The organism is Erythrobacter sp. JB2-19 (assembly GCF_057365005.1).
The window spans coordinates 1,984,850-2,213,207 of sequence record NZ_CP200290.1; the positions used below are offsets into that span (position 1 = coordinate 1,984,850).

Sequence of the window (228,358 nt, forward strand, 5' to 3'; positions counted from 1 at the left end):
CGGGATGAGTCGTTGCATATGCGCGATTACACGTTAATAACTTATTTACCAGGTTCGCACTCGATCTCGCGTCGAGGAAAACATAATCAGGGCGTCTCAGACTTGGTAACTTAGTTACTTTCTAGAGGGGAAGATTAATGAAGAAACTACTTATGGCTGGCGCACTCGGCGCTGCTTTTGCTGCATCACCGGCTGCCGCTCAATCAGCGACCGCTTCTGATGATTTCGGCGTTGTTGCACTCGTTCAATTCGAATGCAGCGTTGACGATCCTGAAACCGTATTTTTCGGCTTTCTCGACATTGAAGAAGATTCAGGTTCGGACGCTCTGTCACTGACCGAAAATCGCTATGTTGAGCGTCAGCGCATTTGGACAAGCTGCAACTATCCTGCTTCGATCACTCTCGAAGGTGACGCGATGCAGAACTTCCTGCAGACGAATGACGGCCCAGACGCCGACGATTTCACTGATGAACTGCAGTACCGTCTTCGCCTGCGTGCGGATGACAACACTGACTTCGCAACTGTTGAGCACCGCACTGCGGACGGCTCAGCAACTACCGTTGCGCAAACCGGTGCATTCCACAACCGTGCAGTACTGCGCACAGTGATCAACGTGAACGATCAAGAATCGCCACGTCCATTGGCTGGCTTCTACGCTGCTGTTGCGACCGTTACACTCGGCGCAATCTAAGCGACACTTCGCTTAATATGAGATTGGGGGAGAGGAATTCGTTCCTTTCCCCCATTTCAACTCCGGGTGAGAAGCCAAAACGGTTCAACCCAAAAGACACAGCTCGGGCAAGCAGCTCTCAGTTAAGAGTTAATTCACTGGCACGAAGCGATATTTGGACCTTATCGAAGGCCAACAACAAAAAATACGGGTCGGTTTCGAGGTTATCAAGACACTGTGCAGGGGCGCACTGTTGACTTGAAGGGGGATTTTTCCATGTTTCGGCCGATTTGGGCAGCCTTAAGTGCGCTAGCTCTAATACTAACGCCTAGCGCCGCAATGGCAGCTCGCGTTTCTCCAATGATTGCAGACCTCGAGCCCGACGGCCGTGGTGCAGTCACACGCATTGAAATGGTAAGCGATGCCAACAATGACATCGCCTATGAAGTGCTGATGATGCGCGGTGACATCTCGACCGAAGGTGAGCTTGAGCTAACTCCAGCCGAAGAAGACTTTCTGGTATTCCCCACGCAAATCTTGCTGAAGAGCAAGGCACGTCAGGTTTTCCGCGTTCAATATGTTGGCAATCCTGATCTCAAGAATTCTGAAATCTACTACATGTCAATCCGGCAACTGCCGGTTGAAGTCGATGCCAATTCGCGATCGCAGGTTCAGGTCGTCATCAATTACAACGTCTTGATGAACGTCTTCCCAGAGGGCGCACGCTCCGAGCCGGTGATCCGCCAGGTCAGCGCGGTTACCCGCGAAGTTCCGCTGCTTCAAAGCGAGATCAACGAGCTGGAAGCCCAGCGCGCCGCAGAACAGCAAGCTGCACTGGAAGCTGAGCAAGACGCTCGCGACGCAGCCCAGACCGCTGCTGAGAATGATGGCGCCACACCAGTCACTCCGCCTGCAACAATCGAAATCCCTACTGCCCAAGCCACCGAGACCGCTGAGGATCCTAACGCTCCTCCGCCAACCCGCTCAGAAAAGGGACTGGAAGTTCTGGTAGGTAATGATGGCAACCGCTACTTCCTAGCTGGTCTTTCCACATGGCGGATGACCGGCACGCGCACCGATGGCGAGCCCTTCGAAGCGGAATACACCCCTGAGCAAATCGCAAGATTTATCGGCGCAGGTGTGGTCGCTCCGGGCAAAGATCGCTTGTTTTTCGTCCCGATGGACGTCGAACTCGATCCGACCTCGGTTACGATCGAGATCGACACACCAGTAGAACAGTGAGGCGATGATGCGCCGCACTAAGATTGCCCTCCAATCTCCTTCCTTGAGCCTGGTTGCACTTGCCTGGTGTTTGCACGCTCCGCTTGCCAGCGTTGCTCATGCGCAGGACAGTTCACCAACGGACCCGGCCGGTGATGAAATTGGCCAAGACTCTCAGTCGCAACCGGGCGAACCGGCTGCTCCAGCGAACGATGAACCTGCTGTTCAAACACGTTCAGGCATCACATTCATCAATCGCAAAACCGAAGTGGAAACGGTTGAGGAGCGCCCGTCCCTAGAGTTTAACGTTCCACTTGTTTCAGGCACCCAAGTGCTTGGCGATGTGGCGGTAAAAGTCGAGCGTGATGGCAGCGTCTTGATTGGCACAGACATGCTGCGTGAGCAGCTCGCCTTGCTGCTCAATGAAGAAGGTTTGCGCCGCTTCGACACCTATAGTGCGAACCGCGAGAATATCCGCCCAGAACCGCTGAGCGAGGCGGGAATTGAGCTGGCATTCAATCAGAATCTGCTGGAGGTGACGATCGTTCAGATCGATGGCACCTTGCGGCAAACACGCGATTTGATCGCCCAGAATACGAGCAGCAGTCGCGAGCAGCTAACATTGCTCGAACCTGAGAATTTCTCTGCCTATCTCAACATCAACACGAACCTTGAATATGACACCGAAGAAGAAGAATTCAGGCCTGAGTTCTTCTTCGATGGCGCAACCCGCATTGGCGACATTGTGGTTGAATATGATGGCGCATATTCGGACCAGCTTGGTGATGGCATGCGATTTTCGCGCCGCGGCGTGCGCGCGGTCTATGACCAGCGTGAGAAATTTCGCCGCTTCGCCGCAGGTGATCTTCGTTTGGAATCGCTCAGCCTGCTGCGTACGCCGTTCCTAGGCGGCGTCAGTGTTGAGAAGAGCCGTCGGGTCTTCGATCCATTCCTGCCCGCTGCCCGTTTGGGTTCGGGCGAGATTTTCCTAGACAATCGCTCAACCGTTGATGTCGTCATCAATGGCGAACAATTTCAACGGCTGGAATTGGATGCCGGCACTTATGATCTCGCCAGCCTCCCAGTTCAGCTTGGCTCCAACGATGTCGAGCTGAGAATTCGCGATTCCGGTGGGCGCGAGCAACTGGTCAACCTCGACTACTTCTTCCAACCACTTGATTTGGAAGCAGGCGAGGAGGAATACTCTTTTGCAGCGGGCTTCATCGCTCGCGACCTCGCGTTTGAGCCTAACTACACCGATGATCCTGCCGTGACCGCGCTCTATCGCCGCGGTGTGTCCGACAATCTGGTGCTGGGCGGAGCGGCGCAGATTTCTGAAGACGTGCAGCTGTTCGGTCTGGAAAGCAGCATCGTACCGCAGTTCATTCCTGGTTTCTTCGATCTGCAAGCGGCCACCAGTTTCAGTGAAGCCAGCGGAACTGGGTTTGCTGCACGGGCGAGCTACCGCTTTACTGGCGGCAACAGCTTCACCAATCGCAGCGGCTTTACGCTCAATGTGGATTATACAGGTGAAGGCTTCACCACCATATCCAATCTCATTCCGGTGGCCTTTGATTTGGTGACGGTCAGTGCGAACTATAACCGTACCCTTACCGAACGGGGCCGGATGGTGGCCGGCGCGCTTTATTCGCACCGCTCTGGGCCTCAGGATGATTTGACCAACATCTTCGTGGATTACATCCATCGCGTCAGCGATCGATTGCAAGTTACGATCGGCGCGGAATATGGAACCGGCGATGCCTTTGGCAATGAATGGGGCACGCGCGTTGCCGTATCCTATGTGTTTGGCCCAAGCACCCGCGCGCTGGCCGATTATCGCAGCCGGTCCGAAACATTCCGCGCGAACCTGTCAAAAGGCAGCGAGAACCGCGTTGGATCGTTTGGCTATGATGTTGGTGTCACAACCGACCCCAATCAGTCACGCATTGATGCTTCGTTTGATTACACCTCAAACCGCTTCGACACGCGTTTCTCAGCGTTCACCGCGGGTGACAATTTTGGCAGTATCGATCAAGAACAGCGTTACCGCTTGCAGGTTGGCACCTCGCTCGCATTTGCTGGCAAAGAATTCGCGATCGGTCGCCCAGTGCGCGATGCGTTTGTAATCGCCCACCCACACGAAACCTTGTCTGACGGTGAAGTGATCACCGGACGCACGCTGGCAGACAACGAATACGAGGCGAACAGCGGGATATTCGGCGGCGCGCTCCAAGGCCGCCTATCGTCCTACACCGAACAAACTGTGCAATATGACGTAGAAGGCGGAGCTGTCGGGTATGACATCGGCGAAGGCTCAGTCCGGCTGGATCCGCCATACCGGGCCGGCTACTCGCTTGAAGTCGGGAATGACTACTTCGTTAGTATCGTCGGCAATCTCTACCGCGGTGAAGAGCCTGTCTCGCTCGTCTCTGGCACGATTGTCGCACTCGACGATGACGAATTTGAAGAGAAGCAGTTCTTCACCAATTCTACAGGCCGCTTTGGCATGATCGGGTTTGCACCGGGCAAAAGCTACCGCGTCACATATGATAACGGCGCATCAAGCTTTGAGTTTACCGTGCCGGAGGATTCAGACGGTTTGTTCCGCCTAGGTGACGTAAGACTCCCGGCGATCGAGGAATAAGGAAGCAGATTATGACCATTCTTCGCACCATTTTTGTTGCTGGCGCACTATGCGCGAGCGCATCGGTTTCCGCCCAAGATGGTGGCTGCCGCCCAGAATTCGTTGATACGACAGAGAACGTAAATGTCTCCGGCATTCAAATCGGCGCTGGTGAGAGAGCACGCGAGAATTTTGAAGTCCGGGTGCGAAATGCGGCAGGTAATGGACCCTGTGAAGCGTTCTTGCGCATCGCTCGCCGAGACAGTGTGGCCTTTGACGATCCGGTCGACTTCAATTTCAGCTCCGGCGGACAGCGTCTTGAAGTGCTCGCAGATGATGCAACCGCGGGTCCGATCAACAACGATCTGTTCCTGCGCGGCGTCCCGGGCACCCGAAACGGGCGTGGGGTGCGCGTTCAGCTTAGCTTTCCAACGGAATGGGGGCTTGATGCTGGCGTCTATTCTCGCGAGTTTGTAGTCACCCTGCGCGATGGAGCCGGGGATCTGGTTGATACCTTGGAACTGTCGGTGCGGGTCAATATTCCATCGGCTGTCGCATTGCGCATAGTCGGCGCCAGCGGACGCGGCAGCGTGCGGCGCATCAACCTTGGCACGCTTGATCCCGATGCCTTTACTCGGTCTGATCCCTTTGGCCTGCGGATTTGGAGCACTTCGCCCTACCGCGTTGAATTCACCTCTGAAAACCAAGGCGTGCTACGCCATTCCCAAGGGCGTGACGAGATCCCTTACGTACTGCGCATGCGCGGTGAGAAGGTCGATCTGATGGGCGCAAATGGCCGCGAGTTCGTGGAACACACAGATTCACTCGGTGATATGCATCCACTGCGGGTCATGGTTGAGCCATTCTTTGCCGAAGCTGGCAAATATGCGGACCGCGTCAGAGTTTCGGTTAGCGCAATCTAATCACTGCTCTGATAGTACGCGCATCCGGCGCGAGCATCACGTGACCAACGCACAGCCGGAACAGCAAACGGCCAACACCCATTCTGGATGCTGGCCGCCTGAATTTCGTATTGATTGGGTAAGTTAGACAGCCGTCAATGCAAAGCTGATCGAGATCGGCTGTGCAATATCACCCGTCTGGATCGTCACCGGCACTGGGCCGAAGCGCGCGCCTGCACGCATAGCGACTAAAGAGAACCCGCCCGGGTTCAGGTCGCTGGTGTCGCGCCCATAACGGACACGGACACGCTCACCCACAGCCAGCTCGCGGTGCGTGGCGATCACGGAAAAACCGCGATTGGTGTTGCACGCTTCGAACAAAGTGCCCGTTACCACTTCATTGTCATCCTGAGCGCTGAAGACGCCAGGTTCAATCTTGCATGAAACAGGGACTTGCGCGCTGACGCGAAAGCCGCCTTGGGCACGTTCGCCAGCCATTGCTGGTGTGGCTGCAAACATCATTGCCGCAATCGGCATGGCATAGATAATCTTCTGACGCATAGTTGGTCTCCTATGCGACCCCCAATATGCGATGTTGGTAAAATGTTAGCTGCGACTCAGGGTTAACGCGGGGCTTCGATTAAGGAGCCAATAGGCCTCTGTTAACGACATCAGATGCTGAAATTCCCCCGGAATTTAGGTTAATTGCACAGGTCTAATAGGCGGTAATACGGCGTTAGGCGGAATTTGAGGTCTGCGACTAATCAATGCGGTTCGCGGCCAGCACTAGGCCGATTGCATAAGGCAAGGAACGGTGCGAAGGCCAAGCCGTTCTGTGGGATAACCGCGTAGAAATTCACGCGCAATTTGATCGGATAGACATTGAGCAGTGACGACAATCTCGGCGGCAGCAGCCAACCCACTGAAAGCCGGGAAGACAGAGCGCGCCAGCGCGCGGTTCCCTCTAGCAGGCTCGCTCGATTCGGCACCTTTGGCCGCTTGGTCAGCAGTGTCGCGGGCGGAATGGCGGCGGAGGGCGCACGGCGTCTGGTAAGCGGCGACAGCTTATCGGCGCGCGACCTGCTGCTGACGCCGGGCAATGTCCAGCGCATGACCGACCGCCTTTCCCACCTGCGCGGTGCGGCGATGAAGATGGGCCAGATGATAAGTATGGATTCGGGTGACTTCCTGCCGCCTGAACTGGCAAAGATCCTCGCAACCTTGCGCGATCAGGCAAATTTCATGCCCGCAAAGCAGCTCGACAGCGTGCTGAAACAGGAATGGGGGCCGGACTGGCGCAAACAGTTTCGCTGGTTCAACCCGCGCCCTATCGCCGCCGCCTCAATCGGCCAGGTGCACAAGGCGCTGACCCGTGATGGTCAGGAGCTCGCAATCAAGGTGCAATATCCCGGTATCGCCGACAGCATCGATAGCGATGTCGATAATGTGATGACATTGCTGCGCGTATCCGGCTTTGCCCCGCCAGAGCTGGAGATCGACGCTCTGCTGACAGAGGCCAAGAAGCAGCTGCACGAGGAGGCAGATTACCACCGCGAAGGCGCGCAGATGGAGATGTACCGAGAACGGCTGTCCGGCGCCGAGGGTTTTGTTGTCCCGCGCTTGCACAAGGAACTGACGCGCGACCGCATTCTCGCCATGAGCTTTGAAGAGGGCAGCTCCATCGAAGAGCTGGAGAACGAAACGGATGAACGCCGCGATGAAGTGACGAGCCGCCTGATGCGCCTTGTCGCGCGTGAGCTGTTTGAATTCGGCGTAATGCAAACGGATCCGAACTTCGCAAATTTCCGCTATCGCAAGGAAACCGGCGAAATCGTGCTGCTCGACTTTGGCGCGTGCCGCAATGTCGATCCCGATGTCGGCAATGCCTATCGCCGCTTGCTCACTGCCGGGCTTGCTGCTGATAAAACCGCAATATTGGATGAAGCGCTCGCGGCGGGTTTTATGTCCCCCATAGTGATCGAGAAACACCGTGATCGCGTAGAAAAGATGGTCGACATAATTGTCGATGAAATGACGCAAGATGCCCCGTTTGATTTTGGTGACCGTGCGTTCGTGCCGCTGCTGCGCGAAGAAGGCTACGCCATCGCAGAAGACCGCGAGACATGGATATTGCCGCCGATCGAAACCCTATTCGTTCAGCGCAAGGTTAGCGGCACAGCGCTGCTCGGCGCACGCCTGAAGGCGAAGGTGAATATCCGGCAGATCGTGGAAGAAGTGCTGGCGAACACGGATCCGCTGCCGGCGAAGGCGGCCTAAATCTGAAAATTCCTTCGTTCTGAATGCGCTGAATGCGAGGATGCAAAGAATACCACGTGCTTCGACAGGCTCAGCACGAACGACGTTCTTTTAGGACCTGGGTTGGCTGGCAATCCACCGATCGATATGCGCCTCCAGCACATCAAGTGGTACCGAGCCGTTTTCCAGCACCGCGTCATGGAACGCACGTAAATCAAAGTCAGAACTTAGCGATTCCTCTGCCTCGGCACGCAGCTCTCTGATCTTCAGCTCGCCGACTTTGTAAGCCAGCGCCTGGCCCGGCCAGGTGATGTAGCGATTGACCTCGGCATCGATATTGGCAGGCGACAGCGCGGTGTTATCCAGCATGTAATCCACCGCTTGCTGCTTGCTCCACCCCTTTGAATGAATACCAGTGTCGACCACCAGGCGGGTCGCGCGCCACATCTCATAAGACAGCCGCCCCATTTCCTTGGCAGGCGTATCATAAAGGCCCATCTCTATCCCTAGCCGCTCTGAATAGAGGCCCCAGCCCTCCACAAAGGCGGTGAAATAGGTGCCGTTCGCTCGCAGGGGGTGAATATCCAATTCCTGTTGTAAAGAGATTTGATGGTGATGCCCCGGCACCGCCTCATGCACGCCCAGCGCGGGCAGCTCCCACAAAGGCCGCTGGTCCAGCTCTGTGGTGTTGAGGCGGTAGATACCCGCCTGCCCCGTCTTCAACGATCCCGGTTCGTAATAGGCCGTCGTGTTGCCCGGCGCTTGGGCTGCCGGGATCGGCGAGACCGTATAGGGATTGCGCGGCAGGCGGCCGAACAGCTTCGGCATAAAGCCATCAATGTGCTTTGCCAGCGCCTGAGTGTAGGCGAGATACTCGTCCGCATCGGTCATGTAATATTGCGGATCGGTGCGCAGATGCTCAACGAACGCCTCACGCGTGTCAAAGCCCGCTTGCTTCGCGACCTCGACCATTTCAGCGCGGATCCGCGCCACCTCAGACAGGCCGAGATTGTGCACCTCGTCCGCAGTCATATCGGTCGTAGTGAAGCTTTTGACGCGGTAATCGTAATATTCTTTGCCGCCCGGTGTGGCGAGCACGCCAGGAGTGCCAGTGCGACAATTAGGCGCGTATTCCTTAGTATAGAATGTCAGGAAATCACGATAGGACGGGAAGACTGCCTCTTCCAATGCGACACTCGCCTGGTCCTTTAGGTTCTCCCAGTCTGCGTCTGAAATCGCGGCTGGTTTGTCGCCGGCAAATGGCTTCCAGAAGGGCGATTGTTCCCGGTCATCCACGATTTGGCGAGCGATGCGATCTTCCAATCCCTGCATCGGCTCACAGGCATGGGTCAGCCCGCGCGCAATGGCCTCGCGGCTGCGGGCGATCCCGTCAGCGTTGACCTGAGCATAGCCTTCCAACCGGCCAATATAGCTTTCATAATCAGCCAGCGTGAAAAGCGGAGAGCGGTTGGGCAGCGAGGCAAAGCCAGAGAACCAGCCGCCGCGATTGGTGAATATCTGATAGCGATTGTGATCAAACTGAGCGCCGGTCAGCTGGTCCTGAATGCTGCGCCGCAGAACCGCGTAATCGATCTGCAAGTCCTGCGGCAATTCATCCGCATTGATCTGATACAGCCGGGCGAGAAAACCCTCCGCCTCGATATTCGCACGGGCATATTCCGCAAGAGAGAGATCGCCCAGCTTTCCATCGCCGCGCCGATCGCCAACACTCGTCGCAAGTTGAGGATCGCTGTCCAGCACCGCCTGCCACACTTCCTCACGCAGCGCTTCATAATCCTCTTTCGGCCCCGCGTAAGCAGGCGCGGTCAGCGAGGTTGCAGCAAGCGCGAAAGCGGCGATCATGGAACGCATGAAAATCTCTCCTGTTTGCGCATTCCATATTGCTTGGACGAGCCATGGTCCAGTAAGACTTAGCCATGCAAAAACCCGCACTTCTGTTCGTCTGTCTCGGCAATATCTGCCGCTCTCCCCTGGCCGAAGGCGCGATGCGCGCTGCGGCGGAAAGAGCAGGACTAAACCTGGAAATCGATAGCTGCGGCACCGGAGCCTATCACGTGGGTTCGCCGCCAGACCCTCGCTCAATTGAGACCGCAGCGGCCAAGGGCATCGACATTTCCGGGCTACGCGGGCGGCAATTGGCGGCAGAGGACTTCACCCGCTTCACCCATATCTTTGCGATGGATCACCAGAATTTGCGCAATATCGAGGCCGTGAGGCCCGCTGGCACGAGCGCGCAGGTTTCACTGCTAATGGATGCGGTGCCGGGCCGCGAAGGCGCAGCAATTGCCGATCCATACTACGACGGCGAAGAGCATTTCGAGTTCACATGGGAGGATGTAAACGCCGCCGCCCATGCGATCGCGGAGCGCATTTCCGCCTAGCCTCCGCGCAGCAGCTGCACGCCCCAATCGCGCTCCATCAGATAAAGCAATTGCCGCGCTGCTTCCCCGCGTTTGCTGGATTGCCAGCCGCCATCTTTGTCTGATCCTTCGATCAACAGCCGCGCATCTGCATGGGCGCCAGTGCAGCAGGCGCTGAACCTGCTCCAGATTGGCGATGCGAAAAGCGGCATCGCCCGATTGCCGTGTGCCCAGCAGCTCGCCGCCGCCGCGCAGCTCTAGGTCTTCCTCGGCAATGCGAAATCCGTCCTGCGTCTCGCGCATCAGAGCCAGCCGCTTGCGCCCGGTCTCCGACATCTCATTTCCGCGCAGCAGCAGACACACGGATTTGTCCGCGCCGCGCCCCACGCGTCCGCGCAGCTGGTGCAATTGCGCCAGACCAAAGCGTTCTGCCTGCTCGATCACCATTAGGGTGGAGCTGGGTACATCAACGCCGACTTCGATCACGGTGGTGGCGACCAGCAGTTTTGCTCGGCCACTGGCAAAGGCCTCCATATTGGCGTCTTTTTCCTCTGGCTTGAGCTGCCCGTGGACCATCACGACGTCATCGCCAAAGCGCTCTTTCAGGGCCGCATAACGTGCCTCCGCCGCAGCGATATCGGCCACTTCGCTATCGCGCACCATTGGGCAAACCCAATAGGCCTGCTGTCCGGACCCGACGTGGCGTGCGACCCCGGCAACGACGTCCTCCATCCGGTCCTGAGCCACCACGCGCGTATCAATCGCCTGCCCGCCCGGCGGCAGTTCATCGAGGCGGCTCACATCCATCTCGCCATATTGCGCGAGGGTGAGCGTGCGCGGGATCGGCGTCGCGGTCATCGCAAGCGTATGCAGCGCGCGCTTGCCCTTGGCGGCCAATTGCAGACGCTGGGCCACGCCAAAGCGGTGCTGCTCATCAATCACGACCAGGCCGAGATCTTTATACCCCACCGTGTCCTGAAAGATCGCATGGGTGCCGACCAGAATATCAATCGAGCCATCGAGCAATCCCATCAGGATGCCCTCGCGCTCCTTGCCCTTGGCCCTTCCAGTCAGCAGCGCGACCTCGGCCCCGGTCGGCCGGGCTATCGTGCGCAAAGTCTCATAATGCTGGCGTGCGAGAATTTCGGTCGGAGCAAGCAAAGCCGCCTGTTTGCCCGCTTCATTCGCAATCAGCATGGCTTCCAAAGCGACCACTGTCTTACCCGCACCGACATCGCCCTGCAGCAGGCGCAGCATTGGCGCCTCTTGCGCCAAATCGCCTTCAATCTCACCGATAGAACGCATCTGCGCACCGGTAAGTGCGAAGGGCAAATCGAGCTTCGCGCGCAGCGAGCCATCACCCGCCAGCGGTTGCCCTTTGCGCCGCCTGCCATCCGCCCGGACCAGCAGCAATGCGAGCGAATTTGCCAGCAGCTCATCATAGGCAAGCCGGTCGCGCGCGCGCGCATTCTCATCCCTATGCGCCAGCACCAAGGCATCGCGCCACGCGGGCCAGCCCTCGCGCTCGAACTGGCTCGGCTCGATCCATTCGGCCAGCTCTGGCAGGCGTTCGAGCGCCTGCGCCGCCAGCCCAGCCATGCGCGGCTGCGTCAGCCCTTCAGACAAAGGATAAACCGGCTCATTAATGCGCGCGAGATGCGCCGAGGCGTCTTTCTCAACATGGTCAGGATGAACGATCTGGAGCATATCGCCATAGCGATCCACCCTGCCCGCGATCCAGCGCTTCTCTCCGACCGGCAGCAGCTTTTTCGCGGTGTAAGCAGCGCGTCCAAAATAGGTGAGCGCACAGATATTGCCCGCCGCATCCGCTGCTAGCACGCGGTACGGACCGCGTCCGGGATTGCGGGGCGCGCGGTGCTCCGTCGGGGTCAGCGGAATGATCACCTGCTCGCCCTCACCTACCGCGTCGAGGTCCTCAACCGTGCGGCGCGTCACAAACCGTTCCGGCAGGTGATAGGCCAGATCGCGCACCCGCGTGAGGCCCAGCTTCTCCAGCGGCTTCATCAGCTTGGGCCCAACGCCTTCCAGCGCGGTCGCTTCGACAAACAGGGGATTGAGAACCTCAGGGCGCATGCCTCAGCGCTACCATCACTGTTTCGTCATTGCGAGGAGCCAAAGGCGACGCGGCAATCCATCGCCCATTTTTTCAACAATTGGAGGGGCTGGAAGCTGGATTGCTTCGTTTCACTCGCAATGACGAGTTGAAGATGCCGCGCACTGCAACTACTGCGCCCCGCATGACCGAAAAACCAGACTTCCACGAACGCCTGGCTCGCGCAAAATTTCGCAGCTGGCACCGCGGTACGCGCGAGGCCGACTATATGATCGGCGGTTTCTTTGATCGTTACCACGAAAGCTGGGGTGAGACGGAGATGGCATGGTTTGAAGATCTGCTGGCAGAAGACGATGTCGATGTGATGGCCTGGGCGCTGAAGTCTCAGCCAACACCGCCGCGTTTCCAAGGGCCGCTGATCGAGCTGATGCAGCGCCTCGACTATGTCGATATGAGCCGTTGAGTGCGGTTCGGAACATTCCTAGCTGCCAAGATTTGACCCGACACCATGCCTGATCTCTCGCGCATATTAGCGGCGGATGCACCGCTCACTCTATCCTCGCTGGTGCGGGGCAGCCTGCCCTTGGTGCTGGCCGATCTGGCGCGCGCGGCGCGGCAGCGCGCGGTGTTCATCGCGCCGGATGATGCGGCGATGCGCTCTGCCAGCGATGCGGCGAAGTTCTTCGCGCCCGAAGTGGAGGTGATCGAGTTTCCGGCGTGGGATTGCCTGCCCTATGACCGCGCCAGCCCGGCTCTATCGGTCAGTGCAAAGCGGCTGGCCGCGCTCCACGCGCTGCAAAATCCGGGCTCTGGCTCGCAATTGTTGATCACGACGGTCAACGCCGTGCTTCAACGCGTGCTGACCCCATTTCGTATTCGCGAGAGCGTGCGCGAGTTTAAACAAGGCACGACGATTGGGCATGAGAGCCTCGCGGCGCTGCTGACGCGCCAAGGCTATTCGCGCACAGACACTGTGATCGACCACGGCGAATTTGCCGTGCGCGGATCGATTGTCGACATCTTCCCGTCCTCGCTGGATCAAGGTCTGCGGCTCGATTTTTTCGGCGATGAGCTGGAGAGCCTACGTCTGTTCGATCCCAGCACCCAGCGTTCGACCGGCACGCTGGGCTCTCACCTGCTGCTGCCCGCCTCAGAGGCGTTGATCGATGAAGACAGCATCGCGCGTTTCCGCAGCCGCTATCGCGAGATGTTCGGCGCGGCCGCCACGCAAGACCCGCTGTATGAAGCGGTCAGCGATGGCCGACGCCTTGCCGGGATGGAGCATTGGCTCCCGCTCTTTGAGGAGCGGCTGACTACTCTATTCGATCACTTTGCGGAAAACGATTTGGTGGTGATCGACAATGGCGCGATTGGCGCGGCGTCAGAGCGGCTTTCCGACATTGCAGACTACTGCAAACAGCGCACCCGCACGGCTGGCGAAGCCGCGGGCAGTTACCGTCCGCTGGAGGCCGAAGCGCTCTACCTATCCAGCGAAGAATTCGACGCAGCCGTCGCCAGCGCCCCGGCGCATCGCAGCCAGATATTTGCCGCACCGGACAGCGATACAAACATCGACTTCGGTTTCAGCTCCGCGCGCGATTTCGCACCAGAGCGTGCCCGCGGCGACAATGTCTATGAAGAGGGCGCAAAGCACTTTGCTGCGCTGGCCAAGTCCGGCAAGCGCGCATTGTTTGCGGCCTATTCCACCGGTAGCCGTTCCCGCATCACCTCGATCCTATCCGAAGCGGGCGTCAAAACGCAGGTCGCCGACAGCTGGCAAGAGGCGCTGGGCGCATCGGTTAAAGGCGGCGTTGTGGCGATGGTCCTGCCGCTCGACACCGGTTTCTCCAACGAGCAAATGGAGGTCCTCACCGAGCAAGACGTGCTGGGTGATCGGCTGGTCCGGCGCAAGAAGAAGCGCAAGGATTCCGATGCCTTCCTCGCCGAGTTACAGGCGCTGGGCCGCGGCGATCTGGTCGTCCATGTCGAGCATGGGATCGGCAAATATCTCGGTCTCGACCCCGTTCCCGTCGGCAAAAGCCAGCACGATTGCGTCGCGCTGGAATATCGCGGTGGTGACAAGCTGTTCATCCCGGTTGAAAACATTGATGTGTTGTCGCGCTATGGATCGTCCGAAGATGCCGTCATGCTCGACAAGCTCGGCGGGGAAGCATGGCAGCGGCGCCGCTCAAACCTAAAAGAGCGCATTCGCGAGATCGCTGGCGAGCTGATGAAAGTCGCCGCCGAACGCGCGCTCAAGAAAGCGCCTTCGCTGGCCGCAGACGAGGCCAGCTACAACCAGTTCGTTGACCGCTTCCCTTGGGAAGAAACCGACGATCAGGACGCGGCCATCGCCGATGTACTGCGCGATCTGGAAAGCGGGCGTCCGATGGACCGCTTGGTTTGCGGCGACGTTGGCTTCGGCAAGACCGAGGTTGCCCTGCGCGCGGCATTTGTTGCGGCCATGAACGGGCAACAAGTCGCCGTTGTCGCACCCACCACTCTGCTTGCCCGCCAGCATTATCAGAATTTCACAGAGCGCTTTGCAGGCTTTCCGTTAAAGGTCGGGCGGCTTTCACGCCTGGTCTCTGCAAAGGAGATGGGCGAGACGCGAGAGGGCCTGGAAAGCGGCGATATGGATATCGTCATCGGCACCCATGCAATCCTGTCCAAATCGACCAGTTTCAAGAACTTGGGTCTGGTGATTGTAGATGAAGAACAGCGCTTTGGCGTCACCCACAAGGAGAAGCTGAAGGCCCTGCGCGCCGATGTGCATGTCCTCACGCTCACCGCCACGCCAATCCCGCGCACGCTGCAAATGGCGATGGCGGGTCTACGCGAGCTCTCCACCATCCAGACCCCGCCAGTCGACCGCTTGGCGGTGCGCACCTATGTGATGGAGTGGGACGATATGGTGATGCGCGAGGCCTTGCTGCGCGAGCATCATCGCGGCGGGCAAAGCTTCATCGTCGTACCCCGCATCTCCGATATGGCCGATGTGGAGGAATGGCTGGCCGAACACGTGCCGGAGGTAAAATCCGTCTCCGCGCACGGCCAGATGAGCGCGGGCGAAATCGAAGAACGCATGAGCGCCTTTTACGAAGGCAAATATGAGGTGCTGCTGTCCACCACCATCGTCGAATCCGGGCTCGACCTGCCCAGCGCGAACACCATCATCATCCACCGCGCTGACCGCTTTGGCCTTGCCCAACTGTACCAATTGCGCGGACGCGTGGGCCGGTCGAAACTGCGCGCCTACGCGTACCTAACCTATGCGAAAGACGTGCAGCTCTCTGAAATTGCAGAGAAACGCCTTAAGGTCTTGAGCGATCTCGACCTCGCTTGGCGCGGGCTTCCAGCTCGCCAGTCACGATCTCGATATTCGCGGCGCAGGCAATCTGCTGGGCGATGAGCAATCCGGCCACATCCGCGAGGTCGGCTTTGAACTGTACCAATCCATGCTGGAGGATGCGATCCTTGCGGCGAAGGCTGGCGAAGCGGGCCTGACAAACGAACGCAGCGCGCTCTCACCGCAGATTACGGTCGATGCGCCGATCATGATCCCAGAGGATTACGTCCCCGATCTGGCCGTGCGCATGGCGCTCTATCGGCGCCTCAACCAAGCGGCCGACAAGGCTGAGATCGAAAGCATGGCAGCAGAAATGATCGACCGCTTTGGCGATCTGCCCGATCCGACCAAGAACCTGGTCCGCCTGATCGAGATCAAGCATCAGGCAATTGAGGCTAATATCGCGAAGATTGATGTCGGCGCGCGCGGCACTCTGGTAACTTTCCACCAGGACAATTTCCCCGATCCAGCGGGACTGCTTGCCTATGTCGACCGGCTGCAAGGCACCGCCAAATTGCGGCCAGACATGAAGCTGGTGATCAACCGCGCCTGGGGCGATCCGCGCAGCCGCCTGAATGGCCTGTTCCAATTGACTAAGGGTCTGTCTGGAGTTGTGAAAAAGGCAAAGAAGGCCGCGGCCTAGCGCTCAGCCGCCTTCGCCAGGCCCAGCATCTTGTCACTGCGCATTGGCTGCGCGCGCAGGAAGCCCTGCCAGTAATTGCAGCCCTCGCTGATCACGGTCGCGCGCTGGATCTCACTTTCGATCCCCTCAGCGACCACGGCAAGGCCAAGCGCCCTGCCCAGCCCGACAATCGCGCGGAACACAGCCAGATCCTTGGCATCGCCGGGGATGCCCTCAACCATCACCTTGTCGAGCTTCAGCGCATCCAGCGGCAGCTCTTTCAAATAGCGAAAGTTGCAAAAGCCGGCGCCAAAATCATCAAGCGCGGTCTTAAAACCGAGGGTGCGCAAAGCGCTGAGCGCCTCTGCTGCTTGCTGCAAATTGCGCAGCAGAACATCCTCTGTAATCTCCAGCACAAGCCGCGAAGGCGCAATCGCACTGCGCCCGATCAGCTCCGCAAAGTCAGCGGCAAAGCGCGGATCGCCCAATTCTTCTGGCGTGATATTGAGCGAGAGATGCAGGTTCGTTGGCCACTCGCTCGCATCCTCCAGCGCCCGCGCCACTACATGGCGAGATAGCGGCGCAACCAAAGCCGCACGCTCTGCAATCGCGAACAAATCGCGCGCGCCAATTTCGCCCAAAGTTGGATGCCGCCACCGCGCCAGCGCCTCCGCCCCCACAATCGCCCCATCAGAGCAAGCAAATTGCGGCTGAAACAGAACCTCAATCTCGCGCCGATCGAGCGCGCGCAGCAAGTCCGCCTCCAGCATACCAGGCTTTACCCCGGGCAGGGCACCGCGCCCAGAAATTGAGGGCGCACCGCGCAAAGAAGGCCGCTTTGAATCCATTTTCGCCGCCTACCTTAAACTGAGCGTCGCGCCCATGCCAATTGCAATCCGCCCAGATTTGGAACATCAGGACAAGTGACTAGCGCGCCGCTGTGGATAGCCTCGGTTACGAGCGCGAAATTAAGGATGGAAAGCTTGCCAAAAAGACACGAGTTTGAGCGCGTTGCATTGCTTGCCTCAGAGACAGAGCGCGCTCAGGCGGCCTATTCCGCTTTGAAAGATGAGCACGATTGGGTGCCGTTGGAAAGCGCGGATGTGGCAATCGTATTGGGCGGCGATGGCTTTATGCTGCAAACTTTACACGCCATGCTGGATGCGGGCCGAGTGATCCCGGCCTATGGCATGAACCTGGGCACGGTCGGGTTCATGATGAACAAGTACCGCGACGGCGGCAATGTGATGCGCCGGGTGGAGCGCGCGCGGCCGTTCAAGATCGCGCCGCTGCGTATGGACGCGGTGACGCAGGATGGCAGCGAGCACACCTTCCTTGCCATCAATGAGGTCTCGCTGCTGCGTGAAATGCGCCAAACCGCCAAGATTGAGGTTTCGGTGAACGGCCGGGTGCGGATTAAAGAGCTGGTGTGCGACGGTGTGCTGCTGTCAACGCCTGCGGGTTCGACCGCTTACAACCTCTCGGCCAACGGCCCGATCTTGCCACTGGGCAGCGAGCTGCTCGCTCTCACCCCGATCAGCCCGTTTCGCCCGCGCCGCTGGAATGGAGCGATCCTGCCCGACCATCTGCCAGTGAAGTTCCGCATTCTGGAACCACAAAAGCGCCCCGTCTCCGCCGTAGCCGACCAGCGCGAACTGCGCGATATTGCCGACGTGACGCTAAAGATTGAGCGCGAGACCGAGCTGACCTTGCTGTTTGATCCGGGCCACTCACTGGATGAGCGGATCGTCGCGGAGCAGTTTGCGTTGTAGGTTCTGCACACCCATCCGGGTGTGCGATTTCCTCAGGCCTTACGGCCCTGCGGGCGGCCGCTTGGCCTTGCGGCGGCTTCGCCGCCGTCCTCCGCCACCAAGCCAAAGACATTGAGCATATCCACCTCGAATGTGCCCGAGGTAAAATCACAAAAACACCATCAATCTCTCTTGCATTGCCGAGCACGCGCCCATATAGGGCCTCTTCGCCTATCGGGCTGCTCCCCGATAGCTCAGCGGTAGAGTAGGTGACTGTTAATCACTTGGTCGTTGGTTCGAATCCAACTCGGGGAGCCATTTTCTTACATCGTTGGAATGCTTGAGATACGGCTCGCGTATCACATTGCGCGTGTTTTACAGCCCAACCAGCAACCGAGCGCCCACAACCATCACTAGCGCGGCGGTTAGCCACCGGATCACGCGCTGCGGCAGGAACTTCACCGCCATCAAGCTGCCGATTTGTCCGCCAATGGCGACGGCTAGCAGCAGCGGCAGAGCGGCGCCCACAGCGCCTCCGAATGCGGCGGGGCCTTGTTTCAGCAGCTGGCCTACCAGGCCGAACAGCGAATTGACCAGAATGAAAAAGCTGGCGGTTGCGGCGATTGCGCGCGGGTCTTTCCAACGGGTCAGGTGCAGCAGCGGGGCGAGAAATATCCCCCTCCGATACCGACCAACCCGGCAAGATAGCCGAGCGGCGCGGCAACAAACGGCATAGTCTTTGCGAAGCGCGTGGGAACATCCAGCTCCCCTACCCCTGCCGCATTCTCTCGCACAGGGATAAGCATCGTAAGCCCGGTCAGCACCAGGCTGATGCCGAGCAGCAGCATGAAGGTTTCGCGGTCAATCGGGGTGAGCCCGCCCAACAAAGCTGCTGGTGCGGCCAGAGCAGTCATCACAATCGCGCCGCGCCATGGCGTAATTTGGGCTCGCGCAAAACGCACGCTGCCGCCGGCCACCACGATGATATTGCACGCCAGTGCAACCATTGGCAGCAACCGGTAATCCAGTCCCGAAATCGCCAGCAGTGCAGCGTAGGTCGAACCGCCGCCAAACCCGACCGCTGCATACAGCAGCGCGGTGACAAAGAACGCCGCGGCGAGCAGCACCGGAACCGTGCCCAGCATCATGCCAGTGCGCCCGGGTGAGCCGCGTTAAAACTTGGCCGAACAGCCGCTGACGTCATGACGTCACGCGCGCTGCCCTCAGCCATGCCTTTATACCGCGCTCTTGCCGCTCGTTGCGCCGTGGCAATGCTTGTACTTGTTACCAGACCCGCATGGGCACGGCGCATTGCGGCTGACATTGAGGTTCGCATAGGGGTTGTCTGCATTCGAACCGCCTGGGCCAGATGCCGCGCGCGGCGAACCAGCCAAAGAGCCAAACATCTCAGGCCGCTCTGCCGAACCATCGCCATCGTTGGAGTTATCGAGTCCAGTCAACGGATCGATATGGCCGGTGAGGAAATCGGGCAGGTCAGGCAAAGCCTCCGCCTCTGGCGGGGCCATGCGCAATTCCGCCTGGAACAGAATTTTGGTCACTTCCTCACGCAGGGTATCGAGCATGGTTTCAAACAGGCCAAACGCCTCTTGCTTATACTCGTTGATCGGCTGTTTCTGCGCGATCCCGCGCATCCAGATCACCTGGCGCAGCGCGTCGAGCGTGGCGAGGTGTTCTTTCCAGTGAAAGTCGAGCTGACGCAGCAGCACGTCCTTCTCAACCACGCGCCACAGCTCCGGATCGCTTTCTGCCATCTTGGCCGCCATCATTTCGTCGGTCTGTTCGCGCACACGCTCTTCGATCAGCTCCGGCTCAACCTGCTCTTCCTCCATCCAGTCATCAAGTGGAGGCGCAATTCCGAACACGTCTTGCAGCTTGGTTTTGAGCGTTTCGATATCCCATTGCTCTGGGTAAGAGCCGGGAGGGCACGCATCGCTAACCAGCGAATTGACCGAATCGTGACGCATATCAACAACGACATCGTCGACGGCCTCTGAGTCCATGATTTCAGAGCGTTGCTCGTAAATAACCTTACGTTGGTCGTTCATCACGTCATCATATTGGACGACCTGTTTGCGCACATCGTAATTGCGCGCCTCGACCTTTTTCTGAGCCGTTTCAATGGCCTTGGACAGCCACTTTGAACCGATCGCCTCGCCATCTTCGAGGTTTGAATTCATCATCTTGGAGAACAGAGTGTCTGGGCCAAAAATGCGCAACAGATCGTCTTCGAGACACAGGTAGAAACGCGACAGGCCCGGGTCACCCTGACGGCCAGAGCGGCCACGCAGCTGGTTATCAATCCGGCGGCTTTCGTGCCGCTCTGTGCCGAGCACAAATAGACCGCCCGCCTCCAGCACCTTGGCCCGTTCCTCGGCCACTTCGGCTTTGATCCGGTCCGCTTCAAGCGCGTATTTGGGATCGTCTTGGGCGATCTCCTTCAGCTCGTCTTCGAGCCGGTATTCCAAATTTCCGCCTAGCTGAATATCGGTGCCGCGGCCTGCCATATTGGTTGCGATTGTCACCGCGCCCAGCCGGCCCGCCTGCGCCACAATATGCGCCTCGCGCTCGTGCTGGCGCGCGTTCAAAACCTCGTGCTTCACGCCTTCTTCATCGAGGAATTTACTCAGCAATTCAGACTTTTCGATGGAGACCGTACCGACCAACACCGGCTGACCGATCTCGGCCTTCTCAGCGATCGCTTTGGCAATCGCCTGAAACTTGTCCATCGTGTTCTTGTAGAATTCGTCTTCTTCATCGATCCGCTGGACCGGAACATTGGTCGGAATCTCGACCGTGTTCATTTTGTAGATGTCCCAGAATTCCGCGGCCTCTGTGGCCGCTGTACCGGTCATCCCGGACAGCTTAGGATACATGCGGAAATAATTCTGGAATGTGATCGAGGCCATGGTCTGGTTCTCTGGCTCGATCTTCACGCCTTCCTTGGCCTCAGCCGCCTGGTGCAGACCGTTTGACCAGCGCCGCCCATCCATCATCCGACCGGTGAACTCATCAATGATCACGACCTTGTCGTCTTTGACAATGTAATCGGTGTCGCGCTTAAACATGTGCACGGCCTTGAGCGCCTGATCCAAGTGGTGAACCACTTGCGTGTTCTCAACGTCGTAGAGGTTCTCCGTCTCAAGCAGACCCTTTTCGATCAGCATTTGCTCAACCTTGTCGAGGCCATCCTCGGTCAGCTGGATCTGCTTGGTCTTCTCGTCCTTTTCATACCAGTCTTCTGGGATTTCCTTCACCACCGCATCGAGCGCAACGTAAAGGTCAGACTTATCCTCGGTTGGGCCGGAAATGATCAGCGGGGTCCGGGCCTCGTCGATCAGGATGGAATCGACCTCATCGACAATGCCGAAGTTAAACGGACGCTGGACCATCTGTCCGCGCTCATGCTTCATATTGTCACGCAAATAGTCAAAGCCGAACTCGTTGTTCGTACCGTAGGTGACGTCAGCATTATAGGCATCGCGGCGGGCGTATTCGTCGATATTGGGCACGACCACGCCAACGCTCAGGCCCAGCCAATTGTAGAGTTGCCCCATCCACTCCGCATCACGCGCCGCGAGGTAATCATTGACGGTCACCACGTGCACGCCCTTGCCCTCAATCGCGTTGAGATAGGTCGCGAGCGTCGCCATCAGGGTCTTACCCTCACCCGTACGCATTTCCGCAATCTCGCCGCGGTGCAACACAATGCCGCCAATCATTTGCACATCAAAGTGCCGCATGCCGAACACGCGCACGGATGCCTCGCGCACGGTCGCAAAGGCTTCTGGCAGGATTTCGTCCAGTGTCTTGCCACCGTCCAACTGCTCGCGGAATTTGTCGGTCTGTGCCTTTAATTCTTCGTCAGAAAGCGTCTGAATTTGTTCTTCCAAGGCGTTGATCTGATCAACGACCTTGCGAACGGATTTAACGTAACGATCGTTTGAAGAGCCAAACAGAGATTTGGCAATTGTGTTAAACATGGGATGTGGACCTGTTGAAATAATGCGGTGTGGGCGCAGCGGGATCGCTGAGCGCTGAAACCTGGAAGATATGGGTCGTCTGCTTTGCGCAGGTATTCGCGCCGCCAGCAGCATGCGTTACGCGGGAACCAAAATCGCCTATTCGTAGGCTCGATCAACACCCATCAGGACGGGCAGACGCAGCGCCTTGGGCACACGAACGGGCTTGCCTTTCTTGGCATCCTTGCACTTCGCGTTTTGCTTCTCAGGCTTACCAACAGGCGCAGTCGCCTCACACGGCTCGTTTGCATCAGCATCGGCAGCGACGCCGATATCCTGGTTAAGCACCTCTGCAAAAGTCGCATGCGCAGGCGCGCCGATGGCGGCAAACCCGGTAAGCAGAGCGAGAAAGGCGATTAACTGACGGCGCATAGCGATGCCGATATAAGCTCTGCGAGCCGGTTCGTCTAGCCCGCACATCTGCTGAGCCTCATCAATCACCAGCGTCAGTTGCCTGATGGCGGTGGTAGTTCACTTTTCATTGCAACCGTAAATTCCACGATGCGCGCCTGCGCTCTCCATTGGCATCGCGCCACGGGCCTTGTCTTTTTAGCCCTGAGCAGGGCATTTCACCTGGAAAGTTTTCAGGCAGCGCTCCGGTTTCTTCAACGACCTCGCACTCGGGCACGGTGCCATCGGCCTCTATCCGTGCACGCATGGTGCTGAAGCAGCCGGTCGCATTGCCATCTGCATCAACGGCGATTGCATATCGGACCAAAACCTCCGCTTCCGGAAGATACAGCCCAGTTGGCAGGACCGCATTGCTGAATTTCTCCTATTGCCTCCCAATTGGTCTTGGATTTTCTGGCCCGGACGAGGGGGTCGGGTCGAGGATTATTCTGGGCGGAGGTATAGGCTGAAGCTCGCGTTTGCCTTCAGCCTATACCTCCTCGGCGGCTTCCTAAGCGATTCAACCGCTTCAGCTACTTGGGTCATCCTGCGCCGCTAACGAAGTTGCTGAAAGCGCCCCAATAAAGGCCGTCCCCAACAGATATGTGCGGTTTGACCTGCCCATTATTCAAGGTCCTCCAAAACTACATTGATCGTCGCGGTTACCCGCTTCGCAACGGGCACTCCGTTCTCATCACGGTAGGGCGCGCCCGGCCGCGCTTTTGGCCCAGGGCAGAGTCTGCCGCGCTCCCGATCGCGTTCGATCTGCGCCTGCATTCGCTCTGAAATATCGCCTTCAATACTCAGGATATCGCAATCGGTTGTCACGCCTTTCGCGCTGTGAAAATATTGAAACACAACACGCATTTGCGGCATGTCGGGCTCTTTCTTGCGCCAACTATGCCGTCCCTCGAAAACGCCAGCGACGTCTTCGCCGTCTTCATTGCTTGCAGGAAAAAATTCGGCGCGTTCAAACACTAATGGGCAAATTGCTTCGTCTAGAGCAGCAAAACCAGAGCTCTCGGCAACCTCACAGCCAGTGGCGTTTCCAGTTGCATCTACCGAAACGTTGTAACGAACAGTTCCTTCCTCATCAGCATTCCAACTGCTGATTGGATAATCTGCTTGAACGATCCAGCCTCGCGATCGGTTTTGCAGCTTCGGGCGGCGCGATTTCCCAGATGAACGGTGATCCGACTCAATCGGAACAATCTTGATAGGCGGCGGCGCAGCACTTCCTCGAACTGCGTCCGCTGCCGCTTCGGCCACTGCTTCTGCAGCTCCCTCGGTCGCCTCGGCAGCCGATTGTGCCAATGCTGGTTGAGCCATCGTCAGCGCACCTGCACTCGCGACCAATAGATTGAATTCTTTCATTATTTCCCGCCTGACCGTAAGAATGATCTTCATGCCTAGTAAAGCCATGCTGAACAACAAACAACACATCCCGCAATTGCGATGGCCGAGTTTGCGCATTACGGCAGCGGCCATGGAACTTCAGACTTCGCCCTTAGCCCTGCCTTTTCCTGACATGCCGCCAATCGCTGGCGTCACCGTGCGCACGGCGCGCGCGCGCTATAAGGATTGGGACCGCGCTGACTTGACCTATGTCGAGCTGGCCGAGGGTACGAGCGTCGCTGGCGTGTTCACGCAAAGCGCCTGCGCCTCATCCGAGGTTGAACTGGGCCGCGAAAACCTCGCCAATGGCTTTGCCCGAGCCCTGATCGTCAATGCGGGCAATGCCAATGCCTTCACCGGCTATCGCGGGCGTGAAGCGGTCGAGGCGATCATGGCGCAAACCGCAGAGCATTTGGGATGCTTACCCGGCGATGTGTTTGTCTCCTCCACCGGGGTGATTGGCGTTCCCCTACCGAAGGACAAAGCGCGCGAGGGCCTGGCCGCCGCCTTCACCGCCAATGAAGCGGGGTGGGAAGACGCCGCCAATGCAATTGGCACGACCGACACCTTTGCCAAGGGCGCGCGCACTTCCGCGATCATTGGCGACACCCGCGTGGAGCTGGTTGGGATCATCAAAGGCTCCGGCATGATCGCGCCCGATATGGCGACCATGCTCGGCTACATCTTCACCGATGCGGACATCGCCCCAGCGTTCCTGCAAGAGCTGCTGAGCGCAGCGAACACGCGAACCTATTCCTGCATCACCGTGGATGGCGATACGTCGACCAGTGACACGGTACTGGCCTTTGCGACCGGCAAAGCGGGCAATGCCCGGATCGAGAGCTTTGACAGCCCTGGCGCAGATGCCCTTGCCGCCGCCCTCACCGATCTGTGCCGACAGCTCGCGCAATTGGTGGTGCGTGACGGCGAAGGGGCGAGCAAATTTATCACTGTGCGCGTGAGCGGCGCCGCTGATAACGCCAGCGCGCGCCGCGTTGGTCTGGCCATTGCAAACTCACCGCTGGTCAAAACCGCCATCGCCGGGGAAGACGCCAATTGGGGCCGCGTCGTGATGGCCGTCGGCAAGGCAGGCGAACCGGCAAACCGTGACACGCTCTCCATCGCATTCGGCGGCGTATGGGCAGCGAAGAATGGCCTGCCTGTCGAGAATTACGACGAGGCTCCAGTGGCCGAGCACCTCCAGGGCGATGCCGTGGATCTCGCCGTCGATCTGGGCATTGGCGATGGCCACGCGAGCGTGTGGACCTGTGATCTCACCCACGGATATATCTCGATCAATGCGGATTACCGTTCGTGAGCGAAGATGGCCTCAGTGCGCTTGATGGAGAAATTCGCGACCTGATGCGCTTTGCCGCGCGTGGATCCATGCTGCCCCGCTTTCAGAACCTTGCCGAGGGCGAGATTGAGATGAAGGGCAAGGATGATCCCGTCACTGTGGTCGACAGCGAAGTGGAAAACTTCCTCACCGAGGCCCTCACCAAGCTAGCGCCCGGCGTACCGGTGGTGGGGGAAGAGGCGGCGCACGCCGATGAGAGCGTGCTCGATCACTTGTCGAAGCAATGCTGGATCATCGACCCGCTCGACGGGACCGCCAATTTCGCCGAGGGCAAAGAACCGTTTGGCATTATCATCGCTCTGGCGGATACCGGACACGCGGTGGCAGGGTGGCTGTATGATCCCATCCGCGACCGGCTGTGCCACGCGCGTGCTGGCGAAGGCGCCTTTGTGAACGGTATCAAGGTCACCGCGAAAACGACCGGGCAAGAGCCCCCCGTAGCGGCGATTTCAAAGCTGTTTTTGAACGAGGATCAGATCGCTGAGATCGATGCGAAAATCGCCCCGCATTACACTCTGACAGACATTCCGCGCTGCGCGGCGGAGCAATATCCGCGCCTCGCATTGGGCGAAAATGACATCTCCAGTTTTGAGCGCACGCTCGCCTGGGATCATGCCGCTGGCGTGTTATGGCTCAATGAAGCGGGCGGCAAAGCAGCGAGGCTGGATGGCAGCGCATACCGCGTCGATCAGCATGGAATGCCTGGATTGCTCGGCGCATCCAGCCCAGCCATTTGGGATGCATACACCGAGCGGCTCACAGTCTGAAGCTTTACACAGCGCGTCCCGGTGCTATTGGCGACTTCCCTCACTTTGAGGGCAAAGCAATCAGGAGGCTATCATGGCTCGCAAAACCAACGACCTGAACGACCTGCCCTGCTTTCGAGCGCACGTCTAAGCGCCGCAAGGGCTTCCCTTCAGAAACACATGTGAAACGTGGACACAGGTTTGTCCACGGTAACAAGGAGTTGGTCGAGAAACTCGGCCGCAACGATCCTTGTCCATGCAAATCTGGGCTAAGATTTCAAGAAATGCTGCCTAACCTCAGGCCGCTTTCGATGGGGCCGAACGCCATGACTACTGGCGGTAAGCGGAGGGGCGCTCGATGGGCGCCCCTCACTCAATCAAATCAGAGTGCGCCTTCGATCAGCGCTTTAAGCTGGCTCTTGGGACCAGCGCCCTTTTGCTCAGCGACGAGCTTTCCGCCCTTGTACATCGCCAGATAAGGGATGCCTTGGACGCCGAGTTCAGCGGCAACGTCGGTGTTGTCGACGATATCGACCTTGGCAATTTTGACTTGGCCAGCAAACTCTTCGCTCAGCTCTTCCAGAGCAGGCGCGATCATTTTACATGGCCCGCACCAATCCGCCCAGAAATCCACCAGAACGGGGGTTTCGCTGTCGAGCACGTCGGCTTTAAAACTGTCGTCGGTCACATTGATGGTGGCCATGGAAATTCTCCTGCTATCATTGTTAAGTCCTACTTAGGCGCAGGCCCGCGCACTCTCAAGCGCTGGGCGAATAGCTTTACTGCGCCGTCCCCAATGCATTTTTGTGTGACTTTATTTGCTCCGTGGATAGCTCCAGGATTTGTGGGGTTTGGGTGTAGAGCACCGCCGCCCTCACCTCTCGCCCGGGATAGATCGCCTCCAGCGCGGCTGCATAAGCGGCCATCTGCTTGATCGTCGCGGTCGGCACATCCTGCGCGCTGCGCGGCGGGCGGCGCGTGGTTTTGTAATCCACCACGGTGATCGCCTCGTCGCTCACCAGCAAGCGGTCCGCCGTGCCCGCCACCACGATCCCGCCGACGGTTGCGGCCAGGGGCACCTCCGCCAGCGCATCGGGCGCAAAGATATGGGCGAACTTCGGATTCTCCAGCACGCGCAGCGCCGCCGCCGCCATTTCGGCGCGCGCTTCCTCGGGCAAATCGCTCGCTTGCCGGTCAAGCCAGGCCTCGGCGGCGAATTGGCGCTCGTCCGGTTCCACGTCTGGCAGGCGCTCCAGCAGGCTGTGGATCAAGACCCCGCGGCGCGCAGCGGTCTTCGCGAGATCGGGCGGCAATGGCGGATCGGCGGCCTGATCTTCCCCAGCGGAACTCGGCGCAAGCGGACGCGGAGGGCGCGGCTCTGGCCCGACGGGCGTGCGCGCCCAGCTCGGTAATTCAGTGAGAGCCTGCGTGTCATCACCGGCGCGCGCCTCTGGGAAATGCAGCGCGCGATAGCCCCATTCTCGCCGCGCGCCCCAGATCGGATCGGCCAGCTCGCCCCTGTTTTCATCGCCGCTTTCCTCACCGCCAAATATCGGCGCAAGACGAGCGTACCAGCTGTCCTCATGCGGGCCCTTTTTTTGCCGCGGCCCAAGCGAGCCGGTGATAAACAGCCCCTCTTCCGCGCGGGTCATGGCGACATACATCAAACGCCAGTGCTCCTGCATTTCGGCAATTTTAGAGGCCTCTTCTGCCTCGCTGACGCGGCCGGCCTTTTCCTCTTTGGATAGGGAGGGCAACGGAACCACGCGGCGGTCAGCCTCCGGTGTTGCCTCGCCCAGCGGCGCTTCATCCAATGCCAGTGATCCGCCCTGCCCCGGATTGCCTGTCGCATCGGCCAGAATCACAATCGGCGCTTGCAAGCCTTTGGAACCGTGCACGGTCATCACCCGCACTTGCTCACCCGCTTCGCCCGGATCGCGTTTCAGCTCCCCCTCTCCAGCGTCAAACCATTGCAGAAACCCGGTCAGGCTGGGCGCAAACGCCGCCTCATAGGCAAAGGCGGAATTGACCAGCTCATCGATCGGATCATTGGCCTCACGCCCCAGCCGCGCGACCAGCTTTGCCCGCGCCTGCCACGGTCCAATCAGTAGCCATGCGAGCAAGGCCTGCGGTGTTTCGTAATCCGCCAGCCTCAGCAGATCGCGCAATCTCTCCGCCGTCTCCGCCACAAACGGATCTTCGTGGCGGCGCAGATGATCCCACAGTGGCACGCCCTTTGCGCGCGGCACAAAGCTGAGTAGATCGTCCTGGCTCCACCCGATCAGCGGGCTCGCCAGCAGGTTTGCCAGCATCAAATCGTCGAGCGGTTGGGCGGCAAAGCGCAGGGCTGCGAGCAAATCCTTCACCGCCAGCGGCGCGCCCAAACGCAGGCGGTCGACCCCCGCCACCGGCACGCCTTTGGCATGCAAGCGCGCAACAATCAGCGCGGCGAGATCCTTGCGCTTGCGCACCAGCACCATAACATCGCCCGCACCCGCCGCACGCGGATTGCCGCCCTTCATCAGAATAAACGGCTCTTCGCGCGTATGCCATTTGCGCACTTGATCGGCGATCTTATCGGCCAGCCTGCGGTCATGCTGAGCCAGCCAATCCTGCTGCTCGCCATCGCCGCGCTCGCTGTCGTCCTCTCCGCCTGTGACCGGGTTCCACAGCGTCACCAATCCGGCCCGCTCTTCGCCAATATGCGGCTTTGGCTCGTCCTTCAGGCCGAATGCGCCCGCCCCCACTGCACCTATCGCGCGGTTCACAAATTCGAGCACGGCGTTGGAGGTGCGGAAACTCTGGCCCAGATCGAGGTCCTGCCAATTGGGCACATGCCGGGCATCGCGCATCTCGGCGGCGTTTTCGCGCGCGGCCTCAATCGCGGCGCGCACTTTGTCCTTGGCCAGCGCGAAATTCTCTGGACTGGTGCCTTGGAAACCAAAGATCGCCTGTTTGTAATCGCCGACGGTAAAGACCGTGCGCAGCTTCTCGCCCGCTGCCCCTTCGCCGGAGAAAAAGTCATCAATCAGCGCGAAGACAATGCTCCACTGCGCGGCGTTGGTGTCCTGCGCCTCGTCGATCAGGATATGGTCAAACCGGCGGTCGAGCTTGTAGCGGATCCAGTCGGACGCTTCCTTTCGGCTTAGCAGGCTCGCGGCAAGCTGAATCAGGTCATCAAAATCGAGCAGCGCCTCGCGCTCTTTCGCCTCTTCCCAGCGCAGCGCGAATGTGCGCCCCAACTCCAGTGATGGGGTGAGCAGATCAGCCAGATTGAGCAGCGCGCGGCGTTCCGCGACTAGGGCCAGAGCCTCTGCGATCTCTTCTTGGCGGGCCGAGAAATGAAGGTCCTCATCACTTGGCTTTTTCATAATGCGCGGGGAGCCATCCGCCTTCAACAAAGTCTTGCGGAAACCGTCGACCTCAAGCGCCCGCTGAGGCGCATCCAAAGTCAGCCAGCGCTCGATAAAGGCGCTGCTTTCGCGCCCGACCTTCGCATTCCAACCTTGCAGAACGGGCAGCATCGCGCGCAATTGATGGTCGGGGAAGACATCAGGCGAAAGGCCCTGCACCGCCCAATCCTCATCCGCATCTGCAGGCACCCCGAGCAGGCTTTTCACGCGCGGCATCATCGGCGGCTGCCACGCGCCCGTTCCATGCCACATCTCGCGCGCGCTGGCGCAGCGCATCAACCACCCGCGCAGGGCATCGGGATCTTTGCGAGTGGCAAACAGGCTGACCGCGTCCAGCACGCCTGTATCCCGCGTCCGCTCGGCGTCGCTGAGCATGTCGGACAGCACTTCGCGCGCGAGCAGATCACGCTCCCGGTCCTCCATTGGCCGCGCACCGGGCAGCAGCTCTGCCTCGCCCGGAAAATTCGCCAGCAGCCACTGAGCAAAGGCGTGGATCGTATCGATCCGCAATCCGCCGCCGGGACAATCGAGCACGCTGGCAAACAAAGTGCGTGCACGCTCCTGCGTGCTCGGGCCAATGTCTGCGCCCAGATGCCCCAGCTCGGTCGCGAGCGCCGCAGGCTCCAGACGCACCCAGCGCGCCAGCACCGCATTGATGCGGTTCGCCATTTCCGCCGCACCGGCCTTGGTAAAAGTGAGGCACAGGATTTGGCCCGGATCGACATCGGGCCGCAACAGAAGCCGCAGCACCCGCGCAGAGAGCACCTGCGTCTTGCCCGTGCCCGCCGAGGCCGACAGCCAAACATTATCGCGCGGATTGACCGCGTCACGCTGATTGCCCGCCAATGGGAAGACCGCGCCGTTCATTGCGCATGCTCGCTATCTGCCAACGCGATAATCCACTCGTCCAGACGCATCAGCTGATCATAATCGGTGTAGCCGGGGTAGTCGGGATTTTCCTTGGCCACGAACGGCGCATTGCCTTTGATAAAGCGGCGAATGGCCTCGGCGAGCTTGGCCTCATGCGTTGGCAGAAACTCCTCCGGTGGCAGGCCAGAGCGCTTGCCCGGCAGCTTTATCGGCGCCTCTTTATAACCGAATTTTTTGTCCGCCTTGCTGCGCCCCATCGACCAATATTCGAAGGTCGTCGCATCGCCGCTGAGCCCCTCGAAATCGCCATCGCGTGCGATCAGACCAAGCAATCCAAGCTGCAAGGCGTAACCCGCTTCGACCTGCGCGGCGCTGGGCGGAGCGCCCGTTTTATAGTCCACAATCGTAAGACTGCCGTCTGGCATCCGGTCAATCCGGTCGGCCCGGCCATAGACGCGCACGCCATCGACCAGCATTGACCCCTTGCATTCCCACGCGATGACCTGGCGTTTCTCGTCAGCCGCCTCGTCCGCATCGATCCATTCTGCAAACCGCGTGAGCGCCGCGAGCAGTCGCGGCCGCCATAAACCCATGAACAGCGGGTGGCATTGCTCAGCGCGGAAATGCGCATCTGCAATTTCGGTGATATCGGCCGAGGGATCGTGGCTGCGCGCCTCGTGCCACAATTCCAGGATCTTATGTGTCAAAGTACCGCGCAGCGCCGGATCGCTGAACGGGTCCGCCTCCAGCACATCGAGCGCTTTCAGACCCAAAATTTGCTGCGCATAAAACTGGTATGGATCGCCCAACAATCGGTCGAGCGCGGTCACCGCAATATTGACCGCGCGCTGCTCGCTGGAGGGCATAGGCGCAGGCCGCGCATAGGGCTTTGCGCGCGGCGCCATCCGATCCAGCGCGGGCAACATGGCGGGGATGGCATTCTCGCGGTGACTGCCCGCAAGCTCTCCCAGCAAGGCCTCAACCCGCAGCAAAAACCGTGAAGGGATTGTCGGCCCTTCTTTGTCGCGTTCTGCCCGGCTGAGCACCACTTCGGGTGCGCCCATTGCGCCGGCAAGATCATGCGCGGAGAGGCCAATGCGAAACTCAGACGCGGGCACGCCGAGCGCGCGCAACACGCCGGGCGCAAGCAATGGATCGGGACTCGGGCTTTGCGGCCAACTGCCTTCATTCAACCCTGCACAAATCACCAGATCAGCGCGGGCCATGCGCGATTCCAGCAGACCGTAAATCGCCACGCGTGGGTGCCCGCCATAGGGCGGTCGCACGGCAATCTCGTCCATCGCCTCGCGCAGGGCGCTGGCCAAATCTTTTGCCGCGATTTGCGTATCGGTGGCGCGGGCATGCAGGCGCATATCCTCTACCATGGCGGACAATGCGCGGCCGTCCTCGCGCGCCCATACGTCCTCACCTGCCAGCGCCTCGGCCAGCACGGTGAGCGTATCGAGCGCGTCAGCGAACGGCAGCTCCGCCGCTTCACCGGGCAACTGCGCCAGCAATGCCTCAACCTCGGCCCACCATTCGGCGACCTCTGCCTCGCCTGCGATGGCGCGCAAAGGCTCAAATCCCGGCGCTGGCGCAGGACCGCGCAGCGCGCGTTCAAACTTGCGCAAATTGCTAAGCCAGGCGCCGCGATCATCCCCGCCGCGCACCAATGGATGACCCAATGCGCTGACCAATGCGGTTGGCGTGATTGCTCCGCTGGCAAGCTCGCTCAGCAGGCCAAGCAAACGCCCCGCCGGAGTCAGTGACAAGGGCCGGCCAGCGGTGTCATCCGCCGTGATGTTCCAGCGCGACAAATGCTGCACCACGCGGCGCGCGAGACTGCGGTCCGCGCTGATCACCGCGATCCGTTTCTCTGGCTCATCCAAAGCTTGCCGCACGAGCATGGCGATGGCCTGCGCCTCCTCCTCAGCGGTGGCGCTGGTCAGCAGGCGGACGCCCGATAGCCGCCGCTTGTCCGCTGCCAAATCGGCCCAGGAAGAGCTTGCCTCTGGCGGCAGGAATAAGGAGCTGATCGCGTGGCTGCGCACCGGGTCTGCCGCCGCAATCCCGCGCCTGTGCCATGGGAGGACCTCTGCGCGGGCAATGCCCATCCGGCCCAGGAGCAGTTTGAGATGATATTGGGGATGGGTCAACGCATCGCCGCGCGCAAACACTTCGCCATCCGGCTCATCGCTTTGCCCGGCACGGCCCAATTCATCCCATGCCTCTGTGGGCATTTGCAGATCGAGATCAGGCAGGATAACCGCCCCGTTTTCTATGTCCGCAATGCTGCGCAGCATACGTGCCAGAGCGGGCGCGGCGCTGGTGACACCGACGGCAACAATGGGCGATTTCGGCGGGTTTGCGCGCCATTCCTGCGCTGCCCGATCAAACAAGAGATTGCGCCGGGTTGCCGCGTCAACCTCTCCGCGTTCATCCAATGCAAAGCGCCAGCGCGCCTGCACCTTCGCAAACAAGCGGATCGAGATCCTGCCAATGCTCCGCCAGACTTGGCTCAAGATTGAGGATCGTCTCATCGAGCAAATCGTTTGGCCGTTTTTCCTCAACCAGCAGGCGGTCCATTGTGCGCGCCAAATCGCGCGCCATCCGCAATATCGCCGCACCCGGTGGCATGCGCTTGCCACTCGCCTCCAGCTCCGCACGCAGCAGATGCGCCAGCTCAAACCAGCGGCGTGTCGGCTCCACCGCAGGCGGAATCTCACTCGCGCCCAGCGGATCGAGCAAACTGCCAAGCTTCTCATCCAAGTCGAGATCGCCCACCGCGACCATACGCGGCATCAACAATCCGGCAGCGCCAGTCTCGCCAGCGTGGCGGATAAACGCTTCGCTGATCGTGCGCGCGGCCCGGGTGCTGGGCACCAATAAAGTGAGCCGCGCCAGCCCAAGCGCTCCGTCCGAGTAACGCGGGACAAGGCCCGCTACCAGCGCATCGGCAAAGCCGCGGTGCGCAGCGATGGAGAAAATATTGAGTTCGCGGCGCTCAGCCACGCTTTAGCGCGTCTTCGGTCGGCGCGATCGCTTGCGGCGTTCCCACTTCGAACCATTGGCCAGTAAACGTCGCGCCAAACAGGCGGCCTTCCTCAATCGCGCGGGTCCACAGGGTGTTGGTCGAGAACTTACCCTCTGGCGCATCGCGCAGCAGTCGGTGCGAGATCAGCTGGATACCGGTGTAGATGAAGGGCGCAATCCGGCCCGGCGCGCGCCGTTTCAGCCGCCCGATCTGGTCCATGTGAAAATCACCCGGCCCGGTAAAATTCTTCGCATTGGCATGCGGCACCAGAAGCAGCAGCGCATCCATCACATCGGGGTCCCAGCGCTGCGACAGATCATGGAAAGCATCGCGCGGCCCATCGAGCCAAATATTGTCGGCGTTGAGGCAAAAAAACGGATCGGGCAGATGCGGCTGCGCTCTAATCAGGCCCCCACCCGTCTCCAGCAACTCGCTGCGCTCGTCCGAAATCACCACCTGCGGAGCGGTGCGCTCGGCAACATGCGCCTCCAGCGCGTCAGCCAGGTAATGCACATTGACAATAGCGCGCGCGATCCCCGCATCAGCCAGCCGATCAAGCGCATGATCGATAAGGGCCTTGCCCGCGACCCTCACCAAAGGTTTGGGCTGGCTGGCGGTCAGCGGGCGCATCCGCTTGCCCATGCCAGCGGCCATCACCATCGCGGTGTCACTGGCAAGCGGTTTGTCGCTCATGCGATCTCTCCGCCCATCGCATCGCGCAAATGCTGCGGGATATTGGCGTCAAACCACTTGGCCACAGGCGCCAGCGCCGGATGCGCAAGGTCGCGCTCCATCGCCTCCCACACGCGCGGGATCAGCGTGGGATAGCGCGGCTTTCCATCACGCTTGAACAGTCGGGTGAAGATCCCAACGATTTTGGCATTTCTCTGCGCCCCAAGCCGCGCATAATCAGCGGCAAAATGCTCGTCCGCTCCGGCGCGTTCCTGATAACGGGTCAGCATCGCTGCCTCCAGCTCCGGCGAAACATCGCGCCTTGCATCTTGCAACAGCGAGACGAGATCATAGGCCGGATGCCCAACCAGCGCATCCTGAAAGTCAATCAACCCCTGCGGCGCGCTCGGCACACCGTTCAACAGCATGATGTTCTCCGCATGGTAATCGCGCAACACTGTAACGCCGGGGGGCTGGCGCGAAAGCAAGGGCGCAAGAACCTCTTCCCATGCCTCGGCATAGCCCGCCTCATCGACCGATAGGCCCTGCGCCGGGCAATACCATTCGGTCAGCAGCGCGGCCTCTCGCTGGTACGTTGCCATGTCATAAGGCGCGAACGGGCCGGGCGGGCATTTGTGCAGCTCCACCAAGGCATCGATCGCGCCGACATAGGCCTCACTCTCACTCGCCGGATTGTGATCCAGCCAATCGCGCATCCGATCATCGCCGAAATCTTCCAGCAGAACCCAGCCAGCCGCTGCATCGTCTTGATAGATTTTTGGTGCCCGCATACCTTTCGAAGTCAACCATGATGCAACCTCCAAGAAGGGCCACGGATCTTCCTCTGGTGGCGGTGCATACATAAGCAAAGCGTTTTGAGGAGGTGCAGCGTCGGGGCCAAGACTAACTCGGAAATACCGGCGAAACGAGGCGTCGCCAGGGATCGGATCAATCGCGGCGTCGCCCCACCCAGCTTGGGCGAGGAATGCGTGCAGGCCATCGGGAAGCTCATTCATGGCAGACGCTCTAGCCAATCTGCGCCCGCTTCAATAGCCGCGATGCGTCCCCCATCCGCAGAATTTCCGCTGTTTTCTAAAGTGATCGATAAACACGCCGCTTCATGTCCAAATCCGCCCGCATGATCAGGCCATTCGGCGATCAGAGCCGCGCCTTCACGGTAATCATCAAGGCCAATCTCATGGCGCTCGTCCGGATGCTCCAACCGGTAGAAATCGGCATGCACCACTGGCACACGCAGCGGCGGCGCATCGTATGTCTCAATGATCGTAAAAGTCGGCGATGGCACCTCATGCTCATGGCCAAGTGCGGCAATAATCGAGCGGGCCAGCGTCGTCTTCCCCGCGCCCAAGCCGCCAGTCAGCGAAACCACATCCCCCGGCAACAGGCGCTTCGCAATGCGCGCGCCAAAGGCGTCCATCGCCGCCAGATCGCTCAAGGTCTCGCGCATCATCGCCGCGCCGTCACGGTAGGTGGATGATCGCAGCGGTACCTGCGCCCTCTTCGCTTTGCAGATCGAAAGTGCCGCCATGCGCCTCAATCAATTGCCGGGCGAGCGGAATGCCAAGTCCCTGACGTTTTTCATCATCGGCGCCCGCTGTACCCAGCGCGCGGGCCAGCTCTTCTGAGCTCATGCCCCGGCCATTGTCGGAAATCGCAATCTCTGCGCCCTGCCCCTTGGCCGCGATGTTGATCAGGATTTTTCCGTCCTCTGGCGTGCCAGCAATGGCATTATCGAGCAGATTGCCAAGCGCGCGGCCCAATTGCCTTGGATCGGCCTGAACCACGCAGCCTTTCTTGCCGCGCAGATCGAGGCCCAATCCAGCGGCGACGATCGCAGTCTCGCGCTCTCGCACCAGTGCGGTCAAAAACGGCAAGAGATCAACGTCCTCTTTGCTGATCGGCATCAGGCCTGCTTCGCTTTGCGAGAGGTCGAGCACGTTCTCAACCTGATCAGTCAGGCGGCTAACGGAGTCGATAATCGCGTCGACATATTCGCCCATCTGCTCGCTAACTTCGCCTGCTGCGCCGCTTTTGATCAGCTCAGCAAAGCCACCAATCGAGGTCAGCGGAGTGCGGAATTCGTAGGACATATTGGCGAGGAAACGCGCCTTCACCGTATCGGCCTCTTCCAAGGCAACATTGCGTTCGCGTAGCGCGCGTTCTGCGTTTTCTGACGCGGTGATATCCAGCACCGTCAGCAAGCCATTGCCGTCAGGCAGTGGCACACCGGCAAATTCCAATGTGCGCCCGTCTTTCAGAGCAATTCGTCCGCCCTTTTCCTGGCGATCCAGCGTCGCCGCGCGCACCACCGCGCTGATCGATTGCGCCTGTCCGCGCTTCGCCAGATTCTCTCCGATGGCCTCGATTAGAGCCTCTGCGCTGGGGTGCGTATCCAGAAACTCGCTGGTGAGGCCCCATGTCCCGGCAAAGCTGCGGTTCCACAATTGCAAAGAGCCATCGGGCGCAAAGATCGCCAGCGCTTCAAACAGGCTGTCGAGTGTCGCCGCCCGTGTACGCAGCAGGGTGTCACGCGTCGCCGATAGCGAGAGCTGCTCGGTGCGGTCCTCCGCAATCATCACCAACCCGCCGTCCGGCATAGGCTGAGCCACGATCCGCAAATGCGTGCCGCCCGGCAGAGGCCAGGCCTCTTCCTGCGTTTCAGCCGCTTCAAACCATGTGGCGTGCTCGCGCCGCCATTCCGGGAAGTCGCGCACCTCCGGGGTCAACTTGCGCTCACGCGCATCGGTCAGGAAACGGTCGAAGGAAATCGAGCCGTCAAGCGAACCTTCAGTAAGCTCAAACAGGCGCCGCAGTGGCAGATTGGCAAAGGTTAGGCGCTCGCTCGCATCGAACAGAGCGACCCCGGCGGATAGCTGATCGAGCATGGAGCGCTGAGCATCACGGTAGGCGCTGAACTCGCGCCGCTCCTGCTCCTGCTCTTCAATGTCGATGGCATAACCCGCGACGCCTTCTGTGCCGAGCGGTAGATCGCTGACCCGCATGGTGCGACGCTGGCCATGAATGGTGGCGGGCACGGTCCGCTCAATCTTGCCCTGCTCGCTCAGCGCTTTGCTGGCGATCTCTGATGGCGCTTCACCATCAACCGGCTCGATCAATTCCAGCTGCTGTTTGACGACATCATTGGCATCGCTTGCCGCGACCGCATCAACATAGGCCTGGTTCACGAGCTGCAGCTTCATATCATCACCGCGGAACCACATCGGCATGGGCGCAGCCTCGATCAGACCGATCAGCGCGGCAAAATCGCTCTCCGCCCGCGCCGCCGCGCCGCGCAGCCGGTGCAATTCCTGCTGGCTTTCGGAAAAGTCGAACACCCAGACCAAGGCCGCGCCGCACTGGTGACACCTGCGGATCGGCCAAGGCCCCTTGCAGCGATAGGCTGCGACCGGAGCCTGGCGGCTTTAGCGTGATGTGAAACGGGGCCGCGCTCTTCTGCGTCCGGCGAACTTTCTCCGACAGGTCGGCCAGTTGCTCAGCCGACAGTCCCGCGCCCTCGCCGCCGTCCAGCTCACTCAGGAACTTGGGCATGGTCTCCAGCCCAAACCACCGCGCAAGCCTTTCTGGTGCTTCAATCCGGCCATCGACCCGCACCAGCAAAGGAACCGCCGGAGCAACATCGAGCATGCGCTGCATCCGCCGCAGCGAGGTCTGCAAAGTGCCGGTCCGCCGGCTCTGGCCAGAGGCGCGCAGCATCAGCACCGCAGCGCCCACCGTCCATGCGGCGAGCACGAGGCCAATCAGAGCCAAAGCGGTGGGAGAAAATTCCATTGCGTCCTAGAGAAACTGCCGATGCAACCCAGCTATGCGGAGGGCCGCAATCTTGCAAGCAGCGGCATGCAAAAAGCCCCCGCAGAATTGCACTTCTGCGAGGGCTTGAACTGCGCTCGGGCTGACCCGAGAGAGTTTGCGTGTCTTAGTAGCGGTAGTGATCCGGCTTGAACGGGCCGTCTTTCGGCACGCCGATGTAATCCGCTTGCTTCTGGCTTAGCTGCGAGAGCTGCACGCCAAGCTTTTCAAGATGAAGCGCGGCAACCTTCTCGTCCAAGTGCTTCGGCAGGACATAGACCTCGTTCTTGTACTCATCCGCTTTCGTGTAGAGTTCGATCTGAGCGAGCGTTTGGTTGGTGAAGCTCGCGCTCATCACAAAGCTTGGGTGACCGGTGGCACAGCCGAGATTTACGAGGCGACCTTTCGCCAGGATCAGGAGAGATTTGCCATCCGGCATGGTCACCATATCGGTGCCTTCTTTGATTTCTTTCCAATCGTAATTGTCGAGCGCGGAAATCTGGATCTCGCTGTCGAAGTGGCCGATGTTGCACACGATCGCCATGTTCTTCATCAGCTTCATGTGCTCACCGGTGATCACGTCTTCATTGCCGGTTGCCGTCACGAAGATATCGGCGCGCTTTGCACCCTCTTCCATGGACACAACTTCATAGCCGTCCATTGCCGCCTGCAAGGCGCAGATCGGATCGATTTCGGTCACCATCACGCGGGCGCCGCCATCACGCAAAGACGCGGCCGAACCCTTACCAACATCGCCGTAGCCAGCGACGCAGGCAACCTTACCGGCCAGCATCACGTCGGTTGCGCGGCGGATCGCATCGACCAGCGATTCCTTACAGCCATAAAGGTTGTCGAACTTCGACTTGGTCACGCTGTCATTCACGTTAATCGCCGGGAATGGCAGCTTGCCCTGTTTACCGATCTGATACAGCCGCATAACGCCAGTTGTGGTCTCTTCAGAAACACCTTTGATGGTCTGCACGCTCTTTGTCAGATAGCCAGGTTTGGCCGCGACGAATGCTTTCAATGCGCGCTGGAATTCGATTTCTTCTGCGTTCGCCGGAGCAGGCATTTCCTCGCCCGCTTCAATCCGTGCGCCCCATAGCGCAAACATCGTCGCATCACCGCCATCATCGAGGATGAGGTTGGCGGTCAGGTCTGGATCGCTGTCGGTCGACCAATCGAAGATGCGGCCAACATAATCCCAATAATCCGCCAGCGTCTCGCCTTTAATCGCAAACACTGGAATGCCTTGATCAGCAATGGCTGCCGCGGCGTGATCTTGCGTCGAGAAGATGTTGCAGGTCGCCCAGCGTACCTCCGCACCCAGAGCGATCAGCGTCTCAATCAAAACAGCGGTTTGGATCGTCATGTGCAGCGATCCAGTGATCCGCGCGCCCTTCAACGGCTGCGCCGCACCATATTCCTCGCGCAGAGCCATCAGGCCCGGCATTTCGGTTTCAGCGATGTGGATCTCGTCGCGGCCAAACTGCGCCAGCGCGATGTCTTTGATGATGTAGTCTTGAGTAGCGGCTACGGTGGCCATGAGAGACTCCTAGGGGAATGTAAAATTGTTCGGTGCGCCCTAGCGTCCACCCGCTAGACAAGCAAATATAAAGTAATCTTTATATGTAATTTCAGCGAACCCAAGGCTCGGATAAGAGCACGCCGACCTAGGCGGCGACGACAGCGGAGAGAAGTGAGCGGCTGTGCGGGGGCGTGCACAGCCGCCTCCCTTTGCACCAGATTTAAATCCGGCGCGGGGGATGGGATCCATCCTGTTCTCAAATGAGCTGAGTGCGACCCCGTTTCAACCTACCATGGCCGATCCGCCTTTGCAGAAGGCTGAACCACAACGGTAAAGCCGTCTTAAGCATCATATTGCGCTTGAAGCTGGCCGCACGGGCATTAAATTACGGGTCACAGTTCACTCTTCAATAAAGGACAGCGCGATGACGATTTCAGTAGGGGACAAGCTCCCAGACGTAGCTTTGGTAAAGGCAACCGCAGAGGGCCCAGAGCAAGTTCAAGCCGCAGACTATTTCGCGGGCAAAAAGGTCGCGCTGTTTTCCGTGCCCGGCGCATTCACGCCGACCTGCTCGGCCAAGCACCTGCCTGGCTTCGTCGACAAGGCGGAAGAGTTGAAGGCCAAAGGCGTCGATGAAATCGTCGGCACAGCGGTCAATGATGCCTTTGTTATGGGCGCATGGAACGATGCGGCAGGCAGCGGCGACATCACCATGCTGGCCGATGGCAATGCCGATTTTGCCAACGCCGTCGGCCTGACCATGGACGGCAGCGGATTTGGCATGGGTAAGCGCGGACAGCGATTCTCAATGGTGGTGAATGACGGCGTGGTGGAACAACTGAACGTTGAAGACGGCGGCGAATTCAAGGTCTCCAGCGCGGAATATATGCTCGGTCAGCTATAATCAGCTTTCCGATCCAGACGTAGAAAGGGCGCCCTGCTAAAGGCGCCCTTTTTGTTAGCATTAGCTCTTCTAATGAGATCAATCTAACTATGTGCTGTAGCAGCCGAACGATAAGACCAGCCTGCAAACTAGAGTATTCTATATGACCACGAGAAGGTACTTCATGCGCGGCGGGATAACCTCCGCAGGCGCACTAGGTTTAAGCGGAAGTTTGGTGAACGAGGCCAATGCTAGTTCTGGCAGTTTTGTCAGTTCAATACCCACAATCATTAATCGTATCGCACTTTCTGCATTCAGAGCTCCACCCAATTCAGCGGTTTATCTGGTCGAAAACGGTCGGGCTGGCTGGTTTGTGTACGATGATAATGACTTGTCAGTTCAGTGCACCAATGACCCCTCGCAAGGCCTTTATGTTCCAATATCAGGCGACAAAAGTGGTTCCAGTGGCGCATGGGTTCGACTGCTTGAGGGGCGCCTAAGTATCAGATGGTTTGGTGCAACCGGAGATGGAGTGACTGACGACACTAACGCTATTCAGTCTGCAATTAATGCGGCTCAATCGTTCGAACTTGCTCTATTCCTGCCAAATGGGAAATACCGTACCACATCAGGTCTCAAGATCAGCGCGGCGATCACGCTTATGAGCGAGGGTGCTGAGTTATACTTTGATTCAAGCAAGCCCGATACCGCTCTAACAATCGCAGCCCCGAGTGGCTCGTTACTCTCGCGTCCGCGTATCCTTGGCCACTTGGTCATAGAGAAGGCCTCGATTGATTGGTCTATCCCGGTGCATGGGATAATGATACAAAACGCGTATATGGGCGAGTTTCATATCTCGGTCTTGAATTTTCAACGGGGTATCTGGTTACGAGGAGATGGAGCGGGTTGCGTTTATAACAAAATTCATATTAGCCAGCTGACAAACAATCAGCACTCGACTTATCTCGACGTGGGTTCACCGGGTAGCTGGTGCAACCAGAATACATTCTGGGGTGGCCGGTATTCAAATGGTGTGAATTCCAGCGGATCGCACATTGAAATCAAAGATAACAACTATCCGATCAATGGAAATTGCTGGATGCGTCCATCGCTGGAGGCAATCGGTGATGACTTTGTCCTGTTCAATCTACAGGGTCAACATAACAGCGTTTTACAACCACGTTGCGAACACGCAGGGTCACCACGCTTCTATGGCGAGCTTGGGGGAAATAAAAACGAAATCATCGCGCACGCATCACCATATTTAACAAAAACAAGAGTAAACATATCCGGTTCACTGTGTCGGCTGGAAACGAGCGTCGGTTCAGTATGGCAATATCAGGCAGGCTACCGGCTGGAGCGACGCGGCGATGGTCCCGTGCTCTCGTTGCGAAACACTAACGGCACCAATGGGCTGGAGATCCTTCACCCCAACAATCAACGCGCGGTTCACATTACAGCAGAGGGTCCTTGGCAGGTATCTGGTGGCAAAAAGGTCCTATGGCGTAGCGGAGCACCACCATCCAATGGGGCATGGTCTCGCGGTGATATGGCATTCAACGGCGAGGCCAAAAAAGACGGACCGCTTGGGTGGATTTGCACCAAGGGCGGCGAACCAGGAAAGTGGGAACCATTTGGTTTGATCGGTGCTTCCCCAGCAGTACACGTTGCAGCTCCCGAGGGCGGTAGCAACATTGATGCAGAGTGCCGCGCACAACTCACAGAACTTATTATATCTATGAAGCAGTCTGGGATTATGGCCTAAAATTGTGAAATAAAATATGGGCATTGCTAAAGCCTAGCCATAACCCATCAGAGCCATCACTTCCTTGCGGCTGCGGTGATCATCAAGGAAACAGCCGAGCAGCCGAGATGTGATCATGCCCACGCCGGGAGTGCGCACGCCGCGCCCGGTCATGCAGCCATGCTGCGCCTCGATCACCACGGCAACACCCTGCGGCTCCAGATTGTCCCAGATGCAGGCTGCAACCTCCGCCGTCAGGCGCTCTTGAATCTGCAGTCGGCGCGCATAGCCATGCAGCACGCGCGCGAGTTTGGAGATGCCAACGACCTTCTTATTGGGAAGGTATGCAATCGCCGCCTTGCCGGTGATCGGCGCCATGTGATGCTCGCAGTGGGACTGAAACGGAATGTCCTTCAGCATGACGATCTCGTCATAGCCGCCGACCTCTTCGAACACCCGGCTCATATGGATCGCGGGGTCTTCCTTATAGCCCTGACAATATTCCAGCCATGCACGCCCCACCCGCTTTGGCGTGTCGATCAGCCCCTCACGCGCGGGATCATCGCCCGACCATTCGATCAGCGTGCGGATCGCATCCTGTACATGATCAGGCACATCAGGCTTCGCCATGGGCATGTCGGGATCCATGTCGTGATCGTGCAAGTCGCTCATTCGTATCGCTTTCTGTTGCTTCGGCTGATCCCGTACAGACCTTTTGCGCAAAATATGACGCGTTGCAAATGTGAAGATTGCAAGAGTGCGAGGCATTAGGGCTGGGATTGCAGGATCGCAGAATCAGTGCCGAACCTTTGGCATTCATCGATTTGCGAGAGCGGAAACAAAAAAGGGACCGACCTGATGGTCAGTCCCTTTTCATGGCGCACCCGGAAGGATTCGAACCTCCGGCCCCCTGATTCGTAGTCAGGTACTCTATCCAGCTGAGCTACGGGTGCGCTGGAGGAGCGGCACATACGGGCGGTGGCTGCGCTTGGCAATCCCTTTAGCGTGAGAGTGTCATGCTTTTTTGAAAAGCTGCCTGGCCAGCATCACATCTAGGGGTGGTTTATCAAGCTCAGCGATTTGGACTGGCGTGAACCAACCGACCTCGCCACCCTCCAATGCAGCGGGAAGACCGTGCCATTTGGCTATAGTGTAAAGAAGAATGACAATCGGGCTTTCGTGCGGAGATCCATCGTCTTGAGCAAAGCCAGCAGGCGCGCAATCCTCTGGCTCGATCGCAATGCCGAGCTCTTCGTGAAGCTCACGAATCAACGCATCCCTAGGGGTTTCTGCCGATCTCGACCTTGCCGCCAGGAAATTCCCACAGGCCTCCATGCGCCTTTTGTAAAGGCCGTCGATGCATCAACCACAGACCATCTGCACCCCTTAAAGCGCCCGCAGCAACAGGTATCAAGTTCATCATCATGTCGGAATTTTTTCCATTTCTGTGGTCGCCATCAACCTTTTCTTAACGCGCTGCGACCATTTGTCTGATCATCAAGAACGTAATCGACGGATGTGAAACATGCTTTTCTTTAAAACTCTGAGAAAAATTCGGAGCGACGAAAATGGTGCCACAGCCGTTGAATATGGTCTGATCGTCAGTTTGGTTGTGATCGCAATTTTGGGTGCTCTTCGCGGTGTCGCGGATGAAAACACCGGGCTTTGGGGCCGCGTTCAAACTGCCGTTACAGAGGTTGTGAGCGGTTAACTTTTTAGAAAGCCTGCGAATTAGGTTTTTTTCAATAGCTAACCACTAGCCATGACATGGTCCACTCCGAATCAGGGTGGGCATGGGTATCGAAGACTGAACCAGGAGACTACAAATGAAATTCTTTAACAAACTTTTCGCTGATGAGCAGGGCGCAACCGCAATTGAGTACGGTCTGATCGCAGCTCTTATCGCTGTTGCCGCAATCGGCGCTATGCAAGGCCTCGGCACACAGCTGAACACCACGTTCTCTACCGTGTCTAACTCGATGGCCAACGAGAGCAGCTAAGTCGAAAGACTTATCGAAAAAAGGAGCGGCGAGGGTTTCCCCCGCCGCTTTTTTTGCCCCAAATATATCCAATTGCGAATGATCTAAGACGAAATATCTGCGAACATCCGCAGCAGGCAATATATTCTAGCACTCCAACGCCCTAGCGTGCACGAACGACCAGCTTCACTTTCTGTCCTGGCCGCACCCCTTCACCGGAACCCAATGCGTTAAGCACACGGAACCGAACCTCCTGAGCATCGGAATATGCCATCCGCCGGCTCAACGATTGCACCGAATCACCTCGACCAACCGTCACCACATCAATGCGCCGCGGGATCACCGCGCTGGCTTCACTTGAACTGATTCGCCGCATGGAATTGAACATCGCTGTAAACGCATTGCCCCGCCCAGTAGGCGTGATGGCCGTGAAGTGATAGGCCCGGTCAGTCGCAAACTCATAGGCGAATACGACCACATCGACCTGAGAATTGCCGTTGTTGACCCGCGCCGTCCCATAGGCGGCTCTAATTCCGTTAACGGTGGTGCGCTGGATACTGGATGGGGAAAGCTGCTGATCCTCACCGCCCAAGGCGGTAAATTGCTGGCGAATGTAGCTACTCAGATCACCGGCATAGGGTGCAAGCGTCAGTTGAGCTTGTCCGCCCTGGCCATTAACACTGACCGCTCGCGAGCCGTTGACCATGTAAAATCCCTGAGGCGCAGTGAACGATAGCCGCAATTCCGGATGAATAAACTGGCGTCCTTCGATCACCCCTTGCTCGGGATCATCGCCATAAATCACACCATCAATCCGGCTCAAAAAAGTATCGCGATTGGTCGTTCCACCGACGTTCGGACCTGCTTTTGAAAGGGCTGTTTGAACCCGGCTAGCTGGGTCCGGGTGAGTCGATGCCCAGGCGGGCACTTTCGCATCGCCGCGCCCCTGAAGCCGCGCATCAAGTGAGTTTTGCGCCGCTAGACTGGCCAAAACCGTGCCCATAGCCCGCGTGTCATAACCCGCTCGGCTAAGATATTCGATGCCCAGCTCATCCGCCTGCAATTCCTGGCTGCGAGAAAAGCTCAAGGTAAGCATTTGCGAACCCTGCAAAAAGCCGCGGCTGACGGTGTTTCCAATCTGGCTATCACCCAGAAGCACGCCGGAGAGTACCGCGCCAAGAACACCGCCGATCTGATTGCGCTGAGCGTTTCGCTGGCGTCGTTGGGAATGACGCGCAGCCACATGGCCGACCTCATGACCTAAGACGGCCGCCAATTCAGCCTCATTGTTCATCAGGCTGACCAGCTGACGGGTTGTGTAGATATAGCCGCCTGGCACAGCAAAGGCATTGTTTACTGAGCTGTTGAGAGTGCTGACTGTGAAGCTTTCGCGAGCGTTACCGAGGCCCGATTGCACAGCGATATTCTTGCCCACCTGTTCAACATAGGCGGCCTGAGATCCGGTCATCGCCCCACCAAATTCGGCAAGCAATTGCGGATGGAATTCAGCGCCTTGCCGCGCTTCGGTCTGAGTAATTGGAGCTGACGCAGAGGGGATTGGTGCCCCGCCTAGGCATCCTGAAAGTGCCAATGCCAAGGGCGCGGCCATGGTCACAGTCAAAGCTCGGCTCGAACGTATCCTGCGCAGGTTCACGCTTCTCATGTTGGATACAATTGTCTGCGGCATAGTGGTTCTCCCGGTCCTCAAAAGCAGCATCCCACCAGAAGCTGCACCCTTTCATCCGCGTTCGCAGACTTGGCACGAGAATATCGGGAAAACGACGCTTTGGGCAAGCCCTATGACCCCTCCTCATCGCGTGATACGTGCAAAAGGGCGCGCATTATGCCGCCCGAGACGGCGCTAACCACCCATTTGCAGAAAGCGTTCCTCGCGCGTTCGGATCAAAGTTTCACTCGGCAGTTCGACCATAGCATCAAGTTCTTTACTGATCGCCTTGCCAAGGTTTGCCGCCGTGGCTGCAGGATCACGGTGCGCGCCGCCAACCGGCTCCTTTACGATCCGATCGATCACGCCAAGGCGCTTGAGATGCTGCGCCGTCACCTTCATCGCTTGAGCCGCTTCGGGCGCTTTATCCGCCGTTCTCCACAGGATCGATGCGCACCCTTCCGGCGAGATTACAGAATAGACCGCATGTTCGAGCATCAAGACCCGCTCAGCGCTGGCCAATGCGACTGCGCCGCCGGAACCGCCCTCACCTACGATCACAGCAACCATCGGGACGGGCAACGCCAAACACGCTTCTGTCGAGCGCGCTATGGCTTCTGCTTGGCCGCGTTCTTCCGCCTCAACGCCGGGAAACGCACCCGACGTGTCGACCAAAGTCACCACGGGTAGATCAAATCGTCCCGCCATCTCCATCAGACGGATTGCCTTGCGATATCCTTCTGGCTTACCCATGCCGAAATTGTGCTTGATCCGGGTTTCGGTGTTGTGTCCCTTTTCATGCCCGATCAGCATGACCCGGCGGCCGTTAAGCCGAGCAAAACCGCCGATTATCGCATCATCATCGCCGTAATAGCGATCGCCGCCCAACGGCACGAAATCATCAAAAGCATGTTCGATATAGTCGCGCAAATGCGGGCGGTTGGGGTGCCGTGCAACCTGTGTCTTTTGCCACGGTGTCAGCGATGCATAAGTCGTTGCAAGCAGGTCCGCGCTCTTGGCTTCAAGGCGCGTAATCTCGCTCGCAATATCAACTTCATCGCCTTCTGACGCGCTGCGCAATTCGGCAATGCGTTCGTCAAGCTTGGCAACGGGTTTCTCAAATTCGAGGTAAGCAGTCATAAAATTGCGCTAGTCCGATGTGCTGCGGGTGGCAAGCGGGTGGCGCGAATTGACCAGAGCTACGAGCCTGGCTGCATCCACATGCGTGTATATCTGAGTGGTCGCTATATCGGCATGACCTAACAGTGTTTGCAGCACGCGCAGGTCTGCCCCGCCTTCCAGCAGATGCGTCGCAAAAGCGTGGCGCAGGACATGCGGACTGATGCCTTTAGGATCAAGCCCAGCGCGCGCCGCCAGCTCTTTCAGCAATTGGAACAGCCTCACCCGGCTAAGGTGTTTGCCGCTACGCGAGGGAAACAGGTATCTCGGCTCTTGCGGGCGCATCTCCAGCCACATCGACAAAGCCTCCTGCGCGCGCTGACTAATCGGAACCATCCGCGCCTGCCCGCCTTTACCCATGACAGTGAGCAACGGCGCATCTCGCGGGACCGCGCTGAGCGGGAGCGAGACTAGCTCGGTCGCGCGCAGCCCAGATCCATATAGCAGTTCTAGCAACGCCAATTGCCTCACCTTGTCAGGCTTGCCGCTCTCGGCCTCCATTTCGGCGCGGCCAAACAATGCCGCGATATCGTCATGCGAGAGCACTTTGGGCAAAGGCCGCCGAGTGCGCGGCTGAGGCAGAGCGCCTGATGGATCATCTTCACGCCATCCCTCATCCAACGCAAATCCAAAGAATTGCCGAACGGCTGAGGTTTTGCGCGCGACAGTGGATGGCGCAAGACTGGCCCAAGCGCTGGCGAGCTGCGCGACATTGTCACGGCTGACCCTGGCCAGATCGCCAATCTCTTCCTCTGCGCCGCTCAAATCGCGCGCATAAGCAGACAAAGTGTTGGGCGCCGCGCCGCGCTCGGCCGCCAGCATATCAAGGAAGGCTTTTGTAGCGGCTGACATCGTATCAGCGCCTCGGCCTCAGCCGCGCGCCACCGCCTCCGCAGCGATCATACGCGCCTCTGCGTCAAGCCCTGCTGCGTTCAGCGCAGAGACAATATGATAGAGATGGCGCGGCGTCATTTGTTCCCAGCTTGAACCTTGCATCCCTAGCCCCGCGAGCAAGGAAACGAGAGCCTGATTCTCCACCTCACCAGCGCTAGCAATTAGGCGAGCCCATTTGCTCTGTCGGTTTAGGTCGAGGCTCAGCTCATCTTCATAGTCCGACTGATCAGCACTGCTGATCCGGCCAAGACCAGCAAGGCCGGCGATGAGAAACTGCGATTTGCGCTGTTGAGCGCTTGTATCATTGCCAACAAATTCGCCCAAATCATCGGACGAAGCTGGCACGCCGCGTTCTGCCTGTGACAGCACGATCAACGCCCAGCCGAGGCTTCCGCCGGGCACCACTTCGGCCCAGGCGAGCGCATCACGGTCCAACCCTGCGGCCAGCATAGATGCAATCAACCCGCCCGATTGATCAGCCAAGCTGCTGCTCGCGGGCATACGGGCGGCCGCATAAGCAGTCATGACGTAGCCGCTATAATCCGTAATCGCGCCGCCATCGGATGGCTCACCCCAGATCGTTTGCATCGCCGCCAAGCGCGCAGACGGATCGCCGCCCACATAGGCCTCACGCAGGCGTGTTGCGGTATCTGCGGCCTGGCCAGTGATGTTGTCGTCGGCGTAAATCTGACTGTAGAGACCAACCATAGCCGAGGCGGACAGAATGCCTTCACTGCTGGCGCGAGCGGCATATTTCGCCCGCTCCCCCAACGGAACCATTGGCCCGGTTGCCGCTGCGCGCTGATAATACGCGCCCGATTGCTCGATCAGAGCCTCTGGCACGGCCTCCCCAACTGCATTGGCCAAGGCAAAACGCCATGGGTTGAGGTCTTCCACCCCTTCCCAATCCACATCGACCGCCCTTCGGCCGCTCCCCGCTGCGCCAGCATATCGGCGTGCCAGCAGGATATCGATTTCCGGCGCGATGGAATTGTCGAGAGCACGGTCAAGCTGCGATCCCGCAAGAGCGCTTTCACCCGCATAAGCGTTGCAGATCGCCTGCCACATGACCCAGCGCGGATCTTCCCGCTCTGACCCCTGCAAGCGCACGGCTGGACACGCACCAACGAAGTCCGATGTGGCGACATAAGATTGCAAGGCCGCCGTCGTGAGCGGAGTGTTCCAATTTCCGGTGTCGACATCCTGCACCAAAGCGCGGGCCGCCGCGAACTCGCCCAAGCGATTGAGCAAGCCAGCACGCAAGGCAGCAAATTCGACCGGATTCATGCCGTCCGGCGCCTGGAGCCGACTCACCGCAGCGCGGCGCAGCAAAATATGGCCCCAGCGCGAGACCAATTGTCCTTTGGTCCCATCAATCGCTGCGCGCACCAGTCCGGCTGGCTGATTGGCCAGCGACGCGGTGGGCAAACCGCCTTCTTCTTCGTTCAGCACACCAACCCGCGTTAGAGTGCGACGAGCAGCAGGCGGAATATCATAACGCGGCTTCAACCCAAGCAGATCGTCTAGCTCGTCGGTCGACATGCCCTCCAGTTCCGCAACAGTCGGCAAATCACCTAGCGCGTCGCTCGAAATGCTTGGCACAGGCGGCAAGTCGCCGCCTCCGGGCAGTGGCGGCGGCGCGACCGGGCCAGAAGGCACTGGGCCGCTAGGTACGCCTGGACTTACACCAGCGGGCGGCGGTGGTGGAGGCGGAGGAGGTGGTGGTGGTGGAGCCGGATCGTCGAACCCTGGCGGAAGCAGCGATTCAGGCGCATCCTGCGCCCCTGCGTAGCCGGCGGCCAACGCTCCCGTCAGAACAGCCGCGCCCATTGCCGCAGCGACAACACGCGTGCGCTTGCCAACGGCATGCGCTGGAACACCACGCGTAATCTTCAAACCATGCATCACTGCGCCTCCGGCACATCAATTTCTTGCACAATCGGATGCAGCGGTTCCTCACCGCCATCAACCCAGGCAAGCACTATCACCGCAATTATCACCGCTATCAAATACCATTTCCAGCGCCCGCCGCCACCGGGGCGACCTACCGGTTTCTCCATAGGTCTAATCGTGCCATGTGTGCGAGCCATATTGCACGCGCCCTACCCCATCTATAGGCCATGCGGCAATGACTGAGCAGCCCATTACAAACCACGATGATTTTGCAGCCGCGATTGCGCGCATAAAACGCGAGAGCACGCGCCCGATTGTGCTGGTCGGATTGATGGGTGTTGGCAAATCCACAGTCGGACGAAGGCTTGCCAGCATGCTGTCGCGCGATTTCGTCGACGCCGATGATGCGATCGAAGAGGCAGCGCAGCGGAAAATCTCGGAAATTTTTGACGAGTTTGGCGAGGCTTACTTTCGCGATGGAGAGCGGCGGGTGATTGCGAGACTGATGGAGGAACACTCTGGCGTAATCGCAACCGGCGGCGGGGCCTTCGTCGATGATGACACCCGCGCGCTGATCTTGGACAAAGCAATCGCGGTCTGGATCGATTGCGATATCGACACTCTGGTGGCACGCACATCGCGGCGCAACACGCGGCCCTTGCTGCGCACGGGAGACCCAAAGGAAATTCTGACGCGCCTTTATAATGAGCGCGAACCCTTCTACTCGCAGGCCCAAATCCAGGTCCAAAGCATGGACGGCCCGCATAGCGACGTGGCCCACCGCATTATCGAGGCAATAGACCAATGCATGTAATTCCAGTCGAGCTGGGCGGGCGCAGTTATGACGTAACGATTGAGGCTGGTTTGCTGCACGATTTTGCCGTCAAAGCTCGTGACTTCTACGAAAACTACCATCCCCGAAACGGCCTCATCCCTCGGAAAGTGCCATTCGTTGCTGATAGCGTGACACACCGATTGTTCAGCGAAGTAATTGAGCAGAGCCTAAATAGCGAACACTACGATGCAGATTGGTTCATCGTCGAACCAGGCGAAGGCGCAAAGTCTTGGGGCGTCCTAGAAAAACTGACCGATTGGCTGCTCGAGCTTGGCATAGAGCGCGGAGACAATGTGTTTGCGCTCGGCGGCGGAGTTATCGGTGACCTCACTGGCTTTGCCTGCTCGGTGCTGAAGCGCGGATGCGGCTTTGTGCAAATTCCCACCACCCTGCTTGCTCAGGTCGACAGCTCGGTCGGCGGCAAAACCGCCATCAACACAGGCGCAGGAAAGAACCTGATCGGGGCTTTTCATCAGCCCAATGCAGTTCTGATCGACCCCGAAACACTCGCCACCTTGCCGCCGCGCGAGATGGGCGCAGGCTATGCCGAGGTGCTGAAATACGGCCTCCTCGGTGATGCAGAATTCTTTGACTGGCTGGAGGCGAATGGGGCCAAGGTGATCGCCCGCGAGCCAGAGGCCCTTACCCATGCCATCGCCACTAGTATCCGAGCCAAGGCGCGCATCGTCGCCGAGGACGAACGTGAGCTGTCCGGCAGGCGCGCGCTGCTCAATCTTGGCCACACTTTTGGCCATGCGCTGGAGGCGGAAACCGGCTTTTCACAAAAACTACTCCACGGCGAAGGCGTCGCGCTAGGCATGGTTTTGGCCGCCCGATATTCCGCGCGGAGAGGCCATTTCACCATGCAGGATGCAGACCGCGCTAAACGGGCGTTGGTGAATGCCGGACTTCGGTCAGAAATCAGCGAACTCGGTCTGTCATGTGGCGGAGCAAAACTCGTCGACCACATGCGGCATGACAAGAAAATGGCTGGAGGCACTCTGCCATTCCTATTGCTCAATGCGATTGGCGACGCGTTTGTCGCGCGCGATGTCGACCTGACCGATGTCGCTGTGTTCCTGGATGAGCAGCTTGCATGACACAATTTATCGATCTCTCGATCCCGATCACCAATGATGTGATTTCCGACCCTGAGGTCATGCGACCTAAGATCCAGTACACGACGCATGAGAGCACCTGGGAACAGATCGCGATGTTCTTCCCTGGCCTCGAAAAATCGGATCTGCCCGATGGCGAAGGCTGGGCGGTCGAGATGCTGGAACTGTCGACGCATAACGGCACGCATATGGATGCGCCATGGCATTACCACTCAACCACGAATGAGGGTGCCATCCCTGCTCCAAGCATCGACGACGCACCGCTAGATCGGTTTTTGCGTCCGGGCGTGAAGCTTGATTTTTCATACCTGCCACATGGGCACGTTGTGAGCGCCGCCGAATTGGAAGAGGCGTTCGCCAAGATTGAATACGAGCTTCAGCCGCTCGATATTGTGCTGATCCAATCAGGCGCAGTGTATGGCACTGACAACTTTACCGATCAGGGCGTCGGACTGGGCGCGGAGGCCACTTTGTGGCTCACCCAGCGCGGCGTTGAAGTGGTCGGCACGGATGCCTGGAGCTGGGATGCGCCGTTCAGTCACACAGCCAGGCGCTGGGCCGAGAGCCGGGATCCCTCGATCATTTGGGAAGGCCATAAGGCTGGCCGCATCCGGCCATATTACCAGATTGAAAAGCTCACGAACTTAAAGTCGCTGCCATCGCACGGCTTCACCTTTAGCTGCTTCCCAGTGAAGATTGAACGAGCGAGCGCGGGGTGGATCCGCGCAGTCGCAATTATCGATGATTAAGCGAGACTGGCTCTGGTCAGCCCCGCGTAGGCAGTTTTGAGACTTTATCTGGTAGGCCTTCAAGCGCAGCTTTGATCCGCTCTTGCTCGATCAGCATGGCATCATGCTCCGTAAACAGCCGCTCAATATCCGCGCGCCGTTTCAGCAGTGTGTGCGCAATCCCTGGAGCCAAGCTCTCGCCATCGCCAATTTGCCCAAGCAAAGCGGCCAAGTCACTACATGTCGCCTCATCCGGCGAACGAAAGTAGTGACCTTTGCTATCAAAAAATCCTGTGCCTTGCTTTGCCATTTCGACCCCTCGAATGGCCCCGCCGATTCGGGACGAGATAAAAGCTTGCCACTAATATTCCAATTGGCCAGCAAATTCGAAAGATTGTCGTGTTCCGACAAGTGCTGCGTCCGAAATTGGTACAGTTAAACCAGACTTGTTTTATAAAAATGGAATAATCTTGCGTAGGAAAGCAAAAGAGGCAGTAAGTTTCCTAAAATGCAACACCCCGATTGTGTAAAGCGATCACGCTTTATTCAAGCTCAAGAATCACTGCATCCACTGCCAAGCTTTCGCCTTCAGCCGCATTGACCTTCGCAATTGTGCCTTCTTTTTCAGCGCGCAGGATGTTTTCCATCTTCATCGCTTCAACTGTGGCCAGTGGTTGTCCGGGTTGTACTTCGTCGCCCTCGCCTACATGCAGTTTCACGAGCAGCCCAGGCATTGGGCAGATCAGCATTTTCGACAGATCAGGCGGGATCTTTTCGATCATGTGTTCAGCCAACGGGGCAATTTTCGCCGGTAGAACCAACGCATCATGCGATGCTCCGCGTGTCGTGATCCGCCAGCGTACGCCGCTGCGCTCGATCTGGATGCCGATTTCATTCTCGCCGGTAACCTCGGCAGAGCGCATGCCCACTTCCCAGTCCCACGTGCCGCGAACTGCGATACCATCAACGGTTGCACCGCCTTCTTCCAGCAGCACATCAAACGAGCGATCGCCAATTTTCACCGACCAGTCTGAGGGCGGATTGGGTAGTGGCGCCATTTGTCCAGAAATCTGCTGAGCACGGACACGTTCGGTGAACTCAGCCCCGGCAAACAGCGCGGCAAGCTGGCGCATGAGCGCATCATCAGCCGGCGCACCGGTAAATCCATCGGGATATTCCTCCGCAATGAAGCCGGTGGTTAACTCGCCCGAGCGGAACCGACCATGCTGCATAATCGCGCTTAGAAAATCGACATTGTGCCCCAACCCCTTGAGCCGGAAATTGTCGAGTGCTTTGATCTGCTTATCTGCCGCCTCATCGCGCGTCTCGCCCCATGTGATCAGCTTGGCGATCATTGGGTCATAAAACATCGAAACCTCGCCGCCTTCATAGACACCGTCATCGACCCGCACGCCGTCAACGCCGCGGCGGCCATTGGCACTGCCATCATCAGTCCACCCGGCAAGTGGGGGTTGATATTCGACCAACCGCCCCGTGCTGGGCAGGAACCCGCGATAGGGGTCTTCGGCATAGACCCGGTTCTCAATCGACCAGCCTTCAATGCCGATGTCATCCTGCGTCATCGCCAACTCCTCGCCAGCGGCAACGCGGATCATCTGTTCAACCAGGTCAACGCCCGTAATCGCTTCTGTGACCGGATGCTCGACCTGCAAGCGGGTGTTCATTTCGAGGAAATAGAAGCTCTCACCGGTCGGGTCCGCTCCGCTCACGATCAGTTCAACTGTACCTGCTGAGTGGTAATCTACCGCGCGCGACAGCGCGACGCATTGCTCGCCCATCGCTTTACGCATTTTCGGCGTAACGAATGGCGACGGCGCTTCTTCCACAACCTTTTGATGACGGCGTTGAATGCTGCACTCACGCTCGTTCAGATAGAGGATATTGCCGTGCTTATCGCCCAATATCTGGATTTCGATATGCCGCGGGTTCTCAATGAATTTCTCGATGAAGACGCGGTCATCACCGAAGGAGTTGAGCCCTTCACGCTTGGTGGCTTCAAACCCCTCTCGCACGTCCTTTTCAGACCATGCGAGGCGCATGCCCTTGCCGCCGCCGCCAGCGCTGGCCTTCATCATCACCGGATAAGTGATCTCATTGGCGATACGCACGGCATGCTCAGTGTCTTCGATCTCGCCGACAAAGCCAGGGACCACATTAACACCCGCTTCCATCGCCAGCTTCTTCGATTCGATCTTATCGCCCATCGCTGCGATCGCCCCAGCTGGCGGGCCGATAAAGGCGATGTTCTCTGCAGCGAGCGCCTCAACAAAGCTCGCTCGCTCAGACAAAAAGCCATAGCCGGGATGCACCGCCTCTGCTCCCGTCTCCTTGCACGCAGCGATGATCTTTTCCGGGATCAAATAGCTTTCCGCCGCCGGAGCAGGCCCAATATGGACCGCCTCATCCGCCATTTTTACAAATGGCGCGCGCGCATCCGCATCGGAATAGACGGCAACCGTCGCAATACCCATCCGGCGCGCAGTCTTGATAACTCGGCAAGCGATTTCACCGCGATTGGCAATCAGGATCTTGGAAAACAAATTAGGCCCCCGGGCGTGAACAATAATGACAGGCGCTATGCCGTCTTGTGCCGCGCCAAGCAAGACGGCGGCGGTGTTGTCTTATGCAGGTTCCTCTGCAAGCGAGCGCAATTCCTGTGTTCGCGCTTCGGTAAGGCTGGTCTTACAAGTCGACACTAGCAGCGGCTCCAGCGAGCCACCGCGCACCGCATATCCCTCCACCCGGCAATGCGCATCGCGATATTTCAGCCAAGCGCGCTGAGATGCGAGCAAGCTATTGAAATACCCGGGGCGCTCATCCCATTCGGACTTCCAGCTTTCATCGCGCGATTTCATCACGGTTGAGGTAATCGCCCATTGCTCGTTGAGCTGTTTATCGGCGGCAAGAAAGTCATTGAGCGCGCAGATATTCATCTCTTGCTGAATGCCTTGGTCGGCCTTTTCTTGGTCGCAAGCTGGGACGTAATCAGCCTGGAGCAGCATTAAGAGAGCTTCGATCATGTTCAGGCCGTAAACTCGTACACCACGCGTTCGAGGCGTCTCAATGGCGCAGCTATCGCTTCGAAAGTCACGCAGGCAAGGCTGACCGCCTTTCCAAGTGGCTTTCGAAGTGAGAGCAAAATCATTGAGGCGTCCCGGCGGGATTTGGCCCAAATGGCCCATTCCTGCGTCAGAAAGTCTTGAAAGATTGCCATATTCCTGCGTCTTTCTTCCTTGCACTGGGCCATTTTGCCTCCAACCTCGAACGTGTGGTGTACAAGTTTACGGCCTAATCCTTTCGCGCGGCGAATGCGCTGAGGCTTGCTGCATAATGCTGGGCGCCCCGGCGGTCACCCTCATTTGTCGTCAAGGTCTGAGCCGCCACCGCAAGTCGAGCGATATTGGCGTTGCTCAGCGCCCCAAGCGGCTCAACATAAATGCCAATGGTGAACAGGATCACGCCGGTTTTCGGCAGTCTACGCAGTGTCTGCCGCTCTGATCGGACAAACAAGGTTTCACCCGCATTGTTCGGCGTAACATGGGCAAAAGCAATTGACGCGGGATTGTCCGCGAGCCAGCGTTTTTCACCCGTCGGCGCGATAAACCAATTGCATCGGCCATAAATTTGGCCTGGCTGGAGCTTCGACATAAAGTGATCGACGCCGCTGGCCAATTGCTCTTCATAGCCAGCAATCGGCGCATGCAGCACGCGTAAAGGCAGCCCCATTTTGTCGGCTGGACGCCAATCGCTCGGCCACGCCACCGCCGTTCCGATCAAGCGATAATACTCCTCACCATCAAACCGGGTGAGCAGGCACATATCCTCATGATGTGCCATTGCGGCCTCGATCAGGCCGCCTTTGATGCCCAGTATTTCGGCCAGTTCTTCTCCCGGCTCCAAGGCCTTTGCGGTGAGCTGAGCGCCTTCTGGAAATTCCGCAAAGCCTTGACGCCGCGCAGCTATATCAGGGTTTGGTTGAAGCCAGTTTTCTTCGGATAGTTTGCTAAGGCCCATCTTGAGTTGCCCGCCGCCGCGTGCCTTGGGCAGAAGCTCATCGACGGAGAAGCCGAGGGTCAAAAGGCGAAACGATCGCTCTTGAGTTGCTGCTTAAGAAACTCAGTCCGCGTTTCAATCAATTCAATTTCGCATTCAATATAAAACATGTGCCGACCGGAACCTTGGCCAGCAAAGGCAACTATGGTGTCCCAATCACACTGTCGATCCTTGAGCTCTGCCCACGCGGCCTGCATTTTATCAAAGGAGTCGGTGAAATCCGACAGACCATACGCCGTGGTCAGCATTCGCTCAGGGTCATTAGGATCATCGCGCGCACCCATATCCAGACCTTCTTGTCTGGTAGCTTCGCGGACCAGCTTCACCGTCTCTTCAAGTTCAGCTGTCGCCGCTTCCAAGTCTTCTAGCAAACACGCGGTCAACGCATGGTCGTTGCCCTTTCTGTCACACTTTTCAAACGGCCATTCTTCTTGTTCGCTGCCCTGCAAAGACACGGCTGCCTCAGTCTCTTCAATGACCAAACTAGACGGGCTGTCAGCGGGGGCGGAACAACCGGCGACCAGTATTGCAAGAACGAGAGTAAAGCGTTTCACTCGGCAGGCTTCGCTACCTTACAGGCGCGCGCAGGCTCCTCTTGCTGGAGCGCAGTCAGTCCCAGCTTCGCAAACAGCGCCCCATCGCTGTCATCACCCGCATTGGGTGCGGTCAGCAGCTTGTCTCCGGTAAAGATCGAATTCGCGCCCGCGAGGAAGCACAGAGCCTGCGTCGCCTCGCTCATGCTTTCGCGCCCAGCGGACAGCCGCACCATGCTCATCGGCATCGTAATCCGAGCGACCGCAACGGTGCGGACGAACTCAATATAGTCGATCTTCGCAAGCGGCGTGTCCGCCAGCATATCGCCCAGAACTGTGCCCTTTACCGGGACCAGCGCATTTACTGGCACGCTCTCAGGATGGGCCTCCAAAGTCGCCAGCGTGTGGACGAAGCCCACGCGATCTTCGCGCGTTTCGCCCATGCCGACGATCCCACCAGAGCAAACATTGATCCCGGCATTGCGGACATGATCCAGCGTCTCAATCCGCTCATCAAAGCCGCGCGTGCTGATCACTCGCTCGTAATATTCCGGACTGCTGTCGATGTTGTGATTGTAATAATCGAGGCCCGCCTCGGCCAGCATATCGGCCTGTTTCGGGGTCAGCATGCCCAGCGTCATGCAGGTTTCAAGACCCATCTCACGCACGCCTTTCACGATCTCGACAATCGCGGGCATGTCGCGGTCTTTGGGATTGCGCCAGGCGGCGCCCATGCAGAAACGCTGGCTGCCGTGATCCTTGGCCTGAGCCGCCGATTGCAGCACAGCCTGCACATCCATCAGCTTGGTCGCCTCTACCCCGCTGTTCGCATGCACCGACTGGCTGCAATAGCCGCAATCTTCCGGACAGCCGCCAGTCTTGATCGACAGCAAAGTGCACAGTTGCACCTGTTCTGGCGGATGGTTTTTACGGTGAACGCTTGCCGCTTGGAACAACAGCTCAGTAAATGGCAGGTCGAACAGGTTCGCGATCTCTTCGCGGGTCCAGTCGGTGCGTATCAGGGTCACTTATCTTACCTCACGGGTATAGGTTTGGAGCTGCGCAGTGCGCGCTTCGGTTATTGCAATCATGCAGCCATTTTTGATCTGCGGCCATTCGGCAGAGCTGCCCTGTTGTGGGCCAGCCATCGCTGCGCAGTGGGCTTCGCGAAAGCGCGTCCATTGTTCTTGCGCTGCGGTCAATAGGCTTAAATCGGTGATTGCAATATCAATCTTGCCGCGCCGCCTGTCGTTCGAAACTGCCTGAGCAGCGGCATCACCGAAAGCGTTTTCGAGGTTTTCTTCCGCTTCGCCCAAATCGAAAAAAGAGCATGCATTGAGAGCCTCCTGAACGCCCGCCTGCGCAGCCTCTCGGTCGCAATCATTCGCCCCGATAAGGCCAGTGGTGCTGGCCCAAAGTGCAATCCAAATCATCGATGCAATTCCATATACTTTGTTTTGTGCAAGAGAATGCAACTCTCACCCGCGCATCTTGCTGCTAACTCTGGTTATCGCGAGTGTGTGTGTATTGGAAGGTATTCCCCTTCCCAATCGTATACATAAAAATTTCCGTCTTCTAGGTTTTTTTGAAGATAGAAAACACCTCGCGCATCGCGCACTGGCCCTTGAGCACGCCCGCACAAATAGATCACATTGTCGGTCTTGTGGTAAGTTTTGTAGGTGGAGCCTTTGTCGGTTTCGATGCTCCCAAAGTGCCATGTTTCTTCTGCGATTACATCTTTGTCAAATTCGTCTGGTCGCGTGATTGTGAAATTGCTCTCGACCCGCAACATTCCCTCAACTTTGATCCGCTTTTTCCGTTCTCGCTCAAAATAGCGCGCCGCTTTCTCTGAGCCCTCTTGCGTACAGGCCGAAACGGGTTGCGTGGGCATCGCGAGGGATGCAGCGATCAACATGCAGAGGCTTATCGCTGGTCTATTCACTCAGCCGCTTCTCTAGATTGCTTATTCTTGAGAGCTTCTGGCGTGGCCAAATATTCGCCTTCCCACAACCGCATCTCGTGGCGTTTGTCGGTTCGCTTGCGCGATATCCAAAATACGCCCGTAGCATCATGTGGTGGGGTAAATTGCAAGCCGCATTGAGCCCACACATCCATGTAATGCAGCCACACTTTCCGTGTATTTCCGCGCTTAGTAGTTATCGTCCCGCGGATGAGAAACGGCTCCCCATAGGCCGCGGGTTCAATCGGTTCATAAATGCGGAACGTGCCCTTGACGCGCATCAAGCCCGGTTCGGCAATGACTTCCTTGCGGATTTCAGAAGGGCTTGAGGACATTGTGCAGGCCCACAGCGGCTGGGCTGTGAGCAGAGCGCCCAAGGCTAGAAAGGCCGTAGCAGCATTCACTCTGCCGCCTCCTCCAACCCCTCACCCAATGGCGGCATATTGTGGCCAAGCAGCGTCAGAATATCTGCTGCGCATTCGACCACATTTGAGCCGGGGCCGTAAATACCCTGCACGCCCGCTTCACGCAGGAAGTCGTAATCCTGCGGCGGGATCACCCCGCCAGCGGTCACTTTGATATCGGCCCGACCGGCCTCTTTCAGCAGGTTGATGAGTTCCGGGATCAACGTCTTGTGCCCTGCAGCAAGTGAACTCGCCCCGATCACATCAACGTCATGCTCCAGCGCCATATCGCGCGCCTCTGGCGGGGTTTGAAACAGCGGGCCGCTGATCACTTCGAACCCCATGTCATTAAAGGCGGATGCGATCACATTGGCCCCGCGATCGTGCCCGTCCTGCCCCATCTTCGCAACCATGATGCGCGGTTTACGGCCAAGGCGTCGTTCAACCGCCGACACTCCGTCCGTCACCTGCGCCCAGCGTTGGTCAAACTCATAGGCGCTGGCATAAACGCCGCTGACCGGCTTTGGTGTCGCATCGTGGCGACCAAACACTTGCTCCATAGCGGATGAAATCTCACCAAGTGTCGCATCGTGCCGAGCGGCTTCGACAGCAAGCCCCAGCACGTTGCCACCCGATGCGCAGCCTTCGGTAAGAGCTTTTAGCGCAGCCTGACAAGCGGTTTCATCCCGGCCAGCGCGCACCTGTTTCAGGCGTTCGATTTGCCCGGCTCGCACTTTCTGGTTGTCGATGTCGAGCGTTTCGATCTGCTGCTCTTCAGCCTGTCTGTATTTATTCACCCCGACAATGACGGTTTCACCCTTGTCGATGCCGGTCTGTTTCTCCGCCGCTGCGCGTTCAATCGCGGCCTTCGGTGCGCCGGTATCAACATAGGCGGTCATACCGCCCGCTTCGTCCACTTCGGCGATCAACTTTTCCGCTTCGTCAACCAGGGTCGCGGTCAGCGCCTCGATGTAATGCGAGCCGCCCAGCGGATCGACGACATTGGTGATCCCGCTTTCTTCTTGCAGGACGAGTTGAGTGTTGCGTGCGATGCGGGCGGAGAAATCGGTCGGCAACGCAATCGCTTCATCCAGCGCATTGGTGTGCAGGCTTTGCGTCCCACCCAGCGTAGCGGCCATCGCCTCAACAGTGGTGCGGATCACATTGTTGTACGGGTCTTGCTCTTGCAGGGATACGCCAGATGTCTGGCAATGCGTGCGCAGCATTTTGGAGCGTTCAGACTTCGCGCCCAGATCGTCCATGGTGCGATACCACAGGGTCCGCGCCGCGCGCAATTTCGCGATCTCCATAAAGAAGTTCATGCCAATACCGAAGAAGAACGACAGCCGCCCGGCAAACGCATCGACATCAAGGCCAGTCGCCATCGCGCGTTTCACATATTCCTTGCCGTCGGCGATTGTGAAGGCGAGCTCTTGCACCGCCGTCGCGCCCGCCTCATGCATGTGATAGCCGGAAATCGAAATGCTGTTGAATTTCGGCATATTGGCGCTGGTGTAGCCAATGATGTCCGACACGATCCGCATGCTCGGCTCGGGCGGATAGATGTAGGTATTGCGGACCATGAACTCTTTCAGGATGTCGTTCTGAATGGTCCCTGAGAGCTTATCCTGGCTCACGCCCTGACGCTCTCCTGCGACGATATAGAACGCCATCACCGGGATCACCGCGCCGTTCATCGTCATGGAGACCGACATGGTGTCGAGCGGGATCTGGTCGAACAGCACCTGCATGTCCGCAACCGTATCAATCGCGACGCCGGCCTTACCAACATCGCCAACGACGCGAGCATGGTCGCTGTCATAACCGCGGTGGGTCGCAAGATCGAAAGCCACCGACAGGCCCTTTTGGCCCGCCGCCAGATTGCGCCGGTAAAACGCATTCGATTCCTCGGCGGTGGAGAAGCCAGCATATTGCCGAATGGTCCAAGGACGCCCGGCATACATACTGGCCTTTACCCCGCGCGTGAACGGCGCGAAGCCCGGCAGGCCGGGATCGAAATCGGCATGATCTTCGCCGGTGTAAAGCGGCTTAATCGCAAAGCCCTCTGGCGTTTCCCACGTAAGATCGCGGCCCTTGGACTCTTTGTCCGCAAGCGCTTTCCAATCTTCGGTTGTTGGTTTGTTGGTCATACTCAATTCCGTCATGCTGAACTCGTTTCAGCATAACAATGTGCCTACAGTGAGGGTTATCCTGAAACAAGTTCAGGATGACGTGGAGAGGGTTACGCCCCTTAAATTCGGCCTTGCGCTTTTCGAGGAAAGCCATGCCGCCCTCTTTCGCGTCTTCACTGGCTCCGGCAATGCGCTGAGCCTCGGCCTCTTGGACAAACACCTGTTGGACTGTGCCATCAAGCGCCAGATTGAGGTTCTCTTTGATCATGCGGATCGCTTGAGTCGGCCCATTGGCGAGCTTTTCTGCCAAGGTGCGCGCTTCGCTCATCAGTTGATCCGGCTCCACAGCCTTATAGACTAGACCCCATTCTTCCGCCTGCTCACCGCCGATTTTTTCACCCAGCATCATCATGCGCGTCGCGCGAGCGCGGCCAATCGCGCGGGACAGGAGCCAGGTCGAACCGCCGTCAGGCACCAGGCCGATATTGACGAAAGCCTGAAGGAAGTAAGCGGACTTGCTGGCGATGGTAAAATCCGCTGCCAAAGCAAGCGAACAGCCGACGCCAGCCGCCGGACCGTTGACCGCACAGATCACTGGCACAGGCGCGCGCAGCACTTGGCTGATCGCGGGATTATAGTGGTTTTGCAGCGCCTTGTGGCTGCCGCCCTTAAGGTCCGCCTCGCTGCGATCGCCGCGTGCGGAAAGGTCTGCGCCAGAGCAAAAGCCCTTACCTTCACCCGTGATTAGCACCGCACGAGCATCGCCCAGATCGTAGAACACATCGCAAATCTCATCGGCCATTTGCGGCGGCATCGCGTTGAGCCGATCTGGCCGATTGAGCGTGACCGTCAGCAATGGGCCATCACGAGTCACGAGGATTGTTTCGTAGGTCATATCGCTGCTCTCTCCGATTTTCCGTCATGCTGAACTTGTTTCAGCATAACGCGTTGTTCTGTGTGCTCGTTATCCTGAAACGAGTTCAGGATGACGAAGGAATTTCAATGCGCGCCCTTGGGCGTTTCCATAATCTCGGTCAGCATACCCTGCATATCCTTGGGATGCACAAAGAAGATCGGCGTGCCGTGCGCTCCCGGGATGGTTGGGCCAAGGATGCGCTTGCCCTGCCCTTCAAACCATACGCGAGCCTCGTCAATGTCCTCCACCTCAAAACAGACGTGATGCTGTCCGCCCAACGGGTTTTTCGCCAGAAATGCACTGATCGCGGTCTCGCCGGGTTTCAGCTCTTCGATCAGCTCGATCTGGGTGCCATTCATGCCAGAGTGGGTGGGCGTATCGACAAACACGACCTTGAGGCCGCGATCTTCCAGAATGATCTCATCGGAGATCGACGTTGCGCCCATCACATCTCGGTAATGCGCGACTGAGTCTGCGATAGAAGGCGTTGCAACGCCGACATGGTTTAGACGGCCTAGTTTCATTACATTATCCGTATTTCAAATGTGACAAATGTCATGGAAGTAAAGATGACTGCTACAATAAGCGACAGCCAAGCGAACAGCTTGTAGTCAGCCCACCTGCCTCGCTCCCATTCTTCTTTTGATTTGAAGACAGGCTGAGAAACAGCAGCGAGACCCGCAAAAATAGTCGAAAGATCAGTCATCGCCTGTTTGCAAAGCCAACGTGGTTAAGTCGTCCGAGTTTCATTTCCTACACTTGCAACAAAGACCAAAATCCCATGCTCACTGCCAGAAATCCATTTACTATCGAAAACAAGCATGTGGACCAAAACAGACTAGGTGTCTTGCGCCGGGAAACTTCGGGAACCCGATTAATGACACCAAGTTTGGCAAACCGAAAACCAAGAGCAATTAGCGCTAGACCAAATAGCAACGAGGCCCAAGCTTGGAGGTCGGTCAAAGTATCTTGCGGTTCAACGAAGATCGATATGGCGCTCAGCGAGAACATCCCAGTGACTATGATTGCCAAGGTGTAGTGGTAGAAACTATTAAGCGAAGCCTTCCTCATAGCGGAATGTTGTCATGCTTCTTCCACGGGTTCTCGAGCTGCTTTGTACGCAGTTTTCTGAACCCCAGAGCAACCCGGCGCCGGGTTGAGTGCGGGTAGATCACTTCGTCAATATAGCCGCGCGATGCCGCTACGAATGGGTTCGCAAAGCGGTCTTCATATTCCTTGGTTTTCTCAGCGATCTTTTCCGCATCGCCGCGGTCCTGACGGAAGATAATTTCCACCGCGCCCTTCGCGCCCATCACTGCAATCTCTGCCGTAGGCCAGGCGTAATTAAGGTCTCCGCGCAAATGCTTTGACGCCATGACGTCATACGCTCCGCCATAGGCTTTGCGCGTGATAATAGTGATCTTGGGAACGGTCGCCTCGCCGTAAGCGAACAGCAGCTTCGCGCCGTGTTTGATGATGCCATTATGCTCCTGATCGGTGCCCGGCAGGAAGCCCGGCACGTCGACCAAAGTGAGGATCGGAATCTCGAACGCATCGCAAAACCGCACAAAGCGCGCGGCCTTCTTCGACGCATTGATGTCGAGCACGCCGGCGAGCACCATTGGCTGGTTCGCGACCACACCAACGGTGCGCCCTTCCACCCGGCCAAACCCGCAAATGATGTTCGCCGCATGGGCGGGCTGAATCTCGAAAAAATCGCCCTCGTCCAGCGTCTTCGCGATCACCTCATGCATGTCATAGGGCTGGTTCGCATTGTCAGGGATCAGCGTATCAAGCGATGGTTCTTCGCGGTCCCATGGATCCCTGGTGACATATTCCGGCGCCTCTTCGCGGTTGGACAGCGGCAGGTAGTCAAAGAACTTACGGGTCGCGAGCAGGGTCTCAATGTCGTTTTCAAACGCATTGTCGGCAACGCTGGTCTTGGTCGTGTGCGTCACCGCACCGCCCAATTCCTCCTGCGTCACCTCCTCATTCGTCACCGTTTTGACCACATCAGGCCCGGTCACGAACATATAGGAGCTATCCTTCACCATAAAGATGAAGTCGGTCATCGCTGGCGAGTACACCGCGCCGCCTGCGCATGGCCCCATGATCAGCGAGAGCTGAGGCACAACGCCGCTTGCAAGAACGTTCTTTTGGAAGACATCCGCATATCCGCCGAGCGAGGCGACGCCTTCCTGAATACGTGCACCGCCGGAATCGTTGAGGCCGATGACAGGCGCGCCCACCTTCATCGCATTATCCATCACCTTGCAGATTTTCTCCGCATGGCGTTTCGACAGGCTACCGCCGAAAACGGTAAAATCCTGACTGTAAACATAAACCAGGCGGCCATTGATCGTGCCGCTGCCCGTCACCACACCGTCGCCCGGGATCTTTTGATCCGCCATGCCAAAATCGACGCAGTCATGCTCTACATAGGTGTCGAGTTCTTCAAAACTGCCTTCATCCAGCAGAACGTCCAGCCGTTCGCGTGCGGTCAATTTGCCCTTGGCATGCTGCGCGGCAATCCGCTTTTCCCCGCCACCCATCTTGGCGGCATCACGGCGACGTTCCATCTCAGCGATATTGGCAGACATTTCTTGCCCCTGAAGTTGCTTAAAATTACGCTGCGATCGTTGCCGGAGCGACGCGGCAGCGTCAACGTATCAAAACCGCAGCATCACTTTGCGAGCAAGTGCGGGGGAGATCGAGTCCACAATTCTGAGTGCTTTTGTCATGCCAACATTTGCCTCGTCCCGCCCGTTCTCCAGCGCGGCGATAATCTGAGCGGCGCATTCTTCTGGCGATAGCTTGCTCATATCATTGTCTGCATTCATTTGCGTATCAACAACCGGAGGCAGCGCTTCAATCACGGAAATATTGGTTCGAGACAGCTGCTTTCGCAGGGCAAGCGTGTAGGAGCGTAGCCCGGCCTTGGTCGCGCAATAAACCGGGGTGCGTGCGGCAGGCGCAATGGCAAGGCCGGAGGTGACGTTGACGATCGCTGCTTCCGTTCGCGTTTTCAGGCGCGGGGTAAGCGCAACCGTCAGGCGAATTGGCGCGTTGAGATTGGCGTAAATCGCATCATCTGCGGCATCGGCATTCGGCGTCCCACCGCGAAAATCATGGTCAACCAATTGCCCGGCATTGTTGATCAAGACATCGAGATCGCGCTCACCCCATTCCGCCAGCAGCGCATCCACACCGCCAGCATTGGAAAGGTCAGCTGAGAGCACCTCAAAGCCCTCTGCCTGCATCGCTGCTATTCGCTCAGAATTGCGGCCGGTGAGCACGGCATGCGCTCCTTTGCCTTTGAGCTGACGCGCCATTGCGCGCCCAATCCCAGCGGTCCCGCCGGTGAGCAATATGGTTTTGTTGTTCAGATCCATGAAACGCAGACTAGCGCGCCAATATCGGCAGCACCAGTTCCCGGCCTTACTTCAACAGCACCAGTTCCTCAGCCATGGTCGGGTGGATAGCGACCGTTGCGTCGAAATCTGCCTTGGTCAAACCGGCTTTGATGGCCACTGCCGCTGCCTGCATGATTTCAGGCGATTCGGGTCCAATCATATGGATTCCAACAATCTGATCTGTCGCCGCATTGACAACCATCTTATAAAGGCCGCGCTCATTGCGACCAGCCACAACGTTTTTCATCGGGCGGAAGTCAGACTGGAACACCTTGATGTTGCCAAGTGTGTTGCGAGCCTCGCCTTCCGTCATGCCAACCGCGGCAATCGGCGGATGGCTGAAAACTGCGCTCGGTATGCAAGAATGATCGACCGTACGCGGATTGTCGCCGAACACAGTGTCAGCAAATGCGTGCCCCTCACGAATGGCAACCGGGGTCAGCTGCACGCGGTCGGTTACATCACCCACCGCATAGATATAATCGACGTTGGTCTGACTGAAATCGTCGACCTTGATCGCCCCGCCCTTACCCGTTTCAACGCCGACCGTCTCTAGACCTAGCCCGTCAATATTCGGCCTGCGACCGGTCGCGAACATCACCATATCGACGTCGACATCATCGTCACCGTTCAACTGAACATGAAGCGAGCCGTCATCGTTTTTGGTGATCGCCTCAAAGGTCGTGTTGAAGTGGAATTGAATGCCCTTCATCAGGCTGATCTGAAGCAAACGGTCACGCAGGCTTTCATCATAGCCACGCAGCAATTGGTCCGATCGATTGACGATGCACACCTTGCTGCCAAACTCGTTAAAGATGCCAGCGAACTCGTTCGCGATGTAGCCGCCGCCAGCGATCATCACGCGTTTCGGCAGCGCGTCGAGATGGAACGCCTCATTGGAGGTGATCGCATGTTCAGCGCCTGGAAATTCCAATCGTTGCGGCGTCGCACCAGTGGCAATCAAGATGTATTTCGCGGTGACGACCTTGCCGCTCGCCAAAGTGATCTCGTGATCGCCTGAGATTTCAGCGCGCTCCCGGAACACTTCAACTCCATGATTGCCGAGCGTTTCGCCGTACAGACCCTCAAGCCGGTCAATATCGGTCTGCACATTGTCGCGCAGCTTCACCCAGTCGAAGCTCTTGCCCTCAATGGTCCAGCCAAATTGCTGCGCATCCTCAAGATCTTCGGCGAAATGCGCACCATAAACGAGCATCTTCTTCGGCACACACCCGCGAATAACGCAGGTGCCGCCGACGCGGTATTCTTCGGCAACGGCAACGCGCGCGCCATGCGCGGCGGCTATGCGGCTGGCGCGGACGCCTCCGGAACCTGCTCCGATGGTGAAGAGGTCGAAATCATACTCAGCCATTGCGGCGATACTCCTTTATGCTGCGCGCGATATGACGACCCGCAAGGGTGTTGCCAAGCGTGCAATTCATTTGAGGAACTATTCGCGCACGAACGCCGCTTGGTTACCCTTACGAGGTGCGAGCGCCAGTTCGCCCACCACCGGGACGACCGCCTCCGCCTGAGCGACCACGGCCACCACCACCCGGACGACCTCCGCCGCCACCGGGACGGCCTCCGCCACCGCCGCCGCCGCTGCGATTGGGACGGCCTTTGCGCGCGCCATGCTTTTGCTTGGGCTTGCCTTGTGGGCGGCCATCTCCGCCGCCTGCTGCGCCATCGCCCTGCGGCCTGCCGCCGCCGGAGCGCTGGCCACCAAAGGGTTTCGGACGCACCTTTTTCTTCGCCACCCGGTTTTGGCCGCGCGGCGCAGGCTTGGTCGGGCCAACGCCTTCTACGACAGCACGGAAATTTTCCGGCAGGTCGAGCCGCTCAAATTCGGCGTCCGTCGTGCGAGTGATGTCTTTGAGGTAGGCGCGCTCATCCTCGGCGCAAAATGCGATCGCCACACCATCCTTACCAGCGCGCGCGGTGCGCCCGATGCGGTGGACATATTGCTCTGGCACATTCGGCAATTCGTAGTTGATAACGTGGCTGACGCCCGGAATATCGATTCCGCGCGCGGCAACATCGGTCGCCACGAGCACAGGAGTTTTGGCGCGTTTGAATTCGCTAAGCGCCCGCTCCCGCTGAGGCTGAGACTTATTGCCGTGGATCGCGTTGGCGCCAATCCCGCACTGCGCCAGCTTCTTCACGACGCGGTCTGCGCCGTGCTTTGTCCGGGTGAAGATCAGCACACGCTCAATTTTGCCGGGCACTTCGTGACGACCAGACAGAACCATTTCGAGCAGCGATTGCTTCTCATTCTGCTGCACCATGAAGAGGTATTGATCAATCCGCTCTGCCGTGGAGGATTCCGGGGTCACGGAAACCTGCACCGGGTTGTGGCAATAGCCCTTCACAAGCTCCTTGATCTGCTTCGGCATGGTGGCCGAGAAAAACAACGTCTGGCGCTCTTTCGGCACCAATTGGCTGATCCGGCGTAGGGCGTGGATAAAGCCGAGGTCGAGCATCTGATCCGCTTCATCAAGAACCAGGATTTCGACGCCGGACAGATTGAACGCTTTTTGATCGATCAAATCGAGCAAGCGGCCAGGTGTCGCGACCAGAATATCGGTGCCGCGGTGCAGCTTGTTCCGGTCTTTATTGACGCTGGTGCCGCCAACAATTGAGTGGACTTTCATGCCCGCCATTGCGCCATAATCCTTGGCGCTTTGGGCGATTTGCCCGGCCAACTCGCGGGTCGGTGCGAGCACCAACATGCGGCAGGATTTGAATGGGATTTGGTTATCACTCTCGCGGAGCCGGTCGATGCTGGGCAGCATGAATGCCGCCGTTTTGCCGGTGCCGGTTTGCGCAATGCCCAGCAGGTCGCGGCCTTCCAGCACGGGTGGGATCGCCTGCGCCTGGATCGGGGTGGGCGTCGTATAGCCCTTCAGGTCCAATGCCTGAAGAATGGGTTGTGACAGGTCGAGGTCCCCAAATTGAACCGACTGTTCAGATGGATTTGTCATTGATAATTCGCAATATATTTGCGGCGCGCAGAGAACTAGCTCGCGCGGCGCGGGGGTAAGGGAACCCACAAAAGTATTACTTTTGTGGGACCGGTGATAACCACCCGCGTGAAAAGGGAAGTCTGTGAAATAAACCGAGGCGCGGCCGGGGCGGATTGTTTAGATCAATCGCCGCTTCACGCTGGCTCGCGCGCTTCGCTGGTGCAGCATTTGGGGGAGAAGAGAGGGAAAGTCAATCAATTGGTCGCGAGGGGTCGCCCAGTTTGATGACGATTGTCTCTTCACTTTCGTCATCATTCGCAAAGATATCGACCTTCATCGAATTGCCTAGCTTCGCCTCCAATGACCTTAGAAGCTCGCCAATTTCTCTTATTGCCTCCATCTGCCCGGTCTTCAGCTTTCCAAAATCCGCAAGGAAAAACACAGTCGTAAAGCTAGGTGAGAACTTCTCAAAAACTTCGAAACGATTCAGAGCAATGCGTATGATCTTCCCGGTTACTACCTCCAGTTCTTTGAAAGAGATGGGGTCAGTGCCGTCCTCTTGCTCAACTTCAAAAGCAGGCAAAACAATATATCCGCGAAGCTCAAGCATTAGCTACTAGGATTAGAAGCATGCAGTCGGCTTAGCAACTGTGTAGGCACGCCGCGAAGGCCGTCGAATTGCACCGCGATTGCTGTACTCTCACCCCATCCCCGCCGCTTCCATCAGCGCCTTCGTGCTCGCGTCGAAGTCACCTTCGCCCGCATCAATGTCTTTCGCCATTTTCTTGCCCAGCTCCACGCCGAATTGATCGAACGGGTTAATGCCCATCAGCACTGCGTTGGCGAAGGTGCGATGCTCGTGAAACGCGATCAGTGCGCCAAGCGCAGCGGCATCCAGATCATCGACCAGGATCATCGCGCTGGGCCGGTCACCGGGGAATGCGCGCGCGGGATCTTTGCCGCCGGCGGACATATTGCCGCCCGTCATCAGAGCGGCGCCTTGCGCAAAGCAATTGATCAGCAGGCTTTTGTGATGCGCCGGGTCCAGCTCGTCTCCGGGCGCAATGCTGGCGATGAAATCGACCGGGATCAAATGTGTGCCTTGGTGCAGCAATTGGAAGACCGCGTGCTGCGCATCCGTGCCCACTCCGCCCCAAGTCACGGTCGCGGTTGGGCGGTCCACAGGTTCGCCCTTTGCCGTCACGCTCTTGCCGTTCGATTCCATTTCAAGCTGCTGCAAATAGTCGGGCAGCAGATCGAGACGCTCGTCATAGGCGAACACCGCGCGGGTCTGGCATCCTCTGGCGCGGGTGTAATATTGGTCAGCAAATGCAGCGAGCAGCGGCAGGTTCGCCCTGCCCTGCGCCTCGCGAAAATGCGTGTCGATCGCCCGCGCCCCAGCCAGCATCGCCTGAAAATCATCCATGCCGACCGCCAGAGCGACCGGAAAACCAATGCTCGACCACAGTGAATAACGCCCGCCGACGCTCTCCGGAAATGGCAGGATGCGCGTTTCATCAACGCCCCATTCCACAGCACCTTCTGGATTGGCGGTGAGCGCGATCACGCGGCCACTGGGATCATCCACGCCGTTGTCGCTGAGCCATTTCAGCGCGCTCGCCGCATTCGTCATGGTTTCGATGGTGGTGAAGGTCTTTGACGCGATCGCAATCAGAGTGGTCGCTGGATCGCAGGCGGCAAAGGCTTGCTCCAAGGCGAGACCATCAATGTTCGAGACAACGTGAACGTCCACCAGGGTGAGGTCGCGGGCCAAGGCATCGACCGCCAGATCTGGCCCCAGTGGCGGAGCCGCCAATCCCGATATGGATCAGATGGTTGATCTCTCCCAGAGCGCCTTGGTGGATCGCCTCGACCAGCATGCCCATCCGCGCTGTCAGAGCCTGCGCTTCCTCTACATCCGTCTCGGTACCGCTACCGCGCATTGCGCCATGGGTCGCCGCGCGCCCCTCGGTTGGGTTGACGATCCCGCCGCCAAACAATGCCTCGCGCTGAGCATCAAAATTCATCGCCTCGGCCAAAGCCTCAAGCTGATCGAGGATCGCGTCATCAAGATGCGTTTTTGACCAGTCAAACCGAATGCCCAGATCGCCCAACTCACCAAACGACGCCTCTAATCGCTGGCTCAGCTTCTCCAATCGATTGGGATCAGCGGCAAACAATTCGCTCAGTTTAGGTTGCGGCAGGGCGCAAATAGCATCCCAAGTGGTGGAAATCGGATCAGTCATGGGCAAATATCCTTGGCGTGATGGGCCACTCGCGACTAGGGACGCACGCGATGAATGTTAAGACCCAAACTGATGCTGCGCCCGGTTCTGGTGACGTATGCGCGGCCGCCAGCGATGGTGCTAGCGATGTTGCAGCCCCAAAAGCGCTCACAGAGGAGCAGCCGGAGAGCCTCGGAAGCTTTGCGTTTTTCCTGTTCAAGCTGGTTTTTGTCGTCCTGATCTTTCGCAGCCTGGTGTTCTCGCCGTTCTCGATTCCATCCGAGAGCATGCTGCCGCATCTGTGGAACGGCGACTATTTGCTCGCGGCCAAATGGCCATACGGCTACTCCGACAACTCTATGCCGTTTGGCGCACCGATTGTCCCCGGACGGGTGCTCGCAAGCCCTCCGAAGCCAGGCGATGTCACGATTTTCAAACATCCGATTGATGGCACTGATTACATTAAGCGCGTGATTGCCCTGCCCGGTGACAGTGTGGCGATGGTGGACGGTCAAATCGTGCTCAACGGCGAGACCGTGCCCAAAGTACAGATTGAAGACTTTGTCATTCCCGTATCAGGAAACACCAGCTGCGCCTGGGGCGCAGAAGTGCGGACGGACACGGATGGCCAGGATGTCTGCGTCTATTCCCGCTTTCGCGAAACCCTGCCCAATGGCGTCAGCTACGAAGTGCTCGATTTTGGCCTAACGGGGGCCGACAATATGGATGCGGTAATAGTGCCGGAAGGCCGGATGTTCGTGATGGGGGACAACCGCGACAATTCACAGGATAGCCGCTTTCCCGCCAGCGCTGGCGGCGGTGTTGGGCTGGTCCCGCAAGACAATCTGGTCGGGCGTGCGACGATCCTGATGTGGTCCACCGATGGCGGATCGGATTGGATCAAACCTTGGACATGGTTCAGCGCGGCGCGCTGGAGCCGATTGGGCAAGACATTATGAGCGCCCCACCCCTTGATCGTCTTGGGCCAGAAACGACCGAGTGGCTGAGCAAGCTTGGCCTGGACGTAGACAAAGAGGCGGCATGGCTGGAGGCGCTCACCCATGGCAGCGTGCAAGGCAATCTGCCAAATGGCGCGCCGGTGCCCAAGGATTACCAGCGGCTCGAATTTCTCGGCGACCGCGTGCTTGGCCTCTCGGTGGCCGATTGGCTTTACCGCGATGGTGATGCGCCAGAAGGCAAACTGTCGCAGCGATTGAACGCCCTCGTCAGCGGCGCAACCTGCGCCCGCATTGCCCGCGCAATTGGCCTGCCCGATCATTTGCGTCTCGGCAAACAGGCGCGCGATGATGGCGGAGCAGACAGCGACAATATCCTGGGCGATGTGATGGAGGCGATGATCGGCGCGTGCTTTATCGAGCACGGGTTCGAGACCGCACGTGATTTCATCTATCGCGCATGGGCAGAGGAACTCACCGGAAAGGCTGGCGAGGCAAAGCACCCCAAATCGGCTCTACAAGAATGGGCCGCAGGCAACCGCCACCGCACGCCGGAATATGAAGTGATCGACCGCAGCGGGCCAGACCATGCCGCGCGCTTCACCGTCAAAGTTAGCGTGCACAAGGTGGGCGAGGCCGAGGCGATCGCTGCGAGCAAATCAGAGGCCGAAAAGCAGGCCGCAAAGGCATTTATGGAGCGCTTCGGATGAGCATTCGTACAAAAAACGCGGCGAGGAAGCAGTCCAATGACTAAGCAGAAATGCGGCGCCGTCGCCGTCATTGGCGCTCCCAACGCGGGCAAATCCACGCTGGTCAATCAATTGGTCGGCCAAAAGGTCGCGATCACATCATCCAAGGCGCAGACCACCCGCGCCCGCATGCTCGGTATCGCCTTGCATCAGGACGGCGATGAGAGCACCCAAATGATCCTGGTCGATACGCCCGGCATTTTTGAGCCGCGCCGTAGGCTGGACCGCGCGATGGTCAGCGCCGCATGGGAAGGGGCAGAGGCCGCGGATGCAGTGCTGCTGATCGTCGATCCAATCAAGCAGCGCCGGCATGAGCTTATGCCACTTCTAGAGGCGCTGGCAAAACGTCCCGAGCGCAAGATCCTGGTCCTCAATAAGGTTGACCGCGCGAAGAAAGAACCGCTGCTGGCGCTTGCACAGGAGCTGGGCGAAATCGTTGATTTTGCAGAGATTTATTTCATCTCGGCTTTGAATGGCGAAGGCGTGGATGAGCTCAAATCAAAGCTCGCCGATATGATGCCAGAGGGGCCGTGGCACTACCCCGAAGACCAAGTCTCAGACGCATCAGAGCGCTTGCTTGCGGCAGAAATCACGCGCGAACAGCTCTATCTGCAACTGCACGAAGAGCTGCCCTATGACGCTGCGGTTCGGCCAGAAAGCTATGAAGTGCGCAAGGACGGTTCGGTGGAAGTGCGCCAGCAGATCGTTATCGCGCGCGACAGCCAAAAGCCTATCGTGCTCGGTAAAGGCGGCCAACGGATCAAAGCCATTGGCGAGGCAGCGCGCAAAGAGCTTGCAGAGATCCTCGGCGTGAAGGTGCATTTGTTCCTGCACGTGAAGGTCTCAGAGGGCTGGTCCGAGGACAAAGAAGTGTTTGAAGAAATGGGGCTCGACTGGGTCAAATGAGCACGCGCCCCCTCAGGAAGTTTGTGAAGCGCTACACAACCTTGTCGAGCGCGCTGCAAACCTTGAGGCAAGAAAAACTGGTCCTGCTCAGCCCGTCGAAATGGGACGATGCGAATGATGCCTATTTCATGGACCTCTATCGATCACAAATAGCATCGCAATCTGTGCTCGCGCTGTGCTGCACCATGGCGAAAGAAACCTATCATCACTGGCGGGTTTTCACCCAAGGCATGGATGGGATCGCAATTGAGTTTCACCGCGAGTCCTTGGAGCAAGCGGTTGAAAAAACAGCAGGGTTTCGGGCGGGCGCAGTGAATTATATGAGCGTACAAGCACTCAAAGACCATGCGTCATCCGGCATCAAAACACTGCCCTTTGCCAAACGCGAAGGCTACGCCGACGAGCGCGAGTGGCGGATAATCGCCGAATGCGAGGATGTGCGGGAATACACCGATCTGCCAATCGAGCTATCCTGGATCAGCAGCATCACCTTCAGCCCATGGATGCCGCCCAGCCTCAGCGACAATTTGCGCAGCATCATCAAGGAAATCGTGCCCGAGGCAAAGATTTCGCTGCGCGCCAGCAGCCTAACCAACAGCAAGGCATGGAAAGACGCAGGGCGGGATCTAACCACTCGATAAAGCGCTGAGGTCTAGCGCTTTTTCGCGATTTTGATCTTCTGTTGCTTGGCGAAGCTCTTGGTTGAATCTTCGCTGCGGTTCAGGGCCTTTGCAATCTGCTTTAAGCCCTGCCCTTTGGATGCAAGCAGTTTTAGCCGGCCCGCCTCTTCAGCGTTCCAGGGTTGCTTGTGCCGTTCAAATCGTTCTTTGCCCATGGCCGCTGAATAGCCGCATGCCCTCGCAATATCGAGGGCTCTAGCGCGCAATTACCTTGTGGCGATTACTTGGCGGCAAGCTGTTCGAGCTTGGCGCGAAGGCCTGGTTCGTCGAATGGCTTGACGATGTAGTCATCCGCGCCCGCATTGATACCTTCGTGAATGTCGGCAACATCGCCTTTGGACGTGCAAAACACGATCGTCGGCGCATGCGGGGTTGGGATCGCGCGAAGTTTGGTGACAAACTCAAGGCCATCCATTTCCGGCATTTCCCAATCGGTCAGAACCAATTGCGGCATTGCTTTCTTGCAGCGGGCGAGCGCTTCCTCGCCATTTTCAGCCTCAATCGGCGAATAGCCGAGGCTTTTGGCGATTTTGCTGGAAACCTTGCGGATCACGCGGCTGTCATCAACGATCAGACACGTCTTGGTTGCAACCTGCTGCGGTGCGGCACCTTCGCGCTGGGCCTTGGCGGCCCGAACAATCGCAGCGGTATCGCTGGCGTCCTGCGCCGTAGGAGCCTCTGGTGCTGCAGCAGCGGTGCTCGCTTCTGTAGGCACATCGGCCTCAATCTGGGGTTCGACTACGTCATCTTCAGACACAGGAGTGCCCTTGGCTTGCGCGAGCTTTTCAGCCAGCGTTTTGCCTTCCATTGAGCGTTTAAGCCGTGCCTCGCCCGAAGGTGACTTCGGGCCGGTGGTGCGTTTGATTAGATTTTGAATGGCTCAAGCTCCCCGTCTTGCGCTGAGACGGCGCCTTGAAATTGCGCCTCCATCGAAGCGACAGCTGGCGCAGCGAGTGGAACACTGGCGGGTTCATCAGCGGAATCGCCCTCGCCCGGCGTCATGCAAACGTGCAGATACGGCATCCAGACGTCGCCAAATTCAGCCTTTTGATACCACACGTCCAGCACATCGTAGCTTGCCCAGATCCCATCAGGTTCGCGCAGGCGCAAACCCTCACCAATACGCGGCACAGCAGCGAAGCGCATGCGTTCCTGAGATTGATGCGTCTCGTTTTGAACTTCGATTTCGATCACGTGGTTCGGCCTCTAACTGTTGGCCTGTGCGCGTTCGCGCCTCGGCCGTTGAGACTCTGATAAGGGACAATACTTGACGATTTGCAAACGACGGATCGTAAACCAAAGTTTGTCCGTCACATCAGTGGGAATACGTGTTTAAACAGCGATTTACCCTAATCGCCGTTTACCAAAGGCGCGCAGCTGACTGGTAAACCGGCGGGAAACCAGCCCGTTTATTCCCAGAATCGACGATGGAGTGAGGCGCCGCGAGGGCGCGCGCCTCTCTACTTCGCAGCGGCTTTTACCGGCTTCTTCGCAGGAGCCTTCTTCTTCGCTGCTGCCTTCTTCTTTGGCGCGGCTTTCTTGCGCTTCTTCTTAGCCGGCCCTTTGGCCGCCCGCGCATCGATCAACTCAATCGCTTGAGCGGCCTCAATATCCTCTGGCTTCACGTCCTTTGGAATAGTCGCATTGACGTTTCCATCGGTAACGTAGGGGCCATAACGCCCCGGCATCACCTTGATCTCGCCGCCGCTGGTCGGATGCTCACCTAGGGTCTTGATTGGCTCCGCCTTTTGCCGCCCGCCGCCCTTGCGATTGGCAGCCTCAGCCAGCAACGTCACCGCCGCGTTCATGCCGGTTTCAAACACATCGACCGTGCTTGTGAGCTTGGCGTATTTGCCATCGTGACGCAGGTAAGGACCATAGCGACCAATCGCCGCTTCAATTTCCTTGCCAGTTTCCGGATGCGCACCGATGATCCGCGGCAAATCGAGCAGTTTAATCGCCCATTCCAGATCGAAATCATCGAGATCTTTGGGAATGGAGGCACGCTTCTTCTTATCTTCGTGCTCCATCTCGACATAGGGGCCAAAACGCCCTGTTTTGCGGTGAATGTCTTCACCCGTTTCCGGATGCTGCCCCATAACGCCATCCGCGCTGCCATCATCGCCATCACTGCCTGGCTGAGCAAAGCGGCGGGTAAACTTGCATTCGGGATAATTGACGCAGGCGATAAACGCACCAAACCGTCCGCCGCGCAGGTTAAGCTTGCCGTTTTCCCGTCCCTCTGTTGCGCAAAGCGGGCAGCGACGGGGATCTTCACCATCATCGGTTGGCGGGAAGAGATAGTCTGACAGATATTCGTCGAGCGCCTCAGTCACCTCAGAGGGCAGCTTCTCCATCACCTCTTCGGTTTTGGGTTTGAAGTCCTTCCAGAACTTGGCGAGCAGCTCCTTATAATCTTCACCGCCATCAGAGACGGTGTCGAGCTCGTCTTCCATGCCAGCGGTAAAGTCATAAGCGACATAGGTGGGGAAGAAACGTTCTAGGAACGCTGTTAGCAGGCGGCCTGAATCCTCTGCATGAAAACGATTTTTCTCCATTCGGACATAGTCACGGTCACGGATCGTCTGGATCGTAGAAGCGTAAGTGGAAGGCCGGCCAATGCCGAGCTCTTCCAAGCGCTTGACCAATGACGCCTCGGAGAAGCGCGGCGGAGGCTGGGTGAAGTGCTGGTTGGCTTCGACACCTTTCTTGGCCGGAACCTCGCCCTTCGACATTGCCGGCAGCAATCCCTCTTCGTCATCATCAGACTTATCGTCGAAGCCCTCTTGATAGACTGCGAAGAAGCCCGGAAATTTAACAACCTGGCCGGTCGCGCGCAGCTCGTGCTGTCCGGTCGCATCGCGCAAGGTGATCGTCGTGCGCTCCAATTGCGCAGCCGACATCTGGCTCGCCATGGCGCGCTTGAAGATCAGCGAATAAAGCTTCGCTTCGTCACCAGACCCCGCCTTATCCTTAGAGAAATTGGTTGGTCGGATTGCCTCGTGTGCTTCCTGAGCATTCTTCGCTTTAGTACTGTAAAAACGGGGTTTTTCCGGACGATAATCATCACTAAATCGCTCTGTGATTGCATCACGCGCAGCCATGATGGCCGACATATCCATCTGCACACCGTCGGTCCGCATATAAGTGATTGCACCCGCCTCATAGAGCGATTGCGCACACCGCATCGTGTGGCTGGCTGAGAAGCCAAGCTTTCGCGAGGCCTCTTGCTGCAGAGTCGATGTTGTGAAAGGCGGTGATGGGTTGCGTTTCAGCGGCTTAGTTTCGATCTCTTCAACCGTGAAGCGCCCGCCCTCAACCGCCGCCTTGGCAGCCATGGCTGAGCCTTCATTGCCAAGGTCGTGCTTGCCCAGCTTCTTGCCATCGAACTGGACCAGGCGCGCATCGAATGCGGTGCCATCATGCTCCATCTTGGCCAGGACCGACCAATATTCGACCGGATTGAACGCCTCAATCTCACGCTCCCGGTCGACAACCAGACGCAAGGCAACCGATTGCACCCGTCCAGCAGACTTCGCGCCGGGCAGCTTGCGCCACAGCACCGGCGACAGAGTGAAGCCAAACAGATAATCCAGCGCCCGGCGCGCGAGATAGGCATCGATCAGATCGGTATCGAGCTCTCGCGGAGACTTCATTGCGGTCGTGACGGCAGATTTGGTAATCGCGTTAAAGGTAACCCGGTCAACCTTGGTCGGCAGCGCCTTACGCTTCTTAAGCAGTTCCTGAACGTGCCAACTGATCGCCTCCCCTTCCCGGTCAGGGTCAGTCGCGAGGACAAGGCGGTTCGCGCCTTTCGCTGCATCTGCGATTTCTTTGAACCGCTTCTGCTTGTCGCGATACAGCTCCCAATCCATTGCGAAGTCTTCGTCGGGACGCACGCTGCCATCTTTGGGCGGCAAATCGCGGACGTGGCCATAGCTCGCCAAGACCTTGAAGTCTTTGCCGAGGTACTTTTCGATAGTCTTCGCCTTGGCCGGCGATTCAACGATAACAAGCTGCATGGTGGTTCTGTCTAGTTCCTAGTCGGTGCCTTCACGTGTGCACGTACGCGCGAGGGTGGAGCCGCGCAATTAATTCCGTCAAGTGGGCAATTATTCGAAAACTTCGTTAAGCGAAGCCGAGTCGTCACGCAGCAGCGAATAGCTGGCGATGCCTATCGCGGTTATAGTGAGCGACCCAAGGCCGGAGAGCATTGTCGTCACAACGAGATAGATCGCTGGGGTTTCCACATAGTCTTCCGAGAATTCGTCGACGAAGATAGACAAGAGATCATAGTAGAACAGCGTAAAGAATGGGATGGCTAGCAACGTCATGGGCGCAAAGATCGCAACCAATAGGGGCCAGAACTTGCCCGATGTGGCCTCCCAAGATTTGCTGAGCGCTTCAGTGCCAGGCTCACCATCGGCCAAGACAACACCGTAAGCTGGCAGCCACCGAACCAGCAGAATGACTCCTGGGACAATGAGCAGGATAAAACCAAACGAAATCGCCAATCCGCTTATCAGTGAAACCAAGAAATACCCGCCGATGGTCCCCCTCAGGCCGCTGGGCGCCAATCCCCCCTTTGTGAGCAAGCCAATTGTCAGAAGATAGGCCAAGACAAAATCGACGATCAATGCCGGCACCAACAGGCCGTCGCCGAGCACTTGCAGATCAATGAGAGTCCAGACCGTCACCGTGACCGCAAAATAGGCAAGCGCTTCAGGCCACGCCGCCGCAAGCAGACGAATAGCTTCACTCCAAACCTGCTTTGCACCTTCAAATGCGCCGTCTGAGAGCTCCATAATTCCCTAGCCCGCCAAGCTTACGCGGCCGCCGGAATGCCGCTCAAGATCGCCGGTGATTTCCAATTCCAACAACGCCATCTGCACCAGAGCCATCGGCGCGCCTGATTGCCGCACCAGCTCATCCACGGCGACAGGCGCGGTCGATAACAGGGCGGTTATCGCACCAGTGTCCTCCAGGCTGACATCCGCGCCGTCCAGCTCTGAGAAATCGTATTCCTCGCGCCCTTCGGCCACCATGTTGAAGCGCGAGCGCGGCGTGCCCTCGAAGCTTTCGAGCAGCTCGGTCACCTCCTCAGGCGACTGAACCAAGACCGCTCCATCGCGGATCAATTGGTTGCAGCCCAGACTTCGCGTGTCGAGCGGCGAGCCGGGGATCGCCATGACCTCACGTCCGGCCTCTCCAGCCAACCTTGCCGTGATGAGCGAGCCGGACTTCGGCGCGGCTTCGACAACCAAAGTACCCGCCGCAAGCCCGGCGATAATGCGGTTGCGGCTGGGGAAATGGCTGCCACGCGGCTGGGTGGCGGGCGGCTGCTCAGCGATCAGCAGGCCTTCGCGCGCAATCTGTTCCTGCAAATCGGCATGCTGCGGAGGATAGGCGATGTCGATCCCGCTGGCGATCACACCGATGGTCGCGCCAGCACCCGCAGACAGCGCGCCCTCGTGGCTCGCACCGTCGATCCCGCGCGCAAGCCCTGACACCACTGAATAACCCCGCTCTGCCAGATCGCGCCCAAACTGCCGAGCAAGCTTCACCGCTGCGGCGGACGAATTGCGCGCCCCGACCATCGCCACGCAGGGTTTCGACGCCAACCGCACGTTTCCGCGATAGGTGATGACTGGCGGTGCGCTTTCTATCTCGGCCAGCAGAGGCGGAAAGTCGGGCTGATCGTGGAACAGATAGCTGGCCCCTGCTCGCTGGATTCCTTCAATCTCTCGCTCAATTTTGTCGCGCGATGCCGGACGATAGCTGCGCTTTCCGCGGCCGCCCAGCTCTGGCAGAGCTTCGATCGCCGCGACCGCATTGCCGAACCGCGCCAGCAGCTGACGATAGCTGACCGGGCCGATATTGGGCGATCTGAGAAGACGAATACGGGCAAATGCCTCAAGCTGGGTCAGCCCTTTGTCGTCGCCCGCAGACGCGTTCATTTTGAACTGCCGATCTTGGGCTCCTCACCCTTTGCTAGACGCCCAATATTCTCGCGGTGGAGATAAATGATGAGGCCAGCAATTGCCGCCAGCACGGGAAAGAACTGAGGATAGCCAAACAGTGGAGCAGCCGCAGCAGCAGCGACCACCGCGCTCATCCCTGCCAGCGACGAAATTCGGAAAATTGCCAGCATCGCGATCCATATCCCGGCATATGCGAGGCCGATCGGCCAAGCGAGGCCGAACGCAACGCCTGCATTGGTGGCAACGCCCTTGCCACCCTTGAACTTCAGCCAGACGGGATAGCAATGACCGATCACCGCGCCGCCAGCCGCAAAGGCCATCGCGACCTGTCCGCTTTCACCCGGCCATAGCATTCCGGCGAGGAACACCGGGGCAAACCCTTTGAGCAGGTCGAGCAGCAATGTGCCCGCCGCCAGCCCTTTGTTACCCGTGCGCAAAACATTGGTCGCGCCGATATTGCCGCTGCCAATATCGCGCACATCGCCCATGCCAGCCGCTTTGGTGAGCAACAGGCCGAACGGGACCGAGCCAAAGGCATATCCCAACAACGCGGCTAGCAATGGTTCCATGGTCGTAGTGCCCCTTTCACGAGCATAAGTCGCCCGCCGCTTCCCTTTTCGCAAGGCCTAAGTAAAAGGCGGCAATTCGAAAAGCTATAGCAACAAGGTCCAATCCGATCACCAATCCTGATGCCCCAATCCTGCTGCTCGACACCGGCGTTGGTGGGCTGACAATTTATGATGCGGTGCACCGCGCATTGCCCGATGCACAGATCATTCTGGCGGCCGACTATGCTGGCCTGCCCTATGGCAAGAAGACCGAGGCAGAGGTTGCCGCGCGTGTCGCCGGGCTGCTTGGTCGGATGAGCGAGCGCTACCAGCCGCGCCTCGCCTGTATCGCATGCAACACCGCCAGCACGATTGCGCTCGATATGGTTCGCGATGTGCTGGAAATTCCGGTTGTGGGAACCGTCCCAGCGATCAAACCCGCTGCTCTAACCAGCAAGACCGGGGTGATCGGAATGCTGGGCACGCAAGGGACTGTGCGACAGCCCTATGTCGACCGGCTGGAGGCAGAATTCGTGCAAAGCGGCAAGCTGCTGCGCTTTGCCGCCCCTGATCTGGTGGATGAGGCAGAAAGCAAGCTGCGCGGGGGACCGGTGAACCGCTCGGTGCTGAAAGCTGCACTCGAGGGGCTACGCGAAAACGACCACGAAATGAAGCTCGACCGGATTGTGCTCGGCTGCACCCACTTCCCCCTTCTCGAAGATGAGTTGATCGATGTCGCAGTCAACGATCTGGGAATGCCGCCGGATATTCGCTTTTTGGACGGAGCAGAAGGGATCGCGCGCCGCATCGTTCACCTACTCGATGGGCAAACATTCGAGTGCAGCGGCCCGAACCGCGCGGTGACGACCGGCAGCATCGAAACGCTAGAAGCTCTGCGCCCAGCTTTAAAGTCCTACAAAATCGATCAGATTGACCAGTTTTAATCGCGAATAGTTCGCAAAGATCGTGCTAGAAAAGTGCATTGAAAATCCCTAGATCACCGCGACCAATTGAGGCTAGCGATGGTCTCCACTGACAGATGGGCACAACGCGTGAATTACGGAAACGTCTTCGATAAAGCGATAGACCGCCTTCATGAGGAAGGTCGCTACCGCGTGTTCATCGACATCATGCGGAACAAGGGCGCCTATCCCAACGCCCGCTGTTTCCACGGGCATAATGGACCGAAGCCGATCACGGTTTGGTGCTCAAATGATTATCTGGCGATGGGGCAGCACGAAAAAGTCATCACCGCGATGGAAGACGCGCTGCACGATGTTGGCGCAGGATCTGGCGGCACGCGCAACATTGGCGGCAACACCCACTTCCATGTCGAGCTGGAGCGAGAGCTTGCTGACCTTCATGGCAAGGAAGGCGCGCTGACCTTTACCAGCGGCTATGTCTCCAACGATGCGACATTATCCACGCTGGGCAAATTGCTGCCTGGCTGCGTGATTTTCTCAGACGCCCTGAACCATGCCAGCATGATCGCCGGCATCCGCAATTCCGGCTGTGAGAAGCGCGTATTTCGGCACAACGACATGGCGCATCTGGAAGAACTCCTCGCCGCTGAAGACACTGAAACGCCCAAGGTAATCGCGTTTGAAAGCGTCTATTCCATGGACGGTGATATCGCACCGATCCACGAGATCTGCGACCTCGCCGAAAAATACAACGCCCTCACCTACATCGACGAAGTGCATGCGGTGGGCATGTATGGGGAGCGTGGGGGCGGCATCTCGGAACGTGACAAGGCCGCGCACCGGATCGACATTATCGAAGGCACCTTAGGCAAGGCATTCGGTGTGATGGGCGGCTATATCGCGGCCGATACCCGCATTATCGATTGCATCCGCAGCTATGCCCCCGGTTTCATTTTCACCACGTCGCTGTCTCCAGTGCTGGTCGCGGGCGTGCTTGCCTCGGTGAAGCATCTCAAGAGTTCCAGCGAAGAACGTGATGCGCAGCAAGCCAATGCTGAGTTGCTGAAGCAAAAGATGCGCGATGCCGGCCTGCCAGTGATGGACAGTGTCACCCATATCGTTCCGCTTATGATTGGCGATCCTGTGCGCGCCAAAAAGATCAGCGACGTTCTGCTCGCTGAATATGGCGTATATGTACAGCCGATCAATTTCCCCACCGTCCCGCGCGGGACAGAGCGACTGCGCTTTACCCCCGGCCCAATGCACACGGTGGAAATGATGGACGAACTGACCGAAGCCCTGGTCGAAATCTGGGACCGGTTGGAGCTGGAGCTCAAAAAAGCGGCTTGATCGCCCTGCACGCTTCGCCCACACTCGCCCGCGCTTTGGGAGAGGCATGATGGCGACGGTTTTTGATACACCACTAGACAAGAACGCATTGGATACTGGCGCGCTGGATATCCGTCCGATGACGCCTGCAATCGGTGCGGAGATCCTTAACATTGATCTCGGCGCGCCTGACATTAGCGAACGGATCGACGACATTCGCGCCGCCCTGCTCAAGCACGGCGTTATCTTCTTCCGCGATCAGGACTTGAGCCAAGAACAACACATCGCCTTTGCTCGGCATTTTGGCGATTTGGAAGTCCACCCTGCCACCCCCAAAGATCAACCCAATCGCGAAGTTCTGCGCATAGCCCATGGTCCTAAGAGCCGGGGCCAAGAGAACTATTGGCACTCCGATGTTACCTGGCGGGAAAAGCCCTCGCTCGGCTCTATCCTGCTGGCGCGCGAAGTGCCCGAATGCGGCGGTGACACCTGCTTTGCCAATATGCATATGGCGTATGAGCGGCTGTCCGATCAGATGAAGCGCATGTGCGAAGGTCTGACCGCGGTGCACGATATCGCCCGCGTGTTTGCAGGGCGCCTCGACAAGGCTCCGGAGGACCTGCACGAAAAATTCCCGCCGCAGCGCCATCCCGTAATCCGCACTCATCCCGAAACGGGTGAGCGAGTGATCTATGTCAACACCGCCTTCACCTCGCATATTGAGGGATTGAGCGGCGAGGAAAGCCGCTGGCTACTCGCGCATCTCTATAAGACCGCGATGGATGTAGAGGTGCAATGCCGACTGCGCTGGCGCAAAGACACTATCGCCTTTTGGGACAATCGGGTGACACAGCACCTCGCGGTCTCCGATTATTTCCCGGCAAGGCGCGTGATGGAACGCGTAACGATTGCGGGCGACAAACCTTACTTCTCTGAGTGAAAGATCCAAACAATATGAATTATGATGATGTGGTGCTCGGCCGCCGCTCTATCCGTGGCTATCTTGATAAGCCGGTACCGCAGGAACTGATCGAAGAAGTTTTAGCGATGGCAATGCGTTCGCCCTCTTCGATGAACACCCAGCCGTATCATTTCCACGTGATCACTGGTGAGCCGCTTGACCGGATCCGCAAAGGCAACACGGAGCGTATTCTTGCCGGAGAGCCGGACAGCCGCGAGTTTCGCAAAGGCCACGCATTCGAAGGCATTCACCGTGACCGGCAGGTTGGCTGCGCGATCCAATTGTTTGAAGCGATGGGAATCGAGCGCGACGATAAGGAAAAACGGCAAGACTGGGTACTGCGTGGCTTCCGCCAATTCGATGCGCCTGTTTGCGTGATCGTTACGTATGACAAAGAACTGTCCGATGCGGACGACACCGTCTTTGATTGCGGAGCTGTGACAACGGCGCTCGTCAATGCGGCATGGAGCAGGGGCCTCGGCTGTGTGATCAACAGCCAGGGAATCATGCAATCACCCGTCGTGCGCGAGCATGCCAGCATTCCAGATGATCAGGTCATCATGAAGGCCGTGGCATTGGGCTGGCCCGATCCCGATTTTCCCGCCAACCCGGTGAAGATTACACGCCGCAAGGTTTCAGACGCGGCGAGGTTTGTGGGGTTTGAGGCTTAATCCTCTTCCGGAGATGCCGCAGCCGACGATGTAAAACGCACCCCGGGGCGCGGCGTTTCGTCAACGGTCAAATCGAAGATATCTGGCCGCGAGTAATGGCCCACCACATCAAAGTCGTAACGCGCCTTTACCAGCTCTGCCGTGTCAATCTCACGCATGATGAGGCCCTCACCGGCCTCATGCGGCCCGGCGAGAACATCACCAAGTGGGCCGGCAATCAAACTGCCTCCAGCGATTAAATCACGCGTATCATCCCAACCATCAATCTTAGCGCCCAGAGATCCGGGGCTGGGTTGATACTGGCACGAACTCACCACAAAGCACCGGCCTTCATGGGCGATATGGCGCATGGAACTGCGCCAGACATCGCGGTGATCCACCGTTGGCGCGCACCATATATCGACGCCCTTTGCGTACATGGCTGCCCGGAACAGTGGCATGTGGTTTTCCCAGCATATCGCCGCGCCGATCATACCAAATCGTGTCTCAATCACAGGCAAGGTCGATCCATCGCCCAATCCCCAAATCAGGCGCTCACTGCCCGTAGGCATCAGTTTGCGATGCTTGGCAACCAAACCGTCTTCGGGAGTGATAAATATGGCAGTACAGTAGAGCGTGTTGCCCCCGCGTTCGATTACGCCGAGCACCAACGTCGTCCCGGTTCTCTGCGAGAGAGATTCCAGCTCGGCGACCTCAGAGCCATCTAGGTCAATTGCATTTTCGTAATAATGGGCAAAGTCTTCTCGGCCTTCGGGCAAGCGGTAGCCAAGCCGAGTGCCAAAATCACTCCCTTTGGGATAACCGCCAAGGAGCGCCTCGGGCATTACAAGCAGATCAAGCCCGGCTCCCTTCATCTCAGCTTCGTAAGACAGGACTTTTTCGAGGCTTGCTGCCTTACCAGAGGGATCAGAGCCGATCTGAAGCGCGGCGATAGTTGCAGTTGTCATGACCCAGTCGGTAACGTGAAGCCAAGCGAAAACGCAAGTGTTTTGGCCTAACGCAAGCTAACCACATTATCGCTTTCAGGCCGCTGTCTGTCGCCGCGGAACAGGCTCAGCATTGGTTCGTCAGCAACGGTGAATTCTTCCGCATTGCCAAAGCCGTTAAAGCCGGTTTTCATCGCGGCGCCGTATGCCCCGATCATACCGATCTCGATATAATCGCCGGCCTGAATGTCGCCGGGCAGCGGGAACGGCCCCTGAATATAATCCGCATCATCACAGGTCGGACCGTAAAAGGCGAAACCGACCTCTGGGTCGCGCAGATTATCGGCCAGCGCCTTTACCGGAAAACGCCAGTCAACATGCGCCGCATCATATAGCGCGCCATATGCGCCATCATTGATGAACAGCTCTTCCCCCCGGCGCTTGTCGACTTGCACCACAAGCGAAGAATATTCCGCCGCCAGCGCCCTGCCCGGCTCGCACCAAAGCTCCGCATTGTAAGCAATCGGCAGCGCTTCGAAATGCTGGGCGATCAGAGCGAAGTAATCCTCCAAAGGAGGCGGTTCCATACCCGGATAGATACTGGGAAAGCCTCCACCAACATCGATCATGTCGATCACCACGCTGGCATCGGCAATCGCGGCGCGGGTGCGGTCAAGCGCCTGGACAAAGGCAAACGGCGTCATCGCCTGACTGCCGACGTGGAAACACGCACCCAGCCAATCGCAATGCTGACGCGCTTCCTGAAGTAAAGCCGGGGCCTCCAACAGATCACAGCCAAACTTGCTCGCCAGGCTCAGCTCAGAAAACTCGCTGGAAACGCGCAAACGCACGCAGAGCCGCAAATCATCGGCGGCAGCACCCGTCTCCGGATTGCGGCAGGCCTCAACGATTTTCTGCAGCTCTTCGGCGGTGTCGAGGCTGAATGTGCGCACCTTGTGCGTGTGGTAGGCCTCTGCAATCGCGCGCCGGGTCTTAATCGGATGCATGAAGCACAGCTCCGCCTCGGGCAGCTCTGCACGAACCAGACGCACTTCAGCAATCGATGCGACGTCGTAATGCGTAACATTCGCCTCCCACAGCACTCGCAAGAGCGACGGCGCGGGATTGGCTTTCACAGCATAGAGCGTCTTGCCCGGAAACTTCTCTGTGAAGAAGCGCGCTGCGCGAAGGGCCGCATGCGGGCGATTAAGAATGATCGGTTCGTCAGGCGCAACCGCGCTGACTACCGCCGCCGCATCGGAAAATATCTCATCAGGATAGCTGTGCAACTCAAGGGACCCCCAGAAGGATGCGAGCCAAACCACCGACCTGGCCCAGGTTCTGAACAAGGCTGCCTTACGGTCTTGCGATCAAGAGTCCCCGCCCTCCTAAGAGGGATCGGCAGCGGAAGCGCGCATATAAGCCTAAATCGCGCTTCCGCAACTGAAAATGTGCACCTGAAGGGGGGATTTTGTCCACCCCATTAGCAGCAATTTAAAACGCAATCTGCGGTGCCTGATCGACGGTACCCTTCTCGCTATCATCGAGGCGGTGGAAATCCGCCTCTTTAAAACCGAGCATTCCAGCGAACAGAACAGCTGGGAAGCTCTCACGCGCAGCGTTGAACTGAGCCGCGGCGGCATTCAATGCACGGCGAGCGGCGGCCAGCTTATCTTCCGTCTCGGCAAGCTCGCGCTGAAGCTCTTGAAAGTTGGTGTTCGCTTTAAGGTCTGGATAGGCCTCTCCTAGCGCCAGCAGGCGATCAAGCGAGAGTTTGAGCTGTTGCTCGCTGCCAGAACTCGGCTCGCCAGATGCCGCGGCGTTGCGCGCGCTGATCACGCTGTCGAGCGTCTCTTTCTCGTGGCTGGCATAGCCCTGAACGGTGCTGACAAGGTTCGGGATCAGATCGTGGCGTTGACGCAATTGGGCATCAATATCGGCCACGCCCTGGCGGACATTCTGACGCAACGCGACCAGCCGATTGTAGATTCCAATAAGAAGCAGAACCCCGCCAACTGCGAGGACCACAATTGCCGATGTCCAAAACCATCCAAAAATCTCGACCATCTCATACCTCTTTCTTAACTGTATATTCCTATATTAGCGTCAAATAGTTAAGGGATAGCGACGGAGCCACGGGGCCTCGCGCAAATATAGGTTAAGGGAGCCGAGCGTAGCGATGCGTGCCGATGTTAACAAGCTGATGGGTGGGGAGCTGGGGAGCTGGCTCGACGCGCAGCAAGGCATGCGCACCGACGCTAAAGAGAAAGCGTCAAACCGCGGCGTTAAATCCGCCTTTGTCCTGCTGCCTTTGCTGGCATTGATGTGGTTTGGCCCCAGTTGGGACGGCAGCATCAAGTTCTTCATCACACTGTTTTTGGGAATTGGTGCTGGGTCTTGGATCTATGCTCCAATTCAAAGAGCAAAAAAGAGATCAAGATCGGCATCAATTCCGCCATCGCCGCCGAATTGGATGTGCATTACGACCATGATGTTGAACCGGGCGATGAATTCGAAGCCGCCAAGCAATATGGCCTGGTCCCTCACTACAACCGCGATGGTTTTGAAGACCATTGGTACGGCGAGATCGAAGGTCACGATTTCCGCCTTTACGAGGCGCACTTGGAACAGCGCAGAGGCTCCGGTAAGAACCGGCATTGGGTAACCGTGTTTCGCGGAGCAATCATCCAAATGGAATTTGGCCGCAAGTTCCATTCAACCACGCTTCTGCAGCGCGCCGGCAAGCACAAGAAATGGTTTGGCCTGGGCGGCCGTGCTGACCATGCGAGCTTTGACGGACACCGGTTGGATTATGTCGATCAGGTCCACCCTGCCTTCGAAGATGTGTTTGAACTGTGGAGCGATGATCAGGTTGAGGCACGCACGCTGGTCGATCCGACCTACGTTGAACACTTGATCGGGATTGAACGGGCATTTTCCGGCGACGCCGTTCGCGCGATCTTCCGCAAGGGTGAAATGATCATCGCGGTTGAAAGTGGAAACCTGTTCGAAAGCGGTAGCATCGATGCATCTGGCGACCGCGAGCGTGCAGAAGAGACAGCGAAGCAATTTGCCTCACTCGCGCGGCTGGCCATGGCCATTAACAAAACTGAACGTGGCCATGACAGAGCTGGTCCCAGCTCTAGCGGCGCCGTCGTCGATGATCCGCGAAATCTGGGCACTGGCGGCCCCGCGCTTGGTGGCGGGTTCGGTCGCAAAGGCCTGTAAGCCGTCAGCTCAGGCGGTCCTTGAAATCCTCATATTCAAACCGCTTCACGCACTCCAAATTATCCGTCTCGCTGTCCCACAGCCAAATGCTGGGCAGTTGCACGCCGTTGAAGGTGTTCGTCTTGACCATGGAGTAATGCGCCTGGTCGAGGAATGCGAAGCGCGCACCAGGATCGGCCTTTACCGGCAGACGATAATCACCAATCACATCGCCTGCTAGGCAGGACGGCCCGCCCAGGCGAATGGGTACGCTTTCATCCTGAAGTTCGCCCAGCATCGCCGGTCGGTATGGCGCCTCCAGAACATCGGGCATATGGCACGTGGCTGAAACATCGGTGATCCCGATCGGCACCTCATTAAAGCCTGTGTCGAGCAATGTTCCAACCAATATCCCGGCATCAAGGGCGATCGCTTCGCCCGGCTCTAGGTATATCTCAGCGCCCGTGTCCTCGCGGGCATCTTTTAACAATTGGATCAGCTCATCACGCTCATAATCGGCGCGGGTAATATGGTGCCCACCGCCCATGTTGATCCATTTCAATTGCCCAAAATAGGGCTCAATCGCATCAAACACCCGGTCCCAGGTCTGGCGCAGAGGTTCAAAGGTCTGCTCGCACAGATTGTGAAAGTGGATACCATCGACGCCCTGCATGTGCTCATCGGTCAGCTGGTCGATTGGAAAGCCTAGCCGTGAACCGGGCGCGCTGGGATCATATTTCGCCACCTCGCCGGTTTGCACCATCGGATTAATCCGCAGGCCCACATCAACATCGCCGCCCGTGTGCCGCGCATGTTCCAAGATCACAGCCGCGCGGGCCATTTGGGTTGGCGAATTGAAGATTACATGATCAGAGAGGCGGCAGATTTCTTCCAACTCATCTGGCTTGTAAGCCGGCGAATAGGTCGAAATTTCACCATCGTAATACTCGCTCGCCAGCCGCGCTTCCCAAAGGCCGCTACAGGTCGCGCCGTCGAGATATTCGCCGATCAACGGCGCGACCGCATGCATCGAGAACGCCTTCAGCGCCGCCAGCACTTTGATGTCTGCCTCATCGCGAATTTCCGCCAACACCTGGCAATTCGCGCGCAACTTCACCGCATCCACGACGAACGCCGGGCTTTCAACGCGGCTTAAGTCAAAATGGGCGAAAGCGCCCGGATCACCAGCTTGAGTTTGCATCTTTCGGTTCGTCCTTAGTGGTTTCGCGCAGAGACGCAGAGAATGCAGAGTCGCCAAGAATCATCGCGGTTTGTAATCATTTACGAGCCGACGGATGCCGTCCTTCATTGTAGCTTGCGAGAAATTGAGAAGCAGCCCAACGGGCTGCTTGTATAGCCTCAGGTATGTAAGCAATTGCTTTGCGTGAGCCTTGCTCAACTGTTCGGTCGCTTTGATTTCTAGGATCAGTCGGTCTTCAACCAATATATCAATCCGGAAAGCCGCATCGAACCGATGACCATCGAATTCGACAGTTATCGGAACCTGACGTGCAACATTCAACCCTCGCGTCTCTAGCCGCCCAGCCAATACAGTTTCATATACATTCTCGAATAAGCCCGGTCCGAGCTCGCGATGAATGGCGATGCATTTATCTATGACGATTGCAGTGATCGCATCGATGTCCACTGGCACGCCCTCTCTGCGCCTTAGCTTTCTCTGCGCCTTTGCGCGAAACTATCCTTAAAACCCTACCGGCCCATCGAGCTCTTTCACATTCCATGACAGGCCATGCACATTCAGCATTTCCATAAAGGGATCGGGGTCCATTTGCTCCATGTTGAACACGCCCTCCCCTGACCATGTGCCGCCAAGCATCATCGCGCTGCCAATCATCGCGGGCACGCCTGTGGTGTAGCTCACGCCCTGATTGCCGGTCTCTTCGTAGGCTGCCTCGTGGCTACAGATATTATTGATATAGAATGTCTTTTCGCCTCGGCCATCCAAGGCCTCGCCGGTCGCGATCACACCGATATTGGTGTTTCCTGTGGTGCTTTCACCCAGCGTTTCCGGCTTGGGCAGAACGGCAGCGAGGAATTGCAACGGGATGATTTCCTTGCCCTGATATTTAATCGGCTCAATCCCGGTCATGCCGACATTTTGCAGCACGGTCAGGTGCTTGATATATTCATCGCCAAACGTCATCCAGAACCGTGCGCGCTCCAGCTCGGGAATGAATTTGGAGAGGCTTTCCAGCTCCTCGTGATACATTAAATAGGCGTTGCGCGGCCCAACCGCTTCAAAGTCGAACTCGGTCTTCACCTGCATCGCCGGGGTCTCGACCCAGCCGCCATTTTCCCCCGGTTTCTTCTCCCAATGCCGCGCGGGAGCGGTCACTTCGCGAATGTTGATCTCTGGGTTGAAATTGGTCGCAAACGCCTGACCATGATCGCCGCCATTGCAATCCAGGATATCGAGCTGGCGGATCGTCTTCAGCTTATGCTTGCGCAGCCACATCGTGAAAACGCTAGTCACGCCGGGGTCAAAGCCTGATCCGAGCAGCGCCATGATGCCCGCCTCTTTGAACCGGTCATGATAGGCCCATTGCCAATGGTATTCGAACTTCGCCTCGTCCTTCGGCTCGTAATTGGCGGTGTCGAGATAGTGCACGCCCGTTTCCAGGCAGGCATCCATGATTGGCAAATCCTGATAAGGCAGCGCAAGATTGACAACCAGGCTCGGTTTAATCTGATGGATCAGATTGACCAATGCGGGCACTTCTTCAGCGTCAATTTCATAAGTGTTGATGTCCGCACCCTCGCGGGTTTTCACGCTGGCGGCGATGGCATCGCATTTCGATTTTGTGCGACTGGCCAAATGAATGTCTGTGAAGATATCGCCAAGTTGCGCCATCTTGTGAACACAAACGGAGCTGACCCCGCCTGCCCCGATTACCAAAACTGTCGACATAATTCCGACCTTTCAAATTCGAATCTTGCGCTCACTAGGGCAATGCGAGAGCAGCGTAAATCGATCCCGCCCTTTCCTACTATGCCGCATCGGGCCATAGCGACAGGATGTGTAATTCCAGCCTTTACCTGTCCTCTTTCTCCACGAGAAATGCGGGCGCTCTTTCTTCCCCCAGGACTGTGTTCCAAGTGTTCCAGCGCATAGGGTTTGCTATATGACCGACGCTCTACGGATGCCGACCCGCGATGGGGTTTTGGACGCCGCTCGCAAGATCACCGCTATCCTGCCGCCGACACCGCTATTGCCGGTCGAGATCAATGGCACGCGGTGCTGGGTGAAGGCAGAGAATCTGCAGCCGGTAGGCGCCTTCAAAATCCGCGGCGGATGGCACAGACTTTCGGCAATGACGAGCGAAGAGCGCGCTGGCGGCGTTGTGGCTGTGTCCAGCGGCAATCACGCGCAAGGCGTCGCATGGGCTGCGCGCAGACTTGGTATCAAAGCCACCATCGTCATGCCGCGCGATGCGCCTCAGATAAAGCTCGAAAACACGAGCGCACTTGGCGCTGATATCGTGCTGTATGAGCGTCCCGGTGAAGACCGTGATGAGGTCGCGGCCAAGCTGATTTCAGAGCGCGGCGGCACCTTGGTCCACGCCTTTGGCGACCCCTGGGTGATAGAGGGGCAAGGCAGCGCAGGCATTGAAATCACCGAGCAATTGGGCGGTGAGCCAAGCGCTGTTCTCGCCTGCTGCGGCGGCGGAGGGCTTGCGGCAGGCCTCGGTCTCGCCTGCCCAAAGGCGAAGATCTATGCTGTTGAGCCGGTCGGATGGGACATGGTCGGGCAAGCAATCTCGTCTGGTGAGCTAGTTACGGCCGCCGAGGACGCCCCCAAGACGATCTGTGACGCGCTGCAACCCACCGCGACCAAGCGGATGAATCTCGATCTCTTATCTGGGCGAGCGGAGGCAGGTGTCACCGTCACCGATGACGAAGTGCGCAGCGCCCAGCGCTGGGCCTTTGCGAACCTACGCCTCGTCTTGGAACCCGGTGGAGCAGCCGCTCTTGCTGCCGCTTTGGCAGGCAAAGTGCCGCTTGATGAGCGCACGGTCATCATGCTGACCGGCGGCAACGCAGACCCAGTGGAATTCGCGAAGACTATTGCCGGATAGACCTCCCTCAACCGCCCAGCTCATTGCGCCATATTTGACAATCCGAATTGGCTCTCGCAGGTAGAGGTCAAGAGGGAGACTATCATGCAAGCGCAAATGCTCGCACCAGCCGCGGTCCTGGTGGTTTGGACATTGATCGTCCTGATCTGGATCATACCGCCGCGCTTTGGCTCACTTGCCAAGGTCGACAAGTCCAAACTATCCGGCAAGCCGGGTGGGCGCGGACAAGATCTCGAAGGGGTCATACCAGACAAAGCCAACTGGCCTGCTCACAATCACACTCACCTGCACGAGCAACCGACGTTGTTTTACGCAACGGTGATCATCCTTGCGATCATGGGCGCTGGCGCAATCGATATCCTGCTGGCCTGGGGCTATGTGGGAATCCGTATCCTGCATTCACTGTGGCAAATTCTGGTGAATAAACTGCCAGTTCGTTTTGGCCTGTTTTTCGTCAGCACGCTAATCTTGATAGCGCTCGCCATTAGAGCCGTCATGGCCACACTATTCTACAATCCCGGAGCTCTTCCCACATGATTGATACGATGATCCTTCAACCCGCTGTCGCGCTGATGATCTGGACAATGATCATGTGGGCATGGATGTACGCGACCCGCATTCCCGCGATGAACAAAGCGCCTGATGTGCCCGCGATCTCTCAACTCAAAGGGGGAAAGGGCACCGATCTTGATTCGGTTTTGCCAGAAAGCGTCCAATGGAAAGCGCATAATTACAACCACCTGCATGAGCAGCCGACCCTGTTTTACGCAGTGACCGTAGTTCTCGCCATTATCGGCGCGGGCGACGGTCCGAACGCCCTACTCGCGTGGATCTACGTCGGGTTGCGCGTCGCGCACTCGCTGGTCCAAGTGACCGCTAACAAAGTGATGGTGCGTTTCGTGCTGTTCGCTCTGTCGAGCGTTGTGCTGATAGCCCTTATCGGAAAAGCGACACTGATCCTGTTGGTCTAAGCCGCCCGCATATCCACACAAAAGGGGCTCCGATCGGAGCCCCTTTTTCGGTTGTCACTAGCCCCCGGCGGAGCGTGTGCTGTTTACTCAGCTGCTTCGCTGACGGCTTCCTCTGCATCCTCGCGTGCAGCCAAGAACCGCTCTCCATCCAATGCGGCCATGCAGCCCATTCCCGCTGCCGTCACAGCCTGGCGGTAGACGTGGTCGGTCACATCGCCTGCGGCAAACACACCGGGAATGGCGGTTTTCGGCGTGCCCGGTTCAACGTCGAGATAACCACTCTCATCCATCGCAAGTTTGCCCTTGAACAATTCGGTCGCAGGTGCGTGACCAATCGCCACAAATGCGCCATCGACTTCGAGCGTCGAGGTCTCGCCGGTCTGCGTGTCTTCCAGCACAAGGTGGTGCAGCGCGCCATCCTCGCCCGCTTCGAAACTCTTCACAGTCTTGTTCCATAGCGTGGATATCTTGGGCGACTTCATCAGACGGTCTTGTAGGATCTTCTCTGCACGCAATTCGTCACGGCGGTGGATCAGCGTCACGTCGTCAGAATGGTTGGTTAGGTAAAGCGCCTCTTCAACGGCGGTGTTGCCGCCGCCAATGACAGCGACCTTCTTGCCGCGATAGAAGAAACCGTCGCAAGTCGCGCAGGCAGACACACCCTTGCCGCCCAGCTCTTGCTCGCCCGGCGCGCCCAGCCATTTGGCTTGAGCGCCGGTGCAAATCACCAGCGTCTCGCCGATATATTCATCGCCGCTATCGCCAATGGCCTTGAACGGTGCGCCGCCTTCCAGATCGACGGAGACAATGGTGTCCCACATCATCCGCGTTCCGACATGCTCGGCCTGCGCCTTCATCTCTTCCATCAGCCATGGGCCCTGCACCACCTCGCGGTAGCCCGGATAGTTCTCCACATCGGTCGTGATGGTCAGCTGACCACCAGGTTGAAGCCCCTGTACCACAATCGGCTCCAGCATGGCGCGCGCGCCATAAATGGCTGCGCTGTATCCGGCAGGGCCTGAGCCAATGATCAGCATTTTTGTGTGATGGGTAGCCATAATCGTATCTTTCAAATTTCAAATTCGTTGGCTTCGGATATGGGGATCGTTGGCTCGCTTGTCACGCCACCAAGCGTTCAATCAGGCGAGCTTTCCTTGCCTCATCCACACCTAAAGTTTGCGCAAGATAGGTATCGAGGGAGCCGTGATCGCGGGTCACTTCGGCAAAGTAGGTGTCGATATATTCGGGCAGCACGCCCATCAGGTTGCGCCGCGCTTCAATCGGAATATCGCCATAATGCGCGAGCATTCGCGGCAGCGACTGGCGTTCAAGAATGTGAACGGTGGGTGCATCGTTGGTGCGCAGAAACTCAGCCACCACGTCATCGCGGTGCACGCCCAGTACATGCAGCAGCAAGCTGGCGGCGATCCCAGTACGGTCCTTCCCGGCAAAGCAATGGACCAGATTGCCACCCTCGCGGTTCGCCAAGGCCTCAAAATAGCGCGTGAACATATCGATCATCGCGGGATTGACTGGCATCCGGGTGTAAACGGCGATCATCCGGTCACGCGCTTTGTCCGATGTCATTTTGGCCGCGCCGGCCGCTTCGTGTGGAGGCGAATTGCTCGTCTCACCATCATAGGCGATCACATCCGCTGAGAAATCATCATGGCGCCGACAAGGAAACCCGCCGCGTTCGCTGCTGCCGCGCAGATCAACAATGGTGCGAATATCGAGGCGTTGGATCAGCTCCAAGTCGGCATTGCTTGCCTCCATATGCTGGCCAGAACGAAACAGCAGGCCCGTACGAACCTGCCCTCCGCCAGCGACGGCATAGCCGCCATAATCGCGAAAATTGTGAATGCCGTCAGTCTGCTCAAACGGGATTGGATCATGCTCTCGAATCATGCCGCGGACAGTGGCAGGCGCGCTCTCCATCGGCAACGTCCTCGTTTTGCCAAGGCCGCGAGATCCAGCGCCTTTGCGCATTCCATTAGGTAATATCGCTGGGGGCCTCGCCAATCTGGTTTTGAGGATGGGAACGTAAGTCCGGTCAATGATGGATAAAAGACGAAACGGAACACACTATGGCTTATGTGCTAATCGCCGATGACGATGAAATCGTGGCCGGCCTAGCTTCAGAAGCGCTCATTGACGCTGGCCACCCGTGCGGATGGGTCACCAATGGAACGGAGGCTTGGGACCTTTTGCAAAAGCGCAGGCCGGACGTACTTCTGCTCGATCAGAACATGCCAGGCATGTCGGGCTGTGCCCTACTGCGGAAAATTCGCAGCTCTGCCTCCCTGTATGATCTGCCGGTGATTATGTTCACCGCGCTGACCGGTATCCGCGACGAAGAGCAGGCGATTTATGCTGGCGCGCAGGATTACATTCGCAAACCATTTCAACCCAGCAAGATCGCGAGGCGGATTGAGCGTCTGATCCAATTGCGCGCTGGACGCGGGCATACTGATCTACGGACATATCTTGAACAAAGCTCTGGTTGGGCACCAGAGCCAAATATGGCGGTGCGGCGAGCGATCTAGGCTATTTATGCATAGCTAGGAACTTGCCGCTTTTATTCGACGATATACCGGACGCGCAGAGTGAATGTGCTGTTGCCCAGCATCGCGCCGCTGGGGCTCAAGCGGAAATCAGTAACCGCGCTATCGCAACCATCTGTGTCCGCACTTGGCGTGTACCCATAATTGCTTCCGTCAGTGTCGGAAAATTCCAGATCGTCTGTTCCCGATCCGATGCTGGCAAAACTGTATGTCAGGCCCGTGCTTGCGCCAGGTTCAGAAAAGATAACTGGGCCGCTTCCCACTGAGATCAAACATATTTTTGCATCGGCTGGACCATCATCGGTCACAACAACGCTGTCCGCATCCGTCGCGCCTGGACCTGTGTTGGAAACCGTGATCAAATACTCGACCAATGCGCCAGGAATAGCCTTGGGGTTGGTCGTGCCGTTCACTGGATCAGAAATGACCGAGCTGATTTTCGTCACCGAGAGATTGGGCAATGGCGGTGTACAGAATGTAAAATCATGGATCGCAATGCTCTGGTTGCCCGGATTGGCGGGCGCGCCGGAGCCCGAGCCGTATTCAATCACAATTGTGTCAATTGGGTTGAGGAAGGTGAATGTGCCATCACCGTTGCTCGTGGTGTCACCCGCGCCCCCATTACCAATCAGGGAAGGGCCGCTGATCGTATTCGAGTTACCATTTGTAAGCACCGCGTTCACCACCACACCGTTTAGCCGACCAAAGACAGTAACGCGGTCCTGAAAGACAGCGGCCTGGTCGATATCAAAGACGGTAAACTGTGCACCAGTTACAACTCGCGGTAACGTGACGGTGGTTACGACCTCTTGGCTCTGATTGGCGTTGTTCATATTGAAGGCGAGCGCATCTTGAGCCGGGCTGAGGCCGCCGGAGACTGCGGTGGTCAAGATCGGGGTCTGGCCGCCGAATGATGCACGCGAGGTGAGGTTGCCGGTGGAGACGATATCAAATTCAATCGTTCCCCATGTGCTAAGCGGATAGGTATTGTTGAGGCTGCCAGCGGCCCATGCAACCGCATCCCAATCAAATACTGATTGGCCGGCCGGGCAGGCCAAAACGGGCGGCGTGCTGGGCGGATTGGCCGCAACAACAAAGCTCTCTGACGCAAAGTCATCTTCGCTCGTCACCCCATTGTTCACGGTCGAATCTGGGTCTGGCAGGCTGCTAGAGATGATCTCTGCGGTGTTGATAATGGTGCTACCCGCGACGGCAGAGATGAAGCCCTGAATATTGATCGTCGCGCTGGCCCCCGGGGCCAATGTTCCAACGGTCCACTCTCCGGTTCCGGAATCAAAACTGCCGTCTCCGCTAGACCCATCAAAGGTAAAGCCAGCGGGGAGATTGTCATCCACCACAATTCCTGTGGCCGAAGCTCCGGAGGACGCCGCGCTGGTGACGACCAATTGCCACGTCACGAAACCACCATTGCTAGGGGGTGAGCCGAGCAAGGTCTTGGTGATCGACAAGTCTGCCGTAAGACCATCGTAATCAAAGTCTGAGATCGTCGAGAACTGGTTACCGGGATCACCAGTGCCGCTGTTGCTGAAATAGACGATCTGAATTCGGCGTACTTGCTGCGTGTTAAAGTCGAACGTCAGGTCACCATCCGTAGCGGCCTGGGCAGAAGGCGCAATTCCAGTCCAACCATTGACGGTCGCATTGTTTGTACGCGCGATTGCAGAGCCGACTGTCCAAAAAGCGGTGTTCGTCGCCGCATTACTGAATGCGCCCGTTAAGTCATCATCGTAGTAGACCTCCATCGCATCGCCGAAATTGCCATTATCGATATCGTTAATGGAGAAATTGAGATTGGTTACAGCACGATTGAGCGTAATCGTAACAACAATGCGATCATCTGGATCAAAAGCCTGGTTATTAAAGCTCATCAATAATGGAGATGTCGACGCGCCGACATTGCCTGCAAAAAAGCTTACAAAATCAGCGCCAAAGGCCGGTGCAAATGTGCCATCACCGTCATCCGTGACGGAAAAATCGACCTGCGCGGTAGTCCCATCAGACCCTGTAACGACCGTGCCGCTGGGCCAAGCGCCAAAACTAGCAACACCCGCATCGGCCCAATCAATATCCGCGTCTTGCGCCAAAGCCGCGCCAGGCATGAGCGCGAAGAATGCCACCATCAAGGCAAGCAATGTCAGCTTCGCGCGAGTGATCAAGCTCGCAGTGACGCTCATCGACCCAGCCCCAAGAAACTGAATGTGTCGGCATCAAACTTCGCTTTGATCGACGCAAACACACCCTTGTCGGTGTTGCGCGCGGCCGAGAAATCTTCATCTCGGAAACCTTCGACATTGTAACCAACGGTCAACAAGATGCCATCTGCCGGAACAAAGCCAATGTGCGGGCCATATGAGAAACTGGTGACATCATCTTCCAGGTTTGCGCGAACGGTGCCGGTCGCACCGATCTCAAATCGCTCGCCGATACCGATGCGCGCATCAAGCCCGGCTAGTACACTTGTCCCAGAAAATTCTGTGCCTTCGAAACGATCGAGATTGTAGCGGCCGCCCACAAACAGCGAGAATTCATCGCGGCGGGTCTGGTGCAGATTGCCATTGTCATCGCGGTCCCAATCGCTTGGCGACCAATTGGTCGAGACGCTTGCAACCAGGCGACGCGAGCGCGCATCGCCAGTGACAGTCAATGCTGTGCGGCCAGCACCGCCCGCTTCACCAGCGATCGCTCCGCGAACGGTATCGCTGCGATATTCAAGCTTACCCAAGGTCGCGAATTCGGAGGAGTCCGGACGGTGTGCAAAAGCGAGGCTTGCATCAAAGATTTCAGTGGTTGCACCGTTTTCAGCGGTCGCTTCGGTCCATGTCGCACCAGAGCCGACAATGCTGCCCTGGCCAAGCTGACGGATTGCTCCGACTGTCAGGCCTTTGCGCTCAGCAAACTCGCCATCACGATATTCGCCGCGAGCCGTCGCGCTCCAGCGATCCTTGCGCCATGCAGCGCCAAGAGTGACGGCAGTAAAGTCTTCGAACTGAGAATTGCCCGTCAGCCGACCGCCGCTGGCAACAGGTTGCTCAGGGTTGATCACATTGATCGCAGCCGGTTCACCGTTGAGCGTACGGCTGCCGTCAATCGTTGCGTCCAGCGTCAAGGCCGGGCTCACTTGCAATGACTGAGACAGGCCAAAGGCTGCAAAGCTGCGATTGCCAAACTCACCAATATTTTGCTGCCCCAGCGTCGTGACAACTTGCGCGCCCCGCCATGGGGTCACTTCGATGCCGCCGCGTACGGTACGCGCATTGATGTTCTCGCCATTGGCGATCTCATACTGACCGACCAGGCGAATATCATTTGTGATGGCGTAACGAACGCCAAACCGGTGACGGGTCGGCAGATCAATGCTCTCCGTCGCGTCCAGAGCGATGGCGCTGGTTGCGCTAAGCTCCAGCTTGTTATCCAGCAAGCGCTGACTAATCCCGCCTTCCAGAACGGTTGATTTGTTGCGCGTGCCATCGGCCAGGCGATCGTTGAAATGCGCCAGACCCACAGTAAGGTCGGTGCTTTGCGTGGTATAGCCCAATTGCAACTGGGCCGCTCGGCGCCTGCTGTCGTCGGTCAGGTTATCATCTTGCCACACGCTGGCGACAAGATTGAGATCATCGCTGATCAACAGGCGGCCATCGGCGCCAAATTTGCGGCGACCCTGCTCTGCGCCATTTTGCTGGCCGACACCGTAATCGGCATCGAGCGAACGAGCATATACCAGCAAGTCTACCTTGCCGGTTTGATGCTGCGCCTCAACCAACCAGCCATTGGAGGTCGTCCCCTCGGTACGGCTCAAGCCAAGCTCAGCGCGCAGTTCGGTGTTCTCGTCCAACTGAGCACGCAGATCGATTGCGCCCAGATTGGTGCGGGCACCCTCGCCCTTGTCAGTGATCGCGCTGGCGCCGACGCGGATGTTACCACTCTTGCTCGTCCAGTCGACCCGTATGCCAGCATTCAGTTCACCTTCACCAAAACCATCAATTTCATAATTAATTACAATGAATTGAGGGTTTAAGTTAAAGTCACGGCTAAGCACTGGTTCAGAGAAGGTGATCGTTCCCGACAACAGGTCAATATCATAATCGATGAAGCGAGATAATTCTCTTGAAGAAACAACAAGTTCAGAGCGAAACCTATCGCGCACTTCAAGTGTAACGCGCTCGCTATTCGCAAGAATGCTGCGGCTAGAGAGACGATACGGACCGCTGATGCCCTGCCCTTGAATTTCGTCGCGGCGAAGCCGGGTTGAAATTTCAGCGGCAAAGGCCTGAGCTTTCACCTGGCCCAGGCGAGCCTCGCCTTTCAGGCCAGTTGCTGTGCGGTTGTAGCGTGCAAGCTGGGTCTGATCAAAGCCCGTTTCGAAATCGCCGTACAGCGCATAGAAGGTTGAGCTTTCAATGCGGACATAGAGGTTCTCGCGGCTGGCCGCATCAAACCGGCGGCTCGAGCCATCGGCGAAAACCGTATAGTAAGCCTGCGGATCAATCGCGCCTAGCACGCGTTGATCGTCGCGCTGCTTTGCACTGTCATAGGCCAGCGTCAGCAAGTACCGGCCTAGCACCCGGCCCTTGGCATAGAGTGCGACACGCGCATCATCGCCCAGATCGCTGGCAAAGTTACCTGCCCGCTCCATGTTATCAGCCACGCTCTTCGCGCCAACGGTGCCCTCAGCAAGACCAATAATGGTCCATTCGATATCACCTGGCTCAATCCATGCTTCCAGCTCCTGAGTGCGAACAATGTCGCCATCATCGAAACGGAAATCCAAACGGAGCGAGCCAGAAACCATGGTCGGTGCCAGCTCGATATGCGCAATACCATCGCTGCCCTTAACGACCCAGCGCGCTGAGCTTGGCGCGAGACCGGTAAGCTGGTTCAATTGCTGGCGATCAATCTGCTCGGCGCTCTCATACGGCGCGTTCAACACAAATTCGCCTGAGACGCCTTCGCGCAGTGGGCGATTATTGCGGTCCAGCACGCGCACAGCGATAACAGGACGGGTCCGACCATCGGCAATCAGGTTCGATTGCTCTGGTACGAATTGAACTTTTGCAGGTGAGGTCGTGAAGAACACCTCGCGCGTTATCGTCTCATTGATCTCGCCAAAGGAATTGATCACATCCGCTTCCAACACTGTGCGCTCGCCGTCCAATGGGACGCCGCGCCAGGTGCTGACGGCAAACTTGCCGCGCTGAGGTTTTTTGGTGCCGTCAAAGGTGAGCGGGCTCACAGGTTCGCCATCTACGCGGAGGACGATCTTCTGGCCCTTACGGTGGCGAATAGCCACACGGATGGCCGGCGCACGCGGGTTGTGACCGACTTCCGGCGTCAACCAGCCGTCTGGCCCATCGCCCAAGGCGATCCAATCGGTCACTGGCGAAGGAGCCGGTGTGCTTTCTTCTAGGACAGCGCCAAGCGTTGGGCGTTCTGCCCGCAGAGCACCGCCGCCACCGAGAGTGTCTTCGCCGCCAATAAGCTGAGCAGTGCTCGCTGTATTCGCGTCAGAAGCCGCCTGCTCGTCAATTTCGCGTGCGATTGCGCCCTCTGGCGTCGTTTCAGCCAAAGGTGCAACTGGTTCGAGCGCTCCCTCAGGCACGATGGCATGGAAATCTGCGACCATCAGGCTGCCGCCTTGACCGATGATGAAGCGTGAATTGGCGCTGCCAGCGCTACGGGTTGAGCGATGGCAATCAACGAAGCGCGCACCCTCAGGCAGCGTCATCCGTGAGGCTTGGACCACATGAGTGCCCGGAACAACACCCTCAAAGTGATAGCGGCCATCGGCATCCGTGATGGCGAAACTGCCGTCTTCAAGCATTACACGAACACCGGGAATGCCGCGGCGCGGATTGCGCAGCGAACACGGGCCAGCGGTGATGCGGCCGATGATTGTCATGCGGTCAGCAATGCCATCGCGCTCAATGTCAATAACAGTGCTTGCCCGTGCAATTCGGCCAAGTGAATCAATAGTTTGTGCATTGTTCGCGGCGCGTCCTGGAGACGCATCTGCGCGAACAACCATCGCATATGTTACGCGGCGTGAGCTGCCTGCGGCAATATCCCCCAAGGCGATGGACAGAGCGCTGCCATCAGGTGCGAATGTCACTGCATCGGGATCCTCAGCGCCATCAATCCGGACGCTATCCGGGCGCAGGCGCAGCGACGACGATGGAACATCGCTCAGCGTCACATCCCGCTTAATCCGCGCAGGATCAGGGTTGGTCGCTGTAAGCGTGTAGAACACAACATCGCCCGGCTGCACGCGCTGACGTGAAGCGGTTTTCGTAAGGCCTATATCAAGGCTTGGACGGTCGAGCGGAATGTCAATTTGAACTGGAGTTTGATCGATCAGTTCAAATGCACCGCCAAATGAGCCATCCTGGATCACAAATGTGCGGCCATCAGGCCGGGTCAACTGCGCGAGCGCATCACGCGAGACCGCAGAAGGCGCTGTGAAAGGCTCCGGCGGCTCTATAACTAGGCGATAGCGACCCAGCGCAGTCAGCGGGAACCAGTATTCGCCGGGTCCAACCGGGAACACATTGCCAGCGCCATCAGTGATTGGCTGTCCAGAAATTACCGTTGAAGGCCAAGTGGTTACACCATCCTCGGCAAACACCGTTGCCGGCAGACCGGTCGCATCATCAACCAAAGTGACTACTGCGCCATCGACTGGCTCACCGGTTTCGCTGTCGAACACTACACCAAATGGATCAGCCAGAACCTCGACATCGGTTTGAACGATAATATCGTCTTGCCCGATGAATGATGCGGCAATCTGGATCATCTCGCCATCAGCAATACTGAGACGGCAATCGCCTTGAACGGCAGCGGGCGGGGCCCGGCGCGTTGGGATCTGACCAACGAAAATGCCCGTATTTGGGCCAGTTTCGAAGATTGTTTCGGTCTCTCTGTCGCCAGAGCTGGTGGTAATCACGACATTTAAGCTGTCAATCGCGTTAGAATCGACGTTTGCAGCCGTCGCTTGGACCTCAAACAGCAGATCTTGGCCCGGACGCAGCACACTTGTGGGCTCTGCGCCGGTGATCTGCACCAGTGTTTGATTTTCACCACCAATGCCTTGCACCCCTTGACCAGCGACATTGCAAAGTGGCGCTTGGAAAGAGAGGTCGACCACGCCGCTCGGCGCAGACCTTAGAGCACGAATTTCTGGTGGTGCCTGTGTTACCTCAATGGTCACTTCGTTTGAGCTGATGCTCGCCGGCGTGCCATTAAATTGCCAAGTCGCCTCGGCGATATTGGTAATCGTATTGGTAGTGGTTGTGGCTGATTGCGCGCGTGCCCCCTCTCCAAGCACGACAAATGGCAGCAGCACTAACATGAGTGCTGCTGCCAGTCGGCTTAGAGAGAGGGTTACACGCAAAGTCTAAGTCCGCTCTATCAGTCGATTTCGACGCGGAAGTAGAGCGAGCGCGTTTGGCCAGCTGCGATATCGCTCAGCGTGCCAGAAACTTCGTCTTCGCCGCTTGGGCCTGAGGCCGCGCTAAACGAAGCATCACCAAGCGGAACGCCGTTGGCGCCGCCGGTACATGCCGCATCGCCGTCAACGAAGATGCCGAACGCTGGGACAAAGGTCACATCGCCTGGCAGCAAGTCGTTCACGTTGACGCTGGTGGCAGTCGCCGCGCCCGAACCGTTGGCCACGGTGATGCAATATTCAATAATTGCACCTGGGATGGCTTTCGGATTGGTCGTGTTGTTGACTGGATCGCTAATGATCGAGCTGGTCTTGGCGACAGTAACAGCAGCAGCAGCCACTTCATATGTGCCAAGATCCGAGAAGTCGCCTTGGTTGGCGCCATCGGTTGTACCAGCACCGTCGGCCAGAACCGTATCGATGCCTGCTGTGTTTGCACCAGCAGTGGAAGTCAGTTCTGTGGCGCCAAGCGAGCCAACATCGCCGCTGTTGAAGGCATTTGCCGTAAGAACAACGTCAAATGTATCGCCGTCATCTGCAGCTAGTCCGATATCGGCAACCACAAGGACTTCGACGACCTCATCTTCAGCAACCTCGTCGAGGAAGGTGATAGGGCCAGCAGCAAGTTCAGCGGCACTCAATGCGCCGTTGCCGTCCGTATCGAGATAAATCTCGAAGTTGGCGATATTCGCGGCGGTACCTGCGTTCAGAGCAGTGCTCAGATCGAGGTCGACCACGTCGTTCGACAAGTTAGTCACATCAAATGCGAGCACAGCATTCTGCTCACCAGGCGACACGCCGGTGTTGCTGGTGCCCGTGAAATCAACAAGCACGTTGACCCTACGGTCGACCGTGAACGTGTCGGATGCGGTTGCTTCAGTTTGATCAACGCCGCCGACCTGATAGGCGACGGAGACGTTATTGGTGATCGTGTCACCAGCTGTCGTGCCTGCAGCAAAAGCTGGCGCGCTGCTCATCGCAACGAGCGCAACCGAACTGACGGCACCCAGCAATTGGGTGATTGGTCTCATTTTAGAGTTCCTCTGCGTGTGCCCCGCGTCAAAATTTCCGCCCGCAAGGCTTGGCGGTTATCGCTCGCTGTTCAGCGAATGATTGCTGGATATTCGAGGCGGCCTGTTTCGCCCGGTGCAACCGAGGCAAGCGTCCATCGAACATGTGTGACATCACCGTGCTGCGCAGCGCGGCTTGCGCCGTCCTCGCCAGTCACGGTCAAAGAGCTAAGCACTCCCCAAGTGTTGCCGCCGTCAACTGATACGGTCAGCGCGCTATCGGCATCAGATGCCAGCGCAACGGCGCCTGGGAGTGGGTTGGTGACAACAAAGTCAGTCACCGTCTCAGAGCCAGAATTGTTGTAATCGGTGCCGAAGATCAAACGATCGCCCGGTACGATAACATTAGGCTCGACCAATTCAGTCTGCTCGTTTCCAGCAGCGTCGGTGCTGGTTTTCACGGCCATAACGTCGCCTGACAAGACAATTGGGTTGCCTTGAGCGAATGCCGGAGCAGCTGGGACGGCAAGAACCATCAGAGCTGCGCAAATTTGTCCAAGAAATTTCATTATATCAGACCCTTGTCTATTTTCTTATTGATCGATGGTGACATCGAAAGTGATTGCCTGGGTGGTACCGCCAGCGACCGTGCCGAGATCGACACTGATGCCGGTTGCGCTGGCCTCGCCTGCGTCATCTCCGCTGGCGTCGGTCAAAGCGCCGCCTGCCAATGTGAGAGAGCCTGCCACGTAAGTTGTGTCCGCCGGGAAAGCGTCGGTGACGACCAGATCGTCGACAGAGCCGCTACCGGTGACTTCAGCGGAAATGGTGAAGGTCACGACTGAACCTGGAACCACGCTGGTGCCACCAAATGGGTCCGCGATGGTCGCTGACTTGACGAGATCGACCGTTGTGATCCCGACCAGCAGTGAACCCGTTGCAGTTGCATCGGCGCCGGTGCTGCCGACGATGGCATCGCCGCCGCTCACACCTTGTCCAGAGAAGCTGGTGCCGGGTGCGCCCGTTCCGGTGACCGCCTCCGCCGTCAGCTCAACATCGCTCTCTTGTGTGTCGGTTGCGCCAGCAGGGACGGTGACCAGCACGAAAACCGTCAGCGTGTCATCCGCATTGAGCACAGCGGTTGTTTCTGGACCTGTTAGGATTTGATCGACGCCGGGATCGTATGTGCCATTGCCGTTCGTATCGACCGCAATGCCATCGACCGTCGTATCGAAGTCGTTGCCAGCAACCACTGGATCAGCGGTGAGTTCAAACGCCTCTGGGCCATTGCCCTGATTGGTGAGCTCAAACGTGAGCACCGCATCGCCAGGCGTTGCGCCCACCGGACCGGAGTCCAGCGAGGTGACCGTCACGTCGAGCAATTCGTCGACCAACACCGTGACGGTGTTGGAATCGACCGTTTGCGGACCAGATCCGTCCTCATAAGTCGCAGTCGCGGTGTTCTCAATCAGCGTGCCCGCATCGACCCCAGCTGCATGCGCCGGAGCCACCGCAACAAGCGAGAATGCACCTAGGGCGAGAGCCAAGGTGAACGTGTTAGCCAAAGTAGGCTTAAATGGGTTCTGTGTATTCATACGTAGGACGAATACCCAGTAATGGTTAACGAACTGTTTGGAGTCGGCGAAAAACCCCGGTTTCCCGCCATTTGAAACAAGTTTTAACACTTTAGCGAAGCAGTTAATCTGGCGTTCAGCGCTTTGAGTCCGATCTTCATTCGGAATTTACCAAAACTCACCTGATATCCGGTGTTTGAGGCACATTTTCAGCGAGACTAACCGCGCCAATGGCCTTGCGCGCTCAAATCGCTTACAATCGAGGCAAATGGGGACCGCAGAAACTGAATCGCTAACGGGGCGAGCACGGAATATGCAAATCAAGCATAAACTCCTGGTTTTGCTTGCTTTAGCTGTCACTTTGATAGGTTTTGGTGCGGCCTATCTCATTTGGTTCCACATTCGGATCATTGAGGCTCCCGCTCCGGCCCGTATGGAGCCTGCGGCACAATATCCGACCGAAGAATCCGTCTTGGTCACAGAACTTGGCGTCCCTCTGGAAACGATCCGCCGCTCGCTGGAACGTGAGGTATCTCGCACGCTCTACACGATCGATGAGCAGATTGACGAGTGCATTCCGCGCGAAACGATCCGGGTGCTCGGCCGAGAGATCGGGAGAACTCCAAAGATCAGCTGTCAGTTGGTTGGACAAATTCAGCGCGGTCCGATGCAGCTGTCCGGACGCGGCAACACCTTGAGCGTTAGTTTTCCGGTCACAGCAGAAATACAGGCACGCGATGTCGGGGGGATCATCAAACGTGAGACTGCAACGGCTGCGGCCAATATTCGCCTGACTGCGCAGGTTGCGATCGCGCACAACTGGCGTCTAAAACCTGATGTTCGCGTTTCTTATCAATGGTCTAAAGAGCCTGGAATTGATGTTTTGGGGCAACGCATCCGCTTTACCAGGCGCGCCAATGCCGAACTCGCCCCTATTCTCGCCAAAGCAGAGAAAACGCTCGAGCGTGAGCTTTCAGCGCTCAATCTGCGTCCCCAGGTGGCTCAGCTCTGGAATCAAGGTTTCACAACACTGTCGCTAAACGCCGATAACCCACCGGTTTGGATGCAGCTCAACCCCACCGCGATCGGAGCTGGCAATCTGCGTGTATCGGCTCGCCGTGTAACCACTCAAGCAATGCTGCGTGCCAAGCTTGGAATTTTTGTCGGCGATAAGCCATCCGTGCCTGCGCCGAAAAATTTGGGCACCAACGCTGGTATCACTCGTGATACCGGCTTTGAGGTCACCTTGCCTGTGCTGGCCAATTACGATCAGCTTGAGCCAGTGATCCTGCGCGCGCTCAAACGAGTGGCTGAACGCGGCATAGCAAAAGAGGAACTCGGCAGGCTCGATCTCGAATTCGAGCAGGTCACACTTTATGCAGCTAAAGGCGGCAGACTGGCAGTTGGGATAGAGGCTCAGGTGGAACCCGTCGGCAATTTGACCGACCGGATTTGGGGACGATCAAAAGGGACCATTTGGTTAACCGGATTGCCGGTTAGTGAACCAGACAGCGAGGTCGTGAGGATTGAAGATCTGCAAGTGTTTGGAGACATGGATACAGCCGTTGGAGACTTGCTGGTCCGGATCATGGCCAGTAAGGACGTGAAAGAGGAGATAGAACGATCACTGATTGATGATTTTAGCAATGATTACAATTCTGTGATTAGCAAAGCTAAATTAGGTGTAAGATCGATTAGAGCTGGTGATTTCAACCTATCCTTCGATATCTCAAACCTATCCCATGGCCAGATTACGCCTACCGCAGAGGGGCTGTTTATGCCTGTCACCGCATCCGGATCGGTGGCTACCGCTCTAACTCCTGAGTAAGTCTTACTATCTAATATTATCAAATACTAAACTCGATTACCTCTTAAACCCTCAAAGAATCGACGCAACAGACGTTAGCTTGCGCTCGGATCGCTCAAAACCCCAACCGCATGAGCCCCGAGAAAGTTTTTGCAAGCCAAACTCCGAGAAGGCGCGTATGGGCAGACCCAACAGATTGCGGGCGCCATGCGCCCATTACCCACAATCCCCTCTTAACCGGCCAATCAGCGCCGCTGCGCGCGCCTTCGCGCGCATTTGCATTTGAGATCAATTCATGAGTTTTCCAAGTCTCCCAACCTGCCTCCAGGCAGCGCTATCCGAGCGCAACTATGATGCTCCAACCCCAGTGCAAGAGGCAGTTCTAAAGCCAGACGCAAAAGGCCGCGATCTCGTCGTCTCAGCGCAAACCGGCTCTGGCAAAACTGTCGCATTCGGCCTCGCGATGGCGGGCGAATTGCTTGACGAAAGCGGCGCATTGCGCAGCGTGCCCTCACCTCTGGCGCTCGTTATTGCCCCAACCCGTGAACTTGCGCTGCAGGTAAGCCGTGAGCTTGGCTGGCTCTACAGCAAGGCTGGCGCGCGCATCGCAACCTGCGTTGGCGGGATGAATCCATCGCAGGAACGCCGCTCCTTACGCGCAGGCGCAACCATTGTGGTTGGCACCCCTGGCCGCCTTCGAGATCATTTGGAGCGCGGCGCGCTTGACCTCTCAGCGCTGGCCACCATCGTCCTCGATGAGGCCGATGAAATGCTCGACATGGGCTTTCGTGAAGAGCTGGAAAGTATCCTCGACGCAACTCCAACTTCGCGTCGTACTCTATTGTTTTCAGCTACAATGCCACGCCCAATCGAAACTTTGGCTAGGCGTTACCAAATCAATTCCTTGCGGATTGCAACCATTAGCCAACAACGCGGGCACGGCGATATTGAATATCAGGCGATCACCGTCTCTCCGACTGAAATTGAAAACGCAGTGGTCAATCTGCTCCGCTATCACGAAGCGGAAACGGCGATCCTTTTCTGTGCGACACGTGACAAGGTTCGGCATTTGCATGCCACCCTGCAAGAGCGTGGATTTGCCGCTGTTGCCCTATCAGGCGAACATTCGCAGCAGGAACGCAATCAGGCGCTTCAGGCACTGCGTGATAAGCGCGCCCGGGTCTGCGTCGCCACGGACGTAGCCGCACGCGGTATCGATCTTCCGACGCTCAGCCTGGTCGTTCACGTCGAAATACCGCGCGACGCACAGGCGCTACAGCATCGTTCTGGCCGCACAGGACGCGCCGGCAAGAAGGGAACGGCAGTCCTGATCGTGCCGTTCTCTCGCCGCCGCAGGGTCGATTCCATGCTGAAATCCGCCAAAATTGAGGCTGATTGGACCGACGCCCCTCGCCCAGAGGCAATCAGAGCGAAGGATCATGAACGTTTACTCAAGAAACTACTGCAACCCATTGAAATCGATGAGGTGAATAAAGATCTTGCGAGTAAGCTTCTGGCCGAACGCACCCCAGAAGAGATTGCAGCCATGCTGGTGCAGGCGCACCGTTCAAAGTTGCCCGAGCCGGAGGACTTAATCGAGAACACCCCAGAGGCTCGCCGCGCCGCCCAGAAAGACACACATCGCCCGGGTTTCGAGGACACTGTCTGGTTCCGCATGAATATTGGCCGCAGGCAGAACGCTGGCCCCCGCTGGGTGATGCCGCTGATTTGCCGCCGCGGGCATGTCACACGCAACGAAATCGGAGCGATCCGTATCGGCCAAAGCGAGACGTTCTTCCAAATCCCTCGCGCTATTGCCGACAAATTCGCCTCAGCTGTGGCGCGTAGCGCTGACTCAGTGAGCGATAACGGCGACGATCAAGACAACATTCTGATCGAGGCATCTGAACATGGGCCGCGAGACACCGCTCGGCGCAATCGCAAGTCGCACTCTGGCCCACGCGACAGCGATCGCGGACCTCGGATCAAAGCGAAGCCTTCCCATGGCGGCAAAGAAAAGAACAAAGGAAAACCCAAGAAATTCCGCAAAGGCGGCGAAGACCGAAAGGCCGAGGGCTTTGACAAAAAGCCGCAGAGTCGTGGGGGTGGGGCCTCAGACAAGGCTCGTAAGCCAGGTAAACCAAAACATGCCGCAAATGCGCCTGGCAAGCCGTCAAAGAGACAGAAGCGTCATAATAACGGTTGATTGAGCCCTTAGTAGGACCTCCAGCAATCGGCATTGCGCTTGCGCGTTCGCTTAGAGGCGAAAGACGCTTTGCTTGGGCTGAGCATCTTATGTCGAATGGGAATCACGATTTACCAATCATCGAACAAATAACATTTGGTAGCGGAGGAGGGACTTGAACCCCCGACACGCGGATTATGATTCCGCTGCTCTAACCAGCTGAGCTACTCCGCCAGAACCAAAGCCTGGCTGGTCTCAAGGGCGTTTTCACCCGGACCGCAGGCGGCGCGTTTAGGCGGGGGCAGAGCCCGGGTCAACACCTGTTTGACACTGTTTGCGCTCGAACCGGCATCTAGCTAGCGGCGCGGCGCCCTGCGAAAGGCCGCGCGCTTTATGAAAGTCCACGGCCCGCCTTCATACAAGTGCAATTCGAGCGCAGGAAAGGCGAAGCTGCGCGGCTCAATCTCCAACGCCAGGGCCGCTTGCAATGCCCGCGCCTCCTCTTTCGTGACCTTGTTTTGGATCGTGATATGCGGGCGCGGCTCGTACAAATCCTGATCCGTGAGGCTACCATGGAAATGATCAGCGATTTCTGCACGAAGGCTAAGCAATTGCGGGCTCTCAAGGGCGATTGCTGTCCCCTTCCCCAGATCCATCACCCCGGTAACGCGGCCTTCGAGTGGCGAATATTGCGACGCTATGCGCGGCAAGTAACTTTTTAGCTCCTCCAGCAAGGAAGGGGCAAAGGAGTGGAACATGGTGACATGCGCATGCAAGTGGTTGCGATGGGCGGGATAATGCTCTCGCCGCAATCCTTCGGCCCAGGAAGCGATCTCAGGCGGCAAAGCGGCGGTGACGATAAACGGACGGGCCATGGTCTAAGTCGGCTTCTGATGCGGCTCATTGGGCACACTCAAATGCACCCCGCTGCTACATCTCGCCGCGTTCACGGCGGATCGCATACCATTTCTCAACATTGGCGTTGTGCTCGGCTAGAGTCTCGGCAAACCAATGGCCGCCGGTTCCGTCCGCCACCATGAATAGCGCGCTCGTCTGGTCCGGGTTGAGCACGGCAGCGATGCTTTCCCGGCCCGGATTGGTGATCGGCCCCACCGGCAATCCGACGCGCGTGTAGGTGTTGTAGCCATTAACGGCCGCAATCTCAGACTGCCGAATGCGCCGTCCCAGTGGTTTACCTTTGGTGATCGGATAGATGATCGTTGGATCTGCTTGCAGTAACATCCCCGTCTCGACCCTGTTGGAATAGAGGCCAGCGATCTTGCGGCGTTCGGACGCTTTACCGGTTTCTTTCTCAACGATGGCGGCAAGGGTCAGCGCCTCTCGCATGGTATCGACCGCGATATTGGGGCCGCGCTCCGCCCAGGCTTCCGCTAGGTAAAGGTCCATCGCCGCCTGCATCCGCTCGACAACTTTTTGGCGGCTTTCCCCACGCTCAAAATCATAAGTATCCGGCAGGATCGAACCCTCTACCGGAACTTCAATCTCACCGGTGAGCAGCTCTTCAGCCAACAGACGCTCGTGAACGAGGATCGAGGGCATCCCTTCTGGAATAGTGACGAAGCGCCGGATCACATCTCCGCTTTGAAAGGCGGAAAGTATCTGGCCCTGTGTCATGCCGGGGTTGAGCATAAACTCACCCGCCTGGATTGGATCGCTGGAGCCAAACAACCGCGCGCGCATCACAAAACCGTCAGAGGACGTGATATGCCCTTCGTCCTCAAGCTTTCGCGCAACCGAGCTGAGCGAAGCGCCGGGCGGAATGATGAAGCTGCTGTCGACCTTTACCGTGGCCGAGCCAAGATAAAGGCTGCCCGCATAGGCGCCCGCCGCCAGCAACAGCGCGCAAACGAGGCCAGCGATCAGGCCGAGCCGCTTCATCTGCCTCAGTCGACCTTCTGCATGACGAGCGAGGCATTGGTGCCGCCAAAGCCGAAGCTGTTGTTGAGCACGGCACGGACTTCGCGCTTACGCGCGGTGAGTGGGACCAGATCGATCCCCTCTGTGCCATCATCCGGGTTCTGAAGGTTGAGCGTTGGTGGGACGATGCCGTCGCGCATTGCGAGAACGCAGAAGACAGCCTCAACCGCGCCTGCACCGCCCAGCAAGTGTCCAATCGCCGACTTGGTAGAGCTCATCGAAGCCCCGCCCAGATCATCGCCGAGCACGCGTTTCACCGCAGCAAGCTCAATCGTGTCCGCCATGGTCGATGTGCCGTGCGCGTTGACATAGTCGATGTCGCCAGCAGAAAGTCCAGCCTTCTTCAACGCCATGCGCATCGCCAACTCTGCGCCCTTACCCTCTGGGTGAGGCGCCGTGACGTGATAGGCGTCGCCAGAGAGGCCATAACCGGTCACCTCGGCATAGATCTTTGCGCCGCGTGCCTTGGCGTGTTCGTATTCTTCAAGAACAACAACGCCGGCACCCTCACCCATCACAAAGCCCTCACGATCTTTGTCGTAAGGTCGGCTGGCCTCGGTCGGGCGATCATTATAGCTGGTGTTCAGTGCACGCGCCTGAGCAAAGCCTGCAATGCCCAGCGGGTTCACGGTGCTTTCCGCGCCGCCTGCAAGCATGACATCCGCATCATCGAGCATGATCATGCGGGCGGCATCGCCAATTGAGTGCGCGCCAGTGGAGCAGGCCGTCACAACGGCGTGGTTGGGGCCCATAAAGCCGTATTTGATCTGAACCTGACCGGTAACCAGATTGATCAAGCGGCCATGAACAAAGTGCGGGCTGACCCGGCCTGGGCCACGCTCGTGCAGGTTAACACTCTCTTTTTCGATCCCCGGAAGACCGCCGATCCCGGCGCCTATCGAGCAACCTGTGCGCAATTTCAGCGCATCGTCCATGTCTTCCAGACCAGCGTCTTCTAGCGCCTGACCGGCGGCATCAATGCCGTAGACGATGAACGGATCAACCTGACGTTGAATTTTGCCATCAACGCGTTCGTCAGGATCGAACCCGTATTCGTGATCCTTGCCTTTGACCTCGCAGGCGATCTGACATTTCTGGTCAGAAGCATCAAAGCGGGTAATCGGCCCGGCGCCGCTCTTCCCAGCAATCAAATTCGCCCAAACGGTCTCGACATCTGCCCCCAGAGGCGTGACGAGGCCCAAACCGGTAACGACAACACGGCGCATTGCAGTCCTTTCGAGGCTCTTGGCCTTTCAAATACGCTACAGGCCCACGCCCACTTCGGGGCGCGGGCCTGTGATTTTGGCAAAGCTATGGAATGATCGGCGCGCGGATGCGAACCGTCAGCCTCAGCTGATTAGCCCTTATTGCCTTCGATATATTTGGTCGCATCACCAACGGTGGTGATCTTTTCGGCCGCATCGTCAGGGATTTCGACGCCGAATTCTTCTTCGAAAGCCATTACCAATTCAACAATGTCGAGGCTGTCTGCGCCCAGATCGTCGATAAAGCTCGCATCTTGCGAAACCTTGTCGGCTTCTACGCCGAGGTGTTCGACAACAATTTTCTGCACGCGGTCGGCAGTATCGCTCATAATGTTCCCTCTTAATTTTGGGGTGTAAAACTCGCATTCGCCCTAATGAACGGCGCGCATGAGTGCAAGGGGGAAGATTGCCCGTCCCAAGCGGTGATGGATGCATCAATCGAACAGCGCTCGGGTGTCGAGCAATTCAATATCGCGGCGCGCAGCCATGGACCGCGCAATCATATATTTGTGCCAACTTCCGAAAGTTACAAGGGCACGCAACCCTTTGCCGGTGATGGAATCAAGCGCCAAATTGATTAAGTCATTGTGAGCGCGGTTAATTTGCGTCCAACCACCCGGTCCCAGATCGGCATCGAAATAACGCTGATAAGGCGTTTGGGCGCGCTCTACGATGGCATCATATTCCGCCGTGTGGATGAATTGTGGGTCATCGCCGCGCCCGGCCAGTTCCACCAAATACTGCCTGCGAGCGGCCAAATGCTCAGCCCATTGATCAGCTCGCGATGGATCATTTTCGATTGTTCTAAGCGCAGCGCTCCGATTATCGGCGATCTCCTGAGTCCAGCCCGCTCCAGCGAGAATGTCAAAGTTCATCTCCCGGCTCAGCGGAAAGACGACATCGGTATATTCAGGGAAAACTTTGGTCCGCGGTTCCGTCACTCCGCCTGTTTCGGCGAAACCAGCCTTCGCAGCCTCCAGCCGATCAGGCGGAATTTCCGTGATAATCACATCGGGTTTTGCCCGGAGTACCGCCTCGCGCAAAACATCGAGCGAATATTTGGTGCTGTTGCGGTGCCTTGAATGGATCGCACCCAACACATGCAGGCGCGTTTTGCCGGATGGTCTGGCTGGATTGGGAGCACAAGCACTCAATGGCAGCGAAGTCGATATCGCAGCGGCCAGAGAGCCAAAGACAGCGGAACGGCGCGTGAATGTCATAGCTCGTTATTCGTAGCTCATTGCGGCGCAGTTACAACGCGCAAAGGCTGACACGGGCAGCAACTAGCCTGCGCCCCCCTATCCGCCGTCGGCCAGCGCCGTCTCTTCGGTAACCTCGCCTGCCCCATCCACATCGGCATAACGCCGGTTTAGGATTTCGACACGCGCCGCGAGCTGATCCTCTGCGCGCATCCAGCCGTCAACGCGGTCTACAGATTCCAGCGCCATCAGTTTTTGCGGTTCAACCGCCAATGCGCGCTGCAACGTCTCAAGCGATAACGCGAACTCACCATTGCGCTCATGGCATATTGCAACGTTGAAAAGCACTGACACATGCTGTGGATTGCTTGCTTCCAACGACTTGAACGCATCGCAGGCCGCATCTTGATCACTTTTTGTCAGTTTGACCGCCTGCTTAAACGCCTTGCGATCCGCCTTTTCCAAGCCTTTGCGTCGTTCAAGAATTCGGTACTCCCGCTCAAGAAAGCGCGGCGCAAGAGCCGTTCTCACTCGCCATGCGAAGCCGGAGACGAGCGATTCCGACATTTCCGATATTGACGGAGGCGAACCCGTGTCTGCGCACACTTCTTTGCTGCGACTAATTTCATCACGAGCAGCATAGAGTATCGCGCCATCTCGCCCGATGATCTCAATATCAGGGTAGAACGACACTTCCGTGCGACTGCAATCGTAATAGGTCGTTTTATAGCGGATGCATTTTTTATCCTCGTCCTTTTTAGCGCATTTGCGCTCACCCTTCGGCTCTAACTCGATGACGGAGGACTCGATTCCAGCGCTGCCCTGAATGACGGCATCGACAGACGTGGCACCAATCGCGACCACTTCAAACCAGGTCTCATTTTGAGCGCGCGCTTTTTGCAACGCATCTTTGAGCTCAAACGCGAGCTGTGCCCCCTTGCTACCGCTCAGCGTATCGACCGAAATCGTTTCGATTTCGAGCCCAGCATCCGTGGACGCTGGCAGGTGCGCTCCAACTGTTAGCGTCTCAGCGTGCACAGACGTCGCGGCCAATGCGAGCCCAGCGCACAGTGCGCCAGCTCCTGTTGCATTTGTGAACTTCATGCCAATTCCCCCATTCTCGAAGGCACTGTATCGCGCATAAAGGATTAGGGGAAGATGAACCAGTTTTGCTGTCGACAGCTACAATTCCATCACTGAAGCAATGACTTGCCTATTCAGCTGCCTTTTGTGGGTTAGCCGCATCGCCTTGCTTCTTTGGCGGCTCAATCACCCTTAAAGACAGCTCGCGCAATTGCGGCAGTTCTGCCTTACTTGGCGCACCCATCATCAGGTCTTCGCCCTTCTGGTTCATCGGGAATGCAATCACTTCACGGATCGCCTCTTCACCAGCCAGAAGCATCACGATCCGGTCAATACCCGGTGCAGATCCGCCATGCGGCGGCGCGCCCAGCTTGAATGCTTCAATCATACCGCCAAATTCGCGGTCGACGTCTTCCTTGGAATAACCAGCGATCTCAAACGCCTTGTACATGATGTCCGGGCGGTGGTTCCGGATCGCGCCGGACGACAGCTCATAACCGTTGCAAACAATGTCATATTGCCACGCTTTGATCTTGAGCGGATCCTGATTTTCCAGCGCCTCCATCTCGCCTTGCGGCATGGAGAATGGGTTGTGCGAGAAGTCCACTTTCTTCGCGTCTTCGTCATACTCGAACATCGGGAAATCGACGATCCAGCAGAACTTGAAACAGCCCTCTTCGATCAGGCCGAGCTGTTCGCCCACCTGAGTGCGGGCGGCTCCTGCCAACTTCGCCGCGTCCTTTTCCTTACCCGCGGCAAAGAACAGCCCATCATCAGGGCCAAGACCCAGCTCGTCATAAAGTTGAGCCATGAGGTCGGGGCCGTGGTTCTTGGCAATCGGGCCGCCGAATTCGCCGCCCTTGCGGGTGACATAGCCAAGGCCAGCAAAGCCTTCACCGCGCGCCCAATTGTTCATATCATCGAAGAACTTGCGGCTCTTCTCATTCGTATTCGGCGCAGGCACCACACGGACAACGCCGCCGCCGCCCACAATCTTTTCAAACAGGCCAAAGCCTGACTTCTCAAAATGGCTGGTAACATCTGAAATGATGAGCGGGTTGCGAAGATCAGGCTTATCGCTGCCATATTTCAGCATCGCCTCAGCGTATGGAATACGTGGGAAGTCGCCCGAGGCGGTCACGCTTTTGCCATTGGCGAACTCAGCAAAGACGCCTGCAAGAACGGGTTCCAGCGTTTGGAACACATCTTCCTGCGTCACAAAGCTCATTTCAAAGTCGAGCTGATAGAACTCCAGGCTGCGATCAGCGCGCAGGTCTTCATCGCGGAAACATGGCGCAATCTGGAAATAGCGATCAAACCCGCTGACCATCAGCATCTGCTTAAACATCTGCGGGGCCTGCGGCAGGGCATAGAAATTGCCCGGATGCATGCGGCTCGGCACCAGGAAGTCGCGCGCGCCCTCTGGTGAGGAAGCCGTCAGGATCGGTGTCTGAAACTCCGTGAACCCTTGGTCGATCATTCGCTTGCGGATCGAGGTGATCACCTGGCTGCGCAGGATGATGTTGCGGTGCATGGTTTCACGCCGCAAATCGAGGAAGCGATACTTCAGGCGGATGTCCTCGGGATATTCCTGCTCGCCAGCGACCGGCATTGGCAATTCTTCAGCCGCACTTTGCACTTCGACCGCGCGGGCAAATACCTCAATCGCTCCGGTTGGCAGGCTGCCGTTCACAGTCTCGGCTGAACGCGCCTTCACCTCGCCATCAATTGTCACAACGCTTTCCGCGCGCAGCGAATCGAGAACTGGCAGCGCGGGAGAATCCTCGTCCGCCACGATTTGCGTGATGCCATAGTGATCGCGCAGATCGACGAACAGCACTCCGCCATGGTCACGTTTGCGGTGAATCCAGCCAGAAAGGCGAACGGTTTCGCCGACATTGGCTTCACTTAACTGTGCGCAAGTATGGGAACGATAAGCGTGCATGCTAAACTCTTGTCCTGTTCGAGAGTATGGCGCTAAAGGCGCGCCAGCAATGATTGCATGGCGTGGCCTAGTTTAGAGCGCATATCAATATGCGCGCGCTAACAGGGCAAGCGCGGGGCTTTGTCAAGTTTCACGCACGCTAAGCAATCATCAATGGGCTAACGCCCGGAGGCGGTACTCCGCCTGACACACTGAAAAGACAGATATGAAAATACATGATCTGATTACAACAACCGACGCTTTGACTGACCTTTGCGAGCGTTTGGCGAAATCCGAATTCGTCACCATCGACACCGAATTCATGCGCGAGAACACCTATTGGCCGGAACTGTGCCTGGTGCAGATCGCCAATGAGGAAGAAGCCGCGGCGATTGATCCGCTGGCCGATGGAATTGATCTTAAGCCGCTGCTCGATCTGATGTGCGAAAACGACGAAGTGCTCAAAGTCTTCCACGCGGGCGGGCAAGATGTCGAGATTATCGTCAATCTCACCGGCAAGACCCCCTTCCCCATTTTCGACACCCAGATTGCGATGATGGCCATCAGCCAGTCAGAACAGATCGGCTATGCCAATCTGGTCGACAGCTGGCTGGGCCTGCAAATCGATAAGGGCGCGCGCTTCACCGATTGGAGCCGCCGTCCGTTGACCGACAGGCAGATCGAATACGCCATCGGCGATGTAACGCATCTTTCCGAGATTTTCCCGAAGATGCTCAAGAAATTGATCAAAACCGGTCGCGGCGGCTGGCTCGATGCGGAAATGGAAAAGCTCGCCGATGCGAGCAATTACATCGTCAATCCTGACAATGCCTGGCGCCGCATTCGCCAACCGGGCCGCAATCCAGCGGTGCTGGGACGGATGAAGGGCCTCGCCGCATGGCGCGAAGGCGAAGCGCAGCACAAGAATATCCCGCGTGGCCGGATCATGCGCGATGAGACCTTGGCAGACATCGCCAGCCATCCGCCGAAAAAGCAGGCGGATCTGGCGAAAGTGCGCGGGCTATCCTCCGCATGGCGCGACAATGATATTGGAAAGCGCCTGATGCGGGTCATTGAAGAGGCGGAGCCGCTGCCCAAGAGCGAGCTTCCCGAGAAGATGAAGCGCGGGGCGCCTCTGGGCAAAGAAGGCGCCTTGGTCGCTGACCTTCTAAAACTGCTGCTCAAAATTCGCGCGCGCGAAATTGATGTGGCCGCCCGCCTGCTAACGAGAGCAGACGAGATGGAAGCCCTCGCCGCCGGGGTCCGCGACCTCAAAGTGCTGCAAGGGTGGCGCTATGACGTATTTGGTAAAGACGCGCTGGAACTGGTCGAAGGCAAGCTCGGCTTTGCAGTAAAGAATGGCAAACTCGCCATGACCCATATCGACGATATGCAGGCGAGCATGGAGGAGGCCGCCGCCGCCAGCGATGATGCGGCAGAGGCGGAAGCCGAGGTCGGTGCTGAGACGGCAGCGGCCGAGTAAAGCTCAGCCATGTCCACCTATCTCCCCACGATCAAACAGCTGCAATATCTCGTGTCTTTGCACGAGCATAAGCACTTTGGCCGCGCAGCAGACGCGAGCTACGTCTCGCAATCGACACTGTCTGCGGGTATTCGCGAACTGGAATCGCTACTGGGTGTGACACTGGTTGAGCGCAGCCGCCGCGTGGTGCGCTTTACTGCGCTGGGCGATCAGGTAGTGGAGAAGGCGCACCGATTGCTGCGCGAGGCAGAGGAGCTTTCCGACCTCGTCCAAGCCGCCGGAAAGCCACTGTCCGGCACGCTGCGCATGAGCGTTATCCCGACAATCGCGCCGTTTCTGCTGCCGCATTTGTTGCCACGACTAAAACGCGAGCGGCCCGATCTGAAACTGCTGCTGCGCGAAGAGACCAGCCAGGATGCGGTGGAATCGCTGCAACATGGCCGGGTTGATTGCGTGCTGCTTGCTCTGCCCTTTGGCACGGGCGAGGTCGAAGTGGAGCATATCAGTGACGACAGGCTGTTCGTCGCTTTCCCCCAGGATGATCCGCGCGATCCGCCAGACAGCATTCCGCCCAGCATGATTGATGAGGGCCGACTGCTATTGCTCGAAGATGGGCATTGCCTGCGCGATCATGCGCTGGCCGCCTGCGCGCGCCCGGAGATGCGCGCAAATGCAGCGATTATTGGCACCTCGCTGCACACTCTGGTTCAGATGGTCGACAATGATTTGGGCCTGACGATGCTGCCTAAAATGGCGCTGGATGCCGGAATATTGAACGACACCAATGTGGTCGCGCGCCCACTTAAATCCGCGCAGGCCAGCCGCGAGATCGCTCTGATTTGGCGCAAAAACAGCCCGCGCGCCGATGACTTTAAGCTGCTAGCTGAGGAATTGCGGGCGGGTTGATCGTGAAGAACATCCAGATAATTGATGGCGCACCGAACGCAACTTTTAGCATTTTCCAAGCGACGGACGATGAATTTGCCGAAATATTTCCGGGAGAACGCGACATGGAGATCGCCGACGACCTAGTCGCGCGTGTTGGCGAAGAGAGAGCCATTGAGCTATTGACCCCCTTTGGCAGCGTCCAATTCTCAAACGCGACGTAAAAGGTATTCATGGAACGCTCTTCTACGATGCAGAAGCTCGGAGGGAATTCTTTCCTAAGTCACGGCGCGAGTTGGATTGGGATGAGCGTTACATAAATCAAGCTCAGCGAGAACTGTTCCGTTTGCATCGCTAACCTCGAATTACCGCGTCGACACATCAATCCATATGCTTGAGGCCAACCCGCAGATAGTCCCAACCGGTGATGCAGGTTAGCACCGCAGCAGCCCACAAGGTTGTAAGGCCTATCAAGTGCAGCCAGGTCTGTTCAACCGAAGCGCAGGCATCTCCGGGCACCTGGCATGGCTGGCCATGCACTGCTCCGCCGCCAATCAGCGCCGCGAGCGCGACAAGCTGGAACGCGGTTTTCCATTTGGCCAGCTTGCTGACTGGCATGGAGACTTGAATACCGCCAAGAAATTCGCGCAGGCCAGAGACAGCAATCTCGCGCATCAGAATGATCAACCCAGCAATCACGTGAAAATCGCCCACGTAAGGCCCCCGCAAATACCCTTGTGCGGTCAGCACCAGGATAACGGTCGCGACCATAATCTTGTCAGCGATGGGATCGAGGAAAATGCCGAGCTTTGACACTGTCCCTTGCGCCCGGGCCAGATAACCGTCGAAGAAATCGGTGATCGCAATCAAACCGTAAAGCACGAAGCCGATTGCATATCCCAACTGCCATTCCGGCCACCACAGAAAGAACGCGAGCAAAGGCAGAGCCAGAATCCGCGACAAAGTGAGAATGTTGGGCAATGTCATCATTGTAAATGCCTCCTTAGCCGCCTTTGCCAATGCGCAAAAGATGAAACAGGCACCTTGTTAACCGCCGCGTATCGTCTATCTCGTGGGCCACGGGAGCGAACATCTTCATGACCACGACGACGCATCTTTTGCGCCGCAGGCGCTTCCTGCCCCTATTCTGCACGCAGTTGCTGAACGCGTTTAACGACAATTTGTATAAGACCGCGATGGTCCTGTTCGTCGTTTACCAGGTGTATAATGACGAAAGCACCGAGGCGATCTTCAGCGCGGTTGCCTCTGGCCTGTTCATTCTGCCGTTTTTCATCCTGTCTGCGCTGGCTGGGCAACTGGCCGATATGCGCGACAAGGCAGCGATCATCCGCACGGTGAAAATGTGCGAGATTGGGCTGATGTTGATCGGCGCGACCGGCCTGTTTCTGGCCTGGCGCGGGATCGCCGTCGACAGTTTTGCCATACCGCTTTTAATGTTCGCCCTGTTCTTGACCGGAGTTCAGTCGACGTTTCTGGGCCCAATCAAATATGCGATTCTGCCGCAGCATTTGAAGAAAGACGAAGTGCTGGCCGGAACCGGACTGGTCGAGGCAGGCACTTACATCGCCATTTTGCTAGGCACGATTTTGGCCGGGTGGATCCCGGTCGAATGGGCCGCTGGCGGGATCATCGTCACCTCGCTGATTGGCTATCTATCCAGCCGTCAAATTCCTTCAGCCCCTCCCTTGGGTAAGGTGGAAAAACTCGACTGGCACATCATTCGCGCGTCCGTCGCGCTCATTAAAAACACGATGCATGATCGCCAGATATTTTACGCGATCCTTTCAATCAGCTTCTTCTGGACGATTGGTGCTGTGCTGTTCATCCAATTCCCGCCACTCGCCAAAAACACCCTTATGGCCAGTAAGGAAGTCGCTAGCCTGTTCCTCGTCATCTTCTCAATCGGCGTCGCGATAGGGTCTGTTTCAGTCAACAAGCTGCTGAAAGGCAAAGTGTCGGCGCGCTATTCGCCTGTCTCCGTCATAGCGATGGGCGCTTTCGTAGTCGCATTCTATCTGGTGTGCCGCATGTGGCAGGCGGATCAGCCGAAAGAGCTACTGAATGTCACCGAATTCGTCGCTTGGCCGCTCGCAGCCGTCATCTTGCTGTGCTTGCTTGGCATTGCGGTGGCAGGCGGCATGTTCGTGGTGCCGCTTTATGCGTTCCTCACCACCCGCTGCGCCCCAGACGAAGCGGCGCGTACAATCGCCGCCAATAACATAGTCAATTCAGGTGCAATGGTGGTCGGATCTCTACTCGCTATTGGCCTCAGCGCGCTTGGCGTGCCGGTGGTGGAGCAGGTGTTGCTGAGCGCTGGGATGTGCCTCGTATCCGCCTGGCTCGGCAAACGCTTACACAATGCTGAGTTGGAGCATGCTGAAGCCGCTGCTTAGAGCGGGCGGAGGAGCTTTCGCTGACTTAAGCGATGAAGGCGATAATCGCCGCGAAAGTAGAGACATAGACCGTCGCGAAACCGCGTACATCGTCACGGGTCAATTGCCACAGGCTTTCCGCCGGTGCGGCCAATTCGTTGCTGCGCACATGCGGCGGCAGTGAAGCACGAAACGAATGCTGCGCCGCTTCGTCCGTCAGCACCAATGCACGGCGACCGCCCCGCCTTTTCGGTGCCAAACCAAGCTCTGGCTGAGTGCGTTCAATGGCGACTGTTTTGAGACTCGCATATGTCATAGGCGCATTGTTAAGACTTTCTTAACCGTTTTGGCAGGGGCGATTTGTAAACTGTCGCGCTGCGGGACATTAAGTGTTTTTGTTCATTTGGGCCTGTGGAAAATTCCGCCGGATTGCGCGCGTGCAGCGCCCCGCTAAGCGCGGTCAGAGCACAAACAATTGCGCCGCGAAGACGGGATACGGAATGATGGAAAAGACTGCTCAAACGGCGGCAGAGCTGTTGGTCGATTGCCTGATCGAACAAGGCACAGACCGGATATTCACCGTCCCGGGTGAGAGCTTTCTCGCCGTGCTGGATGCGCTGCATGCGAGTGAAGGTGTGGATGTTATCACGTGCCGGCAAGAAGGCGGCGCGGCCTTCATGGCATGCGCCGATGGGGCGATGACAGGCCGCCCTGGCATTGGCTTTGTCACCCGCGGCCCCGGCGCAACCAATGCCAGCATCGGAGTGCATGTCGCGCATCAGGATCTCGCAGCCGATGATTTTGTTCGTTGGCGATGTCGCCCGCGGGATGAAAGACCGCGAAGGCTTTCAGGAAGTGGACTTCTCCGCCTTCTTTGGGCCGATCTGCAAATGGGCCGCACGGATTGATGATGCCGCGCGCATTCCGGAATATATCGCTCGCGCCTATTCAGTTGCGATTTCAGGCAGGCCTGGCCCGGTAGTCCTCGCTCTGCCGGAAGACATGCTGTGCGACCTGATCAATGATAAGGCGGGCGAACCACCCTTGCAGCCTCGCCCGGAGGTCACTCGACCAGCACAAGCTGTGTGCCCAGACGCCATGCAAGCGATGCTGGCAATGATCGGCGATGCGGCTAGCCCAATTGCGATTATCGGCGGGGCCGGTTGGAATGCCAAAGCGCGCGAGCATTTCCAGCAATTTGCTGAGAGCGTTGGCCTGCCAGTCGCGACCGCTTTTCGTCGGCAGGATGCAATCTCTCCTGGCTCACCGGTCTATGCCGGAAATCTTGGCTATGGCCCGAATCCAAAACTGGTCGAGCGGGTCAAAACCGCCGATCTGGTGCTTGCAGTTGGCGCCCGCCTTGGTGAGGCGACAACGGATGGCTACACTTTCCCAACCTTGGAACATCCCGATCAAACATTGATCCATGTTCATCCGGACCCTGACGAGTTGGGCAGAGTGTATCGAGCAGACCTCGCACTATGCTGCGCGGTGGATGAATTTGCCGAGGCCGCCGCGCTTTGGGAAGATCACAGTGTCATCCCATTCGATGCAGGCGCGCAGGCCAATGCGGAATGGCGCGAATGGTCAAGCTACGAACCCGGCGAACCTTCAGATCATGCGCTCGATATGGCCGCCTGCGTCGCCTTTATGCGGGAGGCCTATCCCGCCAATACGATCATCGCCAATGGTGCGGGCAATTTTGCCGGATGGTGGCACCGCTATTGGCGCTATGATGGCTATCCCACGCAGCTCGCGCCCACAGCTGGCGCGATGGGATATGGCGTCCCAGCCGGGATTGCCGCAGCCCTGCGTCATACGAACCGGCAAGTGGTCGCAGTTGCGGGCGACGGCGATTTCCTGATGAATGGCCAAGAGCTGGCCACCGCGGCTCAGCACGGTGCGAACCTCACCGTTCTGGTGGTCGACAACAGCGCCTATGGCACCATTCGCATGCATCAGGAACGCGACTATCCCGGCCGCGTCTCAGCCACTAAACTCGCCAATCCAGACTTCGCAGCCTTCGGCGCGGCCTTTGGCGCGTGGAGCGCCCATGCAAGCACAACGGAAGAGTTCAAATCTGCTCTGACAGAAGCGCGCGGAAAGAACGGCCTAAGGCTTATCCATATGTCGATTGATATCGAGCAACTTGCCGCAAGTGGAGCGAGCGTTAGCGGACTGCGTGCAAAAGCCTCGGCAAAGGGCTGACGCTAACCCTCAGCCATCTCGCAAATGACCTGCCAATCTTCTGGCGTGATCTGCGCGACAGACAGTCTCGACAGCTTCACCAGCTGGCATTCGGCAAGCTTCGGCTCCGCCTTGATCTGCTTCAGTGAAACTGGATTTTTAAACTTGCGTTTCGGCTTCACTTTCACCGCCGCCCATTTCCCGGTCTCATCGGTAGGATCAAGAATATCGGCCACGCTGACCGTGCAAATGCCGACAATCTCCAGCCCCTCTCGCGAGTGGTAGAAGAAGCACTCATCGCCAACCTCCATCGCCTTGAGATTGTTCTTCGCCAAGTGATTACGCACCCCGTCCCAAACACCCTCTTCCTCAGCGATCAAATCATCCCAGCCATATTTGAACGGTTCCGATTTTATGAGCCAGTAATTGGGCACAGGTTCGCTCCCCAGTTTAGTGCGGTCAGACGGGCATTGTTCTGCCGATAGAAACGCGCCACGCCAAGCGCCAAATTGGCAGCGCAGGCGTCTTAACCTGATATTTAATATGTGGTCCCATTACGGGCGAGACTGAAATCGCTGGGGGCACAGCCGATTATGGCTGAAGAGAAAACTGAGCAACGGATCGGTAAGGCTGAGCGCGACATAGTTGCGCTAGGAATTGCAACCGCTGCGATCATTATTTTTGTTGGTATCGGCGGCTCTGTAATGGGCGACGTTGTCGAGGCAACGTTTGGCGAGGGCAAAGGTCCTGACCGCTTGCTAGTCAACGCCATGCTGCTGAACATTGCGTTGATAATTTTCGGCTGGCGCCGCTACCGCGAACTCAGCTCTGAAATTCAACAGCGCCGCGCCGCCGAAGAACAAGCGCGCAGACTGTCCGAAATTGATCCCCTCACCGGCTGCCTCAATCGCCGCTCCATGGCGAAAGCGACCGAAGAACTGCGCAATGGATCAAACCGTCATGGCCAGGCACTCGCCTATGTCATGATTGATCTCGATAACTTTAAGCAAGTCAATGACATGAACGGCCATGCGATCGGCGACAAATTGCTGATCGAACTCGCCGCACGGCTTAAAGAAAAACTTCCCAAAGACGCTCTGCTGGCGCGTCTGGGCGGCGATGAATTTGCATTCGTCATGCCCTATGATGGCAAGCACCCTGAACGCATTGATGATCAGGTCATCCGCCTGTTTGAAACCGCAACGGCCATGTATCAGGTGGACGATATGGCGGTTGAGCTGACCATGTCGATTGGCATTGCCACAGATCATGACGAGCAAGGATTCAACCCGCTTGTCAGCGACGCACAAACACTGATGCATCACGCCGATATCGCGATGTATCACGCCAAGAATCAAGGCAAGAACCGCTATTATTGGTTTGAGCCAACGATGGAAAATGAGCTGCGCTTCCGCAATGAACTGGAAACGGGCATTCGCCGAGGGCTTTCAGTTGGTGAGTTTGTGCCATTTTATGAGCAGCAGATTGACCTGGAAAGCGGCGATCTGGTCGGCTTTGAAATGCTTGCACGCTGGCAGTCGCCTCAGCTGGGTCTCGTCAGCCCCGACATCTTTATTCCAATCGCTGAAGACATCGGCGTGATCGGTGATCTGTCTGAGAAACTGATGGTTGAGGCCTTTGCCGATGCCCGCGATTGGGACCCGGATCTGACATTGTCGGTGAACATCTCGCCGATCCAAATGCGCGATCCATGGTTTGCGCAAAAGCTGCTGAAACTGCTGGTCGAGCACAATTTCCCCGCGCACCGGCTTGAGATTGAAATCACTGAGAGCTGCCTGCACGACAATGTCGGCATGGTCCGCTCCATGATCGCCAGCCTGCGCAACCAGGGCGTCAAGGTCAGCCTCGACGACTTTGGCACAGGCTATTCAAGCCTTGAGCAGCTGCGTTCTCTGCCGTTCGACCGGCTCAAAATTGATCGTAGCTTCATCAGCGAGCTGCGTAATCCGGATGCAAGTTCCAAGATCGTCGATGCGATTGTCTCGCTCGGCAATGGTCTGGACATGCCGATCACCGCCGAGGGCATCGAAGATGAAAACATCCTCGACCTGCTCAAAACTATGGGCCGCTTGAAAGGCCAAGGCTACCTCTATGGCCGCCCAGAAACCGCCGACCAGGTGCGTATGCGCCTGAAAGCTGCTGGTCGCCTGGTTGAGCAGCCAGACGTCGTTCCTGCAGCGCAGGACAGCGCCGTTGAAAGCAGAGTGGACCCTGAGAACCTGAGGCGTATTGCCGAATAAGGCAGCTGCCCTAAGGCACCAGCAGGACCAACGCTCAGACAAATCACTGACGCAAAACTGGACGTAGAGGCTGCGCGTGCATAAATGCGCTCCAGATCATGCGCACTCCCTTCATCAAGATGCACGGCCTCGGCAATGACTTCGTGGTGCTCGACGCCCGCGAAACCGAATTGCCAAGCGTGACGAACGCTTTCGCAAAGGCGATCGCGGATCGGCGCACCGGCATTGGCTGCGATCAGCTTGTCCTGCTGGAACCCAGCGTGTCGCATGATTTCAAAATGCGCTTCTTCAACAGCGATGGGGGCGAAGTGGGCGCGTGCGGCAATGCCAGCCGCGCGGTTGCAATCCTGCATGGCCAGCCAGCCAATGTAGAGACCGCAGGCGGCACCTTGTCACTGCATCCCAGTGAAGGCGGCGCCAGCGTCGATATGGGCATGCCCCGCTTCGATTGGGACGCGATCCCGCTCGACTATCCGATGGACACGTTGTCGATGCCGCTTGGTTGGCCGATGGACGATGGGGCACTCGAAAACCCAACCGCCGTCAATGTCGGTAATCCGCATGCGGTGTTCTTCGTCGAGGACGCCGATGCGGTCGACCTTGCGACTTACGGGCCTATCATCGAGCATGATGCAGTCTTCCCCGAACGCGTGAATGTGAATGTCGCGAGCCTAATCGCGCCGGATCATCTGCGCTTGCATGTGTGGGAACGCGGCGCGGGCATCACCCGCGCATGCGGCACCGGGGCCTGCGCCACGGCGGTGGCAGCCGCGCGGCGCGGGATCACTGGACGTGACGTCATGGTGTCATTGCCGGGCGGTGATTTGCGGATCGAATGGCGTGCGGATGATACGATCCTGATGACGGGTCCCGCGACCGAAGCCTTTAGCGGCACATTTGAGTGGGACGATTTCGCATGAGCGCCCCGCTTGTCGATCAACCTGACGTGATTTCACTCGGCTGCCGCCTCAACATTGCTGAGAGCGAGAAGCTGCGCGCGATGTTGCCAGAGGACGAGAACATCGTCGTCATCAACAGCTGCGCCGTGACCAATGAAGCGGTGCGCCAGACGCGCCAAGCCATCCGCAAGGCTCGCCGCGCCAGGCCCGATGCGCGGCTGATCGTGACCGGATGCGCTGCCGATATCGAGCGTGAGCGGCTTGCTGATATGCCAGAAATCGACGGGCTTATCTCCAACCAGTCAAAGCTTGATCCGCGCGCATGGAACCTGCCCAGCGATCACGCGCCGCTTGCACCGACAAAAACCCGCGCCTTTATCGCGGTCCAAAATGGCTGCGATCACGCCTGCACCTTCTGCATTATCCCACAAGGGCGCGGCACCAGCCGTTCCATGACCATTGCAGAGGTGCTGCGCGAGGTGGAGCAACATCTGGAGCTAGGCGCACGCGAAGTTGTGCTGACTGGGGTGGATGTCACGAGTTGGGGGCACGATCTGCCAGACGCCCCGCCGCTTGGTGCTCTGGTGGGCGCGATCCTGGACCGCTTCCCACAGCTCGCACGCCTGCGCATGTCATCACTCGATGGCATTGAGATTGACGAGTCTCTGTTTGAGCTCTTCGCCAGCGAGCCGCGCCTGATGCCGCATCTGCACCTCTCCTTGCAGCATGGCCATGATCTGATCCTGAAACGCATGAAGCGGCGGCACCTGCGCGGCGACGCGGTCGATCTGGTGCAGCGTCTAAAGGCACGCCGGCCGGATATCACCATTGGCGCAGACCTGATCGCGGGCTTCCCGACCGAAACCCCTGAGCACCATCAGGCGAACCTCTCGATCATTCGCGAGCTGGACATCGTCCATGGCCATATCTTCCCTTTCTCCCCGCGAGAGGGGACGCCAGCAGCCCGTATGCCTCAACAGCCCCGCGCCCTTATCAAGGAGCGCGCCGCTGAACTGCGCGCGCTCGCGGCGGAAACGCGCACCAGATGGCTCAATAGCCTTGTGGGCGAACCGCTTCAGGTCCTCGCCGAGGGCGACAACAGCGGCTACAGCGAGAGCTACGCCCGCGTCGCCCTGCCCAGCGGCACAGAGCGCGGCACAATTTTGACCATCACACCGACTGCCCATGAGAAAGGCCTGCTGCAATGAGCGATCCCGAGAATGCGGGCTCTAGCTGGAGTGATCGGCTGTTCGGGGGGTTTCGTAAGACCTCAGAGCGTCTGTCCACCAATCTCACGGGCGTGGTCGGCACGGCGAAGCTTGATGATGCCACCTTGGACGAGGTGGAAGACGCGCTGATCATCTCTGACCTTGGCCCGTCGGCCGCCGGGCGGATCCGCGCAAAACTGTCTGAAAAGCGTTTTGGCCTGGAAATCACTGAGCAGGAATTGAAAGAGGCCGTCGCTGAGGAAATCGCCGAAATCCTCCGCCCGGTGGCGAAGCCACTCGACATAGTTGCCTTCCCCCGCCCGCAAGTAATCCTGGTGATCGGCGTCAACGGGTCCGGCAAGACAACAACCATCGCCAAGCTAGCACACCTCTTTCAAGAGGATGATTACGGCGTGATGCTGGCTGCGGGCGATACCTTCCGCGCCGCCGCAATCGGCCAATTGGCGACCTGGGCAGAACGTGTTGGCGTACCCATCGTTCGCGGACCAGAGGGCGGCGATCCGGCCTCCATCGTATTCGACGCGGTGAAAGAGGCGACAGACACGGGCATTGACGCACTGATCGTCGACACCGCCGGACGACTCCAAAACAAGCGCGAGCTGATGGACGAGCTGGAGAAAATCCGCCGCGTTCTGGGCCGCCTCAATCCAGAGGCGCCGCATGATGTCGTGCTCGTTCTGGATGCAACCAATGGCCAAAACGCCTTGTCTCAGATCGATGTGTTCAAAGAGGTCGCAGGCGTGACTGGCCTGATCATGACCAAGCTGGATGGCACCGCGCGCGGCGGGGTGCTGGTGGCGGCGGCGGAGCAATATGGCCTACCAATCCACGCGATTGGTGTTGGCGAGACGATGGATGATTTGCGCCCGTTCGACCCCGATCTGGTCGCCAAAGTTATCGCAGGAGTGGCATAATGTCAGACACTGAAACCGCCGCCCCTCCCGCAAAGAAGGCAGGCTCCGGCTGGCTTAACGTAGCGGTTGATTACGGCCCGCTCCTAGTCTTCCTAAGCGTCTACAAATACTTCTCTCCCGAAGAGCCTGAGCCTGCGGGCGAGCTGTTTGCGATCATTCGCGGCACGGCGGCCTTTATGCTGGCGGCAATCGTCGCGCTTGCGGTGTCGAAATGGCGGCTGGGCAAGGTGTCACCGATGTTGTGGTTTTCGACTGCACTCATTGTAGGTTTTGGCGCGCTTACAATCTTGTTTGGCGATCCGACCTTTGTGCAATTGAAGCCTACACTGATTTACGGTGTGTTTGGCGTCGCACTACTCGCGGGTTGGAAGATGGGTAAGGCGCTGCTCAAAATCCTGCTGGAGGCCGCATTTGAGGGCCTGACAGACGAAGGCTGGCTGAAGCTTTCGCGCAACTGGGGCGTGTTCTTCCTCGCGCTGGCAGCGCTCAACGAGGGCCTGCGCGCCTATATGACCTTTGAAGGTTGGTTGTGGGCAAAGCTGTGGGTGTTCCTACCGCTCACGTTCCTGTTCACCTTCGCCAATATCCCGATGCTGCTGAAGCATGGGCTGGACCTAGGTGAGGAAGAAGAAGCCGAGGCGAAGGACGAAACGCCTTAGGCGGCGCAGTCTTCCCAACCAAGCGGCGCACGGTCACAATTGGCATAGAGCGCACGGCGAGCGCGCTCTTGCAAGACATCGCGCACGACCTGCTTTTGATTGTCGGTAGAACGGCTGGTGGTGATGACATTGAGATAGCCACCATGGCCATGTTTGGCCTCGCTACGTCCTGATGCGAAAATGCGATGTGCAGTCATTTGCCTTCTCTTTCGTTAGTGACTGCGGCCTACGCCCCTTTCCCAGATTCGTTCAACCTACGGGCATGTAACATCTTGTTACGACCAACAGGTGTGATCACCTGTGCGCCATCCATGCCACCTAAATTTCGACCTGACTGCCTAGCTCCACCACACGGTTGGTTGGCAATCGGAAGAACTCCATTGCGGTCGCCGCATTTCTCAGCATCCACGCAAAGATCTTCTCGCGCCAGATCGGCATACCCGGCTTGTCGCTTGGCAGCAGGGTTTGCCGCGAGAGGAAGAAGCTGGTGTGCATCATATCGAACTCGCCGCCGCATTGTTCCATCTGCTTCAGGCCCAGCGGGACGTTCGTTTCTTCCATAAAGCCATAGCGTAGCACCGCGCGGTAAAACCCGTCGCCCATATCCGTGTATTCGCAGCGGTTGCTCGGATCGACATAGGGCACGTCCTGAATATCGACCGTCAGGATCACCACGCGTTCGTGCAGCACCTTGTTGTGCTTGATGTTGTGCAGCAGCGCAGAGGGCACGCCAGCTGTGCTGGAGGCCATGAAGATCGCCGTGCCGGGCACGCGAGTGGCGGAATTCTTAGCAGATTTGGCGAAGATCTCCATCGGCAGAGCAACTTCGCTCATCCGGTCGCGCATCAGCTTGCGCCCACGCGCCCATGTCGTGAGCAGCAGGAAGGCGATAAAGCCCACCATCAGCGGGAACCAGCCGCCGTCCGGCACTTTCGTAAGGTTCGCCGCGAAGTAAGCGCCATCCACGATCAGGAACAGGATCACGACAGGCGCAGCGTACCACCACTTCCATTTCCACACGCCAATCAGCAGCACCGCCATCAGCAGCGTGTCAATCGTGACCGCGCCGGTCACCGCAATGCCATAGGCGCTGGCGAGATTTGAGGAGTTCTGGAACGTCAGCACCAGAATGATCACCGCCACCATCAACGCCCAGTTCACAACTGGAATGTAAATCTGGCCTCCTTCGGTTTCGCTGGTGTGGCGGATTGAAAGGCGCGGAATATAGCCCATCTGAATGGCTTGGTGCGTAATCGAAAACGCGCCGGAGATGACCGCTTGGCTGGCGATAAAGGTGGCTACCGTGGCCAGGAACACCAACGGCAAACGCCATTCCTCGCTGGCGAGGAAGAAGAACGGGCTCTGGATGGCTTCGGCGGCTTGTTCCGGCGGCAAGCCAATGATCATCGCCCCTTGCCCAAAGTAATTGAGCAGCAGGCAGGGCATAACGAAGCCAAACCACGAAAGCCGCATCGGACCACGGCCAAAGTGCCCCATGTCAGAATAGAGCGCCTCTGAACCGGTCACCGCCAGAACGACTGAGCCCAACGCCAGAAACGCGAGCCAACCATCAAGGACAAAGAAATTCACCGCGTGATAAGGGTTAAGCGCCCACAAGATCTCTGGCGTGTTGAATATCTGCCACGCGCCCATGCTGGCGATGACCGTGAAGTACACAATCATCACCGGGGCAAACAGCGCCCCTACCTTCGCCGTTCCGCGCTTTTGCAGCATGAACAGGAAAACGAGCAGACCCAGCGCAATTGGAATAACGAAGCGCTGCAATCCAGGGTCGACAACTGTCAGGCCCTCGACTGCAGACAGGACCGAAATCGCGGGCGTAATCATGCTGTCGCCGTAGAATAGCGAGGTCGCAAACACGCCGAGCAACAGCGCCACCCAACCATATTTGGATTTGCTGAGCTGGCTGGAAATGAGCGCGACCAGCGCGAGCGAACCGCCCTGCCCCTTGTTATCGGCGCGCATCAGGATCGTGACATATTGGATCGAAACGACCAGCGTCATCGACCAGAAGATCAGGCTGATGACGCCCAGAACATGCGCCGTATCAACCGCAAGCGGGTGCGGACCAACAAATGTTTCGCGGAACGCATAAAGCGGACTGGTGCCGATATCGCCAAAGACGATACCAATCGCGCCAACCGCAAGCGCCTTTTTAGACGCGCTATGGCCCTTGCCGCCTTGGGGCGGCTGGTGTGCTGGCGCTGCTGTATCGCTCATGCGTAATGGATTTCCCGAAGTAGAGCCGCGGCCCTATCGATACTGCCCTCGTAAATAAGCCGCCCGATTTGGCGACTCTGCCCCCTCACGAACCATGTGAGGTGGGCGCGCTTAGCACCGCCTTAGCGCCCCTGCAACTCAGGCTTTGGATGCGCACCTTATTGGGCCGCTGGATTGGGCGCACCAGACAGCATGGCATCAATGACCTCTAGCCTTTGGGTCAGCTCTCCGTGCCATGGCGCGTCCTCTGGCGTGCGCTCCAGCAATTCGGCCCAGACGGCGCGCGCCTCACGCACCTGACGAGTGCGAAAATAGGCCGCTCCAAGGAAGAAACCCGCTGCGGGATTGGCAGGATCGGCCTTGCTTGCTCGGTCATAGGCGTTGTGCGCCGCCGGTGTAACTCTGCCATCGGCGTGCTCAACCAAAGCCATACCGAGCGCTAACCAGCCCTCTGCGTGCCCCGGATTGTCTGCGAGGCCGCCGCGTAGCAAGCCAGCAGCATCAGAGAACCGCCCGCGCCGGGCAAAGCCATCAGACACAGTAAGGTAGTTGGGTTTGGGCACGCCTGCGTCAAACAAGGCGCGCCGCGCCTCGACCATCTGCTCGCCAGAGCGAGGTTCCTGCACCATCGCAGCCTTGGGACTGCCCGGTTGGCTAGCGCTGCCCTGCCATGCGTAGCCGGTAAGACCGAACACCAAGACCGCGCCAAACAGCGTCCAGCTCGATTTCGGCAGACGCAGCACGAATGCAGCAAAGCCGAACGCGGCAAGCGCGAGGAGTGAGACTGCGATCCAGCCCATTATGCGCTTTCCTCTGAAGTCGGCGCGCTGTCCGTATCTTCATCATCGGAGCGTTTGCGCCCCAGACGGCGGAACAGCAGCAACAAGCCAAAAGCAAAGATGATCGCTGGCACCAGGAACAGCGGCCAGGTCGTGGAGCTGACCTCTGGCTGGTAACTGACATAATCGCCATAACGCACGATCAGCCATTGGCGGATCGCCTCCGGTTCCTCCCCAGCGGCAAGGCGCGAGCGGACCTGATGGCGCATATCGCCAGCCATCGGAGCATCGCTATCGTGGATGTTCTGGCTCTGACAGGTTAGGCAACGCAGCGTCGCCATCAACTCCACGGCCTGCGCCTCTAGCGCTGGGTCTTCTAATTGGGTGTAGGCATAGGGTGCCGGCGGCAGCAGAATCTTGCGCGGTCAGCGGCACGCCGAGCATGGCCAAAGGCGCAAGTACGGCGGCCAGCAGAGCAATGGAGAGCGCCCTCACGTTTCCGCCTTCTTGAGCTCTTCCAGAAGAAGCGGAATATGCTCCAGTCTGATGTCGCCAATATGCTGATAACGGATCACACCCTCGGCATCGATCACATAGGTTTCCGGCACGCCTGACGCGCCAATCTCCAGCATCAGAGATGAGATGTCATCTTTGCCGATGCGGGTGTAGGGATTGCCGTAGCGCTCTAGGAAATTCACCACATCCTCCGGTTTATCCCGGATTGCGACGCCGATGATCTCCACGCCCTGCCCGTCCAGCACTTCGAGCTGCTTTGCCTCCGCAATGCACGGCAGGCACCAGCTCGCCCAGATGTTGAGCAGTTTTGGCTTTCCGCCGATGAAGTCCGCACGCGATGCACCCGGCATGGTCTCAACCGCCGCAGGCAGTTCAAACTCTGGCAGAGCTTTCTCAACCATGGCGGAGGGGATTTGATCATCCTTCGGCTGGGTCAGCTGATATCCGGCCACGCCCAGAAAGAAGACAAACAGCCCCAAAGGTATCCATAAGGTCCAACGCATCAGAACGTCCCGTATCCGTCGATTTTTTCCATTTTGAGCTGCTCAGCTTCCGCGCGCTTTTCGGTGCCTCGCAGCACCGCACGGCGGCGTTTCAAGTCTGTGCTCACTCGGCCAATAATCGCCAGCGCACCGCCCAGCGCAATCAAGAGGCCGCCGTACCAGATGAAGGTCACAAATGGCTTCCACCATACGCGCAGCTGCCAGCGCTGATTGCCATTGGCATCAACCCCGGCGGAATCGCCAATCACCGCGTAGAGCTGCCCATCCCAGCGTGTGAGCAGAGCGCTCTCGCTGGTGGCTTGCGCGGGCGCCCAGAAATTGCGCGCCTGCGGGACCATAACGGAGGCCTCGCCCTTGCCCCGCTGCGCAATCACGCGGGCTTCCATCGCGGTCCAGTTCGGCCCGGCAATCGGATCAACGCTTTCCAAGGTAATGTTCCATCCGGCAACCTGCTGGCTTTCGCCCGCGGTCACCGCCGACAAGCGCTCTGTTGTAAACGCGCTCTCGCTGGCCATACCGAACAGCGACACGGCGACACCGAAATGCGCCAACACCATGCCCCATGTCGCCAACGGCACGCGCGATAGTTTGCGGCCACGCAGTGGCATGAAAGAGGCAATCGCGAGGCCTGCCGACAATGCAAGGCCGAGGATTGCCAAGATGGAATAATCACCCAGCACGGCGACCAGGACTAGCACGCCAAGAATAATCGCGCCGACAATCGCCAGTTCCAACTGAATGCGCGCAGGCTTATCCTCGCGCCAACGCATCAATGGCCCGGCGGCCATCACAAGGAACATTGGCACGGCAAAAATCGCGCTGACCGGATTGAAATATGGCGGGCCAACGGACACGCGAATATCAAACGCCTCGGTTAACAAAGGATAAAGCGTACCGAGCAGCACAATCCCGAGGATCGCGGACAACATCACATTGTTGAATACAAGTGCACCTTCGCGGCTGGTCATGGCAAAGCGCTTACCCTCTGCCACCGTCCCGGCGCGCAAAGCAAAGATCGCTAGGCTACCGCCAATGTAAATCGCCAGCAGCGCGAGGATAAAGCTGCCCCGTTCTGGATCGACGGCGAACGCATGCACGCTGGTCAGCACGCCGGAGCGCACTAGGAAAGTGCCTAGCATGCTCATTGAGAAGGCGACCACGCCAAGCATAATCGTCCAGGTGCGCAAGGCGTCTCGCGCGGCCAGAACGCTGGTCGAATGCAGCAATGCGGTCGCTGCGAGCCACGGCATTAGAGAAGCGTTCTCAACCGGATCCCAAAACCACCAGCCGCCCCAACCAAGCTCGTAGTAAGCCCAGTAACTGCCAGCGGTAATGCCCAGCGTCAGGAACACCCAAGCGCCCAGCACCCATGGCCGCATCACCCGCGCAAATTCGGGCGTCACATTTCGCGTAAGCAGCGCACCAATCGCGAAGCTAAAGGCGACCGACAGGCCGACATAGCCAATGTAGAGCGTCGGCGGATGCAGCGCCAAACCAATGTCTTGCAGCAACGGGTTCAGCCCCTGCCCCTCTGGAGCAGGGATTGGCAGGCGCTCAAACGGGTTCGAGCTGAGCAATAGGAAAGCGTAAAAGCCAAGCGCAACAAAACCCTGCGTCGCCAGCGTAGCCTGCATCGTCCGCACGGGTAGGCGCTTCTCAAGCCAGCCGATCAGCCCGCCGGACATCGCCATCACAGCGACCCACAGCAGCATAGAGCCTTCGTGATTGCCCCAGGTGCCGGTCACTTTGTAAAGTATCGGCTTTAGTGAATGCGAATTCGCCGCGACCAGTTTCACCGACAGATCAGTGATCGCAAAACACCACATCAGCATGAGAAATGCGAGGCTCGCCAACAGTGCCTGAACCATCGCCGCTGGGCGCACCAAGCGCGCCAGCTCGCCATCTTCTCCCTGCTCCTGACGCAGCGCCAAAACGCCCGCGAACAATTGCAGCGCGGCAAGCGCAGCGGCGAGCCACAGGGCGGCCAGGCCAATCTCTGCGATCATCCTATAGCCTTAATCCGTGTACATCGTGGTGGTGTAGGATTGCTCAGGTGACTTATGCTGCTCCAATCCTTCCAACTCGCGCGGCACGTAATTCTCATCGTGCTTCGCCAACAGGTTCGTGGCGAGGAAGGTGCCATTTTCTTGCAGGCTGCCATCGGCGACCACGCCAGAACCCTCCACGAACAGATCAGGCAAAATACCGCTGTAGCGGACCGGGATAGTCGCCGCTTCATTACCTGTGACGACAAAGGCCACGGTAATCCCGTCATCAAGCGTTTGGAGCGAGCCGGGCTGCACCATTCCGCCAAGCCGCACCGCTTTGCCTGTCTCAGGCGGGTTCGCGCTCATTTGCTCTGGCAGATAGAAGAAGTTCGCCTGATTGCGCAGCGCATAGGCCGCCAGCAGGCCCGCTGCGATAACCGCGACAATGGCGATCACGACCAGCACCATTCGTTGGTGCTTTGCGCGTAGTCCCGTGCTTGTCTCAGTCATCGCCGCTTTACCTCATCCCGGCGGCGTTCGGCCCGCCGCATGCTTTGCCACGCCCAAATCGTCACCGCGATCAAGGCGCCGATCCCGATCACATAGGCTGCAATCACATAGTCCCACTGGTTGAGTGCCTCGCGCATCAGCTGGCTCCCATCGAAGCGGAAGCAGGTACATCATCTTCGAGCGCGCGGCGGCGTAGGCGCGCCTCAACCTGCATTTCCGCGATCAATGCGCGCATCCGCATCAGCACAATTCCGCCAAACAACAGCGAAAAACCAAGCACGGCAACCAACAGCGGGACCAGAAACTCACCCGCAATCGCACTCTTACCAACGGTAATGCTAGGCGGTTGGTGCAGCGAATTCCACCACACGACTGAGCGGTTTATGATCGGAATATTGATCGCGCCAACAAGGCCGAAGATCGCTGGGATCTTGCTCGACCCGCCGTCGCGTGCGCTGGCCTGAGCCAAGGCTATATAGCCCGCATAAAGGAAGAGCAGCACCAGCATACTCGTCAGCCGCCCATCCCAAACCCACCAGGTGCCCCAGGTTGGGCGCCCCCAGATTGAGCCGGTAGCAAGGCAGATCGCCGTAAATACCATCCCCGGCACCGCAACCGCGCGTGCACCAATCGCCGCGAGCGGATGCTTCCAGATCAGTAGCGCCGCGCTGGATAGCGCTATACCAGTCCAACCGCCCATGCCGAGCCACGCCGATGGTACGTGAATATAGAGAATGCGCACTGTCTCACCCATCAGCCGATCAGCTGGAACGACGAGCAGTCCCCATGCCACCGCACCCGCAGACAGCACAATGCCGCTCAGCAACAGCGCTGGCGCGAGCCAGCGGGCGAGTGAGAGAAAACGGGTTGGATTGGCGTAGCCGTGCATAAATACCGTTGCTTGTTCGCCGCTGATTAAGCGCACCCTCGCTGCGCGGCAAGGGCACAAAACAAACAACACCCTGTAACCGTCATGAACAACAGGCAATTCGCGGAGCAAAAAAGCCCAACTGGGTGGGCGAAAAACTTAGCGGCGACCGATCAACTCTTGCGCCATGCGATCAGCAACCACGTCAGATGAGACACCGGTTTCTTCACTTTTGAGCCAAATTTCCTCAAGCCGTTCAGGTATCTGCGCAATCCGCTTGCGAACGTCATTGATGTCGCCCGGCGTGCTATTACGACGTGCGAGATATTCCAGCGCGACCGAGATAATGCCGCCCGCGTTGATGACATAGTCCGGGGCATAGAGAATTCCGCGCTCTGCCAGCGCTTTACCGTGTTCTGCGCGGGCAAGCTGGTTATTCGCGCCGCCGGCGACGATTGGCGTATCCAAGCGGGCAATACCCTCCTCATCCAAGATCGCGCCGAGCGCATTGGGGCTAAAAACGTCGCAGGACGTGCTCATGATGGCATCCGCGCTAACGGATTCTCCGCCCAGTTCGCGCGCCAATTCTGCCGCGCGATCGGCGTGAATATCCGCCAGGGTCAGCTTCGCTCCATCCTTCGCCAGCAGCCGCGCAACGCCTGCGCCGACGCTACCCGTGCCCTGCACCGCGACATGCACGCCATCGACGTTATCTTTACCGAGCTTATGACGAACAGCGGCCTTGATGCCGTGATAAATGCCCATTGCGGTAAACGGGCCGGGATCACCGCCCGCATTACCCTCGCCCTCAACTGGGAGGCCAGAGACATGCGCCGTTTGCTTAGCAACAGCAACCATATCTGCTTCGGTGATACCGACATCTTCTGCTGTCACATAGCGGCCGCCGAGTGCTTCGACGGCATCGCCAAACGCAGCCAGCATTTCGGGCGTCTTAGTGCGCGCATCATTGGCCAGGATCACCGCTTTGCCGCCACCCATCGGCAGCCCCGCCATCGCATTCTTATAGCTCATCCCGCGGCTAAGGCGCAGCGCATCGGATAGGCCATCTTTGGGATTGGGATAATGCCAGAAGCGTGTGCCGCCTGCGCCTGGGCCGAGATGCGATGAATGCACGGCAATAATCGCGGTCAGACCGCTCTTGCGCTCATGCACAAGCTGCACGAGTTCGTGTTCATCAAAGTCCGGTTCGGTCCAGAATGCGGTCATCAGCGATCAAGCCCCAGTTCAATTGGCGGTGCGCTTTGCAAGACCGCGCATCGAAAGGGGGCATTGAAGGGGGAAATGGGGCGACCGAGGGAGCTCGAATCCCCGACCTCCGGTACCACAAACCGGCGCTCTAACCAACTGAGCTACGATCGCCATATGCCCCGTCTCAACGCAACCTAAGTCGCTGCCAAGCCTACGCAAGGGGGCGTGTTACGCGTGCTGACGGCCTGGTCAAGGCCGCTTGCGTGCGGGGCGAGCCTGTTGCACAAACACAGACCCGTGTGAAGCGAAAACTGCGCGAAAATCGCTTTTGCGCAAGAATATTTCGCTCCGTACTTGGGATCGCTCTGGCGTCGCGCAGATCAGTCAGACTGTGTGCGAGATCTTGAAGCGCCTATTGTTGAGGTCCTCGCCCCGCAAACGAACACCTCCGCTGCACCCTGCACGAGCTGGCCGACGCGAGCCGCGCGCTGAAACTAACGCTGCACGGCCGCTTGGCAATGGTCACTATGGTCAAGCAAATAGGCAAGCAAAAAGGGCGGCCCCACAGGACCGCCCCATTTGCACGATGTTGCCATCGCAAATCTCGTTAAACGCTTACTTCTTAAGCGAAAGACCGCCAAAACGCTTGTTAAACGCAGCAACACGGCCGCCTTCTTGAATTTGCTGCTTACCGCCAGTCCAAGCCGGGTGGCTGGTCGGGTCAATATCAAGCGCCAAAGTGTCGCCTTCTTTACCCCAGGTGGAGCGTGTCTGAAACTCTGTACCATCGGTCATCTTGACCGTGATCATGTGATAATCGGGGTGTGTATCGGCCTTCATGGCGGTATATCCTTCGTAGCTTTCGCCGGTACCGACCGGCTGCGCTGTTGAATTGAGAAGCGGCGCGTTTAGCCGTCTTCCCCAAAAATGCAAGCGTTATTGGGTCACGCTGGCGGGTCAGCAATCATCGCGGTGAACTCAACTTCGCACGAGGTTTTGCCCTCGACGCTCGCCTTGCCCTTGAACTTATAGACCCGGCTGCGCTTCTGAACGAATTCAACATTGAGATCGAGCAAGCATCCCGGTGTCACCGGGGCGCGGAATTTCGCATTCTCGATCCCCATAAAGATCACCAGCTTACCCGTGCCCGAAAGCTCTAGCGTCTCGATCCCCAGGATTGCCGCCGCCTGCGCCAACGCTTCAATCTGAAGCACGCCTGGCATGATCGGAGCGCCAGGGAAATGCCCCTGAAAGAACTCTTCATTCATGCTGACAGCTTTCACCGCATGGATGCGTTCGCCCAAATCAATCGTGCGAACCCGGTCAACCAGCAGCAATGGATAACGGTGCGGCAGGGCCTTGAGGATCTTGTGGATGTCGTAGTCCACGATCTGTTCTGCGCTGGCCGGTGCTTCCGAACCCTCACTCATGCCTTGCCCCCTTGTGTTATCTATCGCTGCTGCTTTGCCCAGCTAGGCTTAGCGTCCCTCGGGAGCCTGCGCTGCTGGTTGTTGTTGCTGCTGTTGAGCGGCCTGCGCCTGCTGAATGGCCTGAGCCTGCAGCAGCACCTGCTGGATTTGCTGGAACACGCCCACTGAATTGCGGTTTGGTTGCCATCCTTGAGCAGGGACAATGGTGACACTTGGAACTTTTGCGTTAAGCGCGGCAGTCACTTGCTGGCTAATGTCAGCTTGCGGCGGCGCATAGATAATCGCATCAGGCGAAACGATCATTTGGATCGATTGCGCTTGCACCACTTCTTGCAGCGATGCCGAATATTGCATGAGAATTTGCTCAACCGCATAGACGCGCGCACCATCGATTTGCGCGGTCAGCGTTTGAATTTCCTGATCAATCGCCTGAATACGCGTGGTTTGTGCCGCGTTCGCTGCGGCAGCCTGTTCAGCTTCATCCAGCTGATTGTCGTTATTCGTATCGAGCTGTTGCAGCAGCGTCTGACGCTCTTGATTGCGCGCGCGGCGGGTGTCGATTTGCGACTGATAAGTGGTCGAAATCTGCTGATAAGCGGTTTGGAACGCGGTGGTGCCGATAACAACACGCGCGGTGTCGACTGTCGCGACATTGCCCTGCACCTGAGCGGTGGCAGGCACAGCAACAGCGGTGGACATAGCGAGGCACGCAATCGCGAGCGACTTAGCAAAGAGTTTCATTAGAACTGAGTTCCTACATTGAATGAAAATGTTTTGGTCTCATCGCCTTCGACGCTGCGCAATGCATGCGCAAAGTCGATGCGGAATGGACCAAAGGGTGAATTCCAATTGACGCCGATACCGACGGTTATGCGAGGTGATGGCGAGTCGCCCAAGAAGACTTCCTGGAAGCCTCCTCCACCAACGGGAGTGTTCGGTGTGCCATCCGGCGCAACAGGATTAGACGTGATCGTACCATCGGCCTGCTGAAACAGTTGCGGTGATGAAACAAGCAGCGGATCAGTGATGCCCCACAATGCGCCAACATCAGCGAAGATTGATGGGCGAAGCCCAAGCTCACGGGCCCCCGTTCCAAGCGGAATTTCGAGCTCAGCACGGCCAAGATAGAATTTGCGACCGCCGAGCGCGTCATCGCGTGCCTGATCCCGGTCAAGAATGGGATTTCCATCGCCATCTAGCGGACGGCGCAGAATCCGAGGGCCAACACCGCGAATATCAAATCCGCGAATTTGCGGCTCACCCAGGAAGAAACGATCAGTCAACAAGACATCGTCAACACCCGCGCCTGGGCGATTTTCAAGCGGAATGATTGATCCACCCTCTGCGCTAAGCGAGAAGATAAAACCGCTGCCCACATTGAAATATTGCGTCCCCTTTGCACGAAGCCGGAGATATTTCACATCGCCACCAAGACCGGCAAACTCTGTCGTGAAGTTGATATTGGCGCCGCGTGATGGCCGGATCCGCGAGTTCAGCGTGTTGTACGCCAGACTTACCCCGAGGATTGAACTCAACCGCTCGCCCAATGCATCGCACAGGAAACGTCCAGCAAGATTTGGATCGCAAGTCTCGATGCCATTGCCGTTTTGATCGGAGAAGAACTGATTACCCAGATTCACATCGTCATAATTGAGCGTGTAACTGCCAACGAGCGACAGAAATTCCGTCAATGGTACACCGGCACGAAGCGAAAAGCCTGTTGTGGATTGTTCGAACGATGGAGCACGGTTGTTTTGAAGAAAGCTTGGATTCTCAAAATCACGCCGGAAGATATCAATCCCCGCCGAGATATTGCGATCAAACACATATGGGTCTGAGAAGCTAAGCTGAGCAGAACGCGAGAAACGCGAAAAGTTCAGACTCAATCCGACTGTCTGGCCGCGCCCGCGGAAGTTCCGCTGACGAATGCTACCAGAGAGAATGAAGCTTTCAATCGAAGAGAAACCAGCGGAGAATTGCAATTCCCCGGTCGGTTGCTCTTGCACGTTTGCTTCCAGCACGATCCGATCAGGCTGACTGCCCTCAACCTGATTGACCTGAAAGTTCTCTTGGAAATATCCAAGCGATGCAATCCGGGCAGTTGTCCGCTGGACACCAATCGAGTTGAATGCATCGCCTTCGCTGATCCGAAATTCGCGGCGGACAACTTTATCTTGGGTCAGCGTGTTGCCATTTACGTCCACGCGTTCCACATAAACACGCGGTGCCTGGCGCAGCACGAAGTTGATGTTCATCGCCAGATTGTCTTTGTCGCGGTCAAAGCGCGGCTGAACATCTGCGAAGGCATAGCCAAAGGTTCCGGCCAAATCAGACAATTGCTCAACCGTGTCTTCGACCGATTTTGCATCGTACCAGTCGCCGGTCTTCATCGGCAGGCGGCCCGCCAACGCGTCGCCGTCAAAATCGCGCAACTGGCTCTCAACTTCCACATTGCCAAATTTGTAGCGTTCGCCCTCTTCCACCACATAGGTGATGATGAAGTCTTCTTTGTCAGGCGTCAGCTCAGCCACGGCCGACACAACGCGGAAATCGGCATAGCCCTCGGTAAGGTAGAACTGGCGCAGCTTCTGCTGGTCAAAGGCAAGCCGGTCAGGGTCATAGCTGGTGTTGGAACTGAAGAAACGGGTGAAGCGCGCCTGCTTCGTCACCATTTCGCTGCGCAACTCGCCGTCGGAAAACTCTTCGTTTCCGATGATATTGATCTGGCGAACCTTGGACTTTGGCCCTTCACTGATCTCAAATACAATATCGACGCGGTTTTGCGGCAACTGGACCATCTTCGGCTCAACTGTCGCGGCAAACCGTCCCTGACGCTTATACAGCTCGATAATCCGAGCCACGTCGGCGCGCACCTTCGAGCGGGTGAATATCTGCCGCGGCGCAAGCTTGATCTCGGGGATGATCTTGTCGTTCTTAATCCGCTCGTTGCCTTCGAGCACGATGCGGTTGATCACCGGGCTTTCCGTCACATTGATTACGACATTGCCGCCATCATTGCGGATCGAAAAGTTCGAAAATAGCTCGGTTGCGCCTAAGTCCTTAAGCGCCGCATCAGCGCCCGCCGTGGTGTATGGCTGGCCCACGCGCAGACGAATGTAGCTTAGGATAGTTGTCGGCTCTAGCCGCTCTGAACCGACCACGCTGATCGACCGGATCGTATCGGTCGCTGGCGCGGGCTCTGGAGCCTGTTCCGTCGAACTTTCAGCCTGCTGCGCGGTGGCGGCATTGCTGGTCTCGGTCTGATCCTGCGCCACGGCCGCCTGTGGAAGGCTGACAAGAGCGCTCGTGCACAAAAGTGCAATGGAGAGCCGCCCGGCTGACTTAGCAGACACGGCGTCTGTCTCGCTGCATCGATTCATTGAGTAAGTGTTCCCGTCTAACCCGTATCTAATCACGCACGCCTGCCCCGGGGCATGATCCCATTATAGGCTGTTACAGCACAGATTTGCCTGTGCCCGATGCTGCCTGCGCAATCAAGCGGAGAGACCCACCAATTGCCGTTCACCGGCCCCCTTTCCCCGGTTAACTGCCAAATAGTGGTCCAAAGACCGGCAGCGAAACGAGGTCGTTTACCGTCACGACCACCATGAATACCAGCACCAAACCTATCCCGGTACGATATGCATATTCGGTCGCTCGTGGCCCCACCGGCTTCTTTCGAACCGCTTCCGCAGCATAAAATGCCAAGTGGCCACCATCGAGTGCAGGGATTGGCAAGACGTTGATGAATGCCAAATTAAGCGAGATCAAAGCTGCGAAGTTCACGAATGCGACCAGACCCAGGCTCAATTGCTCGCCAGAGAATTTGGCAATCTTTACAGGCCCGCCCAGCTCTTTGATCGAGCGGTCGCCGACCACAATCTGTTTTATCCCGGTCACCATCATCTTTGTGATTTCCCAGCATTGGCTGGCTGCGAGCGGGATGGATTCCAGGATACCGACGTCTTTAAAGACATATTCAGCCTCTACCGGAGCAACCCCGATCAGGCCAATCGTGCCCGTGTTTCCGAAATTATCGGTCTGCTCAACGCTGGCGATTGTCACCGGAATATCCAGCTCGGCGCCATCGCGCTCCACACCGATGACAATCGATCTGTTTGGATAAAGCGCGACATTCTCGCGGATACCTTCAAAGTCTGTGATCGCTTCCCCATCGATCTCGACGATTAGATCACCGACTTCGAGGCCAGCATCGCGCGCGGCGGATTCTTCAGCAAATTCGCCAATTTGCCGGGTGTCGACTTCGCTTTCGATCTTTGGCTGACCATAGATAGTGAAGAATGCAGCAAAAATCGCGATTGCCACCAGCAGGTTCGTGACCGGGCCAGCGGCGACAATCAGCGCGCGCTTCCACAGAGCCGCGCTCTGAAAGTTTCCCGGCTCCACCGGCGCATTGGGATCAGGCACACTCGCCGGGTTCATATCACCCTTAAACTGGACGTAGCCGCCGAGCGGCAATGCCGAGAGCTTCCAACGCGTGCCATGCTTGTCCGTGCGGCCAAACAGCTCTTTGCCAAAGCCGACCGAAAACGCCTCTGCCTTCACGCCGAACCATCGGCCGACCAGATAATGCCCCAGTTCGTGCACTGTGACGAGCGGCCCCAGCAGCAATATGAAGCCGGCGGCGTACATCCAGAAAGGGGGCGATTCAAACAAGAGCAGAGCTTTCCAATAATTCGCGGGCGCGCACGCGGGCCTCGGTATCGATGCTCAACACATCATCCAATCCTTGCGGCGCCGCCACGCTATAGCGATTTAAGACATCCTCGACCACTAAGGCAATCCGGGTGAACCCAATCTGACCAGCCAGAAACGCGGCGACCGCCACTTCGTTCGCAGCATTCAGCGTTGCCGGAGCCCCGCCGCCAGCATGGATCGCCTCACGCGCCAACCGGGTGGCAGGAAAACGGGCCTCGTCTGTGGTGAAGAAAGTCAGCTCGCCAATGCTTGGCAGATCGAGCGGCTCCATCGGCGTTTCCATTCGTACGGGATAGGCTAGGCAAGATGCGATCGGCACGCGCATGTCGGACGGGCCGAGCTGCGCAAGCGTCGAGCGGTCTTTATACTCAACCATAGAGTGAATAACGCTTTGCGGGTGCACAACGATCCCGAGCCGGTCCAGCCCAACGGGAAACAGGTGGTGCGCCTCGATGAACTCCAGTCCCTTGTTCATCATGGTCGCGCTGTCGACGCTGATCTTCGCGCCCATATCCCAATTGGGGTGTGCGACGGCTTGCTCTGGCTTTGCAGCATCAAGCTGAGCCTGCGTCCATTCGCGAAAGGGCCCGCCACTGGCCGTGAGAGTAATGCGCGCGACATCAGCCATGTCATTGCCCGCAAGACATTGGAAGATCGCATTGTGCTCGCTGTCGACGGGCAGCAAGGTCGCGCCATATTTCGCAACCGCTGCCGTCATGACGTCACCGGCGGAAACAAGCGCTTCCTTATTGGCGAGCGCGACCACCCCGCCCTGCTCTATCGCTGCCATCGTTGGAGCGAGCCCAGCGCAGCCAACAATCGCCGCAACCGTCAGATCGGCGCCGCGCGCCGCCGCATCGCATAGCGCCTGCGCGCCGCCTGCCGCCTCGATCCCGCTATCGCCCAGAGCCGCGCGCAGATCGCCAAGGCAACTCTCATCACCGACAACCGCGATCCGCGCATCAAACTCGCGCGCCAGGGCGGCGAGTTCGTCTGCCGAGCAATTCGCAGTGAGCGCCTCAACCTGCCAGTCATCGCGATTGCGCCGGATCAAATCGAGCGTTGAGGCCCCCACGGACCCCGTTGCACCAAGAATTGTGATCGAGCGGGCCACCGATGCTACCCTAAGAAGATCTCGCGTGCATGCGAGCACAAAGAACACGGCGATAAAGCCATCGAGCCGGTCAAACACACCGCCATGGCCGGGTATGAGCTTGCCGGAATCCTTTGCGCCTGCGCGCCGTTTCATCCAGCTTTCAAAGAAATCGCCTGCCTGCGCGAGCACCGCGATTAACGTGCCAGCCGCCAGAGGACCGACCAGGTTTGCGAGATCCAAAGCCTTCCGATGGCACCTCGCCAAAATGCCCGGCCTCAGGGAAGAAATACTGCACGCAGATCGCAACCACGCTGGCCGCGACAATCCCGCCGCCTAGGCCCGCCCAAGTCTTTGACGGGCTGATCTGCGGTGCGATCTTGGGTCCGCCAATCGCGCGGCCCGCAAAATAGGCTCCAACATCAACCGCAATAACCGGCAGGATAAAGCCGATGAGCATAAAAAACGGCACATAGCTTTGCCTGACTTCAACCATGGCCAGCGCCGCGCCGCCGACATAGATCGCGCCAAAGAACAGCCAAAGCACCTCGGTTAGCGGCGATTTCGCAAATGCCTTTGCCAGCAGATTCCATTCCCACAGAACCAATCCCGCGACCAGCGCAACAAACGCGATCCAGAACCAACCGCCGAGCCACAGCGCAATACAGGACACGCCCACCATCACGACGGCTGAGGCAAGCCGCACCGGCAGGTCTGTGTTTTTAGAGGCTAGCTTATCCGCCTCTTCGCCAGTCATACCATCAGCGTCCGCCAAAGCGTCTCTCCCGCTGCGCGAAGTTATCCAACGCTTCTTGCAAATGCGCCGGTTTGAAGTCCGGCCAAAGCGTATCGATGAACAGCATTTCGGCATAGGCCGATTGCCACAATAGGAAGTTCGATAGGCGAACCTCGCCGCTGGTGCGGATCAATAGGTCGAGCGGCGGCAAATCAGCCGTGTCGAGATGCGCTGCAATCGCCTCTGGCGTAACATCGCCAATCGCCGCAGCCTTTGCAGCAGCGCGCGCAATCTCGTTTTGCGAACCATAATTGAGTGCAACCGCCAACGTGTTTGACCCGCTAGAGGTTTGCTCCAAAGCGTCTTCAAGCATGGCGACGATATCCGGCGCCAGACCTCGCCAATCACCGATGATTTTGAGGCGCACGTCATTGGCGACAAATTCGGGCAAGTCTGATTTGATGAACTTACGCATCAGGTTCATCAGATCATCGACCTCTTCATCGGGTCGTTTCCAATTCTCCGATGAAAACGCATAGAGCGTGAGACAATCGAGTCCCATTCCGCCCACATTGCGCACCAGTTCGCGCACCGCCTCAACACCGCGCTGATGGCCAACGGCGCGCGGCAAGGCACGCTTCTCCGCCCACCGGCCATTGCCATCCATAATGATCGCGACATGCTGGGCGCGACTGGCCTCTGATTGCTTCCCCATCAGAGCCTGACCTTACTGGGTCAGGATCTCCTGTTCTTTCTTGGCCGCTGCCTCGTCGGCTTCGGCGACATATTTATCGGTCAGCTTCTGCACGTCTTCTTCATGCCGCTTACGCTCGTCCTCTGAGATGTCTTTGCTCTTCTCATCCGCTTTGAGCGATTCCATCCCATCACGGCGGACATTGCGGATCGCGATCTTGGCGTTCTCAGAATATTGACCAGCCAGCTTGGCGAGTTCCTTGCGGCGCTCCTCGGTCAGGTCTGGCATTGGCAGACGCACGGTCTGGCCATCAGTCATCGGGTTCAGGCCAAGGTTCGCCTTAGTGATGCCTTTCTCAACCGCGCTCACGTTCGCCTTGTCCCACACTTGCACGCTCAGCATACGCGGCTCTGGTGCAGACACGGTCGCTACCTGGCTCAGCGGCATCATCGCGCCGTAGACTTCGCAAACCACTGGATCGAGCAGGCTGACATTGGCCCGGCCCGTGCGCAAACCGCCCAGATCGCCCTTCAGTGATTCCACTGCGCCGTTCATCCGGCGCTCGATATCGGCCTTGTCATATTGAGCCATAGGTCAGGCTTCCTCTTTCACAATTGTTTGTACGCCGCCGCCATCAAGCACGCGCACGACGTTCCCTTTTTCACGGATTGAGAACACCACTATCGGGATATTGTTCTCGCGGCAAAGGGCAACGGCGGTTGCATCCATCACCTTCAAATTGTCAGACAGCACTTTGTCATAGGAAATCGCATCGAAGCGCGCGGCATCCGGGTTTGTTTTCGGGTCACTGTCGTAGACGCCATCAACGCTGGTGCCCTTCATCAAGGCATCGCAGTTCATCTCTGCTGCGCGCAAGGCCGCGCCGGTATCTGTGGTAAAGAAGGGATTGCCAGTGCCGGCGGCAAAAATCACGATCCGGCCCTTCTCAAGATGGCGCTCTGCACGGCGGCGAATATAGGGCTCGCATACGGTGCTCATCGGAATGGCCGATTGCACGCGGGTCGGCACGCCCAACTGCTCCAGCGCATTTTGCATCGCCAGCGCATTCATGATGGTGGCTAGCATCCCCATGTAATCGCCGGTGGTCCGGTCAAGCCCGCGTGCCGCACCCGCAACACCGCGAAAGATGTTGCCGCCGCCAATGACCAGGCAAATTTCCAACCCCGTGTCTTTTGCCGCCTTCACTTCCTCGGCCAGCCGCGCGACATAAGCGGGATCAATCCCGTAATCCTGTTCCCCCATCAACACCTCGCCTGAGAGCTTCAAGAGAACGCGTTTCATTTCGGGAAGGGCCATGGGTGGTTTGCTTTCTGGCAGAATGTGTCTTTGCCCCCCGCCCTTATCCGGCAGGCGTTGTGATGCCAAGAGTGTTAGCGGTAATTACGCCGCCTGTGGGTTTGCATGAGCGTGCAAAAGCTGTGAATGCTGCGTTTCGAAGATTGGCGATAGGCCGACAAAGGGACCCCAATGATCCGCCGATTGTTCTTGCTTGCCCTCGTGATTGGCTTGGTACTGGCCGTAAAGGCATGGTTCGATACGATGGGCGCACCCGCGGTTGAACGCCATGTCGTCGAGAGCGACGAATTGTCGCCGGGCGCAGCACCGATCACCATTGCCCTGATCAGTGATATTCACGTCGCCGGGCCTGATATGTCGCCCAGCCGATTGAGTGAAATCGTCGCGCAGATTAACGCGCTGGAGCCAGATCTGGTCGCGATTGCGGGTGATTTGGTGAGCGAGAAGCGCACCGCCACGCATATCTACACCGCCCAGGAGATTGTCGCTCCGCTCAGTGAGCTCGACGCGCCGCTAGGCACGGTGCTGGTACCCGGCAATCATGACCATTGGTTTGATTGGCCGGGGCTTGAAAGCGAGCTTGCGACAATTGAGAACATGACAGTGCTCGCCAATGAGGCGGCGCAAATCGGGCCGCTCGCGATTGCCGGTGTGGATGATGACTATACCGGCAAAGCCAATCTGCCGCTGGCTTTGGAGGGGATGTCAGCGCTAACCGGCCCGCGCATCGCCCTCACCCATAGCCCGGACATCTTTCCGCAGGTTCCGGTGAATTTCGACCTCGTGCTGGCCGGACACACCCACTGCGGACAGATCGCCTACCCGTGGGGCGGCGCGCCCGCGACCATGTCAGACTACGGCGATCTCTACGCCTGCGGCGTGGTGGAGCAGCACGGCAAGACGCTCATCACTGGCGCGGGACTAGGCACCAGCCTGCTGCCAATACGCCTGTTCACGAAGCCGGAAATTTGGCTGATCGAGGTTAGAGCGGTGCGGCGATGAGACTTTGCTAATCGCCCCGACCTAGACCAGTCAGGTTCCTGACGGCACTAGGGAAAAACTTCGCCATCTCGGGATCTTTTTCAACTGCGAGTTTCTGGAGATCTAGCTTCATCTCGTTAAAACCCGTCTTGCTAGAACAGAAAAACCGTCTCGCTACTATTTTTGGGTCTGATCCTGTTTGTAAATCAGAACCTTTTATGCCGATGGTAAAGCCCGCACCATCAAGGCAAATTTTTGGGCGTTGGGCAGGTTTGGATTCCTGTTCCTTATCGCCTCGCCACGCTTGTGACGCATAGAATTTCGCCATCATTTCAGTTGAAATCCGTCGGGTGACTGCGCGAGTCTCCGTTGTCCAAGAACCTTCTGCGTCCTGCGAAGGATGACGAAAAACACCGCGAGCATATATACTCCAGTCGTCGTCATATCTGGCTAGCACGACATAGGAATTCGGATCTCCGGTCAGACTTACCGTCTCTTCAAACCCAATCACCTCGTCAGCATTTTCCAAGAAATTGCATAGCTTCAAGTAAGGACGGCTTTCGGCATCACAGAGTTTCTCAAAGGGAACGACCTCGGAGTTTGTTTCTTTGGCGCTAACTGTAGCTGGCAATAAAGCCGCGTAGGCAAGTCCGAAAGAAAGCAAACCCATTTTGACGTTTTTCATTGCGTTAAACCCCTCATTTATATCGAATAAGATAGTCGGACTATCTTTCGCGGCACTGAACAGGAGACGAGTTTGGAACGTCAACGGCCGTTCGCATTCGACGCCCATAACAATTCGGCCGCCGAACCCATGACAGGTCCGACGGCCAGAAATTGTATGGCCGCATGGGCCAATGAAGCGATTGAAGCTTAACCCTTAAGCGTCGCAGCGACTTCTGCGGCGAAGTCTTCTTCTTCCTTCTCGATGCCTTCACCGAGTTGGAAGCGGACGTAATCCTTCAGGACGATCTCTGAACCAGCTTCCTTGCCGGTGCGAGCGACAACTTCTTCAACCGTCGCCTTGTTGTCCATCACGAACATCTGGCTGAGCAGAGCGTTCTCTTTCGCGAACTTCTTGATCGCGCCTTCGACCATCTTTTCCTGCACGTTCTCAGGCTTGCCGCTCTCCGCTGCTTTTTCCTGAGCGATTGCACGCTCACGAGCAATCACGTCGGCATCCAGGCCGTCAGCATTGAGCGCCTGCGGGAACATCGAGGCGATGTGCATCGCCAGCTGCTTGCCAAGCGGCTCAAGCACGTCTGCGCCTGCTGCGCTTTCCAGAGCAACCAGAACGCCGATCTTGCCGAGATTGTCGGCTGCGGCGTTGTGCATGTACGCAACAACAGAACCCTGCTCGACAGAAACGCTCTTCATCCGGCGAACCTGCTGGTTCTCGCCGATGGTCGCAACATTGTCGGTCAGCTTGTCAGAGACGCTGCCGCCATCTGGGTAAGCTGCGCCTTTCAGCGCTTCGACATCGTCGCTGCCCAGCGTCAGAGCGACGCCTGTGGTCTTGCGCACGAAGTCCTGGAACTGGTCATTCTTCGCAACGAAGTCTGTCTCAGAGTTCACTTCGACAGCTACGCCCGACGTGCCAGATACGGCTACGCCAACAAGGCCCTCTGCTGCGGTGCGGCTGGATTTCTTCTGTGCGGTTGCAAGGCCTTTGGCGCGCAGGGCGTCAACGGCAGCTTCAATATCGCCGCCCGCTTCAACAAGGGCTTTTTTGGCGTCCATCATGCCTGCGCCTGTTTTTTCACGCAGTGTCTTCACGTCAGCGACGGTGAAATCGGCCATTTCTGAATTCCTTCAAAAAATAAATTGGTCGCCGGGCCCCAATCAGGATGCCCGGCGCGTTTATCAGTGAGTGTGCCAGCGCGGGTTTGGTGCGCTGGCGAGGCGGCCTGTGATTAGGCTGCCGGTGCTTCTGCAGGTGGCTGCTCCATGGAGCCAATGTCTGCGCCAGACGCCGCAGCCGCGCCGCCGCGGCCAGCAACAGCCGCATCGCCAATCGCCTGGCAATACAGGCGCACTGCGCGGGTTGCGTCATCATTGCCCGGTACTGGGAATGCGATGCCGCTTGGGTCAACATTGGTGTCGAGCACTGCGATCACAGGAATGCCCAGAACAGCGGCTTCTTTAATGGCCAGCTCTTCCTTGTTGGCATCAATCACGAACATCACGTCCGGAATGCCGCCCATGTCGCGGATACCGCCAAGTGACAGTTCCAGCTTGTCGCGCTTACGCGTGAGCTGCAGAACTTCTTTCTTGGTGAAACCGCTGGTGTCGCCCGAAAGCTTTTCCTCAAGCGACTTCATTTCCTTGATCGAACCGCTGATGGTTTTCCAGTTGGTCAGCATGCCGCCGAGCCAACGGTGATTGACGAAGTGCTGGCCTGACGCGCGGGCGATTTCAGCGATCGGCTCTTGTGCCTGACGCTTTGTACCAACGAACAGAACCTTGCCGCCTGCGCGGGTCGTTTGCTCAACAAAGTCGAGCGCGCGTGCGAACAATGGCACGGTTTGCGACAGATCAATGATGTGAACACCGTTGCGGGCGCCGAAGATATACGGCTTCATCCGCGGGTTCCAGCGGTGGGTCTGGTGGCCGAAGTGTGCGCCGGCCTCAATCAATTGCTGCATCGTGACGGTAGTGGCCGCCATAGGTAATTCCTTTCCGGTTAGTCCTCTGGAAGGCAAGGAACCTGCTGGTGGAGAGCCCTCCAGCGGCACCGGTATGAAGCGCCTTCCATGTGAATTTCGCACAATCAGAACGAGACGATTCGCCTCATCTGTTCCTACGATGGAGGGGCCATTAGCGCCCATCTCCCACAAAATCTAGTACAAAGAGTGCATTTAGAACACAAGTGGAACAAAAGTGCTTGACGCAGCGGAACACCTAGTGAACAAGGTATTCAGAACAAATATGGAACGACAGGATATGTAACCTGATCATGCGTTCCAACGAATGAAGGCGTGAAGGAGCAATTCCATGATTTTCTATCTGCTGGCCAGCCTGTTTGTCGCAGCGACCCTGAGCGTTTTTGTGAGCCTTACAGATAGCGGCCTGCGCCTGCGCAACGCCTTTATTGGACTTAAGCGTGAACGCAGCCTAGCCGATGCGGGCTTTGTTCCTCACGTGGAGGCTACTGAAGTTCGTTTGCGTCCTGCCGCATCGGGCTATCGCGGGTCAGCCACTCGGCCGTTTGCGCGCCGCCTGCCTAACCGTCTGTCTGCGCTGCAAGACGTCGCTGCCGCTTAATCCGCCCATATTTGATTAGTCCGTAAGGCATCAGCGCCAGATAGCCGATGCTGATCGTGATCAGCAGCCACCATGGCTCCAACAGTAGCGCGGCAAACGCCATCGCCGAAATCACAATCACCGACAGCCTGATCGCCCGGCGCGGACGCAGCGACCCCCAGCTGAGCGTCGCCATGTTGGAAATCAGCAGAAATGCGATGACCGTTAGCCAGATCGCAATCAGCAATGGATCGCGAAACGCCTCATTGCCGGTCTCGATCCAGAAATAGAATGGCAGAAAGGCCAGCCCTGCCCCAACGGGCGCAGGAACTCCGGTAAGAAAGCCAGCTGACTTGTGGGGCTGATCATCGACATCAATTTGCGCATTAAAGCGCGCCAGACGAACAGCACAGCAGATCGCAAAAGCGAGTGAGGCAAACCAGCCGAAACGCGGCAGGTCTTGCAGCACCCACAAATACAAAATGATCGCTGGTGCCATGCCGAATGAAAGCGAATCGGCTAGACTGTCGAGTTCAGCGCCGAAGCGCGACTGAGCGTTGAGCAGCCGCGCAATACGCCCATCGACCCCGTCAAGAACGCCCGCCAGGATCACAGCCAGGATCGCCAGCGCCCATTGCTCTGTGATGGCAAGGCGTATCCCGGTCAGGCCCGCACACAATGCGCCAGCCGTGATTGCATTGGGTAGCATCGCCCTAAGCGACAAGCCCTTGGGATCGGCTGCGCCAGGCAACCCTTCATCCTCTGCAGCTTTCGGGCCGACACGCGGTGCCCCCTTAGCTATCTCGGCCTGATTGTCATCCTGCCCAGATAGGCCAGTGGGTTCCCTCACTGAGAAATGCCTTCGAGCAATTTCTGCTCGCCGAGTTCAGCCAAAATCGTTTCGCCAGCGATGATTTTCTGACCCAGCAGAACCTTCGGCGCTGTGCCCGCAGGCAAATAGACATCGACCCGGCTGCCAAAGCGTATCAGACCGACGCGCTGCCCCTTGGCCACGGTGTCGCCGGGTTTCACGAATGGCACAATCCGGCGCGCAACAAGGCCAGCGATCTGAGTGAAGCCGATCTGCACACCGTCGCCGCGATCCACCAGAATATGCTGGCGCTCGTTCTCTTCACTCGCCTTATCAAGGTCTGCGTTCACGAACTTACCCGGAATGTAGATCACGCGGCGAATGGCGCCCGCAATGGGTGCGCGATTGATATGAACATCAAACACACTCATGAAAATCGAAATTCGAGTGACCGGCCCTTCAGGCAGGCCTGGCGTACCCGACCCGTCATCAATGGTCAGCTCAGGCGGAGGCTCTGTCTGCGTGATCAACGAGACGAGGCCATCAGCGGGCGCGACAATCGAATTGTCCGATTGCGGCACGACCCGCTCTGGATCGCGGAAGAATGCGAACACCCCGGCAGATAAGGCCAAGAGCGGCCAACCGATGATCTCCCAATCAACCCATGGGCTTAGGAAGAAGAGGCTGATCACAACCGCAATCACGCCATATTTGCGTCCTTCGGGGTGGATCGGCGGCCAGCTCCAGCTGACATCACCGCGTCCTTCGTTATCGAGTATTTCTCCGGCCATCCGAGCCATCTAGGAGCTGAGCTGCGCCCTCGCAAGCAATGCCGCGATTTCTGCACCCAGCTTTATCGTGCAGTTGCGATGGATTGGCGCATTCCAAAACCCCACTAAGCACACGCATTCATTCACTCTTTAGTGATCTATTTACCGTAAATCGCGCAACCATGATTGAGATGAGGGATATCATTTTGCCGCGCTGGCGCAGTGAAACACCGATCTATGTGATTGGTTTGGCGTTGATGGCGTTGTGCATTGGGCTGCTCGCTGCGCGGGGAATCGCGCCGAGCTTCATTGGCATATGGGTCAACCTGCGCCTGTTCGGCATGTTCCTGATCGTCATCGCGGCGGTTGATGCAGGACGCCAGCTCTATAAACATCGCCCGGACAGCCCGGTGGCCTTTCTCAAAGCGCGCTATTCCACGCCGGAATTTAAACGCACTGCTCTGGCTGGCCTACCGATGCTGACGGTTGCAATTGTGTTGCTGCCGTTCTTTTCGAAGATGAAGGCCGCCATCCCACTGTTCAATGACTACACTTGGGATGACACTTTCGTCGATTGGGACCGCGCGATCTTCTTTGGCAATGATGCTTGGGAAGTGCTCCAACCAGCGCTGGGTTTCCCGGTCGTCACGGCATTCCTCGCGCTGCTCTATCAGCTGTGGTTTCTGCTGCTCTATCCCGGCGTGCTCTACTTTGCCTTTACCAAGGTCGACAGCCGACTGCGCAGGCGCTTCTTCCTATCCTATGTGCTTAGCTGGACTTTAGTGGGCGGAGCGATGGCGACCTGGCTTGCCTCTGTCGGCCCCGTATTCGTCGGCCCCTTGCTCGGCGACACCCGCTTTGATGAGCAAATGGCCTATCTCAACGCCGCGAACGAGCAGATCCCGGTCATGACCCTCAGGGTACAAGACATGTTGATCGAATGGTTCCACGCTGATGCAAATGGCCTGGGCAGCGGGATTACCGCCATGCCATCCATGCATGTTGCAATTGCGTTTCTGTACTGGCTCGCCATGCGCCAAATTTCACCGCGCCTCGGCCTATTCTTCGCCGCGTTCTTCGTGATCACCTGGATCAGCAGCGTACACCTCGCGTATCACTACGCGGTCGACGGACTTGTCTCGGTAATCGCCGTATCTGCAATCTGGTGGGGCGCTCAGCAGATCATTGCCGCCTGGGACCGCTTCCTCGAAGCTCGTGATCAGGCAGCCTTACGCACGAACACTGTTCCAGCAGAATAGCCCGCGCCAAAGCTGCAGATGAGGCCGGTGTCATCCGCCTTCATATCCTCGCTGTGCAAATGGAAGGCGATGATCGAACCCGCGCTTGATGTGTTGCCATAGGTGTCTAGCACCGTAGGGCTTTCGTCATCGCTCGCCTCATGACCCAGCACTTTTTGCGCGATCAGCCGGTTCATGCCGGAGTTAGCCTGGTGCAGCCACATTCGGCGCAGCGTCTTGGGATCAATCTTGAGCCGCTCTGCTTCGTCCAGGATCATCTGCGCAACCATCGGCACGACTTCCTTGAACACCTTGCGCCCTTCTTGCACGAACAGCTTGTCTGCGGTCCCTGCGGTCTCTGGCGTCGCCCGATTGAGAAAGCCGAAATTGTTGCGAATATTGTTGGAGAACACTGTCTTCAGTTTTGTGCCAAGAATGTCCCAATGTTCTGTCGGAGCAATCGCCGCATCCTCGACCAGCACGGCGGTCGCGACGTCGCCAAAGATGAAGTGGCTGTCACGGTCCCGCCAATTGAGGTGACCGGAGGTGATCTCCGGGCTGACGACCAGCACGCTTTTCGCATTGCCCGCGCGGACATAATCCGCTGCTGTTTGAATGCCGAATGTCGCCGATGAGCACGCGACATTCATATCAAAACCGAACCCATCAATGCCCAGCGCCTGCTGGATCTCGATTGCCATCGCCGGATAGGCGCGCTGCATGTTGGAGGCCGCGCACAGCACCGCGTCCACATCTTTGGCCTCGCGTCCTGCCCTTGCTAGGGCCTCACGCGCCGCGATCACACCGATCTCTGCCATGACCGACAATTCACCATCAGGCCGCTCGTCCCAGCGCGGCGACATGGTGTCTGGCGCAAGGATTGGGGCCTTGCTCAGCACATGCCGCGCTTTGATCCCGCTCGCCTTTTCGATGAACTCGACCGAGCTGTAGGTCAGCGCTTCCGCTTCGCCCACGGCAATCGCCTCGGCATGCTCTGCATTGTGGCGGTCAACAAAGGCGTTGAAGCTCTCAACCAGCTCTTCATTGGTGATCGATTCTTCCGGCGTATACAGGCCAGTGCCTGAAATGACGGGGCGATGGGTCATATCTGGAGAGGTGCGCATAGGCTGCAATTAAGCAGGCATATGTGCTGGGGCAAGAGCAAGCAGACGAACGTCCACGCCCCAGCTTCGCAATTCCGCAAGGAAAAACGGGACTCAGCAACGCCAAGCCCCGTCTTCAATCTTGCTATTCTTATGCGGTCTTAGAACCCGATGGTCCCTGCAACACGCGCACCAACGCTGTCGTCACCTGTATTCCCACTGATCCCAGCAGAGATGTAGAAACTGTCTGTTAGCCGCCCGGTGAGCGATCCCGCAAAGGCTTGCTCACCGCGATAGGTTGAGGCCGCCACAGTCAGCGAGATGTTCTTGCCTGGCACGATTGGCGCGCTGCCCATGGCCATTGCCGCTGCGATACCGCCGCTGGTGCGTTCGTCGAGGTCCTGGAGTTGGAAGCTGAGGTCTTGCACCCTTCCTGACAGCGCATCGAACTGAGCGGTTCCCACTTGTGAAACGGTGTTGAGGGCGCGGCGGACATTGTCGACCGAGGCAGCGGTGGCAACGCTCTGGCGGCCCAGCGTGCCATTGGCATCCACCGTCACTGCATCAACAGGGCCAACCTGCGCCGCTGTACTGGCATCAATGTCGCCAATGCGAACTGAACTGCCCGCACCGCCCAGGGCAACCTGATTGGCGGCGGTCGTCGTCGCCTGAAAGCCCACTGCGGTGGAGAAGTTCTCCGAGGCGGTGGAGTTAGAACCCACCGCTGTGCTGTTGGACCCTGTGGCCGAGGCCAAAACGCCCACAGCAGTTGAGCGGTTGCCCGCGGTGCTGGCAAGAAACCCAACCGCAGTGTTACCCGCACCCGCCGCGCTGCCTTGAGAGCCAACCACAACCGACTGACCGCCAGTTGCATTGGCAAGCTCACCAATCGCAGTGGAGTTGATCACCGCAGAAGCACGCACGCCAATCGCAACCGCATCGGTACCCCCAGCATTGGCTCTATTACCCAGCGCCGTTGCGTTCACGCCCAGCGCCTGAGCATCCGAACCAAACGCACTCGCACGGTCAAAGCTCGCCTGCGCGCCGCGGCCGTCAGCATCATTGCCATCACCGCCAATCGCAATCGAAGCAGCGCCCGTGGCACTCGTACTACTACCAATCGCGATGGAAGAATTGGCTGACGCAGTCGTGTTCGCACCAAGAGCAACAGAGTCTTCGCCGCCTGCGACCGCCACAAAGCCGAGAGCGGTACTAAGCAGGCCCGTTGATTGGGCTGCCACGCCAATGCCGACGCTACCGCCCTGACTTGCCAGGCTTTCGGAACCAAGCGCGATGCTTTCACCGCCTGAAGCCACACTGTTGGTGCCAATCGCCGTCGCACCAAAATTGCTCGCCGATGCTTCTACACCTACGGCAATCGAATTTGCGCCTCCAGCTACTGCACCAGCATTATTTCCTTCACTGTCCGAACCGATGGCGATCGAGTTCGCGCCAGAAGCGCCAGCGAACGCGCCGAGTGCTGTACTGTTTTCTCCAATCGCATCAGCAGACACGCCTACCGCAGTCGTATTGGCAGCGCTGGCTTCAGCGAATCCTCCGATCACAGTTGCGCTACTGCCGGTAGCTTGGCTTGAAGCACCAACGGCTGTGCTAAAACCTTCAGACGCAGTGCTAAATCCGCCTAAGGCAGTTGACGAGCTACCGCTGGCATCAGCTCCTGCGCCGACTGCTGTCGCATTTAATTGTGTGGCAGTGGTCAAAGCGCCGATTGCCGTAGCCTGCGTTCCGGTAGCTTGCGCTGCACGTCCGCATGCAAGAGCTAGGTCTTCGTCATTGGAATTCGCCCCTGCATCAGTGTCGGTGCCAGCATCCACGACGCCATCATCGTCGCGGTCAAGCAGGCAATCATCTGCGCGTGCATCTTGCGGCACGGCAAGCAATGATACGGTGATGCCCGCCAAAAGAACGCTCGACAGCAATAGTGGCTTCTTCATGTGTATTTCCCTTCTTCCAAACGCGAAGGGATGGTGCGCAAGCGGCCCGATTATCCAATTCTGTTATCGCTTACGTTGGATTGTATTCCCGCACCCCTCCCTGTTGATTAAAGGGCAACCTTAGCCATAACACGCTGCATTGATTGTACGTTTTCGACATCGTGCAATTATTTGAGAGATTGCAAGACGTGAGCGTTTTCCTACCTGTGCGGCTTACTCTAGTCAGATCGCGGCTCTTTCATATGGTGGATATCGTTTGTTGACGGCGGCGTATTTGCGTTGCTCGGGGACATTCTTGTGCGCGCAGCAGGCACACAAAACATGTTCAAATCCCAAAAGTCACAACGTCACGTTGCATTTTGCGCGTAAACCAATGGAAACGCGTACTTTCCCGTAAAAGTCACAGATTCGAAAAACGCAAACGTGTTCCAGCGCCCATTGGGATCACGAGAAGGTACGCAGTTTCGCAACTATGAGAGACAAGGCAGGTGGTGGACAGGATAGGATTCGAACCTATGTACGCTTGCGCGGGCAGATTTACAGTCTGCTGCCTTTAACCACTCGGCCACCTGTCCACATACCTTGCGGGAAATTGAGCGTGCCCTCACAGGCTCGTCATGCCGAGAGGCGCCCCAATGGCGAAGCGGCGCTTGCCTGTCAATGGGGCTGCTGGCAGGGGAGCAAACTAAGTCAGGAAACAGGAGCCATCATGGCGCGACCAGAACGCAAAAAAGCGCTGAGAGGCAGAGCGGGACGAATGAAGGGCGGACGCGGGTCTGGCCGGGCATCGGCGGGGCAAACGCGCCTATGGGGGCGGCATCCGGTTGAGGCGGCGCTCAAGAACCCAGCGCGCAAGCATCGCAAACTGTGGGCGACACGCGAAGCGATTGAGGGGCTAGACGGTGAACTGCCAGCGGACTTCCCAGTGGAATATGCCGATGTCAGCGATCTCGCCCGCTTGGTTGCGAAAGACGCGCCCCATCAAGGCCTGGTGCTGGAATGCGAGGCGCTGGAGACGGTGTTCATCGACGAGGTTGCGCTGGGCGATCCAGCAAGGCCGATCCTGGTGCTCGACCAGGTGACGGACCCGCACAATGTCGGTGCGATCCTGCGCTCTGCCGCTGCGTTTGGGGCCGCCGCTATCGTTACCCAAGATCGCCATACGCCGCCCGAATCCGGCGTGCTCGCAAAGTCCGCATCTGGCGCGCTGGAGACGGTGCCATGGGTGCGGGTCGTCAATCTTGCGCGGACCTTGGAGGACTTGGCCGAAGCTGGCTATTGGCGCATTGGCCTAACCGGTGAAGCGGACGAAACCTTGGCCGATGCTCTGCCCACCGGGCCGGTGGCGCTGGTGCTGGGCGCAGAGGGCGAAGGGATGCGCCACAATATCCAAGGTCACTGCGATGCACTGGCGAAGCTGCCGATCAGCTCAGCGATCGAAAGCCTCAACGTTTCAAACGCCGCTGCAATTGCGCTATATGCGACGGCAACGCGGGCCTAAGGGCCTTGCAACAGGGAGCACAGACTGATGACTGACAACTCACCGGGCCGCCTGCCCATCCGCGCGAAAGCCGCCGCAATGCTGGCCAGCCTCTCATTGCTGCTCAGCGCATGCTTCATCACACCGGGCAAGTTCAGCTCTGAGCTGGAGCTCACCGGTGAGGACAGCTTCACCTTTACATACGAAGGCGAGATCTTCTTCCTAGGCTTGTCTGACCTTGCTCAGATGGGCGCAGCTGGCGGAGAGTTTGAGCCCACCGAATGCTATGATGAAGAGGACTATTCTGACCGTGAATGCACGGAAGCAGAGCTGGCACAGCAACGCGAGGATTGGGAAGCTGGCGCAGAGGCACGCGCTGCGAAGGCAAAGAAGGATGCCGAAGCAATGGCGGTCTTCATGGGCGGTATTGATGTGACTGATCCAGAAGCCTCAGAAGAATTGCGGCAATTGCTGCTGCGTCAAAAAGGGTGGAACCGTGTCGAGGACAAAGGCGACGGAGTTTACGACGTCTCATACACCGTTTCAGGCAAGCTCTCACATGACTTCCTATTCCCAACCATCGAAGAGGTGCCGACCACCAATCCATTCGTTCAGATCGTGCTGCGCGATGACAATGTTGTTCGCGTGAATGCTCCGGGCTTCTCCGCCCAAAGCGACACGAACCCAATGGCAGCAATGTTTGGCGGAATGGGCAGCTTGGCAGGGCTGGCGGCGCTGGGCGATGAGGGAACCGCGCCGGGCGGAGAGATGCCCAACATTCCGGCGGTTGAGGGAACATTCAGAATTGTCACAGATGGCCGGATCCTGGCGAACAACACAGATGCAGGACCGGTCGCCGAAGTTTCCGACACCTCGGGCCGTCAGACGCTAGAGTGGGAAATCACACCGCGCACAAAGGCCGCGCCAACTGCATTGGTCGATCTGTCCCATTGATCAGTGAAGGTATGTGCATCCCGCGGCGGCGTGCAGGTCATGAAGCAATCTCTACGACGTGCGTACGGCGCATAGAAGAAAGGCCCCGCCAGATCGCTCTGGTGGGGCCCAATTTCGTAAAACGCGGCGATGCGTGCTGCGAACAGTCAGCCTTAGTTGACCGCGTCCTTCAAGCCCTTACCAGCCTTGAACTTAGGTTGGTTGGAAGCCTTGATCGTCATTGGCTCGCCAGTGCGCGGGTTGCGGCCAGTCGAAGCCTTACGCTTAGCGACTGAGAATGTGCCGAAGCCGATCAGGCGCACTTCCTCACCACCGGAAAGCGACTTGGTAATTGCGTTAAAAACGCTCTCAACGGCGTTAGACGCGTCACTTTTAGAAAGGCCACTGGTTTCGGCAACTGCACTGATCAGATCGTTCTTATTCATTCTGGGAACCCCCTCATTCGCAATTCAAACTGGTTTTCGGTGAATCGCCTCTCCGAAAGCGCGCAAATGATACCTTTTTGACGGTTCTGTCAAAGGCAAATCACGCAGAAAAACGCCATTTTTGGACAAATGTTGGCCATTTGCGGCGAATCGATGCCGGAATACGCAAATGCTGCGTCGCAGCATTGAAAAGCTGTCGCATTTATACAAGTCTGGATTGATCCAATACTTTGTCAGTGCGCGGTTGCGCCGCCCGCTCCTGCTGGATTCGGTTGGCTCGCCAAATCATCCGCCTCAGTCCATTCGATCGCCTCCGGCTTCTCGACCAGAGCCTGCTCCAGAACCTGATCAACGTGGCTAACCGGGATGATCTCCAACCCTTCCTTCACATTGTCTGGAATTTCGACCAGGTCTTTGACGTTATCCTCTGGAATGAGGACGGTTTTGATCCCGCCTCGCAGCGCCGCCAGAAGCTTCTCTTTAAGCCCGCCAATGGGCAGCACACGGCCGCGTAGTGTAACTTCGCCCGTCATCGCAATGTCTGGACGCACAGCGACACCCGACAGTGTTGAAACGATCGACGTGACCATACCGATACCAGCGCTTGGGCCATCCTTCGGCACCGCACCCTCCGGCAAGTGAATATGGATATTCTTACGCTGAAAGATCGACGGTTTGATGCCGTAAACGGGCGCCCTCGCCTTCACAAAACTGAACGCGGCTGCGACACTCTCGGTCATTACTTCGCCGAGCTTACCGGTGGTCTTTATCTCGCCCTTGCCCGGTGTCGTGACGCTTTCAATGGTCAGCAATTCCCCGCCCACGCTGGTCCATGCAAGGCCTGTGACAGCGCCCACCTGGGCCTCGTCCTCAGACATGCCATGCTTGAATTTGCGCACCCCGGCAAAGTCGCCAAGATTATCCGGGGTAATCACCACGCTGGTGGCGTCTTTTTCCAGTATTTTCCGGAGGCTCTTACGAGCCAAACGAGCGATCTCACGCTCCAACGTCCGCACTCCAGCCTCGCGAGTGTAATATCTGATCAGGTCGCGAAGACCCGCTTCGGTCAGCTCAAATTCGCCGTCCTTCAGGCCATGTGCATCGATCTGTTTCGCAATCAAATGGCGTTGAGCAATCTCAACCTTTTCGTCTTCCGTGTAGCCTTCGAGGCGGATGATCTCCATCCGGTCCAGCAGCGGCTGAGGCAGATCAAGCGAGTTTGCCGTCGTAACAAACATGATATCGCTAAGATCAAGATCGAGCTCAAGGTAGTGATCCTGGAACTTACCATTTTGCTCTGGGTCGAGGACCTCGAGCAGAGCCGATGCAGGATCGCCCCGAAAATCTTGGCCCAGCTTGTCGATCTCATCGAGCAGGAACAACGGATTGCTGGCCCCCGCCTTTTTCAGATTGTTGACGATCTTACCCGGCATCGAGCCAATATACGTCCGGCGGTGGCCGCGAATCTCGGCCTCGTCCCGCACGCCGCCAAGCGACTGGCGCACGAACTCGCGGCCCGTTGCCTTGGCAATTGACTTGCCCAGCGACGTCTTACCCACGCCGGGCGGCCCGACGAGGCACAGGATTGGCCCCTTCAGCTTGTTGGTGCGCGCCTGAACGGCAAGATATTCGATGATCCGATCCTTGACCTTCTCCAGGCCATAATGATCGGCGTCGAGGATCTCCTGCGCCTTACCAATATCCTTTTTGAGCCGAGACTTCTTGCCCCATGGCAGGCCGAGTAGCACATCCAGATAGTTACGGATGACGGTCGCCTCTGCGCTCATCGGCTGCATGGCTTTGAGTTTCTTGAGTTCCGCCTTCGACTTCGTCTTCGCTTCTTTGGAAAGCTTGGTCTCTTCGATCTTCTCGGTCAGTTCAGCGATCTCATCGACTTCTTCGCCGTCGCTTCCACCCAGCTCGCTTTGGATCGCCTTGAGCTGTTCGTTGAGATAATATTCGCGCTGCGTCTTTTCCATCTGACGCTTCACGCGCCCACGGATTTTCCGCTCAACCTGAAGAACCGACAGCTCGCCTTCCATAAACGCGATCACCAGTTCTAAACGGCGCAGAGGATCAGCTTCAGTCAGCAGGCCTTGCTTGTCGGAAACCTTGGCATTGATTGCGGCCGCGATTGTATCCGCCAGAGTGCCTGCATCATCAACATCGCTGAGATCAACATCAGCATCATCGCCCAGCTTCTTGTTAAGCTTGCTGTATTCCGCGAATTGTTCCGTAACTTGCCGCATCAAAGCAGTGACTTCGCTACCGCCGACCGTTTGCGGTTCCTGCAGAGCCACTTCGGCCAATACATAATCGCCCTCTTCGCGGAACGTTTCAAGCATAGCGCGTGCTGTCCCTTCAACCAGAACGCGAACGGTGCCGTCCGGCAATTTCAGCAATTGCAGCACTTGGGCGACGACGCCGACGTCATAAAGGTCATCGCCAACCGGATCATCACAGCCCGGATCAAGCTGGGCGAGCAGGAAGATATCCTTGCTGGCTTCCATTGCGGCCTCGAGCGCGGCGACGGATTTGTCACGGCCCACGAACAGGGGCACGACCATACCGGGAAACACCACGATGTCGCGCAAAGGCAGGAGAGGGAATTGCTGTGTCATTGAATTTGCCGTTTATCTTTATGAGCGCCAATTGAGCGCATTTTTGGAGCTGTCGTATCGGCTCAGGATATGGGAACGCTCAATGCGCGCCGCAATGGGAACGCTCAGGATACCTCAACCCATACCGGGCAGGTTGAAACCTTCTGGCAGGCCTATGCCGCCTTGCATCTGCTTCATTTCTTCTGCTGAAACGCGATCAGCCTTGTCGCGGGCATCGTTGAAAGCAGCCGTCACAAGGTCTTCGACCATGTGCTTTTCTTCCAGCTTCATCAGGCTATCGTCGATCTCAACCTTCAAGATTCGGCCCTTTGCCGTGGCGCGCACTTTAACTAGGCCGCCGCCGGCCTGACCCTCAACCTCCATGCTGTCCAATTTGGCCTGCATATCGTTCATTTGGGTTTGGATCGTCTCTGCGGCCTTTTGAGCGGCCTGCATCATCTCTTCCATCGATTTCATAGCTTCATCAGCTCCATTTGCTGCCGCTGGCGCGCAAAGCGCTGGGTGCGGCTTGGTCTTTCGGGTCGAGCAATTCCGCCTCTGGAAAGGCTTCGAACGCGGCCTTCACCAGCGGATCGGACCGGGTGCGCTCGGCTGCTGCTTCGCGTTCCGCATCTTCCTGCTCTCGTAAGCTAGGTTGGGCATCACCTGCGCCTGTTTCAACCAGCCAGCGCTTACCAGTGAGCTTAAACAAGGCCTCGCGGATCTCTGGTGCCGGATCATCGGCAAAGTTATCGGCCCGCTGATACACGAGCTTTTCCGGCGCGAGCTCGATCACTCGAACTCGGTCTCGCATAATTTGCGCCACGCGCAATTGCCCGGAATCGTCGACTTGTCGCACTACGTTTGCCCAGTCGAGCGCAATGGGTGCCGATTGCATGGCAGGGGCAGGTTCTCCGGCGTGCGCTTCATTCGGCGCAGCAGGCGCAGGCCCCGCCTTGGCAATCTCATCTATCCGTTTTGCAAGCTTGCCAGGGTCCGGCATGTCAGAGGCGTGAAGCACGCGCAGCAAGGCCATCTGCACGGAAACCAACGGATCGGGCGCCTGGCGCACTTCCTCATGACCCTTCAGCATTAACTGCCAAAGCCGGTGCAGCTGACCCGCGCCCAGTTCCTGCGCAAACTTGCTAAGCGCTGCGCGCTCTTCTTCGGTTGGCGCATCGGCCTCAGCACCGGAAACCTGGGCCACGGTGATCTTGTGAACCAGATCCATCAATGCCCGCATCAAAGCGAGCGGTTCGACGCCCAGCGCATATTGCTCATCGATTGCTGCCAGCAAGGCCGGCGCATCGCCCGCCAGCAACCGCTCCAACAGCTTCCGCTGAGCGCTCTTGTCAGCGAGGCCCAACATGTCGCGGACCCGCTCACCAGTTACTTGCCCGCCTTCTTCAAGATCGGCATGCGCAATCGCTTGGTCGAGGATCGAAAGACCATCGCGAACCGAACCCTCTGCCGCTCCCGCTATAATGTGCAGCGCCTCTGCCTCAGCCTCGACACCCTCTTTCGCGCAGATATTGCCGAAATGCGTCGCCAGCAATTCCGCCGGAATGCGCCGCAAGTCGAACCGCTGCGTCCGGCTGAGCACGGTAACCGGTAGCTTTTCAACTTCAGTCGTCGCGAACAGGAATTTTACATGCGCAGGCGGTTCCTCAAGCGTCTTAAGCAATGCGTTGAAGGCATTGCGCGAGAGCATGTGAACCTCGTCAATGATGTAGATCTTGTAGCGCGCAGAGACCGCTGCATAGCGCACCGCCTCGATAATCTCGCGCACGTCATCGACCCCGGTGTGCGAGGCAGCATCCATCTCGATCACATCGATATGCTGACCCTGAGCGATCGCCGTGCAAGGCTCACATTGCCCGCACGGATCAATGGTCGGCCCGTCCTCGCCATCCGCACCGATGCAGTTGAGCGCTTTGGCAATTAGCCTGGCGGTCGACGTTTTACCGACCCCGCGAACGCCAGTCATCAAAAACGCATGCGCCAGCCGGTCTCGCTCGATCGCATTGGCGAGCGTGCGGACCATAGGCTCTTGCCCGATCAGCTCAGAGAAGGTTTGCGGGCGGTATTTGCGCGCCAGCACGCGGTAAGGCTGGTTATCGGCAGCCTCCGCTGGCTTCGCGGGTTTCTCCGCAGGAGCCGCAGTGGGCGGCGAGACTTCAGCCGCAGGGGCAGGTTCGACCGAAGCAGTCTGTTCACTAGCGGACGGCTTGTCCTGAACCGCAATAGGCGGTGCAGGCTCAGGCTCAGGATCGCCAAACATAGAGTTCTGGCCTGCGGCCTCTAACTCAGCAGCGCTTGGCTTGTCCTCTTCGCCTTCGGGTATTTCTGGATCGGAATCAGTCACGCGCGCAAGCTACGCGTTGGCGCAGCATTTGTCATCGCGGTGTTTGGAGAAAATCGGCATGAAATCGCTCCCGGACCAAACCACCGCATTTTCATGGAAAAAGGAGCCGAGCGACCCGTCGCAATTCACCTGGGCTGCTTCCTTCCGGACCTGACCCGGTGAGCGAACGCAAACGTCCACCCGACTCCCGGCTGGCCATATGGCGATCATGCCCTCGGTTGGCAAGATAGGATCTTAGAGATGCGCCAATCGCGCACCAGTCTTTTAGCGGAAATTGTCGGCGTAAGCCTGTAGTTTGAGTCCCTTAGCCGGGGTCGAATGGACCCGCGCCGGAATTCCGTATTTCTCGGCATAGGCTTTCGCCGCATCTTTGTCGGGGAAGGTCAAACGCACCTGACTCTGCGTGTCGCCGCTGCCGCTCCAACCCATCAGCGGATCTGGGCGCAGTGCCTCTGACCGCTCAAATTCGAGCACCCAAGTGTCGGTCTTGGCTTTGCCCGATTGCATCGCGCTTTTGGGGGTCTGGAAAATACGTGCTGACATTGTGTCCTAGTCCATCAATCATTGGCCGCGTCGTCATCTGGCAAGCTGCAGCGCTAACTTGCCCCTGCGATAGTCTAAACTCATTCGCGATTGAAGGCGTTTTTCGTCTTTAGGCTCGGCTTTTCGCTCCACGGTTGTTCAGGCCAGCGATGCTTTGGATACCTGCCCTTCATATCCTTTGCCACATCGGCCCAGCTACCGCGCCAAAATCCCGGCAAATCGCGGGTCGATTGGATTGGACGTCCCGCAGGACTGGTGAGCTTTAGCAGCAGCGGCGTTTTGCCAATCATTGGCTGGCTATCTAGGCCAAACAAAGCCTGCACGCGCACCTCAACGCTGGGCGCATCATCACTGGCATAGTCAATCGCGTGGCGTGTCTGTGCGGGCGAAATGAAATGGGTGGGCGCGTCTTTATCGAGCCTTTGCCGCTCGCCCCAATCAAGCTGCCCCAAAACCGCCTCGGTCAGCTGCGCTGGCTTCAGGTTCAAATCGCGCCGCTCGGTCAGTAGTGGGACGAGCCACATCTCCGCCGTCCCTGCCAAACCCTCTTCAGACAGGCTATTCACGCCCGCGTATTTACCACGCGCGAGCAGGGGCGCAGGCAGCAGTTCCTCCAGCCTTTCCAGAGCTTTCTCCACAAGGATGTCCACAAGTGCTTGCTCATCAGGATTTTCATCGGGACCGCTTGCCAAGGTAATCGCCCCAAGTCGGGTTTCCCGTCGCGGCATCGCCCGGTTCTTGGCTGCATCCCACTGGATGATACGGCGTTCCTCAATCTTGGATTGGATCGGTCCGCCGCTGTCTGGTGGGGGCAGGACCGCCGCCGACATGATCCGCGCGCCCTTGGCCTGTCCGCTGGCTGCACCAATCACGATCCATTCAGCCCGCGCAATTGGTGAGGCTGGGTCGAGTACGAAGCCCCGCCCGCCTACGGACAGCCAATGCTCTCCGCTGCTATCGCGGCGTTTCGCGATCATATCTGGCCGGGCAAGAGCAAGGCATTCCTCTGCGGTCGCCTCGCCGGCACTTCCCCCGCCCACCAGCACCGCTGCCTTGCGCGCCCAACCATCAGCTACCTTGCGAGCAGAGCTCGCGCGTTTGCTATCGTCGTTATTCCAGCGTGACAGCCTCTGGAGCAGGTCTTCGCCGCGCCCGCCCAATCCACGTTCTTGCAACAACATGACCAGCCGCGCGCTCGCCTCACCGGCACCTCTTGTAACGCCATAAAGCACCGCTGCGGCCTGGTCGGGTGACATCGGCATTGCGGCAATTTTCTCGCCCCAGTCGGTGATTGAGCCTTCGTTATCAATCGCGCCCATCGCCTCTAGCCGCTGGCTTGCGCTCGCGATTGCCGCCTCTGGCGGAGCGTCCAGCCATGCGAGCGACGCAGGGTCGCGCGTGCCCCATGCGGCGAGCGACAAAACAAGCGGGGCAAGATCGGCACTGGTTATCTCAGGAGGCGCAAATGCTTGCCGTCCCGCATGCCCATGCTCCTCCCACAAACGATATGCCACTCCGGGCCCCTGCCGCGCCGCACGGCCCGCACGTTGGGTCGCAGCCGCTTGGCTTGCAGCTCTTGTTACCAGTCGCTGCGTTCCCGCGGCCGCGTCAAACTCTGCGTAGCGAGCGAGGCCAGAATCGACGACAATCGACACGCCATCCAGCGTCAGCGATGTTTCAGCAATAGCGCTCGCCAGCACAATACGGCGGCGGCCTTGCGGATCCCGCTTAATAGCAGCTCGCTGGCTCGCTGGATCAACCTGGCCATGCAGCGGCAATATCGGCGTATCTGGCAAGCGCTCCTCAAGCCTTTCACGAACACGCTCAATCTCGCGCACCCCGGGTAGAAAGGCGAGAATATCGCCCTCATCATTTTCACGCCGCGCGGTGAGCACCGCCTCAACCGTTTGTGCTTCAATGGGCTGCGCGGGATTGGTGCCCAGCCATCTGAGAGTGAGTGGGAAGCTGCGCCCCTCGCTCTCGATAACCGGCGCATCTTTGCCCAGCAGCTCTGAAAAGCGCGCTCCATCAATCGTCGCTGACATGGCAAGGACACGCAAATCTTCGCGCAATACGCTGCGCGCCTCAAGCGCGAGTGCCAGCCCAAGATCGCAATCCAAATGCCGCTCATGCGCCTCATCAAACAGCACGGCTGAAACGCCGGGCAGCTCTGGATCGGCAAGCACGCGGTTGACGAATATGCCCTCTGTCACGACCAGAATCCGGGTTCGCGCAGAGCTCTTGCTGTCGAGCCGAGTGGAATAGCCGATGGTTTCACCCGGTTTCTCACCCAGTATTTGCGCCATCCGCTCTGCCGCTGCGCGCGCAGCAACACGGCGCGGACTGGTCAAGATGATTTGTCCAGTGCACCATTCCTCTTCCAGCAGAGCTGGCGCAACCGCAGTGGTCTTACCGGCACCAGGCGGCGCGATTAGCACACCCGCGCCGCTCGCAGCCAAGGCTGCGCGCAGGTCTGGCAACACATGCTCTATGGGTAGTTGCGGGTCCAAGACCCTGCTCAATATCCCCGTGCGACAGCAAAGTTAGCTGCTTCCGCCATTGCCGCGCGCGCTTTACTATCTGGGAAGATCGAGATTGCATCGATGGCGCGCTGGGCAAAATGCTTCGCCCGCTCGCGCGTGTCATTAAGAGCATTGTGGCGCTCAATCAGCTCAATCGCGTGGTCCAAATCCTCGTCCGACGTGCGGTGCCCACCAATCGCTGCTTTCCAGAACGAGCGCTCTTCTTCATCGCCGCGCGCAAAGGCCAGAATTACCGGCAGAGTCATCTTCCCCTCACGGAAATCATCGCCCTGATCTTTGCCCATTTGGGCCGCATCAGAATCGTAATCAATCGCATCATCGACGAGCTGAAACGCGACGCCCAGATTGCGGCCATAATCTTCCAAAGCGCGCTCTTGCTCTTCACTGCACTCGGCGACCACGGCGCTGATCTGACTGGCAGCGGCAAATAGAGCAGCGGTCTTGGCACCGATGATGTGCAGATATTGCTCTTCGCTGGTTTTGATCTGGCGCTGAGCAGTCAGCTGCGAAACTTCACCCTCGGCGATCACCGCACTGGCGTGGCTCAAGATCTTGAGCACTTTCAAGCTGCCGTCCTCGGTCATCAATTCAAACGCGCGGCTGAACAGGAAATCGCCGACCAAGACGGTCGCCGGATTGCCGAAAATAATGTTGGCGGCGGCCTTGCCTCTGCGCAGCTCGCTGCCGTCGACCACATCATCGTGGAGAAGTGTGGCGGTGTGAATGAATTCCACAGCGGCGGCGAGCTTGTGATGGCGATCGCCCTGATAACCAACCAGCTCAGCGCCCGCGAGCGTCAGCATCGGGCGCAGGCGCTTGCCTCCACCGGAGATCAAATGGCCTGCAAGGCGCGGAATCAAGGGGATCTCGCTCTGCATCCGTTCCAGGATCACGGTGTTAACGGAATTCATGCCCGGCGCTGTCAAAGACAGCATCGGATCAAGCGTAGGCCGCTTTCCGCGCGGCAATTGAACCACTTCAGCGCTCATATTTGCGCTGTGGGCGAGGCTCACGCGCTTGGCAAGCGCTCAATTGCTGCTAGTTTTGCACGATATGTCCAATGATACGCACCTGCCGAACGAGCCCGATCCCATCCTTGCCGGATTTCGCAAGAGTATCGACAATATCGATGCGGCTTTGATCCATATTCTCGCTGAGCGATTTCGGATCACTCAGGCAGTTGGGGAATATAAGGCGAAAGTGACTTTGCCGCCCGCTGATCCTGATCGCGAACAACGCCAGATTGATCGCCTGCGCGCGCTGTCAGAAGACGCCAATCTTGACCCAGAATTTAGCGAGAAATTTCTGCGCTTCGTAATCGATGAGGTTATTCGCCACCACGAGCAAGCACGCGAAGACAGGCACGGCTGAGATTTCGCTCCACGCTATGCGCGCGGCAGGCTCAGCTTGATGAGCACCCCGCCCAGGTCTTCGCTTTCCTCAATCTCTACGCCGCCGCCGTAAATCTCGGCAACATCGCGCACGATAGCTAGGCCCAGTCCAGTGCCTGGCTTCCCCGTGTCCAGGCGCGCACCGCGATCAAAAATGCGCTCACGCTCAGTCTCAGGAATGCCCATCCCGTCGTCTTCGACCCAGATGACGCATGGCGCGCCTTTGGCCTCGTCTTCGCTTTCGGCATCAACCGTAACGAAGACACTGCCGCCGCCATATTTCGCGGCGTTCTCGATCAGATTACCAAGAATCTCATCCAGGTCCTGACGCTCAATCGCAACGATGGCGGTGCGATTGCCAGCGATATCAATACGCGCTTGGGGATAGAGGCGCTCGACTGCCCGGCGGACTGCCTCTGCGCTGTCAAAAATGCTGGTCCGCGCATGGCCAACGGCCCGCCTGCCAACCGCACGAGCGCGGGCGAGATGGTGATCGACGTGCCGCTGCATGGTGCGCGTTTCGCGGATCACCGCGTCGCCTAAATCCGGCGCACGGGCCGTCGCCGCATTGGTCAGAACCGTCAGCGGCGTCTTCAGCGCATGGGCCAAATTTCCAGCATGTGTACGCGCTTCTTCCGCCTGCTTTTCTGAATGTTCGAGTAGACCATTGAGCTCTTGAACCAATGGTTGGACCTCGGTTGGCAAAGGCTCTGAAATCCTGTTCTCGCCCGTTGAGCGCAAGTTCTGAATGGCCGCACGCACACGGCGAAGCGGGGATAGACCGACGCGGATTTGCAGCAGAGCCATTGCGAGCAAGCCAAACCCGAGAACGGCGAAGCTCCATGCCAGAATTGAGCGAATGTTGGTGACCTGCGCTTCGAGTTCTTCCGTTGCGGAGGCAACCGCAAAGGTCCACTGCGTCTCGCTCGCCGGCAGAATCACCGTGCGCTCAACAATGCGCAGCGGCTCCCCCTCAAATTGGTCCGAATCGTAAAAATGCGGATTATTGTCGAAGTGATCCGCCTTCAGTTCCAGCGGGCTGTCCCACAGGCTGCGCGAGGTAAAGGGCGCAAACCCCTCCCCGCTCACCTGCCAATAGACGCCGCTATTGGGCTCAAAAAAGCGTTGGTCGCCCAGCTCATTATAGAGATAGACATCACCCTGCGGATCGATTTCGGCAGAAGCGATCAGAGCGGTCAGAACATATTCGAGTTGGTTATCAAAATTTTGCTCAACCTGACTGGTTAAGGTGCGATCAAGCGCAATCCCGCCGACCAGCAACAGCATGAAAATCCAACCAGCCGCGATGAGGCCCATGCGGCGCGCCAGACTGCCGGTTTGGAGCCGAGCTTGAACAGCCTCTGCCGCTTTCGCAGGAACAGCGCTTACCTCATCCGAAGATTGCGTATTACCCGCGTCAGCCGCAGTCACCGTCTCCGCCCCGCTGGTGTGCGAAGCAGAATCGGTGTCCTGCGGACTAAGCGCGGGGCGCGTCTGCGGGATCGTCGAGGCTATAACCAAGGCCACGGATCGTCGTTATCACTTCTGCGCCGAGTTTCTTGCGAATACGCGTCACGAACACTTCAATCGTGTTTGAATCGCGATCAAAGTCCTGATCATAGATATGCTCGATCAGCTCGGTTCGGCTTACCACCTTGCCTTTGTGATGCATCAAATAGCTCAGGAGTTTGTATTCTTGGGCCGTCAGCTTCACCGGCTCTCCTTTAAGAGTCACCCGCCCAGACCGGGTGTCCAGCCGCACTTGACCGGCCGTCAGCTCAGAGGAAGTATTGCCCGACGCACGCCTTATCAACGCGCGAAGACGGGCGATCAGCTCTTCTGTTTGAAATGGTTTGGCAAGATAATCATCCGCGCCCGCATCCAGCCCGGCGACCTTATCAGACCAACTGTCCCGCGCGGTCAGCACCAGCACAGGAAATTCTCGGCCTTCCTTGCGCCACATACCCAGCACTGACAGGCCATCAATCTCTGGCAGGCCCAGATCAAGAATTACGGCGTCGTAATCCTCTGTGCTGCCTAGAAAGTGGCCGTCTTCGCCATCGGTTGAGAGATCAACCGCATAGCCGGTCTGCTCCAATGTGGATTTCAATTGCTGGCCAAGTGTCGGTTCGTCTTCGACAATCAGAATGCGCATATTTCTGTCTGGTCCCTGGATCGGTGCCTGAAAGGTGAAATGATCTGGTGCGCCTTTACGCAAAACGCGTCAAGCGAGCGGAGCGAATTGCACCCCGATTGCACCTATACTTTGAGTGAAATCTGTCAGCGAGAGCGATTGATGATGCGCCCAGTGCGAGCGTCGACATCGACGAAAGTAACGCGGCCATCTTTGATGAATTTCAACCGATAGGCGCGCGCAGTGGAATCGTAAGCCGGGCCGAGATATTCGCTGCCCTTCATCCGGGGCAGTACCCGCGCCTCGATCTGGCGCAGCGACATTTGATTGCCTGCCCGCATTTCCTTGCGCGCATTGCTTTGATCGGTCTGCGCCTGCGCAGATGCGGCAAGCGAGGGAGCGACCGGAATTCCAGCCATAGCCAGGGCGGCAAAAGCGCCAAAAAGAGAGATACCGCGTTTCATGATGCTACCCTGTTTAATGATCACGCGTTGAACACGCAGTGAATAAAGCCTCTGATCAGCGTTCAGGCAAGAAAATTGCAACAGGCTTCTCAAGACAAACGCATGCAAAGCGCTTGCCCGTGCTTTGCCAAGCCCCTACCGCCCGCCCGTTATGGCACAACCACCAATTCTATCCTGGGAAGGGCTAAGCCTTCAGCAAGGCGGCCGCTGGCTGTTTGGCGGCCCCGGCACTGATGGGATCGACCTGCATGTCGCCCCGCGTGACCGCTTGGCACTGATCGGGCGGAATGGCGCTGGCAAGACCACTCTGCTCAAACTGATCGATGATAGGATTGAGGCGGACCGTGGCCTGCGCCGGATTAAGCCGGGCGCGCGGATCGTGTTCCTGGAGCAAGAACCTGACCTCAGCGCCTACGCCACACTGATGGACTTCGCGCTGTCCGGCGATGATGCACCAGAAGCCTATGAAGTAGAATCCATTGCTGGCCAACTCGGCATCGCCATGGACCGCCCAGCTGACACCGCCAGCGGAGGTGAACGTCGCCGCGCTGCGATTGCCCGTGCGCTCGCTCAAGACCCTGATATTCTGCTGCTCGATGAGCCAACCAACCACCTTGATCTGGGCGCGATCGACTGGCTGGAAGATTGGCTGAACCGGTACAAAGGCGCCTTCATCACGATCAGCCACGACCGGACCTTCCTAAAGCGTTTGACCCGCGCGACCCTCTGGCTGGATCGCGGCAATCTGCGCCGCAAAGAAGTTGGCTTTGGCGGGTATGAAGCGTGGGAGGCAAGCGTCTATGCTGAGGAAACCCGCGCCGCAGAAAAGCTGGATGCGAAACTCAAGCTTGAGGCGCACTGGCTGGAGCGCGGAGTAACCGCGCGTCGCAAGCGCAACCAAGGTCGGCTGGAAAAACTGCATCAGATGCGAGCTGCGCGCGCGGCAATGATTTCCGACACCAGTTCGGCAAAACTAAAACTCGCCAATGACGACGATTTCAAATCGAAGTCGGTCATTGTGGCTGAAAAAGTCTCAAAATCCTTTGGCGAGCGCGAGGTCATCAAGAACTTCTCGCTGCGCATTCAGCGTGGGGACCGGATCGGCATCGTCGGGGCGAATGGCGCAGGCAAGACCACATTGCTCAAAATGCTTACCGGCGAGCTAGAGCCAGACAGCGGGACGGTTGAGCGCGCCCGCACACTGACCGGCGTCATGATTGATCAACAACGCAAATTGCTGAGCCCAGAGGCAAGCGTGCGCGACATTCTGGCCGAAGGCGGTGATTGGATCGATGTGCGCAGCGTGCGCAAACACGTGCAAGCCTATCTCAAGGACTTCCTGTTCGATCCTGGACTGGTCGACACCAAAGTCGCCAATTTGTCCGGCGGTGAGCGTTCGCGCCTGCTGCTCGCACGCGAGTTTGCTCGCACCGCAAATTTGCTCGTGCTTGATGAGCCAACCAACGACCTCGATCTGGAAACGCTCGATCTGCTGCAAGAGGTGATCGCCGATTTCGATGGAACCGTCCTGATTGTTAGCCACGATCGCGATTTTCTTGACCGGACGGTTACCGTGACCCTCGGCTTAGATGGGTCCGGGCGGGTTGACGTTGTCGCAGGCGGTTATGAAGATTGGGAGCGCAAGCGCCGCAAACCGATCACTGCGAGTGCCAAGAAGAGCAAGCCAGCCGCTGCGCCCGCGCCGGAAAAGCCTGTTCAGGCAAAGCCAGCGGGTAAGCTTAGCTTCAAGGATCAGCGCGACTATGAGCTTCTGCCAGCCCGCATCGAGGAGCTGGAGGCGGCCATCACCAAGGGTGAGAACATTCTCTCAGACCCCGACCTGTTCAACACGGACCCGCAGCGCTTCACCAATATCTCCAAAGGTATTGAGAATGCCCGCACTGAAAAGCATCAAGCGGAGGAACGCTGGCTGATGCTGGCAGAAATGGCTGAGGAATGAGCGCGGCTGAACTTCACAAAGAAATCACCGCCTGCACAATCTGTGCAGAACACTTGCCGCTTGGCCCACGCCCGGTGGTCCAGTTCTCCGAAAACAGCCGCGTGCTGATCATCGGCCAGGCACCGGGCACAAAGGTTCATGCCAGCGGCGTGCCATGGGACGATGACAGCGGCGACCGACTGCGTAGCTGGCTCGGCTTTGAGAAATCCGACTTTTACGATGCCGACAAAATCGCGCTGATGCCGATGGGCTTTTGCTATCCGGGCAAGGCATCTGGCGGAGATCAGCCGCCCCGCAAGGAGTGCGCGCCTGAGTGGCACGATCGGATGCTGGACGTGTTGCCGACAGAGCGTCTGACCCTACTCGTCGGGGCCTACGCTCAGGCCTATTATCTGCCGAAGGCAAAGAAACTTTCCATGACAGAGCGTGTCAGGCGCTTCGCCGATTATGCTCCATTCTTTCCTCTGCCTCATCCGGCCTGGAGATCGGCCATCTGGATGCGCAAGAACCCATGGTTTGAGGAAGATGTGTTGCCCGAATTGCGCCGGCAAGTGGACGCGCTGCTGACATAATTATCGGCTACTGATAGTCTAAGGACACTTAGGAGAGCTGAGATGACGATTGAACAGACTGCCCAAGATTTCTTCAACGCGGTGAAAGAGGATCGCGAAGCCGATTACCAATCCATGTGGTCCGATGATATTGTGAGCATGGAACCCGGCGATGGCCCCATGTCACACGTGCAAGGACGCGAGCAATTGCTCGAAAAGCACAAATGGTGGAACGAAAATGCCGAAATGCACGGCTTCGATATGGCCGGACCCTTTGTTGTGGGAGAGCAATTCGCCGTGAACTATTCGATGGACGTAACGATGATGGGCGAACGCACCCAATCGTCTGAAACGGCTGTCTACACTGTCAAAGATGGCAGAATCGCCGAAGAACGCTTCTTCTACGGCGGATAATAAGCGCGGCGCCCGCGCCCGGTACTAATTGATCCGATAATAATCGGCGACACGGTCTAGAGCGAGCTTCAGGACCAGCTTGCCGCTGCGCGCGGGCCAACCCAGGGTCTTTTCTGCCACTGGCAGGCCCTCACCTGCGCAGACAACGCGCCAAAGGATATCCTCCAGACCTTTGCCAGCCTGCTGCAAAGCTTCATCAAAGCGGCGCTTGGCCGATATCTGCTTCTCCCCGCTTGAAAGTCCCTGCTCCCCAGTGGTTTTGATCCGCACCGGATCCCAGCGCATGGTGAGGTTCGCTGGCAGCTGCGCTCGCTCATAATCAGCTCGCAGTCGCTCGCCCGCATCGTACAGGCGGTCCGAAATATGACCGCGCGAATGCAGCCAACTGAGCGGAGATTCCGCCAGGTTCATCGTCACGCTGCGGCGTTTACCCTTCGCCGTGCTCTTGTTCGACTGTTCCCGTCTCGGTCCTTCGCGCGTCAGCTCGCGCTCAACCAACTCTCTTCCCATCGAATCCCTCCTTGTGCGTATTCTCTCCACAGGGCTTGCAATGCATTGGTTCGTGTAGGAAAGGTAAAATTACCAATTTGGTTCATTTTATAGGCAAAGCATGATCAACCGCATTCGCGACATTCGCAAGAGCAAGGGGCTGACGCTAGCAGAACTGGCCGAGGCCTGCGATCCGCCAACCACGGCACAAACCATTGGCCGACTAGAGACGGGGATGCGCAACCTCTCGCTCAAATGGATGGAGCGGATTGCTGGCGCGCTTGGAGTGGATGCAGAGGCACTGGTTCGCTCCGAAGAAATTCCTCAAGCACAGATCGTCGCGGAGCTAACTACGGCTGGCGCGGAAGCGCTCGAACGCCCGCGCGAGGCCATTCTGCCGACAGATCTCGCTTCCAGTGAAGAGGGCGTAGCGCGCATGGTGCTCAGCGTCTCTGCCAGCATTGGAGAGTTTCGCCCTGGTGACTTGGTATGGTTACGGCAGTTATCGCCCGAGGATGCTGGAAGCGCGATCAATCGCGACTGCCTCGTGCCAAGGCCAGGCGGACGTTTTGCCTTTGGGCGCTTAATTGACCGCCGAGGCACTCTGGTTGGCATTCTTCCACCCGGCGCGGGTGAGAAACAGCAGGTCGTCGACAACCCGCCATGGATCGCGGTTGCTGACATGCTGGTGCGCCGTTTGTGAGCGATCCAGTGAGCGAAGCGTCCAAACATGTCGTCTCGATATCCACCCTATTCCCAAACGCGGCAAACCTGCGTTTCGGAACGTTCGTTGCACGCTCACTGGAGGCGCTGGCCAAGCGCGGCGACTGGCGTGTTACAGTAATCAATCCGCTCGGCATTCCGCCGATTGCGCTCGGCCGTTACCGTGCGCTCGCCAACTTGCCGGCGCATTCTCTCGAAGGCGGAATTGAGATTCATCGGCCTCGCTTTACCTTGATCCCAAAGATGGGTGCACGCCGAAATGCCAGCGCCATCGCGAAGGCTGCTCTGCCGCTGATCAAGCGTATCCATGCGAGCGATCCGGTCCACGTAATCGACGCGCAATTCTTCTTTCCAGACGGCCCAGCGGCAGCCTGGATCGCGGAGCAAATGCAATTGCCCCTATCGATCAAAGCGCGCGGTGCCGACATTAGCTATTGGTGCGGCCGCGACTTCGCCCGTGAGCAAATCCTCGAGGCCGCAGAGCGCGCCGACGGCATACTCTCGGTCAGTGAGGCGCTGCGCGAAGACATGGTCGCCTTGGGCATGAAACGCAGCAAGATCCGCCTGCACTATACCGGCCTCGACCGTGACCGTTTTCGTCCGCTTGATCACACTGGTTTGAGGGCAAAGCTGGCACATGAACTGGGCTTTGATCTGCCGGAGAAAGTGCCGCTGCTTAGCTGCGTTGGTGCCTTGGTGGAACGCAAGGGACAAGACATCGCGATTGGCGCCTTGCCCTCGTTGCCAGAGGCGCGCTTAATCCTGATCGGTAAGGGCGAGGACGAGCGGCATTTGCGCAGCCTCGCCAGCGATCTGGGTGTGGCAGACCGCGTTCACTTCGCTGGGTCAATCGACCATGATTTGCTGCCAATCGTACTCTCGGCCTCCGATGCGATGGCTTTGCCCACACGCAGTGAAGGCCTCGCCAATGCATGGGTTGAAGCGCTAGCCTGCGGTACCCGCGTGATCACCTGCGATGTCGGCGGCGCGCGCGAGATCATAACCAGCGATGTGGCAGGCTATTTGATCGAGCGCACGCCAGAGGCGGTGGTGGGCGCGGTTCAGTCCCTGATGGCAAAGCCAGCCGACAGACAGCAGGTTGCATTCATGGCGGAGCGTTTCAATTGGACAACCAACGGAGCGCAGTTGGCCGAGCATTACACCAAGCTAGCAGGAACCAAAGTCTAGCGAGCGCTGTCTACTGGTTAGCTCCTTACGCCTCGCCGCGAGCGATCTTTTCCTGCCGCTCTTCCTTGGTTTCCTGAGGTACAAAGCTGTTCGAAGTCACGCCCATCCAAATCAGCACCGGAGCCGCCAAATAGACGCTCGAATATGTGCCAATGAACAGACCAGCGGTGATCGCCGCGACCAGGCCAAACAGACTTGCCGGACCGATTAGCAGCAGCGGAACAAGCGCAACCAGCAAGGTTAAAGAGGTCATCACCGTCCGGGCCAAGGTCTCATTGACCGACAGATCAAGCAGCTCCGGCAGAGGCATCTTGCGATACTTCTTCAAGTTCTCCCTGATGCGGTCGTAGACCACGATTGTATCGTTCAAGGAATAGCCGATGATCGCCAAAATCGCGGCGATAATCTGGAGGCTGAATTCGAGCTGGAACAGCGCGAACATGCCCAAAGTCACCGAGACATCGTGGAACAGTGCGAACAGCGCGCCAACGCCAAACTGCCACTCAAACCGAATCCAAATATAGAGCGCCACAGCGAGCATAGCTGCCAGCAAAGCCAGCACAGCATCCTGGCGGAACTCGCCAGCCACTTTACCAGATACAGTGTCGTTGCCATCGCGCCTGACCTGGGGGTATGCGCCCTCAATCATCTCGATGACTTCATTACCAATAGCCGTCGCCGCGCCCGGCTCATCTTCCACGCCGTCTGGCAAAGGAACGCGGATCGAAACCGCATTGGGCGCGCCGAATTCCTGCACCACCGGAGTTCCATAGCCCAGGCTGCCGACCATCTCGCGCAGCTCAGGCACTGGTGCTTGATCCTGCTCGACGAAAGTCAGACGAACTTCCTGGCCGCCAGCAAAATCGACGCCATAGTTGATACCATTGATAAATACCAAAGCCCAGCTTGCCGCGATCAGCAGCAGACTGAGAATGAAGAACGGCACCCGCAAGCGCAGAAATTTAATGTTTGTATCTTCAGGAACGAGTTTGAGCAGTTTCATTGGTCAGCTCTCCTCAAACGTTGATATCGCTGGGGCGCTTGGCACGCAGCCAACCGGCAACCCACATGCGGGTTAGGACAAGCGCGGTGAAAACACTCGTGAACAAGCCAACAACTAGCACTACAGCAAAACCGCGAACTGGGCCCGAACCGAACAAGAATAGCAAAACGCCAGCAATGAAGTTTGTGATGTTGGCATCGTAGATTGCGCGGCTGGCCTCTTTGTAGCCATTCTCCACCGCCGCTACAACGCGCCTGCCACGCTTTCGCTCTTCGCGTATCCGTTCATTGATAAGAACGTTGGCATCGACCGCTGCGCCGACCGTGATAACAAAGCCTGCAATGCCCGGCAGAGTTAGAGTGGTATTGAGCCCTGCCATAATCCCAAGGATTATGAGAACGTTGAATATTAGCGCGATAGTCGCGTAGATTCCGAACCGGCCATATGTTGCGATCATCAATGCGACAACGGCAATCGAACCGATCAACATGGCCAGTAGGCCTTTTCGGATCGAATCGGCACCAAGTTCCGCACTCACAGTGCGTTCTTCGATTACTGTGAGTTCGACAGGCAGCGCGCCTGAATTCAGCGCAATCGCCAAGTCAGCTGCGCTTTGAGCGGTGAATGTGCCAGAGATCTGAGCTGAACCACCACAAATTGGCTCATTGAAATTCGGCGCCGAGATAACCTTCTCATCGAGAATGATCGCGAATGGGCGATCGACATTTTCCGTGCTCAAGGTGCAGAACTTCGATGCGCCCTGCTGATCAAACTGAATGTTGACGACATTCTCATTGTTCTGCGGGTTCACACCAGCCTGCGCGTTCGTCAAACTATCTCCGCGAATGCCGCCCAACCGCCGAACGGCGACCATCTGCCCTGCTTGCGGCGTCTCGTCAGAATAAGGAAACGCTTGGCTGCCCGGAGGTACGATTCCTGCTTGGACGTCAGTGATCAGAGCGTTGAGATCAACCAGTTTGAATTCAAGCTTAGCCGTTTTACCCAGCAGCTCTTTCAGTTGGTCGGGATCTTGAAGGCCCGGCACCTGAACAACAATACGGGTATCGCCCTGGCGAATAATCGTGGGTTCACGCGTACCCAGTCCATCGATACGTTTCCGGACCACCTCAGTCGCGCTGTCCATCGCATCGGTAACAGCTTGATCGACACCGTCTTCGGTCGGGGTCAACACCATGCGCTGGCCATCGACCACTCTTAGATCCCATTCGCGCACCAGATTATTGCCCATCATCACCGGCTCAAGCAGCCCGCGCGCGCGGTCGATGTCCGTTGGCGTGTCGAGCATGAAGGACAGCTCGCCGCCCGATGTTGAAATGTCCCCGATCCGAATACGTGGTTCTGCCCGGCGCATTTCACCGCGAACGGTTTCCTCCATATTCTCCAGCCGCTGCACGGCAACTTCGGCGGGATCCGCCTCGAGGAGAATGTGGCTACCGCCGGCCAAATCCAGGCCAAGGTTGACCTGAGGATTAGGCAGCGCCTCTGGCCACTCCACATTGGCGGCAGCAAACAGCGATGGCATCGCCGCCAGCACTGCGACAAGTGTCAGGCCCCAGAGCCAGAACTTCTTCCATGTCGGAAAATCGAGCATTTTGGTTTCGTTCTAATCCGCGTGACAATGAATGGTAATGCGAGGGGGTGGCCCAGCGGCCAAAGATCAATCGTTGGCTGGCTTGCCGCCTGGTTGGAGCACATCACCAATGGTGTGCTTCACAGCTTTCACACGGACATCTTTGGCCAGCTCAAGCTCGACATTGTCGTCGTTCACCTTGAGCACTTTGCCGATCAGGCCGCCTGCAGTGACCACTTGATCGCCCTTCTTCAAGCCTTCGACCTTTTGCTGATGCTCTTTTTGCCGCTTCATTTGCGGACGGATAATCAAGAACCAAAAGATCAGGATCATGCCAAGGATTGGCAGCCAGTTCACCCATCCCGGAGGCGCATCCCCAGCGCCAGCAGCAGCAAGAATATCAAGCATGTCGAATTAGCCCGTCAAAAATACAAAATCGCAATCATGAAGGTGGAAACTAGCGGTGCAACTGCCTCACAGTTCGCCCACCCTCATGGGTCAAGTGGGCGCGCCTAGCAGCAATGCAAGGGCCTCGCAATCGAAGCCCTTATAATCTGGCCCATGTGCGAACAACTTTGACCGTCCAATATGCGCGCTTGCATGCCCCATAGCCTCGCCCTATAGCGCCGCCTTCCACTGGTTCCGGGACGTAGCGCAGTCTGGTAGCGCATCACACTGGGGGTGTGGGGGTCGCTGGTTCGAATCCAGTCGTCCCGACCAGTGGAACGTTCGTCGAATTTTTGACGATTCCGCTTTCCAATCTGAAATTTCCATTCATGGGCCTTTTCGGAACTTGCGTTGGAAAGGCGCGTTTGATGCACCCTATGGGCTTTCGTTTTCTTTTTTATGCGGTGCTGCGAGCGCGATCTGCGCAGCCCCAACTGCTGCACAAAACGCGGCTGAGGAAATCGCACCGTCTGGTTCGGTGCCGTATTCCACCGCTGCCAGTTCAGATGAAACGGCCGTTGATTCAGACGCCCGGGCCACATTCACGCCCGCTGATTTCGAACGTTTCGCACCGCGCAACGCACTCGATATGGCGCAGCAGGTTCCAGGCTTCACCATTCGTGAGGGCGGCAATGACCGAGGACTTGGCCAAGCCGACACTAATGTGCTGATCAATGGCCGCCGGATATCTGGAAAATCGAACGGCCCGGTTGACGCACTTCAACGCATCCCAGTCGAAGATGTCGTACGATTGGAGCTGGTGGACGGGGCCAGCCTCGATATCGGCGGCTTGTCGGGCCAAGTTCTGAATGTGATCACCCAGAGCACTGGCCGCGTCACCGGCCAGTTTCGCTACTCGGCAGAATGGCGCTCCTCTGGCGCCCCATTTCGCTGGGGCGATGGCCAGGTTTCATTGGCCGGTGGCGGCGAGAAAACGGAATGGACCCTCGCCCTTGAAAACGATTCTGGGCGGCGCGGCGATGCTGGGATTGAGCGCGTGTTCGACGGCACCGGAAATTTGGTCGACACCCGCCAAGAACAATCGAATTTCAACGGCGACCGGATAACCCTATCGGGCTCTTTCGCGCGCACTGCAGATAATGGAAATGTCCTCAACCTCACCGGCGAGGTCGGCGGAAATCTGTTCGATCAACGTGAAATTTCTGAACGCAGCGGGACAATCTCTGCCAGCGACCGGCTCCGCGAATTCACCTCCAGCGAAGATGAATTCAATTATGAGCTAAGCGCCGACTACAGCTTCGCGCTGGGCGGCGGACAACTCAAACTGATCGGCTTCACCCGCTACGAGGACAGCCCCACCCGCTCTGAAGTTCTGACCATTTTCGCCGATGGCTCTGCGTCAGATGGTTCTGTTTTTGTCCGCGATGCGGACGAAGGCGAGACGATCATTCGCTCTGAATACAGTTTTGCGGGCTTGGGCGGCGATTTCCAATTTGCGCTGGAGGGTGTCCGCAATTTCCTGGACATCAATTCCGCCTTTGAAGAGCGCGATGACAACGGCGTTCTCCAACCAGTCGATTTTGAAGGCGCTACGGCCCGAGTCGAGGAAGACCGCGCTGAAACGAGCCTGACCTACAGCCGCGCGCTTTCGCCCCGTGTTCAATTGCAGGTCTCCGTCGGCGGCGAATATTCGAAGATCAGCCAATCGGGCGCCTTGGGCCAAACGCGCAGTTTTCAGAGGCCCAAAGGATTTGTCGCTCTCGACTGGAATGCCAATTCCAGCCTTGATCTATCAGGGCGGATCGAACGCCAGGTTGGCCAGCTCAGTTTCTTTGACTTCATCGCCACAACCAATCTTGATCAAGACCGCACCAACGTGACCAATTCTAATCTGGTCCCACCGCAAAGTTGGCTTTTGGAGGTGGAGGCTAGCCAAAGCTTTGGCGATCTGGGCTCGCTGAACCTGCGTGGTTTTTATGAAGACATCAGTGATATCGTCGACCTGATTCCTATTGATGGCGGCGGACAGGCACCTGGCAATATCGATTCTGCCTCGATCTACGGCCTGTCAGGCGAGCTTACGCTGCTGTTCGATCCGATCGGCATCAAAGGCCTCAGATTTGATACGGAGATCGAATATTCAGAGAGCGAAGTGCTTGACCCTCTACTTGGCACAGCGCGAGAGATTTCCAATCAACGTTACATCGAATTTGAGGCCGAGCTGCGCCAGGACTTTGTCGGCTCCCCTTGGGCGATAGGCACTGCATTCTTCGCTGGAGACAACAGAGCCACAGTTCGATTGGACGAAATCGCGGACCGCACGGAAAGTCCAGGTTTCCTGCGGTTATTCGTTGAGCATAAAGACGTCTTTGGACTGACTTTGCGCGGACGCATTGCCAATTTGCTCGACCGCCGCAACAATCTCGACCGGACGATTTTCACCGACCGTGCCGCTGGCATTGTGGAGTTCCGTGAGGAGCGCCGCCGCCGCTTTGGCACGATATTTTCAGTCGATATTGAGGGTTCTTTTTAGCGTAAGCGTGCGCCTAGCGCATATGCTTGCGCCGTATCACTGCCCAGCCTAACCATGCTGGAGCAAAGGGGAAAGATCGATGACACTGCGAATGCGCTCTTGGCTGTTCGCCCCAGGTGATAGCGAGAAAAAGATGATCAAGGCCGCCGACAGCGCGGCCGACATCGCTTTGCTTGATCTGGAAGATTCAGTCACCCCGGACAACAAGCCTGCTGCGCGGAACTTAGTACGCGATATGATCGCCAGCCGCGAAGACAAGGCGCGCATTTGGGTGCGAATTAATCCGCTGTCGAGTGGCGAAACGGAACGCGATCTTGATACCATCATGCCTTCCGGCCCAGGCGGCATCTTCCTGCCCAAGGCGGAGGGCGGACACGACGTTGCAACCTTGGACTCTATGTTAAGCAAGCGCGAGACGAAGGCAGGGCTGGAACCTGGCTCAACCCGTATCGCCGCACTGGTAACTGAAACTGCCGCCGCGATGTTCACCACCGGCACCTATGACGGAGCACCGCGGCTCGTCGCGATGAGTTGGGGCGCGGAGGATCTCTCTTCAGAACTCGGCGCTCAGGAACAGCGCGGACCGGACGGTGAATATTCCCACGTCTATGAAATGGCTCGCAGCCTCTGCTTGCTTGGCGCGGTGAAAGCTCAGGTGGCACCGATCGAAACTGTTCAGCCGGAATTCCGCGACCTTGATGCACTACGGACACGAGCCTTGATGGTCAGAAGGCAAGGCTTTCGCGGTATGCTCGCGATCCATCCCGCTCAAATCGAGCCGATCAACAGCGCCTTCACACCCAGTGAAGAAGAGCTATCCCATGCCCGCGCGGTGGTGCAATTGTTTGCCGACAATCCTGGCGCAGGCACCCTCGCCTTGGATGGCAATATGCTTGATCGCCCGCATTTGGCACTTGCTCAGCGGATATTGGCGGAAGCCGGAGAATAGCTGATTAGGAAATATATTTTTCCTACTTGAACCGTTTTGGTTATTTATTGTGCGACTCATGATAAGGAGCTGCATTAATGGCCATTTTGGAAACGCTGATCGGTCCGATCACATCAATCATCGACAAGATCATTCCTGACAAGGAAGCGCGCGCCAAGGCCAAACTTGAACTCTTGAAGCTAGAAGGCTCGCAGGAAATGCGGCTGATCGAGACTCAAATCTCAGCCATCATTGCTGAGGCAAAATCAGCCGACCCCTGGACCAGCCGTGCACGCCCCAGTTTTCTTTATGTGATGTACGCTATGATATTGTGGGCACTGCCAATGGGGGTGCTCGCCGCCTTCAACCCTAGCGCGGCCACGAATATCGCGGCGGGAATGAATGCCTATCTCAACGGCCTGCCTGAACCGCTCTATGCGCTGTTTGGCACTGGTTACCTCGGGTACACCGCCGCCCGCCAATGGGGCAAAGTGAAGGGCGTAGATCAGTAGTTTTCCTGGGTCGGCCACTGATGCGGACTTGAGCTTGCCAATTACCCCGCGCTAAACGGCCTGCATGACAGACAATTCCGCAAAGCCATCCAGCACCGTCTATGTCCTCAACGGCCCCAATCTCAACCTGCTCGGTCTACGCGAGCCTGAGATATATGGCTCTGACACACTTGATGATATCGCAGGCATGCTTGAGGACAAAGCTCGTGAGCACGGCCTAACCATTGAGATGCGCCAAACCAATTATGAAGGCATGCTGGTCGATTGGCTGCACGAAGCACAGGCGGAGGGCGCGCGCGCCGTTCTACTGAATGCTGCTGCATACACTCACACATCTATCGCCCTGCTCGATGCTATTCGCGCGATAACCATTCCGGTTATAGAGGTGCATCTTTCAGATCCAAAAACGCGAGAAGACTTTCGCTACCTCTCTTATGTCGGGATGGCGGCCGCGAAAACAATCGAAGGGCATGGCGCGGCGAGCTACACAATCGCTCTTGATGCGGTGATTGGCGACGAGGTCTAGTCCCTCAAGGCAAGCGACTCCTTACATTGCTCGCGGTAACTTCGCAGTCTGCGCAGCATTAGACGCACGCATCGCAAGGTCCACTTGGCCGACTGGGACGGCAAAACCCGTCCATGCCACTTGCCAGCCGCAATTTGCGGGAATAATCACCCCCACAATCACGCTGCACCCCAGTTTGCGATCCCGCAAATGACCGCAGCAGACACAATAAGGGGCCCCCATGGCGACCAGCAAAACAAATGGCGGACGCAAATCCGGCATGGATGTTGACACCAAACTCGTTCGCGAACTCGCAGAGCTTTTGAACGAAACCGGCTTAACCGAAATCGAAGTTGAAGAGAATGATCGCAAGATCCGCGTCGCGCGCGGCGGCTTCGCACCTGCGCCGATCAGCGCGCCATTTGCGGCGGCTCCTACCCCGACCCCAGCGGCCGCTGCACCAACCGCAGCGCCTAGCGCGGCCGAGGCTCCAGCAGACGCCAACGACGGTGCTATGCTTTCGCCAATGGTGGGCACAGCCTATCTCGCACCGGAACCCGGCGCAGATGACTTCATTAAGGTCGGTTCTGCCGTCAAAGAAGGCGACACGCTGCTGATTATCGAAGCGATGAAGGTAATGAACCCGATCCCTGCCGATAAGTCAGGTACGATCAAAGCTATCCTAGTCGAAAACGCGCAGCCGGTCGAATTTGACCAGCCGCTCGTAGTGATAGCGTAAAGCGCGCGAGGACAACAGGCTATGGCCATTACCCGCATCCTGATCGCCAATCGCGGCGAAATCGCTCTGCGCATCCACCGCGCGGCCCACGAAATGGGCATCGAGACAGTTGCAGTGCACTCCACTGCTGATGCTGATGCAATGCATGTGCGCCTTGCTGATCATGCGGTCTGCATCGGTCCGCCATCTGCAACCGATAGCTATCTGAATGTCGCAGCGATCATCTCCGCCGCTGAGGTGGCGCAGTGCGATGCGATCCACCCGGGCTATGGCTTTCTGTCAGAGAACGCCAAGTTCGCCGAAATCGTCGAAGCGCATGACATCAAGTGGATTGGGCCAAAGCCTGAACACATCGTCACGATGGGCGATAAGGTTCAGGCGAAGAAGACTGCTGGTGAGCTAGGCTTGCCGCTAGTCCCAGGCTCTGACGGCGCGGTGTCCGACCCGGAAGAAGGCAAGAAGATCGCCGCAGAGATCGGCTATCCGGTGATTATCAAGGCCGCATCCGGCGGTGGCGGCCGGGGTATGAAAGTCTGTGAGAGCGAGGACCAGCTCGAAACTCTTATGCAGCAAGCGGGCAGCGAGGCGAAGGCCGCGTTTGGCGACGCCACCGTCTACATCGAGAAATACCTCGGGAATCCGCGCCACATCGAATTTCAGGTGTTCGGCGACGGCAATGGCAATGCGATCCATTTGGGAGAGCGCGATTGCTCGCTACAACGCCGCCACCAAAAGGTTCTGGAAGAGGCCCCCTCCCCAGTCATCAGCCACGAAGAGCGGATGCACATGGGGGAGGTCTGCTCAAAGGCGATGCGCGATATGAGCTATCGCGGTGCGGGCACGATCGAATTCCTGTGGGAAGACGGCGAGTTTTACTTCATTGAAATGAACACCCGGCTTCAGGTGGAGCATCCCGTTACGGAAGCCATCACCGGCGTCGACCTGGTCCGTGAGCAAATCCGCATCGCGGCTGGCAAGCCGTTGTCCGTGAAGCAGGAAGAGCTGGAGTTTAACGGCCACGCGATCGAATGCCGGATCAATGCAGAGGATCCCTTCACCTTCGCACCCTCACCCGGTCAGGTGACCTATTATCACCCGGCTGGCGGCATGCATGTGCGGGTCGATAGCGGGCTTTATGCCGGTTATAAAATCCCGCCTTATTACGACAGCATGATTGCCAAGCTGATCGTCTATGGTCGCAACCGCGAAGGGTGCATCATGCGCCTGCGCCGTGCGCTTGAGGAAATGGTGGTTGAGGGACCGAAGACCAACATTCAGCTGCACCAGGAATTGCTCAAGCAAAACGATGTGCTGTCCGGCGACTACTCGATCAAGTGGCTCGAAAACTGGCTGGAAGAACGCGAGAGCTAAGCCGCGGTCACACTCAAACCAGCAAGGATACACAATGCGCTATTCGCCCGGAATTCTGTTGATCGTTATTGGCTTGATCGTTTTCTTCTTTCCCCATTGGGTCCCGCTGATTTCCGATGCGCGGGGTGAACCAGAGGCCTTTAGAACCGCCGGCCAAATTGGTGGCGGATTAATCGGCGTCGGCCTTTTCACGCTGATTTTGGCCTTGGTAAAAAACCGCAGCAAACGCTGAGCAGGTTGTCGCGCAAGCGCAGCCTGGGCGCGCCCAGCGCAAATGGCGGCGGGCGCAGCAGCTATGACAATATCTTCATCGATGGCGAACATTACTGGTATCGCAAGAAGTGAACGTTTTCAAAGCGTGCGCTAATCAAATTTGAAGCCCGCTGCCTCTGCCTCTGCGATCACTTCAGCGCCCGTCTTCATCGGGCTTTGTTGCACCAGATCGTACCAATCAGGTTTTTCATCGACGAAGATTTGTTGCAAAATGCCCAGCCCGGCTGGGACGTCAAACAGACCAGCGAGGAAGCTGTAATGGTCGCCGGGCACAAAGCGATACCAGAGATTGCTGCCGCAAGTGGAGCAGAAACAGCGCTCTGCCCAATCGCTTGAGCGATATGTTGATACCGCGTCCTGGCCGGTGATCGTGAAGCTCTCACCACTCAAACCGCCCAAGAACGTACCGCTCCAACGCACACACATTTCACAGTGGCAAATGTCGACCAACGGTCGCGCCGCATTAAGCGTAATCGTAACTGCACCGCACAGGCAACGGCCTTTGAGCGGCTCAGACAATGGGGCTGGCTGTGCATCGCCATCGCTAGGTCCAAACAATTCGCTCATTGGCTGATCTCCGGCTTTAGAGTGTTAGAGGGGCACTCCTGGTGCGTATTTCGCGGTACGGATGGTCAGAGAGGTTTTCACACTGTCCACATTCGGTGCCGGTGTCAGCTTGCTGGTCAGGAATTCCTGAAAGCTTTGCAGATCATTGCTCACGATCTTCAAAATAAAATCGATCTCGCCGTTGAGCATGTGCACTTCGCGGACCTCTGGTAGATCGCGCATCGCGTCTTCAAACTCGCGCAGGCTCGATTCGGCCTGGCTTTTCAGGCTCACCATGGCGAACACGGTGATCGCAAAACCCAGTTTCGACGGATCCAGATCCGCATGATAGCCGCGAATAACACCATCTTCCTCCAGCCCGCGAACTCTGCGGAGGCACGGCGGCGCAGTTAACCCCACCCGCTGTGCGAGCTCAACGTTGGTTACACGCCCTTCCGCCTGCAATTCAGAAAGCAGGCGTTTATCGATTTCATCCAAATTCGCCATGCGGCGTATGCTCCCATTTGACCTTCATTTATGACTAGCAACGTTCCTAGGAGAACAAGAGCCAGCAAGTATTCGCCCTCAGATCGATGCACAAAACTAATTTTATTATGTTTGCCAGCAATTGTCCCGCTTTGCAACGCAGCCGAAAGCCATGTGTGAATGTTAGAAAGGCTTGGTATGAAACTTTTGGCCCCACTAGCGCCTGATGGCCGTGTGTGTGTATCGGAGCAGATATGTTTTTTGACGACCGCCTTGCGACTGTGCTGCGCCAACGCGCAGACACCGACGTGGGCGCTCGCACTCAATTTCGCCAGCTGCTTGATATCCTTGGTAACCGCAAATTTGGCATCCTTGATGGTCGACGGCAGAGTCTGGTTGCGGCATCTTGGCTGCGGATGGATGCACTGGCTGAGAAGATCCCTGCGCACGAGAGAGCAGCGGCGATTCGCGAGCGCGGCTGGCGGTTTCGCAGCGCGGATCTGGCCGCTCATCTAGCCGATTTTGAGCCTGAGGTAGCTACCGCAGCACTTAACCGTGCAGATTTGAGCGATAACGACTGGACTGCGCTGATCCCAAGACTGCCTGTGAGAGCGCGCGGTTTTTTGCGACGCAGAGACGATCTGCCGGTCGATGCTGAGCGCTTGCTCGACCAGCTTGGCGTTCATGACCGTGGGTTACCCCGTCCTAACGGGCATGACGGTGCAGAGGGCTTGGAGACCCCACCAGCTTCCTTTGGTATCTCTGCTGAGCCAAGCGATACCCCAGCGGAAGTGCCCTATGCATCGCTGATGGGGGCGAGCGCTCCGGACACGATAATGCCGCTCCGCAACAGGCTTGCGGACGATCCACTTTCACCAAACAATGAGCCTTATGAGCTGAGCGATGAGGTGAGAGCGGAGGATGGGACAGAAGAGAGTTCTGCGGCGGAGAAGCTGGCGGAAGAAACTCCAGCCGAAGCTGAGCCTCAGGAAGCCCGAGCACCTGAGCTAGAGCAAGCGGTAGAGCCTGAGGAGTTCCCGAAGCCCGAGACTGACACAGCCTCCTACGATCCGTTCGGTCTCACCGACCAAACAGGTATCGCGTCAAACCCTATTGCGGGCGCTGAGGTCGATGCCAATCGCAGCGAAATTTCCGCTCTTGTCGAGCGGATTGCGCAGTTTAAACGCGACCGGGAAAGCGGCGCACAGGCGATCGACAGCGCCCCGCGACTGCCACTTGATGAACAACCACGCCAGTCAGAGCGCGAGGTGCGCGGCTTTGGCTTTGCTACAGATGCGAACGGCCGGATCGAATGGGCTGAACCAGAAGCCGCTCCGATGGTCATTGGCAAACGATTAGTCCCAGCGCAGGCCTTCACCAATCCCGCCGCACAAACACTGATCGAACGCGCCTTTGACCGCAGGCAGCCGATTGCGTACGCGCCATTAGCCTTGGCAGGAGCGGAAGCTATCGCGGGCGATTGGATTGTCGATGCGCAGCCGAGCTTTGCCGATGAAGGCAACTTTACCGGCTATGTTGGCCGATGCCGCCGCCCAGCGAAAGCCGCCAGCATGCCCGGCCAAGGCGGCAGCGAGGGCGACCGAATCCGTCAATTGCTGCATGAGCTGCGCACACCGGTCACCGCCGTTCAGGGCTATGCCGAGGTCATTCAGCAGCAATTGTTTGGTCCTGCCCCGCACGAATATCGCGCTTTGGCCGCGGCGGTCGCGGCGGATGCCGCACGTATTCTCGCAGGATTTGAAGAACTCGACCGGCTGGCCAAGCTGGAAACCGGCGCTGCTGAAATGATACCGGGCGAAACTGACCTGGGCACCGTGATTGCCAAAACCGCCAAGCAATTGGCGCAGGTACTTGGACCGCGGATGGCAGGCGTTGAATTTGTCCAGCCCGAAGGTCCGCCGATCATGGTTGCGATGGACACTGGCGAGACAGAAGCGCTCATTTGGCGCGTTCTGGCAACTCTTGGCGGGGCCTGCGCCTCTGGTGAAATGATCACTTGTCAATTGCGCCGCGACGATCGTCTGGTGCGGCTGATTTGCGAATTGCCGGCACAACTGATCTCCGAAGACGATTTGTTCGCTGCACAGGTTAAGCCCGCCAACACCGTGCTCAACGCAGGGCTATTTGGCGCGGGCTTCACCTTCCGCCTGGCCCGGGCTGAAGCGCGCGCAGCCAAAGGCGGGCTGTCCCACGAAGGTGAACATCTGGCATTGATGCTCCCACTCTTGACCGCTCAGCAGGGCCTGCCTAGCCATGACGCGTCGGACGCTAGCGCATCAGTACAGGTAAGCAATCTTCAAGACGTGCCTGCTAATTCCGAACATGAGAACGCTGCTTCAATCAGCGGCAAACGTGGCGGCGGGAAAGCATAAGCTCCAGCGATCCCGCTGAATTGGCAATCAGGGAGGGAGCCGGCATGCAACCCCTTTCTGAATCAGCAGCCGCGGGCGAAGCACGGTCCATTCTTGATCCGCCTGCGCAAAGCGCCAGAGCGAAGTTCGCGGATGACTTTGGCCAACGCGTTCTGCTGACGGTTGACACCGAAGAGGAATTTGACTGGGAAGCACCCTTTCGCAGAGATGGCTTTGGACTGGAGCATATCCCTGAACTGCGCCGATTTCAGCAATTCTGCGAGCGGCTGGGCATCATCCCACTATATTTGGTCGATTGGCCAATCGTAAATTCGCCAGCTGCAGCCGAGATCATCGGCGACGCAGTCAAACGCGGCACAGCCGAAGTTGGCGTGCAATTGCATCCATGGGTCAACCCGCCGTTCGATGAAGAGGTGAGCGCACACAATTCCTATGCCGGGAACCTGCCGCCCGCATTGGAAGCGGCCAAGTTCACACAGTTGCGGGATCGGATTGAGGTGGTGTTTGGCGCGCCTCCGCTGATCTACCGCGCTGGTCGATACGGTTTGGGCCCGCAAACCCCGGGCTTGCTTAAGTCGGCGGGAATCGCGGTCGACACCTCTGTCAGGTCTCTGTTCGATTATTCCGGCCAGCACGGCCCTGATTACTCAGCCCATCCACTGTGGCCCTATTGGGCCGATGCAGAGCGCCAATTGCTCGAACTGCCTGTGACCAGCGCCTATTGGGGCATGCTGAGGCGGCAAGGCGGCATGGTGCGCCGCCTGCAAGAACGCTTCCCCTCTCTGGGCCGAATCCTATCGCGCCTGGGCATGATGGAACGGATTGCCTTGACGCCAGAAGGTGTGAGCGTGGAGGAGGCCATCCGCGGTATTGATATGGTTCTGGACGACGACGTGCCTGTATTGACGTTGTCGTTTCACAGCCCCTCTCTGGCACCTGGTCACACGCCCTATGTCGAGACGCCGGCTGAGGTTGAGGGCATTTATGATTGGTTTGAAAGGGTTTACGCCTATCTCGACCACCGAAACATTCCCAGCACCAGCGTGGCCGAGATCATGCAAAATGTGATCAGATAGGTTCTTTTCAAAAATAGACGAAACGGGTGCTTGTTTCATTCCCAAGTGCAATGTAGAGGCTCGGCCTGCATCTTGGCTAGACCAGAGGGGCCTGTAGCTCAGTTGGTTAGAGCTGGCCGCTCATAACGGCTAGGTCGCGGGTTCGAGTCCTGCCGGGCCCACCACTAGCGATGATGCTTCCACCCTGTCGTGCTGCACGCAAGACAGGCGAAAATCGGTCGGGGAGTGGCGCAGCCAGGTAGCGCACCTGTTTTGGGTACAGGGGGTCGGAGGTTCGAATCCTCTCTCCCCGACCAGATTTTCGAGCTTCCGAAATTTCTGCTCGCACAGGCAAGGCATCCACGCTTGCCGCGTTCCCCTTACTCTTCCGTAACCGCCGGAGCGCTGGGCACGGGTTCGCCGGTCTTGATCACGCGTTCTTCCCGCGCAAGAGTGCCTGCGACCATAGTCCACACCGCTACATTCTGACGCAGTTGGACGATGTCGATCTTATCGAGCGTGTCATCCGGAGTGTGATGCAAATCGAAATAGCGTGTTCCGTCCTGCTGTAGATCAATGATCGCCCCATTCTGATCGCGCGAAATGTTCAGGTCTGCCCCGCCCCGCGCCGCAATGGTTGAATTGGCAACGCCAAACGGTTCGACTGCGGCCGCCAGCTTTGCGTGAAGTTCAGGGTTGGTTTCACGGAAATTGCTCTCAAAACGCCAGACACGATCTGCGCCAAAATCGCTTTCGAGGCCCACGCCAATCGGCTCGTCGATGTGAGCCGCGCTGTATGCGCGAGAGCCCCACAGCCCCACTTCCTCTGCACCTGCGAATAGCACGCGAACAGTGCGCAGTTGATTGCCAGTGCGCGCGACATTGATCGCGGCGGCGGCAATGATGCCGCAGCCCGCCCCATCATCAAACGCACCGGGCGCGTTCCACCAGCTATCCAAATGGCACGCCAGCAGTACGGGTGGCAGATCCGGATTGCGGCCAACAAATTCACCAACGACATTGCCGCTCATCGTGGTGCCGATACGCACTGGGGTTCATTTCCAGTTTGAGTGTGATTGGCTCTGAACGTGGACGATTGAACATCCGTTCCAAATTTTCTGCATCGGGCAGAGACAATGCGCCCGCAGGGATTGGCTCAACCCCTTCCGGGAAATTGGTGCCGCCGGTGTGCGGGTTGCGGTGATGATCGGTACCAACTGATTTTATCACAACGCCAATCGCGCCTTTGCCGGCGGCGAGTCCTGGTCCGACCCAGCGCGTCGGGCCGGCAAAGCCATAGTGCGAGCCATCCTGAGCGCGGCGCATCTGGTGACTGATATAGGCGATCTTGCCGGTTAGGCTGCCTTCCGGTGCGGCGCGAACGGCCTCGGCATTGGCAAAGAAGACCACTTCGGCTTCGATCCCACCTTCTGGTGTCGCTGCACTGTTGCCAAGCGGCTGAACCACAAGGTTTTGCGGAAAAGGTCCGGTCACCGATGCGCGGGCGATATCGCCTGGTACCCAAGTCTCCATTTCAAACGGTTCGTCCGCCACATTTTGAAAGCCGTGCTTCTTGAGCCACTCCATCGCCCAAACGCGCCCGCGTGTCTCAGCCTCTGTACCAGCCTGCCTAGGGCCGACCTCTGTAGTCACCCCTTCGACAAAATCCCACGCGATTTCATCGCGCTCCAACGCCACCTCGGCAAGTTCCGAAAGGCCCGGGGCTGCGTGCGCGGTGACAGAAAGGGAAGCGGCGGAGAGCGCGGTCAGCGCGAGGAGTGTGTTTTTCATGACTGCCGCTGCTATCGAGCCATGCGGGCCAAGTCCAGCGTTAGGCTTGCTGAGCGCAGCTGCTTCTCATGTGATCGGCCGGAAGGAGAATTGAGGCGGCCTAGCCTCCGATCGCAGATTAGTTTGAAACAGCTTGTTTCAGTTCAACTAGCTTTGGCTTTGGAGCAAGCTTCTCTTCATCCTGAGGCGCACGCTCGGCATTTTCCACACGGTTTCGGCCATTGGATTTCGCCCGGTAGAGCGCAGCATCAGCCCGTGCAAACAGGCTCTCATAGGTTTCGCCTTCACGCGCCGTGGCCACACCAAAACTTGCTGTGAGGCGAATATCTTCATTAAGATCGGTGTGCTCCAGCCGGGTGAATGCCCATCTGATCCGTTCAGCCAATCGCTCCGCGGGTTCATTCTCACAATTCCAGGCCGCGATGCAGAATTCCTCGCCACCAATCCGGCCTGAGGTATCGCATGCGCGCACCATCTTACCAATGATCTCGCCAAAGCCTGCGATGGCCAGGTCCCCGGCCTGGTGCCCCCAAAAATCGTTCACCTGCTTGAAGTGTCAATATCAGCCACGACCAGGCTTAGTGGGCGCCCCTCGGTCTGAGCGCGCGGCAGCAAAGCTCGGATCGATTGCTCAAACGAGCCGCGATTGCGCAGGCCAGTGAGAGCGTCCCGCTCGCTGCTTTCGCGCAGGGCCTTGGTCCACTCGGCAATGGTCGCTCCAATCAGTACCAATGCACTGCTCATGCCCTTCACCGCCAGGACCAGCCCAATCAGCGAATAGTAGATCGAATCGCGATAAGCCTCTGCCGGGATTGTCCGCTCAAACAACAGGGTAAGTGTCGGCCGGACGAGAAAGTCAGCAGCCTGGAACGCCATGACCAGAATGATCAACAGATCGATCATATTGCGGCGACGAGCCGTGAGCAGCGTCGTCACGCCCATGGCGAACATCACGCCGTAGCCCATGTTGACGATAATCAATCGTGGGCCGACATCGTTGGAGAAATTCACGGCCAGAGCCAACGTCAAGGCGGAGATAAGGTAGACAATGGCAATGCTGCCGAGATGAAGCCGCTGACCCACGCGCTCGCACACCGACGCCAGTAAGAATGCCGAGCCGAGGGTGTAAAAAACCTGGGTCGCGTGGAACAGGTAGAACGCGTCCGCTGGCATGAAATGGGTGATCAGAAAGCCAATCGCCGACAGGGCAAAGGCAATGCCGAAGCCGAGCACATGACGTTTCATTCGGCCTGCGCGCCACAACACTACAAATGTCGCTGCGAAAAACAGCGCCATCATCGGCGTCACCAATCCAAGAATTTGCGTTTGCATCGACCCGTACGACCCCCGTTCGAACGGGTTAGGTCAATATGGTTAACACCGGCTTTAGGGAACCCACTTAAGCGACAATATCTCTAACGCTCGTGTTCGATTGTCTACTGACGAATGTGGGCAGCGCCCACTCGGTCAACCTGCTCCAAGGCCGTGCCTTTGGGACATACGCGATGCGAACGGAACGACCGAACCGCCGCCATCAGGAAATGCGCCGTTCTCTGTAAAGACCTGATTACGGCCTGCCTCTTTCGCCCGGTAAAGAGCGCTGTCGGCGCGTTCGAACAAGGCTTTATAGCTTTCCATGTTGCGCCACTCGGCCACCCCAAAGCTGACTTTATAGGGGCTGATTTCGTCCTTTTCTGACTTGCCTTGGCGGGCAGCAGCCTGGCGGATCCGCTCAGCCAGTTGCGCGGCATCTTCCAGTGAGCAATCCCAAATCAAAACGCAGAATTCTTCGCCGCCGATCCGTCCAGCCATATCACCGCTGCGCACCAGTGAGCTAATTTGCTCCCCAAAAACAGCGATTACGCGGTCGCCAGCAAGGTGACCAAACGTATCATTGATGTTTTTGAAGTGGTCGATATCGGCCATAATTAGACTTAGCGGCTTGTTTCTCGCGCTCGCTCGATCAAGCATGAGTTGCGCCTCGGCTTCGAACGCTCCGCGCGTTCGCAAGCCCGATAGCTGGTCGATGGCCGCTTCATACCGCGTGTTTCGGACATCTTCAAAGATGACCGTTGCAATCAAACTGAGCGCCAGCAGGGTAAGCAAGACTGCAAGTATCAGCACGTGCAAAGAGGTAAGCATTACTGCCGCACCCTCGCCAGCGCCGAAAATGAAGTCCGAAAGCATTGTTAGGAATGGACGCAGAAACCCGAAACCGGAAAGCAGGATCAGCACCCAAATTAGTGACCGATCACTCCAATGGCGACCTGACGTATGCCAAAGGTTGATAGCGGTTATCGCAACCAGCAAAGCGGAATTGGTATTTTGAGCCATGCGAGCTGCGTCTTGCGAGCCAGCTGCCATCGCAGCCCACAGGATTATGCAGGTAAACGCCACAGTCCCTGCGGAGGCCACAAGTGGGGCCTTCTTTCCATTGCGGACGGCCGTGCCCCACATCAGAGCCAGCACTCCCGCCATCGAGAATACGTGGTAGGAAATAATCCCCATTGGGCCAAAGGACCCTAGGATCCAGATATTGATCAGCACGCCAAGGGCCATCGATCCGAAACAAGCGGAATAGGCAAGAACATGGAGGCGGCGCTTGTTACCCCACCAAAATACAAAGAAAATCACGTTGAAAATCAACGCGATGATCGGTATGATGAAGGTCATTATCTGAGTTTGCATGGTCTAGCTTTTCTTACACTCTTTAGTCCTAGATGAATTTTCGTAACGACCTCTTAATTTGCGTTACGAATGTCACCACGTAGCTGACGCTTGCCCCACCACGTTCGCGCGACTATCTGGCACCCAAGTTCAATTTCCGAATAGATTCACCCAAAGGAAACGCCTGATGGCCGCGCAATATGCCTATGTCATGAAAAACATGACCAAGACCTTCCCCGGCGCTCAAAAGCCGGTGCTGAGCAATATTAATTTACAATTCTATCAAGGCGCAAAGATCGGTATCGTTGGCCCGAATGGCGCGGGCAAATCGACCCTGATGAAGATCATGGCCGGGATCGATTCCGACATAACTGGCGAAGCCTGGGCAGGTGAGAACATCACCGTCGGCTATCTGCCGCAGGAACCGCAGCTTGATGAGAGCAAGACGGTGCTGGAGAACGTCCGCGAAGGTGCTGGCGAGACAGCAGCGATGGTGGAGCGCTTCAACGCGATCTCCGCTGAAATGGCTGAGCCGGATGCTGATTTTGAAGCTCTGGGCGAGCAAATGTCCGAGCTGCAGGAGAAGATCGATGCGGTCGACGGCTGGACCCTCGACAACCAGCTGGAGATCGCGATGGAGGCCCTGCGCTGCCCGCCATCAGACAGCCCGGTCAACAATCTTTCCGGCGGTGAGAAACGCCGCGTTGCCCTAACCCGGTTGCTCATCCAGAAACCTGGTATTCTGCTGCTCGATGAACCGACCAACCACCTCGACGCTGAATCGGTCGAGTGGCTGGAAAACCACCTTAAAGAATACGCAGGCGCCGTGCTGATGATCACCCACGATCGCTACTTCCTCGACAATGTCGTTGAGTGGATCCTTGAGCTCGACCGGGCGTCCTACTACCCATATGAGGGCAATTATTCGACCTATCTGGAGAAGAAGGCGAAACGTCTGGAGCAGGAAAGCCGCGAGGAGTCAGGCCGCCAGAAAGCGCTCTCTCGAGAGCTGGAATGGATCAAGCAAACCCCCGCCGCGCGTCAGACCAAATCCAAAGCCCGCGTGCGCAAGTTTGAACAATTGCAGGACGCTCAGGGCGACCGCAAACCGGGCAAGGCGCAGATCGTTATCCAGGTGCCAGAGCGCCTGGGTGGTAAGGTGATCGAGGCTAAGAATATCTCTAAGGCTTACGGCGACAAGCTGCTCTTCGAAAATCTGTCTTTCATGATGCCACCGGGCGGCATTGTTGGCGTGATCGGCCCGAACGGCGCTGGTAAATCCACCCTGTTCAAGATGATCACCGGTCAGGAAACACCGGACACCGGATCGATCGAAATCGGCGACACTGTTCACCTCGGCTATGTTGACCAATCTCGCGACGACCTGACCCCGACCAACAATGTCTGGGAGGAAATCTCCGATGGGCTCGATTACATGCAGGTGAACGGTCACGACACCTCCACACGCGCCTATGTCGGCGCGTTCAACTTCAAGGGCAGCGACCAACAGAAAAACGTCGGCAAACTGTCCGGTGGTGAACGCAACCGCGTGCACATGGCGAAAATGCTCAAGCAAGGCGGCAACGTGCTGCTGCTGGACGAACCAACCAACGATCTCGACGTCGAGACCCTGGGCGCGCTTGAAGAAGCCATCGAGAACTTTGCCGGCTGCGCCGTAGTGATCTCGCACGACCGCTTCTTCCTGGATCGCCTCGCGACGCACATTCTCGCGTTTGAAGGCAATTCTCATGTGGAATGGTTTGAAGGCAATTTTGAGGCGTACGAAGAAGACAAACGCCGCCGTCTAGGCGATGCTGCGGATCGCCCGACACGCTTGGCGTATAAGAAGCTGACCAGGTGAGGCCGCTACTTCGGCACACGCTCCTAGCTTCCTCGTCACCCCAGACCTGATCCGGGGTCCTGCTTCTTAAGATTAAGGGGAAGATCAGGGGCAAGCGGGGTCACCGGTCAACGCCGGAAAAGCCGCTTCAATAATCCCCCTCGCTTCCAATCCGCACACACGCTAAGGGACATCCCCTATTTACAAGAAGGGTCCCCCAGGAATGAATCTGTCCACTCGTAATATTGTATTGATCGCTGGTGCGGTCGTTGTCGGCCTCGTCATCGGACTTATGTATCCCATCGTCGGCTTGCTTTTGATGTTCCCGGTATTGGGCTATGTCGTGTTCGTGCTGCTTAAAAACAAAGGCGGCGCAGAAGCGGACGAGGCGACCACGTCGGCGGCCAAGCAATTCACCGCGGCGGAAGGCAAAGGGGCGATCTATGTCATGCGCGATGCCTTTATTGCCGGGCAGCAAGGCATGAACATCACTATTGATGACGCCATGACGGCACAATTTCGCACGGGCCGTTTCGTAAAAGCGGATGTAGAACCGGGCGAGCATAGTGTGCTGGCACAAATGGCCAGCCAGACAAAAGGTACGGCAAAGACGTACACTTTGAGCGTGGCGGCGGGTGAATGCGTGCTGCTGGATGCGAAGATCGCCATGGGCGCACTGCAGGGTTCGGTCGAGTTCGAGGAGCAGCGCGATGCGGGACTCGCCCGTGCGAAACTGGGCAAGCTGAAACTCGTCGAGTGGTCAGCGCCAGAGGCCTAGACCTCTACCAAACAGTGGTGATTAGGGTGAGACCCAGCGGGCATCCCAAGTGGGTTCTCGTCCCTCACCCACACCGCCTGTCCGCATGAACTGCGCCCGCAAATGACCAGTGTGCGCTAGGTAGAACCAGTCGGCTTCTATGATGTCGAACAACACCACCGCGAAATTAGGCCTCGCGGGCACCACCTGTTCGTCCGTAGGCTCTACGCCTTCAAACTCCGCTGGAAGCCCGCTGGTTGGCTCGCTCGATACGGCGCCTGGTCCCTCTCCCAGATAGCAACGCTTGGCAAAGTTAATGCTGCTTTCCCATGCGCGATCGACCACATCGCCTTCGCGAACGATGCGCCCTGTCCCGCGCAACCGGACCTGAATCTTCGCACCCCTATCGTAAAGTAGCACCGCCATGCGCGGGTCCGCTTCAATCGCAGCAACTTTTGGAGCGCGATTGTCAGTGTGAAACCTAAGCGTCCAAGCATCGCCATCAAATTCCCGCAAGACCATTGTGCGTGCGTCGACGTCGCTGGTCACAACGCAGGGCGTGTGCATAGCGTGCCTTCGATCCTTGCCAGCTTTCACCAATTGGCGTCTTAAGTCATTGCGGACATCATCGAGCGTTTCAAACATGCGTTGCATTTGAGGGAAATGTGCGCGAGGTCAATCCCTCTCGCTGTTCATTTTCAGAACTTCAAACATGAACGTAAACCTAAACGAGTGGTTAAGTTATGATACAGCGACTCGTCGGTACAAGAGGGCATATCAACTTAGCCGTTGGTGGTGGAACGGCGACCAAGGAGGCATTTATGTACCTGACAAAATTGCTCAAAGGTAGCGCACTTTCCGCTCTCGCCACCGCGATGGCTGTAACTGCTCTACCTGCTGAGGCCGAAGCGCAAAACCGCGGCTTTGAAAATCGCGGGCAGCAGATACAAGCTCGCCAAAACCAGCGCAGTGAGCGCCGCGCAAACCGTGGCCAAGCTCGCGGTGAACGACGCGCCAACCGCCAGCAAGCAAGAAGCGAACGCCGTGCCAATCGCCAGGAAACACGCGGTGAGCGCCGAGGCAATCGTCAAGAAGCTCGCACTGAGCGACGCGGTGATCGCCGGGAAGCACGGCGTGAAGGTCGCGCGGGTAACCGCGGGTTTAGCCAGACACAGCGCCAAGCACGTGAAGCGCCTGCAAGGGTTCGAAACGAGCGCCGTGGTGAGCGACGCGCAGAGAGACGCGGAGAGAGACGTGCCGAAAGGCGCGGTGAACGCCGGGCAGAACGCAGGCAGGATCGCCGCGTAGAGCGTCGCGCTGAACGCAGAGCGGATCGCCGCGTAGACCGCAGGGCTGAGCGCAGAGCAGAACGTCGCGGCGCATATCGTGATGGTCGGCGCGATGGCCGCCGGGCAGAGCGCCGTGATCAGCGCCGTGAGTACCGGGACAATCGCCGCGGTTACCGCGATGGCCGCAGAGGCTATCGGGACGGACGTCGCAATGGCTACCGTGATGGTCGGCGCGGATATCGCAACGAACGCCGCGGATATCGCAATGGCTACCGCGCTGGAGTTCGCGATCACCGCCGGTGGAACCGCCAGTGGCGCAAGCACAATCGCTACAATTGGTACAACCACAGGCGCGCCAACCGCAGCATCTTTCGCCTGGGTCGGTACTATTCGCCCTATCGCAGCTATCGTTATAACCGCTTGAGCATTGGTTTTCACCTCGACAGCCTGTTCTTCTCATCGCGGTATTACATCAACGATCCATGGCGCTATCGCCTGCCAGAGGTCTACGGCCCGTATCGCTGGGTCCGCTATTATGACGATGCGGTTTTGGTCGACACCTACACCGGCGAAGTCGTCGATGTGATCTACGACATCTTCTGGTGATCGCCTGACACAGCAGACTTTCTGCTAACTTTAGAGCCCCCGCTCGCAGCAATGCCAGCGGGGGTTTTCTTGTGTGGCATTGGCTGGCAAATAGCCGTTTCACGAACGAGCAAAGCAATGACACTAGCAAGCACCATTCCCGATCAAGACGCCCTTAAACGAGTTGGCGAAAGCGTTCGCCAGCGCTTGGCTTCCGATCCTGGCGTTTACCCAATCGAGACCGACAAACTCGAACTGTTTGCTGTCGGCGATTTTCTGACGAAGGCGGAATGCGACCGCCTGTGCATGATGATCGACATGATCGCCCGGCCTTCGGCACTGCATGAGCAAGACTATGCCAGCGGGTTTCGCACCTCTTATTCCGGCGATCTTGATCCCTATGACAGCTTCGTCAAAGGGATTAGCCGAAGGATCGATGACCTTATAGGCTTAAAGCCGGAAATCGGCGAAGCGATTCAAGGCCAGCGCTACCTCGAAGGCCAACAGTTCAAGCCGCATAACGATTGGTTCTACAGCTCGGAGCCGTACTGGCAGAACGAGCGTAAGCGCGGCGGTCAGCGCAGCTGGACGTCGATGGTTTTCCTCAACACGGTCGAGGAGGGGGAGAGACACACTTCACCGAAGCCGGTTTGAGGATTGAGCCAAAGCCCGGCGTCCTGCTGCTGTGGAACAACGCATTAGCTGATGGCAGTCCGAACGAAGGGACAATGCACGCGGGAACCCCTGTGACCAAAGGCTCCAAGTACATCATCACCAAATGGTATCGCACACGCACTTGGAAGTAGGAAAGACGTCTTAATGTAACGCCTAGCCACCCAGAACCTACCGGAACACAATCCGGGCGGAAGTGCGGAGGGTGCGGGTGGCTATGGCCGGCTCAAGAACGCGCCAGAGCCTCTGCGATCAGCTTGCGACTGTTCTCTATCCCATACAGCGCGATAAAGCTGCCCATGCGCGGCCCCTGCTCACTGCCCAGCAGCGTCTCATACAAGGCCCGAAACCAATCGCGTAGGTTCTCAAACCCGAACTCTTCGCGTTTACCGATCTCATAGACGCTGGTCTGTAAGTCTTCCGCGCTGCTACCCTTAGCCGCTGCGGCCAAAGCCTCGTCGAGCGCCCTCAAGGCCTCAGCCTCATTCGCCGATGGCGCGCGCTTGTTCAGCGTCGGCACGATGAAGTCGCGCGTGTAAGCAACTGCGGCATCGATCATCGCATCAATCGCCGGGTTCGCAACAGGTTCGCCCAGATAGCTTTCGAGATATTCCGCAACGTTTTGCGCGCTTGCCTCTGCGCCCAGCACGCTGGCAAGGTTCAGCAGCAAGCCGAACGTCACCGGCACGGTGTCGCCTGCACCCGGCGCATCGGCAGCCGAGAGGCTCTCAGTCGCGCGCAGCAAATGCCACGCCGGATTGCCGAGCTGTTTGTCCAGAGGCTGTTCGGCCAGACGTTCACGGAACTGCCAATAGTCGTCGACCGCGCGCGGGATCACTCCAACGTGCAGCTGCTTGGCGCTCTTGGGATTGGGGAAGATGTAGAAGCCGAGGCTCTCCTCCGTCCCATATTCCAGCCATTGCTCAATCGTCAGGCCATTGCCTTTGGACTTCGAGATCTTCTCGCCATTCTCGTCGAGAAACAGCTCGTAGATCAGCCCTTCTGGCTTGTTCCCGCCCAGCACGCGCGCAATCTTGCCCGATTGCACGCCTGTGTCGGTCAAGTCCTTGCCGTACATCTCATAGTCGACGCCTTGTGCGACCCAGCGCATGGCAAAGTCGACCTTCCATTGCAGCTTGGCTTTGCCGCCCAACGCGCTTTGCTCAATCACGCTGCCGTCTTCATCCGTGAAGCGGATCAGCCCCGCCTCCGCATCGACCACTTCGACTGGCACTTGCAATACCACGCCAGTCGTCGGACTGATCGGCATGATCGGCGAATAGGTCGCCGCACGCTCTGCCCGCAAGGTCGGCAACATGATGTCGAGAATATCCTGATTGTGCGCCAGCACGTTCTTCAACGCATCGTCAAACGCGCCGCTGCTATATCGGTCAGAGGCAGCCACAAACTCGTACTCAAACCCGAATCGGTCCAGAAACGCACGCAGCATCGCATTGTTATGGTGGGCAAAGCTCTCATACTTCTCAAACGGATCGGGAATCCGCGACAGTGGCTTACCCAAATGCTCGGTCAGCATCGCCTGATTGGGCAGATTGTCAGGCACCTTGCGCAGGCCGTCCATATCGTCTGAGAACGCGATCAGCCGCGTCGCCTGCCCGGTCAGCGCCTCGTATGCGCGCCGCACGAAGGTGGTGCGCAGCACCTCCTGAAACGTGCCGATATGCGGCAAGCCTGACGGCCCATAGCCCGTTTCAAACAGCACTGGCTCGCCGTTTGGTTTGCCATTCCTCAGCCGTTTGGCGAGGCGTTGAGCCTCTTGAAATGGCCAAGCCTTGGAGGAACGAGCGGCGTCTTGAAGTACAGTATCTGTCATAGCACGCCCGCATATGAGGATGGCGCCAGACAACGCAAGCGATTGTGCAGTTTGACGTGCAGGGCTTGGAACACATTTGCAAATTCCAAAAATGTGACTTTTGATACAACCCCATGAAAACAAGCTATTTTCAAGCATCGCGTGTTCAAAATGTGTGACTTTTGCATGTTTCGCGCCGCTCCAGGGAATCTGTGCCCGCCTTAGCGGAGGCAGTTACTGGTCTAAGCACGCAGGATTACAGCGATCTTCGCATGTAGGACAGGCCGACAAAACACACCCCTTCCCAGCAACAATTTTCACCGCAGTAACCTCCAATTTACCACGATAGCTGGGCATCTTCGCAACGAAACAGGCTTATGCATGTTGCCATGTCGGGAACGAGTGCATTCTTCATTCTGATCCCAGCGATGTATCTGTTGTTCACGCTGGCTCTGGCGGTGATCGGTTTTGCCGAGCGCCGGCTCGTTGCTGCGCGCTGGGCAGCCCTGGGTTTTTTCGTCGCCTTCACCTCGATCCTGGTCGATGGTTACCGCGATCCCACAGGCAGCGAATGGCTCGGCTGGTATGCAGTCGCAACTCATTACCTGCCACTGCTAATCATGACCCAGGCGTTCCTATCGCGCCATGGCCGCAGAACCACGAATTTCGCGATTGCACTGACGATCTTTGGCGCGATTTACGTCATGCCCGGCATGGCATGGACACCGCCAAACTGGCTGCGCGGAGTATTCGTACAGGGAGCCTGCGCCACGATCATCGCTGCTGCGCTACCTCAGCTGTGGCAGTACCGCAAAAAATCACTGGTCGATGTGATCGCGTTTTTCACGATTTTGGCCGCCGCGCTCTCCTATGCGGGACGCACGGTCGCGGTCGGCCTTAACCCGATTGGCGAGACGCCGGATGAGATGATCGCCTTTTACGAAGGACTCAATCTGATCTTCCAATCGGCCAGCGCGCTGATGGGAATGTTGCTCGGAATCGTGCTGGTCATGATGATTGGATACGATATGGTCCTTGACCGGGTTGAAGAGGGCGAGATTGATCCTCTCACCATGCTTGGCAATCGCCGCAAGCTTGATCGAAAGATCGCGCTCGATAAGGCCGGTCGCCGGTCCTTCGGCGCGGTGATGGTGATCGACCTGGATCATTTTAAAAGGATCAATGACCGGTTCGGTCATGATGGCGGCGATGATGTGCTGCGCGCGGTTGGTAAACGGCTCAGCAGCCTGTTCGACGGATTCGGCTATGTCTTTCGGGTCGGCGGAGAAGAGTTTGTCGTACTGATTGATGAGCAGCACGCGCGGGGCGTTTCATCGCTGGCTCTGTCCGCTCGGAAAGCCATTTCAGAGCTGGAGTTTGACGGCTACCTCGCCCGCGCAAAAGTGACCGCCAGCGTCGGTTTCCACGTGCGCGTGGGCAAGGACGGCGTGCAGGACGCGATGCAATGCGCCGATCAGGCTCTCTATTGCGCGAAGAATGACGGACGTGACCGAGTGGTTGGTGCGGTCTACGAACGCGGTCTGCAAATCATGAAGGCTGTGGCTTAAGCCGATGCTTCGCCACTTTGCGGCCAACCTAAGAGGTTTGTATATATTTGGCCCGCAAGACGCAAAACTGTGGCGAGCCTGAGGCCCGCACATTTACTTTCCGTTCTTGCTCAGACATTTCTCTGATCCGTGACCTCCGACACCCCCACCCCGCTTAGCCTGCCAGCTTTGCATGCAAGCCACTCCGGCAATTGGTTGCGCTCGCCCGGTGGTGAGACAGGGGCAGTGTCAAAAGGCGATGCGATCATGGCCGCGGCTGACACGCCAGTGCTGATCCTCAACGCGCCGCTGGTCGCCAATCGGCTGGGTTATCCCGATCTGTCCGGCCTCGACCTGCTAGAACTGTTCGCATTTGTGCATCCGGCGCGGTTTTGCGTGCCAACCCCGCGCGGGCTCGCCCAGGCATTGGAAATCGAAGAGCCAGCGGGCGACGAAGATGTGCCCGCATTCTTGCAGATCGCCGGAGCCGCTTTGATCGCCGCTTGCGAGGATCCCGAATGGTTTGAGCGCGAAGGCGCGTGGAGCGTTTTGCAATCGCTGGAGCGACTGCGTTGGCAATGGGCAGGTGTGATCAAGCCGCATATTGCGCGCCCGCAAAAGGCGGAAAAATGGTTGTTCGCAAAGCTGCCCGAATGGGAGGAAACCGCCGAGCGCGCGCCGCCGCGTCAGGTCGATCTACCTGCAGAGGCAGTGCTTGAGCAGCTCGATCAGCTAACCGGCGAAGGCTCCGAACAACGCGAGGGCCAACAGGCTTACGCAAAAGATGCAGCGCGCATTTTCTCCCCGCGCGACAAGCGTGAGGTCCCACATCTGGCGCTGGCCCAGGCGGGCACCGGCATCGGCAAAACTTTGGGTTACCTCGCGCCAGCTTCCCTTTGGGCAGGCGCAGCAGGCGGAACCGTTTGGGTCTCTACCTTTACCAAAAACCTGCAGCGGCAATTGCGCAGCGAAAGCCGGCGCGCATGGCCCGCAAAACGTCCTGACGGAACCCCGCCCGTCGTGGTGCGCAAGGGGCGCGAGAATTACCTTTGCCTGCTCAATCTGGAGGATGCACTGCAAGGCGGGTTTTCCGGCAGGCCAGCAATTCTGGCGCAATTGGTTGGGCGTTGGGCCGCCTTCAGCCAAGACGGCGATATGATCGGCGGAGATTTGCCTGGTTGGCTCGGCACATTGTTCCGTAAGCGCGGGATTGCGGCCCTGACCGATCAGCGCGGTGAATGCGTCTATGCCGGGTGCCCGCACTACCGCAAATGCTTCATTGAACGCGCCAGCCGCAACAGCGCGCAGGCCGATCTCGTCATCGCCAACCATGCGCTGGTCATGGTCAATGCCGCGCGCGGCCGCGATCACGCCATGCGCCCCACACGCATCGTCTTTGACGAGGGGCACCATGTGTTTGAGGCGGCGGATTCAACCTTCGCCGCCATATTGTCCGGGCAGGAGGCGATTGAGCTGCGCCGCTGGATCCTGGGCCCCGAACGCAAGAATCGAGGGCGCAGGCGCGGTCTGTCCGCTCGCCTTGCCGATGTCGCCAGCTATGATGACGAAGGCGGCATCGCGATTGAAGACGCGGTGGAGGCGGCGACTTTGTTACCCGCTGATGGCTGGCTCCAACGCCTTAATGAAAGCGAACCCTCCGGCCCGCTGGAGGCTTTGCTCGCTCAAGTGCGCGCGGCAACCTATGCGCGCGATGAAAGCGGCGGGGTTGATGCGGGCTATGGGATTGAGACCGAGGCTTCGGGCCTCCCGGGCGAATTGATCGAGGCCGCCGGAGTTGCAAGCGAGGTGCTAGCGAACATTCGCACTCCGCTGATCAAGTTGGGCACGCGGCTGGAGGCGATCATGGCCGACCCGCCCGACTGGCTCGATGGACAAGGTCGCCAGCGGATCGAAGGCGCGCGTTTCTCCTTAAGCTGGCGGGTGGATCTGCTCGGCGCATGGGCGGCTTTGCTGGAGCGGCTGGGCGGACCAGCCGACCCCGAATTCGTCGATTGGCTGTCGGTCGAACGCAGCGATGCGCGCGAGTTCGACATTGGCATTCATCGGCGCTGGCTGGACCCGATGAAGCCCTTTGCCAAGACCGTGTTGGAGCCTGCGCACGGCGTTATGCTGACCAGTGCGACGCTGACCGACCGGGTCGGCGAAGAGGCGAGCGACACAGAGGCATGGGCGCCCGCCATCGCCCGGTCTGGCGCGGATTATATCGAGAGCGAGCCGCTGATGTCGGCGGCGACCAGCCCGTTTGACTATGCCAACCGCGCCGAAGTCTTGATCGTCACCGACATCAAGAAAGGCGATTTGCCGGGGCTTGCCGGTGCGTACTCAAAACTGATCGAGGCATCGGATGGCGGCGTGCTTGGCCTGTTTACCGCGATCCGCCGAATGCGCGCAGTGCATGGCCGCATTGCGGACCGGCTCGCCCGCGCTGGCCTGCCGATCTATGCTCAGCATGTCGACCCGATAGACACCGGCACTTTGGTCGATATCTTTCGCGATGATCCGCGCGCCAGCCTGCTCGGCACAGATGCCCTGCGCGATGGCGTGGACGTACCAGGGCGCTCCCTCAGGTGTGTGGTAATGGAGCAAGTGCCATGGCCACGGCCTGACATCTTGCACAAAGCCCGTCGAGCCGCCGGACAGGGGAGCAAATATGACGACCGGATCATCCGCGCACGTCTGGCCCAGGCCTTCGGCCGCCTAATCCGGGGCAAGGATGATGCGGGCCACTTCGTTGTGCTCTCCGCTGCCTTCCCCAGCCGCCTGCTAAGCGCCTTTCCCGAAGGCACCCCTGTTACCCGCCTGACATTGGACGAGGCATTGGAGCGGATCAAAGCCGGCGCACCGAGCGGCGACACTGCGACCGAGGCGGCACCCTCCCCAGCTTCCGATGATATTGGCGACGACTACATCCCGTTCGGCTGAAGCCCCGCATACGAATGCGAGTACGAATTTCCTGAGGCAAGGCCCACGAGCGACGCGCAATTGCTTTACACAGGCGTGATTGCCGTGTTGAGAGGAACCCATGAAACTGCTCGGGCTACTCCGCCATGCAAAGTCTGATTGGGACGACATGGCCAAGCGTGATTTTGACCGCACGCTCAATGATCGCGGGCGCAAGGGCGCAGGTGTGATCGGTGCGCATATCAAGGGCCACGGGATCGCGTGGGACGCCCTGATCGCCAGCCCAGCGGAGCGGGTCAAACGCACGATTGAGGTTTCACTCCCCACGCTTGAGCCTGTGTTTGACGACCGGCTCTATCTCGCCAGCTCTGAAACCATTTTGGAAGTGGTCGAGGAACACGGCGCTGCACATGACAAAGTGCTCATCTCCGGACACAATCCCGGCCTGCAAGAAGTGCTGTTCGACCTCGTTTCTCCTGCGCGCGAGAACGACCTGTTCAAAGAAGCCTCGGTGAAATTTCCAACCGCGACCTATGCCGTGCTCGAATGCGCGATTGACGATTGGTCAGACCTGAAAAAGCACTGCGCGACGCTGGTCCATTTCGCCCGCCCGCGCGATCTAGACCCGGACCTCGGGCCGGAGTTTTAGGACGTATTTTGGGGGTAAAAGCGGAAGGTCCGTTAAGATCTTGGGCGATGTTCCGGATTTGAGTTTATCACGGCCGACGACACACAGAGAGAATTGGGTTCTTCAACCTCAAAGGTCAGAATTCCCCAGGAGTGCTGTGCCTCTGTGTACCAGCACACTGCGTCGAAACAGGAAGGTGTCGGTTCGCTAGTATGATAGTATGATCTGACACGATCCGATCTGATGCACTTGTTATCGAAGCCTTCCAAAACGAGGATCAAGTTTTCCGGGCCATGCCTAAGGTTCCCTCGCTCAACACCAAGGCCACCGAAATTCTGGTCTCGAAAGTAGCAATTCTCTTCGCGGCACTCATCGGGTAGATCGAATGCTTCGATTACATCAACCGCTCTGGGCGGTTCATGGACTAGCGCAGCATCAAGCTTTGAGAACAGAAGATGTTCCTCAGCATTGAGAGACCGGTTTTGCGACCACCAAAGCCCACCAACCGCAATTGCTGCAAGACCCATTGAACTCAAAAGACCATAATTCCGCATGCGTCCGATATGCATCAGGGATACAATGTCAGCAACTGGGGGGAAGCGTGCCTTACCTATAATTTGAGAACTCTCCCACAACTAGGCCTTCCCAGAGATAGAACTTTTCTGCGTTTCGCATAGCCTCTGCGCCTTCTTTGGTGAGGAACACAAAGCCAATTTTTTCACGCACATCCCCAGGCTCAAGCGGCTCGCCGAGTAAAGGCCAACCATCAAAGAGGGCGACAGGTTCTGTTCGGTCAACGGCGCAAGGACAGCCCCAACCAGGAAAGGACGGATACCTTTTCCCTTCTTTGTCGCTCCCATAAAGAAACAATGTCCCGATGAGATCAGGACGCTTAGATCTCAGGCTTTCGGCGCGGCTAGCGTATGGGCTGGAGAAATTCCTAGTCACCTGCGTCTTATTCAACATTCCTCCAAACTCGGCTAATGGGTCGTTAGCCGAATTTCGCATTTAACCCAGCACCTGACGCGGCCCCGGCCCCCTCGCGGCCAAGTGATCGCCGCGATTGTAGAGCTCGCATTTCTTCAGGCTCAAGCAGCCGCAGCCAATACAGCCATCCAGCGTATCGCGCGTCCGCTCTAGCTGAGCGATCTTGGCATCCAGCTCAGCGCGAATGGACTTACTGATCGCATTCCAATCGCGCGCATTCGGTGTGCGCCCCATCGGCAATTTTGCAAGCTGATGCTCAATGTCCCCTAACGCCAGGCCCAATTGCTGAGCGATCAGAATGAAGCTCAGGCGGCGAATGTCAGAGCGCAGAAAGCGGCGCTGATTGCCGCTGGTCCGGATCGGCTCCACCAGCCCTCGCTCCTCATAAAACCGGATCGCTGACACCGACAGGCCTGTGCGGCGCGCCATCTCGCCGATTGGGATCAGATCGCTTTTGCGCAGCGCCTTGGCGCTTGTTTGACCGGTCATATTCAACCCTTCTCAAAATAGCTTGACCTCAACTTAGCTTGAGGTTGCAGAATTGTGAAGTTCAGTGATTCGGATGTCGCTGCATTGGCGCAGTCGGCACCCCCATCACCCGCAAAAACCACGGCCGCATACGCCCATATCAATAGGAGGCATTCATGCCAAAAGGACAAATTGAACACGCCAATCTCTCGGTAACGGATCCCGAACGCAGCGCCGATCTGTTTAAGCAATTGCTCGGTTGGCGCGAACGGTGGCGCGGCCCCAGCCAAAAATATGGCCGCACGATCCACGTTGGCGACCCCGAAAATGGCCAGACCTATCTGGCGCTTTACACCGGCGATCATGTGACCGGCGATTACTCCAAGGGGCAACCATTAAATCATGTTGGCCTGATGGTGGATGATCTGGATGCAGCGGAGAAAGTGGTCGTGGATGTTGGCCTCAAACCCTTTGGCCATGATGATTATGAGCCTGGAAAAAGGTTCTATTTTTTCGACTGGGACGGGATCGAGTTTGAAGTGGTCAGCTATGCAGCGGAGGCTGCGTCATGAACGAGCCAATGCTGCGCGAACCGATGTTTGGCCCGCCGTCCAACCGTCAGAACAGGCTCGATTGTGTGGGCCTAGATACAGCGCCCCCGCCGCCCACCTTCCGAGTCCAGCTCTCATCCGTGTGGTCGATAGTAATCGCCCCATTCCAAGCCCGGCAAAGGTCAAAAGCCTCCGCCGGAGAACCGGACAGCCAGACAGTGTAGTCTTCGGGCCTCAGCAACACAGGCATTCGGCTGTGCACCGCTGCGGCGGGTCCGGCGCTGTCGGTCATCACCATGGAGTAGCAATTGCCCCACTGATCGCTGGGCCGCCACAGGCCCGCACAGGCGAACAGCTCGCTATTGGGCAGAGACATCCACGTGCGCGTCATCGCCCCTTTGGCCCCTTGTGCCTCCGCCCACGCCGTGACCGGGATAAGACAGCGGCGCTCTTCAAACGATGCCCGCCAGAAAGTGCTTTTGAGCTTATCTTGGCGGGCATTGTTCACCGGCTTGGGCTTTAACGGTTGGCCGCTCTTGCCCTTCATCACCAATGGGAAACCCCAGCTCATCTGCGTGAGCTTCCCCTCGGCCACCACCGCACCTGGATATCCGGGATAGACTTCGCTGACAAAGTTCGCGCCGCCCAAAGCTTCGATTGCGACGAACCAATCGGCGAGCTCATCCTTGGGCTTAGTCATACGGTAGAGGTTGCACATTACGTGCGCGCCTCAGGCATTGCCGACCACAAAGCAAGCCGCCGCCATCAAAGCGCCAGCCCAGCGATTGGAGCGAAACCGGGCCAGCGGATTGTCGGGATCATTGGGATCGAGGGTGGAGACCTGCCACAGCAGATGGAGCGCGACGGGAAGCAGGGCGAGCAAGGCAATCCAGTCGGGTCGGTACAGCCAGAACCCGAGCGCCCACAGCACGATGGTAGCAGCGTAAAATCCTGCGACCCCGCCCCTAACCCTTGCACCCATGCGCAGCGCGGACGAGCGGATGCCGACAAGCGCATCGTCCTCCCGGTCTTGCAAGGCATAGATCGTATCGAATCCGATCACCCAGGCAATGCAACCCGCATAGACGGCGGCCAGCATGTCCCAATTGTCAAGGCGCAGGTTGACCCAACCAACCAGCAGGCCCCAGGTAAACACCATGCCCAGCCACGCCTGCGGCCACCATGTAATCCGCTTCATAAATGGGTAGGCCGCGACCAGAGCAAGACTGGCCAAGGCCACCATTTGCGCCTCAAACCTCAGTTGAAGCAGCACTACAAGCCCAACCAGACACAGTGCGATCAGCCAGGCCAATGCTGCCCTTTTTGAAATGCGGCCACTCGCCACCGGGCGCAGAGCCGTACGCTCAACCTGCTTATCCAGATCAGCATCGACAATATCGTTGTAGACACAGCCCGCGCCGCGCATCGCAACCGCGCCGAGCAACATCCATCCGATCAGCGCAAACTGCGCCCCCGCCCCGGCCAGCCAAACGCCAAACACGCACGGCCAGAATAAAAGCCACCAGCCGATTGGTCGGTCAAAACGCGCCAGCTGCGCCAGATCACGCGGCAATTGCGGCATGCGGGCAATTAGGCTGCCCGAGATACTATTGCGCTCGCTATCAGGGACGATCTGCTCGCTCATGCTTCAGCCGTTCTCCACCCGTGCCAACACAGCGCCAGCATGATGGAATTGCCCGCAAAATCGATCAAACCAACCTCTGTCAGCAGCGGCACCTTGAAATAGAACCAGTAATTGAACACGAAGAAGGGCAGCAGCGCGATCCCATACGCCAGGAAAGTCCGCTTTGTGAAAATGGCTGTGAAAGCGACCAATGCAAACAGGCAGGCCTGCGCGCCGAAACATGCCATGGCGAATGTCGCCAAATAGTCATCGCTTTGAAATTCGGACCTCACGGCCAGATCGATCACAGACTGGGGAAAGAGCAGCGCCCAACCGCCCAGTACGGCGAACACAGCGCCGATAAGATATTGGGTCGTCCTTGCAGTCATACTCACCCCCTAGCGGGCCTTCATCCGCTCGTCTAATGCGCTGATTATGGCATCAACACATGATCCGAAAACCCCCGCTTGGCCACCGCGCAGCGCGCCGCGCCTGTTCGTGGAGGACACGCTTTCCGTCGGAGCGATGTTAAGGCTGGATGGCAATCAGGGCCACTACCTCGCCCGGGTCATGCGTGTGGCCGCAGGCGAGGCGGTGATCCTGTGCGACAATGTGACCGGTGAATGGGCCGCACGAGTCGTAAATGCTGGCAAACGCGATGTTACACTGGAAGTGGCCGAGCAGCTGAGCGAGCGTGAGGACGTGCCAGATCTCTGGCTGTGCCCGGCGCTGCTGAAGAAAGACCGTTTCGACATCGTGCTGGAGAAAGCGACAGAGCTGGGCGCGGCGCGGATCCAGCCGGTTATTACGCGTCGCTGCGTCGCAGATAAGCTAAACCTGGACCGGGCGCGGGCACTCACGATTGAGGCGGCGGAACAATGCACTCGCACCGCCCTGCCCGAATTATACGCACCGATGAAACTGGAGCCGATGCTGCGCGATTGGCCATCGGATCGCGCGCTGTTCTTTGCCGATGAAATGGGCGGTGAATTGGCGGCCGATGCCTTCGTCTACACCGAGGGGCCAGCCGCCATCCTAATCGGTCCAGAAGGCGGGTTTGACGATACCGAGCGCGAGACCATTCGCACCCACCCACAGGCCAAAGCGATCAGTCTAGGCCCGCGCATTTTGCGCGGAGAAACCGCCGCAATCGCAGCGCTATCAGTGTGGATGGCGGAGGCCGGTGACTGGAACGATGTAGAATGACTTGCTTGCACAAAACTCAATTTTATCTTCCCAGCGGCAATCGGGTTTTCTAAGGCAACTCGCATGAGCACGCGCGAGGCCAGTGGGGAACACGACCCCATCATCGAATCCATCGACCAATTGGTTGCCCCAATGCTTGGAGGGGAGAAGCCAAAAAACGATTGGCGGATCGGCACCGAGCACGAGAAACTGGTCTTCAAGCGCGACGATTTCCGCGCGCCGTCCTATGATGAACCCTGCGGCATCCGTGACATGCTGATGAATATGCGGGAGTTCGGCTGGGAACCGGTTGAGGAAAATGGCAATGTCATCGCGCTGAAAGGCGAAGATGGCGCAGTCAGCCTGGAGCCTGCTGGACAGCTGGAATTATCAGGCGCACCGCTGAGCAATCTGCACCAGACCTGCACGGAAACGGGCCGTCACCTAGAGCAAGTTAAGGAAGTGGGCGAGCGCTGCGGCGTTGGGTTCCTCGGCCTTGGCATGTGGGCGGATAAGACCCGCGAGGAACTGCCCGTGATGCCTAAGGGCCGCTATGGCATCATGATGCGGCACATGCCGAAAGTCGGCAATCTTGGCCTCGATATGATGCTGAGAACCTGCACCATTCAAGTCAATCTCGACTATTCGTCAGAGGCGGATATGGCGCAGAAATTCCGCACCGGTCTGGCGTTGCAACCGTTGGCGACGGCGCTGTTTGCAAACTCGCCATTCACCGAGGGCAAACCTAACGGATACCTGTCCTATCGCAGCCATATCTGGTCCGATACCGATCCGCATCGCACCGGCATGCTGCCATTCGTGTTTGAGGACGGCTTTGGCTATGAGCGCTGGGCGGAATATATGCTCGATGTGCCGATGTATTTCGTGTTCCGCGACGGCCAATATATCGATGCGGCGGGCCAGTCCTTCCGCGATTTTCTAGACGGTAAACTGCCGGCGCTGCCCGGTGAGCGCCCGACGCAAAGCGATTGGTGGGACCATCTCTCCACCGCATTCCCAGAAGTGCGCCTGAAGAGCTTCCTTGAAATGCGCGGCGCAGATGGCGGCCCATGGAGCCGTATTTGCGCCCTGCCCGCGTTTTGGGTCGGCTTGCTGTACGATCAAGGAGCGCTGGATGCTGCATGGGATCTGGTCAAAGACTGGTCGATGGAAGAGCGCGCAGCTCTGCGTGATGGTGCACCAAAATTGGCGCTCGACACCCCGCTGCCTGGCGGAAAAGGAACGATGCAGGATCTGGGCCGCGATGTTCTGGCGATTGCCCGGCAGGGCCTCAAATCCCGTGCGGCGCTCAATTCCAGCGGTGACAATGAAACCGGTTTCCTCGAAACACTCGACGAAATCGTCGCCAGTGGGAAAGTGCCAGCCCAGCGCCTGCTCGATCTGTATCACGGCGAGTGGAACGGCGACATCACCCGCGTCTACGAACACAGCTTCTAACGCTACCCCTCAACTAAGGAATTCATCATGCTGATAGTCATCGGTAAAGCCACAGTCGGAAACGGCGCGATTGATGCCGCACGCGATGCCCTTGCAGCAATGGTAACGGCCTCCAACGCGGAGGAAGGCTGCATCGAATATTCCTATGCGCTCGACATCCTCGATCCCAGCGTGATGCGCATCGTTGAAAAATGGCAAGATGACGCCGCGCTCACTGCCCATTTTCAGACCCCGCATATGGCCGAGTTTCAAGCTGCGATTGCGTCGCTCGACGTGAAAGTCAACGAGGTGGTCAAATACCAGTCTGACGAGGGCAGTTCACTGATTTAGTGGCTACTCCGCGGGTTCCGCGACAGCATCGCTAACATCGCGCCGACCACGGCGAAGAGCAAAACGTTTCAGCTTTGCAAGGCGCGAGGTAATGACCCCGTGCTCTTCCATCCAATCGTAATATTCACGGTATTTCGGATCCTCGGCCAGCAGATGCGCCTCCTCCGTGCGTGCACGCCAATAATAGATCGCGTTCACCGCCAGCAGGAAGAACGTGTTGCGGATCGCATCGGTCATCGATCCATTGGTGACCAGAAACGGCATGACAGAGCACCACCAGAAAAGGTTCTTGCTGAGATACGCCGGATGCCGGGTAAAACGATACGGCCCATTGGTCAGCACGCCGCGATAGGTCAGATTGGAAAAGCGAATGCCAAACGCGACCGTCGCCCAGGCGTAGATTCCGGTAAGGAAGACCAGCCATACTGCCCAAGCCCACAGCATTGCCGAATTGCCATCGAACCAATGCCCCCAACCTGCGACATTGTGTTCATAGCTGAGCACCTGGCCATTACCGATAATGCCCCACACAAACGGCGGATAGCAGATCAATGCCGCCAGCCAGCCCGCCAGAAACGGATTGCCAGAGCGGATATGCGCATCCAGCGGCCGCATGGTGAAGAGATAGCCAACCGTGCCGATCTGCACGTCGATCACAAACAGCAGGGCGATCAGGATTAGGCCCAGCTCCACCGGATTGCTGACAATCGCGGCAAGATCTGCCTCAACAATCTGTGCCCAGCCGCCCGGCAGAATGGAGATCATAAAGGCCCCGAAGAATCCTTTGATGACCCACGCACGCCAGTGCTTTTTGACCTGCTCAAGGTCAGACGCCTCACGCCCGATCAGCATCGCTCCAAAATGCCATGCGCCGTCGCGCGGATTGACCATGTAGCGATCCAGCCAGATCACATAGGGCACAGACAGCACAAACAGCGGGATTGCAGCGAATGCCAGCACCTCCATCGCAAAGAGATATTGGCCGCTCCAATACCACCGAGCGAGGCAATACAGACCGCCGATAATGGCCCAGGTTGCCCACAGCCCGGCGATTTTGACAACCGAAACATCAATAACGTCGGCCACCGAACGTTTGCTCGACCAATCAAGCCCGGTCGAAGGGCGCAAATGCACGCGATCAACCAAGATTGACCAAATCGCCATTGGTCCGGCGGTGAACAGCATGGCAGTCAGCGCAGCATAGGGACCAGACAACACATCGCGCTGACCGGGAAGGTCGAGAAATTCAGCGGTGATCGGGTAAGTGCGGCAAAACAGCAGCCATACGAACAGGCCCAGCAGGCCGGCCAGCCCCACGCCAGCGGATACGTCGCTGGTAGGCAAAACTTTGGCCTGTGTCATGGCACTATCGCCGGTATTGCGTGTGGTCGCACTCATAGAGCTTCGGCCCTAGCGCGAATGGGTTAACAGCTTCGATAGATTGAGCGCGCCGTCCCGGACAGGAACAGCGCGCCTCAAATGGTTAATTTGCTTGCCGCTGGTATGCGACGTTGCCGCTTACCGCCAAGCGTGGATTGTGCCGCTGTCGTCAAGCAAATACAGCATGTTATCGGCTACGATAGGCGGCAGGCTGACTGGGTCTTTGAGCTCCGCAAAAGTCTGAGCTGAGCCCTCACCGCTGCTGACCCGGTAAAGCGCACCGCGAGAGCTTGCGACCCACAATTGACCGCCGGCCAAAACCGGGCCGGTCCAAAAGATCGCGTCTTTCTTCTTTTCCTCATTGCGGAAGCTTTGCAGCTGGGTGATCCATCGCACGCGCCCAGTTGAGCGCGCAATCGCCAGGAGGCGCGCGTCATCGGTCAGTGTGAAGATCCACTCACCCGCAATCGCCGGGGTGGAAATACCGGCCAGGTTCAGTTCCCAAATCCGCTGTCCGGTGACCAGCTCATACGCGGCCATCCGGCCGCCTTGGCCAAGCGCATAGACGCGGCCTGAATCGATGATTGGATCGGCATCAATATCGGTCAGCGAGCCAACCTGAGTCGAGATATTGGTGCGCGACAGCGCATCGGACCACAAAGTGCGGCCATTCTCATAACGATAGGCCGACAATTCACCACTGGAATAGCCAGCGATCACGGTACCTTGACCAGCCGCAGGGGCAGCCACGCCGAACACGCCGGCCTGCGTTGCCGATCCCGAATCGTTCCACAGCAGCTCGCCGGAATTCGCATCAAGCGCGATCACCTGGTTGTCCTGCGTCATCACATAGACTTGGCCGAAGGCAATCGTTGGCGATCCCCGCAGCGGGCCGGAGGGTTTGACGCTCCAAATCTCTTCGCCGGTGTCGGCATTCAATGCCTTTACATCGCCGGTGCCATTGGTCGCATAGACCCGGCCACCAGCGTAGCTGACGCCGCCGCCAAAGGCCGCAGAGCGCAGATTGTCTTCCATTGATGGCGCGACTTCCCAACGCTGAGCGCCGGTCTTCGCATCAAAGCTGTGGATCGCTCCGTCAGATCCAACCGCGAACAGCGAGCCGCCGCCAACAACCGGGGTTGCGGCAAGACGCACTCGGTCGGTCGCGCCAGCAATCTTCGCAGTCCAGGCCTTCGTCGGCGTGTCAGACAAGGTGAGGTGCCCGTATGATTTCGCTGCAGAGCCGCCAACTTGCGCCCATTCGGTGTTCGTCTGCGCCGGAGGCAGCACCACGGTCACTTGAGCCAAGGTCGGATCAACGCTCGCCCCGCTTTCAATCCGCGAAAGGATTGGAGTGCGCGCACCAATAGTTGGGGTCGCCTTTGTTTCGCCGCCGCCAAACAGGCCGCCGCCGCAACCGCTAAGTACAGCAGCCATTGCGCCGCCAAAAAGAGCCATGCGTGTTGTATGTTTAACCGTCGTCATCATTCGTCCAATCAGACCATTTGTGCCGCGAAAATCCGCGCGCTGTATCCCCAGGTTTGCAACCCTATTGCAATTCGCTTTACGGCCCCGTTGGTGCGCCAGCAGGCGCGCCCACTGGGGCTCCGTCGGCATCCAAAACGCCTTCTTCTACGAGCAGTTCTTCTGGATCTTCGATTGCGTCCACACCCAGCAGACCGGCCATTTGCCGGGCGCGGGCTTGCAGTGTTTCCGGCACGCCTTCTTGCTTGGCAATCGCCGCGAACATCGCGCCGGCGGCCGCATCATTGCCGGCCTTCATATGTGCCATTGCAGTCAGCTCACCTGCACTGCCAAAAAATGCATTGCCGGGCACCGCCAAATCGCTGAGCTTGGCGATAACATCAGCCGGCTCACGCTCGTCAAAATTGCTCGCGACCTCGCGAATGGTGGCAAGATCGCGCAAAGCAGGCGGCGCGTCTGCCTCACCGGCCAATTGACCGAACAGCTCAACCGCTTTGGCAGTCTCGCCTTGCTCCAATGCCGCGCTTGCTTGCAGCATCAGCGCGCTTGCCTGCGCACCGGCGCCGCTATCAGCGGGCAGCTCCGATGCCACTTCGCTTGCCGCAGCGAATTCTCCAGCTTCAGCCTGATCCAGCGCCCTAGTCAGCAATTCTGATTGCTCTTCGCGCGCCTTTTCCTGCTGGCCATCCCAATACAGATAGCCGCCAAAGGCGAGCAAAATCGCAGTCACACCGCCGATCAGAACGGTGCCATATTTCTTGCCGAATTGCTCCAAATCATCCTTGCGAACGGCTTCATCGATTTCGCGCAGAATGACTTCGTCTTCTGCCGCCTTCTTTGCTGCCTTATCGTCTTTGGAAGATTTTCCGTCAGTAGGGTTCAGCGCCACGGGGGCCCTTTCCAAAATGCGTTGGTTCTTAATGCTGCCCGCGCTTTTAGGGGCGCATTGCGGCAACCGCAATGGCCGTTGCAGCCTGTCCCCATAGTTGAGCGGATTGGAGTTGAACCGCAGGTTAAGCGAATGAGATTCTCAATGTCTAAATCTCGCGCCCCATCGCGCTGGAATAGAGCGCGCGGTAGCTTTCGATCATGCGTGTCCGGTCAAACTGAACGAGCGCCTTCTTGCGGTTTGCCTCGCCAATTTCGCTGCGCAATTCGGGATTTTCGGCCAGTTCTTTGAGCATATGGCCGAGCGCAGTCGCGTTACCCGGCATGCAGATAAAGGGATGATTGGCCTCGCTCACAATGCTGCGAATATCGCCAACATTGGGCGCAGCAACGGGCACTCCCGCGGCCATAGCCTCCACCACTGACAATGGAAATTGCTCGCTCTTGGAGGATAGCGCGAAGATATCGAACAACCCGACTGCGCTTGCCGGATCGGCCACCTTTCCGGGCAGGTGCACGCGGTGGCTGATCTCTAACTTATCTGCGGCGGCGCGGATCGCGTCTTTGTCTGGCCCCTCGCCTAAGATCACCAGCTGCCAGTTTTCGGGCAGGCCGGAAAACGCTTCAACCAGCGTCGCCAGCTGTTTGACCGGGCGAAGTCCAGCGAGCGTTCCGACCCATTGCTCGCCTTTGTGCTTCACCACGCGCAGCGCGTCGGCACGCGGCGTCTTAGCAAAAGCCAAGGTGTCCACACCGTTCGGGATGCGGACGATGCGAGAGGCAGGCTGGTCCCAAACTTCGACTGCGATTTTCTCCAACGTGCGCGAAGGGACGACCAGCCCTGCCGCCTTGCCCAAGCCAATCCGCCGGTACCAATTGCGCCGCGTCTTCAGCTCCTTCGCCTCATCCTCGTTAAAGCCATCCTCGTGATGGATCAGCGGCGGCAAATCGAACGCATTGCTGAACGCGGTGCGCGCCATCACCACATCCATCGCCCCCCAATTGTAGGTCAGTACAAGATCATAGGGCAGCATCGCGCGAGCTATCTTTTGCAAGCGCGACGGCGATGGCCAGCCGGTGAGCGATGGGAAATCTTTCGGAAAGTCGACAGCCACGTCTTTGGCGATGTTGTCCTTCGCGCCCAGCTGGTCCGGCATGCCAGAGACAATCGAATGCCTCAACCTGCCGCCAAAGGCATTCATCAGGCCAGCCGCGCGCAGTTCTTTGCCGCCGGGCGCAAATGTTGAATGGCAATGAAGGATACGCGGTACATCACTGCTTTTAATCACTTTTTTACTCATGAAATTTGCCCCAGCAGAGCATCAATCGCAGCCCGTGCCTCTGGCTCGTCCAGCGTGGGCGCATGGCCCACACGCGGCACCGTGACGGAGGTCATCGCCGGGTGATTAGCTGCCATTTTGGATACCGTCTCCACCGACAGCAGGTCAGACAATTCACCGCGCACCAGCACCATCGGCACACTGCTTAACGCCTCAAAGGCGGGCCACAAATCAGCCGGGGCGGCATTGCCCGGCTCACTGAACGGCTCTGCAACCGCCATGTCGTAGTCATAGCTGATCCGTCCATTCTGGCTCACCACCATGGTGCGCTTCGCCATCGCCAGCCATTGGTCGAGGTCATAGTCGGGGAAGGCGGCGCTGTGCACGCTCTGCATCGAGCGCGCAGCGTGCATCCATGTGGGATAACTGCGCTGCTGTCCGACATAACCGCCGATCCGCTCCAGGCCCGTCGGGTCAATCTCTGGCCCTATATCATTCAGCAAAGCAGCCGCGATCCGGCTGGCATCTTTGCGGGCCATCAACATCGTCATCAGCCCGCCCATCGAGGTGCCGACGGCGACGAAGCGCCCAATCCCCTCCTCATCCAGCAGCTTTTCCACGTCGGCGACATAGGTAACGGGCCTGTAAGTGGTGGAGTCAGGTGCATGATCGCTCATCCCTCGCCCGCGCATTTCCGGCACGATCACGCGGTGTGTGGCCGCCAAATGCTCAGCCAAGCTTTCAAAATCGCGGGCATTGCGGGTGAGGCCATGCATGCACACAATTGGTGGGGGAGCGTTGTCGCTACCAACTCCATCAGGGCCAGCATAATCGCGGTAATGCAGGGTGAGACCATCGCTGCTGGTCCAGTAGCGGTCCTGATAAAGGCTCTCCATGAGCGGGCATTAATCCTTCAAATACAGTCTTTATTGCCAACTGACGCTTGCACGGCTGGCTGCTTGCGCCCACTTATCGCGGCATGAGAGCCGAACCGCAAGCCGCCGATTATCGGCCCGAACCTGCGATTGACGCGCTGGCCGATTGGCTTGGCTCTCCGGTGCGCCCCGCTGACTTTCCCAAGACAGAGACACGCTTTCGCAATGATCGCTGGGCGGCAGCGGTTGGATTGTCGGATCTGAGCGAGGATCAATGGACTGCGCATTTCGCCCGGTTTGGACCGCTCGAGGGCAATCTGAATCAGCCGCTTGCGCTGAAGTATCACGGGCACCAGTTTCGCAACTACAATCCTGACATCGGCGATGGCCGCGGGTTTTTGGCCGCGCAAATGCGCAGCGGCGATGGCCGGCTGCTCGATCTAGGGACCAAAGGCACAGGCCCCACCCCCTACAGTCGCAATGGCGACGGGCGGCTGACGCTGAAAGGTGCAGTGCGCGAGGTTTTAGCGACAGAAATGCTAGAGGCGCTGGGTGTTAACACATCGAAGACCTTCTCGGTGATTGAGACTGGCGAACAGCTCTGGCGCGATGATGAACCTTCACCCGCTCGCTCTGCAGTGATGGTGCGGCTGTCGCATTCACACATCCGCATCGGCACGTTTCAGCGACTGCTTGCCCATGAAGAACCCGAGCAAATGCAGGCTCTTATCAGCTATTGTCTGGATCACTTCCCAGGGCCAATGCCGCCGGATGATGCGCCTAACCGTGCCGAGCCAGCGATCATCTTAATGCACCAGGTGGTCGAGCGGATGGCGGATTTGGCCGCGAGCTATATGGTCGCAGGCTTCGTGCATGGTGTGCTCAACACCGACAATATGAATGTGACGGGCGAGAGCTTCGATTATGGCCCGTGGCGCTGGCTGCCAACATGGGATCCGAGCTTCACAGCGGCCTATTTCGACCAAGGCGGGCTTTATGCCTTTGGCCGCCAGCCAGAGGCTTTGCATTGGAATTGTGGGCAGTTGGCGGTTGCCTTGCGGCTGGTCGCGGAAAGTGAGCCGCTGATCGCGGCGCTCAATCGCTATGGCGAGCTCTACATGGAAGCGGTCGCGCGCCGATGGTGCTGGCGCTTAGGCGTTGAGCCACGCGGGACGGAGACTGACACTCAACTTATCGCGGCCTGCGAGAAGGCAATGCGTGAGCAGAACGCACAGCCTGACGCGTTTTTCTTTGCGCATCGCGGCGGACGCGGAGCCAACGGCGAACTGGCCGAGGCGTTTGCGGGCTATCAACCAACCGGCAGCGGCCATTCCTATTGGCAAGGCGAGGCTGCGCAGACCATGCTGGTGGATGATGTTGAAGCCATCTGGGCGGCGATCGACGAAGGTGACGACTGGGGGCCATTCCACGCCAAAGTTGCGGCGCTGCGCGAGATAGGAAGCGCCCACGGTGAAGCGCCACGACCGGCCGGCCAGTAACAATTGGCAACGTTTTCGCGGACGCCACCAAGCCACTATAAATTCATGATTACCCGATGCGTATTGCCCCTAAGGCCCGTGCTTTGATGAGTTTCACCTGTCTTCGACTAACGGTACTGTGCTTGAAATGCGCCTGCCCCCTATCTTTTCGTGTGTATTGCAATTAACTGACGTCACGAGCTTGGGGAAGCCAGGGTATCGCAGTGTGAAAGGGCATGTGAAAAGCCTGACTTGGTGCGATAAAGTAAAATCTGGACGTGAGTAAAAGTCTACACTGTGACTGATAGCACCTACACATCATATGCGCCGGCCACGGGCGAGGAAATCTGGAGCGGCGCAGCGAGTGACGTTGATGAGGCGGTAAGCCGCGCGCGGCGAGCATGGCCGGAATGGGCGGCAACACCGCTAGCTGTGCGAATTGAGACCATGCGCCGTTTCGTAAACGAAATGCGGACCCGCGCCGATGACATGGCGACCCTGATCGCCAAAGAAACCGGCAAACCCATGTGGGAAGCGCGCACCGAAGTTGATGCGGTGATGAACAAGGTCGAGATTTCGGCCAATGCCTATAGCGAGCGCACAGGGCGCAAGCGCTTGGACAGCGCGCTGCAAGGCACCTCTGCCGTTCGGCACAAGCCTCACGGCGTGATGACCGTGCTGGGCCCGTATAATTTCCCGGCACATTTGCCCAATGGCCATATCGTGCCCGCCCTGATCGCGGGCAATGTGATCATATTCAAACCTTCGGAAAAGACCCCCGCTGTTGGCCAAGCCTTGGTCGACTGCTTCCATGCTGCGGGCGTTCCAGAGGACGTGCTACAAATGGTTGTCGGTGGGCCAGATGAAGGCAAAGCATTGGTTGGCCACGGCGGCGTGGACGGCGTGCTGTTCACCGGCTCTGCGCAGGTTGGCATTGCGATCAATCGCCGCCTCGCATCCAACCCTGGCAAAATTGTCGCGTTGGAAATGGGCGGCAATAATCCTCTGGTTGTCGCCGATACGCCGCTGCTTACAGATGCAGCCTCGCTGATCGTGCAAAGCGCCTTCACCACCGCTGGGCAAAGGTGCACGGCGGCGCGGCGGCTGATTATTACCGAGAGCATGTACGATCCAATGATGGAGGAGCTGCTGAAGCTCACCCGCAAGCTGATCGTTGATGAGCCGTTCGCTGATCCACAGCCTTTCATGGGTTGCGTGATCGACAACGATATCGCAGATAAGCTGAACCGAGGCTTTTTGGCGTTGGTTACGCAGGGCGGCATACCGCTCGCGCATTTAAAGCGCCCAGACGCGAAGAAGCCTTTCCTGACCCCGGGTATTATCGACACAACCGAGGTCGAGGATCGTCCGGATATCGAGATGTTTGGCCCAATATTGCAAGTGATCAAAGTGCCAGATCTTGATCTCGCCATTGCGGAGGCAAACAACACCCGCTTTGGCTTATCAGCCTCTCTGATTGGCGGCAGTCCAGATGATTTTGGCCGGTTCTGGGCCAATGTCCGGGCCGGGATTATCAATTGGAACCGCCCGACCAACGGCGCTTCATCGTCTCAGCCATTTGGCGGGATTGGCCTGTCCGGCAACCACCGCCCAGCGGCATTTTATGCGGCGGATTACTGCGCCTATCCGGTGGCGAGCACAGAAATGGAGCAGCCGCGCGCCAATGTCGCCATCGGGCTTAAGGATTAGCGCAAAGAGCCTGCGATAGGCGCTGCTATTGCGGCGTTTTCCAATAGATCAGGTCGACGACTCGCATCGCGTCATTACCATTGCGAATATTCACCGCGAGGCGCGCACCGTCCGAAGCGGCGGTTAGCGCCAGTTCGGGCTCTGCAAACACCTTTGCTTCCATTTCCGCACGCCGCGCCAGATTGTAGTGATATTGCAGCGCATCTTCGCCCTCGGCTGCCGTTAGGTAAGAAACCGCGCGGATAGAGCATTTTCCTCGCTGCGCCCCGGCCGCCGCACGGACATGACCAAATGGCATTAGGCTAGCCGCATCATCCAATCGCGCTGCCCAGATAAAGCCTGCGCGCAATTGCTTCGCGCAATCTTCAGGAACGCCGTGGGTCAACGCCATTTGTTCTGCGCTGCCAATGCCTGACAGCGAGAGGCCTTCCGTGTCTTCGTCCGAATCTGGCAAGTCAAGGATCGTGCCATCTTCGAGCAATGCAAGCCGCATTTCATCGCGGACTCGCCGCGCCTTCGCTGCATTGCCAGACAGCACTGGCAGAGCATGATCCGCGCCGGTTGAGAGTGCTGCCGCAGCCTGATTACGATAAGCAAGGTCTGGATCAACCATCAGTGGATCATTGAGCGCGCGGGCAATCAGCGGGTCTGGCATCGCCGGGCTCTCTCTTGGCTCGACCTCTCCGGCGCATGCCGACAGCACCAACACGCCAGGCAGCAGCATTAGGATACTGGCCAAGCGGCTTTTGACAGGTGAAGGGCTGAATATGCGCATCTTCACCCCATGGCTGATCTTGGTTAATTTTCGCCTTCCACTCGGCATTTGTGCGTCCAATCGGAAGATTATGCCGTCACAAATGAAAACGCCCTCAAGCCGGGTGGCAAGAGAGCGCTTTCCGTAGCCGCAACGGACCACGCCAGAGCCATTGGTGGGAATGGCTCAAGTCTGTTCATTTCGGAGTGTGAGATGCGCCCCCACGCGATACCGCGCTGCACCTCACATGCCCCATGCTTGCATGTTCATCTATAGGATATGAAACCTGAATGATCTGCAAAAACACAAGTACTCTGGCAGGTTTTTGCGCAGCGCGTTGTAAAATGATGCAAACACTTATCCGATCCGCTTTGCTTGCGCGGCAACGGCACCCGGACTAGGGGCGAACCAGTTATGAACGCCCCAGATCCAAACCCGGCGCCGTCTGGTCTGCCCGCTGCGCTCGGTGCCTATCTGATGTGGGGTTTCCTGCCGCTGTATCTGATGCTGGTCGCCAGCGTTCCGGCGTTTGAATTTGTCGGTTGGCGGATCATTTGGACTGTACCGCTGTGCCTGATCATTGTTGGAGTTCGCGGCCAGTTTCCCGCCATCAAGGCCGCGCTCAGCAGCGCAAAGGCCGTGGGCATGCTGTTCTTGAGCGCGGCGCTGATCGCGATCAATTGGTTGGTTTATATCTGGGCCATTCAGGAGGGGCAGGTGTATGCCGCCAGCCTTGGTTATTACCTCAATCCGCTGATCAATGTGCTGCTAGGCACTCTCTTTTTGGGTGAGCGCCTGACCCGGTGGCAATGGCTCGCGGTGGCGATCGCAGCGAGTGCAGTCGCCCTGCTGCTGGCCGGTGCCATCACCACGCTGTGGATCAGCCTGAGCCTGGCGATGAGCTTCGCCTTTTACGGCATGGTCCGCAAACAGGTGGCGGTCACATCCCTGCCCGGCCTCACCATCGAATCTGCGATCTTGCTGGTCCCAGCCTCAGCCATCGTTATGTGGTATGCTGGCAGTCCGGCAGGGTCTGCCTTTGGACAAGACTTGGGTCTCAGCCTCGCTATCATGGCCGGAGGCGTGGTGACTGCGGTGCCGCTGTTGCTGTTTGCAATTGCAGCGCGGCGAATGGCCTATTCAACGCTCGGGTTTATCCAGTATCTCGCGCCGACGATTGTCTTCATCCTTGGGTTGACCGTGTTCGAGCAGGAGCTGCAACTGGTCCAATTGGGCAGTTTCATCCTGATCTGGATTGCCATCGCGATCTTTGTTGGCGATCTGATCGCCCGCACGCGCCGCGCCGCTGCTCCGAAGGCAGCTTAGCCCGCCCTACTCAGCGATCCGCCAATTCAGCGTCTCACCGGCGTGGAAGGGTACGATTTCCTCACCCGCCATTTCGATCGAGTCTGGAACCATGATCGGCTCACGCCGCAAAGTCATGGTCTCATCGCTGACGGGCAGCTTGTAAAAGCGCGGGCCATTGAGCGAGGCGAAGGCCTCGAAATGCTTCAGCGCGCCCTCTTCCTCAAACACGGCAAGATAGCTCTCCAGCGCGAATGGCGCGTTAAAAATGCCGGCACAACCACAGGAGCTTTCTTTTGCGCTGCGCAAATGCGGCGCGCTGTCGGTGCC

The 228,358-nt window shown here is 57.9% G+C and carries 207 protein-coding genes, 8 tRNA genes, 1 other RNA gene and 6 pseudogenes (1 of these 222 only partly in view); 82 read left to right on the forward strand and 140 right to left on the reverse strand.

Going from position 1 to position 228,358, the window contains the following annotated elements:
* Window positions 1–137: 137 nt before the first annotated feature.
* The 4 genes from AC0V6O_RS09505 to AC0V6O_RS09520 all read left to right on the forward strand — a co-directional run bounded on the left by AC0V6O_RS09505 (window position 138) and on the right by AC0V6O_RS09520 (window position 5,438).
* Entirely contained in the window at window positions 138–692 is a 555-nt protein-coding gene (locus AC0V6O_RS09505; RefSeq protein WP_472639032.1) for a hypothetical protein, read from the forward strand.
* Between the two features lie 339 nt (window positions 693–1,031).
* Window positions 1,032–1,913 (forward strand): hypothetical protein, encoded by an 882-nt coding sequence (locus tag AC0V6O_RS09510; RefSeq protein ID WP_486143511.1) that lies wholly within the window; start codon window positions 1,032–1,034, stop codon window positions 1,911–1,913.
* 43 nt (window positions 1,914–1,956) lie between these two features.
* Window positions 1,957–4,536 (forward strand): fimbria/pilus outer membrane usher protein, encoded by a 2,580-nt coding sequence (locus AC0V6O_RS09515; protein WP_486143512.1) that lies wholly within the window; start codon window positions 1,957–1,959, stop codon window positions 4,534–4,536.
* Between the two features lie 11 nt (window positions 4,537–4,547).
* A complete protein-coding gene (locus AC0V6O_RS09520) occupies window positions 4,548–5,438 on the forward strand; it encodes a hypothetical protein (protein ID WP_486143514.1) in 891 nt (296 codons plus the stop codon).
* A 123-nt stretch (window positions 5,439–5,561) separates the two neighbouring features.
* Here the strand turns inward: AC0V6O_RS09520 and AC0V6O_RS09525 are convergent, their stop codons facing one another.
* On the reverse strand, window positions 5,562–5,978 hold the full coding sequence (locus tag AC0V6O_RS09525; RefSeq protein ID WP_472639037.1) for a hypothetical protein: 417 nt from the start codon (window positions 5,976–5,978) through the stop codon (window positions 5,562–5,564).
* Between the two features lie 321 nt (window positions 5,979–6,299).
* Between AC0V6O_RS09525 and AC0V6O_RS09530 the strand changes: the two genes are divergently transcribed.
* Window positions 6,300–7,694: an ABC1 kinase family protein gene (locus AC0V6O_RS09530; RefSeq protein ID WP_486143516.1), complete on the forward strand. Its 1,395-nt coding sequence runs from the start codon at window positions 6,300–6,302 to the stop codon at window positions 7,692–7,694.
* 90 nt (window positions 7,695–7,784) lie between these two features.
* Here the strand turns inward: AC0V6O_RS09530 and AC0V6O_RS09535 are convergent, their stop codons facing one another.
* Window positions 7,785–9,545: a DUF885 domain-containing protein gene (locus AC0V6O_RS09535; RefSeq protein ID WP_486143518.1), complete on the reverse strand. Its 1,761-nt coding sequence runs from the start codon at window positions 9,543–9,545 to the stop codon at window positions 7,785–7,787.
* A 65-nt stretch (window positions 9,546–9,610) separates the two neighbouring features.
* Between AC0V6O_RS09535 and AC0V6O_RS09540 the strand changes: the two genes are divergently transcribed.
* Window positions 9,611–10,075, forward strand: a complete 465-nt coding sequence (locus tag AC0V6O_RS09540) for a low molecular weight protein-tyrosine-phosphatase (RefSeq protein WP_486143520.1) — start codon at window positions 9,611–9,613, stop codon at window positions 10,073–10,075.
* On the opposite strand, the pseudogene recG reads toward AC0V6O_RS09540, so the two are convergent.
* Window positions 10,072–12,148: pseudogene (recG, locus tag AC0V6O_RS09545) on the reverse strand (ATP-dependent DNA helicase RecG). The gene AC0V6O_RS09540 and the pseudogene recG overlap by 4 nt on opposite strands.
* 164 nt (window positions 12,149–12,312) lie before the next feature.
* Here recG and AC0V6O_RS09550 point away from each other — a divergent pair.
* Window positions 12,313–12,591, forward strand: a complete 279-nt coding sequence (locus tag AC0V6O_RS09550) for an FAD assembly factor SdhE (protein ID WP_486143522.1) — start codon at window positions 12,313–12,315, stop codon at window positions 12,589–12,591.
* Window positions 12,592–12,636: 45 nt separating this feature from the next.
* A pseudogene (gene mfd, locus AC0V6O_RS09555) lies at window positions 12,637–16,120 on the forward strand (transcription-repair coupling factor).
* Here mfd and AC0V6O_RS09560 read toward each other — a convergent pair.
* Window positions 16,117–16,947 carry an EAL domain-containing protein gene (locus tag AC0V6O_RS09560; protein WP_486143524.1) on the reverse strand — a complete coding sequence of 277 codons (831 nt, stop codon included), beginning with the start codon at window positions 16,945–16,947 and terminating at the stop codon, window positions 16,117–16,119. The pseudogene mfd and the gene AC0V6O_RS09560 overlap by 4 nt on opposite strands.
* Window positions 16,948–17,073: 126 nt before the next feature.
* Here AC0V6O_RS09560 and AC0V6O_RS09565 point away from each other — a divergent pair, with 126 nt between their 5' ends.
* Both AC0V6O_RS09565 and AC0V6O_RS09570 read left to right on the forward strand, forming a co-directional pair.
* On the forward strand, window positions 17,074–17,871 hold the full coding sequence (locus AC0V6O_RS09565; RefSeq protein WP_486143526.1) for an NAD kinase: 798 nt from the start codon (window positions 17,074–17,076) through the stop codon (window positions 17,869–17,871).
* 222 nt (window positions 17,872–18,093) lie between these two features.
* A tRNA-Asn gene (locus AC0V6O_RS09570) sits at window positions 18,094–18,168 on the forward strand.
* A gap of 57 nt (window positions 18,169–18,225) precedes the next feature.
* Here AC0V6O_RS09570 and AC0V6O_RS09575 read toward each other — a convergent pair.
* From AC0V6O_RS09575 to AC0V6O_RS09590, 4 genes and pseudogenes are all read right to left on the reverse strand, one after another.
* Window positions 18,226–18,995, reverse strand: a pseudogene (locus AC0V6O_RS09575) (sulfite exporter TauE/SafE family protein).
* A 90-nt stretch (window positions 18,996–19,085) separates the two neighbouring features.
* Entirely contained in the window at window positions 19,086–21,851 is a 2,766-nt protein-coding gene (gene secA, locus AC0V6O_RS09580) for a preprotein translocase subunit SecA (RefSeq protein WP_486143528.1), read from the reverse strand.
* A gap of 138 nt (window positions 21,852–21,989) precedes the next feature.
* A complete protein-coding gene (locus AC0V6O_RS09585) occupies window positions 21,990–22,331 on the reverse strand; it encodes a hypothetical protein (RefSeq protein ID WP_486143530.1) in 342 nt (113 codons plus the stop codon).
* A 573-nt stretch (window positions 22,332–22,904) separates the two neighbouring features.
* Window positions 22,905–23,654 (reverse strand): energy transducer TonB, encoded by a 750-nt coding sequence (locus tag AC0V6O_RS09590; protein ID WP_486143532.1) that lies wholly within the window; start codon window positions 23,652–23,654, stop codon window positions 22,905–22,907.
* A 112-nt stretch (window positions 23,655–23,766) separates the two neighbouring features.
* Here AC0V6O_RS09590 and argJ point away from each other — a divergent pair, with 112 nt between their 5' ends.
* The 3 genes from argJ (at window position 23,767) to AC0V6O_RS09605 (ending at window position 26,257) form a co-directional block, all read left to right on the forward strand.
* The gene (gene argJ, locus AC0V6O_RS09595) at window positions 23,767–24,993 is read left to right on the forward strand and encodes a bifunctional glutamate N-acetyltransferase/amino-acid acetyltransferase ArgJ (protein ID WP_486143534.1); all 1,227 of its coding nucleotides are present in this window, start codon (window positions 23,767–23,769) and stop codon (window positions 24,991–24,993) included.
* Between the two features lie 44 nt (window positions 24,994–25,037).
* A complete protein-coding gene (locus tag AC0V6O_RS09600; RefSeq protein WP_486145571.1) occupies window positions 25,038–25,799 on the forward strand; it encodes an inositol monophosphatase family protein in 762 nt (253 codons plus the stop codon).
* Window positions 25,800–25,960: 161 nt separating this feature from the next.
* Window positions 25,961–26,257, forward strand: a complete 297-nt coding sequence (locus AC0V6O_RS09605; protein WP_486143536.1) for an SEC-C metal-binding domain-containing protein — start codon at window positions 25,961–25,963, stop codon at window positions 26,255–26,257.
* Here AC0V6O_RS09605 and trxA read toward each other — a convergent pair.
* The 10 genes from trxA to ahcY form a co-directional block, all read right to left on the reverse strand.
* Window positions 26,161–26,481 (reverse strand): thioredoxin, encoded by a 321-nt coding sequence (gene trxA / locus AC0V6O_RS09610; RefSeq protein WP_486143538.1) that lies wholly within the window; start codon window positions 26,479–26,481, stop codon window positions 26,161–26,163. The genes AC0V6O_RS09605 and trxA overlap by 97 nt on opposite strands.
* 76 nt (window positions 26,482–26,557) lie before the next feature.
* Window positions 26,558–30,058 (reverse strand): double-strand break repair helicase AddA, encoded by a 3,501-nt coding sequence (addA, locus tag AC0V6O_RS09615; protein ID WP_486143540.1) that lies wholly within the window; start codon window positions 30,056–30,058, stop codon window positions 26,558–26,560.
* Window positions 30,055–32,541: a double-strand break repair protein AddB gene (addB, locus tag AC0V6O_RS09620; protein ID WP_486143542.1), complete on the reverse strand. Its 2,487-nt coding sequence runs from the start codon at window positions 32,539–32,541 to the stop codon at window positions 30,055–30,057. The genes addA and addB overlap by 4 nt, the downstream gene beginning before the upstream one ends.
* On the reverse strand, window positions 32,498–33,073 hold the full coding sequence (locus AC0V6O_RS09625) for a hypothetical protein (RefSeq protein WP_486143544.1): 576 nt from the start codon (window positions 33,071–33,073) through the stop codon (window positions 32,498–32,500). The genes addB and AC0V6O_RS09625 overlap by 44 nt, the downstream gene beginning before the upstream one ends.
* Entirely contained in the window at window positions 33,066–33,788 is a 723-nt protein-coding gene (locus AC0V6O_RS09630) for a nucleotidyltransferase family protein (RefSeq protein WP_486143546.1), read from the reverse strand. Before AC0V6O_RS09630 ends, AC0V6O_RS09625 begins: the two co-directional genes overlap by 8 nt.
* Window positions 33,785–34,783: an aminoglycoside phosphotransferase family protein gene (locus AC0V6O_RS09635; protein WP_486143548.1), complete on the reverse strand. Its 999-nt coding sequence runs from the start codon at window positions 34,781–34,783 to the stop codon at window positions 33,785–33,787. The genes AC0V6O_RS09630 and AC0V6O_RS09635 overlap by 4 nt, the downstream gene beginning before the upstream one ends.
* A complete protein-coding gene (gene tsaE / locus AC0V6O_RS09640; protein ID WP_486145573.1) occupies window positions 34,780–35,235 on the reverse strand; it encodes a tRNA (adenosine(37)-N6)-threonylcarbamoyltransferase complex ATPase subunit type 1 TsaE in 456 nt (151 codons plus the stop codon). The genes AC0V6O_RS09635 and tsaE overlap by 4 nt, the downstream gene beginning before the upstream one ends.
* Before the next feature lie 13 nt (window positions 35,236–35,248).
* On the reverse strand, window positions 35,249–37,015 hold the full coding sequence (locus AC0V6O_RS09645) for a sensor histidine kinase (RefSeq protein ID WP_486145575.1): 1,767 nt from the start codon (window positions 37,013–37,015) through the stop codon (window positions 35,249–35,251).
* The gene (locus AC0V6O_RS09650; protein ID WP_486143550.1) at window positions 36,993–37,577 is read right to left on the reverse strand and encodes a hypothetical protein; all 585 of its coding nucleotides are present in this window, start codon (window positions 37,575–37,577) and stop codon (window positions 36,993–36,995) included. The genes AC0V6O_RS09645 and AC0V6O_RS09650 overlap by 23 nt, the downstream gene beginning before the upstream one ends.
* Before the next feature lie 145 nt (window positions 37,578–37,722).
* Window positions 37,723–39,141 carry an adenosylhomocysteinase gene (gene ahcY, locus AC0V6O_RS09655; RefSeq protein WP_486143552.1) on the reverse strand — a complete coding sequence of 473 codons (1,419 nt, stop codon included), beginning with the start codon at window positions 39,139–39,141 and terminating at the stop codon, window positions 37,723–37,725.
* Window positions 39,142–39,547: 406 nt separating this feature from the next.
* On the opposite strand from ahcY, the gene AC0V6O_RS09660 reads away from it, so the two are divergent.
* Entirely contained in the window at window positions 39,548–40,027 is a 480-nt protein-coding gene (locus AC0V6O_RS09660) for a redoxin family protein (protein ID WP_486143554.1), read from the forward strand.
* A gap of 214 nt (window positions 40,028–40,241) precedes the next feature.
* Window positions 40,242–41,771, forward strand: coding sequence for a glycosyl hydrolase family 28-related protein (locus AC0V6O_RS09665; RefSeq protein ID WP_486145577.1), 1,530 nt, complete (start codon window positions 40,242–40,244; stop codon window positions 41,769–41,771).
* A 33-nt stretch (window positions 41,772–41,804) separates the two neighbouring features.
* On the opposite strand, the gene folE is transcribed toward AC0V6O_RS09665, so the two are convergent.
* From folE to AC0V6O_RS09680, 3 genes are all read right to left on the reverse strand, one after another.
* Window positions 41,805–42,422 (reverse strand): GTP cyclohydrolase I FolE, encoded by a 618-nt coding sequence (gene folE, locus AC0V6O_RS09670; protein WP_486143556.1) that lies wholly within the window; start codon window positions 42,420–42,422, stop codon window positions 41,805–41,807.
* Window positions 42,423–42,626: 204 nt separating this feature from the next.
* Window positions 42,627–42,703, reverse strand: a tRNA-Arg gene (locus AC0V6O_RS09675).
* 61 nt (window positions 42,704–42,764) lie between these two features.
* Window positions 42,765–43,022, reverse strand: a complete 258-nt coding sequence (locus tag AC0V6O_RS09680) for an NUDIX hydrolase (RefSeq protein ID WP_486143558.1) — start codon at window positions 43,020–43,022, stop codon at window positions 42,765–42,767.
* Between the two features lie 253 nt (window positions 43,023–43,275).
* Here AC0V6O_RS09680 and AC0V6O_RS09685 point away from each other — a divergent pair, with 253 nt between their 5' ends.
* Entirely contained in the window at window positions 43,276–43,461 is a 186-nt protein-coding gene (locus AC0V6O_RS09685; RefSeq protein ID WP_486143560.1) for a Flp family type IVb pilin, read from the forward strand.
* A 115-nt stretch (window positions 43,462–43,576) separates the two neighbouring features.
* Window positions 43,577–43,750 (forward strand): Flp family type IVb pilin, encoded by a 174-nt coding sequence (locus AC0V6O_RS09690; RefSeq protein ID WP_486143562.1) that lies wholly within the window; start codon window positions 43,577–43,579, stop codon window positions 43,748–43,750.
* A gap of 142 nt (window positions 43,751–43,892) precedes the next feature.
* Here the strand turns inward: AC0V6O_RS09690 and AC0V6O_RS09695 are convergent, their stop codons facing one another.
* From AC0V6O_RS09695 to AC0V6O_RS09715, 5 genes are all read right to left on the reverse strand, one after another.
* Window positions 43,893–45,416, reverse strand: a complete 1,524-nt coding sequence (locus AC0V6O_RS09695) for a M48 family metalloprotease (protein ID WP_486143564.1) — start codon at window positions 45,414–45,416, stop codon at window positions 43,893–43,895.
* A 174-nt stretch (window positions 45,417–45,590) separates the two neighbouring features.
* Window positions 45,591–46,535 (reverse strand): acetyl-CoA carboxylase carboxyltransferase subunit alpha, encoded by a 945-nt coding sequence (locus AC0V6O_RS09700; protein ID WP_486143566.1) that lies wholly within the window; start codon window positions 46,533–46,535, stop codon window positions 45,591–45,593.
* A gap of 9 nt (window positions 46,536–46,544) precedes the next feature.
* Window positions 46,545–47,426, reverse strand: a complete 882-nt coding sequence (locus AC0V6O_RS09705; protein ID WP_486143568.1) for a tyrosine recombinase — start codon at window positions 47,424–47,426, stop codon at window positions 46,545–46,547.
* 18 nt (window positions 47,427–47,444) lie between these two features.
* Window positions 47,445–49,373, reverse strand: a complete 1,929-nt coding sequence (locus tag AC0V6O_RS09710; RefSeq protein WP_486143570.1) for a hypothetical protein — start codon at window positions 49,371–49,373, stop codon at window positions 47,445–47,447.
* Complete coding sequence (locus AC0V6O_RS09715) at window positions 49,373–49,558, reverse strand: hypothetical protein (protein WP_486143572.1); 186 nt, start codon at window positions 49,556–49,558, stop codon at window positions 49,373–49,375. Before AC0V6O_RS09715 ends, AC0V6O_RS09710 begins: the two co-directional genes overlap by 1 nt.
* Before the next feature lie 38 nt (window positions 49,559–49,596).
* On the opposite strand from AC0V6O_RS09715, the gene AC0V6O_RS09720 reads away from it, so the two are divergent.
* Genes AC0V6O_RS09720 through AC0V6O_RS09730 form a run of 3 tightly spaced genes read left to right on the forward strand, consistent with a single transcriptional unit; the run spans window position 49,597 to window position 52,063 of the window.
* Window positions 49,597–50,175 (forward strand): shikimate kinase, encoded by a 579-nt coding sequence (locus AC0V6O_RS09720; RefSeq protein WP_486143574.1) that lies wholly within the window; start codon window positions 49,597–49,599, stop codon window positions 50,173–50,175.
* Window positions 50,166–51,296: a 3-dehydroquinate synthase gene (gene aroB, locus AC0V6O_RS09725; protein WP_486143576.1), complete on the forward strand. Its 1,131-nt coding sequence runs from the start codon at window positions 50,166–50,168 to the stop codon at window positions 51,294–51,296. The genes AC0V6O_RS09720 and aroB overlap by 10 nt, the downstream gene beginning before the upstream one ends.
* Entirely contained in the window at window positions 51,293–52,063 is a 771-nt protein-coding gene (locus tag AC0V6O_RS09730; RefSeq protein ID WP_486143578.1) for a cyclase family protein, read from the forward strand. The genes aroB and AC0V6O_RS09730 overlap by 4 nt, the downstream gene beginning before the upstream one ends.
* Before the next feature lie 16 nt (window positions 52,064–52,079).
* Here AC0V6O_RS09730 and AC0V6O_RS09735 read toward each other — a convergent pair whose 3' ends face one another.
* The 19 genes and pseudogenes from AC0V6O_RS09735 to pgi form a co-directional block, all read right to left on the reverse strand.
* Window positions 52,080–52,352: a hypothetical protein gene (locus AC0V6O_RS09735; protein ID WP_472639070.1), complete on the reverse strand. Its 273-nt coding sequence runs from the start codon at window positions 52,350–52,352 to the stop codon at window positions 52,080–52,082.
* Window positions 52,353–52,584: 232 nt separating this feature from the next.
* Window positions 52,585–54,603 (reverse strand): ATP-binding protein, encoded by a 2,019-nt coding sequence (locus AC0V6O_RS09740; RefSeq protein WP_486143581.1) that lies wholly within the window; start codon window positions 54,601–54,603, stop codon window positions 52,585–52,587.
* 81 nt (window positions 54,604–54,684) lie between these two features.
* Window positions 54,685–55,302, reverse strand: coding sequence for a lysozyme inhibitor LprI family protein (locus tag AC0V6O_RS09745; RefSeq protein ID WP_486143583.1), 618 nt, complete (start codon window positions 55,300–55,302; stop codon window positions 54,685–54,687).
* 49 nt (window positions 55,303–55,351) lie between these two features.
* Window positions 55,352–56,140, reverse strand: a complete 789-nt coding sequence (locus AC0V6O_RS09750; protein ID WP_486143585.1) for a heme-dependent oxidative N-demethylase family protein — start codon at window positions 56,138–56,140, stop codon at window positions 55,352–55,354.
* On the reverse strand, window positions 56,137–56,670 hold the full coding sequence (locus AC0V6O_RS09755) for a lysozyme inhibitor LprI family protein (protein ID WP_486143587.1): 534 nt from the start codon (window positions 56,668–56,670) through the stop codon (window positions 56,137–56,139). Before AC0V6O_RS09755 ends, AC0V6O_RS09750 begins: the two co-directional genes overlap by 4 nt.
* The gene (gene bioB / locus AC0V6O_RS09760) at window positions 56,667–57,677 is read right to left on the reverse strand and encodes a biotin synthase BioB (RefSeq protein WP_486143589.1); all 1,011 of its coding nucleotides are present in this window, start codon (window positions 57,675–57,677) and stop codon (window positions 56,667–56,669) included. The genes AC0V6O_RS09755 and bioB overlap by 4 nt, the downstream gene beginning before the upstream one ends.
* Complete coding sequence (locus tag AC0V6O_RS09765; protein WP_486143591.1) at window positions 57,678–58,082, reverse strand: lysozyme inhibitor LprI family protein; 405 nt, start codon at window positions 58,080–58,082, stop codon at window positions 57,678–57,680.
* Window positions 58,083–58,156: 74 nt separating this feature from the next.
* Entirely contained in the window at window positions 58,157–58,564 is a 408-nt protein-coding gene (locus AC0V6O_RS09770; protein ID WP_486143593.1) for a hypothetical protein, read from the reverse strand.
* A 23-nt stretch (window positions 58,565–58,587) separates the two neighbouring features.
* Complete coding sequence (locus AC0V6O_RS09775; protein WP_486143595.1) at window positions 58,588–59,013, reverse strand: hypothetical protein; 426 nt, start codon at window positions 59,011–59,013, stop codon at window positions 58,588–58,590.
* Window positions 59,010–61,163, reverse strand: a complete 2,154-nt coding sequence (gene scpA, locus AC0V6O_RS09780) for a methylmalonyl-CoA mutase (protein WP_486143597.1) — start codon at window positions 61,161–61,163, stop codon at window positions 59,010–59,012. Before scpA ends, AC0V6O_RS09775 begins: the two co-directional genes overlap by 4 nt.
* Window positions 61,063–62,040: an enoyl-CoA hydratase-related protein gene (locus AC0V6O_RS09785; RefSeq protein ID WP_486143599.1), complete on the reverse strand. Its 978-nt coding sequence runs from the start codon at window positions 62,038–62,040 to the stop codon at window positions 61,063–61,065. The genes scpA and AC0V6O_RS09785 overlap by 101 nt, the downstream gene beginning before the upstream one ends.
* Before the next feature lie 104 nt (window positions 62,041–62,144).
* Complete coding sequence (locus AC0V6O_RS09790; protein ID WP_472639077.1) at window positions 62,145–62,585, reverse strand: VOC family protein; 441 nt, start codon at window positions 62,583–62,585, stop codon at window positions 62,145–62,147.
* Window positions 62,585–62,767: a hypothetical protein gene (locus AC0V6O_RS09795; RefSeq protein WP_486143601.1), complete on the reverse strand. Its 183-nt coding sequence runs from the start codon at window positions 62,765–62,767 to the stop codon at window positions 62,585–62,587. Before AC0V6O_RS09795 ends, AC0V6O_RS09790 begins: the two co-directional genes overlap by 1 nt.
* Window positions 62,768–63,128: 361 nt before the next feature.
* Window positions 63,129–64,661, reverse strand: a complete 1,533-nt coding sequence (locus tag AC0V6O_RS09800) for an acyl-CoA carboxylase subunit beta (protein ID WP_486143603.1) — start codon at window positions 64,659–64,661, stop codon at window positions 63,129–63,131.
* A 69-nt stretch (window positions 64,662–64,730) separates the two neighbouring features.
* Window positions 64,731–65,453, reverse strand: a complete 723-nt coding sequence (locus tag AC0V6O_RS09805) for an SDR family oxidoreductase (RefSeq protein WP_486143605.1) — start codon at window positions 65,451–65,453, stop codon at window positions 64,731–64,733.
* A 46-nt stretch (window positions 65,454–65,499) separates the two neighbouring features.
* Entirely contained in the window at window positions 65,500–66,846 is a 1,347-nt protein-coding gene (gor, locus tag AC0V6O_RS09810) for a glutathione-disulfide reductase (protein ID WP_486143607.1), read from the reverse strand.
* A gap of 109 nt (window positions 66,847–66,955) precedes the next feature.
* Window positions 66,956–68,458 (reverse strand): DEAD/DEAH box helicase, encoded by a 1,503-nt coding sequence (locus AC0V6O_RS09815; RefSeq protein WP_486143609.1) that lies wholly within the window; start codon window positions 68,456–68,458, stop codon window positions 66,956–66,958.
* A gap of 232 nt (window positions 68,459–68,690) precedes the next feature.
* The gene (locus AC0V6O_RS09820) at window positions 68,691–69,050 is read right to left on the reverse strand and encodes a hypothetical protein (RefSeq protein WP_486143611.1); all 360 of its coding nucleotides are present in this window, start codon (window positions 69,048–69,050) and stop codon (window positions 68,691–68,693) included.
* Window positions 69,051–69,140: 90 nt separating this feature from the next.
* Window positions 69,141–70,686: pseudogene (gene pgi / locus AC0V6O_RS09825) on the reverse strand (glucose-6-phosphate isomerase).
* 50 nt (window positions 70,687–70,736) lie between these two features.
* Between pgi and lepB the strand changes: the two are divergent.
* Genes lepB through AC0V6O_RS09845 form a run of 4 tightly spaced genes read left to right on the forward strand, consistent with a single transcriptional unit; the run spans window position 70,737 to window position 73,917 of the window.
* The gene (gene lepB, locus AC0V6O_RS09830) at window positions 70,737–71,624 is read left to right on the forward strand and encodes a signal peptidase I (protein ID WP_486143613.1); all 888 of its coding nucleotides are present in this window, start codon (window positions 70,737–70,739) and stop codon (window positions 71,622–71,624) included.
* Window positions 71,621–72,331, forward strand: a complete 711-nt coding sequence (rnc, locus tag AC0V6O_RS09835; protein ID WP_486143615.1) for a ribonuclease III — start codon at window positions 71,621–71,623, stop codon at window positions 72,329–72,331. Before lepB ends, rnc begins: the two co-directional genes overlap by 4 nt.
* A gap of 36 nt (window positions 72,332–72,367) precedes the next feature.
* Window positions 72,368–73,276: a GTPase Era gene (era, locus tag AC0V6O_RS09840; RefSeq protein ID WP_472639086.1), complete on the forward strand. Its 909-nt coding sequence runs from the start codon at window positions 72,368–72,370 to the stop codon at window positions 73,274–73,276.
* Window positions 73,277–73,299: 23 nt separating this feature from the next.
* Window positions 73,300–73,917 (forward strand): DUF2971 domain-containing protein, encoded by a 618-nt coding sequence (locus AC0V6O_RS09845; protein ID WP_486143617.1) that lies wholly within the window; start codon window positions 73,300–73,302, stop codon window positions 73,915–73,917.
* 11 nt (window positions 73,918–73,928) lie between these two features.
* On the opposite strand, the gene AC0V6O_RS09850 is transcribed toward AC0V6O_RS09845, so the two are convergent.
* The 7 genes from AC0V6O_RS09850 to plsY form a co-directional block, all read right to left on the reverse strand.
* Entirely contained in the window at window positions 73,929–74,111 is a 183-nt protein-coding gene (locus AC0V6O_RS09850) for a hypothetical protein (RefSeq protein ID WP_486139491.1), read from the reverse strand.
* Window positions 74,112–74,176: 65 nt separating this feature from the next.
* Window positions 74,177–74,764: a response regulator gene (locus tag AC0V6O_RS09855; protein WP_486143619.1), complete on the reverse strand. Its 588-nt coding sequence runs from the start codon at window positions 74,762–74,764 to the stop codon at window positions 74,177–74,179.
* Between the two features lie 56 nt (window positions 74,765–74,820).
* Window positions 74,821–75,150, reverse strand: coding sequence for a hypothetical protein (locus AC0V6O_RS09860; RefSeq protein WP_472639089.1), 330 nt, complete (start codon window positions 75,148–75,150; stop codon window positions 74,821–74,823).
* A gap of 266 nt (window positions 75,151–75,416) precedes the next feature.
* Window positions 75,417–77,978 carry a type I DNA topoisomerase gene (topA, locus tag AC0V6O_RS09865; protein ID WP_486143622.1) on the reverse strand — a complete coding sequence of 854 codons (2,562 nt, stop codon included), beginning with the start codon at window positions 77,976–77,978 and terminating at the stop codon, window positions 75,417–75,419.
* Window positions 77,979–78,068: 90 nt separating this feature from the next.
* The gene (locus AC0V6O_RS09870) at window positions 78,069–78,761 is read right to left on the reverse strand and encodes a glycerophosphoryl diester phosphodiesterase membrane domain-containing protein (RefSeq protein ID WP_486143624.1); all 693 of its coding nucleotides are present in this window, start codon (window positions 78,759–78,761) and stop codon (window positions 78,069–78,071) included.
* A 6-nt stretch (window positions 78,762–78,767) separates the two neighbouring features.
* A complete protein-coding gene (dprA, locus tag AC0V6O_RS09875) occupies window positions 78,768–79,913 on the reverse strand; it encodes a DNA-processing protein DprA (RefSeq protein ID WP_486143626.1) in 1,146 nt (381 codons plus the stop codon).
* Window positions 79,910–80,506, reverse strand: coding sequence for a glycerol-3-phosphate 1-O-acyltransferase PlsY (plsY, locus tag AC0V6O_RS09880; RefSeq protein WP_486143628.1), 597 nt, complete (start codon window positions 80,504–80,506; stop codon window positions 79,910–79,912). Before plsY ends, dprA begins: the two co-directional genes overlap by 4 nt.
* 74 nt (window positions 80,507–80,580) lie before the next feature.
* On the opposite strand from plsY, the gene murI reads away from it, so the two are divergent.
* From murI to AC0V6O_RS09900, 4 genes are all read left to right on the forward strand, one after another.
* Window positions 80,581–81,429, forward strand: coding sequence for a glutamate racemase (murI, locus tag AC0V6O_RS09885; protein WP_486145579.1), 849 nt, complete (start codon window positions 80,581–80,583; stop codon window positions 81,427–81,429).
* 108 nt (window positions 81,430–81,537) lie between these two features.
* Window positions 81,538–82,758 (forward strand): 5-aminolevulinate synthase, encoded by a 1,221-nt coding sequence (hemA, locus tag AC0V6O_RS09890; RefSeq protein WP_486143630.1) that lies wholly within the window; start codon window positions 81,538–81,540, stop codon window positions 82,756–82,758.
* 46 nt (window positions 82,759–82,804) lie between these two features.
* Window positions 82,805–83,677, forward strand: a complete 873-nt coding sequence (locus AC0V6O_RS09895; RefSeq protein ID WP_486143632.1) for a TauD/TfdA dioxygenase family protein — start codon at window positions 82,805–82,807, stop codon at window positions 83,675–83,677.
* 14 nt (window positions 83,678–83,691) lie between these two features.
* Window positions 83,692–84,369, forward strand: a complete 678-nt coding sequence (locus AC0V6O_RS09900) for a nitroreductase (RefSeq protein WP_486145581.1) — start codon at window positions 83,692–83,694, stop codon at window positions 84,367–84,369.
* Here the strand turns inward: AC0V6O_RS09900 and AC0V6O_RS09905 are convergent.
* From AC0V6O_RS09905 to AC0V6O_RS09915, 3 genes are all read right to left on the reverse strand, one after another.
* Window positions 84,366–85,316: a carbon-nitrogen hydrolase family protein gene (locus AC0V6O_RS09905; protein WP_486143634.1), complete on the reverse strand. Its 951-nt coding sequence runs from the start codon at window positions 85,314–85,316 to the stop codon at window positions 84,366–84,368. The genes AC0V6O_RS09900 and AC0V6O_RS09905 overlap by 4 nt on opposite strands.
* Before the next feature lie 47 nt (window positions 85,317–85,363).
* The gene (locus AC0V6O_RS09910) at window positions 85,364–86,584 is read right to left on the reverse strand and encodes a type III PLP-dependent enzyme (RefSeq protein WP_486143636.1); all 1,221 of its coding nucleotides are present in this window, start codon (window positions 86,582–86,584) and stop codon (window positions 85,364–85,366) included.
* Between the two features lie 205 nt (window positions 86,585–86,789).
* Window positions 86,790–87,362: a LemA family protein gene (locus AC0V6O_RS09915; protein ID WP_472639098.1), complete on the reverse strand. Its 573-nt coding sequence runs from the start codon at window positions 87,360–87,362 to the stop codon at window positions 86,790–86,792.
* A gap of 330 nt (window positions 87,363–87,692) precedes the next feature.
* Here AC0V6O_RS09915 and AC0V6O_RS09920 point away from each other — a divergent pair, with 330 nt between their 5' ends.
* Window positions 87,693–88,523 carry a DUF3137 domain-containing protein gene (locus tag AC0V6O_RS09920; protein WP_486143638.1) on the forward strand — a complete coding sequence of 277 codons (831 nt, stop codon included), beginning with the start codon at window positions 87,693–87,695 and terminating at the stop codon, window positions 88,521–88,523.
* A 4-nt stretch (window positions 88,524–88,527) separates the two neighbouring features.
* Here AC0V6O_RS09920 and AC0V6O_RS09925 read toward each other — a convergent pair whose 3' ends face one another.
* Genes AC0V6O_RS09925 through AC0V6O_RS09935 form a run of 3 tightly spaced genes read right to left on the reverse strand, consistent with a single transcriptional unit; the run spans window position 88,528 to window position 91,431 of the window.
* A complete protein-coding gene (locus tag AC0V6O_RS09925; RefSeq protein ID WP_486143640.1) occupies window positions 88,528–89,703 on the reverse strand; it encodes a carboxynorspermidine decarboxylase in 1,176 nt (391 codons plus the stop codon).
* A 60-nt stretch (window positions 89,704–89,763) separates the two neighbouring features.
* Window positions 89,764–90,150, reverse strand: a complete 387-nt coding sequence (locus tag AC0V6O_RS09930) for a GxxExxY protein (RefSeq protein ID WP_486143642.1) — start codon at window positions 90,148–90,150, stop codon at window positions 89,764–89,766.
* Between the two features lie 54 nt (window positions 90,151–90,204).
* A complete protein-coding gene (locus tag AC0V6O_RS09935; RefSeq protein ID WP_486143644.1) occupies window positions 90,205–91,431 on the reverse strand; it encodes a saccharopine dehydrogenase family protein in 1,227 nt (408 codons plus the stop codon).
* 214 nt (window positions 91,432–91,645) lie between these two features.
* On the opposite strand from AC0V6O_RS09935, the gene AC0V6O_RS09940 reads away from it, so the two are divergent.
* The 3 genes from AC0V6O_RS09940 to AC0V6O_RS09950 all read left to right on the forward strand — a co-directional run bounded on the left by AC0V6O_RS09940 (window position 91,646) and on the right by AC0V6O_RS09950 (window position 93,570).
* Window positions 91,646–92,599 (forward strand): threonine ammonia-lyase, encoded by a 954-nt coding sequence (locus tag AC0V6O_RS09940; protein WP_486143646.1) that lies wholly within the window; start codon window positions 91,646–91,648, stop codon window positions 92,597–92,599.
* Window positions 92,600–92,683: 84 nt separating this feature from the next.
* A complete protein-coding gene (locus tag AC0V6O_RS09945) occupies window positions 92,684–93,136 on the forward strand; it encodes an MAPEG family protein (RefSeq protein ID WP_472639104.1) in 453 nt (150 codons plus the stop codon).
* Complete coding sequence (locus tag AC0V6O_RS09950; RefSeq protein WP_486143649.1) at window positions 93,133–93,570, forward strand: MAPEG family protein; 438 nt, start codon at window positions 93,133–93,135, stop codon at window positions 93,568–93,570. Before AC0V6O_RS09945 ends, AC0V6O_RS09950 begins: the two co-directional genes overlap by 4 nt.
* 83 nt (window positions 93,571–93,653) lie before the next feature.
* On the opposite strand, the gene trxB is transcribed toward AC0V6O_RS09950, so the two are convergent.
* Window positions 93,654–94,628: a thioredoxin-disulfide reductase gene (trxB, locus tag AC0V6O_RS09955; RefSeq protein WP_472639106.1), complete on the reverse strand. Its 975-nt coding sequence runs from the start codon at window positions 94,626–94,628 to the stop codon at window positions 93,654–93,656.
* Between the two features lie 61 nt (window positions 94,629–94,689).
* On the reverse strand, window positions 94,690–95,508 hold the full coding sequence (locus AC0V6O_RS09960) for a tyrosine-protein phosphatase (protein WP_486143652.1): 819 nt from the start codon (window positions 95,506–95,508) through the stop codon (window positions 94,690–94,692).
* A gap of 149 nt (window positions 95,509–95,657) precedes the next feature.
* Here AC0V6O_RS09960 and AC0V6O_RS09965 point away from each other — a divergent pair, with 149 nt between their 5' ends.
* Window positions 95,658–96,116, forward strand: a complete 459-nt coding sequence (locus AC0V6O_RS09965; RefSeq protein WP_486143654.1) for a response regulator — start codon at window positions 95,658–95,660, stop codon at window positions 96,114–96,116.
* Between the two features lie 32 nt (window positions 96,117–96,148).
* Here AC0V6O_RS09965 and AC0V6O_RS09970 read toward each other — a convergent pair whose 3' ends face one another.
* The 5 genes from AC0V6O_RS09970 to AC0V6O_RS09990 all read right to left on the reverse strand — a co-directional run bounded on the left by AC0V6O_RS09970 (window position 96,149) and on the right by AC0V6O_RS09990 (window position 106,150).
* Entirely contained in the window at window positions 96,149–98,329 is a 2,181-nt protein-coding gene (locus tag AC0V6O_RS09970) for a DUF11 domain-containing protein (protein ID WP_486143656.1), read from the reverse strand.
* Window positions 98,326–103,497, reverse strand: coding sequence for a hypothetical protein (locus tag AC0V6O_RS09975; protein ID WP_486143658.1), 5,172 nt, complete (start codon window positions 103,495–103,497; stop codon window positions 98,326–98,328). The genes AC0V6O_RS09970 and AC0V6O_RS09975 overlap by 4 nt, the downstream gene beginning before the upstream one ends.
* A 59-nt stretch (window positions 103,498–103,556) precedes the next feature.
* A complete protein-coding gene (locus AC0V6O_RS09980; RefSeq protein ID WP_486143660.1) occupies window positions 103,557–104,624 on the reverse strand; it encodes a hypothetical protein in 1,068 nt (355 codons plus the stop codon).
* Window positions 104,625–104,695: 71 nt separating this feature from the next.
* Window positions 104,696–105,172, reverse strand: coding sequence for a hypothetical protein (locus AC0V6O_RS09985; RefSeq protein ID WP_472639115.1), 477 nt, complete (start codon window positions 105,170–105,172; stop codon window positions 104,696–104,698).
* 24 nt (window positions 105,173–105,196) lie between these two features.
* The gene (locus AC0V6O_RS09990; RefSeq protein WP_486143662.1) at window positions 105,197–106,150 is read right to left on the reverse strand and encodes a hypothetical protein; all 954 of its coding nucleotides are present in this window, start codon (window positions 106,148–106,150) and stop codon (window positions 105,197–105,199) included.
* 340 nt (window positions 106,151–106,490) lie between these two features.
* Here AC0V6O_RS09990 and AC0V6O_RS09995 point away from each other — a divergent pair, with 340 nt between their 5' ends.
* On the forward strand, window positions 106,491–108,005 hold the full coding sequence (locus AC0V6O_RS09995) for a DUF4403 family protein (RefSeq protein ID WP_486143664.1): 1,515 nt from the start codon (window positions 106,491–106,493) through the stop codon (window positions 108,003–108,005).
* 274 nt (window positions 108,006–108,279) lie between these two features.
* Window positions 108,280–110,190 (forward strand): DEAD/DEAH box helicase, encoded by a 1,911-nt coding sequence (locus AC0V6O_RS10000; RefSeq protein ID WP_486143666.1) that lies wholly within the window; start codon window positions 108,280–108,282, stop codon window positions 110,188–110,190.
* 136 nt (window positions 110,191–110,326) lie between these two features.
* Here AC0V6O_RS10000 and AC0V6O_RS10005 read toward each other — a convergent pair.
* The 8 genes from AC0V6O_RS10005 to aspS form a co-directional block, all read right to left on the reverse strand.
* Window positions 110,327–110,403, reverse strand: a tRNA-Met gene (locus AC0V6O_RS10005).
* Between the two features lie 122 nt (window positions 110,404–110,525).
* Entirely contained in the window at window positions 110,526–111,044 is a 519-nt protein-coding gene (locus AC0V6O_RS10010; RefSeq protein WP_486143668.1) for a 2'-5' RNA ligase family protein, read from the reverse strand.
* A 55-nt stretch (window positions 111,045–111,099) separates the two neighbouring features.
* Window positions 111,100–112,068, reverse strand: coding sequence for an endolytic transglycosylase MltG (mltG, locus tag AC0V6O_RS10015; RefSeq protein WP_486143670.1), 969 nt, complete (start codon window positions 112,066–112,068; stop codon window positions 111,100–111,102).
* A 5-nt stretch (window positions 112,069–112,073) separates the two neighbouring features.
* Entirely contained in the window at window positions 112,074–113,333 is a 1,260-nt protein-coding gene (gene fabF / locus AC0V6O_RS10020) for a beta-ketoacyl-ACP synthase II (protein ID WP_486143672.1), read from the reverse strand.
* Between the two features lie 131 nt (window positions 113,334–113,464).
* Window positions 113,465–113,701, reverse strand: coding sequence for an acyl carrier protein (locus tag AC0V6O_RS10025; RefSeq protein WP_472639148.1), 237 nt, complete (start codon window positions 113,699–113,701; stop codon window positions 113,465–113,467).
* 105 nt (window positions 113,702–113,806) lie between these two features.
* The gene (locus tag AC0V6O_RS10030; protein WP_486143674.1) at window positions 113,807–114,592 is read right to left on the reverse strand and encodes a hypothetical protein; all 786 of its coding nucleotides are present in this window, start codon (window positions 114,590–114,592) and stop codon (window positions 113,807–113,809) included.
* A gap of 78 nt (window positions 114,593–114,670) precedes the next feature.
* Complete coding sequence (locus tag AC0V6O_RS10035) at window positions 114,671–115,675, reverse strand: tetratricopeptide repeat protein (protein ID WP_472639150.1); 1,005 nt, start codon at window positions 115,673–115,675, stop codon at window positions 114,671–114,673.
* 109 nt (window positions 115,676–115,784) lie between these two features.
* Window positions 115,785–117,599, reverse strand: coding sequence for an aspartate--tRNA ligase (aspS, locus tag AC0V6O_RS10040; RefSeq protein WP_486143677.1), 1,815 nt, complete (start codon window positions 117,597–117,599; stop codon window positions 115,785–115,787).
* Window positions 117,600–117,804: 205 nt separating this feature from the next.
* Here aspS and rnd point away from each other — a divergent pair, with 205 nt between their 5' ends.
* On the forward strand, window positions 117,805–119,061 hold the full coding sequence (gene rnd / locus AC0V6O_RS10045; RefSeq protein ID WP_486143679.1) for a ribonuclease D: 1,257 nt from the start codon (window positions 117,805–117,807) through the stop codon (window positions 119,059–119,061).
* 9 nt (window positions 119,062–119,070) lie between these two features.
* Complete coding sequence (locus tag AC0V6O_RS10050) at window positions 119,071–119,967, forward strand: LysR substrate-binding domain-containing protein (protein WP_486143681.1); 897 nt, start codon at window positions 119,071–119,073, stop codon at window positions 119,965–119,967.
* 360 nt (window positions 119,968–120,327) lie between these two features.
* Here AC0V6O_RS10050 and pgsA read toward each other — a convergent pair whose 3' ends face one another.
* Window positions 120,328–120,936: a CDP-diacylglycerol--glycerol-3-phosphate 3-phosphatidyltransferase gene (gene pgsA / locus AC0V6O_RS10055; RefSeq protein WP_486143683.1), complete on the reverse strand. Its 609-nt coding sequence runs from the start codon at window positions 120,934–120,936 to the stop codon at window positions 120,328–120,330.
* A 107-nt stretch (window positions 120,937–121,043) separates the two neighbouring features.
* Between pgsA and AC0V6O_RS10060 the strand changes: the two genes are divergently transcribed.
* A complete protein-coding gene (locus AC0V6O_RS10060; RefSeq protein WP_486143685.1) occupies window positions 121,044–122,360 on the forward strand; it encodes an MFS transporter in 1,317 nt (438 codons plus the stop codon).
* 25 nt (window positions 122,361–122,385) lie between these two features.
* On the opposite strand, the gene AC0V6O_RS10065 is transcribed toward AC0V6O_RS10060, so the two are convergent.
* Window positions 122,386–122,655 (reverse strand): hypothetical protein, encoded by a 270-nt coding sequence (locus AC0V6O_RS10065; protein ID WP_472639156.1) that lies wholly within the window; start codon window positions 122,653–122,655, stop codon window positions 122,386–122,388.
* Window positions 122,656–122,842: 187 nt separating this feature from the next.
* Between AC0V6O_RS10065 and AC0V6O_RS10070 the strand changes: the two are divergent.
* A pseudogene (locus AC0V6O_RS10070) lies at window positions 122,843–124,547 on the forward strand (thiamine pyrophosphate-dependent enzyme).
* 2 nt (window positions 124,548–124,549) lie between these two features.
* Here AC0V6O_RS10070 and AC0V6O_RS10075 read toward each other — a convergent pair.
* Window positions 124,550–124,960 (reverse strand): EVE domain-containing protein, encoded by a 411-nt coding sequence (locus tag AC0V6O_RS10075; protein ID WP_486143688.1) that lies wholly within the window; start codon window positions 124,958–124,960, stop codon window positions 124,550–124,552.
* Window positions 124,961–125,119: 159 nt separating this feature from the next.
* Between AC0V6O_RS10075 and AC0V6O_RS10080 the strand changes: the two genes are divergently transcribed.
* The 5 genes from AC0V6O_RS10080 to AC0V6O_RS10100 all read left to right on the forward strand — a co-directional run bounded on the left by AC0V6O_RS10080 (window position 125,120) and on the right by AC0V6O_RS10100 (window position 130,488).
* Window positions 125,120–126,787, forward strand: a complete 1,668-nt coding sequence (locus tag AC0V6O_RS10080) for a putative bifunctional diguanylate cyclase/phosphodiesterase (RefSeq protein WP_486143690.1) — start codon at window positions 125,120–125,122, stop codon at window positions 126,785–126,787.
* A gap of 98 nt (window positions 126,788–126,885) precedes the next feature.
* Window positions 126,886–127,707, forward strand: coding sequence for a diaminopimelate epimerase (dapF, locus tag AC0V6O_RS10085; protein WP_486143692.1), 822 nt, complete (start codon window positions 126,886–126,888; stop codon window positions 127,705–127,707).
* Window positions 127,704–128,894 (forward strand): MiaB/RimO family radical SAM methylthiotransferase, encoded by a 1,191-nt coding sequence (locus AC0V6O_RS10090; RefSeq protein WP_486143694.1) that lies wholly within the window; start codon window positions 127,704–127,706, stop codon window positions 128,892–128,894. The genes dapF and AC0V6O_RS10090 overlap by 4 nt, the downstream gene beginning before the upstream one ends.
* Window positions 128,891–129,829: a signal recognition particle-docking protein FtsY gene (ftsY, locus tag AC0V6O_RS10095; RefSeq protein ID WP_472639160.1), complete on the forward strand. Its 939-nt coding sequence runs from the start codon at window positions 128,891–128,893 to the stop codon at window positions 129,827–129,829. The genes AC0V6O_RS10090 and ftsY overlap by 4 nt, the downstream gene beginning before the upstream one ends.
* Window positions 129,829–130,488 (forward strand): inner membrane-spanning protein YciB, encoded by a 660-nt coding sequence (locus AC0V6O_RS10100; RefSeq protein ID WP_472639161.1) that lies wholly within the window; start codon window positions 129,829–129,831, stop codon window positions 130,486–130,488. The genes ftsY and AC0V6O_RS10100 overlap by 1 nt, the downstream gene beginning before the upstream one ends.
* On the opposite strand, the gene AC0V6O_RS10105 is transcribed toward AC0V6O_RS10100, so the two are convergent.
* The 21 genes and pseudogenes from AC0V6O_RS10105 to pyrH form a co-directional block, all read right to left on the reverse strand.
* Window positions 130,485–130,685, reverse strand: a complete 201-nt coding sequence (locus tag AC0V6O_RS10105; protein WP_486143697.1) for a hypothetical protein — start codon at window positions 130,683–130,685, stop codon at window positions 130,485–130,487. The two genes, AC0V6O_RS10100 and AC0V6O_RS10105, sit on opposite strands and share 4 nt — an antisense overlap.
* A gap of 121 nt (window positions 130,686–130,806) precedes the next feature.
* Window positions 130,807–132,729: a potassium transporter Kup gene (locus tag AC0V6O_RS10110; RefSeq protein ID WP_486143699.1), complete on the reverse strand. Its 1,923-nt coding sequence runs from the start codon at window positions 132,727–132,729 to the stop codon at window positions 130,807–130,809.
* A 158-nt stretch (window positions 132,730–132,887) separates the two neighbouring features.
* Window positions 132,888–133,529, reverse strand: a complete 642-nt coding sequence (locus AC0V6O_RS10115) for a tetratricopeptide repeat protein (RefSeq protein ID WP_486143701.1) — start codon at window positions 133,527–133,529, stop codon at window positions 132,888–132,890.
* Window positions 133,529–133,952: pseudogene (locus AC0V6O_RS10120) on the reverse strand (cytochrome c-type biogenesis protein). Before AC0V6O_RS10120 ends, AC0V6O_RS10115 begins: the two are co-directional and overlap by 1 nt.
* Window positions 133,953–133,999: 47 nt before the next feature.
* Window positions 134,000–134,527: a DsbE family thiol:disulfide interchange protein gene (locus AC0V6O_RS10125; protein ID WP_486143703.1), complete on the reverse strand. Its 528-nt coding sequence runs from the start codon at window positions 134,525–134,527 to the stop codon at window positions 134,000–134,002.
* Complete coding sequence (locus AC0V6O_RS10130; protein WP_486143705.1) at window positions 134,527–136,533, reverse strand: heme lyase CcmF/NrfE family subunit; 2,007 nt, start codon at window positions 136,531–136,533, stop codon at window positions 134,527–134,529. Before AC0V6O_RS10130 ends, AC0V6O_RS10125 begins: the two co-directional genes overlap by 1 nt.
* Window positions 136,534–136,542: 9 nt before the next feature.
* Window positions 136,543–137,025: a cytochrome c maturation protein CcmE gene (ccmE, locus tag AC0V6O_RS10135; protein ID WP_486143707.1), complete on the reverse strand. Its 483-nt coding sequence runs from the start codon at window positions 137,023–137,025 to the stop codon at window positions 136,543–136,545.
* Window positions 137,022–137,162, reverse strand: a complete 141-nt coding sequence (locus tag AC0V6O_RS10140; RefSeq protein ID WP_472639167.1) for a hypothetical protein — start codon at window positions 137,160–137,162, stop codon at window positions 137,022–137,024. The genes ccmE and AC0V6O_RS10140 overlap by 4 nt, the downstream gene beginning before the upstream one ends.
* Window positions 137,162–137,914, reverse strand: coding sequence for a heme ABC transporter permease CcmC (ccmC, locus tag AC0V6O_RS10145; RefSeq protein ID WP_472639168.1), 753 nt, complete (start codon window positions 137,912–137,914; stop codon window positions 137,162–137,164). The genes AC0V6O_RS10140 and ccmC overlap by 1 nt, the downstream gene beginning before the upstream one ends.
* 138 nt (window positions 137,915–138,052) lie before the next feature.
* On the reverse strand, window positions 138,053–139,120 hold the full coding sequence (locus AC0V6O_RS10150) for a Leu/Phe/Val dehydrogenase (protein ID WP_486143710.1): 1,068 nt from the start codon (window positions 139,118–139,120) through the stop codon (window positions 138,053–138,055).
* A 76-nt stretch (window positions 139,121–139,196) separates the two neighbouring features.
* Window positions 139,197–139,273 (reverse strand) — tRNA-His (locus tag AC0V6O_RS10155).
* Window positions 139,274–139,717: 444 nt separating this feature from the next.
* On the reverse strand, window positions 139,718–139,942 hold the full coding sequence (rpmE, locus tag AC0V6O_RS10160; protein ID WP_472639169.1) for a 50S ribosomal protein L31: 225 nt from the start codon (window positions 139,940–139,942) through the stop codon (window positions 139,718–139,720).
* A gap of 104 nt (window positions 139,943–140,046) precedes the next feature.
* Window positions 140,047–140,532 (reverse strand): 3-hydroxyacyl-ACP dehydratase FabZ, encoded by a 486-nt coding sequence (gene fabZ / locus AC0V6O_RS10165; protein ID WP_486143712.1) that lies wholly within the window; start codon window positions 140,530–140,532, stop codon window positions 140,047–140,049.
* Between the two features lie 48 nt (window positions 140,533–140,580).
* Entirely contained in the window at window positions 140,581–141,273 is a 693-nt protein-coding gene (locus tag AC0V6O_RS10170) for an OmpH/Skp family outer membrane protein (RefSeq protein WP_486143714.1), read from the reverse strand.
* Window positions 141,273–143,912 (reverse strand): outer membrane protein assembly factor BamA, encoded by a 2,640-nt coding sequence (gene bamA / locus AC0V6O_RS10175; RefSeq protein WP_486143716.1) that lies wholly within the window; start codon window positions 143,910–143,912, stop codon window positions 141,273–141,275. The genes AC0V6O_RS10170 and bamA overlap by 1 nt, the downstream gene beginning before the upstream one ends.
* Window positions 143,913–144,075: 163 nt before the next feature.
* Window positions 144,076–145,185: an RIP metalloprotease RseP gene (gene rseP / locus AC0V6O_RS10180; RefSeq protein ID WP_486143718.1), complete on the reverse strand. Its 1,110-nt coding sequence runs from the start codon at window positions 145,183–145,185 to the stop codon at window positions 144,076–144,078.
* Window positions 145,186–145,201: 16 nt separating this feature from the next.
* Entirely contained in the window at window positions 145,202–146,587 is a 1,386-nt protein-coding gene (gene dxr, locus AC0V6O_RS10185) for a 1-deoxy-D-xylulose-5-phosphate reductoisomerase (RefSeq protein WP_486143720.1), read from the reverse strand.
* Window positions 146,508–147,119, reverse strand: coding sequence for a phosphatidate cytidylyltransferase (locus AC0V6O_RS10190; RefSeq protein ID WP_486143722.1), 612 nt, complete (start codon window positions 147,117–147,119; stop codon window positions 146,508–146,510). The genes dxr and AC0V6O_RS10190 overlap by 80 nt, the downstream gene beginning before the upstream one ends.
* Window positions 147,106–147,795 (reverse strand): polyprenyl diphosphate synthase, encoded by a 690-nt coding sequence (gene uppS / locus AC0V6O_RS10195; RefSeq protein WP_486143724.1) that lies wholly within the window; start codon window positions 147,793–147,795, stop codon window positions 147,106–147,108. The genes AC0V6O_RS10190 and uppS overlap by 14 nt, the downstream gene beginning before the upstream one ends.
* Before the next feature lie 12 nt (window positions 147,796–147,807).
* Window positions 147,808–148,365, reverse strand: coding sequence for a ribosome recycling factor (frr, locus tag AC0V6O_RS10200; RefSeq protein WP_486143726.1), 558 nt, complete (start codon window positions 148,363–148,365; stop codon window positions 147,808–147,810).
* A 3-nt stretch (window positions 148,366–148,368) separates the two neighbouring features.
* Window positions 148,369–149,091 (reverse strand): UMP kinase, encoded by a 723-nt coding sequence (gene pyrH / locus AC0V6O_RS10205; RefSeq protein WP_486143728.1) that lies wholly within the window; start codon window positions 149,089–149,091, stop codon window positions 148,369–148,371.
* Between the two features lie 171 nt (window positions 149,092–149,262).
* Between pyrH and AC0V6O_RS10210 the strand changes: the two genes are divergently transcribed.
* Window positions 149,263–150,093, forward strand: a complete 831-nt coding sequence (locus AC0V6O_RS10210) for a metallophosphoesterase (RefSeq protein WP_486143730.1) — start codon at window positions 149,263–149,265, stop codon at window positions 150,091–150,093.
* A 7-nt stretch (window positions 150,094–150,100) separates the two neighbouring features.
* Here the strand turns inward: AC0V6O_RS10210 and AC0V6O_RS10215 are convergent, their stop codons facing one another.
* From AC0V6O_RS10215 to rpsB, 3 genes are all read right to left on the reverse strand, one after another.
* Window positions 150,101–150,757 (reverse strand): hypothetical protein, encoded by a 657-nt coding sequence (locus tag AC0V6O_RS10215; RefSeq protein WP_486143732.1) that lies wholly within the window; start codon window positions 150,755–150,757, stop codon window positions 150,101–150,103.
* Between the two features lie 188 nt (window positions 150,758–150,945).
* Entirely contained in the window at window positions 150,946–151,872 is a 927-nt protein-coding gene (gene tsf, locus AC0V6O_RS10220) for a translation elongation factor Ts (RefSeq protein WP_486143734.1), read from the reverse strand.
* A 113-nt stretch (window positions 151,873–151,985) separates the two neighbouring features.
* Window positions 151,986–152,738, reverse strand: a complete 753-nt coding sequence (gene rpsB / locus AC0V6O_RS10225) for a 30S ribosomal protein S2 (RefSeq protein ID WP_486143736.1) — start codon at window positions 152,736–152,738, stop codon at window positions 151,986–151,988.
* 328 nt (window positions 152,739–153,066) lie between these two features.
* Here rpsB and AC0V6O_RS10230 point away from each other — a divergent pair, with 328 nt between their 5' ends.
* Window positions 153,067–153,336 carry a hypothetical protein gene (locus AC0V6O_RS10230; protein ID WP_486143738.1) on the forward strand — a complete coding sequence of 90 codons (270 nt, stop codon included), beginning with the start codon at window positions 153,067–153,069 and terminating at the stop codon, window positions 153,334–153,336.
* Here AC0V6O_RS10230 and AC0V6O_RS10235 read toward each other — a convergent pair.
* Together AC0V6O_RS10235 and AC0V6O_RS10240 are read right to left on the reverse strand one after the other, a co-directional pair.
* Entirely contained in the window at window positions 153,296–154,066 is a 771-nt protein-coding gene (locus AC0V6O_RS10235; RefSeq protein ID WP_472640929.1) for a CDP-alcohol phosphatidyltransferase family protein, read from the reverse strand. The two genes, AC0V6O_RS10230 and AC0V6O_RS10235, sit on opposite strands and share 41 nt — an antisense overlap.
* 95 nt (window positions 154,067–154,161) lie before the next feature.
* Complete coding sequence (locus AC0V6O_RS10240; protein WP_472639183.1) at window positions 154,162–154,917, reverse strand: phosphatidylserine decarboxylase; 756 nt, start codon at window positions 154,915–154,917, stop codon at window positions 154,162–154,164.
* A 170-nt stretch (window positions 154,918–155,087) separates the two neighbouring features.
* Here AC0V6O_RS10240 and AC0V6O_RS10245 point away from each other — a divergent pair, with 170 nt between their 5' ends.
* Window positions 155,088–156,155: a phosphatase PAP2 family protein gene (locus tag AC0V6O_RS10245; protein WP_486143740.1), complete on the forward strand. Its 1,068-nt coding sequence runs from the start codon at window positions 155,088–155,090 to the stop codon at window positions 156,153–156,155.
* On the opposite strand, the gene AC0V6O_RS10250 is transcribed toward AC0V6O_RS10245, so the two are convergent.
* The 3 genes from AC0V6O_RS10250 to AC0V6O_RS10260 all read right to left on the reverse strand — a co-directional run bounded on the left by AC0V6O_RS10250 (window position 156,116) and on the right by AC0V6O_RS10260 (window position 159,767).
* Window positions 156,116–157,240, reverse strand: a complete 1,125-nt coding sequence (locus AC0V6O_RS10250; RefSeq protein ID WP_486145583.1) for a beta-ketoacyl-ACP synthase III — start codon at window positions 157,238–157,240, stop codon at window positions 156,116–156,118. The genes AC0V6O_RS10245 and AC0V6O_RS10250 overlap by 40 nt on opposite strands.
* Before the next feature lie 158 nt (window positions 157,241–157,398).
* A complete protein-coding gene (locus AC0V6O_RS10255; RefSeq protein ID WP_486143742.1) occupies window positions 157,399–159,192 on the reverse strand; it encodes a YadA family autotransporter adhesin in 1,794 nt (597 codons plus the stop codon).
* A gap of 489 nt (window positions 159,193–159,681) precedes the next feature.
* Window positions 159,682–159,767, reverse strand: a tRNA-Tyr gene (locus AC0V6O_RS10260).
* 134 nt (window positions 159,768–159,901) lie between these two features.
* On the opposite strand from AC0V6O_RS10260, the gene rlmB reads away from it, so the two are divergent.
* Window positions 159,902–160,693 carry a 23S rRNA (guanosine(2251)-2'-O)-methyltransferase RlmB gene (rlmB, locus tag AC0V6O_RS10265; protein WP_486143744.1) on the forward strand — a complete coding sequence of 264 codons (792 nt, stop codon included), beginning with the start codon at window positions 159,902–159,904 and terminating at the stop codon, window positions 160,691–160,693.
* Window positions 160,694–160,720: 27 nt separating this feature from the next.
* Entirely contained in the window at window positions 160,721–161,626 is a 906-nt protein-coding gene (locus AC0V6O_RS10270; protein WP_486143746.1) for a hypothetical protein, read from the forward strand.
* A 152-nt stretch (window positions 161,627–161,778) separates the two neighbouring features.
* Here AC0V6O_RS10270 and AC0V6O_RS10275 read toward each other — a convergent pair whose 3' ends face one another.
* The 8 genes from AC0V6O_RS10275 to AC0V6O_RS10310 all read right to left on the reverse strand — a co-directional run bounded on the left by AC0V6O_RS10275 (window position 161,779) and on the right by AC0V6O_RS10310 (window position 171,091).
* Window positions 161,779–162,051 carry an HU family DNA-binding protein gene (locus tag AC0V6O_RS10275; protein ID WP_472639188.1) on the reverse strand — a complete coding sequence of 91 codons (273 nt, stop codon included), beginning with the start codon at window positions 162,049–162,051 and terminating at the stop codon, window positions 161,779–161,781.
* Window positions 162,052–162,284: 233 nt separating this feature from the next.
* Window positions 162,285–164,672, reverse strand: a complete 2,388-nt coding sequence (gene lon, locus AC0V6O_RS10280; RefSeq protein WP_486143748.1) for an endopeptidase La — start codon at window positions 164,670–164,672, stop codon at window positions 162,285–162,287.
* A 114-nt stretch (window positions 164,673–164,786) separates the two neighbouring features.
* Complete coding sequence (locus AC0V6O_RS10285) at window positions 164,787–165,128, reverse strand: YbaB/EbfC family nucleoid-associated protein (protein WP_486143750.1); 342 nt, start codon at window positions 165,126–165,128, stop codon at window positions 164,787–164,789.
* Between the two features lie 7 nt (window positions 165,129–165,135).
* The gene (locus AC0V6O_RS10290; protein WP_486143752.1) at window positions 165,136–167,016 is read right to left on the reverse strand and encodes a DNA polymerase III subunit gamma/tau; all 1,881 of its coding nucleotides are present in this window, start codon (window positions 167,014–167,016) and stop codon (window positions 165,136–165,138) included.
* A gap of 96 nt (window positions 167,017–167,112) precedes the next feature.
* Window positions 167,113–167,207: signal recognition particle sRNA small type (ffs, locus tag AC0V6O_RS10295), an RNA gene on the reverse strand.
* A gap of 73 nt (window positions 167,208–167,280) precedes the next feature.
* Complete coding sequence (locus tag AC0V6O_RS10300) at window positions 167,281–167,559, reverse strand: ETC complex I subunit (protein WP_472639190.1); 279 nt, start codon at window positions 167,557–167,559, stop codon at window positions 167,281–167,283.
* Between the two features lie 80 nt (window positions 167,560–167,639).
* Complete coding sequence (gene hrpB / locus AC0V6O_RS10305; RefSeq protein ID WP_486143755.1) at window positions 167,640–170,069, reverse strand: ATP-dependent helicase HrpB; 2,430 nt, start codon at window positions 170,067–170,069, stop codon at window positions 167,640–167,642.
* 8 nt (window positions 170,070–170,077) lie between these two features.
* Window positions 170,078–171,091, reverse strand: coding sequence for a polyprenyl synthetase family protein (locus tag AC0V6O_RS10310; protein WP_486143757.1), 1,014 nt, complete (start codon window positions 171,089–171,091; stop codon window positions 170,078–170,080).
* Window positions 171,092–171,155: 64 nt separating this feature from the next.
* Between AC0V6O_RS10310 and AC0V6O_RS10315 the strand changes: the two genes are divergently transcribed.
* Window positions 171,156–171,473, forward strand: a complete 318-nt coding sequence (locus tag AC0V6O_RS10315; RefSeq protein ID WP_486143759.1) for a chorismate mutase — start codon at window positions 171,156–171,158, stop codon at window positions 171,471–171,473.
* Window positions 171,474–171,487: 14 nt separating this feature from the next.
* Here AC0V6O_RS10315 and AC0V6O_RS10320 read toward each other — a convergent pair whose 3' ends face one another.
* The 3 genes from AC0V6O_RS10320 to AC0V6O_RS10330 form a co-directional block, all read right to left on the reverse strand.
* Complete coding sequence (locus AC0V6O_RS10320) at window positions 171,488–172,810, reverse strand: sensor histidine kinase (RefSeq protein ID WP_486145585.1); 1,323 nt, start codon at window positions 172,808–172,810, stop codon at window positions 171,488–171,490.
* A gap of 160 nt (window positions 172,811–172,970) precedes the next feature.
* Entirely contained in the window at window positions 172,971–173,648 is a 678-nt protein-coding gene (locus AC0V6O_RS10325) for a response regulator transcription factor (protein WP_472639193.1), read from the reverse strand.
* A 125-nt stretch (window positions 173,649–173,773) separates the two neighbouring features.
* On the reverse strand, window positions 173,774–174,091 hold the full coding sequence (locus AC0V6O_RS10330) for a PepSY domain-containing protein (protein ID WP_486143761.1): 318 nt from the start codon (window positions 174,089–174,091) through the stop codon (window positions 173,774–173,776).
* A 151-nt stretch (window positions 174,092–174,242) separates the two neighbouring features.
* Here AC0V6O_RS10330 and AC0V6O_RS10335 point away from each other — a divergent pair, with 151 nt between their 5' ends.
* The 3 genes from AC0V6O_RS10335 to AC0V6O_RS10345 are packed head-to-tail and all read left to right on the forward strand — an operon-like array spanning window position 174,243 to window position 177,016.
* A complete protein-coding gene (locus AC0V6O_RS10335) occupies window positions 174,243–176,051 on the forward strand; it encodes an ABC-F family ATP-binding cassette domain-containing protein (protein ID WP_486143763.1) in 1,809 nt (602 codons plus the stop codon).
* On the forward strand, window positions 176,048–176,623 hold the full coding sequence (locus tag AC0V6O_RS10340; RefSeq protein WP_486143765.1) for a uracil-DNA glycosylase family protein: 576 nt from the start codon (window positions 176,048–176,050) through the stop codon (window positions 176,621–176,623). Before AC0V6O_RS10335 ends, AC0V6O_RS10340 begins: the two co-directional genes overlap by 4 nt.
* Window positions 176,624–176,665: 42 nt before the next feature.
* A complete protein-coding gene (locus tag AC0V6O_RS10345) occupies window positions 176,666–177,016 on the forward strand; it encodes a SnoaL-like domain-containing protein (RefSeq protein ID WP_486143767.1) in 351 nt (116 codons plus the stop codon).
* 24 nt (window positions 177,017–177,040) lie between these two features.
* Here AC0V6O_RS10345 and AC0V6O_RS10350 read toward each other — a convergent pair whose 3' ends face one another.
* A complete protein-coding gene (locus AC0V6O_RS10350; protein WP_486143769.1) occupies window positions 177,041–177,526 on the reverse strand; it encodes a DUF6456 domain-containing protein in 486 nt (161 codons plus the stop codon).
* A gap of 100 nt (window positions 177,527–177,626) precedes the next feature.
* On the opposite strand from AC0V6O_RS10350, the gene AC0V6O_RS10355 reads away from it, so the two are divergent.
* Window positions 177,627–178,208, forward strand: a complete 582-nt coding sequence (locus tag AC0V6O_RS10355; protein WP_486143771.1) for a helix-turn-helix domain-containing protein — start codon at window positions 177,627–177,629, stop codon at window positions 178,206–178,208.
* Entirely contained in the window at window positions 178,205–179,416 is a 1,212-nt protein-coding gene (locus AC0V6O_RS10360) for a glycosyltransferase (RefSeq protein ID WP_486143773.1), read from the forward strand. The genes AC0V6O_RS10355 and AC0V6O_RS10360 overlap by 4 nt, the downstream gene beginning before the upstream one ends.
* 25 nt (window positions 179,417–179,441) lie before the next feature.
* Here the strand turns inward: AC0V6O_RS10360 and secF are convergent, their stop codons facing one another.
* From secF to yajC, 3 genes are all read right to left on the reverse strand, one after another.
* A complete protein-coding gene (secF, locus tag AC0V6O_RS10365) occupies window positions 179,442–180,419 on the reverse strand; it encodes a protein translocase subunit SecF (protein ID WP_486143775.1) in 978 nt (325 codons plus the stop codon).
* A gap of 13 nt (window positions 180,420–180,432) precedes the next feature.
* Window positions 180,433–182,031, reverse strand: a complete 1,599-nt coding sequence (secD, locus tag AC0V6O_RS10370; RefSeq protein ID WP_486143777.1) for a protein translocase subunit SecD — start codon at window positions 182,029–182,031, stop codon at window positions 180,433–180,435.
* A gap of 66 nt (window positions 182,032–182,097) precedes the next feature.
* Window positions 182,098–182,418, reverse strand: a complete 321-nt coding sequence (yajC, locus tag AC0V6O_RS10375) for a preprotein translocase subunit YajC (RefSeq protein ID WP_486143779.1) — start codon at window positions 182,416–182,418, stop codon at window positions 182,098–182,100.
* A 235-nt stretch (window positions 182,419–182,653) separates the two neighbouring features.
* Between yajC and AC0V6O_RS10380 the strand changes: the two genes are divergently transcribed.
* The 8 genes from AC0V6O_RS10380 to AC0V6O_RS10415 all read left to right on the forward strand — a co-directional run bounded on the left by AC0V6O_RS10380 (window position 182,654) and on the right by AC0V6O_RS10415 (window position 189,238).
* Window positions 182,654–182,730: transfer RNA gene (locus AC0V6O_RS10380), tRNA-Pro, on the forward strand.
* Between the two features lie 205 nt (window positions 182,731–182,935).
* Window positions 182,936–184,951 (forward strand): TonB-dependent receptor plug domain-containing protein, encoded by a 2,016-nt coding sequence (locus AC0V6O_RS10385; RefSeq protein WP_486143781.1) that lies wholly within the window; start codon window positions 182,936–182,938, stop codon window positions 184,949–184,951.
* A 79-nt stretch (window positions 184,952–185,030) separates the two neighbouring features.
* Window positions 185,031–185,900, forward strand: a complete 870-nt coding sequence (locus AC0V6O_RS10390) for an HpcH/HpaI aldolase/citrate lyase family protein (protein WP_486143783.1) — start codon at window positions 185,031–185,033, stop codon at window positions 185,898–185,900.
* A 77-nt stretch (window positions 185,901–185,977) separates the two neighbouring features.
* The gene (locus tag AC0V6O_RS10395; protein ID WP_472644755.1) at window positions 185,978–186,391 is read left to right on the forward strand and encodes a holin family protein; all 414 of its coding nucleotides are present in this window, start codon (window positions 185,978–185,980) and stop codon (window positions 186,389–186,391) included.
* 64 nt (window positions 186,392–186,455) lie between these two features.
* On the forward strand, window positions 186,456–186,917 hold the full coding sequence (locus tag AC0V6O_RS10400) for a type II 3-dehydroquinate dehydratase (RefSeq protein ID WP_486143786.1): 462 nt from the start codon (window positions 186,456–186,458) through the stop codon (window positions 186,915–186,917).
* A gap of 220 nt (window positions 186,918–187,137) precedes the next feature.
* Window positions 187,138–187,635 (forward strand): acetyl-CoA carboxylase biotin carboxyl carrier protein, encoded by a 498-nt coding sequence (gene accB, locus AC0V6O_RS10405; protein WP_486143788.1) that lies wholly within the window; start codon window positions 187,138–187,140, stop codon window positions 187,633–187,635.
* A gap of 21 nt (window positions 187,636–187,656) precedes the next feature.
* On the forward strand, window positions 187,657–189,006 hold the full coding sequence (accC, locus tag AC0V6O_RS10410; RefSeq protein WP_486143790.1) for an acetyl-CoA carboxylase biotin carboxylase subunit: 1,350 nt from the start codon (window positions 187,657–187,659) through the stop codon (window positions 189,004–189,006).
* 58 nt (window positions 189,007–189,064) lie between these two features.
* Window positions 189,065–189,238 (forward strand): hypothetical protein, encoded by a 174-nt coding sequence (locus AC0V6O_RS10415; protein ID WP_486143792.1) that lies wholly within the window; start codon window positions 189,065–189,067, stop codon window positions 189,236–189,238.
* 131 nt (window positions 189,239–189,369) lie between these two features.
* Here AC0V6O_RS10415 and AC0V6O_RS10420 read toward each other — a convergent pair whose 3' ends face one another.
* Complete coding sequence (locus AC0V6O_RS10420) at window positions 189,370–189,846, reverse strand: GFA family protein (RefSeq protein WP_486143794.1); 477 nt, start codon at window positions 189,844–189,846, stop codon at window positions 189,370–189,372.
* Between the two features lie 24 nt (window positions 189,847–189,870).
* Window positions 189,871–190,332 carry an Lrp/AsnC family transcriptional regulator gene (locus tag AC0V6O_RS10425; protein ID WP_472644749.1) on the reverse strand — a complete coding sequence of 154 codons (462 nt, stop codon included), beginning with the start codon at window positions 190,330–190,332 and terminating at the stop codon, window positions 189,871–189,873.
* 233 nt (window positions 190,333–190,565) lie between these two features.
* Here AC0V6O_RS10425 and AC0V6O_RS10430 point away from each other — a divergent pair, with 233 nt between their 5' ends.
* The 4 genes from AC0V6O_RS10430 to AC0V6O_RS10445 all read left to right on the forward strand — a co-directional run bounded on the left by AC0V6O_RS10430 (window position 190,566) and on the right by AC0V6O_RS10445 (window position 194,076).
* Window positions 190,566–192,704, forward strand: coding sequence for a histidine kinase dimerization/phospho-acceptor domain-containing protein (locus AC0V6O_RS10430; protein WP_486143797.1), 2,139 nt, complete (start codon window positions 190,566–190,568; stop codon window positions 192,702–192,704).
* Between the two features lie 44 nt (window positions 192,705–192,748).
* Complete coding sequence (locus tag AC0V6O_RS10435) at window positions 192,749–193,780, forward strand: polysaccharide deacetylase family protein (protein WP_486143799.1); 1,032 nt, start codon at window positions 192,749–192,751, stop codon at window positions 193,778–193,780.
* An 87-nt stretch (window positions 193,781–193,867) separates the two neighbouring features.
* Window positions 193,868–193,944, forward strand: a tRNA-Ile gene (locus AC0V6O_RS10440).
* Between the two features lie 55 nt (window positions 193,945–193,999).
* Window positions 194,000–194,076, forward strand: a tRNA-Pro gene (locus tag AC0V6O_RS10445).
* 63 nt (window positions 194,077–194,139) lie between these two features.
* Here the strand turns inward: AC0V6O_RS10445 and AC0V6O_RS10450 are convergent.
* The 5 genes from AC0V6O_RS10450 to AC0V6O_RS10470 all read right to left on the reverse strand — a co-directional run bounded on the left by AC0V6O_RS10450 (window position 194,140) and on the right by AC0V6O_RS10470 (window position 198,238).
* Window positions 194,140–194,808: a M20/M25/M40 family metallo-hydrolase gene (locus tag AC0V6O_RS10450; RefSeq protein WP_486143801.1), complete on the reverse strand. Its 669-nt coding sequence runs from the start codon at window positions 194,806–194,808 to the stop codon at window positions 194,140–194,142.
* Window positions 194,768–195,550, reverse strand: a complete 783-nt coding sequence (locus AC0V6O_RS10455; protein ID WP_486143803.1) for a hypothetical protein — start codon at window positions 195,548–195,550, stop codon at window positions 194,768–194,770. The genes AC0V6O_RS10450 and AC0V6O_RS10455 overlap by 41 nt, the downstream gene beginning before the upstream one ends.
* A 118-nt stretch (window positions 195,551–195,668) precedes the next feature.
* Window positions 195,669–196,094, reverse strand: coding sequence for a GGDEF domain-containing protein (locus AC0V6O_RS10460; protein ID WP_486143805.1), 426 nt, complete (start codon window positions 196,092–196,094; stop codon window positions 195,669–195,671).
* Window positions 196,091–196,882 (reverse strand): GGDEF domain-containing protein, encoded by a 792-nt coding sequence (locus AC0V6O_RS10465; protein WP_486143807.1) that lies wholly within the window; start codon window positions 196,880–196,882, stop codon window positions 196,091–196,093. Before AC0V6O_RS10465 ends, AC0V6O_RS10460 begins: the two co-directional genes overlap by 4 nt.
* A gap of 135 nt (window positions 196,883–197,017) precedes the next feature.
* Window positions 197,018–198,238 carry a GGDEF domain-containing protein gene (locus AC0V6O_RS10470; RefSeq protein ID WP_486143809.1) on the reverse strand — a complete coding sequence of 407 codons (1,221 nt, stop codon included), beginning with the start codon at window positions 198,236–198,238 and terminating at the stop codon, window positions 197,018–197,020.
* A gap of 166 nt (window positions 198,239–198,404) precedes the next feature.
* Here AC0V6O_RS10470 and ettA point away from each other — a divergent pair, with 166 nt between their 5' ends.
* Both ettA and AC0V6O_RS10480 read left to right on the forward strand, forming a co-directional pair.
* Entirely contained in the window at window positions 198,405–200,078 is a 1,674-nt protein-coding gene (gene ettA / locus AC0V6O_RS10475) for an energy-dependent translational throttle protein EttA (protein WP_486143811.1), read from the forward strand.
* A gap of 202 nt (window positions 200,079–200,280) precedes the next feature.
* Window positions 200,281–200,835, forward strand: a complete 555-nt coding sequence (locus tag AC0V6O_RS10480) for a hypothetical protein (RefSeq protein WP_472639217.1) — start codon at window positions 200,281–200,283, stop codon at window positions 200,833–200,835.
* Between the two features lie 21 nt (window positions 200,836–200,856).
* Here AC0V6O_RS10480 and AC0V6O_RS10485 read toward each other — a convergent pair whose 3' ends face one another.
* Window positions 200,857–201,468 (reverse strand): pyridoxamine 5'-phosphate oxidase family protein, encoded by a 612-nt coding sequence (locus AC0V6O_RS10485; protein WP_486143814.1) that lies wholly within the window; start codon window positions 201,466–201,468, stop codon window positions 200,857–200,859.
* A 167-nt stretch (window positions 201,469–201,635) separates the two neighbouring features.
* Between AC0V6O_RS10485 and AC0V6O_RS10490 the strand changes: the two genes are divergently transcribed.
* The 3 genes from AC0V6O_RS10490 (at window position 201,636) to AC0V6O_RS10500 (ending at window position 203,494) form a co-directional block, all read left to right on the forward strand.
* Entirely contained in the window at window positions 201,636–202,709 is a 1,074-nt protein-coding gene (locus AC0V6O_RS10490; RefSeq protein ID WP_486143816.1) for an RcnB family protein, read from the forward strand.
* Between the two features lie 117 nt (window positions 202,710–202,826).
* Window positions 202,827–203,342 carry a prolyl 4-hydroxylase family protein gene (locus AC0V6O_RS10495; protein ID WP_472639222.1) on the forward strand — a complete coding sequence of 172 codons (516 nt, stop codon included), beginning with the start codon at window positions 202,827–202,829 and terminating at the stop codon, window positions 203,340–203,342.
* Complete coding sequence (locus AC0V6O_RS10500; protein ID WP_472639223.1) at window positions 203,339–203,494, forward strand: 2OG-Fe(II) oxygenase family protein; 156 nt, start codon at window positions 203,339–203,341, stop codon at window positions 203,492–203,494. The genes AC0V6O_RS10495 and AC0V6O_RS10500 overlap by 4 nt, the downstream gene beginning before the upstream one ends.
* A 92-nt stretch (window positions 203,495–203,586) precedes the next feature.
* On the opposite strand, the gene AC0V6O_RS10505 is transcribed toward AC0V6O_RS10500, so the two are convergent.
* Complete coding sequence (locus AC0V6O_RS10505) at window positions 203,587–205,194, reverse strand: lysine--tRNA ligase (protein WP_486143819.1); 1,608 nt, start codon at window positions 205,192–205,194, stop codon at window positions 203,587–203,589.
* 368 nt (window positions 205,195–205,562) lie between these two features.
* Between AC0V6O_RS10505 and AC0V6O_RS10510 the strand changes: the two genes are divergently transcribed.
* The 3 genes from AC0V6O_RS10510 to AC0V6O_RS10520 all read left to right on the forward strand — a co-directional run bounded on the left by AC0V6O_RS10510 (window position 205,563) and on the right by AC0V6O_RS10520 (window position 210,291).
* Window positions 205,563–206,741, forward strand: a complete 1,179-nt coding sequence (locus AC0V6O_RS10510; RefSeq protein WP_486143821.1) for a GGDEF domain-containing protein — start codon at window positions 205,563–205,565, stop codon at window positions 206,739–206,741.
* Between the two features lie 246 nt (window positions 206,742–206,987).
* Complete coding sequence (locus AC0V6O_RS10515) at window positions 206,988–209,663, forward strand: ATP-dependent DNA helicase (RefSeq protein ID WP_486145587.1); 2,676 nt, start codon at window positions 206,988–206,990, stop codon at window positions 209,661–209,663.
* A 100-nt stretch (window positions 209,664–209,763) separates the two neighbouring features.
* On the forward strand, window positions 209,764–210,291 hold the full coding sequence (locus tag AC0V6O_RS10520; RefSeq protein ID WP_486143823.1) for a SixA phosphatase family protein: 528 nt from the start codon (window positions 209,764–209,766) through the stop codon (window positions 210,289–210,291).
* Between the two features lie 987 nt (window positions 210,292–211,278).
* On the opposite strand, the gene soxR is transcribed toward AC0V6O_RS10520, so the two are convergent.
* On the reverse strand, window positions 211,279–211,746 hold the full coding sequence (gene soxR / locus AC0V6O_RS10525) for a redox-sensitive transcriptional activator SoxR (RefSeq protein ID WP_486143825.1): 468 nt from the start codon (window positions 211,744–211,746) through the stop codon (window positions 211,279–211,281).
* A 155-nt stretch (window positions 211,747–211,901) separates the two neighbouring features.
* Here soxR and AC0V6O_RS10530 point away from each other — a divergent pair, with 155 nt between their 5' ends.
* The gene (locus tag AC0V6O_RS10530) at window positions 211,902–212,297 is read left to right on the forward strand and encodes a VOC family protein (protein ID WP_486143827.1); all 396 of its coding nucleotides are present in this window, start codon (window positions 211,902–211,904) and stop codon (window positions 212,295–212,297) included.
* Window positions 212,298–212,343: 46 nt separating this feature from the next.
* On the opposite strand, the gene AC0V6O_RS10535 is transcribed toward AC0V6O_RS10530, so the two are convergent.
* From AC0V6O_RS10535 to AC0V6O_RS10545, 3 genes are read right to left on the reverse strand one after another with little or no spacing between them, the layout of a single operon-like run.
* On the reverse strand, window positions 212,344–212,994 hold the full coding sequence (locus AC0V6O_RS10535; RefSeq protein WP_486143829.1) for an SOS response-associated peptidase: 651 nt from the start codon (window positions 212,992–212,994) through the stop codon (window positions 212,344–212,346).
* A gap of 12 nt (window positions 212,995–213,006) precedes the next feature.
* Window positions 213,007–213,921, reverse strand: a complete 915-nt coding sequence (gene ubiA, locus AC0V6O_RS10540; RefSeq protein WP_486143831.1) for a 4-hydroxybenzoate octaprenyltransferase — start codon at window positions 213,919–213,921, stop codon at window positions 213,007–213,009.
* Complete coding sequence (locus tag AC0V6O_RS10545) at window positions 213,918–214,289, reverse strand: hypothetical protein (protein ID WP_486143833.1); 372 nt, start codon at window positions 214,287–214,289, stop codon at window positions 213,918–213,920. The genes ubiA and AC0V6O_RS10545 overlap by 4 nt, the downstream gene beginning before the upstream one ends.
* Window positions 214,290–214,335: 46 nt before the next feature.
* Here AC0V6O_RS10545 and AC0V6O_RS10550 point away from each other — a divergent pair, with 46 nt between their 5' ends.
* The 3 genes from AC0V6O_RS10550 to AC0V6O_RS10560 all read left to right on the forward strand — a co-directional run bounded on the left by AC0V6O_RS10550 (window position 214,336) and on the right by AC0V6O_RS10560 (window position 216,873).
* Window positions 214,336–215,106 carry a 16S rRNA (uracil(1498)-N(3))-methyltransferase gene (locus tag AC0V6O_RS10550; RefSeq protein WP_486143835.1) on the forward strand — a complete coding sequence of 257 codons (771 nt, stop codon included), beginning with the start codon at window positions 214,336–214,338 and terminating at the stop codon, window positions 215,104–215,106.
* Window positions 215,107–215,169: 63 nt separating this feature from the next.
* A complete protein-coding gene (locus AC0V6O_RS10555) occupies window positions 215,170–216,543 on the forward strand; it encodes a glutamate--cysteine ligase (RefSeq protein ID WP_486143837.1) in 1,374 nt (457 codons plus the stop codon).
* 27 nt (window positions 216,544–216,570) lie between these two features.
* The gene (locus tag AC0V6O_RS10560; RefSeq protein ID WP_486143839.1) at window positions 216,571–216,873 is read left to right on the forward strand and encodes a putative quinol monooxygenase; all 303 of its coding nucleotides are present in this window, start codon (window positions 216,571–216,573) and stop codon (window positions 216,871–216,873) included.
* A 3-nt stretch (window positions 216,874–216,876) separates the two neighbouring features.
* Here the strand turns inward: AC0V6O_RS10560 and AC0V6O_RS10565 are convergent, their stop codons facing one another.
* The 5 genes from AC0V6O_RS10565 to AC0V6O_RS10585 all read right to left on the reverse strand — a co-directional run bounded on the left by AC0V6O_RS10565 (window position 216,877) and on the right by AC0V6O_RS10585 (window position 222,802).
* Window positions 216,877–218,271, reverse strand: a complete 1,395-nt coding sequence (locus tag AC0V6O_RS10565) for a methyltransferase family protein (RefSeq protein WP_486143841.1) — start codon at window positions 218,269–218,271, stop codon at window positions 216,877–216,879.
* A gap of 120 nt (window positions 218,272–218,391) precedes the next feature.
* Window positions 218,392–219,741: an outer membrane protein assembly factor BamB family protein gene (locus AC0V6O_RS10570; protein WP_486143843.1), complete on the reverse strand. Its 1,350-nt coding sequence runs from the start codon at window positions 219,739–219,741 to the stop codon at window positions 218,392–218,394.
* Window positions 219,742–219,817: 76 nt separating this feature from the next.
* Window positions 219,818–220,627, reverse strand: coding sequence for a tetratricopeptide repeat protein (locus tag AC0V6O_RS10575; RefSeq protein ID WP_486143845.1), 810 nt, complete (start codon window positions 220,625–220,627; stop codon window positions 219,818–219,820).
* A gap of 148 nt (window positions 220,628–220,775) precedes the next feature.
* Complete coding sequence (locus tag AC0V6O_RS10580) at window positions 220,776–221,927, reverse strand: glycosyltransferase (protein WP_486143847.1); 1,152 nt, start codon at window positions 221,925–221,927, stop codon at window positions 220,776–220,778.
* Window positions 221,924–222,802 carry an alpha/beta fold hydrolase gene (locus tag AC0V6O_RS10585; RefSeq protein ID WP_486143849.1) on the reverse strand — a complete coding sequence of 293 codons (879 nt, stop codon included), beginning with the start codon at window positions 222,800–222,802 and terminating at the stop codon, window positions 221,924–221,926. Before AC0V6O_RS10585 ends, AC0V6O_RS10580 begins: the two co-directional genes overlap by 4 nt.
* Window positions 222,803–222,885: 83 nt before the next feature.
* Between AC0V6O_RS10585 and AC0V6O_RS10590 the strand changes: the two genes are divergently transcribed.
* Entirely contained in the window at window positions 222,886–224,280 is a 1,395-nt protein-coding gene (locus tag AC0V6O_RS10590; RefSeq protein WP_486143851.1) for a protein adenylyltransferase SelO family protein, read from the forward strand.
* A gap of 276 nt (window positions 224,281–224,556) precedes the next feature.
* Window positions 224,557–225,969, forward strand: coding sequence for a succinylglutamate-semialdehyde dehydrogenase (gene astD, locus AC0V6O_RS10595; protein ID WP_486143853.1), 1,413 nt, complete (start codon window positions 224,557–224,559; stop codon window positions 225,967–225,969).
* Between the two features lie 25 nt (window positions 225,970–225,994).
* On the opposite strand, the gene AC0V6O_RS10600 is transcribed toward astD, so the two are convergent.
* On the reverse strand, window positions 225,995–226,693 hold the full coding sequence (locus tag AC0V6O_RS10600; RefSeq protein ID WP_486143855.1) for a hypothetical protein: 699 nt from the start codon (window positions 226,691–226,693) through the stop codon (window positions 225,995–225,997).
* A gap of 444 nt (window positions 226,694–227,137) precedes the next feature.
* Between AC0V6O_RS10600 and rarD the strand changes: the two genes are divergently transcribed.
* On the forward strand, window positions 227,138–228,049 hold the full coding sequence (rarD, locus tag AC0V6O_RS10605; RefSeq protein ID WP_472639245.1) for an EamA family transporter RarD: 912 nt from the start codon (window positions 227,138–227,140) through the stop codon (window positions 228,047–228,049).
* A gap of 6 nt (window positions 228,050–228,055) precedes the next feature.
* On the opposite strand, the gene pyrC is transcribed toward rarD, so the two are convergent.
* Window positions 228,056–228,358: the 3' portion of a dihydroorotase gene (pyrC, locus tag AC0V6O_RS10610; RefSeq protein ID WP_486143857.1), read on the reverse strand. It continues 738 nt past the right edge of the window; only the last 303 of its 1,041 coding nucleotides appear in the window; its start codon lies beyond the right edge, outside the window — the gene reads right to left on this strand; it ends in the stop codon at window positions 228,056–228,058.

What these genes read in the sequence shown, in the direction of transcription:
- AC0V6O_RS09505 (WP_472639032.1), top strand. Translation starts at nt 138, where the DNA reads ATGAAGAAACTACTTATGGCTGGCGCACTCGGCGCTGCTTTTGCTGCA.
- AC0V6O_RS09510 (WP_486143511.1), top strand. Translation starts at nt 1,032, where the DNA reads ATGATTGCAGACCTCGAGCCCGACGGCCGTGGTGCAGTCACACGCATT.
- AC0V6O_RS09520 (WP_486143514.1), top strand. Translation starts at nt 4,548, where the DNA reads ATGACCATTCTTCGCACCATTTTTGTTGCTGGCGCACTATGCGCGAGC.
- AC0V6O_RS09525 (WP_472639037.1), bottom strand. Translation starts at nt 5,978, where the DNA reads ATGCGTCAGAAGATTATCTATGCCATGCCGATTGCGGCAATGATGTTT.
- AC0V6O_RS09535 (WP_486143518.1), bottom strand. Translation starts at nt 9,545, where the DNA reads ATGCGTTCCATGATCGCCGCTTTCGCGCTTGCTGCAACCTCGCTGACC.
- AC0V6O_RS09540 (WP_486143520.1), top strand. Translation starts at nt 9,611, where the DNA reads ATGCAAAAACCCGCACTTCTGTTCGTCTGTCTCGGCAATATCTGCCGC.
- AC0V6O_RS09550 (WP_486143522.1), top strand. Translation starts at nt 12,313, where the DNA reads ATGACCGAAAAACCAGACTTCCACGAACGCCTGGCTCGCGCAAAATTT.
- AC0V6O_RS09560 (WP_486143524.1), bottom strand. Translation starts at nt 16,947, where the DNA reads ATGGATTCAAAGCGGCCTTCTTTGCGCGGTGCGCCCTCAATTTCTGGG.
- AC0V6O_RS09565 (WP_486143526.1), top strand. Translation starts at nt 17,074, where the DNA reads ATGGAAAGCTTGCCAAAAAGACACGAGTTTGAGCGCGTTGCATTGCTT.
- secA (WP_486143528.1), bottom strand. Translation starts at nt 21,851, where the DNA reads ATGTTTAACACAATTGCCAAATCTCTGTTTGGCTCTTCAAACGATCGT.
- AC0V6O_RS09590 (WP_486143532.1), bottom strand. Translation starts at nt 23,654, where the DNA reads ATGAAAGAATTCAATCTATTGGTCGCGAGTGCAGGTGCGCTGACGATG.
- argJ (WP_486143534.1), top strand. Translation starts at nt 23,767, where the DNA reads ATGGAACTTCAGACTTCGCCCTTAGCCCTGCCTTTTCCTGACATGCCG.
- AC0V6O_RS09600 (WP_486145571.1), top strand. Translation starts at nt 25,038, where the DNA reads ATGCGCTTTGCCGCGCGTGGATCCATGCTGCCCCGCTTTCAGAACCTT.
- trxA (WP_486143538.1), bottom strand. Translation starts at nt 26,481, where the DNA reads ATGGCCACCATCAATGTGACCGACGACAGTTTTAAAGCCGACGTGCTC.
- addA (WP_486143540.1), bottom strand. Translation starts at nt 30,058, where the DNA reads ATGAACGGCGCGGTCTTCCCATTGGCGGGCAATCAGCGTGACGCGGTC.
- AC0V6O_RS09630 (WP_486143546.1), bottom strand. Translation starts at nt 33,788, where the DNA reads ATGAGCGACAAACCGCTTGCCAGTGACACCGCGATGGTGATGGCCGCT.
- AC0V6O_RS09635 (WP_486143548.1), bottom strand. Translation starts at nt 34,783, where the DNA reads ATGAATGAGCTTCCCGATGGCCTGCACGCATTCCTCGCCCAAGCTGGG.
- tsaE (WP_486145573.1), bottom strand. Translation starts at nt 35,235, where the DNA reads ATGCGCGAGACCTTGAGCGATCTGGCGGCGATGGACGCCTTTGGCGCG.
- AC0V6O_RS09645 (WP_486145575.1), bottom strand. Translation starts at nt 37,015, where the DNA reads ATGCCGATGTGGTTCCGCGGTGATGATATGAAGCTGCAGCTCGTGAAC.
- AC0V6O_RS09650 (WP_486143550.1), bottom strand. Translation starts at nt 37,577, where the DNA reads ATGGAATTTTCTCCCACCGCTTTGGCTCTGATTGGCCTCGTGCTCGCC.
- ahcY (WP_486143552.1), bottom strand. Translation starts at nt 39,141, where the DNA reads ATGGCCACCGTAGCCGCTACTCAAGACTACATCATCAAAGACATCGCG.
- AC0V6O_RS09660 (WP_486143554.1), top strand. Translation starts at nt 39,548, where the DNA reads ATGACGATTTCAGTAGGGGACAAGCTCCCAGACGTAGCTTTGGTAAAG.
- folE (WP_486143556.1), bottom strand. Translation starts at nt 42,422, where the DNA reads ATGAGCGACTTGCACGATCACGACATGGATCCCGACATGCCCATGGCG.
- AC0V6O_RS09685 (WP_486143560.1), top strand. Translation starts at nt 43,276, where the DNA reads ATGCTTTTCTTTAAAACTCTGAGAAAAATTCGGAGCGACGAAAATGGT.
- AC0V6O_RS09690 (WP_486143562.1), top strand. Translation starts at nt 43,577, where the DNA reads ATGAAATTCTTTAACAAACTTTTCGCTGATGAGCAGGGCGCAACCGCA.
- AC0V6O_RS09695 (WP_486143564.1), bottom strand. Translation starts at nt 45,416, where the DNA reads ATGCCGCAGACAATTGTATCCAACATGAGAAGCGTGAACCTGCGCAGG.
- AC0V6O_RS09700 (WP_486143566.1), bottom strand. Translation starts at nt 46,535, where the DNA reads ATGACTGCTTACCTCGAATTTGAGAAACCCGTTGCCAAGCTTGACGAA.
- AC0V6O_RS09705 (WP_486143568.1), bottom strand. Translation starts at nt 47,426, where the DNA reads ATGTCAGCCGCTACAAAAGCCTTCCTTGATATGCTGGCGGCCGAGCGC.
- AC0V6O_RS09710 (WP_486143570.1), bottom strand. Translation starts at nt 49,373, where the DNA reads ATGCATGGTTTGAAGATTACGCGTGGTGTTCCAGCGCATGCCGTTGGC.
- AC0V6O_RS09715 (WP_486143572.1), bottom strand. Translation starts at nt 49,558, where the DNA reads ATGGCTCGCACACATGGCACGATTAGACCTATGGAGAAACCGGTAGGT.
- AC0V6O_RS09720 (WP_486143574.1), top strand. Translation starts at nt 49,597, where the DNA reads ATGACTGAGCAGCCCATTACAAACCACGATGATTTTGCAGCCGCGATT.
- aroB (WP_486143576.1), top strand. Translation starts at nt 50,166, where the DNA reads ATGCATGTAATTCCAGTCGAGCTGGGCGGGCGCAGTTATGACGTAACG.
- AC0V6O_RS09730 (WP_486143578.1), top strand. Translation starts at nt 51,293, where the DNA reads ATGACACAATTTATCGATCTCTCGATCCCGATCACCAATGATGTGATT.
- AC0V6O_RS09735 (WP_472639070.1), bottom strand. Translation starts at nt 52,352, where the DNA reads ATGGCAAAGCAAGGCACAGGATTTTTTGATAGCAAAGGTCACTACTTT.
- AC0V6O_RS09765 (WP_486143591.1), bottom strand. Translation starts at nt 58,082, where the DNA reads ATGATTTGGATTGCACTTTGGGCCAGCACCACTGGCCTTATCGGGGCG.
- AC0V6O_RS09770 (WP_486143593.1), bottom strand. Translation starts at nt 58,564, where the DNA reads ATGTTGATCGCTGCATCCCTCGCGATGCCCACGCAACCCGTTTCGGCC.
- scpA (WP_486143597.1), bottom strand. Translation starts at nt 61,163, where the DNA reads ATGACCAACAAACCAACAACCGAAGATTGGAAAGCGCTTGCGGACAAA.
- AC0V6O_RS09785 (WP_486143599.1), bottom strand. Translation starts at nt 62,040, where the DNA reads ATGACCTACGAAACAATCCTCGTGACTCGTGATGGCCCATTGCTGACG.
- AC0V6O_RS09790 (WP_472639077.1), bottom strand. Translation starts at nt 62,585, where the DNA reads ATGAAACTAGGCCGTCTAAACCATGTCGGCGTTGCAACGCCTTCTATC.
- AC0V6O_RS09795 (WP_486143601.1), bottom strand. Translation starts at nt 62,767, where the DNA reads ATGACTGATCTTTCGACTATTTTTGCGGGTCTCGCTGCTGTTTCTCAG.
- AC0V6O_RS09800 (WP_486143603.1), bottom strand. Translation starts at nt 64,661, where the DNA reads ATGTCTGCCAATATCGCTGAGATGGAACGTCGCCGTGATGCCGCCAAG.
- AC0V6O_RS09805 (WP_486143605.1), bottom strand. Translation starts at nt 65,453, where the DNA reads ATGGATCTGAACAACAAAACCATATTGCTCACCGGCGGGACCGCTGGG.
- gor (WP_486143607.1), bottom strand. Translation starts at nt 66,846, where the DNA reads ATGGCTGAGTATGATTTCGACCTCTTCACCATCGGAGCAGGTTCCGGA.
- AC0V6O_RS09815 (WP_486143609.1), bottom strand. Translation starts at nt 68,458, where the DNA reads ATGACAAATCCATCTGAACAGTCGGTTCAATTTGGGGACCTCGACCTG.
- AC0V6O_RS09820 (WP_486143611.1), bottom strand. Translation starts at nt 69,050, where the DNA reads ATGCTTGAGCTTCGCGGATATATTGTTTTGCCTGCTTTTGAAGTTGAG.
- lepB (WP_486143613.1), top strand. Translation starts at nt 70,737, where the DNA reads ATGAATGTTAAGACCCAAACTGATGCTGCGCCCGGTTCTGGTGACGTA.
- rnc (WP_486143615.1), top strand. Translation starts at nt 71,621, where the DNA reads ATGAGCGCCCCACCCCTTGATCGTCTTGGGCCAGAAACGACCGAGTGG.
- era (WP_472639086.1), top strand. Translation starts at nt 72,368, where the DNA reads ATGACTAAGCAGAAATGCGGCGCCGTCGCCGTCATTGGCGCTCCCAAC.
- AC0V6O_RS09850 (WP_486139491.1), bottom strand. Translation starts at nt 74,111, where the DNA reads ATGGGCAAAGAACGATTTGAACGGCACAAGCAACCCTGGAACGCTGAA.
- AC0V6O_RS09855 (WP_486143619.1), bottom strand. Translation starts at nt 74,764, where the DNA reads ATGGAAGGCAAAACGCTGGCTGAAAAGCTCGCGCAAGCCAAGGGCACT.
- topA (WP_486143622.1), bottom strand. Translation starts at nt 77,978, where the DNA reads ATGCAGCTTGTTATCGTTGAATCGCCGGCCAAGGCGAAGACTATCGAA.
- AC0V6O_RS09870 (WP_486143624.1), bottom strand. Translation starts at nt 78,761, where the DNA reads ATGGAGCTCTCAGACGGCGCATTTGAAGGTGCAAAGCAGGTTTGGAGT.
- dprA (WP_486143626.1), bottom strand. Translation starts at nt 79,913, where the DNA reads ATGAACGCGTCTGCGGGCGACGACAAAGGGCTGACCCAGCTTGAGGCA.
- plsY (WP_486143628.1), bottom strand. Translation starts at nt 80,506, where the DNA reads ATGGAACCATTGCTAGCCGCGTTGTTGGGATATGCCTTTGGCTCGGTC.
- AC0V6O_RS09895 (WP_486143632.1), top strand. Translation starts at nt 82,805, where the DNA reads ATGATGGCGACGGTTTTTGATACACCACTAGACAAGAACGCATTGGAT.
- AC0V6O_RS09900 (WP_486145581.1), top strand. Translation starts at nt 83,692, where the DNA reads ATGAATTATGATGATGTGGTGCTCGGCCGCCGCTCTATCCGTGGCTAT.
- AC0V6O_RS09905 (WP_486143634.1), bottom strand. Translation starts at nt 85,316, where the DNA reads ATGACAACTGCAACTATCGCCGCGCTTCAGATCGGCTCTGATCCCTCT.
- AC0V6O_RS09915 (WP_472639098.1), bottom strand. Translation starts at nt 87,362, where the DNA reads ATGGTCGAGATTTTTGGATGGTTTTGGACATCGGCAATTGTGGTCCTC.
- AC0V6O_RS09925 (WP_486143640.1), bottom strand. Translation starts at nt 89,703, where the DNA reads ATGCAAACTCAAGCTGGTGATCCGGGCGCTTTCGCCCATTTTGACTTA.
- AC0V6O_RS09935 (WP_486143644.1), bottom strand. Translation starts at nt 91,431, where the DNA reads ATGTCGACAGTTTTGGTAATCGGGGCAGGCGGGGTCAGCTCCGTTTGT.
- AC0V6O_RS09940 (WP_486143646.1), top strand. Translation starts at nt 91,646, where the DNA reads ATGACCGACGCTCTACGGATGCCGACCCGCGATGGGGTTTTGGACGCC.
- AC0V6O_RS09945 (WP_472639104.1), top strand. Translation starts at nt 92,684, where the DNA reads ATGCAAGCGCAAATGCTCGCACCAGCCGCGGTCCTGGTGGTTTGGACA.
- AC0V6O_RS09950 (WP_486143649.1), top strand. Translation starts at nt 93,133, where the DNA reads ATGATTGATACGATGATCCTTCAACCCGCTGTCGCGCTGATGATCTGG.
- trxB (WP_472639106.1), bottom strand. Translation starts at nt 94,628, where the DNA reads ATGGCTACCCATCACACAAAAATGCTGATCATTGGCTCAGGCCCTGCC.
- AC0V6O_RS09960 (WP_486143652.1), bottom strand. Translation starts at nt 95,508, where the DNA reads ATGGAGAGCGCGCCTGCCACTGTCCGCGGCATGATTCGAGAGCATGAT.
- AC0V6O_RS09965 (WP_486143654.1), top strand. Translation starts at nt 95,658, where the DNA reads ATGGCTTATGTGCTAATCGCCGATGACGATGAAATCGTGGCCGGCCTA.
- AC0V6O_RS09970 (WP_486143656.1), bottom strand. Translation starts at nt 98,329, where the DNA reads ATGAGCGTCACTGCGAGCTTGATCACTCGCGCGAAGCTGACATTGCTT.
- AC0V6O_RS09975 (WP_486143658.1), bottom strand. Translation starts at nt 103,497, where the DNA reads ATGTTAGTGCTGCTGCCATTTGTCGTGCTTGGAGAGGGGGCACGCGCG.
- AC0V6O_RS09980 (WP_486143660.1), bottom strand. Translation starts at nt 104,624, where the DNA reads ATGAGACCAATCACCCAATTGCTGGGTGCCGTCAGTTCGGTTGCGCTC.
- AC0V6O_RS09985 (WP_472639115.1), bottom strand. Translation starts at nt 105,172, where the DNA reads ATGAAATTTCTTGGACAAATTTGCGCAGCTCTGATGGTTCTTGCCGTC.
- AC0V6O_RS09995 (WP_486143664.1), top strand. Translation starts at nt 106,491, where the DNA reads ATGCAAATCAAGCATAAACTCCTGGTTTTGCTTGCTTTAGCTGTCACT.
- AC0V6O_RS10000 (WP_486143666.1), top strand. Translation starts at nt 108,280, where the DNA reads ATGAGTTTTCCAAGTCTCCCAACCTGCCTCCAGGCAGCGCTATCCGAG.
- AC0V6O_RS10010 (WP_486143668.1), bottom strand. Translation starts at nt 111,044, where the DNA reads ATGGCCCGTCCGTTTATCGTCACCGCCGCTTTGCCGCCTGAGATCGCT.
- mltG (WP_486143670.1), bottom strand. Translation starts at nt 112,068, where the DNA reads ATGAAGCGGCTCGGCCTGATCGCTGGCCTCGTTTGCGCGCTGTTGCTG.
- fabF (WP_486143672.1), bottom strand. Translation starts at nt 113,333, where the DNA reads ATGCGCCGTGTTGTCGTTACCGGTTTGGGCCTCGTCACGCCTCTGGGG.
- AC0V6O_RS10025 (WP_472639148.1), bottom strand. Translation starts at nt 113,701, where the DNA reads ATGAGCGATACTGCCGACCGCGTGCAGAAAATTGTTGTCGAACACCTC.
- AC0V6O_RS10030 (WP_486143674.1), bottom strand. Translation starts at nt 114,592, where the DNA reads ATGACATTCACGCGCCGTTCCGCTGTCTTTGGCTCTCTGGCCGCTGCG.
- AC0V6O_RS10035 (WP_472639150.1), bottom strand. Translation starts at nt 115,675, where the DNA reads ATGAAGTTCACAAATGCAACAGGAGCTGGCGCACTGTGCGCTGGGCTC.
- aspS (WP_486143677.1), bottom strand. Translation starts at nt 117,599, where the DNA reads ATGCACGCTTATCGTTCCCATACTTGCGCACAGTTAAGTGAAGCCAAT.
- rnd (WP_486143679.1), top strand. Translation starts at nt 117,805, where the DNA reads ATGAAAATACATGATCTGATTACAACAACCGACGCTTTGACTGACCTT.
- AC0V6O_RS10050 (WP_486143681.1), top strand. Translation starts at nt 119,071, where the DNA reads ATGTCCACCTATCTCCCCACGATCAAACAGCTGCAATATCTCGTGTCT.
- pgsA (WP_486143683.1), bottom strand. Translation starts at nt 120,936, where the DNA reads ATGATGACATTGCCCAACATTCTCACTTTGTCGCGGATTCTGGCTCTG.
- AC0V6O_RS10060 (WP_486143685.1), top strand. Translation starts at nt 121,044, where the DNA reads ATGACCACGACGACGCATCTTTTGCGCCGCAGGCGCTTCCTGCCCCTA.
- AC0V6O_RS10065 (WP_472639156.1), bottom strand. Translation starts at nt 122,655, where the DNA reads ATGACATATGCGAGTCTCAAAACAGTCGCCATTGAACGCACTCAGCCA.
- AC0V6O_RS10080 (WP_486143690.1), top strand. Translation starts at nt 125,120, where the DNA reads ATGGCTGAAGAGAAAACTGAGCAACGGATCGGTAAGGCTGAGCGCGAC.
- dapF (WP_486143692.1), top strand. Translation starts at nt 126,886, where the DNA reads ATGCGCACTCCCTTCATCAAGATGCACGGCCTCGGCAATGACTTCGTG.
- AC0V6O_RS10090 (WP_486143694.1), top strand. Translation starts at nt 127,704, where the DNA reads ATGAGCGCCCCGCTTGTCGATCAACCTGACGTGATTTCACTCGGCTGC.
- ftsY (WP_472639160.1), top strand. Translation starts at nt 128,891, where the DNA reads ATGAGCGATCCCGAGAATGCGGGCTCTAGCTGGAGTGATCGGCTGTTC.
- AC0V6O_RS10100 (WP_472639161.1), top strand. Translation starts at nt 129,829, where the DNA reads ATGTCAGACACTGAAACCGCCGCCCCTCCCGCAAAGAAGGCAGGCTCC.
- AC0V6O_RS10105 (WP_486143697.1), bottom strand. Translation starts at nt 130,685, where the DNA reads ATGACTGCACATCGCATTTTCGCATCAGGACGTAGCGAGGCCAAACAT.
- AC0V6O_RS10110 (WP_486143699.1), bottom strand. Translation starts at nt 132,729, where the DNA reads ATGAGCGATACAGCAGCGCCAGCACACCAGCCGCCCCAAGGCGGCAAG.
- AC0V6O_RS10115 (WP_486143701.1), bottom strand. Translation starts at nt 133,529, where the DNA reads ATGGGCTGGATCGCAGTCTCACTCCTCGCGCTTGCCGCGTTCGGCTTT.
- AC0V6O_RS10125 (WP_486143703.1), bottom strand. Translation starts at nt 134,527, where the DNA reads ATGCGTTGGACCTTATGGATACCTTTGGGGCTGTTTGTCTTCTTTCTG.
- AC0V6O_RS10130 (WP_486143705.1), bottom strand. Translation starts at nt 136,533, where the DNA reads ATGATCGCAGAGATTGGCCTGGCCGCCCTGTGGCTCGCCGCTGCGCTT.
- ccmE (WP_486143707.1), bottom strand. Translation starts at nt 137,025, where the DNA reads ATGACTGAGACAAGCACGGGACTACGCGCAAAGCACCAACGAATGGTG.
- AC0V6O_RS10140 (WP_472639167.1), bottom strand. Translation starts at nt 137,162, where the DNA reads ATGCGCGAGGCACTCAACCAGTGGGACTATGTGATTGCAGCCTATGTG.
- ccmC (WP_472639168.1), bottom strand. Translation starts at nt 137,914, where the DNA reads ATGCACGGCTACGCCAATCCAACCCGTTTTCTCTCACTCGCCCGCTGG.
- AC0V6O_RS10150 (WP_486143710.1), bottom strand. Translation starts at nt 139,120, where the DNA reads ATGACCGCATTCTGGACCGAACCGGACTTTGATGAACACGAACTCGTG.
- rpmE (WP_472639169.1), bottom strand. Translation starts at nt 139,942, where the DNA reads ATGAAGGCCGATACACACCCCGATTATCACATGATCACGGTCAAGATG.
- fabZ (WP_486143712.1), bottom strand. Translation starts at nt 140,532, where the DNA reads ATGAGTGAGGGTTCGGAAGCACCGGCCAGCGCAGAACAGATCGTGGAC.
- AC0V6O_RS10170 (WP_486143714.1), bottom strand. Translation starts at nt 141,273, where the DNA reads ATGAAACTCTTTGCTAAGTCGCTCGCGATTGCGTGCCTCGCTATGTCC.
- bamA (WP_486143716.1), bottom strand. Translation starts at nt 143,912, where the DNA reads ATGAATCGATGCAGCGAGACAGACGCCGTGTCTGCTAAGTCAGCCGGG.
- rseP (WP_486143718.1), bottom strand. Translation starts at nt 145,185, where the DNA reads ATGTACGCCGCCGGCTTCATATTGCTGCTGGGGCCGCTCGTCACAGTG.
- uppS (WP_486143724.1), bottom strand. Translation starts at nt 147,795, where the DNA reads ATGGGGAAGCAATCAGAGGCCAGTCGCGCCCAGCATGTCGCGATCATT.
- frr (WP_486143726.1), bottom strand. Translation starts at nt 148,365, where the DNA reads ATGGCTCAATATGACAAGGCCGATATCGAGCGCCGGATGAACGGCGCA.
- pyrH (WP_486143728.1), bottom strand. Translation starts at nt 149,091, where the DNA reads ATGGCCCTTCCCGAAATGAAACGCGTTCTCTTGAAGCTCTCAGGCGAG.
- AC0V6O_RS10210 (WP_486143730.1), top strand. Translation starts at nt 149,263, where the DNA reads ATGATCCGCCGATTGTTCTTGCTTGCCCTCGTGATTGGCTTGGTACTG.
- AC0V6O_RS10215 (WP_486143732.1), bottom strand. Translation starts at nt 150,757, where the DNA reads ATGAAAAACGTCAAAATGGGTTTGCTTTCTTTCGGACTTGCCTACGCG.
- tsf (WP_486143734.1), bottom strand. Translation starts at nt 151,872, where the DNA reads ATGGCCGATTTCACCGTCGCTGACGTGAAGACACTGCGTGAAAAAACA.
- rpsB (WP_486143736.1), bottom strand. Translation starts at nt 152,738, where the DNA reads ATGGCGGCCACTACCGTCACGATGCAGCAATTGATTGAGGCCGGCGCA.
- AC0V6O_RS10230 (WP_486143738.1), top strand. Translation starts at nt 153,067, where the DNA reads ATGATTTTCTATCTGCTGGCCAGCCTGTTTGTCGCAGCGACCCTGAGC.
- AC0V6O_RS10240 (WP_472639183.1), bottom strand. Translation starts at nt 154,917, where the DNA reads ATGGCCGGAGAAATACTCGATAACGAAGGACGCGGTGATGTCAGCTGG.
- AC0V6O_RS10245 (WP_486143740.1), top strand. Translation starts at nt 155,088, where the DNA reads ATGAGGGATATCATTTTGCCGCGCTGGCGCAGTGAAACACCGATCTAT.
- AC0V6O_RS10250 (WP_486145583.1), bottom strand. Translation starts at nt 157,240, where the DNA reads ATGACCCATCGCCCCGTCATTTCAGGCACTGGCCTGTATACGCCGGAA.
- AC0V6O_RS10255 (WP_486143742.1), bottom strand. Translation starts at nt 159,192, where the DNA reads ATGAAGAAGCCACTATTGCTGTCGAGCGTTCTTTTGGCGGGCATCACC.
- rlmB (WP_486143744.1), top strand. Translation starts at nt 159,902, where the DNA reads ATGGCGCGACCAGAACGCAAAAAAGCGCTGAGAGGCAGAGCGGGACGA.
- AC0V6O_RS10270 (WP_486143746.1), top strand. Translation starts at nt 160,721, where the DNA reads ATGACTGACAACTCACCGGGCCGCCTGCCCATCCGCGCGAAAGCCGCC.
- AC0V6O_RS10275 (WP_472639188.1), bottom strand. Translation starts at nt 162,051, where the DNA reads ATGAATAAGAACGATCTGATCAGTGCAGTTGCCGAAACCAGTGGCCTT.
- lon (WP_486143748.1), bottom strand. Translation starts at nt 164,672, where the DNA reads ATGACACAGCAATTCCCTCTCCTGCCTTTGCGCGACATCGTGGTGTTT.
- AC0V6O_RS10285 (WP_486143750.1), bottom strand. Translation starts at nt 165,128, where the DNA reads ATGAAATCGATGGAAGAGATGATGCAGGCCGCTCAAAAGGCCGCAGAG.
- AC0V6O_RS10300 (WP_472639190.1), bottom strand. Translation starts at nt 167,559, where the DNA reads ATGTCAGCACGTATTTTCCAGACCCCCAAAAGCGCGATGCAATCGGGC.
- AC0V6O_RS10310 (WP_486143757.1), bottom strand. Translation starts at nt 171,091, where the DNA reads ATGAGCGCTGAAGTGGTTCAATTGCCGCGCGGAAAGCGGCCTACGCTT.
- AC0V6O_RS10315 (WP_486143759.1), top strand. Translation starts at nt 171,156, where the DNA reads ATGTCCAATGATACGCACCTGCCGAACGAGCCCGATCCCATCCTTGCC.
- AC0V6O_RS10320 (WP_486145585.1), bottom strand. Translation starts at nt 172,810, where the DNA reads ATGGGCCTCATCGCGGCTGGTTGGATTTTCATGCTGTTGCTGGTCGGC.
- AC0V6O_RS10325 (WP_472639193.1), bottom strand. Translation starts at nt 173,648, where the DNA reads ATGCGCATTCTGATTGTCGAAGACGAACCGACACTTGGCCAGCAATTG.
- AC0V6O_RS10330 (WP_486143761.1), bottom strand. Translation starts at nt 174,091, where the DNA reads ATGAAACGCGGTATCTCTCTTTTTGGCGCTTTTGCCGCCCTGGCTATG.
- AC0V6O_RS10335 (WP_486143763.1), top strand. Translation starts at nt 174,243, where the DNA reads ATGGCACAACCACCAATTCTATCCTGGGAAGGGCTAAGCCTTCAGCAA.
- AC0V6O_RS10340 (WP_486143765.1), top strand. Translation starts at nt 176,048, where the DNA reads ATGAGCGCGGCTGAACTTCACAAAGAAATCACCGCCTGCACAATCTGT.
- AC0V6O_RS10345 (WP_486143767.1), top strand. Translation starts at nt 176,666, where the DNA reads ATGACGATTGAACAGACTGCCCAAGATTTCTTCAACGCGGTGAAAGAG.
- AC0V6O_RS10350 (WP_486143769.1), bottom strand. Translation starts at nt 177,526, where the DNA reads ATGGGAAGAGAGTTGGTTGAGCGCGAGCTGACGCGCGAAGGACCGAGA.
- AC0V6O_RS10355 (WP_486143771.1), top strand. Translation starts at nt 177,627, where the DNA reads ATGATCAACCGCATTCGCGACATTCGCAAGAGCAAGGGGCTGACGCTA.
- secF (WP_486143775.1), bottom strand. Translation starts at nt 180,419, where the DNA reads ATGAAACTGCTCAAACTCGTTCCTGAAGATACAAACATTAAATTTCTG.
- secD (WP_486143777.1), bottom strand. Translation starts at nt 182,031, where the DNA reads ATGCTCGATTTTCCGACATGGAAGAAGTTCTGGCTCTGGGGCCTGACA.
- yajC (WP_486143779.1), bottom strand. Translation starts at nt 182,418, where the DNA reads ATGCTTGATATTCTTGCTGCTGCTGGCGCTGGGGATGCGCCTCCGGGA.
- AC0V6O_RS10390 (WP_486143783.1), top strand. Translation starts at nt 185,031, where the DNA reads ATGACACTGCGAATGCGCTCTTGGCTGTTCGCCCCAGGTGATAGCGAG.
- AC0V6O_RS10395 (WP_472644755.1), top strand. Translation starts at nt 185,978, where the DNA reads ATGGCCATTTTGGAAACGCTGATCGGTCCGATCACATCAATCATCGAC.
- AC0V6O_RS10400 (WP_486143786.1), top strand. Translation starts at nt 186,456, where the DNA reads ATGACAGACAATTCCGCAAAGCCATCCAGCACCGTCTATGTCCTCAAC.
- accB (WP_486143788.1), top strand. Translation starts at nt 187,138, where the DNA reads ATGGCGACCAGCAAAACAAATGGCGGACGCAAATCCGGCATGGATGTT.
- accC (WP_486143790.1), top strand. Translation starts at nt 187,657, where the DNA reads ATGGCCATTACCCGCATCCTGATCGCCAATCGCGGCGAAATCGCTCTG.
- AC0V6O_RS10420 (WP_486143794.1), bottom strand. Translation starts at nt 189,846, where the DNA reads ATGAGCGAATTGTTTGGACCTAGCGATGGCGATGCACAGCCAGCCCCA.
- AC0V6O_RS10425 (WP_472644749.1), bottom strand. Translation starts at nt 190,332, where the DNA reads ATGGCGAATTTGGATGAAATCGATAAACGCCTGCTTTCTGAATTGCAG.
- AC0V6O_RS10430 (WP_486143797.1), top strand. Translation starts at nt 190,566, where the DNA reads ATGTTTTTTGACGACCGCCTTGCGACTGTGCTGCGCCAACGCGCAGAC.
- AC0V6O_RS10435 (WP_486143799.1), top strand. Translation starts at nt 192,749, where the DNA reads ATGCAACCCCTTTCTGAATCAGCAGCCGCGGGCGAAGCACGGTCCATT.
- AC0V6O_RS10455 (WP_486143803.1), bottom strand. Translation starts at nt 195,550, where the DNA reads ATGAAAAACACACTCCTCGCGCTGACCGCGCTCTCCGCCGCTTCCCTT.
- AC0V6O_RS10465 (WP_486143807.1), bottom strand. Translation starts at nt 196,882, where the DNA reads ATGCAAACGCAAATTCTTGGATTGGTGACGCCGATGATGGCGCTGTTT.
- AC0V6O_RS10470 (WP_486143809.1), bottom strand. Translation starts at nt 198,238, where the DNA reads ATGCAAACTCAGATAATGACCTTCATCATACCGATCATCGCGTTGATT.
- ettA (WP_486143811.1), top strand. Translation starts at nt 198,405, where the DNA reads ATGGCCGCGCAATATGCCTATGTCATGAAAAACATGACCAAGACCTTC.
- AC0V6O_RS10480 (WP_472639217.1), top strand. Translation starts at nt 200,281, where the DNA reads ATGAATCTGTCCACTCGTAATATTGTATTGATCGCTGGTGCGGTCGTT.
- AC0V6O_RS10485 (WP_486143814.1), bottom strand. Translation starts at nt 201,468, where the DNA reads ATGCAACGCATGTTTGAAACGCTCGATGATGTCCGCAATGACTTAAGA.
- AC0V6O_RS10490 (WP_486143816.1), top strand. Translation starts at nt 201,636, where the DNA reads ATGTACCTGACAAAATTGCTCAAAGGTAGCGCACTTTCCGCTCTCGCC.
- AC0V6O_RS10495 (WP_472639222.1), top strand. Translation starts at nt 202,827, where the DNA reads ATGACACTAGCAAGCACCATTCCCGATCAAGACGCCCTTAAACGAGTT.
- AC0V6O_RS10505 (WP_486143819.1), bottom strand. Translation starts at nt 205,194, where the DNA reads ATGACAGATACTGTACTTCAAGACGCCGCTCGTTCCTCCAAGGCTTGG.
- AC0V6O_RS10510 (WP_486143821.1), top strand. Translation starts at nt 205,563, where the DNA reads ATGTCGGGAACGAGTGCATTCTTCATTCTGATCCCAGCGATGTATCTG.
- AC0V6O_RS10515 (WP_486145587.1), top strand. Translation starts at nt 206,988, where the DNA reads ATGGCCGCGGCTGACACGCCAGTGCTGATCCTCAACGCGCCGCTGGTC.
- AC0V6O_RS10520 (WP_486143823.1), top strand. Translation starts at nt 209,764, where the DNA reads ATGAAACTGCTCGGGCTACTCCGCCATGCAAAGTCTGATTGGGACGAC.
- soxR (WP_486143825.1), bottom strand. Translation starts at nt 211,746, where the DNA reads ATGACCGGTCAAACAAGCGCCAAGGCGCTGCGCAAAAGCGATCTGATC.
- AC0V6O_RS10530 (WP_486143827.1), top strand. Translation starts at nt 211,902, where the DNA reads ATGCCAAAAGGACAAATTGAACACGCCAATCTCTCGGTAACGGATCCC.
- AC0V6O_RS10535 (WP_486143829.1), bottom strand. Translation starts at nt 212,994, where the DNA reads ATGTGCAACCTCTACCGTATGACTAAGCCCAAGGATGAGCTCGCCGAT.
- ubiA (WP_486143831.1), bottom strand. Translation starts at nt 213,921, where the DNA reads ATGAGCGAGCAGATCGTCCCTGATAGCGAGCGCAATAGTATCTCGGGC.
- AC0V6O_RS10545 (WP_486143833.1), bottom strand. Translation starts at nt 214,289, where the DNA reads ATGACTGCAAGGACGACCCAATATCTTATCGGCGCTGTGTTCGCCGTA.
- AC0V6O_RS10550 (WP_486143835.1), top strand. Translation starts at nt 214,336, where the DNA reads ATGGCATCAACACATGATCCGAAAACCCCCGCTTGGCCACCGCGCAGC.
- AC0V6O_RS10555 (WP_486143837.1), top strand. Translation starts at nt 215,170, where the DNA reads ATGAGCACGCGCGAGGCCAGTGGGGAACACGACCCCATCATCGAATCC.
- AC0V6O_RS10560 (WP_486143839.1), top strand. Translation starts at nt 216,571, where the DNA reads ATGCTGATAGTCATCGGTAAAGCCACAGTCGGAAACGGCGCGATTGAT.
- AC0V6O_RS10565 (WP_486143841.1), bottom strand. Translation starts at nt 218,271, where the DNA reads ATGAGTGCGACCACACGCAATACCGGCGATAGTGCCATGACACAGGCC.
- AC0V6O_RS10570 (WP_486143843.1), bottom strand. Translation starts at nt 219,741, where the DNA reads ATGATGACGACGGTTAAACATACAACACGCATGGCTCTTTTTGGCGGC.
- AC0V6O_RS10580 (WP_486143847.1), bottom strand. Translation starts at nt 221,927, where the DNA reads ATGAGTAAAAAAGTGATTAAAAGCAGTGATGTACCGCGTATCCTTCAT.
- AC0V6O_RS10585 (WP_486143849.1), bottom strand. Translation starts at nt 222,802, where the DNA reads ATGGAGAGCCTTTATCAGGACCGCTACTGGACCAGCAGCGATGGTCTC.
- AC0V6O_RS10590 (WP_486143851.1), top strand. Translation starts at nt 222,886, where the DNA reads ATGAGAGCCGAACCGCAAGCCGCCGATTATCGGCCCGAACCTGCGATT.
- AC0V6O_RS10600 (WP_486143855.1), bottom strand. Translation starts at nt 226,693, where the DNA reads ATGCTGCTGCCTGGCGTGTTGGTGCTGTCGGCATGCGCCGGAGAGGTC.
- rarD (WP_472639245.1), top strand. Translation starts at nt 227,138, where the DNA reads ATGAACGCCCCAGATCCAAACCCGGCGCCGTCTGGTCTGCCCGCTGCG.